Raw genomic sequence first — 230,686 nt, forward strand, 5'->3', positions numbered from 1 at the left:
GCAGCGGGAGGTGAAGCAGAAGATCCTGAACGGTATGCAGGCCGATTTTCGCCAGCTTGCTGCTCTGCGCCGCGCCGACACCGGTCAGCGAACTTAATGGCACCGCATCGAGCAGCTTACCTTTCATCGGTTATCCCGCCGCCTGCATGGTTGCCCACCACGTCTGGTCGGCTTCGATTTGGCCTTCCGTATTTACGTGGGGATATGGCAGGCCCTTGCGTTTCGCGACTCTCGCCAGCACCGGGTAGCCCCCCTCAAACAGCAGGCGTTGCTGAACTTCATCCGGCAACATGCTGTTTTCACGCTCATACATACCGGCGTTTTGCCGCTGGCGCTGTGCTTCGTAAAGGATCAAGGCAGACGCCACGGAAACATTCAGCGACTGCACCATGCCGATCATCGGGATGATAATGTCCCGATCCGCCAGATCCAGCGCTTCCTGAGTGATCCCGGTTTTCTCCTGGCCCATCAGAATGCAGGTCGGGCGGGTGTAATCGATCTCGCGGAAATCAACGGCGTTATCAGATAAGTGGGTCGCGAGGATCTTCATGCCGCGCGCTTTCAGCACGCCGACAGCATCACCAATGGTACGGTGGGTTTTCACTTCAACCCAACTGTTGCTGCCCGCAGCAGAGGAGGCCATGGTGCGCATGCGGTTGCCTGGCCAGACGGCATGAACTTCATGCACGCCGACGGCGTCCGCAGTACGGATAATGGCGGAGACGTTATGAGGTTTGTGAACCTGCTCCATGCAGACCGTCAGGTCCGGCTGACGCCTGGCGAGCATCTCGCGGATACGCGCATAACGCTGAGAATTCATAAAGTTAGTTTCGGTTGCGGGTGACTTTAATCACATCCGGCATCACGCGGATTTTGCGCATGATATTCGCCAGATGGACGCGATCGCGCGCCGTCAGACGGATAAACGCGCTGTAGACGCGGCCATCTTTTTCTTCGGTATTCAGGCTTTGAATGTTCGAAGAGGCCGTATTAATCGCTGCCGTCAGATTCGCCAGCGCGCCCTGATGGTTGAACATATCCACCTTGATCTCGGTGATAAATTCCTGCGCGGTCTCTTTATCCCACTCGACAGCCATGAATTTCTCTGGCTCTTTCTGGTAGCCACGAATGTTGCGGCAGGACTCATGGTGAATAACCAGCCCTTTGCCGGGGCTGACGTGCGCGACAATCGGGTCGCCAGGAATGGGGCGACAGCATTTGGCAAAGGTGATCAGCACGCCGTCTGCGCCTTTAATCGGCAGATGACCGCCGTTTGCGCCAGCCGGTGTTGGCGTGCTCTGTACGGCTTCCCCTTGCTGCAGGTTTTTGGCAACCACAACGCTCATGGCGTTGCCAAGACCAATTTCTGCCAGCAAATCGTCGAGCGACGCGAGCTTCATGCGATCCAGTTCGCGCTGCACATGTTCCTGCGGGATTTCGGCCAGTTTACGGCTTCCGCCCAGCGCGTGATTCAGCAGACGGCGGCCGAGGCTCACCGAGTCGTCACGCTTGAGGTTTTTCAACATCTGGCGGATTTTGGCGCGTGCTTTCGAGCTGACGACAAAGTTCAGCCATGCGGCATTCGGGCGCGCGCCCGGTGCGGTGATAATTTCTACCGTCTGGCCGCTGGAAAGCGACTGCGACAGCGGATACGGCTGGCGGTCGACGCGCGCGCCAACGCAGGCATGGCCGATATCCGTGTGTACCGCGTAGGCGAAATCCACCGGTGTGGCGCCAGCGGGCAGCTCGACAATGCGGCCTTCCGGAGTGAAAACATAAATCTCATCGGGGAAGAGATCAGATTTAACGCTCTCGATAAATTCAAACGAACTACCGGCGCTCTGCTGCAGCTCCAGCAGGCTTTGCATCCAGCGCTGAGCGCGGATTTGCGCGGTGGTACTGCTTTCGCCATGCTCTTTATATGCCCAGTGCGCGGCAACCCCCATCTCTGCCATCTGATCCATATCTTCGGTACGGATTTGCACCTCGACCGGTACGCCGTGCGGGCCAATCATTGAGGTGTGCAGAGATTGATAGCCGTTCGCCTTGGGGATGGCGATATAGTCTTTCACGCGACCAGGGCGTGGCTTGTATAAACTATGCATCTGGCCCAGAACGCGATAGCAAGTATCCAGATCGTGAACAATTACGCGAAAGGCGTAGATATCCATAATCGAGTGGAAACGCTGCTCTTTCAGCACCATTTTGCAGTAAATAGAGTACAGGTGCTTTTCGCGACCGCTAACGCGGCAGGGAATGCCCGCTTCCTGTAAACGCCCTTCGATTTCCGAGAGGATTTTTTGAATCATCTCTTTGCGGTTGCCGCGCGCGGCTTTGACCACTTCTTTGATCACGCGATAGCGGTTCGGGTATAGCGCTTCAAAGCCCAGCTCTTCAAGCTCGGTTTTGATGTGATGAATACCTAAACGGTGCGCCAGCGGGCTATAGATTTCGAGGGTTTCACGGGCGATGCGACGACGTTTGTCCGGGCGAAGAGAGCCCAGCGTGCGCATATTGTGGGTGCGGTCGGCGAGCTTGATAAGAATGACGCGGATATCCTGCACCATCGCCATAATCATTTTGCGAAAGTTTTCGGCCTGCGCTTCTTTCTTATCCTGAAACTTGAGCTTATCAAGCTTCGACACCCCTTCCACCAGCTCGGCAACGCTTTTGCCAAACAGCTGTTCCATATCCTGGTAGGTGGCTGGGGTATCTTCAATCACGTCGTGCAATAGTGCAGCCATTAGCGTTTCGTGGTCGAGTTTCATCTCGGCCAGAATGCAGGCAACCGCTACCGGGTGCGTGATATAAGGTTCACCGCTTGAACGTGTCTGGCCCTCGTGAGCGTCACGTGCAACGAGATACGCCTGCCTGAGACGTTTGATTTGATCTTCAGGCAGATAGTGTTGAATCAGCTGATTCAGGCTTTCAAACAGATACAAGGGTGACCTGCAGGTTAATTAACGACGACCTTCAGCAATGGCGGTTACGGCCTGCAGTTCTGCGGCTTCCTGCTCTTGCTGTTCCTGGCGCTCACGGACGTCGAGGATCTGGTTGTTGATCAGACCTTCTTCGATTTCGCGCAGCGCGATAACGGTGGTTTTATCGTTTTCTTCCGGGACTAACGGATCTTTACCGCCAACCTGCATCTGACGAGCGCGACGCGCGGCGACCAGCACCAGGTCAAAACGGTTACCAACTTTCTCTACAGCGTCCTGAACAGTTACGCGTGCCATACTTAAAATGCTCCACAGGTGAAGAAATGACTGGGCATGATACTGAAACCAGGCTCAGTCTGCCAATAGTTTGCTGATTAAAGCGTCATGTCGCTGCTTTTGGCGGCTCATGCGCAGACGTTCGGCGCGAATAATGGTTTTCAGATCGCCCAACGCGGTATCGAAATCATCATTCACAATCAGATAATCATATTCCGCGTAATGGCTCATTTCCGCAACTGCCTGCGCCATACGTTTCGCAATGACCTCTTCGCTATCCTGGCCGCGCCCGCGCAAGCGGCGATCGAGCTCCAGCTTCGACGGCGGCAGAATAAAGATGCTGCGCGCCTGCGGCATTCGGGCGCGAATTTGCTGCGCACCCTGCCAGTCGATATCAAGAAACACATCTACGCCGGTTGCCAGCACTTGCTCAATGGCTGCGCGCGAGGTGCCGTAATAGTTACCGAAGACTTCGGCATGCTCAAGAAACGCATCCTCGCCAATCATGGATTTAAATTCATCATGATTAACAAAGAAATAGTGTTCACCGTGCACTTCACCCGGACGCGGAGCGCGCGTGGTGTGCGAAACAGAAACCTGCGTATCGTATAACGGTTGGGTTTTTAGCAAAGCCTGAATGAGGCTTGATTTACCCGCGCCGCTAGGGGCGGAAACAATATAGAGCGTGCCTTGAGCCATGAGAGTCTTTTGTATGTGAATTGCGAAAGGAAACTTACATACGTGCCTATTATACACATTGCCGCTATGTGACGTAGCCTTTGTCACACTTTTTCCCGCTGAGTTTGACATTTTGCGGCCTGCTTTCCTGTTTTATTTGCAAATTTTCACAGCAACCGTGAATTGCCGGAACCCTCCTCGCAATCTCTCTCTTTCCATGTCGTCAGTACTGCGTAGGCCACGCTATAACAGCGGCGCTATCACAAGGAGAAGGGACAATGTGGAAAAGAACCGGATTCGCGGTGTGTCTGTTGCTATGGAGCCTGTCCAGCCCGGCGGTTTGCCCTGTCTGGTCACCATCAAGAGCGCAAGACGAGGTTAACCGTCTTCAACAACAGCTTGCCCGGTGGAATGAGCACTACTGGAAGCAGGGAGCAAGCGAGGTAAGTGACACGGTTTACGACCAGCTCAGCGCACGGCTGGCGGCGTGGCAACGCTGTTTTGCGCTTGAACCAGCCAATTCAGCACCTGTCTTACCCGGCGGCAGCGTGAAACATCCTGTCGCACACACAGGGGTACAAAAACTGGCGGGTAAGCAAGCGCTGCAGCGCTGGATGTCAGGAAAAACCGATCTTTGGGCGCAACCAAAAGTGGATGGCGTCGCGGTGACATTAGTCTATCGCAATGGTGAACTGACGCAGGCAATCAGTCGCGGCGATGGTCTGGCTGGTGAGGACTGGACGGCAAAAATACGCGCTATCCCATCGATCCCTGAAAAGGTGAGTGGTGCGCTGGCGAACAGCGTATTGCAGGGTGAACTGTTTTTACGCACGGAAAACCATATTCAGAAACAGGCCGGTGGGCTTAACGCCCGTGCAAAAGTAGCCGGTGCGATGATGCGACGCGATGAGTCCGCCATTCTCAATGATTTGGCGTTTTTCGTCTGGGCATGGCCAGACGGCCCCGCAACACTGGCGCAAAAGCTGGTGGAACTCAGCAAAGCCGGGTTTAGTGACGAAATGCAATACAGCGTGCCAGTGAGCACGGTAGAAGACGTCGAAAACCTGCGCAGCCGTTGGTTTACCTCTGAATTGCCTTTTGTCACCGATGGCGTGGTGGTGCGCTCGGGAACCGAACCCGCGGGAAATACGTGGCTACCGGGGCAGGGTAATTGGGTGGTGGCATGGAAATATGAACCGCCCGAGGAAATTGCCACCGTAAAAGATATTCAGTTTGCCATTGGACGCACCGGTAAAATCTCCGTGGTGGCTCTGCTGGAACCGGTGCAACTTGATGACAAACGCGTCCAGCGGGTCAATTTGGGTTCTGTCCGGCGCTGGCAAGAACTGGATGTTGCGCCTGGCGATCAAATCGCTGTCAGCCTTGCAGGACAAGGGATCCCGCGCATCGACAGTGTGGCGTGGCGTTCACTTGTTCGCGATAAACCTGTCCCACCAGCGCCACGTTTTACCGCGTTGACCTGCTTTTATGCCTCTGCAGAATGTCAGGAGCAATTCATTGCCCGCCTGGTGTGGTTGAGTTCGGCAAAAGCGCTGGGGATTGAAGGGGTTGGCGAAAGTGGCTGGCGGGGGTTGAATCAGGCGCATCACTTTGAACATCTCTTTTCATGGCTGGCGCTGACAAAAGAGCAATTACAGTCGACGCCCGGCATTTCGCCGGAACGCGGTTTACAGCTCTGGCATCGCTTTTCGCTGGTACGAGAAAAACCGTTTATCCGCTGGCTTATTGCACTTGGAACACCGTTACCGCAGCCTGCTCTGAAAGTCACTGGCGACACAACGTGGCAGCAAATGCGCACGCGTAACGAAAAAGAGTGGCAACGTTTTCCGGCAATAGGTGCTGAAAAAGCTCGCCAGATTGTTGCCTTTATGCATGCTCCCGAAATTGAAAAACTTTCGGTTTGGTTGCGAGAACAAGGAATAAAGGCGTTTCAGTGAGTGCTGTGCTTGTAGTGGAACACGGGTAAGCCGAGCTTCCAGCGGATAGCCAGTAATCGCGTAATGAAGCCAAACAACAACGTTGCAATTACCACCATATCGTGGCTGGGAACCATATGACCAAGGACGATATAGAGTACGGCGGAGGCGAAGGCGATCCCGGCGTACAGCTCTTGCTGAAAGACCAGCGGGATACGCTTACAAAACATATCCCGCAACACACCGCCGAACACGCCGGTGACCACAGCGGCAATCACGGCGATAACCGGGCCTTCACCCATGTCGAGAGCAATCTGCGCACCGATAATGGAAAATACCACCAGCCCAAGCGCATCAAGCACCAGAAACAGACGGCGCAGATGCGGCATCACCGGCGCGAAGATCGTCGTTAATACTGCCGCGACGGCAACAATAACGACATATTCCGGGTGCTTTACCCAGCCGAGCGGGTAGTGCCCAAGCAGGATATCGCGTACCGATCCGCCGCCCAGCGCCGTTGCTGTGGCGATAATTATCACGCCAAAGGTATCCATTCTGCGACGGCCTGCCGCCAGTGCGCCGGTCATTGCCTCGGCCGTGATACCAATCAGATAGAGAATATGTAACAGCATGCCCGCTCCCGTAAATCAGAAGCGGCAGGGTAGCGATTTATATACAGGCAGACGATTGAGATTTTCTAAGGTGCGTTGTTTTGGATAAGTTTGACTAATGCGATGTGGATGATTTGAATTTTTTTATGTTATTGATTTTGTTATTTAAATAGAGATTATGATTGTTGATAAACGGCAGTGATTAATAAAAGTAAGCATAAGTTAATTACAGGCGGCGTGATAAATAAAAAGGCCCAGCTGGGCCTTTTCAACATGCTGCAGAGAGATTACTCGATGTTCTGAATCTGCTCGCGCATTTGCTCAATCAGGACCTTAAGCTCGATAGCGGAGTTAGTTACCTCTGCGTTAATCGACTTGGATGCCAGCGTGTTCGACTCACGGTTGAACTCCTGCATCATAAAGTCGAGACGGCGACCCACCGCTTCTTTTTTCTTCAGAATGTTGTAGGTTTCTTTAACATGCGCTTCAAGGCGATCCAGCTCTTCGGCGACATCGATGCGCTGTGCCATCAGCACCAGTTCTTGCTCAAGGCGATTATTCTCAAGCTGCACCTGCGCCTCTTCCAGCTTGGCGACCAGGCGTTCGCGTTGCCATTGCAGGATTTCCGGCATATGGGCGCGGACTTTGCTGACTTCGGTGCTCACGCCTTCCAGACGCTGTTCGATCAGCCCTTTCAGCGCCTGGCCTTCAGTTTCACGGGCGACGATAAAATCATCCAGCGCGCCGTCAAGTGCGGCGAGGATCTGCGCGGCGATGGCGTCCAGATCCTGCTCTTGTGCAGCCATTACGCCTGGCCAGCGCAGAATATCAACCGGGTTGATTTCCCCTTCGTCGCTCTGCATTTTGACCCAGTTCGCCGCATTCACCAGCTGTTTAGCCAGTTTTTCGTTCAGGATCAGTTCGCCCTGCGCACTGGCATCAGGCTCAAAACGGAGATTACACTCCACTTTACCGCGCGTCAGACGGCTACGGAGACGTTCACGGACAACCGGCTCGAGGCTGCGAAATTGCTCCGGCAGGCGGAAGTAAGTTTCCAGATAACGCTGGTTAACCGAGCGCAGTTCCCAGGAGGCAGAGCCCCATTCACCCTTGATTTCACGCCGGGCATAGGCGGTCATACTGCGGATCATAGACGTTCCCGTTTTCAAAGAGAGATGCGGGGATTATAGCTTTCGTGGCCTTATCAGGATAGGAATAACCTTGGTAAGCCAGTATAATGCGCAGCCACATTCGATAAGCCGGAGAAATTATCATGCGTCCAGCAGGCCGTAGCGCCAACCAGGTGCGCCCCGTCACCCTGACCCGTAATTACACAAAACACGCAGAAGGCTCCGTGCTGGTTGAATTTGGTGATACCAAAGTGCTGTGCACCGCGTCCATCGAAGAGGGTGTTCCGCGCTTTCTGAAAGGTCAGGGCCAGGGCTGGATCACCGCCGAATATGGCATGTTGCCGCGCTCGACTCACACCCGTAACGCGCGTGAAGCCGCGAAAGGCAAGCAGGGCGGGCGTACCATGGAAATCCAGCGCCTTATCGCTCGCGCGCTGCGTGCGGCGGTTGATTTGAACGCGCTGGGCGAATTCACCATTACGCTTGACTGCGATGTCATTCAGGCCGATGGCGGCACGCGTACCGCGTCAATTACCGGCGCGTGCGTTGCGCTGGCGGACGCGCTTAACAAACTGGTTGCCGCCGGTAAGCTGAAAACCAATCCGATGAAAGGCATGGTGGCGGCGGTTTCCGTGGGTATTGTTAATGGCGAAGCCGTTTGTGATCTTGAATATGTGGAAGACTCCGCAGCCGAAACCGACATGAACGTGGTGATGACTGAAGACGGTCGCATGATTGAAGTTCAGGGTACGGCGGAAGGCGAGCCTTTCTCCCATGAAGAGTTACTCACCCTGCTGGCGCTGGCCAGAGGGGGGATCGAATCGATTATCGCGACGCAGAAGGCGGCGCTAGAGAATTAATTTTAAGGGCGACTGATGAGTCGCCCTTTTTTTTGCGCTTTATACTTCATGCGGCTTCTTTGTCGGCTGTTGCGAGTCATGCCTGCGCTATTCACCAGGTATGATTTACGTGGTCTGCGCGAGGTCGCGCGACATATGTTGCGTAATCTGTAAATAATGAAAAGTGAGATGAGGAGCGGATCCATGAAAGCGTATCAGCGTCAGTTTATTGAATTTGCGCTTAACAAGCAGGTACTGAAGTTCGGCGAGTTCACGCTGAAATCCGGGCGCAAAAGCCCCTATTTCTTCAACGCCGGGCTGTTTAATACCGGGCGCGATCTGGCTCTGTTAGGACGTTTTTACGCCGAAGCGCTGGTGGATTCCGGTATCGATTTTGATCTGCTGTTTGGCCCGGCTTACAAAGGTATTCCTATCGCGACCACCACGGCCGTAGCGCTGGCGGAGCACCACGAGCGTGATGTGCCTTATTGCTTTAACCGTAAAGAAGCCAAAACCCACGGTGAAGGTGGCAATCTGGTGGGCAGCGCCTTGCAGGGGCGTGTCATGCTGGTGGATGACGTGATCACTGCCGGAACGGCGATTCGCGAATCGATGGAAATTATCCAGGCTAACGGCGCAACGCTTGCCGGCGTGCTGATCTCTCTGGATCGCCAGGAGCGTGGTCGCGGTGATATTTCGGCAATTCAGGAAGTAGAACGTGATTATGGCTGCAACGTGATTTCGATTGTCACACTCAAAGACTTGATCGCCTACCTCGAAGAGAAACCGGAGATGGCCGATCATCTCGCCGCTGTGCGCGCCTATCGCGAGCAGTACGGCGTTTAAATGTATTCCCGGCAGGCGACTGCCGGGTCCGTTTTACACCAGCTTCGCGCCCTGAGTGTTTACATAAAGTGAATAGACCGAGGTGCTGGAAGCCATAAACAGGCGATTGCGCTGTTCGCCGCCAAAGCACAAGTTAGCGCAGCGCTCCGGCAGGTGGATCATTCCAATCGCTTTACCTTGCGCATTGAACACGCGCACGCCGTCCAGCTCCTCGGTACCCATTCCCCACCCGCACCACAGGTTGCCATGCACATCGATGGCGATGCCATCTGCCGTGCCGTTACCGCAGTCGATATGTACCCGCCGGTTTTTAAGCTGATTACCTTCGATATCCCACGCCAGAATTAAGCGATTGGGCGTCGCGCGGCTTTCCACCACAAACAGCGTTTTTTCATCCGGCGAGAAGCAGATGCCGTTTGGCCCTTTAACATCGCCCAGCACCACTTCCAGCTTGCGGGTTTCAGGATCCAGGCGATAAACGTTTTGCGGCAACTGCGGGGTAGCTTTATGCCCTTCATAAAAACCGGCAATGCCAAATGGCGGATCGGTAAACCAGATGGAACCGTCGGATTTCACGGCAATGTCATTCGGTGAATTCAGCGGCTTGCCGTCGTAGCTGTCTGCCAGCACGGTGATGGTGCCGTCGTATTCTGTGCGCGTAATGCGGCGGGTATCGTGCTCACAGCTGATTAGACGCCCTTGTCTGTCGCGAGCGTGGCCGTTGGCGTTATTGGAAGGCTGGCGAAAAACGCTGGTTGTACCGGTGGCTTCATCCCAGCGCATGACCGCGTTGTTGGGAATATCGCTCCACAACAGCATGCGGGTATCGCCAAACCAGACGGGCCCTTCTGCCCAGCGGCATCCGGTCGCGATCTGCTCTACTTTGGCGCTGGAAACCATATAGTCGCGAAAGCTGTCATCCAGCGCCACGATGCTGGGATCGGGGTAGCGGGCTGAGGGTGCCCATGCGGCGATACTCTTCTGGCTTAGAAGCAGTGATGCGGTGGCGATACCGCTGAGTTTAAGCAGTTCCCGACGTGATGTTGCCATCAAGCGTCTCCTTATTTGTAGGGTTTTTATGAGGATATTTCGCTTAAGTGGAAAGATACTGCCAGAGGGAGGGTAGGGGATCCGCGACGCCACAACATCTGGCATCTTAACGAATTACGTTGGGCTTTTTCACAGAGTGCGGGGAAATGAGAATGCAGCCGCAAGGGCTGCATGAGGAATTACTGTAATTGTGCGGCCAACAGCGGCCAGCGGGCGTCGAAATCTTCGGTCGGGCTGTATTTAAACTCGCTGCGCACAAAACGTGACAGCATCCCTTCGCAAAACGCCAGCAGCTGGCTTGCCAGTAACGTTTCATCGGTCGCGTAGGCTTCGCCTTCGCGCATCTTGCGTTCGCGCAGCACCTGGCGCAGCTGCGCTTCAATGCGTTCGAACAGCTGGCTAATGCGCCCTTGCAGGCGGTCTTGTTCGAACATTAGCGCATGGCCGGTCATAATGCGTGTCAAACCCGGATTACGTTCACCAAAACCCAGAATCAGCAGCACAATCAGACGCAGACGCGCGGTTGTGTCTTTCTCGTCTTTTAAAATCAGGTTGATACGGGTAATCAGGCTATCTTCGATAAATTCAATCAGGCTGTCGAACATGCGCGTTTTACTGGGGAAGTGGCGGTACAGCGCCGCTTCAGAAACGCCAACGGACGCCGCCAGTTTTGCCGTCGTAATACGCTGGCTTCCATCGCTGGATTCCAGCATCAGCGCCAGAGATTGAAGTATTTCCTCGCGACGATTCCTTTTCGCAGTTTGTTTTTCTGCCATGTTCCAAAATACCCCTGAAAATAAGCACTTGTCAGGCGAGCAACCACAGGGCGGCCGCAAACGGAGTGCGTTTGCGGTGATGTTATCGCGTTATTTCGCCGTGTGATGCGTTAAATAGGGCTGCTTATTGGCGCCCGGAATGGCCGAAGCCGCCTTCGCCGCGCTCGGTCGCGTCAAAGGATTCCACCAGGTTAAATTCTGCCTGAACGACCGGCACAAAGACCATTTGCGCGATGCGTTCACCCGGCACGATGGTAAAGCTGTCCTGGCCGCGGTTCCAGACGGAAACCATCAATTGCCCCTGGTAATCCGAGTCAATCAGCCCCACCAGGTTGCCCAGCACGACGCCATGTTTATGGCCCAGACCGGAACGCGGCAGAATGACCGCAGCCAGTGTTGGATCGGCAATATGGATTGCCAGACCGGTCGGCAGCAACGTCGTTGCGCCAGGCGCCAGCTCTACGGCGTCATCGAGACAGGCACGCAGGTCAAGTCCGGCAGAACCGGAGGTGGCATATGTCGGCAGCGGGAATTCCTTGCCAACGCGCGGGTCCAGAATCTTAACGTCGATTTTTTTCATCATAACGGGTAACGATCTCGTCCAGTAATAGGTGTCCCAGAAGTTCTTTGCGCTCCAGCGGCAAGCGTTTGTCGCCATCCTGCCAGAAAAGGTGTAATGCATTGTTGTCGCTGTTAAATCCCTGATTCGATTGCGAAACATCGTTGGCGCAAATCAGATCCAGATTTTTGCGGGCGCGTTTTTGCCGGGCATATTCTTCCACATTATTTGTTTCGGCAGCAAACCCAACAACATAAGGTCGGTGAGCAGAAAGTGCGGCAACGCCAGCGACGATATCCGGGTTTTTCACCATTTTTATCGTGATTTCATCGCCTTGCTTTTTGATTTTTTCTTCAGCGACGCTGGCGGCGCGATAATCCGCAACGGCGGCGCAACCGATAAAAATATTCTGCTGCTGAACGCGGCTCTGGACCGCAGCCTCCATCTCCAGTGCCGTAGTCACATCCACACGTTGTACCAGCGGCGGCGTTGCCAGCGAGACAGGGCCGGAGACCAGCGTGACATTCGCACCACGACTTGCAGCAGCGGCGGCAATGGCGAAGCCCATCTTACCGGAACTGAGATTAGTGATGTAACGCACCGGATCTAGCGGTTCACGCGTCGGACCGGCGGTAATCATGATGTTCAGATGTTGCAGATCTTTGACCGGCGAGAAATGCGCGGCGGCCATATCCACAATGGTCAGCGGATCGAGCATTCTTCCAGGACCAACATCGCCACAGGCCTGGCTGCCGCTGTCCGGGCCCCACAGCAACAGCCCGCGCGAGGCCAGCACCTGCAAATTGTGCTGGGTGGCGGCGGCGCGGTACATCTGTTGATTCATCGCGGGAACAACGGCGACAGGCGACGGTGTGGCAAGGCAAATCGTGGAGACCAGGTCGTTTGCCATACCGGCAGCAACGCGGGCGATCAAATCCGCGGTGGCGGGGGCGAGAATCACTAAATCAGCCCATTTGCCCAGCTCAATATGGCCCATTGCCGCTTCAGCGGCGGGATCAAGCAGGCTGTCAGACACCGGATAACCGGAAACGGCCTGCAGGCTCATCGGCGTAATAAAGGCTTTTGCCGCCTCTGTCATTGCGACACGGACTTCTGCTCCGCGATCGCGCAAACGGCGCACCAGTTCGGGCGCTTTATAGGCCGCAATACCGCCGCTCACGCCGAGGACAATCTTTTTACCCGCCAGACTGATCATGATTCTTTCCTGTTGGATTTCACCAGAAGCTGGGCATTTTATCACAATCCTGGTGTTGTCGTGTTGTTGCCCATAAACCACTTTGCGAGGCACTACGCAGAGATATGACTCCCTGGTCGAAGCGAGATGGCAGCTATGGCAGCATTGGCGGGAGCGAAGGAGAAATGAATATGGATATTGTTTTTACGCCCCAAAAACCGCGTGAAAAAATGATGAAGTTCGGTATTGAGTCACTGACTGACGTGGAACTGCTGGCGCTTTTTTTGCGCACCGGAACACAGCGAAAAAGCGTGCTCACCGTCGCGCGTGAAATGCTCAAGCAGTTTGGTTCGTTGTATACGCTGCTCTCCGCCGATCTTGATGATTTTAAAGAGGTGCATGGCATTGGCCTTGCCAAATACGCTCAACTGCGGGGTATCGGCGAACTGGCGCGGCGCTATTATAATGCGCGCCTGCTGGAAGAGAGCTCACTGCTGAGCCCGGAAATGACGCGCGAGTTTTTACAAAGTCAGCTTGCGGGCGAAGAGCGCGAGATCTTTATGGTGATCCTAATGGATAACCAGAACCGGATACTTAAACATTGTCGGCTTTTTACCGGCACGATTAACCAGGTTGAGGTGCATCCGCGAGAAATTTTGCGTGAAGCGTTAAAAGTCAATGCGGCCGCCGTGATCCTCGCGCATAATCATCCCTCTGGTAACGCTGAGCCGAGCAAAGCGGACAGGCAGATCACTGAGCGGGTAATAAAATGCTGCCAGTTCATGGACATCCGAGTGCTCGATCATCTGGTTATTGGTCGCGGTGAGTACGTTTCTTTTGCCGAACGTGGCTGGATTTAGACCACTTTGCGCGATCCATCGGGATCTTTGTCTGTTCGGGACTTGAGCACACCGCCGACTCAGCGTATACTACGCCACCTTTGAGAATCTCGGGTTTGGCATTTGGGCCTGGCAATCGAGAGTTCACATAGAACTGCGATGACCGGGCTGTAAAGCCTGACGAGGCGCCGATACCCCATACGAAGCTCGAGCTAATTTGATTTTTGGAGAATAGACATGTCCCGAGTCTGCCAAGTTACTGGCAAGCGTCCGGTGACCGGTAACAACCGTTCCCACGCACTGAACGCGACTAAACGCCGTTTCCTGCCGAACCTGCACTCTCACCGTTTCTGGGTTGAGAGCGAAAAGCGTTTTGTCACCCTGCGTGTATCTGCTAAAGGTATGCGTGTAATCGATAAGAAAGGCATCGATACAGTTCTGTCTGAACTGCGTGCCCGTGGCGAAAAGTACTAAGTACTTAAAGGATATAAATCATGGCTAAAGGTATTCGTGAGAAAATCAAGCTGGTTTCTTCCGCTGGTACTGGTCACTTCTACACCACCACGAAGAACAAACGTACTAAGCCGGAAAAACTGGAACTGAAAAAATTCGATCCAGTTGTCCGTCAGCACGTGCTGTACAAAGAAGCTAAAATCAAATAATTTTAGTTTTCTTGCACAAAAACCCCGCTCTGTCGGGGTTTTTGCATTTCTGACCACCCATAAACCGGAGACGAGATGCCTGAATTACCCGAAGTCGAAACCAGCCGCAGAGGTATTGAACCGCACCTTGTTGGCGAAACCATTCTTCATGCGGTGGTGCGCAACGGGCGATTGCGCTGGCCGGTTTCCGAAGAGATCCACAGCCTGAGCGACAAACCGGTACTGAGTGTTCAGCGCCGCGCTAAATATTTGCTGCTCGAATTGCCCGACGGCTGGATCATTATTCACCTTGGCATGTCCGGTAGCCTGCGCATTCTTCCCCATGAGTTACCTGCTGAAAAACACGACCACGTCGATTTGGTGATGAGCAATGGCAAAGTGCTGCGCTACACCGATCCACGTCGTTTTGGCGCGTGGCTGTGGACGAAAGAGCTGGAAGGCCACAATGTGCTCGCGCATCTCGGCCCGGAACCGCTCAGCGACGCTTTCAACGCTGAATATTTCCAGCAGAAATGCGCGAAGAAGAAAACCGCCATTAAACCCTGGCTCATGGATAACAAGCTGGTGGTCGGCGTGGGAAATATCTACGCCAGCGAATCGCTGTTTGCCGCCGGGATCCATCCCGATCGGCTGGCTTCGTCACTCTCGGCGCAGGAGTGCGAAATTCTGGTGCGGGTGATCAAAGCGGTGCTGCTGCGCTCTATCGAACAGGGCGGAACCACGCTAAAAGACTTTTTACAAAGCGACGGTAAACCGGGCTATTTCGCCCAGGAGTTGCAGGTATATGGTCGGGAAGGGGAACCGTGTCGCGTCTGCGGCACGCCGATTGTTGCCGCAAAGCATGCACAGCGCTCAACGTTTTACTGCCGACGCTGCCAGAAATAAGAACCAGAAAGCTTACTTAAGCTTCTCTAACAGCGCCTGGTGAACGTCAGGCGGCAGGAAGTGGGTGACATCGCCCTGATGGCGCGCCACTTCTTTGACCAGCGTGGACGAGATAAACGACCACTCTTTCGACGGCATAAGAAAGACGCTTTCCAGCTCCGGCATCAGGTGGCGGTTCATATGGGCCAGTTGCATCTCATATTCGAAATCCGCTACCGCCCGCAAACCGCGAATAAGGATATTTGCCTGCTGGGCGCGGGCAAAATTGGCCATTAAATCGCTAAACCCCACCACGGAAACATTCGGTAGATGTGCCGTCGCTGCTTGCGCCAGTGCCACGCGCTCTGGCAGGTCAAACAGCGGTTTTTTGCTTGGGCTGGCGGCAATCGCTAACACCACCTCATCAAACATCGTGGCGGCGCGGGTCACAATATCAATATGCCCGTTAGTGATGGGGTCAAAGGTGCCGGGATAAATCGCTTTTGTGCTCATCGCTTATTCTTTCTCTGAATAACCGTGGTTCAGCGCCCACAGCTCGGTGTATTTATTGAAAGTATACTGCGCATTAACCACTGCCAGCAGCCAGCCCTGTTTGCCATCCAGCACGCCGCCGCGCAGTAACAATGTTTTGACGAAGGCGCCCAAAGTATGCACGAAAATTCCCGGTAGCGACGTTTTTTTACCGCGCTGATGGCGTTCCTGCGCCCACGCCGTGGCGTAATTGAACTGTTTACGCTGAAAGCTGGCGAAATCCCGGCAGGTCAGATGCAGCAAATCACCACTGAGCGCAATGACCGGCGCTTGCGGCGCATCCAGCGATTCATGCACCAGATTACCGTTGTACTGATAGCGCTCGCGCTCGTACAGGCGGGTAACGCGATCCGGATACCAACCACTGTGGCGCATAAAGCGGCCAAGGAAATAGTTACGGCGGGCAATGCTGTAAACGGCGCCCGGCTGCGGTGCGGCGAGTGTCGCGCGAATGTGCTCTGCGAGTTCCGGAGTGACGCGCTCGTCGGTATCGAGCATCAGGATGTAATCGCCGCTGGCGTAGCGCTGTGCCATCTGGCGCTGTACGCCGTAACCCGACCAGTCAGTATGGGTGAAGACTTTGGCGCCCGCGCGGCTGGCAATGCCCACTGTATCGTCGCTGCTGCCGGAATCCAGCAGCACAATTTCATCCGCCCAGGCAACGGATGCCAGACAATCGGGCAGCAGATCCGCCGCGTTTTTGGCGATCATCACCACCGACAAACGTTTGGACATTAATGGCTCCGCTGAGGCAAATACGGTTGCAGAAGTTGCAGCAGGCGCGCCAGCGCGCCCTGGTTCTGGTGCAGCACTTCCACCGCGTGGCGGCCGTACCATAAACGGTAATCTTCATCCGTCAGCAGGGTCGACACCTCTTTCACCAGCGAATCCGCATCGGTGACGGTGATCAACCCTTCCGCTTCCTGCAGACGTGCGCAGATATCTTTGAAATTAAACGTATGTGGCCCCATCAGCACGGGAATCGCGTGCGCGGCGGGCTCCAGCGGGTTGTGGCCGCCGCGTTCAACCAGGCTGCCGCCGACAAACGCCAGATCGGCGATACCATACAGCAACATCAGTTCACCCATCGTGTCGCCGATCACTACCTGTGTGCTGCTGGAAGGGATTTCGCCCGAGCTGCGCAAGGTGTAGCTGAAACCGGCTTTCTGCGCCAAATTGCGCGCATCCGGGAAGCGTTCCGGGTGGCGGGGGACCAGAATCAACAGTAAATCAGGGAAGGTTTCCAGCAGCTTGCGGTGCGCCTGTAAAATAATCGCTTCTTCGCCGTCGTGCGTGCTGGTAGCAATCCACACCTGGCGGCGTGGTGCCCACTGGCGGCGCAGCGTTATTGCGCGTGCAGCGAGTTCTGGCGTTACGGAGATATCAAATTTCAGGCTGCCGGTCACGGTCAACTGGCTGCGCTTTAAGCCTAATTGCAGAAAACGGTCGGCATCTTCCTGGTTTTGCGCGGCAATTAGGGTGATTTTGCTCAGCAGGCGGCGCATAAATTTGCCCAACTTGCCGTAACCTTTTGCCGAGCGTTCTGACAGCCGTGCATTAGCGATAACCAAGGGGATTTGGCGCGCTTTCAGCGCGGAAATCATGTTCGGCCACAGTTCGGTTTCCATCACGATCACCAGCTTTGGGCGAACATTGTTGAGAAAACGGTTCATGGCGCAGGGCAGATCGTAAGGGAGATAAACATGATGTACGTCTTTGCCGAACGCCGACATCACCCGTTCCGAGCCGGTTGGCGTCATGGTGGTCACAGTGATGGGCAGCGAAGGGTAGCGATGGCGCAGTGCGCGTACCAGCGGGATCGCCGCCAGCGTTTCTCCTACGGAGACGGAATGCAGCAGAATACCGTCCGGCTTCACTTTGTTACGACAAAAACCATAGCGTTCAGCCCAGCGTTTGCGGTAAGCGGGGGCTTTGCGGCTGCGAAGTAATAATCGCAACCACACCAGAGGCTGAATTAAGTAAAGCAGGGTGGTATACAACAATTCCAAGCGACTATCCGTTTTTTTAAGATTCGGCGGGCAAATTCTAAGCATTTAGGGCGGCTAAAGCTATACCTTTCCGGCCTGACAGGGTAACGGCTTACCGCCACCCCTTCAAAGCAGCGCTAAGTTTATCAGCCACTGTCTGCCAGCCATAACCAGCAAGGGTTTCTTTCCGGGCATGCAGGGCTACCGACTGGAGGTCCGCCCGATTGAGCGTTGCCTGAATATCTTCTGCCATCGAGGTTGTTGAGAGTGGTTCCCGCATTACAAATCCGGTTTTCCCGTCGATAACAAATTCTGAAATTCCGCCGCGAGGGCTGACCAGTACCGGGATGCCGGAGGCCATGGATTCAAGCGCCACCATGCAGAATGGCTCTTCAAAGCGAGAAGGCACTACGGTTAAATCGCCGATTGCGTAGACCTTGTGCATATCTGCCGGTGCAACGCTACCCGCGAGAATACACTTACTGCCCATGGTCTGAGCCATCTCACGAATCTCTTTTTGATACTTCGCTCGCGGGCCACTACCGTTCGCTTTTGGATCGCCGACAATCACCAGTTTTAGCTGTTGCCCGGACTGATTCAATTGATGCACGGCCCGCATCAGTTCCAGCGGTCCCTTTTCTGGCGACAACCTCCCGGCATAAAGAATCACAGTATCGGTTTTAGTCAGGGCAAACTTTTCTCGTGACCAGCGATCGCCATCAGCGTAAAGTTCGACATCAATACCATTAGGCACAACTTTTACATCTGCACCGGGAACCTTTTCTTTGTACCAGCGAGCCAGAAACTGGCTGGGAACAATAATCTTTACCGCACTGGTTAGCTTGTCGGTATCCTGCATATTGTGCATATGTAGAATCATGTCCTGTTCAGGATAATAGCGCGCAGCCGTCGTATAAAGATGAATCGAATTATGCACGATCAGTGTTTGCCGTTCAGCTCGCAGGCTACGAGCTCGACGAACCAGTCGCCATGCATAAGAAAGTGGGTCCCAGCGGGTCCATTTTTGAAAAATACGTTTGTAGATGCGGCCAATACCAATGCGGTAGATCGAACAATGCGGGGTGATACTTTCTTGCTGCACTTCGCCTTTACGGATACAAATAATTTCTGTCGAAACGTGCAACCTGGTGGCTACGTTATAGACCCACCACTCCACCGCAGCGGCATGGCGAGGCGGGATTGAATGGATTGGCGGAACGGTAAATATGAGTGATTTTTTCATTATCAATTTTGCCGTAGCAGATGATGAATAATGCGGGAAATCTGTTGTGCGCGGTGATCCCAGGTGAATGTTTTCGCCAGCTCCAGCGCTGCATTCGCGCGTTTTTGCGCTTCATCTCTATCATCGACTACGCGCTGGAGTACGCTCCCCAGCTCTTCACTGTTTTCGCTTTCGACGAAAAAGACGCTTGATTCATCCACGACTTCACGGATTGACGGTAGGTCGGCAATCACAATTGCTTTACCCATCGCCATATATTCAAATAGTTTAAGTGGTGAGGTATATCGGCTGGCAATGCTGGTTTTGGTCAGTGGCAAAATGCAAATATCATGGCGGGCTATCTCGTGGAAGCGCTGGCGTGGATTCACATAACCGAGAAAATCGATTTTAGCTGCCACACCTTCCTGCTGTGCCAACGCGGAAAGCGTTGTGATCTGTTCCGCGTTACCTCCTGCAATTGTTAGCTTTGCGCCGGTTACGTGACGCATTGCGCTGATAGCTGTTGGGATACCTTTCCAGGGATGGAGGCTGCCGAGATAAAAAATTGATACGGGTATAGAAGGTAACTGTGAGACTGTCTTCAGTGCCTCATTTGCTGCCACGCTGTCCACGCCGTCGGGGCTAACGATACAAGGAGTATCGACGTTGTAGTGGCGGCGAATATCCTCTTCAAGGAAAGACGTCAAGACAACAATTGCCGCCGCATTCTGGTAAACAAAATGCTCATTTTCCAGCAGAATCTGGTACTTGCGCTGGTTCTTTGCTTGGCTGAGATCATGAGACTCCTTAAAACTCTGAGCAAATATCTCGTGGCTTTCAAAGATAACCGGAATGCCCAGCGTCTGGCTGAGCAGGAAACGGGCCATTTTTAGATTACGAGTATAAATTGCATCGACGGGGTTGCGCTTCAGCCAGCGGCAGACCATTAGAAAAAATATTTTCTGAGTATTAAAAGGAAAATACCATTTTCCACGTGGGTCATTTAAAGGTGAGAAAACGACGCCTTCCGAAACGGAGCGACCCAGTAGACTTTCAACCGAGGTATGGCTGGGGGGCGTAACAATAAAGACTTGCATATTGTGTCGCGCAAAAGCGTCCACATTCTGCAAAATTTGCAGTGATGCAACGCGGATGTCCGGCACCGCATAGGGATCGATATAGGCAAGTTTGATCATTGGTCGAGCGCCGAAAGTAAACGTTGAGCTGAGTGGTGCCAGGTGTAGAGATTTTCGATACGCTGACGTGCGTTATGCCCCATTGTCCGACGGTGTTCGCCGTCTTCCATCAATTTACGGATGGCATCAGCAATTGCTTCAGGGTGGCCAGGAGAAACCAGCAATCCAGCTGAGCCTTCATTGCCAATCACTTCCGGAATACCACCAATATAGCTACCTATCACGGGTAATCCGCAAGCCATCGCTTCAGCAATAGTAATACCAAAAGCTTCATCGCCAGTGCTGGGGAAAATACCTGCATCACCGCTTCTATAAAACGCTGGCAGAGCTGAATGCGCAACTGGCTCGTGGAAAATAACCTGTTTGTCCACACCAAGAGCCCGAGCTTGTGCCTGTAGTTTTGTCAGTTCTTCACCATTACCAACAATGAGAAAGCGTACCCGCTCGTCCTGCAATAGCGCCAGTGCTTTCAAAACGTAATAAAGGCCTTTCCACCCGACAAGCCGCCCGGCAAAAACCAGTAAAAACTTGTCATCATCAATGTCCAGCGCCCGACGAATACTACCAGTTGCAGGAGTAAACTTATGGATGTCCACACCGTTATAAATCACATGCGGGAAGTGCTTAAAGTGATGCTGAATCTGCCAGGCATTAAATTCACTACATGCCACCCAGGCGTCAATTCGTTTACCCAGGCGGCGATCAAACCTAAAAAAACTGGTGCCTCCACTCATATAGCAGAAACGCGTCTTGCTGGACGCAGGCATCAGATGTGGCCAAAAGAAATCGAAAGGTTTAGTAAGAATGACCCAGTCCAGATCATCTTTCACTACCGCTTTTCGGGCATGCCGTGCCATAGAAAGGCGTTCAACGATTCGCTGGAACCGGCGTCCGAGATTAATCACCTTTTCTCGTGGTGTAAAAGGATAGGTTCGTACGGTAATTGCATAACTCGCAACATCATGGCGAATGTCCCCTTCTCCTCCATAAAGAAATACCTCATGACCAAGGTCAGCCAGGGCTTTTGCAAGTTCCCAGACTGCAGTTTGGATGCCTCCATAAGAAGTTGTTATGGTCACATCCACAAATCCAATTTTCATTAGCTTACCTTTAGATCAATGTGTTTCGCGAGCAGCGTATTGACCGCATTCCAGACAGTATCAACATCAATCTTTGACATTGGCTCTTCACGGCTGGCGTCAGAATAGTCAACAGGATGTTCGATAACAACCAGACCAGGGTGCTGTTGTGGCGAAAGATACCTGCCTGGATGGAAGGCGTGGTACATCGCTACCATTGGGATACCCAAGGCACCAGCAAGATGAGTAGGGCCGGTATCCACACCCAGATAAAGAGAAAGCTGGCTCATCACCGCTGCGTTTTGTCTCATTGTCAGCTTCCCTGCGAGCGACGTGGCGGAGGAACCCAGTTCAGAGGCCAGTGCAGCAGCGGTAGTTTTTCCTTCAGGCCCGCCTAATAAAAGTATATGACTGTCGGGATATGCCTGTAACAGACGGTTCGCTATCTCCTTAAAAGAGGAGATCGGCCAGTCTCGATAGGCCTTTGCAGGAAAGCTTTGCAATTGAAAACCGATCAAACGCTTACCACGCAGATTGTTTTTAGTCAAAAACTGGCGTGCAGAGTCCAGTTCTTGTGGCGTAACACAATAACAGAGGCGCCAATCGGTGATCTCAACGCCGACGGCTTGAGCTAGCAACGCTCGTTCCTGCTGGGCTGGCATTAACTGTTTCGGCGGGGTTACCGTGCACCAGTTGGCGTTACCAGTTTCGTCAGAGAAAGAAACCGTCAGTGTGGAAACGCGCTTGGCGTACTCCACCAGTGCATCATCACTACCGTATACCAGCGCCAGATCATATTGCCGGCGGTGGAAATATTTCATCCATGCCGCTTTTTTCTTGGAGAAGGGGCGAACAGTATTCACCCAAGGTAGATTTTCGATCACCGAGGCTGTTTTTTTATGCGCGAACACATCCAGTATGGCCGTAGGCCACTTCGTTTTTAATGCTTTTAATACCGGTGTTATTAATAAAGTGTCGCCAAAGCGAGCAATGTTTATGACAAGGATTTTTTGGGGCTGCATAAGCGGACCTGCTATCACACTTTTTCACATTGTACACTAGCGGCTACAGATGAGTCACGGTAGGAGTAGCCGACTATCGTGACATAGTCGGCTAATTACGGTTACAGTTATTCAGGTATTCTCAACTTTAATCCTGAACCCCAGTGCCATGAGTAATCCAAAATGAATGCCAAGTACATTCAAATAGACATTTTCAAATGTTCCTCGAACAATAACCCAGCCGATAAACGATACCATCAGTAACAGCACCGCCTGTGCTGTTATAATATTCGATCTGCTCGCCACAAATGCTCTATAGGCGTAGTTAATGGTGCTCAGCGTCAGGGTAATTAGCGCTAGCAAGCCAACAATACCTGCAGCAAACCAGATAGCCAAAAAGACATTATGGGGACCTAAAGACTGTTTATAAATCCATTCAGGATGGTTCTTGACCTGATCGTTATAAATGCGATGGAACAGGCTATTACCAAAGCCATAGCCCTTAATGGGGTTTTGCAGAATAAGTTCCAGTGCCGTTCCCTGTGTACCTCCGCCATAGCGGTTGCTGCTAGACGTTTGCTCCATTTTTTTTGTCAGTAGGTGCTCCTGAGTATGATCATAAGAGACCAGTGTTACTGCACCGCAAATTAATGCTGTCATACCCATAAAGGCCAGCATTTTTTCTTTATTAAAAGTAATGACAATTGCGCTCATTACCACTACTGAAAGCCATAAGCCACGCGTAAAAGTACCTAGCATAAATGTTATGGTGATCATTGTGGCGATAATTAAACAAGCCCAGTGTGTTAGGGTATTCTTCTTATAAATATACCAAAGGCTAAGAATAACCGGGAAGCATAAAACATAGCTATCAGAAAGGTCGCGATGAGTCATTTCAGTAAAGGGTATAATCCCCTGGCGATATTCATCAATATACATTAAAAGGTCTCGTGTACAGGTAATCACGAGGCCAGCAGCAATCGACAGCAGTATCATTTTGGCGATTTGAACCGCAGAATTTTTGTGTAAGACAATAGGTAGTACAAATGAGAAAAGTAAAATACTATTTAGTATGGGTTTATTCATACTGTCAAAACTGATCTGCGAATCTATAGAAATAAATAGCGAATAAAATATTGTGAGAACAAAAAAAATAACACTAACAAAAAGATTGTTCTTTAGTGGAGCCAGAGCAAGGTGATAATTTTTAAATAAAAAATATATCGCCGTTGCAATCATTAAAATAACAGTCAAATTTTTAAATTTTGTCAATTCGGCTGTAAAGTTAAGCGCAATAAATAATCCCACCAAATAGAGTGGCAAGGATTCTTTTCTACTTCCATTAAAGAGCGAATTAAATACCATTCTTTTTATTCTCAATTACAGTAAGATATAAATTATAAAGTTCATTAGAAATATAGCTTGCAGTCAGATTTACCACTTTATTGAAAGAGGTCTTTCTGGCAAAATTATAGTCAAATCCATTTTGTAATTGTCCAATAGCACCGGAAAAAGAGGCCCAGTCCAGCGCATCGAAAACATATCCATTTATTCCAGTATCAATAAATTCTTTTCCTCCACATTTATCTGAAGTCAATACCGGTAATCCACAGGCCATCGCTTCCAGGATCGTATTCGGAAAAGGATCATAACGCGTTGGCTGAATTAAGGCGTCAGCCATTGCATAAAACGGAGCAGTCTCTTTCTGCACGCCCGCAAAAACCAGCCGTGATTCACAGCCCAGGATGCGGGCCTGTTTCTTATAACGCATGGACTTGCGGTCATTTCCTACCACCAATAGCCACGCAAGTGGATGTTCCGCAATCGCTCTGATTGCGACATCCAACCCCTTACGCTCAAAGCCGGAACCTACGAACAGCATCAATGTGGCATCTTGCGGGATGGCGTAGCGCTCACGCATTGGCTGGCGATGTACGGAAATCAACGATGGATTCCATATATTGGTATCGATACAGTTGTAAATCACATGGATCTTATTGGGATCAATAGCAAAGTGATCGACAATCTCCGCTTTCACCATAGCTGAGTTACAAATCACTTTTTCCAACGCTGGATGTTCAAACATCGCTTTTTCCTGGCGAAGCTGATAGCGGTGGAAGCTGGAAAGTGATTGGACTAGCTTTTGTAGCGGATTCATCGTGCGTGAGCGAATGTTCAGCCATTCACGATGTACGCCGTCGCCAGCACGATAAATAGTACAGCCGGGAATGCGTTCATGGCTCTGTACAATATCAAATGCGGCAAAATGGCTCTGTGCTTCACGCGCGAAATTTATTTCGCGTTGTAGGCGATTTTTTGCCGGCGGGTCACAGGTAATGACATGATAATCTGTGCTGGAACCAGTTTCCCATTGACGAGTAATAATGCTGATATCTAAATCGCTTTTATCGCGCAGGGCACTTAATGCTCTGGAGACAAAGCGCTCGGCTCCCCCATCAGGTCGGTATTTTTGTCTGACAATAGCAAGCTTCATTGGCTAACCTGGATGGTATTTATTGCTTCAATCACCTGGCTTCTGGGTAGCTGCACCAGACAGTCGCAGATATGGCTATTGGCGCAGCCTGCTTGTCCGCAGGGACGACAGGGATGATGTTTAGAGGTTACAACTTCACTTTTAACCATCCATGGGCCCCATTCTTTGTCCCCGGTAGGCCCAAATAATGCTACCACTGGCGTTTGCATCGCTGCAGCAATGTGCATTGGCACCGAATCGACGCCGAAGAGCATATCTGCATGTTGAATTAAAGCGGCCAACTCCTTCAGGGACATGGTTCCGGACAGATCAAGAAATGGCGTGGTAACGAGGGCGCGAAGATCTTCCACCATCTTCATCTCTTCTTTTGACGGCGCGGCGCTCAGTACAACAGTTTTACCTTGGTGGCTGAGATATTCCATAATTGCGGCGACATCTTTAGTGTTCCAGCATTTGAACATCCAACGTGAAGTTGGATGGACTACAACGTAAGGTTGGTTCTGCCAGCCTGCGGCATATAGCTTATCTTTTACCCCTCGCTCTGCAGCTTCTCCGGCAACCAATACCAGCTTGCGTTCTTCTATCGTAGGCTGTAAACCCAGCACCCGAAGTGTATCCAGATGGCCTTCAACTGTATGACGAAGATGAATACGTTTGACTTGCTTCTGAAACTTTTTTCTCCAGAAAAACAACCGCTTTCTGTTTTCGTTGTAGAAGGTTACTCCATGGGGGATCCTACCGAGTTGGGCGAACCAGAAGCCGCGCATGCTTTCTGTCAAATGCAAAAGCAGATCATAGTGCTGACTTTTGATATGGCGAATAAGTGCTAGTTCTTTTAGAAAATGTCTCCACACACCAAGCTTTTTCCATTTACGGTCAATTATCAATACGTTATTAATCGCTGGGTGCAGGGTCAGCATATCAGCAGTTTCAGCATAGACGATAACGTCTATTTGGGCGTTAGGATAATGACGACGTAAGGTGGTGAAAATGGGTGATGTCAGTAGAACATCGCCGTGATGCCTCAGTTTGGTCACAAGAATACGTTTAAATTCAGGCATGAAAGTACCTAACTCGACATGATTAAATTATGTGTGCGCCTTTTAGCTGACGGAACACATCGCTGCCGGGCAGGTCATGTAATGACCGGCTGTCAGAAGGGCGACAGATTACCTGATTACGCCCATATCCGCCAATTAAACCAGGATCCGTTGGGCCATAAAGCGTGACGTTCGGTCTGTCCAGCGCGGCGGTAAGATGGCTTAAACCGGTATCAACCGAGACGACAAACCGCGCGCCGGCCAGTTCTCGCGCCACATTCTCAAGGCTCATCCGCGGCAAGACGTCGACAAAATCCAGCCCTTGCGCCAGCCGTTTCGCGCGGGCTTCTTCATGCGGCGCGCCCCACGGTAATTTTATGCGTAAGCCGCTGTCAGCCAGCAAATTAAGTAGCTCGCGCCAGTGCGCTTCCGGCCAGTGTTTATCATCGCGGGTGGTGGCGTGTAAGAACACGGCATAGGGCGAATGCGCCGCGTCGGTGACGGCAAAATGGCGGGCGATGGCGTAATCACCCTGCGTTTGCGGTTTGGTATAACCGAGGCTTTTGGCGAATAATTCGCGGGTGCGCTCAACCGCATGTTGCTGTTTAGCAATGTGATGACGGCGATTGTAAAACAGGCTCGCTAAGGGCTCGCGCGCGGTGCGCCAGTCCATGCCGTGCTTCACACCATGCGCCAGTCGGGTGACCAGCGCGGCGCTTTTCACCAGCCCTTGTGCATCAATAATCGCGTCGTACCGCTCAGCCTGTACCGCCAGGCGAAAGGCTTTACGCTCGGCGGCAATGGGGGCGGAAAACCAGGCTTTGCGCCAGCGGCGGATCGCCACCGGAATAACGCGCTCAACGGCGGCGTGCCAGGCGGGGATCTGGGCGAAACCCTCTTCCACCACCCAGTCAAAACGGATGCCGGGAATCGCCTGCGCGGCGTCGGTGAGCGCGGGCAGCGTATGCAGCACATCGCCCATCGACGAGGTTTTAACGATCAATACCCGCATCGGTTATCCTTCCGCGTCCAGCAACAGGGCGTTCAACTCTTCCAGTACGCGCTGCGGGGTAATGTCGATCAGACTCTGGTGATAGCCTTCAGCGGCGTCGCCTTTGCGCACTTTGTGGTAGCCGGAAATCAGGCGGATCGCGCGGGCTTTGTGCGACAACGGCGGAGTGAAATCCGGGCTGCTTGGGCCGTAAAGCGCCACCAGCGGACGATTAAGCGCGGCGGCGACATGCATCAAACCGGAATCATTGGTAACGATCGCTTTACAGGCGGCAATTAGCACTACGGCTTGTTCCAGCTGCGTTTCACCGGCCAGATTGCGGCACCAGGCTTGCTGCTCGGTACTCAGCGAGGCCAGAATCTCGTTGCCCGCTTCGTGATCTTTCGCCGAACCAAACAGCAACACCTGGTAGCCTTCATCAATCAGTTGCTTGGCCAGTTCTGCGTAATGGTAGTGCGGCCAGCGTTTGGCCGGGCCGAATTCTGCGCCGGGGCAAAAACCAATCACCGGGCGTTCGGCAGAAATATCAAACGTCGCGCAAACTTGTAATTTCTCGCTGTCGTTAACCTGCAACTGCGGCCACAGCAGCGGCTGCGGCAGATCCTGCGCCGAGCGCATCACACCTTTGTCATAGGCCAGCGCCACATAGCGCTCCACCATTAACGGCCAGGCTTGTTTATCCAGTACGCGAGCGTCATTGAGCAGACCGTAACGCATTTCACCGCGCCAGCCGGTACGGTGCGGCACGTTGGCAAAGAACGGTACCAGCGCGGATTTAAACGAATTGGGCAGCACGTAGGCGCGGTCATAACGGCGCTCGCGCAGGCTGTGGCCCAGCTTACGGCGTGCGCCAATTTCCAGCGCACCGTGGCCGAGCGGCATTGGGATCGCTTCGTTAACTTCCGGCATGCGTGATAAAAGTGGACGGCACCACGCGGGTGCCATCACATCGATTATCGCCTGGGGAAAGCGCGCTTTGAGCGTGCGGTAAAGACTATGCGACATCATCATGTCGCCGACCCAGGACGGGCCAATGACCAAAATTTTCATACTTACGCGTCGCGGTTCAGCCAGGCCATATACTCGGTTACGCCTTCGGCGACGGTTTTAAACGGTTTGTCATAACCCGCCGCGCGCAGGTTGGTCAGATCCGCTTGGGTAAACGCCTGGTAGCGGCCTTTCAGTTTGTCCGGGAACGGAATGTATTCGATGCTGCCTTTTTTGTGGAAAGCCAGCGTCGCATCAGCCACAGCCTGGAAAGATTCCGCGCGACCGGTACCCAGATTGTAGATACCGGAAACACCGTTTTCCCAGAACCACAGGTTGACCGCCGCAACATCGCCTACGTAGACGAAATCGCGTTTGAAGTTTTCGCTGCCTTCGAACAGTTTCGGGCTTTCGCCGTTGTTCAACTGGGTATTGAGATGGAAGGCCACGCTCGCCATGCTGCCTTTATGCCCTTCGCGCGGACCATACACGTTGAAGTAGCGGAAGCCGACGATCGGGGAGTTCGCTTCCGGCAGAATGCCACGCACATACTCGTCGAACAGCATTTTTGAGTAGCCGTATACGTTAAGCGGCTTTTCGTATTCACGGGATTCGATAAAGTCCGAAGTACGGCCACCGTAAGTCGCGGCAGAAGACGCATACAGGAACGGGATTTCGCGCTCCAGGCAGTAGTGCAGCAGCTCTTTTGAGTACTGATAGTTGTTATCCATCATGTACTTGCCATCCCACTCGGTGGTGGATGAACACGCACCTTCGTGGAATACGGCTTCAATATCACCGAACTCTTCACCAGACATAATCTGGATCAGAAAGTCTTCTTTATCCATGTAGTCGGCAATGTGCAGGTCGACCAGATTGACGAATTTGGTGCCGTCTTTCAGGTTATCCACCACCAGAATATCGGTGATGCCTTTATCATTCAGGGCCTTAACGATGTTGCTACCGATAAAACCCGCGCCGCCGGTCACGATGATCATAACTGTACCTTTGAAAAGTGGAGCGTTGAGACGATCTCAGACACTAATGTCTCTTATCATATCATCACATTGACGACCCTTCAGCCATTCACCCAGTGAACGATATGCCTATGCGTGATTTATGCTACAAAATGAAGAATGGATGCTGTGTCATCTCGTATCACCGTATACCTTTCGGTAATATGTGCCGAAATTTGCCCAGTCTGGAGAATTGCGATGCGTGGGGATTTTTATAAACAGTTAACGAACGACCTGGAAACCGCGCGTGCGGAAGGGTTGTTTAAAGAAGAACGCATTATTACATCGGCCCAGCAGGCTGATATCACCGTGGCCAATGGCGACCATGTCATTAACTTCTGCGCCAATAACTATCTTGGCCTTGCCAACCACCCTGATTTGATTGCTGCCGCGAAAGCCGGTATGGACAGCCACGGCTTTGGTATGGCCTCCGTGCGCTTTATCTGTGGCACGCAAGATAGCCACAAAGCGCTGGAGAAGAAGCTGGCCGATTTCCTCGGTATGGAAGATTCCATTCTCTACTCCTCCTGCTTTGATGCGAACGGCGGCCTGTTTGAAACGCTGCTTGGTGCGGAAGACGCCATTATTTCCGACGCGCTGAACCATGCTTCTATCATCGACGGTGTGCGTCTGTGTAAAGCGAAGCGCTATCGCTACGCTAATAACGATATGCAGGAGCTGGAAGCCCGCCTGAAAGAGGCGCGTGAAGCGGGCGCGCGTCATGTACTGATTGCGACCGATGGCGTGTTTTCCATGGACGGCGTGATCGCTAACCTGCAAGGCGTGTGCGATCTGGCGGATAAATATGACGCGCTGGTGATGGTCGATGACTCTCACGCGGTCGGTTTTGTTGGGGCGAATGGTCGCGGTACGCATGAATATTGCGACGTGATGGGGCGCGTGGACATCATCACCGGCACGCTCGGCAAAGCGCTTGGCGGCGCGTCCGGCGGTTACACCGCGGCGCGTAAAGAGGTGGTGGAGTGGCTGCGTCAGCGTTCCCGCCCGTATCTTTTCTCCAACTCACTGGCTCCCGCCATTGTTGCCGCGTCCATTAAAGTCCTAGAAATGCTTGAGTCCGGTGCTGAGCTGCGCGATCGCCTGTGGGCAAATGCCCGTCTGTTCCGCGAAAGAATGACCGCCGCAGGCTTTACGCTGGCAGGGGCAGACCACGCCATTATCCCGGTGATGCTGGGCGATGCAGTGGTGGCGCAAAACTTCGCGCGTGAGCTGCAAAAAGAGGGGATTTACGTCACCGGTTTCTTCTTCCCGGTGGTGCCAAAAGGTCAGGCGCGTATCCGCACACAGATGTCTGCGGCGCATACGCCTGAACAAATTGAGCGTGCGGTTGCTGCCTTTACCCGCATTGGTAAACAACTGGGTGTGATTGCCTGAGGGCGTGAAATGAAAGCGTTATCCAAACTGAAAGCAGAAGAAGGCATCTGGATGACCGACGTACCGGAGCCGGATGTTGGTCATAACGATCTGCTGATTAAAATTCGCAAAACCGCGATTTGTGGCACTGACGTGCATATCTACAACTGGGACGACTGGTCGCAAAAAACCATTCCTGTACCGATGGTCGTCGGCCATGAATATGTCGGCGAAGTGGTGGGCATCGGCCAGGAAGTGAAAGGTTTTAAAATTGGCGATCGCGTTTCCGGTGAAGGCCATATTACCTGTGGTCATTGCCGTAACTGCCGCGCCGGGCGTACGCATCTGTGCCGTAACACCACGGGTGTGGGCGTCAACCGTCCGGGCTGTTTTGCCGAATACCTGGTGATCCCGGCGTTCAACGCTTTCAAAATCCCCGACAATATTTCTGACGATTTGGCGTCGATTTTCGATCCGTTTGGTAACGCGGTGCACACGGCGCTCTCCTTTGATTTGGTGGGAGAAGATGTGCTGGTCTCCGGCGCAGGCCCGATTGGTATTATGGCCGCAGCGGTGGCAAAACACGTTGGTGCACGCCATGTGGTTATCACCGATGTGAATGAGTACCGCCTCGATCTGGCGCGCAAAATGGGTGTTACCCGCGCGGTTAACGTCGCCAAAGAGAATCTGGCGGATGTGATGGCAGAACTGGGTATGACCGAAGGGTTCGACGTGGGTCTGGAGATGTCCGGCGCGCCGCCAGCGTTTCGCACGATGCTCGACACCATGAACCACGGTGGCCGTATTGCGATGCTGGGTATTCCGCCGTCCGATATGTCTATCGACTGGACTAAAGTCATCTTCAAGGGGCTGTTTATCAAAGGCATTTACGGCCGTGAGATGTTCGAAACCTGGTATAAGATGGCGGCGTTAATCCAGTCTGGTCTGGATCTTTCACCGATCATTACCCACCGTTTCAGCATCAATGAGTTCCAGCAGGGCTTCGACGCGATGCGCTCGGGGCAGTCCGGCAAAGTGATTCTGAGCTGGGATTAGTTCATTGAGCCGGGCCGTATCCTGAGCGGCCTGGCTTCTTTTGCTCCAGGCTTTATCATATACTCGTAGCGTTAATAATGGTGAGAACTGGAATGCCAAATGAGCACGGCTAAGATAGATGTAAGTATCGTTATTCCTGTTTATAACGGTGGCGATACTTTAGGCCCGATGATAGAAAAAATCCTCCGTGAAAAAAGGATTAATCTGGAAGTCATTATTGTTAATGATGGTTCCACAGACAACACCGCTGAAATACTGCAGACCTTTAACGATCCACGTATTATTGTGGTTCATCAGACGAATCAGGGCGTTTATGCTGCCCGTAATGCTGGCATTGCCGTCCGTCGTGGAGACTGGCTTATTCTGTTAGATGCTGATGACGATTTTACTGACGATATGATTGTGGATCGTTTCCGGCAAGCAAACCTCCACGATGTAGATGTCTATATCGCCAACGGCTGGCGCAATGAGCAGCGAGAGGGGGATTTCAGCAATACAATCCATCATCATCAGCCCTACAATAAAACTATCAAAGGCTTTAGTTGGATTAACCACGTGGTCGGCGTTCGTGAGTGGCCGCATTATCTATGGCTGCAAATTGTCAGGTCTGAATATATCAATCGGCTACAGCTAACTTTTCAGTTGGGAAGCAGCCACAAAGATATTTTGTGGACCACCGAGCTGGCATTAGGTAATGGGCGTTTTTATATTTCCGATAAGCCTGACTATGTTTACTGTGATAATCATAATTCCATTACCCACAGCAAGAAATATTTCGATTCGCGCACTCTTAGCTATATTGGGGTAATAAGCCAACTGATTCGCTGGGCGAACGAGTCACGGTACCATGAGGTGAAACGAGCGCTGCTAATTCATTCATTAGAAGAAGCCCGCCATTTCTTCGGTATGTATCGTAAAAAGACCAAAGATAAACCGTATGCGAGGGCGCAATTTTTTCAGCATATTCGCTTTGTGGATCTGCTTAAAGGCGTTAATAGTGGGCGTAAGATGTGGTTCCTGCTACGGCTTTATATGGCATTTGTGCGATCATAAAGACAGTAGGTCTTTACTGTCAGCCCCAATCCCATCAATGGGTGGATTTTTATTACTTCCACCCTTGCCATTGATTCTGCATATAACGCACCAGCGTACTCTCGCCAACACTTTCACTGATTACGCTAAAGAAGCGGCTGGCGTAAACCGGTTCAGGTTTGTGCTTCGCTTTACACAGTTTTGCGCCGCGAAACGGATTACGCGGTGGCTGAACGGTACCGCCTGGCGGTGTGGCGTTGGGCGTTGAGGTATCTGTCTGCGGTTCATTGAGCAGATCGCTCGGGCGCACCAGCGTAATATCCGTCGGCAAATTGTAGAGAGACTGTTGCAGAACACGAACAGTGGCGGGATGCGGGTGACCAATAGCAATGGCGGAACCATTACGACGCGCTAACTGTACGGCTCGGTCAAACTGACGGCGGATATCGCCTTCGTTTTGCGTATCGTCGAGGAACACCTTGCGCTTAATGACTTTTACCCCGGTGCCGGAAGCGGCGCGCAGCGCTTGGCTATTGCCGATAGTCATGCTATCAAGGAAATAGAGGTTATAGCGCTCCAGCGCCTGCATCACTTTCTGCATGCCAAACAGACTGGACGTCATGGCGCTACCCATATGGTTATTCAGCCCGACGGCATACGGCACTTTGTTGACGGCGTCGCTGATGATGCGCTCAATCTCTGCGCTACTCATCTCCGGGCGCAGCGTATCTTTTTCCAGCGGCTGTTTACTCAGCGGTGCCATTGGAAGATGGATCAACACTTCATGGCCACTGTTGTGCGCTTTGGTCGCCATTTCGCGAGCATGCGTTGCATTGGGCAGCACCGCGACGGAGACCGCCTGCGGCATGGCCAGCACCTGGTTTTCAGTTTGTGGGCGGTAGCCGAAATCGTCGATCACGATGGCCAGTTTCCCGGCGAATACCGGAGCGGAAAACGCCAGCGCACTGGCGAGCGTCAAAACAATACGACGAAATTGAAGCAAACCTTATCTTCCCAACCACGGCTGTGGATTGACCGCCTGACCCTGACGGCGAATTTCGAAATAGAGTGAAGGCCGGCCCTGACCGCCACTGCTCCCTACGAGGGCTATCGGCTGACCGGCGCGAACCTGGGTGCCTACGCTCACCAGCGCGCTCTGGTTGTAACCGTAAAGGCTCATGTCGCCCTTGCCGTGTTCTACCACCACCACCAGGCCATAACCTTGCAGCCAGTCGGCGAGGATCACACGCCCGTCGGCGATAGCTTTCACTTCACTGCCTTCAGACGCGCCGATAACAATCCCTTTCCAACGTAGCTCACCCTGCAGTTGTTCGCCATAACGATGCAGTAACGGGCCGCGAACCGGCCAGACGGCCTGGCCAGACGGCGAACCTAAACCGCCGGTGCGGGACATCAGTGAGCGTTCGCTCTCGGTAGGTTTATACGTGGTGCCTTTGCGGCTGGCTTCATTCTGGCGGTCACGCACGGCTTGCGCTTCGCGGGCTTCACGTTCGGCACGGGCTTTAGCTGCCGCTTCCGCGCGGGCGAGGCGATCGCGCAAGCGAGATTCGTTGGCGCGCATTTCACTGAGCTGTTGCTGGCCTTCCTGAATGGAGGATTCCAGACCAGAAAGAGTTTTCTGCCGCTCACTGCGTGCTTGTTCAAGTTTGGCCTGCTGCGCTTTTTGCTCATACAGCAGCGTTTGTTGCTGGCTCTGCTTCTCTTCCAGCTCGGATTTTTGCGTGGCGACCTCTTCGCGCGTCTGTTTCAACTGAGCGATGGTTTCCTGTCGCGCCTGGTTGAGATAACCAAAATAGGCCTGCAAACGCTGGCCGCGCTGGCTCTCTTCACCGCTCAGAATCAGCTGGATCCCGGTGTGTGGCCCCTGGCGAAACGCCGCATCAAGCTGCGCCGCAAGGTTGTGTTCCTGCGTGGTGCGCTGACGTTCCAGTTTGGCAATCGAGGCGTTCATCTCGGCGATCTGCTTATTGAGCTGGGCGAGGGTGTTTTGTGTTTCCCGCAGCTGGCGAGTGGCGGCAGAGATGGCTTCTTCCTGTGCCTTTAACTGGGCAAGAAGGCCCGCGCGTTGCTGTTGTTGCTGGCGTACCGCGCGCTCTTTTTCAGCGATATCGGCCTGAATAGATTTGAGCTGATCGCGGTCATCCGCGTGGGCGGAAACGGCGCACAGCAATGCGCCAGCGCTGAGTGCGCTGGCGCAAAGAAAGGGTCGGAGCCCGACCCATGTAATTGAAAAAATCGCCTTTCCCCTCATGGGGAGCGATTATTCCACGATGAACAGCGGCTTACCAGTCATCTCTTGCGGGATTTCCATGCCCATCAGCGTCAGCATAGTCGGCGCGATGTCGGAAAGTTTACCGCCGGAAACGGCTTTCAGCGCTTTGTCGCCAACATAGATCAGCGGCACCGGCAGGTTGGTATGCGCAGTGTGTGCCTGACCGGTTGACGGGTCACGCATCTGCTCGGCGTTACCGTGGTCGGCGGTGATCAGCATCTGACCACCTACGGATTCCACCGCTTTGCTCACCTCTGCAACACAGTGATCCAGCGCTTCAACAGCGGCGACAGCAGCTTCAAACACGCCGGTATGGCCGACCATATCGCCGTTCGGGTAGTTACAAATAATGGTGTCGTACTTCCCGCTGGTGATCGCACCCACCAGTTTCTCGGTCAGCTCTGCGGAGCTCATTTCCGGTTGCAGATCGTAAGTCGCCACTTTCGGCGAGTTGATCAGAATGCGGTCTTCGCCCGGGAACGGCTCTTCTACGCCGCCGTTAAAGAAGAAGGTGACGTGGGCATATTTTTCCGTTTCGGAAATACGCAATTGAGTTTTGTTGTGCTTCGCCATCCACTCACCGAGCGTATTCGCCAGAGAAGCCGGTGGATAGGCGACGGCAGTTTTGATGTCGGCGGCATATTCGGTCAGCATAACGAAATCGCCCAGCTTAACCACTTTCTTACGTGCGAAACCGTCGAAGTCTGCGTTAACGAACGCGCGGGTAATTTCGCGTGCGCGGTCGGCGCGGAAGTTCATGAAAATCAGCGCATCGCCATCTTCCATTGCCGCATCGGGCTGGCCTGCGGCGCGAATAACTGTCGCTTTTACAAACTCGTCATTTTCGTCGCGAGCGTAAGCCGCTTGCAGACCCGCAACGGCGCTATCAAAGGTGAACTCGCCTTTGGCCTCGGTCATCAGGTTGTAAGCTTGTTCCACGCGATCCCAGCGGTTGTCACGATCCATCGCATAGTAACGACCAATAATGCTCGCAACACGGCCTTTACCCAGCGCGGCGAACTTGTCTTCGAATTTTTTCAGCGAGGATTCAGCGCTGCGCGGCGGCGTGTCACGCCCATCGAGGAAAGCGTGCAGATAGATTTTTTCCGCACCGCGTTCTGCGGCCAGTTCCACCATCGCCATAATATGATCTTCATGGCTGTGCACGCCGCCTGCGGAGAGCAGACCCATAATGTGCACGGCTTTGCCAGCGGCAACCGCTTTGTCTACCGCACCGGCCAGTACCGGGTTGCTAAAGAACGTACGCTCTTTGATCTCTTTATCCAGGCGAGTCAGATCCTGGTAAACAATACGTCCTGCGCCCAGGTTAACGTGGCCGACTTCGGAGTTGCCCATCTGGCGATCCGGCAGGCCGACTTCGAGGCCTGACGCGTCAATCAGCGTATGCGGGCGGGTTGCCCACAGTTTGTCCATCACCGGGGTTTTAGCGTTAAAAATAGCGTTATCCTGCTGGTCTTCACGGTAGCCGTAGCCATCCAGAATCACCAGTACCATAGGTTTTTTAGAAACCGACATTGCGACAACCTCATGCTCAGAAGACAAAAAAATTTGCGTAATTTTACTACAGCTGAATCGATAAAATAGCCGCAGAAGATCAAAGAAAGCGGCTGACCAGCCCCTTGTTTGCGCAGCGAGTCTTTATTTTTTTTGTAACACTCCGCAGAAAATGCATTCCGTCGCGCTGGCTGGCTGTATTTGCCCCACTGCGCAGGTATACTCCTTGCTGGTTTTTAATCACTAAGTCCGGAGTTGTAACCCCAGATGCAAGAAATTATGCAATTTATTGGCCGCAACCCAATCCTGTGTATCGCCTGGATTGCGTTGTTCGGTGCTGTGCTGTTTACCACTTTCAAGGGCATTGCGTCTAAAGTGAAAGTGATTTCTCGCGGCGAAGCTACGCGCCTCATTAATAAAGAAGATGCCGTGGTAGTGGACTTACGCCAGCGTGATGATTTCCGTAAAGGTCACATCGCAGGCGCGGTGAATTTGCTGCCAAACGAGATCAAAGCCAATAATGTAGGTGAGCTTGAAAAACACAAAAGTGCGCCGATTATCGTTGTTGATGGTACCGGCATGCAGGCCCAGACCCCGGCGAACGAGCTGGTGAAAGCCGGTTTCGAGAAGGTCTTTGTGCTGAAAGACGGTATCTCTGGCTGGATGGGCGAAAACCTGCCGTTAGTTCGCGGTAAATAATTTACCTACGGGTAAACATCGGAGAAGAGATATGGCCAATATTGAGATCTACACGAAAGCGACTTGCCCGTTTTGCCACCGCGCAAAAGCGCTGCTGAACAGCAAAGGTGTTGCTTTTGCTGAGCTGCCGATCGACGGTGATATGGTAAAACGCGAAGAGATGATTCAACGTAGTGGCCGTACGACGGTTCCGCAGATTTTCATTGATGCGCAGCACATTGGCGGCTGTGACGATTTATATGCGCTGGACGCGCGTGGCGGGCTGGATCCGCTGTTGCGTTAATGCTTTTAGAGCACTACAACACTTAAGGGTTATTCACTCATGTCTGAACAAAACAACACCGAAATGACTTTCCAGATTCAGCGTATCTACACGAAAGATATCTCTTTCGAAGCGCCGAATGCGCCACACATCTTCCAGAAAGAGTGGCAGCCGGAAGTGAAACTGGATCTCGACACCGCCTCCACCCAACTGGCGGAAGGTGTTTATGAAGTGGTTCTGCGCGTTACCGTGACCGCTTCTCTGGGCGAAGAAACTGGCTTCCTGTGCGAAGTACAGCAGGGCGGTATCTTCTCTATCGACGGTATCGAAGGAACGCAGATGGCGCACTGCCTGGGTGCATACTGCCCGAACATTCTGTTCCCGTATGCCCGCGAGTGCATCACCAGCCTGGTTTCCCGCGGTACTTTCCCGCAACTGAACCTTGCGCCAGTGAATTTTGATGCGCTGTTCATGAACTACCTGCAACAGCAGACTGGCGAAGGTGCCGAACAACATCAGGATGCCTGATGAACGCACTTAATGCTGCAATGACTGTGATCGGTGCCGGCTCTTACGGCACCGCTCTTGCCATCACGCTGGCAAGAAATGGCCACCCGGTTGTGCTGTGGGGCCATGACCCAAAACATATCGCGACCCTGCAACACGACCGTTGCAACGCCGCGTTCCTCCCCGATGTGCCTTTCCCCGACACGCTGCAATTAGAGAGCGATCTGGCCCGCGCGCTGTCCGCCAGCCGTAATATCCTGGTGGTGGTGCCAAGCCACGTCTTTGGCGATGTGCTGGCGCAAATCAAGCCGCTTATGCGCGATGACGCGCGTATCGTCTGGGCGACAAAAGGGCTGGAAGCCGAAACCGGGCGTCTGCTCGAAGAGGTGGCGCGCGAAGTGTTAGGCCCGGATATTCCGCTGGCGGTGATTTCCGGCCCGACATTTGCCAAAGAGCTGGCGGCGGGTCTGCCAACGGCGATTTCCCTCGCTTCTGCGGATCCCCAGTTCGCTGAGGATTTACAGCAGCTCCTTCACTGCGGCAAAAGTTTCCGCGTCTACAGCAACCCGGATTTCATCGGCGTGCAACTGGGCGGCGCGGTGAAAAACGTCATTGCGATTGGCGCGGGCATGTCCGACGGGATTGGCTTTGGCGCCAATGCGCGTACAGCGCTGATCACCCGTGGTTTGACCGAAATGTCACGTCTCGGTGCCGCGCTGGGTGCCGATCCTGCCACCTTTATGGGCATGGCGGGTTTAGGCGATTTAGTGCTGACTTGTACCGACAACCAGTCGCGCAACCGCCGCTTCGGCATGATGCTTGGCCAGGGCATGGACGTGCAAAGCGCCCAGGACAAGATTGGCCAGGTGGTCGAAGGTTACCGCAATACCAAAGAAGTGCGCGCGCTGGCGCACCGGTTTGGCGTCGAAATGCCAATAACCGAGGAAATTTATCAGGTATTGTATTGCGGAAAAAATGCGCGCGAGGCAGCATTGACCCTATTAGGTCGTGCCCGCAAGGAAGAGCACTAACCCCTTAGTCGCAGGGACTCTTTTTGAACTCACGATAAGGCTGGCGCAGACCAGCCTGTCGTCTTATCACGTCTGGAGTAAGCAATGCCGTGTGAAGAACTGGATCTGGTCTGGAAAAATATCAAAGCCGAAGCCCGGGCACTGGCGGAGTGTGAGCCAATGCTGGCCAGTTTTTACCACGCGACATTACTCAAGCACGAAAACCTCGGCAGCGCGCTGAGCTATATGCTGGCGAACAAACTGGCCTCGCCGATTATGCCCGCGATTGCCATTCGTGAAGTCGTCGAAGAAGCCTATGCTGCCGACCCGGAAATGATCGCCTCCGCCGCCTGTGATATCCAGGCCGTGCGCACGCGCGACCCGGCGGTGGATAAATATTCCACGCCGCTACTCTATCTGAAAGGTTTCCACGCGTTACAGGCATACCGTATTGGGCACTGGCTGTGGACGCAGGGACGCGAGGCGCTGGCGATTTTCCTGCAAAACCAGGTGTCGGTCAGTTTCCAGGTCGATATTCACCCGGCGGCGCGAATTGGCCGTGGGATTATGCTCGACCACGCAACAGGCATCGTGGTGGGCGAAACGGCAGTCATTGAAGATGACGTGTCGATCCTGCAATCGGTCACGCTTGGCGGGACCGGCAAAACCAGCGGCGATCGCCATCCGAAAATCCGCGAAGGGGTGATGATTGGCGCGGGTGCCAAAATTCTCGGCAACATCGAAGTGGGCCGTGGGGCGAAAATTGGCGCGGGTTCGGTGGTATTGCAACCGGTGCCGCCGCATACCACGGCAGCAGGCGTGCCGGCGCGGATTGTCGGCAAGCCGGAAAGCGACAAACCGTCAATGGATATGGATCAGCATTTCAACGGGATCAACCACGGGTTCGAGTACGGCGACGGGATTTAATTGCCTGGCTATTTTACTCGCCAGTCTGAACCAGAGCCGTGCGCGAAACGCGATAGCGCGTTGAACATCCGCAGGAGGCGCGAAGCAAATAATCCCCAGGATTCTGTGTTCGCGCCGGTTTTCTTCGCTGCTCGTTTCGCCAGTAGCGCAGAAAAATAAATGCGTCCGTCATGACAGGCATCGCTATCCACCGGTGGGATTAAAGCCTCGCCGCCATCCGTTAATTTCCCTTCAGCTACGCAGCACCGCGCCCGGGTAACCGAGCTGGCGCCAGGCTTCATATACCACCACTGACACTGCGTTTGACAGGTTCATGCTGCGGCTGTCCGGCATCATCGGAATGCGGATTTTTTGCTCCGGCGGCAGTGCGTCAAGGATAGTCGCTGGCAGGCCGCGCGTTTCCGGGCCAAACATCAAATAATCGCCATCCTGGTAGCTCACCGCACTGTGTGCTGGCGTCCCTTTAGTTGTGAGGGCAAATAAGCGTTGCGGCTGTTCGGCGTCGACAAACGCGGCGTAATCGTGATGGCGTTTTACCGCGGCGAACTCATGGTAGTCCAGCCCTGCGCGGCGCAGACGCTTGTCGTCCCAGGTGAAGCCCATCGGTTCAATGATATGCAGACGAAAACCGGTATTGGCGCACAAACGAATGATATTCCCGGTATTTGGCGGGATTTCAGGTTCGAATAAAACGATGTTTAACATACTGCCCCCTTAATAGCGGGGGCAGGATAGCACTCTCTAGGCGGCGTCGCCATGTGACAACGGTGCCAGCCCGGCAGGTAACTGGTTCAGCCCCTGTACCAGTGAATCTTTGCTGATGTCGCGAATCGATTTCGCGCTGGTCAGCGTCATCGCTACGCGCATCTCTTTCTCAATCAGATCCAACAGATTCGCCACGCCCTGGCGACCATGCGTTGCCAGCGCATACAGATACGCGCGGCCCAGCAGGACGGAATCTGCGCCAAGCGCCAGCATCCGCACTACATCCAGCCCGTTACGGATGCCGCTGTCGGCCAGGATGGTGATATCGCCTTTCACCGCATCGGCAATCGCCGGAAGCGCGCGGGCGGAAGAGAGCACACCGTCGAGCTGGCGGCCGCCGTGGTTAGAAACCACAATGCCGTCTGCGCCAAAACGTACCGCGTCGCGGGCATCTTCCGGATCGAGGATCCCTTTGATCACCATCGGGCCATCCCAGAATTCACGGATCCACTCCAGGTCTTTCCACGAAATCGACGGATCAAAATTCTTCGCCAGCCAGCCAATGTAATCCTCCAGCCCGGTCGGCTTGCCGAGATAGGCGGAGATATTCCCCAGGTCATGCGGCCGCCCGTTAACGCCGACATCCCACGCCCACTGCGGATGCAGCACCGATTGCAGATAACGGCGCAGCGCCGCATTCGGGCCGCTCATACCGGAATGGGCATCGCGGTAGCGCGCGCCTGGGGTAGGCATATCCACGGTGAATACCAGCGTTGAGCAACCGGCGGCTTTCGCCCGCTCCAGCGCATTACGCATAAAGCCGCGATCGCGCAGCACATATAACTGGAACCACATCGGGCGCTTAATCGTCGGCGCGACCTCTTCAATCGGGCAGACGGAAACTGTCGAGAGCGTAAAAGGAATGCCTTTCGCATCCGCCGCGCCCGCTGCCTGCACTTCACCACGCCGGGCGTACATGCCGCATAAGCCAACCGGGGCCAGCGCCACCGGCATCGATAACTTTTCATTAAATAACGTGGTTTCGAGGCTCAGTTCAGACATGTCTTTCAGCACCCGCTGGCGCAGCGCCACCTGGGACAGGTCTTCAACGTTGCGGCGCAGGGTGTATTCGGCATACGCGCCGCCATCAATATAGTGAAACAAGAACGGCGGCAAAATGCGTTTAGCCGCCGCGCGATAGTCGCTGGCTGCGGAAATAATCATGCTTTTTTCTCCCTGGAGTGAATGTGCTGCTCGTCGGGCAGGCGGGTGATGCGTGCCTGGCGGGCCTGATCTTCATCGAATTTGCGAATAGTGGTATGCACGAAGCCGAGATGCGCCATCATCGCCTGGCGCGCGCCATCGGCGTCTCCGGCAAGAATGGCGTTCATCACCGCCTGGTGCTGTTCGGTCAGTTGTGAAAACACTGGCGGAACGAGGTACATACGCTGGCGGCTCTGTTTTACCGAGGATTGCAGCAGGTCGAAGAACCCGCGCATGGTTTGCAATAACACCACGTTATGCGAAGCCTCGGCGATGGCGAGATGGAAACGCACATCGGCCTGCGAGGCGAGATCCGGGTCGTCGGATTGTGTGGCTTCAAAGCACAGCACAATTTTCTCTTTATCGGCCTCGGTGGCGCGCATCGCCGCGTGCCAGGCGGTGCTGGCTTCAATGGCGTGGCGCGCTTCAAGAATATCGAAACTGTAATCCGGGTCATCATGTAGCAGTGTTTTCAGCGGCTGGACGATGTTTTGCTCCGACCAGTCGTCATGCTGCCAGCGCACAAACGTACCGCCGCCGCGACGGCTGAGCAGTAGGCCTTCGCTGACCAGTTTTGATAACGCTTCACGCAACGAGTTGCGCGACACGCCAAGCTGTACGGCGAGCTGGCGCTCTGCGGGCAATTTCATGCCCGCTTCCAGTTGTTGTTCAGCAATCAGCGCCCGCACACGATCGGCAACCTCGTCTGTCAGGCGTCTGGGTAACACTTTCATGGGATCATCCAGGTCAGAACATAGGCCTGTAGTGTAGTAATCACCCCCACCATGCAGGTGAAAATCAGGCTGTGTTTAACAGTAAAACGGAACAGGTCGGACTCTTTGCCCACCAGCCCCACCGCCGCACAGGCAATGGCGATCGACTGCGGCGAAATCATCTTGCCGGTAACGCCACCCGTGGTATTCGCCGCCACCATCAGCACATCCGACACACCAATTTGCTGCGCCGCCGTGGCTTGCAGCGCCGCGAAGAGCGCGTTGGATGAGGTATCTGAACCGGTCAGGAAGACGCCCAGCCAGCCGAGGAATGGCGAGAAGAAGGGGAAGGCACTGCCGGTGTGCGCCAGTGCCAGTGCCAGCGTCGATGACAGCCCGGAGTAGTTAGAGATAAAGGCGAAGGCCAGCACCATACCAATCGAGTAAATCGGCAGCGCCAGATCGCGCAGCGTACTGGTAAAGGTCGTGACGGCATCTTTCGGCTTCATGCGCAGCCAGATAATCGACAAAATGGCGGCAAACAGAATGGCGGTGCCGGTTGCGGAGAACCAGTCAAATTTATATACCGCAGCGTAAGGCGTGGCGGCGCTCACCACCGGCGGCATACGCGCGACCAGCTTGTCGAGGTGCGGTACAGAAAGGGTCAATACCCAGTCATACAGCGCACCACCAGGGGCGAATAGCGCCTTAAACGGCGGCACGCTCCACAGCGTCACGGTGGCGGTCAAAAACAGGAACGGTGACCAGGCGCGCAGGATCTGCCCGCCGCTGTATTGGGTGCGTTTTAAATCGAGATCCACCTGCGATGCGCCCATATCGCCGAAGCGGAAGATGCGCACCGGACGCCAGCGTTTGAGGAACAACGTCAGGCAGACCAGCGAAACCAGCGATGAGATGATGTCCGGCAGTTCCGGGCCGATAAAGTTGGAGCTCAGATACTGGGCGATAGCAAACGAGCCACCCGCGACAATCACCGCCGGCCAGGTCTCTTTAATGCCGCGCCAGCCGTCCATAATCGCCATGATCCAGAACAGCACGATAATGGTCAGGAACGGTAACTGGCGGCCAACCATCTGGCCGATTTCAAAGCTGTCCAGCCCGGTAACCTGTCCGGCAACCAGGATCGGAATACCCATTGCGCCAAAGGCGACCGGCGCGGTGTTGACGATCAGACATAAGCCCGCGGCATACAGCGGGTTAAAACCTAAGCCCACCAGCAACGCGGCGGTAATGGCGACCGGCGCGCCAAAGCCCGCAGCCCCTTCCAGAAACGCGCCGAAAGAGAAGCCGACAATCAGCATTTGCAGGCGCTGGTCGGGGGTAATCGATAAAATCGAAGACCGGATAATATCGAACTGCCCGGTTTTGACCGAGATTTTGTAGACAAAAACGGCGGCGATAATGATCCACGCAATCGGCCACAGTCCGTAAAAGAAGCCATAAACCACCGAGGCCAGCGCGTGATCAAGCGGCATATGGTAAAACATCAGCGCCACGCCAAGGGCGATAACGACAGTCCAACTGGCGGCCACATAGCCTTTCAGTTTGAGCTTTATCAGCGCAAAAAAGAAAAACAGGATCGGTAGCGATGCAATTAAGCTGGAAAGCCAAAGGTTGCCAGCCGGGTCGTAATTCTGTTGCCAGAGATTCATGCAGGTCTCCTGAGAACCACAACAAAACCGGCGAGCGGCAAGTCTGCGCTTAGCTCTGCGTCACATGTTCTGTAAAAGTGGTCCTGCCAGTTGGGTTGTGTAGGGGTTGTGATAACGAATGGTTATCCAGATGTTGCTGGCAAGCAACATATCTGTGACGGGATTTGATGGATTTGTGAACCAGGGAGAGGAACAGCAGGAATTGGTAGGGCCAATTAAACAGCCCTGGCGCTAGCGTGAGGCCAGGGCTGTTAAAGAAAGGATCAGAACTCGCTGTTGGCGAAGCCGGTCATTGCATCGAGACCCATTTCGCGGCCCAGCGCAGTCATCGGGTGTACGACCACCAGACCACGGACGCTTTTTTTCAGCTTGCCGAGGTCAGCCTGCTCTTTTTTGCTGATGGCGCGGCGAAACGGCATTTTCATCAGTTTCTGCGCTTCTTTGCTCAGCTTTTGCGTGTACTGCTCACGCAGACGGGCTATTTCGCTTTCCAGCGTGGTTTTCTCTTTTTCCAGTTCCGCGTATTTTTCTGCTGCGTCAACTAAGGAGAGATCCGCCTGCTGGTGGCGAATCGCGTCGAGGCGGTCGCTCAGACGCTTGATTTCGTTTTTTTCGACTTCTTTCATGGGGCTCAATTCGTTGGGGAGTAAAACGATAAGGATACAGTATTTATGGCGCAGGTTATTTCTGGAATGCTTTTTTTAAGCTGATACGGGAAATAAGCTCGGTCAGAGAGAGCACCATGGTTGAACGCACGACTTGCTGGTAGCGCTGTTTTTGCATGGCTAAAAGCCTGGCGTCACTGGTATCAAACACCGGCGTTGGCGGCAGGGCGGCAACACAGTGCAGCTCACCAAATGGCCCGAGGATCTCATCATCGGTAAACGCGTACTCTGTGCCATCGTGGTTGAGCTCTTCACGCAGCGCCATCAACAGCTCGGCGTCTTCGTATTCCGGGCGGGAAATGACACCCAGACCGTAAATCAGCTTTAAACGCACGGACAAATTGCCCAGCGGTCCATCTCCGTCAAGCAGCGGCTCTACAGCGTATTTCACCGCGTAGTCATCTTTGCGAAATACCTGCAACACCAGAATATTGATAGCTTCGTTGAGTAGCTCAACGGCGGCGATCAAAAAGCTTCGCACGGTTTTGCCAGCATTCAGACGCTCGAGAACACGGTTTTCGAAAGCCTGCGTTTTTTCCATTATTGCCTGCATATCTGACAATTTCGTTAACTGGCGCGGGATCTCCCGCGCCATCGTCGGCATCATGCCATGGCGTTATAGGCGCTGACGGCTTCGTTAACGACCGGACTGTTAGCATCCAGGCCGGAAACCTGCGCCAGCGCGGCTTGCGGGCCTTTCTCTTCGATAAGCTGAGCCAGCTCCTGCGCCTGCGGATCCTGCTCACTGCGGTAATGCATGGCAGCGGCAATGCCTTTCACCAGGTTGGCGTGCGGCAGGTTGTACTCCAGCGTGCCGAGCAGGGGTTTGATCAGGCGATCGCCCGCGCTCAGTTTACGCAGCGGTTGACGACCAACGCGCTCAACATCGTCTTTCAGATAGGGGTTTTCAAAACGGCCCAGGATTTTCTGAATGTACGCAGCATGCTTGTCGGCATCGAAGCCATAACGTTTGATCAGCACCGCGCCGCTCTCTTCCATTGCGCCTTTCACAACCGCACGGATATTGGCATCCAGAATTGCGTCGCGAATGGTTTGATGGCCGGTCTGTTTTCCAAGGTACGCGGTTATAGCATGCCCGGTATTCAGCGTGAAGAGCTTACGTTCAACAAATGCCATCAGGTTATCAGTTAATTCCATACCCGGAATGTTCGGCAGCGCACCTTTGAACTGGGTTTTGTCGACAATCCACTCGCTGAAGGTTTCAACCGTTACTTCCAGCGGATCGTTAGTCGCGGATGCCGACGGCGGAACAATACGGTCAACGGCGGAATCTACGAAGCCAACGTGTTCTTCAACCCAGGCTTTGTCGGCGTCCGCCAGTGCGTTGATGACATGCCCTTTCAACTGCGTGGTGCCGCGCACCATATTTTCACAAGCGATAATGTTCAGCGGTGTGTTAATGCCCTGCGCTTTACGTTTTGCCAGGCCTTTGGCGATAGCCGGGGCGATGCGTTCCAGCACCACCGGGCCGACCGCCGTGGTCACCAGATCAACGTGTGCAATCAGGTCGACAACTTCGTCGCCAATGCTGCTCACGGCGTTAACGCCGGAGACGGTATCGACCTGCTCTTTTTCACCAACCACATGCACCTGATAGCTATGACGGGCATTAAGGGCGTCGAGCACCACCTGGTTCACATCGGCGAACGTCAGTTCAATCCCCGCGTCGGCGAGCAACTTGCCGATAAAGCCACGTCCGATATTACCTGCGCCAAAATGTAATGCTTTCATAGTCTTAACCTTTATCAATGTTTTTACCCGAGAGGGCTGGGGTGAGGAACCGCAAATATTTCCCCTCACCCTAGCCCTCTCCCCGTGGGGAGAGGGAGGAAAACCGATTACTTGCCGAGCAGTGCCAGCACTTCTTCAACGCTGGTGGTGTGCGCCAGACGCTGAATCACGGTCTCGTCATCCAGCGCGTTAGTGAGGCTGGTGATGACCTGGATGTGCTCATTGTTACGTGCCGCGATGCCGATCACCAGACGGGCGATGTCATCTTCGTCTTCACCGAAGCGAACACCTTCCGGGTACTGGCAGAACACCACGCCAGTTTTCAGTACGCGATCTTTCGCTTCCACTGTGCCGTGCGGTACCGCGATGGACTCACCCAGATAGGTCGGGGTCAGTTTTTCGCGTTCCAGCATCGCATCAACATATTCCGGCTGAACGTAGCCGCCTTTCACCAGTTGCTCACCGGCAAAACGGATGGCTTCTTCTTTAGTGCTCGCCGTGCGGCCAAGGAAGATGTTATCCGCGCTCAACTTGAACAGGTTGCTGTCAGGCGCATCAAAGCTGTCCTGCAGGCTGCTGGTCACTTTGGCTTCGTTGTCCGTATGTCGCTGAGCAGCAACCAGACGTTCGGTCAGGCTGGTGTACAGACCACTGTCGAGGAAGTTGGTCAGCGAAATGTGCTGGGCCTGCGGCGCCTGGCGCATTGCGCGTTCGGTCAGATCGCGGTGCGTAATCACCAGGTCAACGTCAGACGGCAGGCTGTTAATCGCGCTGTTGGTGACAGAGATGTTGCTCAGACCCGCATCCTGCACTTTCTTACGCAGCACGCCCGCGCCCATGGCGCTGGAACCCATACCGGCGTCACATGCGACGATGATTTTACGCACGTGGCTCAGGTCGTTGGTCACGTCGCCAGCCGTCAGCGGGGTTGCGCCTTTAGACTGTGCTTTCATGTCCTGCATACGACGGGTTGCCGCTTCGATGTCTTCGTCTTCTTCTTTCACTTTGCTGGTTTTCAGCAGGATAGAAGAGATAACGAAAGAGACAATCAGGGCAGCAAAGATTGCCGCCAGGTTCGCGAAATACGCGCCTTTTGGCGTCATCGCCAGCACCGCCAGGATGGAGCCCGGAGAAGCCGGAGATACCAGGCCGCCGTTCAGTACGCTCAGGGTGAACACGCCAGTCATACCACCGAGGATTACGGCAAGCAGCAGACGCGGGTTCATCAGCACATACGGGAAGTAAATTTCGTGGATACCACCCAGGAAGTGGATGATAGCCGCGCCGCCAGCAGACTGTTTAGCGCTGCCGCGACCAAAGAACATATACGCCAGCAGTACGCCCATACCCGGACCCGGGTTCGCTTCGATCAGGAAGAAGATGGACTTGCCGAGTTCATGCGATTGCTGAATACCCAGCGGCGAGAAGATACCGTGGTTGATGGCGTTGTTGAGGAACAGGATTTTCGCCGGTTCAACAAAGATAGACGCCAGCGGCAGCATTTCGTGCGCCACCATGAAGTTAACGCCGGCCGCCAGAATTTTGGACAGCACTTCAACCGCAGGGCCAATGCCGAGGAACGCCAGAATGGCGAGGATCATACCGATGATGCCAGCGGAGAAGTTATTCACCAGCATTTCGAAACCGGATTTGATCTTACCGTCGACCCAGCTATCAAAGTGTTTAATCGCCCAGCCGCCCAGCGGACCTGCGATCATCGCGCCGAGGAACATCGGCATATCCGCACCAACGATAACGCCCATGGTGGTGATCGCGCCGACAACGCCGCCACGATCGCCGCCCACCAGACGACCACCGGTGTAACCGATGAGCAGCGGCAGCAGATAAGTAATCATTGGGCCAACGAGTTTCGCCAGCGTCTCGTTAGGCAACCACCCTGTAGGAATAAACAATGCGGTGATGATCCCCCACGCGATGAACGCGCCGATGTTCGGCATCACCATATTGCTGAGAAAACGACCAAAGCTTTGCACCTTGATCTTGATATCGGATGACATAAAACACCCCTTCTTATGTTTGCTATCGCACAGGCCGGAAGCCCGAGGTTTGTTGTTAACGTGGCGGCAGAGGTAGCCGGACCTGGGTTATCTGTGAGGCGAAATCTCGCACCGAATCACGTGACTGTCCAGATGGCGGGTTTTTATGTGATTCAGATCACACTAAAGCAGGGGGTATGCCACCATTTAGTGTGATATTCATCACATAAAATCAGTGTAAAAAAAGAACAAAGCGCAAAATCTGGACGTTATGAGCCTGTAAGTGTGATGTTATTCACATTTTATGCGCGACGGTTTGTTATGTATTTGTGATATAGATCACAAGATATTTTCGTCAGGACTTTTCCGAATGTGATCGCCAGCAAACTGTGTTTTTGACGACCAGCAGAACCTGTAACTTCCTTTCACAGCTTGCGGCAATACGTACGTTAGCGGCAGAAGTTTTCATCGTGATGAAACATTCTGCGCCCGCTCGTTCATACTTAGGTTTTTGTTGGCGGAAACGGAGAAGGCAATGAAACTGATCGGCAGCTATACCAGCCCTTTTGTACGCAAAATATCGGTGATCCTGCTGGAAAAGGGCATCACCTTCGAATTTATCAATGAACAGCCTTATAGCGCCGTTAATAGCGTGGCGCAGTACAACCCGCTTGGCAAAGTTCCGGCGCTGGTAACCGATGATGGCGAAGTGTGGTACGACTCGCCGATCATCGCGGAATACATTGATTTACTGAATATCGCTCCGGCCATGCTGCCCACCGATCGCAAAGCGGCATTGAAAATTCGCCAACTCGAAGCGCTGGCCGATGGCATTATGGATGCGGCGCTGGTCTCGGTTCGCGAGCTGGCGCGCCCGGTCGAACAGCAGTCGGAGACTGAACTGTTACGCCAGCGGGAAAAGGTTTCGCGCGGGCTGGATGCGCTGGAAAACTATCTTAAAGATGGCACGCTGGGCGTGGACGACCTGAATCTGGCGACAGTGGCAATTGCCTGCGCCATTAGTTATCTCAATTTCCGCCATGTTTCACCCGGCTGGTGTGTTGATCGTCCACTGCTGGTAAAGCTGGTGGAAAATCTGTTCCAGCGCGAGAGTTTCGCCCGCACCGAACCGCCGAAGGCTTGATAAGCATGATGTTCGCCTGAGCAAGTCACTGTACAATCCCCTCACGTCAAACCCCCTGACGGGAGGGGGCAACTCATAGCCAGGCCTTTTCATGACAACTCTTTACAGCCAGATCCCTTCGACCGATCGCCTGTTACGTGACGAGGCGTTCGCCACTTTATTAGCCACTTTCGGCCACAGTCGCGTGGCGCAAACGCTGCGTCAGCTTCAGGACGAGGCGCGCGCGCAGATCCGTGAAGCACAAACGTTACCCGCCTGGTGCTCCGACTGGGCAGCGGCGGCGCAACAGCGGCTGGAACAGCGCGACAGCAGCGCGCTGCGCCCGGTGTTTAACCTGAGCGGTACGGTGCTGCACACGAATTTAGGCCGCGCGGTACAAGCGCAGGCCGCTATTGATGCCGTCGCGCAGGTAATGGGCTCGCCGGTGACGCTCGAATATGATCTCGACGGCGCGGGGCGCGGTCATCGCGATCGCGCCCTGGCCGATCTTCTCTGTCAGCTTACCGGCGCGGAAGATGCCTGCATCGTTAATAACAATGCCGCAGCGGTGTTACTGATGCTGGCGGCCACTGCGGCTGGCCGCGAAGTGGTGGTGTCACGCGGCGAACTGGTGGAAATTGGTGGCGCGTTTCGCATTCCGGACGTGATGCGCCAGGCGGGCTGTGTACTGCACGAAGTCGGCACCACCAACCGCACGCATGCGAAAGATTATCGCCAGGCGATTAACGACAGCACCGCGCTGCTGATGAAAGTCCACACCAGTAATTATCATATCGAAGGCTTTACCAAAGCGGTGGATGAAGCGGAGCTGGTGGCGCTGGGCGAAGAGCATGCGCTACCGGTGATTGTCGATCTCGGCAGTGGTTCGCTGGTCGATTTAAACCGCTACGGTTTGCCGCAGGAACCGATGCCGCAAACGCTGATTGCCGCTGGTGTCAGCCTGGTGAGTTTCTCCGGCGATAAGCTGCTCGGCGGCCCGCAGGCGGGCATTATCGTGGGTAAAAAAGCGTTGGTTGAGCAGTTGCAGCAACATCCGTTAAAACGCGCGCTGCGGGCGGATAAAATGACGCTGGCGGCGCTGGAGGCGACGTTACGCCTCTATCTGCACCCGGAAAAACTCGCTGAGAGCCTGCCGACGCTGCGTTACTTAACCCGCCCGGAGGCGGAAATTCGCGAGCAGGCGCAGCGCTTATGCACGGCGTTGACGGCGCGTTATCACGAATTTGATCTGCGCGTGGAAGCCTGCCTGTCACAAATTGGCAGCGGTTCGCTGCCGGTGGACAGGTTGCCGGGCGCGGCGCTGACGTTTACTCCGCGCGATGGCAGTGGCCGTCGTGTGGAGGCGCTGGCTGCGCAGTGGCGGGCGCTGCCGCAGCCGGTGATTGGCCGTATTTACGATGGTCGCCTGTGGCTGGACTGTCGCTGTGTTGATGATGAATCCCGCTTGCTGGAGATGTTGCTGAAATGATTATTGCCACTGCCGGGCACGTCGACCACGGCAAAACCACCCTGATTGAAGCGATTACGGGCGTGAATGCCGATCGCCTGCCGGAAGAGAAAAAACGTGGCATGACCATCGATCTCGGTTATGCCTACTGGCCGCAGCCGGATGGCCGCGTGCCGGGTTTTATTGATGTGCCAGGACATGAAAAATTCCTCTCTAATATGCTGGCGGGCGTTGGCGGCATTGACCATGCCCTGCTGGTGGTGGCGTGTGACGATGGCGTGATGGCGCAGACGCGTGAGCATCTGGCGATTTTACAACTGACCGGCAACCCGGCGCTGACGGTGGCGCTAACGAAGGCCGATCGTGTGGATGAGGCACGCATTGCCAACGTGCGCGCGGAAGTACAAAACACGCTCCAGGCCTTTGGTTACTCGCAGGCGACGCTGTTTGTCACCGCCGCCACGGAACAGCGCGGCATTGCTGAGCTGCGTGAGCATCTGTTGCAGTTGCCAGAACGCGCCCATCCTGAGCATCAGCGTTTCCGCCTGGCGCTCGATCGTGCTTTCACGGTGAAAGGTGCGGGGTTGGTGGTAACGGGAACGGCGCTTTCCGGCGATGTCCGCGTAGGCGATACGCTGTGGCTGACCGGGGCGAATACACCGATGCGCGTGCGTGGGTTACATGCGCAGAATCAACCAGTTGAACACGCTCATGCCGGGCAACGCATCGCGCTGAACATTGCCGGTGATGCGGAAAAAGAGGCGCTCAGCCGCGGTGACTGGCTGTTGTCGCAGCAGCCCGACGAACCGACTGAGCGGCTGATTGTCGCCCTGCAAACTCATGTTCCACTGACACAATGGCAGCCATTGCATATTCACCATGCCGCCAGCCATGTTACCGGGCGCGTGTCGCTGCTGGAAAATGGTCTTGCCGAACTGGTGCTCGATACGCCGCTGTGGCTGGCGGACAACGATCTGCTGGTGCTGCGCGATATCTCCGCGCGCACGACGCTTGCGGGGGCGCGCGTGGTGACGCTGAACTCGCCGCGTCGCGGTAAACGCAAGGCGGATTACCTGGCGTGGATTGGTGAACTGGCGCAGACCAAAGACGACGCCCAGGCGCTGGCCGTGCATTTATCGCGCGGGGCGGTGGATCTGCGCGCGTTTGGCTGGGCGCGCCAGTTAAGCAGCAGCGGTCTGGCGGCATTACTCGATAACCCCGGTTTTATCCGGGCGGGTGATAACCTGCTTAATGCGCCGGTGGCGGCGCGCTGGCAGCGTAAGTTGCTGGACACGCTGGCGACTTACCATGAACAGCACCGCGAAGAGCCGGGTCCAGGGCGCGAACGCCTGCGACGTATGGCGCTGCCGATGGAAGATGAAGCACTGGTATTAACCCTGATTGAACTGATGCGGGAGAGCGGCGATATCCACAGCCACCACGGCTGGCTGCACTTGCCGGAGCATAAAGCGGGTTTCAGCGACGAGCAGACCCAGCTTTGGCAAAAAGTCTCACCGCTGTTTGGCGACGAACCCTGGTGGGTGCGGGATTTAGCCCGTGAAATCGGTGTGGATGAACAGGTGATGCGCGGCGTATTACGACAGGCGGCACAGCAGGGGCTGATTACGGCGATCGTCAAAGATCGTTATTACCGCAACGATCGCATTGTGACTTTTGCCAGCATGATCCGCGATCTTGATGAAGCGCGCGGCTCGACCAGCGCGGCGGATTTTCGCGATACGTTGAATGTGGGGCGCAAACTGGCGATTCAGATCCTGGAATATTTCGACCGCATTGGTTTTACCCGCCGCCGTGGCAATGACCACATCCTGCGCGACAAGGCGTTATTCCTCAAAGAGTGATCAACCCTCAGGCTGGCGATTTTTCGCCAGCCGCATCCCTCTCGCAAAAGCGCCTCACCGACAGGACGCGCCGATTATCACCTTCAATCATTCCCCCCGATCCCAACGGAAAATCTGACGTTAAGCGCAAGTAAGCCGGTATCGGGGGCGAATTCTCTGGAACGTGATAAGCAGGTGCCAAGCACCCTGGCGAACGTTTTCTGCGTACATTTAGCAACATTTTGAGCGCGTGATACAGATTGCCGGAAATGTTCAGGCAAATGACAAAACTGGCGGCTTTCCCGCTTGCGATCAAAGCATTGCGGCGGTTTTTTCTGGCACCCTTGTCGTTTTCGTGCCCGGTGGAGTGGGGAATGAACCGTTTTATTATCGCTGATGCGGCCAAATGCATCGGCTGTCGCACCTGCGAAGTGGCGTGTGTGGTGTCGCATGAAGATAATCAGGACTGCTCGGGTGTGAAGCCCGCGACCTTTTCTGCACGCATCCGCGTGGTGAAAACAGGCGATTTCTCCACTGCCGTCACCTGCCATCATTGCGAAGACGCACCCTGCGCCAATGTCTGCCCGGTCGGTGCGATCGGTCGGGCCAATGGGGCGGTGCTGGTTGAGCAATCGCGCTGTATCGGCTGCAAAAGCTGCATGATTGCCTGCCCGTTTGGTGCTATGCAGGTGATGCGCGTTGAGAACCGGGCGCAGGCACTGAAATGCGATCTGTGCCAGCATCGCGAAAACGGCCCGGCCTGTGTCGAAGCCTGCCCGACCAACGCGCTGCGTTGCATAAACCCGGCACAACTTCGCGAGAACCGGCTACAAAGCCAGCGGCGCTAGCCAGCAAATCGGTGTGAATGGCGCAAAGCAGCGGAAAACCCGCCAACCGTAAAGAAAAGCTGCTGCCAGTTCTGCGTGCGTTAAATCCGCAGACGTCAGGCAAAGCAAACCCGGTACTGATGCGCCCGTTTTCGTTAGTGATAAAAAAAGCCCTCGACAGAGGGCTTAATTCAGCATGTTTGCTTTAATTTTCCTGCCAGGCTTTTTCAATCTCTTCGGCAAGGATCTTCACGCCCGCTTCGATAAGCTCCGGCTCCGGCACATAGTTCATGCGCATGCACTGATGCGTGTGCGGCCAGGGTTTATCCAGCCCCGGGAAGAAGTAGTCGCCAGGTACCATCAGCACGCCGCGTTTTTTCAGCCGTTGATACAGCAGCTCGGTGCTGATCGGCAGGTCTTTAAACCACAGCCAGAGGAAAATCGCCCCTTCCGGTTTGTGAATAAGGCAGCGCTCTTCCGGTAAATAGCGACGCAGCGTGGAGATCGTTTCCTGTACCCGCTGGTAGTAAAACGGTTTGATCACCTCTTCAGAAAGGCGCAGCAAATCTTTGCGCTTAATCATTTCGCACATCATCGCCGGGCCAATGCCGCCGGGCGCGAGGCTGATAATGCCGTTCATATTGCGAATGGCGGAGATGATTTTTTCGCTGGCGATGATGATGCCGCAGCGGCTGCCCGGCAGGCCCAGCTTCGACAGGCTCATGCACAGAATAATGTTCGGATTCCACAACGGGCGCGCTTCGCTAAAGATAATGCCCGGGAAAGGGACGCCGTAAGCGTTATCAATCACCAGCGGAATGTTGTGCTGATTCGCCAGCACATCCAGCTTCATCAGCTCTTCGTCAGTGATCACGTTGCCGGTCGGGTTGGTCGGGCGCGAGACACAGATCATGCCGGTCTCTTCGCCAATATGCAGGTGTTCAAAATCGACATGGTACTTAAACTGCCCGTCCGGCAGCAGTTCAATATTGGGGCGTGCGGAGACAAACAGATCTTCTTCCAGCCCGGAATCGGCATAGCCGATGTACTCCGGTGCCAGCGGGAAAAGCACTTTTCTGGTGCTTCCATCGGCGCGACGGCCAGCAAACAGGTTGAACAAGTAGAAAAACGCGCTCTGGCTGCCGTTTGTTAGTGCAATATTCTGTGGCTCAATATCCCAACCTAACTCTTCACGCAGCATACCTGCCAGCGCCGTCAGTAGCTCCGTTTTACCCTGCGGGCCGTCATAATTGCACAGCGCATCAGTCGCTTTGCCGTTTTCCACCATGTCTGTAAGCAGGTTGTGGAAGTAATCGGTCATCGCCGGGATTTGTGCCGGGTTACCGCCGCCGAGCATGATAGCGCCAGGGGTGCGTAAACCGTCGTTGAGATCCTCCATCAGGCGCGTAATGCCTGCATGGCGGGTAAATTTGTCGCCGAAAAGTGAAAATGTCATCGCTACTGCTCTGTCGGGCTGCGGATCAAAGTGGCTAACCATAGCGCTCCGGACGGCGAGGTGCAAATCACCGCCGATGCGCCTTTTCCACTCTTAATTCTTATCGATAGCAGTTTAGCGATATATTATGCTGATATTTGTTTTATGGCTCAGTGGCGAGCCGCGCCCGCCCAGACCACCATCACTTTGTCATCACCCTGTTCACGCACAAAACCGTAGCCCTGCGGCAGCGTAAGCGTGGTCTGTTTGCCCATGCCCAGCGCCGGGTGGCGCGCGCGGAACTGGCCCAATGTTTGCCAGTGCCGCAGGCCGGCGGCACTTTTGCCGTCGAGATCCTGCCAGTTCATATCCGATCGCGTACCTTGTAGCGGATCGGATCCTGTCGGGCCAAACGGCCGCGCGCTTTCATCACCGTAAAAGATCTGCACCGCGCCGGGGGCGAGCAGCAAAAGCTCTGCGGCTTGCTGGCCGCCCTCGCGGAACAAGCGGGTATCGTGCGAGGAGAGATAGCTCAGCACATTAAAGCTTTGCAGTTTGTCGGCCATCTGTTGCCAGACAGTATCCATATTCGCCAGACACGATACCGCGTCGGCGGCCTGTTGCTGATAGTCAAAATTGATCATCGCATCAAAGCCATGGCGGTAGTAATCACTCTGCATCACACCGTGGCCCCAGGATTCGCCGGTCATCCAGAAAGGGGCGTCATCGATTTTTTTCTGCGGATTGGCCTTTTTCCATTCGGCGAGCGCCGCCGTGGCCTGCGTTTTTAATTGTTGCCAGGCTGCCAGCTCGACATGTTTAGCCGTATCAACGCGAAAACCGTCAATGCCGTACTCGCGCACCCACTCGCTGAGCCAATGAGTAAGGTAATCGCGCGGTGTAAACCCTGCGATTTCGCGTGCGCGCGTATCCGGTTTGTGGCGATAAAACACCGGCAGCCCGGAAGGGGTGGCGGATTCGGTTTTCAGATCGGGCAAAAACGCCAGCGACATGGTGAGGTCGTCAAAACCGGGGTTGTCATAATCGCCGATATCGGTGCGGATCCAGTTTTTGCCCCACCAGTTCTGCCAGGCGGTTTTATCGCTAAAGTTGATGTAATCATTGAAGCTGTGCCAGCTTTGCCCGACGGCGGGACGCCAGTCTGTCCAGTGCTCGCCGAGGATTTTCTTGCGCTCCTCGTCTTTCAGATACAGCGCGCCGAACTGGAAGGTTTGCATATCGGCCAGCGTCGCATAGCCGGTGTGATTCATCACCACATCAAACAGCACGCGAATGCCGCGGCGGTGCGCTTCATCAACTAATTTACGCAGATCGTCTTCGCTGCCCATGTTGGCGTCGAGGCGCGTCCAGTCCTGCGTGTAATAACCGTGGTAGGCATAGTGGGGGAAATCCCCTTTTGTACCACCGCCAACCCAGCCGTGGATCTGCTCCAGCGGCGAACTTATCCATAACGCGTTGACTCCCAGTTGCTGCAAGTAATCCAGTTTGCTGGTTAGCCCTTGCAGGTCGCCGCCGTGAAAAGTGCCAATCTCCTGCATCCCATCTTTATGCCGCCCGTAGCTGTTGTCATTGGCGGGATTACCATTCACAAAGCGATCGGTAAGCACGAAATAGACCGTGGCGTTATGCCACTCGAATGGAGCTGCACCCTGCGTTTGCGCTTTTTCCAGCAGCAGAAGACCGTCACTTTCCGGTGCGGGTTGCAGGGTGATTTTCCCGTCGCGTACCGTGGCGGTTTGCTGGCTGTAGAAATCGCGTACCAGGCTGCCTTCCGGGAAGGTGTTGCCAACAGGCACGGTCAGCGGCTTATCGTCACGCACCGGACACTGGCGCGCTAGTTTGGCAGGCGTATCGCTGGCCTCGCTTTTGACACTGAGCAGCAACGTTGGTGTGCCGGAGCGGGTATCGAGCTGTATCTGGTAATCGCCATCACGGAATATCCGCCACTGCGGCGCACTGCCGCTGCAAGGCTTCAACGAAAGCATTTGGTTCAGCTTGATGCCGCTGGCGGGCTGCCAGCACTGCTGACCCTGCTGTAACGCGATTGGATATTCGCCTTTTTTCAGCGCGGCCTGGCAGCGCCAGAGGCCGGTGCCGTCGTCAGTTAAAGGGGGAAAACCAGCGGCGGACCAGTCGGCGAGAGCGATGCCGGGAAGCAACAGCAGTAAAAACGCGGAGTGTTTCATTGGATGTCCCAGTGATGGCGATTTTCCCCAGTTTGCCACTCCGTTTAGCGGGGAAACTCCTCCCTGGTCGTAATCGCCAGGGAGGAGGGCGCAGGGTGAGCGATCGCGCATAGATTGTCGGTTTAGATTTGCGATAACCGCCACATTTATAAGAGATTGTCCGTTTTGTGTGCAGTTTCCTGGTGACATGATTTCAGAATTGGATTATTTCTGTACGTGCTCTTGCAGGCTATTTTTGGTATGATTTGAGATTCAGCTCTCAAAATCATGCAAAAAAGAAGGTGTTGGAATGTTCATATCCGACCAGGAGACCTAATGATATCGATACCCATGCGACGACTTGGGGCCACGATACTCATGTTTTCCACCTTGATATTTTCAGGTGGGGTGCTGGCGAAGACGCACACAGAAACAGCGAGTCACAAAGCCCACGTCACTAAGGCAAGCGTAAAAAAACAGGCAAGCAGTAAACAAGAGTATTCTCGCAATAGTGTAAAAAGTAGTTCACTTCCTGATTTGCGAAAATACCCTTCCGGAACACCAAGGAAAAAAGCGTTTCTCCGGACGGTAATGCCTTATATCACCAGTAAAAACTCTGCGATTACCGCCGAGCGTAACTGGTTGCTGTCAAAACAGTACAATAGCCAATGGTCGCCTGCCGAGCGCGCGCGTCTGAAGGATATTACGCAACGCTACAAAATCAGCTGGAACGGGAATACGCGCCGTATTCCATGGAACGCCCTGCTGGAGCGTGTAGACATTATCCCGGACAGCATGGTTGCGACGATGGCGGCAGCGGAAAGTGGTTGGGGCACGTCAAAACTGGCGCGTACCAACAACAATCTGTTTGGCATGAAATGTGCGAAAGGTGCCTGTAAAAACGGGGCTGGCAAAGTGAAAGGTTACTCTCACTTTAACTCCCTCCAGGAATCGGTGGATGCTTACGTCACCAACCTGAATACGCACACAGCCTATGCGTCATTCCGTAAATCCCGTGCGCAGCTGCGTAAAGCGGATCAGGAAGTGACGGCGACCAACATGATTCACAAGCTGAAGGGTTACTCAACCCGTGGCGAGAGTTACAACAACTACCTGTTTGCCATGTATCAGGACAATCAGCAGTTAATCGCCGCCCATATGTAATATCAGCTCTGTAAACGCCTTCCAGCCGGAAGGCGTTTTTCTTTGTGCTAAATAAGGATTTCGCTATAGCGGTCGCGATAGTCTTTTGGTGTGCTGTCGTACTCTTTACGAAACACCGAATAGAAATATTGCAGCGACGGGTAGCCGCACATCTGTGAGATTTCATTGATCGAGAGCGACGTTGATATCAGCAGGCTACGCGCCTTTTCCAGTTTCTCCGCATGAATTACCGCGTGAATCGTCTCACCGACCTCTTCTTTAAAGCGCTTTTCCAGGTTGGAACGCGAGATGCCAACGGCATCCAGCACCTGATCCACTTTGATGCCTTTACAGGCGTGATTGCGAATGTAATGCATCGCCTGAATCACCGCCGGGTCGTTCAGCGAGCGGTAATCCGTCGAGCGCCGCGCCACCACACGTACCGGTGGCACCAGCAACCGTTGTAATGGCATGGTTTCGTTATCCAGCAGACGATGCAGTAGCTTCGCCGCCTGGTAGCCCATTTGCCGGGTTCCCTGTGCCACGGAAGAGAGCGCAACGCGCGAGAGATAGCGGGTGAGTTCTTCGTTATCGATGCCAATCACGCACAGTTTTTCCGGCACCGGAATATGTAAATGGTCACACACTTGCAGAACATGACGTGCGCGGGCGTCGGTCACGGCGATAATGCCGGTCTGCGGCGGCAGCGTTTGCAGCCAGTCCGCCAGCCGGTTTTGCGCATGTTGCCAGTTCTCAGGCGCGGTGGTCAGCCCCTGGTAAACCACGCCGCGGTACTTCTCTTGCGCCACTAACTGGCAGAAGGCGTGCTCACGTTCTGCCGCCCAGCGTTTGCCGCTGGAGGACGGCAGGCCGTAGAACGCAAAACGGTGCACGCCTTTCTCTTTCAGATGCAAAAACGCGCTCTCCACCAGCGCGTAGTTGTCGGTCGCGATGTAATGCACCGGCGGGTAGTGCTCCGGGGTGTGATAAGAGCCGCCCACGCCGACAATTGGCACGTCGACATCCGCCAGCAGACGCTCAATGTCCCGATCGTCATAATCGGCGATCACGCCATCGCCCAGCCACTCTTTGATATTTTCAATGCGGGCGCGAAAATCCTCTTCAATGAAAATATCCCACTCGGATTGCGAGGCTTGCAAATACTCGCCGACCCCTTCGACAACCTGGCGGTCGTAGGCTTTATTGGCATTAAATAACAATGTGATGCGATGGCGCTTCTCAAACATGTTGGTTTGCTTCCTGACTTTCCATCCGATCTCATTATCATATTCATCAAACTGATGAATAAAAAAGATCCGGCCGTGTGATCGCGCCTTAATTCACAGTTTTCAGGCCCGCCGTTTGGTGGCGGAATCCATCCACACAGCCAGCAGCAAAATGGCCCCTTTGACGATGTATTGCCAGAACGTCGGCACATCCATCATGCTCATGCCGTTATCCAGCGACGCCATAATAAACGCGCCCATTACCGCACCCGCGACGCTACCAATACCGCCTGCAAGGCTGGTGCCGCCAATCACACAAGCGGCAATGGCGTCCAGTTCGGCGATATTCCCGGCGGAAGGTGAGCCTGCCCCGAGGCGCGAACTGAGGATCAAGCCGGCAATCGCCACCATCAGCCCGTTAATGGAAAATACCGCAAGTTTGGTGCGCTCGACGTTAATGCCGGAAAGCCGTGCTGCTTCCAGGTTGCCGCCAATAGCGTAAATACGGCGGCCAAACGCGGTGCGCGTCGCCATAAACATGCCCGCCAGCAGTAAAAAGGCCAGCAGCAGTACCGGAGTGGGGACACCCCGGTAATCATTCAGCAGCCAAATGGCTCCCAGCACGATCACTGCGATAATTGCCTGACGTCCAACCGCTGTTGATGAGGGTGACGTTGCCAGCCCCAGCGTCTGCCGACGCATACGCCCGCGCCACTGCCAGAGTACAAAAGCCACCAGGCCCAGCAAGCCTACGCCGAAACCTACGCCGTCTGGTAGATAGCTTTGGCCAATCTGCGACATTGCCGCGCTGGTGGGGGAAACTGTGGTGCCGTTAGTAATGCCGATCAGCACGCCGCGAAAAGCCAGCATCCCGGCCAGCGTGACGATAAATGAAGGGACTTTGCGATACGCCACCCACCAGCCGTTCCAGGCGCCAAGCAGCAGGCCGAGCACCAGTGTTACCGCCACGGTTAGCGGCAGCGGCCAGCCCAGCCAGACATCGAAAATCGCCGCCGCACCGCCGAGCAACCCCATCATGGAGCCAACGGAGAGGTCAATTTCGGCAGAGATAATGACAAACACCATTCCCACCGCCAGGATGCCGGTGATCGCGGTTTGGCGCAGCAGGTTAGAGATATTACGCGCGCTCAGGTAGGCGCCATCGGTCATGCCGGTGAAAAACAGCATGATCACCACAATGGCGGCAATCATCACAAATACTTGTAAGTTAAGGGACTTCAGCGCGGAAAAAGCCCCTGGTGAGGCGGTAGTTAATTTAATTTCAGACGGGTTGCTTTTCGACATGATGTTCGCTCCTCAGCGCCGCTTCCATGACCTGCTCCTGGGTCAGATTACGATTGATGAGATCGGCTTTTAGCTTGCCTTCATGCATCACCAGCACCCGATCGCTTAATCCCAGCACTTCGGGAAGCTCGGATGAGATAACGATGACGGCGATCCCCTGCTGCACTAATTGGTTAATCAGTTTGTAGATTTCGTATTTCGCGCCGATATCGATACCGCGCGTGGGTTCATCGAGGATCAGGATGCGCGGGTTGAGTAACAGGCAGCGGGCGAGAATCGCCTTTTGCTGGTTGCCCCCGCTCAGGCGGCCGATTGCCAGCTCCGGGGAAGACGTTTTCACTTTTAGCCGCTGGAGCGACTGTAAAATGCACGCCTGTTCGGCGGCGTCGTCCAGGCTGCTTAACACGCCGGTAAACTGGTTAAGCGCCGCCAGCGTGATGTTCTTACCCACCGCCATCACCGGCACGATGCCGTCTTTTTTGCGGTCTTCCGGCACCATGGCAATGCCAAAGTCGATAGCCTGCTGGCAGTTGTGAATCTGTACCGCTTTGCCATCAAGGAAAATTTGCCCTTCCCAGCGCCCCGGCCAGACGCCAAACAGGCACTGCACCGCTTCGGTCCGCCCTGCGCCGACCAGCCCGGCGATGCCAAGGATCTCGCCGCGCTTCAGGCTGAATGAAATATCGTTCACCCGTTTGATATGGCGGTTTACCGGATGCCAGGCGGTAAGATGTTCAACGCGCAGGATCTCCTCGCCTGTCGCATGCGGTTCATTGGGGTAGAGCGCGGTCAGTTCGCGACCTACCATCATCGTGATGATGTCGTCTTCGCTCATGCCAGCGGCATCACGCGTACCGATATGCTTGCCATCACGGATAACGCAGATGGTGTCCGATATCGCTTTGACTTCATTCAGCTTGTGGGAAATGTAAACGCAGGCGATATCGTGGTTGCGCAGGTCGCGGATGATATCCAGCAACACGGCGGTTTCCTGCTCGGTCAGCGAAGCGGTGGGTTCATCAAGGATAAGCAGCCGCACCTGTTTGTTCAGCGCTTTGGCGATTTCGACCAGTTGCTGTTGCCCGAGCCCTAAATCGCCCACCCGGGTATCCGGTGAAATCGACAGGCTCACCTGTTTGAGCAATTTTTCGCAGCGCAGTGTCATTTGGTCGTAATCCATCACGCCGTGACGCGTGATTTCCGTACCGAGGAAAATGTTTTCCAGCACGGTTAAATGTTTCACCAGCGCCAGCTCCTGGTGAATGATGGCGATACCTTTCCGCTCGGTGTCGCGGATATGGCTGGCTTGCAGGGTTTCGCCCGCAAAAATAATTTCTCCCTCGTAACTGCCAGCCGGGTAAATCCCACACAGCACTTTCATCAGCGTGGATTTACCCGAACCGTTCTCACCGCACAGCGAGAGCACCTCACCCGCGTTAAGGTGCAGGCTGACGTTATCTATCGCCTTTACGACACCAAAAGTTTTGGTGATATTTTTCATTTCAAGTAAATAAGGCATGGCTGCTCCACGTCATTCGCTGATATACAGCGCCTGAAAGAGATGGCAGCCGACGCGCCCGCAGGCGCGCCGACGGTTTTAGAGCTGATTTTTCTGATGGAAGCCGTCTTTGATGACAGTAGCGTCGATGTTGTCTTTGGTGACTTCAATTGGCGTCAACAGGCGGGCAGGGACATCTTTCAGGCCGTTATTCAGTGAAGCGTCCGCTTTTGGCGTTTTGCCGTTACCCAGTTCGACAGCGATTTCCGCCGCCGTATTCGCCAGTTGGGTGATTGGCTTATAGACCGTCATGGTCTGGCTGCCGTTAATCAACCGTTTCACCCCTGCGAGGTCGGCATCCTGGCCCGAAATCGCCACTTTTCCGGCCAGACCCTGGGCGCTCAGCGCCTGAATCGCGCCGCCAGCGGTGGCATCGTTGGAAGCAACCACCGCATCAATTTTGTTATTGTTGGCGGTGAGGGCGTTTTCCATAATCTTCAGCGCGTTTTCCGGTAACCAGCCATCGACCCATTGATCGCCGACAATTTTAATTTTCCCGCTATCAATATAGGGTTTTAATACCTTCATTTGCCCAGCGCGGAATAACTTGGCGTTATTATCTACCGGCGATCCGCCCATTAAAAAGTAATTTCCCTGCGGGACTTTGCTTACCAGGCTTTGCGCCTGTAATTCCCCGACTTTTTCATTATCGAAAGAGATATAGAAATCGATATCGGCATTATTAATCATGCGATCGTAAGCCAGGACTTTAATTCCTTCCTGTTTGGCTTCTTTTATTACGTTACTTAACACCTGGCCGTTGTAGGGAATAATAACCAGTACGTCGACGCCACGGTTGATCATATTTTCAATTTGCGACATCTGCGTTTCTTCATTTCCGTTTGCGGATTGAACAAACACGTTAGCGCCGAGCGACTCGGCTTTTTTCACAAAGATATCGCGGTCTTTTTGCCAGCGTTCAAGGCGTAAATCGTCAATCGCCATGCCGATTTTCACCTCTTTGGCATGGCCGAAAGCGCTTGCCAGCAGCAGGGAGGCGCAGAGTGTAAGGCAAAGGTTCTTTATCTTCATAATAGTAATACCTTTTGTAGGGTGAAGGGCGAGATAAAAGAAACATGCACTGCTATAGACGAGCAAATTCTTAACGCAGAATTCTTCTCTGGCAATTACAGATTTTTATCCGGGCATTACGTTTTTTGGTTTATTTGCTGATTTATGACCGCGATCTTATTTTAAAAAAAGCAAAACCGATTTTGCATAAAAAACAGGAAGGCGCCTCGCAGCCGCAGATATCATTATTTTGCGAGCCAGCGCACGTTTGTGCATTCTCTTAATAGCAGTGTGAAATAACGTAATTGAGCGAGTCAGAGAGAGAATCCAGTATTAACGTCAGATTTGTACACTCGCCAATGGAGCTCATTATGCAAGCTTATTTCGACCAGCTGGATCGGGTTCGTTTTGAAGGTCCAAAAACCACGAATCCTTTAGCGTTTCGTCATTACAATCCGGATGAGCTAGTGCTCGGTAAGCGCATGGAAGATCACCTGCGTTTTGCTGCCTGCTACTGGCATACCTTCTGCTGGAACGGCGCAGATATGTTTGGTGTGGGCTCCTTCGATCGCCCATGGCAACAGCCTGGCGAAGCCATTGCGATGGCGAAGCGTAAAGCCGATGTCGCGTTTGAGTTTTTTCATAAACTCAATGTGCCCTATTACTGCTTCCACGATGTGGACGTTTCGCCGGAAGGCGCGTCGCTGAAAGAGTATCTGAACAATTTTGCGCAGATGGTGGACGTGCTGGCGGAAAAACAGCAGCAGAGCGGCGTGAAGCTGTTATGGGGCACGGCGAACTGCTTTACCAACCCGCGCTATGGTGCGGGCGCGGCGACCAACCCGGACCCGGAAGTATTCAGCTGGGCGGCGACGCAGGTGGTGACCGCCATGAACGCCACTCACAAACTTGGTGGCGAAAACTACGTGCTGTGGGGCGGTCGCGAGGGTTATGAAACCTTGTTGAATACCGATCTGCGCCAGGAGCGCGAACAGATTGGCCGCTTCATGCATATGGTGGTGGAACACAAACACAAAATCGGTTTTCGCGGCACGTTGCTTATCGAACCAAAACCGCAGGAACCGACCAAGCACCAGTACGATTATGACGCCGCTACCGTTTATGGGTTCCTGAAACAGTTTGGTCTGGAGAAAGAGATTAAACTGAATATCGAAGCCAACCACGCCACACTTGCCGGTCACTCCTTCCATCATGAAATCGCCACGGCCATCGCGCTGGGGCTGTTTGGTTCAGTGGATGCAAACCGCGGCGACCCGCAGCTCGGCTGGGATACCGACCAGTTCCCGAACAGCGTCGAAGAGAACGCGCTGGTGATGTATGAAATCCTCAAAGCGGGTGGTTTCACTACCGGCGGCCTGAATTTTGACGCCAAAGTACGCCGTCAGAGCACCGATAAATACGACCTTTTCTATGGTCATATTGGCGCGATGGACACCATGGCGCTGGCGCTGAAAGTGGCGGCTCGCATGGTGGAAGAGGGCGAGCTGGATAAACGCGTAGCGAAACGCTATGCGGGCTGGAATGGTGAGCTGGGCCAGCAAATTTTGCAGGGGCAGCTTAGCCTCGCGGAGCTGGCGAAGTACGCTGAACAGCAGAACCTGGCACCGCGCCACCAGAGCGGTCATCAGGAGCAACTGGAAAACCTGGTTAACTACTACCTGTTTGATAAGTAAACCGTTCTGCGCCGCCGATAACGCGGCGCACTAAAAAGGAGTGGTCACTATGTATATCGGGATCGATCTCGGCACCTCTGGCGTGAAGGCGATTCTGCTCGGTGAGCAGGGCGAGGTGCTGGCCTCGCATACGGAAAAACTCAGCGTGTCGCGACCGCACCCGTTGTGGTCGGAGCAAGATCCCGAAGCGTGGTGGCAAGCGACGGACCGCGCCATTCTGGCATTGGGCGAGGCGCACTCGTTACAGCAGGTAAAAGCGATGGGCCTCGCCGGGCAGATGCACGGCGCGACGCTGCTTGATAAAGATAACCAGGTGTTGCGCCCGGCCATTCTGTGGAATGACGGTCGCTGCGGCGAAGAGTGCGCGCTGCTGGAAGAAAAGGTCAAAAATTCCCGTGCGATTACCGGCAACCTGATGATGCCCGGTTTTACCGCGCCGAAACTTTTGTGGGTGCAGCGTCACGAGCCAGAAATATTTGCTCGTGTGGCGAAGGTCTTGCTGCCTAAAGATTTTCTGCGTTTGAAAATGTCTGGCGTATTCGCCAGCGACATGTCCGACGCGGCGGGAACCATGTGGCTGGATGTGGCGAAACGCGACTGGAGCGATGACATGCTGGCTGCCTGCTCGCTTTCACGTGCGCATATGCCTGCGCTGTTTGAAGGCAGCGAAATTACCGGCGAACTGTTACCCGAGATCGCCCGGCGCTGGGCGATGCCCGTCGTTCCGGTTGTCGCGGGCGGCGGAGATAACGCCGCCGGTGCTGTCGGCGTCGGTATGGCAGACGCAGGCCAGGCGATGTTGTCACTGGGCACATCCGGGGTCTATTTTGCCGTCAGCGAAGGGTTCCTCAGTAAACCCGAAAGCGCGGTACACAGTTTTTGTCACGCGCTGCCTGGCCGCTGGCATTTGATGTCGGTAATGCTTAGCGCGGCGTCGTGCCTGGACTGGGCGGCGAAGCTTACGGGGCTGGAGTCAGTTCCGGCATTGATTAACGCCGCGCAACAGGCGGACGATAACGCCGGGGATCTGTGGTTTTTACCCTACCTTTCCGGCGAGCGTACGCCGCATAACAACCCACAGGCGAAAGGCGTGTTCTTTGGTCTGACGCATCAGCATGGCCGCGAAGAACTTGCCCGCGCCGTGCTGGAAGGTGTCGGTTTCGCGCTGGCGGATGGTATGGATGTCGTCCACGCCTGTGGCGTCACGCCGCAGAGCATTACGCTTATCGGAGGTGGTGCGCGCAGCGCATGGTGGCGGCAAATGCTGGCGGATATCAGCGGATTGCAGCTCGATTACCGCACCGGCGGTGATGTTGGGCCAGCGCTTGGCGCGGCGCGGCTGGCGCAAATTGCCGTCAATCCGCAAACGCCTCTGGCGACGCTACTGCCGCAACTGCCGGTTGAGCAACAGCACGCACCGGATGCTGTCCGACATGCTCATTACGCGCCACGCCGCGAAACGTTCCGCCGTATCTATCAGCAGCTACTGCCGCTGATGTCCTGATTTTTCCTGCTTATCCAGCCCGCTGTTCAGGTGGGCTGGAATCACCATGATGTTGTCCTTTTTTGGTCTTAGCAGGCGCAAAACTCCTTGCCACAATAGCGTTAACCCTACTGAGCAAGGAGTCCTGAAATGTCCCGCACCGCGCTGATTAACATCGACACACAGCAATCTTTTTTCCATCGTGACTACTGGCAAGATACGGATTTCGCCGCGTTTCAGCAGGCCATCTCCACGCTTATCGCTGGCTGTGAAGCACGTGGCGTACCGGTAGTCGATATCTTTCATGTCGCCGACAGCGGGCCGTTTTCGCTGGAGAGCGGTTTTGTCACGCCGATGCCCTTCCTGCAACACCGCGCCGCCGTAACGTTTTATAAGCATGTGCACAATGCGTTTACCGATACCGGGCTCGATCACTGGCTGCGCAGCCGCGACATCAACCACCTGATTATTTGCGGTATTCGCACCGAGCAGTGCTGTGAAACCACCGCGCGCGTCGCATCGGATCTGGGGTATCGTGTGACCTTTGTCAGCGAAGCGACACTGACCTTCCCGATGACGCATAAAGGGGTTACGCTGGATTGCAACGCGCTGCGCCACCACACTGAAACCGTGCTGGAAGGCCGCTTCGCTGCCATTAAAACCGTCCACGAAATTCTGGAACTGTAATGACCACAGATGTCTGGTTTGTGATGTTGCCCGGCGTTCTGGCGCTGGATATGACCGGCCCGGCGGAAACCTTCGCGCTGGCAGGTAACGCTTTTCGCCTGCACTACGTTGGGCCGGAAGCGAGTGTGTCGACCTCGATTGGCCTGACGATGGGCAATATTGCACCGCTACCGGATACCTTGCCGGAAGGCAGCCTGCTGGTGCTGCCAGGTGTGTCAGATTCCTCACGGTTATTTGATACGCCGCAGGCGAACGCGGTGCGGCACTGGCTGATGCGCCTGCAACCGCTGATCCACAGCCAGAGCATTACGTTGATGTGCGTCTGTTCCGGCGCGGTGCTGGCGGCGAAGGCCGGTCTGATGAACGGCATTCAGTGCACCACTCACCATGATGTCATTGCCCGTTTACGCGCGGTGGCGCCTGCGGCGCTGGTCAAAGAGAACCGTATTTTCATTGAGGATCGCAGCATCTGGACCAGTGCGGGCATCACCTCCGGTATTGATCTGGCGCTGCATCTGATTAACCGGTTTTGCGGGCCGGAGACGGCGCTGGCGGTAGCGCGGGAAATGGTGGTCTGGTTCCGCCGTTCCGGGGAAGATCCGCAAATTTCACCGTGGCTGCGCTACCGTAACCACCTGCATCCGGCGGTGCATCGCGCACAAGATGCGTTGACGGCGGAGCCGCAAAAAGCCTGGCAACTGAGCGACATTGCCGAGCGGGCGCACGTCAGCCCTCGACATTTAACGCGCCTGTTCCAGCAACATCTCGGGATCAGCGTGCGTGATTATCTGGAGCAGCTGCGGCTGGTGATTGCCGAACAGTATCTGTTGCAAGGGCGCGGCACCGAGCAGGCCGCGCTCGCCGCCGGTTTCTCCTCGCCGCGCCAGCTACAGCGTGCGCGCCAGCGTGCCATTAACTGACGAAACGGCGTTTGTCGAGGCGTTGCACCAGCATCGACAGCGCCAGGCTCGCCAGCAGCGTGGCAGTGAAAATCCATACTATATCGAGCAGCGGTGAAGCGTGGATTTCAACGCCGCGCGTGCGCAGGGCGTGAATAATCAGCGCGTGAAAACCGTAAATACCCAGCGAATGGTGAGAAATGAGCGTCAACCCCGGCAGCGTGCGGCTATTCAGCGTGTTTTTGATGAGCGTAAACAGCGCGATGGCGCAAAGAAAGACCATCGGCCCGCAGTAGAGATACCAGGTATCGGCGAAATTACCGCGCCATTTCAGCTCATTGAGCGTACCACGTGAAATCACAAACACCGCGGCTAAAAACAGGGCGGCGCAGACCCAGCTTAATGCCCGTTTTTGCGTCTCCATCATGCCGATAGCGCGCCCCAGCATGCCGTACAGAATGTAGTAAAACGTATCCCCGCCAATATAAAGATTGACCGGCAGCCACTCAAAACCGCCGATTTTCTGCGGCACCGTATTCGGGTTGGCCACAATGCCAATCACCACCACTAATGCCAGCAACATTTTGCCGCTGAGCGCTTTCACCTGAATCAATGGCGACACCAGGTAAATGACGATAATGGCGAAGAAAAACCACAGGTGATAAAACACCGGTTTTTGCAGCAGGTTTTTCAACGACAGCTCGCTGTTAATCGAGGTGAACAGCACGATATAGAGCAGGGCGATAAGGCTGTAGAACACCAGACAAAGCGCGATGCGCAAGAAGTGGCGCGGCTGTGCGCTGCGTTCGCCAAAAAAGAGGTAGCCGGAAATCATAAAAAACAGCGGCACACTGACGCGGGAAGCGGAGTTGAGGATATTGGCGATATTCCAGTCGAAAGTGGTAATACTGGCAGGATTGGTGATGTACCAGGTAGTGGTATGGATCATCACTACCATTAAACAGGCTATCCCTCGCAGATTATCTATCCAGTAAATTTTCGACTGCATCAGTTCCTCTGTGTTCACGTTAAAGACAACTCCCTCAGACTGTAAGATTATCCGCCCATCTCATTAGATAATTCTGAGTTTTACCGCTCTTGCTTGTGCGTTTTGCGCAGATTTGCAAAATTTGCGTTCCCCCGCCTTTAAAAATAACAGCCCGCGAGCAGGCAGTGATAAAAATGATGAAGTGTATTGTCCCCGCGCTGGTGCTGCTATTAGCTGGCTGCAGCGCCTCTGCAGATATTCCCGCGCAGCAAGCGCAAAAAGCCAGACCCGGCCCCGAACATTCGCTGGATATGGAAAATTTGTGCAGACAAAACGCCGCTCGCCGTTACAACACCGGCGTACAGCAAATTGATGTCACTGGCTTTGAACAATTTCAGGGCAGCTATGAAATGCGGGGCATGACGCCGCGCCGGGAAGCCTTTGTCTGCACTTTTGACGCGGAAGGCCAATTTTTACACCTTTCGATGCGCTAAACCGCCAGATTCCCGCCCGACGGCGCGTGCTTTCCCCAATTTTCCTTAAACAAACCCGTTTCGTACTGTATATCTTGCAGCCAGCGGGTATACTGGGCGCTTCCTTTAAATCCACACGTATCCAGCACGAAAGAATATGCAAAAGTTTGATACCAGGACCTTTCAGGGTCTGATCCTGACCTTACAGGATTATTGGGCTCGTCAGGGCTGTACCATTGTTCAACCTCTGGACATGGAAGTGGGCGCCGGTACATCGCACCCAATGACCAGCCTGCGCGCGCTGGGGCCAGAACCGATGGCAACCGCGTATGTGCAACCTTCCCGCCGTCCGACCGATGGACGCTATGGCGAAAACCCGAACCGTTTACAGCACTATTACCAGTTCCAGGTGGTGATTAAACCGTCTCCGGATAACATTCAGGAGCTGTACCTCGGGTCACTGAAAGAGCTGGGTATGGATCCGACCATTCACGATATTCGTTTCGTGGAAGACAACTGGGAAAACCCGACGCTGGGTGCCTGGGGTCTGGGCTGGGAAGTGTGGCTGAACGGCATGGAAGTGACGCAGTTTACCTACTTCCAGCAAGTTGGCGGTCTGGAGTGTAAACCGGTTACCGGTGAAATCACCTACGGTCTGGAACGTCTGGCGATGTACATTCAGGGCGTGGACAGCGTTTACGACCTGGTCTGGAGCGACGGCCCGCTGGGTAAAACCACTTACGGCGACGTGTTCCATCAAAACGAAGTGGAGCAATCCACTTACAACTTCGAATACGCGGATGTCGACTTCCTGTTCACCTGCTTCGAGCAGTATGAAAAAGAAGCGCAGCAGCTGCTGGCGCTGGAAAACCCGCTGCCGCTGCCTGCCTACGAGCGCATTCTTAAGGCCGCCCATAGCTTCAACCTGCTGGATGCGCGTAAAGCCATCTCCGTGACGGAACGTCAGCGCTATATTCTGCGCATCCGCACGCTGACCAAAGCAGTGGCTGAAGCGTATTACGCTTCCCGTGAAGCCCTTGGTTTCCCGATGTGTAACAGAAATAAATAAGAGGCGGCCATGTCTGAGAAAACTTTCCTGGTGGAAATCGGCACCGAAGAGCTGCCACCAAAAGCCCTGCGCAGCCTGGCCGAGTCCTTCGCTGCCAACGTTACCGCTGAGCTGGATGCGGCGGGTGTCACCCACGGCGACGTGCAGTGGTTTGCCGCGCCGCGCCGTCTGGCGGTAAAAGTCGCGAAACTGGCGGCTTCCCAGCCGGATCGCGAAGTTGAAAAACGCGGCCCGGCAATTGCCCAGGCGTTTGACGCGGAAGGTAAGCCGAGCAAAGCGGCTGAAGGCTGGGCGCGTGGTTGCGGTATCACTGTCGATCAGGCCGAGCGTCTGACCACCGACAAAGGTGAATGGCTGCTCTATCGTGCGCATGTCAAAGGCGAAAGCGTGGAAACGCTGCTGCCGAACATGATTGCTAACTCGCTTGGTAAGCTGCCGATCCCGAAACTGATGCGCTGGGGCGCGTCGGATGTGACGTTTGTTCGTCCGGTTCACACCGTTACGCTGCTGCTGGGCGACACCGTTATTCCGGCAACCATTCTGGGTATTCAGTCCGATCGCGTGATTCGCGGCCACCGCTTTATGGGCGAGCCGGAGTTCACCATCGATAACGCCGATCAGTACCCGCAAATTCTGCTGGAGCGCGGCAAAGTGATCGCCGATTACGACGCGCGTAAAGCGAAAATCAAAGCGGATGCTGAAGAAGCGGCGCGTAAGATTGGCGGTAATGCCGATCTGAGCGACAGCCTGCTGGAAGAAGTGACCTCGCTGGTGGAATGGCCGGTGGTGCTGACCGCGAAGTTCGAAGAGAAATTCCTCGCCGTTCCGGCGGAAGCGCTGGTTTACACCATGAAAGGTGACCAGAAGTACTTCCCGGTGTATGGCAATGACGGCAAACTGCTGCCGAACTTTATCTTCGTCGCTAACATCGAATCGAAAGATCCGCAGCAGATTATCTCCGGTAACGAAAAAGTGGTGCGCCCGCGTCTGGCGGATGCCGAGTTCTTCTTCAATACCGACCGTAAAAAACGCCTCGAAGATCATCTGCCGCGTCTGCAAACTGTGCTGTTCCAGCAACAACTGGGTACGCTGCGCGACAAGACCGATCGTATTCAGGCGCTGGCGGGCTGGATTGCCGGGCAGATTGGCGCGGATGTGAATCACGCCACGCGCGCGGGCCTGCTTTCCAAATGCGATCTGATGACCAACATGGTGTTCGAATTCACCGACACCCAGGGCGTGATGGGCATGCACTATGCGCGTCACGACGGCGAAGCAGAAGATGTTGCTGTGGCGCTGAACGAGCAGTATCAGCCGCGTTTTGCCGGTGATGAACTGCCGTCGAACCCGATCGCCTGCGCGCTGGCGATTGCCGATAAGATGGACACCCTCGCGGGGATCTTCGGTATCGGCCAGCATCCGAAAGGCGATAAAGACCCGTTCGCACTGCGCCGCGCGGCGCTGGGCGTGCTGCGTATTATCGTTGAGAAGAACCTGGCGCTGGATCTGCAAACCCTGACCGAAGAAGCGGTGCGTCTGTACGGCGACAAGCTGACCAACGCGAAAGTGGTTGATGATGTGATCGACTTCATGCTGGGCCGTTTCCGTGCCTGGTATCAGGACGAAGGCTACAGCGTGGATACCATTCAGGCGGTGCTGGCGCGTCGTCCGACCAAACCGGCAGATTTCGATGCGCGTATGAAGGCGGTTTCCCACTTCCGTACGCTCGACGAAGCGGCGGCGCTGGCTGCAGCGAACAAGCGCGTTTCCAATATCCTGGCGAAATCCGATGAGACGCTGAACGATATCGTTCACGCCTCGGTGCTGAAAGAAGCGGCGGAAATTAAGCTGGCGGGTAACCTGGTAGTGCTGCGCGATAAGCTGCAGCCGTACTTTGCCGAAGGCCGTTATCAGGACGCATTAATCGAACTGGCGCAGCTGCGCGAGCCGGTGGATGAGTTCTTTGAGAACGTGATGGTGAATGCCGACGACAAAGACGTGCGTATCAACCGTCTGACATTGCTGTCTAAACTGCGTGAACTGTTCCTGCAGGTGGCGGATATCTCTCTGCTGCAGTAATCGTCATGGCAATAAAAAACCCGCTGCGGCGGGTTTTTTTATGTCTGGCGTCAGGGCTGTGGCGTGTTTTGTTCGCCGGGGTAAGGGTCGAACGTCGTAAACGTCGAATTGACGCGAACGTTGTTACGGCCTGCTCGCTTGGCTTCATACAGCGCATTGTCGGCGCTCTGGATAAGCTGCCCGTACTCGGTGTGGCTTTTCTGGCAAAGACTGGCGACGCCAATACTGACGCTGATGATACCGCCAGGGGAACTGGCGTGGGGCAAATCCAGCAACTGGACGCTGGTGCGGAGTGTCTCGGCGAGCTCAACGGCATCAGCACAGCGGGTTTCAGGCAACAGGGCGCAGAACTCCTCGCCGCCGTAACGGAACAGGACATCGGCAGGGTTTTTCAGCGCGCCGCGCATCGCGGTGGCGATTTGCTGTAAGCACTCGTCACCGCGCTGGTGACCATTGCAGTCGTTATAAAGTTTGAAATAATCCACATCAATCAGCAGCAGCGACAGCGGCTTGTTATTGCGCTTGCTGGCGCGCCATTCACGCTCAATGCAAAGATCGAAATAACGGCGGTTACCCACGCCGGTAAGCCCATCGGACAGCGATTGCGATAAAAGCTCATGCGCCTGTTCACGCAGTAAGGATTCGCGGCGCACGGCGGCGGTAACATCGACTATCTGAATCAGGCAATAACGTTCCGTCTCGCCTAACGGCACAATGGTGACCGCCTGGCTCAGGCGCGCGCCGGGGCGTGACGGTTCGGCGTAGAGCGGGAAGGGTGAACGGTGCAAAGATTGCGAAAGCAGGGCAGATAAATTGTGGCCAATAGCCTGACGAATCGCATCGCCGACACGGTGATACACCAGGTCGGGAAATACGCTAAAAAAATCCTCACCAACCGTGTCGCAGGCCGCACGCCCGGTGTGCGTTTCTAACCACGCGTTCCACAGGGCGATACGGTAGTGTGCATCAACAATGATCACACCGAGGCTTAAAGATGAAAAGGCATCAAACAGCAACGTATCTTTCATTTTCAATGCATTCCGTCTGGAACACTGCCGGTTTCTACGCGGCTGATATAAAGCCGGATCTGTTCACGTAAGTCACGCAGCGCGGACATATCAAGGATAAAGGCGAGATATCCCTGAATCTGCTGGCGCTCAAGCGCAAAATCGATGCGCAGCATCATCACCAGCGGGTCGTTGTCATCTTTATTCGGATTGAGGATCTGCTTGCTACTGCCCACACGAACGACGGGCAGCGAACCTTGCAGCTCTTTCTGGAACATATTGGCCAGCGTCCCGACGCAGGCGTTGAGCACAATATTGCCGATTTCGCTTATCGCTTCGCGTTCCATCTCGCCCAACTCATGCGCGGGGATCAGGTCGCCGACCATCATGCGCACAATTTCAAAACTGGCGGCTTCAGGAAACATCAAAATCGCTTCGGTGGCATACGCGCCCTGATAGTGCTGGCTAATACCGAATAACGAGATGCCCGCACCTAACTCTTCAGCGGCTTCAGAGCGCGGCGTAAAGCGGATCGTCGGCACCGACATACGCACTTCTTCATTGACGATATTGCTCATCGCGGCGGCGGCCTGGCCGACACCGATGTTGAAAATCTCCATCAGGCTGTCGGTTTCAATTTCGCTGATATCCGGCAATTCGCTCATGGATGTGCCTCCAGATCGTTCAACAACGCGTGGAGTTGCGGCTCTTTCAGCGGTTTTGGCAGGAAGCCAAGACCGAGCGTTTGCGCAGCGGTTTGTATGGAGTGCTGAACGTTGGCGGTGAGCAGAATGATATGCGTGCCTGGGTGCGTCTGGCGGATGCGCGAAGCGGTTTCCATGCCGCCAATACCCGGCATGTTTACATCCAGCAGGATCGCAAAAGGTGTGTGCGCCGATGCCAGTTCGATCGCCTCTTCGCCCGTTCCGGCTTCGTCGATTTTCCAGTCCTTGTGCAGGCTGAGCACATACTGGCGTGAAATCATGCGTGACAGGCGGCTGTCATCGACAATCAGGATATATTTCGACATCATTCATTCTCGTCTGGTGATTCATTGCCTGAAAAGGACAATGCACAGCGCCCGGGGTGGCTCTCTTCCCTGATGAATGCGGCTTAACGTCTCAACATCGTTATGTTTCACATAACGCGCTGTTTCGTATTTTCCTTTGTAAAATTCTCTTCCCGGTTTACACGCACGGCCTGCTGCTTTTGGTTAAGTCACCATATTCATCGGCAATAACATGCAAATGATTAGCCTCTTTATGACGAGATGGTGAAAATTTAGCCTTGAAGAGGGCAGATGATGCGGCTATTCTTTGCCGCGACGAACTTCTCGTCTCACCGGAGCGCTTTCTGAAAATGAACAAACACGACTGATGAACTCGGATCCTTGCTAAACGCGCAGGCGTCGGCAGGGGATGTATTGATTTCATTCAGGAGTGCTTATGGCTCATTGCGCCCAGATCCCCGCTTTTATTTTGCATCAGCTCACCTGTCAGTTCGCGACGGGCGAGACGCTTTTTGGCCCACTTACCCTCTCCCTTGAACCGTCACTGTGCGGCCTGGTGGGGCGCAATGGCGTGGGCAAAACACAATTACTCCGTCTGCTGGCCGGGCTAGCCACGCCTGCCGGCGGGCATATCGAACGCTTCGGCACGCATACGTATGTTGCACAGCAGCACGCGGTTTCCGCGCATACCACGCTTGCGGAACTGCTTGGTTACACAGACGTTTTCGCGGCCCGCGAGCGCGTCGAACAGGGCGCTTACCAGCCCGACGATCTCGACAAACTTGAAGGCTACTGGGATCTGCCGGAACGCCTGGCAGCGGCTTTTTCTGACGCCAGACTTCCCGCTTTTGACCCGAATAGACCTGCCATTACGCTGAGCGGTGGCGAGCGCGTGCGGGCACTGTTATGCAGTGCGTTTATCGCCAGGACAGATTATCTGCTGCTGGATGAACCGACCAACCACCTCGACAGGCAGGGGCGCGAGTGGTTTTACGCACAGCTGGCGCAGCGAAACGGTGGGGCGCTGGTGGCGACTCACGATCGCGAATTGCTGGCGCTGATGCCGCGCATTCTTGAGCTGACGCCCGCCGGGTTGCGCAGTTATGGCGGTAATTATGACGACTATCAGCGCCAGCGCGATGCGGAGCAGCAAGCCGCGCGGGCAATGCTTGAACACGCCGTCAACGAGCGTCGCCGTACCCGCAGCAGGATGCAAAAAGAGCATGATGCCAGTCAGCGGCGCTCGGCGCAGACGCTGCGAACGGTGGATTCGTTAAATATCGCCTCGTTTGAACGCGTAAAATACAAGAACGCGGCGAAAGAGCGCCCCGATAGCTGGCGCAAGCAGCACCGCGATCAGAATGACACGCTTAACACCGCCGTTAACCAGGCGCGCGAACGGGTGGAAGAGGAGATGCCGGTACTGTTTACGCTGCCTGGCAGCCATCTTCCTGAAGGTAAGCAGGTGCTGGTGATGGAGGATGTGCTGCTGCCGCACGTAGCGCTTCCTCCGCTTAACTGGCGAATGGATGGCCCGATGCGCGTAGCGGTGCGCGGGCCGAATGGTTGCGGTAAATCGACGCTGCTGAAAGTGATCCTCGGTGAGCTGGCTCCCCGCGCCGGACTGTGCCAGCGCGCGGTTACCTGCGCGTACCTCGATCAGCACTTATTGCAGCTCGATCTCTCGTTGTCGGTGCTGGCACATCTCGATGCTGGCGATACGCCGATGGAGGAGGGCCTGCTGCGCACCCGTCTGGCGCAACTGCAACTGGGGGCAGATAAAGTGGTGTTACCGATGGCGGCGCTGAGCGGCGGGGAGCGTTTAAAAGCGGCGCTGGCGTGCGTACTGTGGCGGCGTGATGCCACGCAGTTGCTGCTGCTGGATGAGCCGACGAACCACCTCGATCTGGCGTCAACGCAGGCGATTGAAGCGGCGCTGGCGACATTTCCTGGCGCGATGCTGGTGGTGTCTCATGATGCGTCATTTCTTCAGGGATTAAAGCTTACGCACAGTCTGGTATGGCGGGAAGAGGGCTGGTACTGCGAAGCGGAGTAAGGTGGACATTAACCCCCGGATTATCGGGGGTTCTACCATCACTATTTATTCAATTAACTGCTTACTGAGCGTTGGGTTCGCATGAATCAGACGCATCAGTTTCATCTCGGTGGCAGTGGGTTTTATACGTTGTGATTCCCATTCATGCACCATCGATACTGAGACTCCCATGGCACGAGCGAAGTCATCAATTTTAAGCCCGGTTCCACGTCGCAATTGTTCAAAGTCACTAAAGTAATTCTGCTTCTTGCTCAGGGTTACCGGCTGCGTTACGTCATTTTTAAAAACAATTTGTTCCAGGCTGCTCAACAGCTCAAATTCTGGATCTTTATATTCCATCGAGAACTCCTCGTAAAATCACACAGCGGGATCGTGATACAGCTCATTAAGAATAGTCGTGAAAATTCCTGGTGTGGTGGTTGCGCCAGTGATTATTTATGCGTCGAAACGTTTTGATGCTGTTGAAATGCACGTTTTGACTTTCCGTTACCGCTTAATTGCTTGATTACGCTCAGGCTGCTCTTATTCAGTATATTTTTGTAAACCTTCAGCAGAATTTTCGATTAAGAATAATCTGTACCGATTCGCGGAAAATTTCATGCCAGGTCGGTTTCGCGCGTTTAAGAATGCATTGAAGGGGTATCTTGCGAAGCAGACCTGGACTATTCTTGTAAGCCTTCAGGCACGCGTGTGCCGGTATGCGCTTTTATGGGTGAAAGGAGTAACAAAATGGCGACAGGAAAGTCCTGCTCTCGCTGGTTCGCGCCTCTTGCGGCGTTATTAATGGTAGTAAGCCTGAGTGGGTGTTTCGACAAAGAAGGCGATCAGCGCAAGGCGTTTATCGATTTCCTGCAAAATACGGCCATGCGCAGCAGCGAACGACTGCCCGCGCTGACGGCGGATCAGAAGAAACAGTTTGGCCCGTTTGTCTCTGATTATGCTGTGATTTATGGCTATTCCCAGCAGGTTAACCAGGCGATGGACTCCGGTCTGCGTCCGGTGGTGGACAGCGTTAATGCTATCCGCGTACCGCAGGATTATATGACGCAGCGTGAACCGCTTCGCCAGGCCAACGGTTCGCTGGGCGTGCTGAGCCAGCAACTGCAAAACGCAAAAATGCAGGCCGATGCGTCGCATGCCGCATTAAAGCAGGCTGATGATCTGAAACCGGTTTACGATCAGGTGTTTACCAAAGTGGTCACTAATCCGGCAAATGCTTTGCAACCGCTGATCCCGGCGGCGCAAGTATTTACCCAGCAACTGGTTCAGGTGGGTGATTTTATTGCTCAACAGGACACACAGGTGAGCTTTGTTGCCAACGGCATTCAGTTCCCGACGTCGCAGCAGGCCAGCCAGTATAACGCGCTGATTGCGCCGCTGGCCGCGCAGCATCAGGCGTTCAACCAGGCCTGGACAGCAGCCGTTACCGCCACGCAGCAGTAATCCGGCGCAGGCAAAAAAAAGAGGCGACAGGTTCGCCTCTTTTTTATTGCGCTTTGCGTTAGCGCGCCACTTGCGGGTTAACGCAGTTTTTCTCAACCTTACCGTTCAGCGCGTCGATCAGGTTATCTACCGCACACTCCGCCATGTTGTAGCGCGTTTCATGAGTTGCAGAACCGATGTGCGGCAGCGCCACGACATTGGGCAGCGACAGCAATGGCGAATCAACCGGCAGTGGCTCTTGCTCAAAGACATCCAGCCCGGCGGCGTGGATCTCGCCGTTTTTCAGCGCGTCGATCAGCACCGCTTCATCAACTACCGGGCCGCGCCCGGCATTAATAAAGATGGCCGATTTTTTCATCATCTCGAACTGCTTCTTGCCAATCAGATGATGCGTCTCGTCCGTCAGCGGCAGCACCAGGCAGACGAAATCGGACTCTTTCAGCAGCGTGTCTAAATCGCAATAGCGGGCCTGGAAACGCTCTTCCGCCTCGGTGTGGTGGCGACGCGCGTTGTAGAGGATCGGCATGCCGAAACCGAAGTGCGCGCGCTGTGCCAGCGCAAGCCCGATGCGCCCCATGCCAATAATACCCAGCGTTTTATGGTGCACATCAACACCAAACCAGTCTGGGCCAATGCCGGATGTCCATTCGCCCACTTTCACCCGCTCAGCCACTTCCACCACGCGGCGCGCGCTGCTCAGCACCAGCGCCATGATGGTATCGGCGACCGTTTCCGTCAGCACGGTCGGGGTGTGCATCAGCAGAATTTTGCGTGCGTTTAGCGCATCCACATCAAAGTTGTCATAGCCTACCGAGACCGTCGACGTGGCGCGTAGCTGCGGCATTTTCTCCAGCAGTTCGCTGTCCACTTTTTCGCTGGAACCCAGCAACCCTTGCGCGCTGGCGAAGGCTTCAGCGTGTTGCGCCACCGTTTCCGGTTTCAGGTTCGCCACGCGGGTCACGGTGAAATGCGTTTCCAGACGTTGCAGCAAATCATCGGGCAAGGCTTTGTACAGGATGATGGATGGCTTCATGCGGTTCTCCCTTGTGATGGTGCGCCTGCCGGAATCTGCTTATTGTTAGCAGGCTTAACAATTAAAGTAAGCCATACGGAGGCGAAAAGCGCCACCCCCATAAAAATGTACGATGCGGACGGGCTGCCGGTGGCGCCGTTGAGATAACCCACCACCCAGGAGCCGCAGAAGGAGCCCAGCGCGCCCATACTGTTGATGAGCGCCATCGCCCCACCGGCGACATTGCGCGGCAGCATTTCAGGAATAATGGCGAAGAAAGGCCCATAAGGGGCGTACATCGCCGCGCCAGCAACCACCAGCAGTGAATAAGAGACCCAGAAGTGGTTCGCGCCAACCGCCCACGAGCCGATAAAGGCAAACGCGCCAATCAGCAGCAGCGGCCAGACGAACAGTTTGCGGTTTTGCAGCTTGTCGGATGCCCACGAGGCGAGGATCATCGCCAGCGTCGCCGCCAGGTAAGGCACGGCGGAGAGCCAGCCGACTTCCACCATGCCCAGGTTTTCACCACCGCTGCGAATAATCGATGGCAGCCACAGGACAAAACCATAGACGCCAATACTCCAGGCGAAATATTGCAGGCACAGCAGTACCACATTGCGTGAGCGGAAGGCTTCGCTGTAGTTGCGCACCGCTTTAATGCCCTGTTGTTCTTTATCAAGCTGGGTTTGCAGTGCGGTTTTCTCACTGTTCGACAGCCAGTTCACCTGCGCGGGTTTATCTTTTACCAGCACCCACCAGCAGAACGCCCAAATCACCGCCGGAATACCTTCGATAATGAACATTTCGCGCCAGCCGAAGGACTGGATTAAATAACCGGACACCACCGACATCCACAACACGGTCACCGGATTACCGAGGATCAGGAACGTGTTCGCGCGTGAACGTTCGGACTTGGTGAACCAGTTGCTGATATAGATAAGCATCGCGGGCATCACGGCGGCTTCCACCACGCCGAGGATAAAGCGGATGGCGGCCAGCATCGGGATATTACTCACCATGCCGGTTAACGATGCACACCCGCCCCACAGGATCAGGCAGATAAAGATCAGCTTGCGCACGCTGCGGCGTTCGGCGTACACCGCACCCGGGATCTGGAAAAAGAAGTAGCCAAGAAAGAACAGCGCGCCTAACAGCGAGGAGACGCCTTTGGTGATGCCTAAATCGTCGTTAATCCCGGCAGCGGAAGCAAAGCTAAAGTTGGCGCGATCGAGATAGGCCAGGCTGTAGGTAATGAACACGATCGGCATGATATACAGCCAGCGTTTTGTTGAATTTGTAGCGTTCATAAGGTTGCCTCTGTGGTTGAGGTGGTAACCGCCTGTTTGTAGGGTACAGAGCGGTGAATCATGTTTTGGCGGCAGGGTGCGTTACAGCGCGCCCAGTTCCGCACGGGTTGGCAATCCTTCGCTGTCGCCCGGCACCTGGATAGCCAGCGCGCCAATGGCGTTACCGCGGCGTACCGCTTCGGGCAAGGTTTTGCCTTCCAGCAGGGCGCTTATTACACCCACGGCGAAGCCGTCCCCGGCACCGACCGTATCGACGACGTTCTCCACTTTTACTGGCGCAACGGCGCCCTGTTCTCCGCTGGCGGTTTTAAACCACGCGCCATCGGCACCGGTTTTGATCACCACCGCTTTGACGCCGCGTTGCAGATAGAAATCGGCGATCCCTTGCGGCGTGTTTTCGCCCGTCAGAATCATCCCCTCCTTCAACCCTGGCAGAACCCAGTCGGCCTGGAAGGCGAGGCGGTTGAGCTTTTCCACCATCTCAGCTTCGCTTTTCCACAGCACCGGTCGCAGATTAGGGTCAAATGAAATGGTTTTGCCCTGCGCTTTCATGCTTTGTGCAGCATGTTCCAGCAGTGCGTAAGAGGAGGCGGACAGCGCCGCCGCCACACCGCTGAGGTGTAAATGGCGGGCTTCGTTAAACAGCGCCGCGTGAAAATCGTCTGTCGAGAGGTGGCTGGCCGCCGAGCCTTTACGGAAATATTCCACGATGGGATCGGTTCCATTTTCGGCTTTAGATTTCAGTTGAAAGCCGGTGGCATAACGCCCGTCGAGCGTCACGCCAGCGGTACTGATATTTTCTTTACGCAGCGTATTGAGGATAAAGCGCCCGAAGCTGTCATCGCCGACGCGGCTTACCCAACAGACCTGCAAACCCAGGCGCGCCAGCCCGGTGGCGACATTCAGCTCCGCGCCTGCCGCCCGCTTGATAAACTGCCCGGCATCGGCCAGATCGCCGGTTTCGCTGGCGACAAACATCGCCATCGCTTCGCCAATCGTGATGACATCCAGCGGTTTATGCATGATGGGACTCCTCGCGTAACAAATTAACGTAATGACGGGTAACGGCGGTCAGATCCTCGCCCTCAAGCGGGAATTCGATACCGCGCGGCGCATCGGCCGGTAAGTTATTCAGCAGCGCCAGCCAGCGGGCATCGGCAGTGTCCGGCGGTACGGCGCGGAAACTGTCGCCATGGGTCACAGCGGCTTTGACATGGATATAACTGACCGCAGGCGCAAGCTGGCGTGCGGCGTTTTCAGGTGTTTCACCAACCCACAGCCAGTTACCGGTATCGAAGGTTAAACTCACCGGCAGCGCCAACGTATGACAGGCGGCTTTAAAGCGCAGCATCGGCGCGAGCTTGCCGCAGGCGGTCTGGTCGTTTTCCACCACCAGCGGCACCGGGCTGGTCGCCAGCCAGTCGCGCAGCGTTTCCAGCGTAGCGTGATGGCGAAAGTGGCCGAGCGAGACTTTTAACCACTGGGCTTTCAGCGTCTGCGCTTCTGCCAGCAGGGCCGGTAAGCGCGGGTTCAGTGCGCCATCCGCTTCGAACAGCGCTTCCGGCGCGGAATAACAGACTTGCAGGTTGTGCAGGTCGATGGCGAAGGCCAGCGAGGCCAGATGGGTTAACGCCTCTTCGCTTAACAGCTCGCGGCGAATCTCAACGCCGTCGGCTCCGGCTTCGGCAATAATCGGCAGCAGGGCAATTTGCCCGCCCAGCGCCTCGATGTGCGTGTGGCCGTAAGCGGCGGTGACGACGATAATTTTTCTCTGCATTGTCCGACTCCCGGGCGACTTTCTCGCTTTCGTATGTCTTTAACGCTAGATGGAACCGGTTCCAAAGAAAAGTGCACTGTGCCGGAATTATGATCGTCATCACGAAGGTTATTTAACGCGCTGTAGAACCGCGCACGATCAGTTCGCCGGAAAAAACGTGCTCGCGAACCGTGTCGCTGTGGCCTTCAATGCGCCGCACGACTTGCTCGACGGCGGCAAAGCCAATTTGCCAGGTTGGTTGTTTGAGGGTGGTAATGCCAACGCCTGCCAGCTCCGCCCACTCCAGCTCATCGAAACCGAGCAGACCAATGTCGCTGCCCCAGTTCAGACCGATACGTTTTAGTGAACGCGCCACTTGCAGGGTGAGCGCGCCGTTGGCGGAGATAACAGCTTTGCGCATTCCCCGGTGGCTGGCATGGAACTGGCGCAGGGTATTATCGAGCTGCGCGGCTTCATGCAGCACAATTTCGGCGTTTTCCGCCACCATGCCGGGGTAACGGGCAAGCGTTGCGCGAAACGCGGCCAGCCGTTCGCGGCGGGTATTCACCGAGCCCAGCGGTTCACTCAGGAACAACAGCGCTTCGAAGCCCTGTTCAATCAGGTGCTCGGTGGCGGTGGTGGCAGCCTGGGTGTTGTCCAGCCCAACCACATCGCAGGCGAAATCGGGGATTTTGCGGTCAATCAGCACCATCGGCAGCGAGGATTGTTGCAGCCGGTTTAGCCCCTCTTCACGCATCCCTACAGCGTTAACCACAATGCCCTCCACCTGGTAACTGCGCAGCAGGTCGAGGTAATGCAGCTCCTGATCGACTTCATTGTTGGTGTTACACATCAACGGTGTGAACCCTTTTTCGCGACAGGCAGCTTCAATGCCGCTCAGCACATGCACCGAATAGGGGTTGGTGATGTCAGCAATGATCAGGCCAATCAGGCGGGTACGACCGCGCTTTAACCCGCGCGCCATCAGGCTTGGGCGGTAGTCGAGATCGGCAACCGCCTGCTCAATACGTGCCAGCAGCGCGGCGGAAAGCAGATGTTTTTCACCATTCAGGTAGCGTGAAATACTGGTTTTTCCCGTTTTTGCCGCTTTCGCGACATCGCTGATTGTTGGCCGCGCCGTTTTCGCCATGGTTGCTTCCCTCACCGTGAATGGTTGCCCACACCTTAGCGCGAAATAGCGCGCAATCAAGCACTAAGCGAGGCTTATCACCCGCAGTGTGAGCGTAATGACGTTTAATTCTTTGCTATCGCGCTGCTGCTGTGGATGATAGAGCGCAAAACAAAATCGACACCACCTGCAACCTATCCAGGAGCACGCGTTGGCAAACTCTGCAATCAAAACTGTTCTCACGGCTGCCCACTGGGGGCCGATGCTGGTCGACACCGATGGCGAAAAGGTGCTCGCTTCGCGCGGCGCGCTGCCGACGCGTCACCCCAACTCACTGCAAACTGTTGTGCGGGATCAGGTCCACAGCCCAACGCGCGTGCGCTACCCGATGGTGCGTAAAGGGTTTCTCGCTTCACCTTCCAGCCCGCAGGGTGTGCGCGGCCAGGATGAGTTTGTGCGCGTTAGCTGGGATGAAGCGCTGACGCTGATTCATCAGCAGCACCAGCGCATCCGTAAAACTTACGGTCCCTCGTCGATTTTCGCCGGTTCTTATGGCTGGCGCTCCAACGGCGTGCTGCACAAAGCGGCGACCTTGTTACAACGCTATATGAGTCTTGCCGGAGGGTATACCGGGCATCTGGGCGATTACTCTACTGGTGCGGCGCAGGCGATCATGCCGCATGTCGTCGGCGGCAACGAAGTGTATCAGCAGCAAACCAGTTGGCCGCTTATCCTCGAACACAGCGAAGTGGTGGTGCTGTGGAGCGCGAACCCGCTTAACACGCTGAAAATAGCCTGGAACGCTACCGACGAGCAGGGCATTCCCTATTTCGATGCGCTGCGCAAAAGCGGTAAGCGGGTGATCTGCATCGATCCGATGCGTTCGGAAACCGTTGATTTCTTTGGCGACAGCATGGAGTGGATTGCGCCACACATGGGAACCGATGTCGCGCTGATGCTCGGTATTGCGCATACGCTGGTGGAAAATGGCTGGCAGGATGCGGATTTCCTCTCCCGCTACACTGTCGGTTATGACACGTTCGCTACCTACCTGACCGGCGAGCGTGACGGCGTGGCAAAAACCGCCGAGTGGGCCGCAGAGATTTGTGGCGTTACTGCCGACAAAATTCGCGAACTGGCGGCACTTTTCCACGAAAACACCACCATGCTGATGTCCGGCTGGGGAATGCAGCGCCAGCAGTTCGGCGAGCAAAAACACTGGATGCTGGTGACGCTGGCGGCGATGCTGGGGCAAATCGGTACGCCCGGTGGCGGTTTTGGTCTCTCTTACCATTTCGCCAATGGCGGCAACCCAACGCGCCGCGCGGCGGTGCTGGCCTCAATGCAGGGCACGGTGAAAGATGGCATTGACGCGGTGGATAAAATCCCCGTTGCGCGCATTGTCGAAGCGCTGGAAACCCCCGGCGCGCCGTATCAGCACAACGGTATGGATCGCCACTTCCCGGATATTCGCTTTGTCTGGTGGGCGGGCGGTGCGAACTTTACCCATCACCAGGATACCAACCGGCTGATTCGCGCCTGGCAAAAACCGGAGCTGGTGGTAATTTCTGAATGCTTCTGGACGGCGGCGGCGAAACACGCGGATATCGTGTTGCCGGCGACCACCTCGTTTGAACGTAACGATCTGACGATGACCGGTGATTACAGCAACCAGCATCTGGTGCCGATGAAGCAGGTCGTCGCGCCGCAATATGAAGCACGCGATGACTGGGAGGTGTTTGCCGAGCTGAGCGAACGCTGGGAAGCGGGCGGCCGCGAGCGTTTTACCGAAGGCAAAAACGACCTGCAATGGCTGGAGACGTTCTACAACATTGCTGCCGAGCGCGGTGCCAGCCAGCAGGTGACGCTGCCGCCGTTCGCCGAGTTCTGGCAGGCGAACCAGCTTATTGAAATGCCGGAGAGCGAGCAGAATGCGCGCTTCGTTCGCTTTGCGGATTTTCGCCGCGATCCGCAAGCCAACCCGTTGAAAACGCCGAGCGGAAAAATCGAAATTTTCTCCGAGCGGATTAACAGCTTCGGTTATGCCGATTGCCCGCCGCATCCAATGTGGCTGGAGCCGGATGAATGGCACGGTAACGCACAACCGCAGCAATTACAGGTGCTTTCCGCGCATCCGGCGCATCGCCTGCACAGCCAGCTTAACTATTCCCGCCTGCGGGAAATGTATGCTGTTGCTGGTCGCGAGCCTGTTACGCTGCATCCTGCGGATGCGAAAGCGCGCGGGATTGTTGCGGGGGATGTGGTACGCGTGTGGAACCAACGTGGGCAGGTACTGGCGGGCGCGGTGGTAACCGATGGGATTAAACCTGGCGTGATTTGCATTCACGAAGGTGCGTGGCCGGATCTTGACCCTGCGGCGGGCGGCATCTGTAAAAACGGCGCGGTGAATGTGCTCACCAAAGATCTGCCCAGCTCACGGCTGGGCAATGGCTGCGCCGGGAATACGGCGCTGGCGTGGGTAGAGAAATATCAGGGGCCGGCGCTTACGCTGACGGCGTTTAATCCGCCTGCCAGTTCATGATCCACGTCGGGTGGCGGGTTTCCTCCTGCCAGGCGCTATCTTCGATACGAAAGCCCTGGGCATGATAGAAATTCACTGCCCGCTCGTTTTTCTGATACACCTCGAGGCTTAGCCAGTTAAAGCGCTGTTTGGCGTGATCCATCAGCGCTTTGCCAATGCCACGGCCAATCGCGGCGGGGCGCACAAACAGCGCCCCGATAAACTGCGCGTCCATCACACTGATAAAGCCTTGTAACTCGCCGTTCTCTTCCCAGACCCAGGTTTTTGCCACCGGCAAATAGGCATCGCGCACCAGCGCTTCGCTGTCCTGCCAGTAGCGCACATCAATAAACGGATGGGCAAAGCTTGTGCTCTCCATCCACAGCGCGAGCAACGGCGACAGATCCTTGCTACGCCACGCGCGGATCATGCTTTCCTCCGGGATGACAGAAACAGCCGGTAATATGGTCGTTGACCAGCCCACACGCCTGCATAAATGAGTAACAAATGGTGGTGCCGACAAATTTGAAGCCGCGTTTTTTCAGCGCTTTTGATAACGCATCTGACGCCGGAGTGGAGGTGGGGATTTCCGCCAGCGTGGCGGCCTGGGTGAGTTGCGGGGTGTTATCAACAAAACCCCAGACAAATTCCGAAAATGGCTCGCCGTTTTGCGCCATCGCCAGATAGGCGCGGGCGTTGCCGATGATTGCTTCAATCTTGCCGCGATGACGAATAATGCCGGCGTCTTGCAGCAACATTTCTACCTCTTCGGCGGTCATTGCGGCGACGCTTTCAGGCTCAAATTGATGGAAAGCTTTGCGGTAGTTTTCCCTTTTTTTCAAAACGGTAATCCACGATAACCCCGCTTGTTGCCCCTCGAGGCAGATCATCTCGAACAGCTTTTTACCGTCCTTTTGCGCCACACCCCACTCGGTATCATGGTAGGCGAGATAAAGCGGATCCTGAGTAACCCAACCACAACGCTGCATATCCTTACTCCGTCTGTGATATGTAAAATAAACCTCTGCCTGTCTTGACGCACACCCCAGAAAGACAATATTTATTAAAGGGTCTTGACCCTAACAAACAACGATAACAATTACGCCGAATTCGGCTCTTCTCTGGAGTCGCAACTTGATGAAAATAAACCGCAGTGGCCTTTCGCTGGTGCTGCTGCCTGCTTGTCTGCTTTTTTGCCAGACGGCAGCGGCCTGGCAACAAGAATACAGTGGCAGCGACAAACTGAATGTGACCGCCGAACGCTACACCTGGGATAGCGATCGGCAGCCGCGTTATAACGACATTCTTGAAGAGCGCATCCGCTCGACGCAAAACTTGCCCGGCGTGGCGTTTAATCTGCCCGATGAAACCCCGCTGGATTCCATCAGCACCATGAGCATTGGCCTGAATATTCCGCTGGCGAGCAGCGTGACCACCGGCCCGGTTGCGGTGTGGCATTACGATGGCTCAATGACCTCAATGTATAACGAATTTGGCGACAGCGCGACCACCATGCAGTACAGCGATCCGCTGTGGCACGCCAGCGTAAGCTCGCTTGGCTGGCGCGTGGATAGCCGCTTTGGCGATCTTCGCCCGTGGGCGCAAATCAGTTTCAACCAGCAATTTGGCGAAAATGTCTGGAAGAGCCAGTCTGGTCTTTACCGCTTAACCGCCGCCAACCAATACGGCAACTGGATGGATGTCACACTCGGCGCGGACATGCTGCTGAATCCACATCTGGCGGCTTACGCGGCAATGTCGCAGTCGGAAAATGCCACCTTTGGGCAAAATTATCTCTACAGTATGGGCGTAAGCGCGCGGTTCTGATTGCTATTTAAAACAAACTTTTTACACTTAAGAAACAATCACCGCGCGTTTTATCACGATAGTATGTACTAACTCACATTCAGGTTTCGGCGCGTGAAGTGATGCCCGTGCCATTCATTCCCGCTTACGTGCATTTCATTCCTTCTGACGCGCATTTCATGCCTTTTTTAGCCAGGCGTGAAATGCGCTTCGTTATTGTTGTCGGCAGTGAATTCCTTCTCTTTTTTTGCAGGACAACTGCCATGAATACACCATCTGCTCATCACACTCGCTGGCTGACACTGGTCGGCACCATTATTACGCAGTTTGCCTTAGGGTCCGTTTATACCTGGAGTCTGTTTAATAGCTCGCTTTCGGAAAAACTGGGCGAGCCGGTAAGCCAAGTGGCTTTCTCGTTTGGTCTGCTGAGCCTTGGCCTGGCGCTCTCTTCTTCTGTCGCCGGGAAATTACAGGAACGTTTTGGCGTAAAACGCGTCACTATCGCTTCCGGCCTGCTGCTGGGGTTGGGTTTCTTCCTTACCGCGCACTCCAGCAACCTGCTGATGCTGTGGCTGAGCGCCGGTGTGTTGGTCGGTGTGGCGGATGGCGCAGGTTACTTGCTGACGCTTTCCAACTGCGTGAAGTGGTTCCCGGAGCGCAAAGGGCTGATCTCCGCCTTCTCCATCGGTTCTTACGGCCTTGGCAGCCTGGGTTTTAAATTTATCGACAGCCAGCTGTTAGCCAGCGTCGGCCTGGAAAGCACATTTATGATCTGGGGCGCGATTGTACTGGTGATGATCGTTTTTGGCGCGATGCTGATGACCGATGCGCCGCTGCAAAAAGTCTCCACTGCAAACGGCGTAGTAGAAAACGACTTCACGCTGGCGCAATCCATGCGTAAACCGCAGTACTGGATGCTGGCGGTGATGTTCCTGACCTCCTGCATGAGCGGCCTGTATGTGATTGGTGTGGCGAAAGATATCGCGCAGGGCATGGTGCATTTAGACTCGCTGACAGCAGCAAGTGCGGTGACCGTTATTGCCATCGCTAACCTCAGTGGACGTCTGGTGCTGGGCGTGCTGTCTGACAAAATTTCCCGCATCCGTGTGATTACGCTGGGCCAGGTGATTTCTCTGGTCGGTATGGCGGCGCTGCTGTTCGCACCGCTGAACGCCATGACCTTTTTCGCCGCTATCGCCTGCGTAGCGTTTAACTTTGGCGGTAATCTCACCGTGTTCCCGTCGCTGGTGAGCGAGTTCTTCGGCCTGAACAATCTGGCGAAAAACTACGGTGTGATTTATCTGGGCTTCGGTATCGGCAGTATCTGCGGGTCGATTATTGCTTCGCTGTTTGGCGGCTTCTATGTCACCTTCTGCGTCATCTTCGCCCTGCTGATTGTTTCTCTGGCACTCTCTACCACTATTCGCCAGCCGCAACGCCGCGTTTACAAAGAAGCGCACGCCTGAAGGTAAAACAGTGCAGAAACCGCCGCAATGTCGGCGGTTTTTCTGTATCTGCCGCACACTCCCGCCAGAGCGACTATCCTTATTGGTCAGGTTCTACCTACTAAAGGAGTCTCAAATGTCTTTAGAAAAAGTGGTTTATCGTGCGAAAGCGAAAGCAACCGGGGGCCGCGATGGTCGTGCAACCTCCTCTGATGGCGTGCTGGATGTGAAGCTGGGCGTGCCGAAAGAGATGGGCGGCGCGGGCGGTGAAGTGACCAACCCGGAGCAGCTTTTTGCCGCAGGTTACTCCGCCTGTTTCCTGGGGGCGCTGAAACATGTTGCGTCGGTAGAGAAGAAGAAAGTGCCGCAGGAAGCTTATATTGAAGGACAGGTAGGCATTGGCCCATTGCCGACCGGTTTTGGTATTGAAGCGCAGCTGGATATTCACCTGCCGGGCATGGATCACCAGGAAGCGGAAGCGCTGGTACAGAAAGCACACATCGTTTGTCCGTATTCGAATGCGACCCGGGGCAATATTGATGTGAAGCTGAACGTGATCACCTCCTGATAGCCCATTTCTGTTACGGTTTTCTGACCCCGGCCATATTTTTTTGTAAAGATATGGCCGGTTAGCACGTCCTCATGACACTTTTCCGCGCCGCTATGGTCTACTTAGCGCGCTTTTGAAGTTTCCAGGAAAACTTCCTTCGCGTTTTATCACCCTGCGGACGTTAGCGAATAACGCTCGCCAGGTGCTTTTTTCTTTCTTCAGAGTTGCTTGCATGACTTATATCAAAGCGATGACGCAGCAGAAGCTCAGCTTCCTGCTGGCGATATATATCGGTCTGTTTATGAATTGCGCTGTGTTCTACCGTCGCTTTGATGGTTATGCACAAGCGTTCACCGTTTTGAAAGGGATCTCGGCGGTTGTTGAACTCATTGGTACGGTGCTGGTCACCTTCTTTCTGCTACGCCTTTTGTCGCTGCTGGGTCGCCGGGTCTGGCGTGTGCTGGCCTCGCTGGTGGTTATTTTCTCCGCTGCCGCCAGCTATTACATGACGTTTCTTAACGTGGTGATCGGTTACGGCATTATCGCCTCGGTGATGACCACGGATATTGATCTCTCCAAAGAGGTGGTGGGCTGGCAGCTCATCGCATGGGTGGTGCTGGTCAGCGCACTGCCGTTGCTTTCCATCTGGAGTAACCGCTGTCGCGACACGTTGCTGCGCCAGTTGAGCACACCGGGCGCGCGCATTCGCAGCGTGAGCATCGTGCTGCTGGCTGGTTTAATGGTCTGGGGACCGATTCGTCTGCTCGACTTGCAGCAGAAAAACGCGGAGCGGACGTCCGGTGTCGATATGCCAAGCTATGGCGGCGTGGTGGCAAACTCTTATCTGCCATCGAACTGGCTTTCAGCGCTGGGCTTGTATGCCTGGGCCCAGGTAGATGAATCTTCCGACTACAAATCGCTGATCAACCCGGCGAAAAAATTTACTTATGTCGCGCCGAAAGATATCGACGACACCATGGTGGTGTTTATCATCGGCGAGACCACGCGCTGGGATCATATGGGGATGCTGGGCTACTCCCGCGATACCACGCCGAAACTGGCGCAGGAGAAAAACCTGGTGGCGTTCCGTGGTTACTCCTGTGATACCGCGACCAAACTCTCCCTGCGCTGTATGTTTGTGCGTGAGGGCGGGGCGGATGATAACCCGCAGCGCACGCTGAAAGAGCAAAACGTCTTCGCGGTACTGAAACAGCTCGGTTTTTCCAGCGATTTATACGCTATGCAGAGCGAGATGTGGTTCTACAGCAACACCATGGCCGACAACATTGCGTACCGCGAGCAGATTGGCGCCGAGCCGCGCAACCGTGGCAAAAACGTCGATGATATGCTGCTGATTAATGAACTGCAGGCCTCGCTGGATAAAGGTACTCGCGGTAAACGATTGATTATTATGCATACCAAAGGCTCGCACTTTAACTATACGCAGCGCTATCCGCGCAATTTTGCGAAATGGACGCCAGAGTGTGTGAGCGTGGATGATAAGTGCAGTAAGGAAGAGCTGATTAACTCCTTCGATAATTCGGTGACATATGTTGATCACTTTATCGATACGGTGATTGATAAGGTGCGCGATCGCAAAGCGATTGTGTTCTATGCCGCCGATCATGGTGAGTCAATCAATGAGAAAGAGCATCTGCACGGCACACCGCGCAAAATGGCACCGCCGGAGCAATTCCGCGTGCCGATGATGGTCTGGATGTCGGACAAATATTTGCAGGACCCGCAGAAGGCGCAGATGTTCGCGCAGCTCAAGCAGCAGGCGGCATTTAAAACGCCGCGCCGCCATGTTGAGCTGTACGACACCATCATGGGATGCCTGGGTTATACCTCGCCGAACGGCGGGATTAATGAGAACAACAACTGGTGCCATTTGCCGTCGCAGACGGCGAAATAAGCCGCTTGCTGGCTTTATCACCAGTCAGTTAGCTTTTTTACACGAAGGGATTGACGGGGCATGTCGGCGGCAGTAAGATGCGCCCCGCATTCGGTGATTGGCGCAGCCTGGTAGCGCACTTCGTTCGGGACGAAGGGGTCGGAGGTTCGAATCCTCTATCACCGACCAAATTCAGAAAAACCCAACCGTAAGGTTGGGTTTTTTGCTTTCTGCACCCGAAAGAGGATGAGAACCTGCGGGGGCAGAGGTTCGACCCGGGCGTAGCGAGAGAACGTTGCTTCAGCAACGGCCCGCAGGGTGAGCCACGCAGTGGCGAGTCATCCTCTATCACCGACCAAATTCAGAAAAACCCAACCACAAGGTTGGGTTTTTTGCTTTCTGCACCTGAAAGAGGATGAGAGCCTGCGGGGGCAGAGGTTCGACCCGGGCGTAGCGAGAGAACGTTGCTTCAGCAATGGCCCGCAGGATGAGCCACGCAGTGGCGAGTCATCAGAGATGATGTGTCTGCCTAACGCCTGATGAACGAAACTCCTCCTCCTGTGCCAACGTGTGGTTTCGCCACGGCGATGTATAAGCCTGCTTAACGCAGTAATACCTGGCAGAATGCAAAGCGGCAAATTTGCCGAAATCTCCCTTATCCCCATTTCCCGCTGCCAGTTCACTATTTTGTGCGATATTCCATTGTATTTTTTTATATATGTTTGAATCTTTTTTCGCGTTGCTTATGGATAGAGGCAGCATTTTCACCTGTGCGTTTTAACGTTCGCGGCATTAATCGCTCAGATATTCAGCATTTCGCAAGAATTTTTTCATTATCTGCATGAATGTTAATCACTGATTACGGAGAATTAATAAGCGCATTATTCTGGCATCTTGCCGCTAGCACAAATTTCCCTGCTGAAAACAGGCGTCTGAAGTTTTTTTTAACTTTGTTTACCGATTCTCACCGTCGTTGTAAATCCCGGTTACCTGTATTGACGTTTTGACATTCTGTTGACAGATTGTAGGGCGTGAGGGGCATTTCAAGGAGAATCTGCACTGCAACTCAGTCAACCTTGTGAAAGGAATCCCCATCTCTCATAACGCCTTCGGGCACAACCGACCAGACCGGGTAAAAATCTAATAAAGGGCTGTCGGATATACCCACTGCATGGGTAACAACACATATCACATTGGAGCAGAATCAATGAGTATTTCCTTGAAGAAGTCAGGGATGCTGAAGCTCGGTCTTAGCCTGGTGGCAATGACCGTCGCGGCTAGCGTGCAGGCTAAAACCCTGGTTTATTGTTCTGAAGGCTCGCCTGAAGGCTTTAACCCACAGCTTTTCACCTCTGGTACCACTTACGATGCCAGCTCCGTGCCAATCTATAACCGCCTGGTAGAATTCAAAACTGGCACCACGGAAGTGATTCCGGGTCTGGCTGAGAAGTGGGATATCAGCGCCGATGGCAAAACCTACACTTTCCACCTGCGTAAAGGCGTGAAGTGGCAGGACAACAAAGATTTCAAACCGACGCGTGAATTCAACGCCGATGATGTCGTCTTCTCCTTCGATCGTCAGAAAAACGATCAGAACCCGTACCACAAAGTTTCTGGCGGCAGCTACGAATACTTTGAAGGCATGGGTCTGCCGGACCTGATTAGCGAAGTGAAGAAAGTTGACGACAACACCGTTCAGTTCGTGCTGACTCGCCCGGAATCACCGTTCCTGGCTGACCTGGCGATGGACTTCGCGTCCATTCTGTCCAAAGAGTATGCAGACAACATGCTGAAAGCGGGCACCCCGGAGAAAGTTGACCTGGATCCGATCGGTACTGGTCCGTTCCAGCTGCTGCAATACCAAAAAGACTCCCGCATTCTGTACAAAGCGTTTGAAGGTTTCTGGGGCACCAAGCCGAAAATCGATCGCCTGGTCTTCTCCATTACGCCTGACGCGTCAGTACGTTATGCCAAACTGCAGAAAAACGAGTGCCAGGTTATGCCGTACCCGAACCCGGCTGACATCGCACGTATGAAGCAGGACAAAAACATTAACCTGATGGAACAGGCTGGCCTGAACGTCGGTTATATGTCCTTCAACACCGAGAAGAAACCGTTTGATGACGTGAAAGTGCGTCAGGCGCTGACTTACGCGGTGAACAAAGAAGCGATCATCAAAGCGGTTTACCAGGGCGCGGGTGTTGCGGCGAAAAACCTGATCCCGCCGACCATGTGGGGCTATAACGACGACGTTAAAGACTACACCTACGATCCTGAGAAGGCGAAACAGCTGCTGAAAGAAGCCGGCCAGGATAAAGGCTTTACCGTTGAGCTGTGGGCAATGCCGGTACAGCGTCCGTACAACCCGAACGCTCGCCGTATGGCCGAGATGATTCAGGCTGACTGGGCGAAAGTGGGCGTACAAGCCAAAATCGTTACCTATGAGTGGGGTGAATACCTGAAGCGCGCGAAAGCGGGCGAACACCAGGCGGTAATGATGGGCTGGACCGGCGATAACGGGGATCCGGATAACTTCTTCGCGACCCTGTTCAGCTGCGCAGCGGCTAAAGACGGTTCCAACTACTCTCGCTGGTGCTACAAGCCGTTTGAAGATCTGATTCAACCGGCGCGCGCCACCGACGACCACAACAAGCGTGTTGAACTGTACAAACAGGCTCAGGTTGTGATGCATGACCAGGCTCCGGCGCTGATCGTCGCTCACTCCACCGTTTACGAGCCAGTGCGTAAAGAAGTCAAAGGCTATGTGGTTGATCCGTTAGGTAAACACCACTTCGAAAACGTGTCTGTTGAATAATAAGCACGGTGCCTTTTCCCTCTCCCCTCTGGGGAGGGGGAATTTACATTTGTGAGCAATACAGACGCGCCGTCGCCAGGCGTAGCGTCACTACTGAGAATCCGGGTTATGTTGCAGTTCATTCTCCGACGTTTGGGGCTGGTTATCCCAACGTTTATCGGTATCACCCTTCTCACCTTTGCCTTTGTCCATATGATCCCCGGCGACCCGGTAATGATCATGGCGGGTGAGCGTGGTATCTCTCCTGAGCGTCACGCCCAGCTGCTGGCCGAGCTTGGTCTCGATAAGCCGCTGTGGGAGCAATACGTCAACTATGTGTGGGGCGTGCTGCATGGTGACTTAGGTATTTCGCTGAAAAGCCGTCTTCCGGTGTGGGACGAGTTCGTACCGCGTTTTAAAGCGACGCTGGAACTCGGCATCTGCGCCATGATTTTCGCGGTGGCCGTAGGCATTCCGGTGGGCGTAATGGCCGCTGTGAAGCGCGGCTCCATCTTCGATCACACCGCCGTGAGCCTCGCGCTGACCGGTTACTCCATGCCTATCTTCTGGTGGGGCATGATGCTGATTATGCTGGTTTCGGTACAACTGAACCTGACCCCGGTTTCCGGACGCGTCAGCGATATGGTGTTCCTCGACGACAGCAATCCATTGACCGGCTTTATGCTGATTGATACCGCCATCTGGGGCGAGGACGGAAACTTCATCGATGCCGTTGCGCACATGATTCTGCCCGCCATCGTGCTCGGTACTATTCCGCTGGCGGTGATAGTGCGTATGACGCGCTCGTCGATGCTGGAAGTGCTCGGTGAAGACTATATCCGCACCGCGCGCGCGAAGGGGCTGACCCGTATGCGCGTGATCATCGTTCATGCCCTGCGCAACGCCATGCTGCCGGTGGTGACGGTGATCGGCTTGCAGGTCGGCACACTGCTGGCGGGCGCGATCCTGACGGAAACCATCTTCTCCTGGCCGGGTCTGGGGCGCTGGTTGATAGATGCACTGCAACGCCGTGACTATCCGGTGGTGCAGGGCGGGGTACTGCTGGTCGCGACGATGATTATCCTCGTCAACCTGCTGGTCGACCTGCTTTACGGCGTGGTGAACCCGCGTATTCGGCATAAGAAGTAAGGGGCCATCATGTCACAAGTCACTGAAAATAAAGTTGTCTCCGCACCGGTGCCGATGACCCCGCTGCAGGAGTTCTGGCACTATTTCAAACGCAACAAAGGCGCGGTCGTCGGGCTGGTTTATGTGGTGATCATGCTGATCATCGCCGTGTTCGCTAACGTCCTGGCCCCGCACAACCCGGCGGATCAGTTCCGCGATGCGCTGCTTGCGCCGCCGGTCTGGCAGGATGGCGGCACCTGGTCGCACATCCTCGGTACCGATGACGTTGGCCGCGATACGCTGTCTCGCCTGATGTTCGGCGCACGTTTGTCGCTGCTGGTCGGCTGTTTAGTGGTGGTGTTGTCGCTGATCGCCGGGATTATCCTCGGTCTGGTCGCCGGTTATTTCGGCGGCGTTATCGACAATATCATTATGCGTATCGTCGATATCATGCTGGCGCTGCCGAGCCTGCTGCTGGCGCTGGTGCTGGTGGCTATTTTTGGCCCGTCGATAGTTAACGCCTCGCTGGCGCTCACCTTCGTGGCCCTGCCGCACTATGTGCGTCTGACGCGCGCAGCGGTGCTGGTGGAAGTGAATCGCGATTACGTCACTGCTTCCCGCGTGGCCGGTGCAGGCGCGATGCGCCAGATGTTCGTCAATATTTTCCCTAACTGCCTTGCGCCGCTGATTGTTCAGGCGTCGCTTGGTTTTTCCAACGCCATTCTCGATATGGCCGCCCTTGGCTTCCTTGGCATGGGTGCGCAGCCGCCAACGCCGGAGTGGGGCACCATGCTCTCCGACGTGTTGCAGTTCGCACAAAGTGCCTGGTGGGTCGTGACCTTCCCGGGTCTTGCGATCCTGCTGACGGTGCTGGCATTTAACCTGATGGGTGACGGCCTGCGTGATGCGCTCGACCCCAAACTGAAGCAGTAAGAGGCTCGAGATGGCGTTATTAAATGTAGATAAGTTATCGGTGCATTTCGGCGACGTTGGCTCCGAATTCCGCGCCGTAGACCGCGTAAGCTATAGCGTAAGCCAGGGCGAAGTGGTCGGCATCGTGGGCGAGTCCGGCTCCGGTAAATCGGTCAGTTCGCTGGCGATTATGGGGCTGATTGATTTCCCGGGCCGCGTGATGGCGGAAAAACTGGAGTTTAACGGCCAGGATCTGAAACGCATTTCGGAAAAAGAGCGCCGCAGCCTGGTGGGCTCCGAAGTGGCGATGATTTTCCAGGATCCGATGACCAGTCTGAACCCGTGCTACACGGTCGGTTTCCAGATTATGGAAGCCATTAAGGTACATCAGGGCGGGAATAAGAAAACCCGCCGGCAGCGGGCGATTGACCTGCTCAACCAGGTGGGCATCCCCGATCCGGCTTCGCGTCTGGACGTTTACCCGCACCAGCTTTCCGGCGGTATGAGCCAGCGCGTGATGATTGCGATGGCGATTGCCTGCCAGCCGAAGCTGCTGATTGCCGACGAACCGACAACCGCGCTGGACGTGACCATCCAGGCGCAGATCATCGAGCTTTTGCTGGAATTGCAGCAAAAAGAAAACATGGCGCTGATCCTGATCACGCACGATCTGGCGCTGGTGGCGGAAGCGGCGCACAAAATCATTGTGATGTATGCAGGCCAGGTGGTGGAAACCGGCGAAGCGAAGGATATCTTCCGCGCGCCGCGTCATCCCTACACGCAGGCGCTTTTACGTGCGTTGCCGGAGTTTGCGCAGGATAAAGCGCGTCTGGCCTCGTTGCCGGGCGTGGTGCCGGGCAAATATGACCGCCCGACTGGCTGCCTGCTGAACCCGCGCTGCCCGTATGCCACGGACAAATGCCGCGAGCAGGAGCCGGAACTGAACACCGTCGATGGCGGCCGTCAGTCCAAATGTCACTACCCACTCGATGACGCCGGGAGGCCGACACTATGAGTACGCACGAGGCCACCTCGCAACAGCCGCTGTTGCAGGCTATCGACCTGAAAAAACACTACCCGGTGAAGAAGGGGCTGTTTGCCCCGGAACGCCTGGTAAAAGCGCTGGACGGCGTGTCGTTCACCCTTGAGCGCGGCAAAACGCTGGCGGTGGTGGGCGAATCCGGTTGTGGTAAATCCACGCTGGGCCGCCTGCTGACGATGATTGAAACCCCGACCGGCGGTGAACTTTACTACCAGGGGCAGGATTTGCTCAAGCACGATCCGCATGCGCAGAAGCTGCGTCGGCAGAAAATCCAGATCGTCTTTCAGAACCCGTACGGTTCGCTGAACCCGCGTAAAAAAGTCGGACAGATCCTCGAAGAGCCGCTGCTTATCAACACGTCGCTCAGTAAAGAGGCGCGTCGGGAAAAAGCGCTGGCGATGATGGCGAAAGTCGGCCTGAAAACCGAACATTACGACCGTTACCCGCATATGTTCTCCGGTGGTCAGCGCCAGCGTATCGCTATCGCCCGTGGTCTGATGTTGGATCCGGATGTGGTGATCGCCGATGAACCGGTTTCCGCGCTGGATGTTTCCGTGCGTGCGCAGGTGCTGAACCTGATGATGGATCTGCAGCAGGATTTGGGGCTCTCTTACGTCTTTATTTCGCACGACTTATCGGTGGTTGAGCACATTGCCGATGAAGTGATGGTGATGTATCTCGGCCGCTGCGTGGAGAAAGGCACCAAAGAGCAGATTTTCTCGAACCCGCGACATCCGTACACCCAGGCGCTGCTTTCCGCGACGCCGCGCCTGAACCCGGACGAGCGCCGCGAACGTATCAAACTGACCGGCGAGCTGCCAAGCCCGCTTAATCCGCCGCCGGGCTGCGCGTTTAACGCCCGTTGCAGCCGTCGTTTCGGCCCTTGCACGCAGTTGCAACCGCAGTTGAAAGACTACCGCGGGCAACTGGTGGCTTGCTTCGCCGTCGACCAGGATGAAAACGGCGAAAAACCGCACGTTTAATCCCCACGTTATGCCTGGTGGCCCGGCGTTTACCGGATCTACGCAGTGTTGTAGGTCCGGTGATGGTGGTGCCATCAGGCATTATCGTTGCTGGCCTTTCCTTATAAACATTCCTGTTGTATTTAGAAATTTCCAAAAATAACCGGCAATGTCGTGGTGAAATAATTTCAAGGGGAATAATGAGTTGGGGAAATACTCCGTTTTAATACCACTCTAAATATTTCCAGATATTTCATATAGTAATATAAAATTAACAATAATTTAAAGGTTGATAGCGTATTTGTCTTTTTAACCATTTAAAAAAGATATTATAACTAAGTGATTTATCTTAAGTATGAATGTTGCTGGGTGATTTTTGTTTAATCGCGTCATTTACACTTTAATAGATTTCGCGTGAAAAAAAGATGGCGCATCTATAGCCAATGTTTATATATTTGCTGAAATTAAACAGCGTTTTAGCCCTACTAAACTTTGGCACGTAAAAACCAGGCTGAAAACCATCGCTGAAGTAAGACTTCGTACCCGCGTAAAACCGCACCGCCACAATTAAAACCCATCACTTGATGCTATCAGGACACCAATCCTGACGGTGATGGACGCAATTTTATTTTGTAAATCATGAGAATAACTATGGGTCATTACGATGATTTGCAGAGGTTTAAGGATAAGACTCGCAATCAGCAGCACGATTTTAAAGATCTCTCTGCACAGAACCTCGCACAAGACCAGAGCAGTTGGGCAATCATTAATCAACTTTCTCCCGCCACGGATGAATCCATGCTGGCGATGGGCGGTCATGTGTCACTGCCTGTCCCGCAATCCGTCGATCCTGAGGTGTTTGCCGCGCAACAACTTGCTGCGACAGTGGATGAGGTTGTGCCTGCACCTGCGCCAACAACCTCTCTGCTAAAAGACGTCGCCAGCCAGCTCGATGCAGTGGCTCCGGCGTTCAACGCCGCCGCCTACGCGCCTGCGCCTGCAAGCGTAGCACCGGTTATGCAGCTGCCATCGCCTGCGAATCCTTCTTCGGCCCCTGTCAGCTATGCCCGGCTTTTCGCGGCGAAAGCGGCGGAGGAGAAGCCCCGCGCGGAAAAAAATCAGCCCTTACACTCGTTGTTAGAAAGGATCGCTTCATGCCGTTGATTTGTGTGTGTTCGCCGAAAGGCGGTGTCGGAAAAACGACCCTGACGGCAAACCTGGCCTACGCCCTTGCCCGCGCAGGCAGCAAAGTGCTGGCGCTTGATTTTGACGTACAAAACGCGCTGCGTTTGCATTTTGGCGTACCGCTGTCGGACGGGCGTGGGTATGTGGCGCGCGCGGCGGATTACTCCGACTGGAGCCAGTTTGTGCTCACCGCGGGCGGCAATATTTTCGTGCTGCCGTATGGTGATGTCACGGAAGCGCAGCGCGTTGCCTTTGATGAGCGTTTAACCAATGACGAGCATTTTCTGACGCGCGGCCTGAATACGCTGCTCAACTATCCGGGCTTGATTATCGTTGCCGACTTTCCTCCGGGGCCGTCTGCGGCGCTGAAAGCGATGTCGCGACTTGCGGATGTGCATTTAGTCACGCTGCTGGCCGATACCGCCTCGCTCTCACTGCTGCCGTATATCGAAAATAACCGTCTTACCGGCGATGTGCTGAACCGCAAAGCGGGTCACTACTTTGTGGTGAACCAGAGCGACAACCGTCGGCTAATCAGCCGCGATGTTACTGCGTTCATGGAACAACGTCTGGGCAATCAACTGCTGGGCGTGTTGCATCGCGATGAAAGCGTCGCTGAAGCCAATGCTTCTCAGCAGTCGGTATTTGATTTCAGCCCGGCGTCCGCCGCGGCGTTCGATATCGAACTGATTGCTAAACGGGTCGCCGGAATTTTGGGCGTCAAAATCGGTGACGGCACGGTACACAACTCACCACGCATGTCAGGCTTCTAACGCTTCGGGCAACGTATGAAAAAGTTTCTCTCTATTTTGCTGGTTCTGGCAGTGCTGCCTGTTGCCCTGTTGGTGGTGATCACGCCCATGGACAGCCAAAAGCAGTACATTTTTGGCCTGATCAGCATCGGTATTCTCTGTTTAATGGGCTTGAGCAAAAAGCGCAGCATTTCGGTGATCATGGTGGTGATGTCGGTGCTGCTCTCAACGCGCTATATCTATTTTCGCCTGACACAAACCCTGCACTTTAATTCCGAAATTGAAACCATCCTCGGTATGGGGCTGTTTCTCGCGGAACTCTATGTCTGGGTAATGCTGCTGCTCAGCTACCTGCAAACGGTCTGGCCGCTGAAACGCGAACTCGTACAGTTGCCGGATGATATGGAGCTGTGGCCGACGGTCGACGTCTATATCCCGACCTATAACGAACCGCTGGATGTGGTACGCGATACGGTGCTGGCTGCGCAGTGTATGGATTACCCGCGCGATAAGATGAAAATCTATCTGCTCGACGACGGCAAACGCAGTGAATTCGCCGTGTTTGCCGCCGACGCTGGCGTCGGCTACATCACCCGCAACGATAATGCGCACGCCAAAGCCGGTAACCTCAACCATGCGATGAAGCTCACCAACGGCGAGCTGATCTGCGTTTTTGACTGCGACCACGTAGCGACACGCATCTTCCTGCAGGCCACGGTCGGCGGTTTCCTGAAAGACCCGAAACTGGCGCTGGTGCAGACGCCACACTACTTCTATTCGCCCGATCCGTTCGAGCGTAACCTCTCCGTCGGGCGCAATATTCCTAACGAAGGGGCGCTATTTTACGGCCCGATTCAGCGCGGCAACGACAACTGGAACGCCACCTTCTTCTGCGGTTCGTGCGCGGTGATCCGCCGTAGCGCGCTGGAAGAGATTGGCGGTTTTGCCGTGGAAACGGTCACCGAAGATGCGCATACCGCCCTGAAAATGCAGCGTCTCGGCTGGGGTTCGGCATTTATTGATATTCCGCTGGCCGCAGGCCTGGCGACCGAGCGTCTGGTGCTGCATGTGATTCAGCGAACCCGCTGGGCGCGCGGTATGACGCAGATTTTCCGTCTCGATAACCCGCTGTTTGGCCGTGGGCTGACCATCCAGCAGCGCCTGTGCTATCTGAGCGCGATGCTCTATTACCAGTTTGCGTTGCCGCGCATTGCCTTTGTCACCGCGCCGCTGGCATACCTGCTGTTTAACCTGAATATTATTCACTCTTCGGCCAGTCTGGTATTTGCCTACGCGCTGCCACACCTGTTCTTGGCGGTGTACGTTAACTCACGGCTGAATGGCCGCTTCCGTTACAGCTTCTGGGGCGAGATTTATGACCTGGTAATGGCGTTTCACATTGCGCTGCCGACCGTGGTAACCATGCTGTTTCCCAAACGCGGCAAGTTTAACGTCACCGACAAAGGTGGGCTGCTGGATGTCGGCTATTTCGACTTCAGCGTGGTGCGCCCGCATTTGATCATTGCCTTGCTGCTGGCTGCGGGCGTGGTCGCCGGGATTGTCCGCGCCTGCGCGCATGACTACTTTGGTGTGGATCCGCGCGTTATTGTGCTGAACGTTGGCTGGGGCTTGTATTGCCTGATCTTCCTGCTGGCGGCGATTGCTGTTGCGCGCGAAACCCGCCAGACCCGCAAAACCATCCGCATTGATGTCGATATCCCGGTGCTTATCCACTACGCCAGCGGGATCACGTCGCGCAGCCAGACGGCGGATTTGTCGATGGGCGGCTGCCGTATCGTGGCCCCGGACGATCGCCATTTGAATGATGAAATCGAAGCGATTGAACTGCTGCTGCAATCCGGCGCGATCACGATTCCGGTGCAGACCGTCGCCAGCGACGAGCAGCATATCCGTCTGATGTTCGACGATATTCCGCTGTCGCGCCGCCGTGAACTGGTGCGCGTGGTGCTCTCCCGCGCTGATGCGTGGATCAACCCGCCAAAGCCGCAGGACAACCCGTTCCGCTCCCTGTTGACCATTGTGCGTTGCGTCTTTGACCTTTTCTGGCTGACGTGGAAATCACGCCGCGAAAACCGCCGTTTACGCGCGCAGCATGCGGCAAAAGTTGCGCAGGAGGAGAGCGTATGAAACGGCTAACCGCACTTGCGGCGCTGCTTGGCGCGCTGTTTATCGCGCCGTTACACAGTGAAGAAACGACGGTTGAATCGCTGCTGCCGCTGGATCTGCCGCCGCCAACGATAGCGCAATCCACGCCGACATTTGTGCCTTCGGTGATGAGTAGTGTCAGCATCGCGCAGATGGGTCAGCCGCAAGGGATCACCCTCAGCGGCGGGCAATTCCAGGGCGGCGTTGATTTTACCCTGCCGGTCGACCAGGTAATGACCAGCGCCCGGCTGGCGCTCAACCTGCGCATCTCCCCGGCGCTGGCGGCACGTAACGCCACCATGCAGTTGATGCTCAACGGCCAACCGCTCGGCACTGTGCCGCTGACGGCGACCGACAGCGATCTGGCCCGTTACCAGCTTGATATTCCCGCTGCGCTGATGGTCTCCAGTAACAGCCTCAGCTTTAAGATTAACGATGGCGACGCCATGCAGTGTCAGCGCGACCTGAGTGACAAATATCGTGTCACTATCCTGCCGGATTCGCGTTTTGAACTGGAAGGGCAGCAACTGGATATTGGCGCGGATCTGAGCCATTTTCCGCGCCCCTTCTTTGACAGCATGCAGATGTCACCGGCGGCGATTGCGGTAGCATTCGCGTCAAAGCTGAGCCCGGATACCATTAGCGCCGGGGCGCTGATCGCCTCGTGGCTGGGGATTCAGGCCGATTATCGCGGCGTTTCGTTCGCGGCCTACCATGACCGTCTGCCGGAAAAAAACGGCATTCTGATTGGCCACCCCGGTGAGCAAATTGGTGGTTTAACACTGCCGCAAACCAGCCAGCCGCTGTTGAAAATTATCGATAACCCGGCGAACCCGGTTTACAAACTGCTACTGGTGGTGGGGAAAGATGAAAGCGAATTACGCGCGGCGGCATGGCGCTTAACACGCGGCAACTTTGCGCAGCAAACCCCGGCAGTGGATGTCGATGCCCAGACGATCCCGTTGAGCAAACCGTACGATGCGCCGCGCTGGATCCCAACCGATCGTCCGGTGAAGTTATCGGAGCTGATCCGTAAAGATCAAAGCCTGACTGCCACCGGGATCTGGCACCCGCCGTTGCAGGTGGCGTTCCGCGCCGCACCCGATCTGTTCTTGTGGGACGGTGAAACCATCCCGCTGCATATCGGTTACCGATTCCCGACGGAAAACTGGATTGACGAACAACGTTCGTGGCTGAGCATGACTCTGAACGACACGTTCCTGCACAACCTGCCGGTCAATAAGCAGGGGGCGCTGGAGACGCTGTGGCACAAACTCGGTGGCGATGCGCGTCAGGAGCAGTTTGATATGCCGCTGGAGCCGTACATGATTTACGGCGACAACCAGCTTTCGCTCTATTTCAACATCGTGCCGAAAAAGGACGCGCCGTGCAGCACCTTGCTGAATAACAACATTAAAAGTCGCATTGATGACGATTCGTGGATCGATCTCAGCCACACCCGCCACTTTGCGCTGTTGCCGAATCTTTCCTATTTCGTCGGGGCTTCTTTCCCGTTTACCCGCCTGGCGGATTACTCAGAAACGGTACTGATGCTGCCGGTTAACCCCAGCGAAACGCAGATCGCCACGCTGTTTGATATGGCGGCACGCTCAGGCAACGCCACCGGAACCGCGCTCGGTCACAACCGCGTGGTGTTCGGTGTGCCAACCGGCGGCAGTTTTCTGGAACTGCTGCGGGATCGCGATGTGCTGGCGGTAAGCGGTATGGATCAGCATGACTTTAACCGTGCGCTGCTGGCGAATTCGCCGTTTGTCACCCACGACAGCACGCTGGGCGTGCGTGAGCCTTCCAGCTGGCAGAAAGTGCAGCGCTGGATAGCGGGCGACTGGGCGGCTGAAGGGCTGGAAGCCGATCGCTACTTCTCTTCCAATGAAGCGTGGCGCGGCTTTATCAGTTTCCGCTCGCCATGGAACGATGCCCGACTGGTGGTGCTGGCGCTTGGCAGCAACGACGAGCAGTTATCGCATCTGCATGACGATCTGGCGTCGGCAAAAATTAACGCCGGTATTCGCGGTGACGCCGCCATCATCACCAATGAAAATGGCGTGCGCAGCTTCCGCGTCGGCGAGCAGTTCCCCAGCGGCGAAATGCCGCCCCATCTGAAAATTGTCTGGTACGCCAACCAGCACTCGGCGCTGCTGGCGATCCTGAGCCTGCTGGTCGGGTCGCTGGTGGGGGGAATGGTGTATCGCATGCTTAAAAAACGCGAGCGTAAACGTCTGGATGCGGGGAACAGCAAGTGAAAAGGGTGACAATAATGCCTAAAAAAACCGCCCGTCGGCTGACAACAATTTGCCTCTCCGGCGCGCTGACGCTGGCGACCTCTGGTATGGCGCAGGCCGCGCCAAATGACGCGGCGCTCAAGGCACTGTTTGATCAGGCGAACTACTGGCACGAAAAGTCCCACGACGACCTGGCGATGGAGTCGCTCAAAAAGGTGTTGATGGTCGATGCCAACAACACCCAGGCGATGTACCTGATGGCGCTGTGGGCGCAGCAAAATGGTGATTTACAAACCGCCGCGCAGTGGCGCGCCAGGCTGGCGAAAACCGCGCCGGACGATAGCGGTTTGCAGGCGCTGGATAATGCAAAACAGCTGGCGCAGGTGCCGCAAGGGCAGTTAACGCTTGCCCGTCAGCAGGCGCGCAGCGGCAATGTTCCGGCGGCGCTGGAAACCTGGCGCAGCCTGTTCAATGGCGACACGCCGCCGCCGAGCCTCGCGCCGGAATACTATTTAACGATGGCGGGCGATAAAGCGCTCTACCCGCAGGCGCTGGCAGAAATTCAGCGCTTCGTCGCCCAGCATCCGCAGGACAATGCCGCCCGCGTGGCGCTGGGCAAGATGTTGACCTGGCGCGAAGCAACGCGCCGCGACGGGATTTTGCTGCTGGAGCCGATGGCCAGCGGCAATAAAGAGGCGGATGAAGGGCTGCGTCAGGCGCTGCTGTGGCTTGCGCCGCAGGCTGGCGATGAACGCTTTTATGATACCTGGTTGCAGCGCCATCCGCAGGATAGCGAGATCCAGGCGTACTACCGTAAAAATGTCGGTGGCAGCGCGAAAGGCGCGGGCTTTAGCGCGCTGAATAGCGGCGACAGCAATGCCGCAAAACGCCAGTTTGAGCAGGTACTGCAAACCAACCCGGAAGACGCCGATGCGCTGGCGGGCATGGGTTATATTGCCCAGCGCAACGGTGATTACCAGGCGGCGGCACAGTATCTGAACCGGGCGGCGAGCCAGGGCGGCGAGGCTTCAGCAGAACGTAAAGCGCAGGCGGAAGACGCCGCGTTTTATGGTCAACTGGCGCAGGCGCAGCAAGCGTTAAAAACGGGCAATGTCAGCCAGGCGCTGGCACTTTCCGCGCCGCTGGCGCAGCAGAGCGGTGAGCGCGGCACCGCCGCCAAACTGTTCCGCGCCGATGTGCTGCGCCAGAACAAAGATTACCCGCAGGCGGAACAAGCGCTGCGCGAGATCCTCAACGAGCAGCCGCAGAATGCCCCGGCGCGGGAAAATCTCTACTACGTGCTGCGCGATCAAAACAAAGCGGCAGAAGCGCAAAGCCTGCTGCGCACGTTACCGGCGAGTTTGCAGGAAAAACTGCAACCGCGCATGGTGACGGGGACGCCTGGCGACCCGCTGCGTCGGCAGGCGCAACAACTGGCAGCCAGCGGAAATACGTCGCAGGCCATTGCCGTGCTGCGCCAGGGCGTGGCGCGTCTGCCGGATGATCCGTGGTTGCGCCTTGATTTGGCGCGTTTGCTGCAACAAGCGGGTCAGGAAAATGAAGCCGCGAACGTGATGCTGCCCGCGCAAAATCCACGAGCCGGAGCCAGCTCACTGTATGCAGCCGCGCTGTTCGCCAGTGAAAATGGCGGCTGGCAACAGGCCAGTTCGCTGCTGTCACGTATTTCGCCGGCCAGCCAGAACGGCCAGATGCGCGACCTGGCGCAGCGGGTTAATTACAACCTGCAAATGGCGACCGCCGAGCGCTACCTCGCTCAGGGCAATATGACGGCGGCATCCAATACCCTGAAAGCGCTGGCGGCCACACCGCCGAAAAGCCCGGTCGATGCCGGGAAACTGGCGCGAATGCTGGCGCAGACGGGCGATACCACCACCGCCGTCGCGCTGGTGCGTGAAAGTATGAAACAGGGCGTGCAGGGCAACATCGGCGATTATGCCGATCAGGTTGCGGTGCTGAACCAGGCGGGGCTTAACCAGGAGGCGCAGGCCTTTGTTTCCCGCCCGGACGTGCAGGCGCGCAGCACGCCAGCCCAGCTTGCCGGGGTGCGGAATGGTTATGTAATCAACGAAGCGGATCAACTGCGTGAGAAGGGCAATTATGCCGCCGCGTATGACAAGCTGATCCGCGCGTTGCAAAACGACCCGCAGAACACGGATTTGATGTTCGCGATGGGGCGTTTGTATCAGTCCGGCAAGATGAACAAAGAAGCGGGCGTGCTGTATGACTACCTGATGACGCGCGACAGCGAGGATCAGGCGGCGCGCGTCGGGGCGATTGATGTCGCGCTGGCGGAAAATAACGTCGACAAGGCGCAAACCTTAGCCAGCGGCCTGCGCAGTAATAATTCACCGGATCGCTTGTTGCTGCTGGCGCGGCTGGAAGAGGCGAAAGGCAATCATCAGCAGGCGATGACCTATCTGCGCAGCGCGCGGGGTAAGCTGGTGGGGCTGGAGTCGAACAACAGCGCGGCAACACCGACAATCGGCGGTGTGTTGCTGGCGGATAACCCGTTTACCACCACCAGTAAAAGCGCGGCGCCGCAGTCGCTGTATGGCCAAACGCTGCCGTGGCAAGTTGCGCAGGTGGCACACGAACCGGGCAGTAATTTGCCGGGCACCACGCGTACCGATCTGCCAGTCGAAACGGCGCAAACGCGAACACTGCGCCAGGTCGACGACATGATGCAGCAGATGAACGAGAAAACTGGCATGTGGTTGCAGGGTGGCGTGGAAATTCGTGGCCGCGACGGGGAAAACGGCACCAGCAAGCTGACGGAAGCCAAAGCGCCGCTCACCTGGTCCAGTTCGCCGTTTGGCGATGCACGCTTTGAATTTACCGCGACACCGGTTTCGCTCAGTTCCGGCAGCGCTTCTGGCGATTCATGGCGGCGTTATGGCGCGAACCCGCTGGCGAATGGCGTGAGTAACATTGCGGCCTCGATTAAAAACGCCAACCAATCCACGGCAACCGACGGCAGCGATAAATTTACCGATCTCGCCGGTTATGCCGATGCCAGCAAATTGTCGCCGTTTACCGAAACGGGTTACGACAATCTCACTTCGCTGCTGTCATCGAGCCGTTTGCAGAGTTTGAGCGCATCAAACTATAAGGCCAACTATAGCGATCCGATTAAGTCTTCCACCGATTCGCAAAACGCCAGCGGCGTGGAGCTGAATATGGCGCTGAGCGGCGACAGCTATAAGCTGGATATCGGCAGCACGCCGCTGGGGCAGGATTTAACCTCGCTGGTCGGCGGCGTGAAATGGTCGCCGAAACTGACCAATTACCTGACGCTTATCCTTACCGGCGAGCGTCGCGCGGTGACCGACAGTTTGCTGTCTTACGTTGGGCTGCGGGACGCTTACTCCGGCGAGCGCTGGGGGCAGGTCACCAAGAACGGCGGCAGCGTGCAACTGAGCTACGACGACGGCGACGCGGGGTTCTACATTGGCGGCGGCGGATACAGCTATCTCGGCAAAGATGTGGCGAGCAACACCAGCGTGAACGCCAATGCCGGGGTTTATCTGCGTCCGTGGCACGACGATTTCCGCCAGTTACAGACGGGGCTGAACGTTGGCTGGATGAACTACTCGAAAAACCTCAGTTACTTCACTTACGGCCAGGGCGGTTACTTCAGCCCGCAGAACTACGTGAGCGTGTCGCTGCCGGTTGATCTGTCGCAGAAAATTGATAACTGGAAACTCAGTATTGGCGGCGCGGTAGGCTACCAGTCCTATACGCAGGACAAGAGCAATTACTTCCCGACAGAACCGGAAGCGCAGAAGATGCTGCAACAGCTCGCCGATATGGGCTTTGTGAAAGAGGCACAGTACCAGGGCGGTTCACAGAATGGCATTGGCTATAACTTCCATGCCGGGCTCGATTACAACCTGAATAAAAATATGTCGGTAGGTGGAAAAGTCGGTTATGACACCTTCGGCAGTTACAACGAAAGCACTGCCGGGATTTGGCTCCGGTACATGCTGGGGGATAAATAATGACAACCAACACTGCTAACACGCTGCTGCTTGGCTATTTCCAGCAACAGCAAACGCCGCCGGGCTGGTTTGATTTGCTGAGCGTGATGATTGACGGCATGGTGCGAAACGTCGGCGAAGCGGAAAGCCTGCCGTTCCTGCGCCAGATGGGCGAAGCATTAGCGGACCGTGTACCGCTTCCGGCCTCATCGACGGTCGGCGAGCTGGAAGCGAACATTAATGCGCAACTGGCGGTGTTCAACTGGGGGTTTATTGATATCGAAACCACTGAGCACGGCATGGCGTTTCGCCACCAGGCGCTGCCGGTGGCGCGTGAAGAGGCCTACCAGACCCGCTGGTGCTATGCGTTTTGCGCCATTCTTGAAGGGCTTTATTCGCGCTGGCTGCGAAACCAGGGCGGTGAGGCGAGCCTCGTGTTTACCCGCGAAAGGCTCTATTCTGTGGCGGATGTTCTTTTCCGTTACGCTAACCCACAGTGAGTTTGCCCATGTTAAAGCGCGTTTTCACCGCAATGGTGGTGATGGTGAGTCTGCTATTTGCATCCGTTTCCCAGGCCGCTGGCGCCTGGGAGAGTTATAAAGCGCGGTTTTTGATGCCGGATGGTCGCATTGTCGATACCGGCAACAAAAACGTCTCCCACACCGAAGGCCAGGGGTTCGCCATGCTGATGGCGGTCGCCAACAATGATAAAGCGGCCTTTGACAGCATGTGGAACTGGACCAATAAAACGCTGAAAAACAAAGCCAATGGCCTGTTTTACTGGCGTTATAACCCGGTGGAAGCCGATCCCATCGCCGATAAAAACGACGCTACCGATGGCGATGTGCTGATCGCCTGGGCGCTGCTGAAAGCCGGGGAGCGCTGGAATAACGCCGCGTACCTTGCCGCGTCCGATGCGATAACCCAGGCGGTGCTCAAACATACGGTGGTGAGTTTTGCGGGTTACCGCGTGATGTTGCCGGGTGCTAACGGTTTTAACCTCAACACCTATGTGAACCTGAATCCGTCCTACTTTATTTTCCCGGCGTGGCAGGCTTTCGCTGAGCGCAGCCATCAGGTGGTGTGGCGCGATTTGATCAAAGACGGGCAAACGCTGCTTGGCAATATGACGTTTGGCAAAGCGCGCTTACCGACGGACTGGGTTTCACTTTCGGCGGACGGCAAACTGAATCCGGCGAAAGAGTGGCCGCCGCGCATGAGCTACGACGCGATCCGTATTCCGCTGTATGTGAGCTGGCAGGATCCGCACAGCGCGCTGTTAACACCGTGGCGCAACTGGTGGCAGGGTTTTAGCCGCAGCCAGACTCCCGCATGGGTGGATGTGGCGACCAACGATAACGCGCCGTACAACATGAATGACGGTTTACTGGCGGTGCGGGATTTAACGTTGGGTGTAACGCCCGCACAACCGCAGATCACCGCGCAGGATGATTACTACTCCGCCAGCCTGAAAATGCTGGTCTGGCTGGCGCAGCAGCGCTAAATCAATAACCTCTCCCCGCCAGGGGAGAGGTGTGCAGGATCACTGCGGGTAGGGCACCCAGTCACCGCCGTTCAGGCGAACATATGGCTTATTCTGGTACTGCAACACAATGGCGTTGGCGTTTTCGGACACCGGCGCGGTTTGCGGCAGATTACTGGTCAGTTGCTGCCAGTTGACGTTGTCCTCGGTAAAGATTTTGCCATCCAGCACGCGGGTAACAATCTCGGAGATAGCGAGGAAACTGCTCGGCTGCGTAATGGTTATCGGCGCGCCCTGATGCGGTGATTTCATACCAAAGAATTTAATCGCCGTCGGCACGTTGGTAATCGACGGGCTTGGGATATCGCGCAGGCCGGAAACCTGCATTTTATCGCCCTGTAGCGCCGCGCCGTGTTCTGGCACCAGCACCACCATCACTTTGCGCCCGGATTTATCCAGTTGCGTGAAGAACGCATCCAGCTCATCAAACAATTTTTGCGCGCGCAGTTTGTAATCGGCGGTTTTGCGATCGCCCGGATAGTGGTTGCCATCGTGCAGCGGCAGCAGGTTGTAGAAAGTCGCGGTGCGCTGGCCCTGTTTAAAGCTGTCGGACTCCATCCAGCGGTTCAGCACCGCTGTGTCGTCATAAATCGGCGAGCCGTCAAAAGAGAGCAGCACCGGCGGCAGATCCGCCTGGTTCATCAGCGGTGCCTGCATGCCGCCGTTGTCGCGCACTTCTTTGAGAAAACCGCCGAACTCACCGTTGTGATCCATCATCAACTGCTGGCTGAAGCCAAGTTTCGACAGGTTATCAAACAGATAGCACTGCGTGTTGGCCTGCTGGTAGAGGTTTTTATGCGACGGCTGGCCGCAGCTGGCGCGCAGCAGGCGAATCGCCGCCGGGCCGCTGTAGGCGGTCGCCGAGTTGAAGTTTTTGAACTCAATATCAAAGTGCGACCACAGCGGGTGCGAGGCCAGACCGGCCGCTTCAATATCAGCCCATGAGAGGGAACAGATGTTAATGAACAGCAGATCGAACGGTTGTGCGTCGGCCGGAAGCTGCGCCGGGAAGGTGCTCTGGCGCTTCTCCTCGGCGGCGTAGAAACTTGCCAGCCACGCATTCAGATTCTCTGAGGTCGGCGGCGCGGTTTGCGCGGGAATATCGCCAACCACCGGCGTATCGCCCGTTGCTGCGACCGTTGCCGCCGCCGAACCGCCAGTGGTGGTGACGGTCGTGGTCGGTTGGCCGGCGGGCCACAGAGTAAACGCCGGCCCGGTCAACGTCAGCACGTTTAACCAGATCATAATCGCGACGACAAACACGGTGACGCGGATCCATTGCGACAAGAACAGCCAGGCAATCAGCATCACGAAAATCGCGCCAATCATCTGCCAGTTGATAAAACGCGTCACCAGATCCCACAGGTAATCGGCGCTGAAGCCCGCGACCTGCGAGCCCTGGCTCATCATACTTTCAAGACCCGGCAGCCAGGTGTCGTGCCAGAACAGACCGAACCCGATGGGAATGGCAATCCAGTGACGTAAACGATGCAGGCGGACGCGCGGCAGCGGCATCAGCAGAAAAGCCATAAACACCAGATTCAACAGCGGGTGAAAGTTAAGGTAGCCCGCCCACAACAGACCGAATTTCACCAGAAAATAGAAATTCCAGCCGGAAAGGCCGCGCCAGTATTGCCACAAAGGCGAAGGCGTTGAAGTGGTCATAGTATGATTAGTCATGTTTTCGGTCTGCCTTGACGAACGATTCCCGGCGCAGCACGCCTGCCGGTTTTACATAGCGTGGTTTGGTAAACAGTATGCGCAACGCGCTGCGGATAGGGCGTATCCAGTGGCGTGTAAGGTAACCCAGCGGGAAAAAGATCAGGGCGCAAAGCACCACCAGCTGAATAATATCGCTGACTGACATCATGATGTGTGCTCCGTGGCTTTACTGAATAACCGCAACGGTTCCGGGATCCGACGCCAGCTTGTGCCGTCGTGCTCAGCGTTAATGATTTTCTTCTCTGTGGCGGTGACAGGCAGCGGTTTCGCCCATTTATCCGGTGACAGCGTGCGCATTTGCACCAGCTCTGCGGCAATCTGGTTATCTTCAAACCACACCACGCGATTAGAAAAAATATCTGCCGTTGGCAGCGGGAAAATGTGGTTCAGCGCCGTGTCGAGATCGTTAACCCGGCAGAACGACAAAAACAGCACCAGACGATTATCGCTAAGGCTGACAATATCGCCCACGCGGTTTGGGCGGCACAGCGTTAGCGCTTGTTCAACGCGGATGCCTGGCACCGGGCGCAGCGCGACCAGCACCCCTTTGCCATCGGCGGGCAACAGCGGGTTATTAACCATATTCCCGACGGCGTCGCAGAACACGTTCCACGGCTGAAAACTACGCAGTTTTAATGGCTGAGTCATGGACAGTAATGTGGTGATATCTTCCGGCACCAGACGGTTAAATTGCTGGCCCTGCACGCTTTCAATCAGCGTAAGACAACGGGAAAGAGGGGCGTTCCACGGGATCACCATATTGGCGCCACAGCCGAGCAATAAGCGTTCGTCGGTAGCACGCAGGCTGGCCTGGGTTTCACGGACAATAATTTTCAGCCCGCTGCCGCGCTGGCGGCGCAGCGTGTGCACCTGGCGTGCGATGTTGTCGATTTGATTGTTTCGCGCAAGGGTGAAAATCAACGTCGCCGCCTGGCTGGAGCGCGCTTCTTCAAATAACGCTTCGTTGGTATCAAATAAGGTCCAGTGTTCCGACAGCGGCGGTGCGCCTTCCAGCACGGCGACATTACTTAATATGCGTTTCTCATCGCTGCGGGGTTGCACCGACGTTTCTTCTTGCTGCGCGAGCTGCCAGCGACCTTGATGATGATTAAGCACTAATTGCTGGCGCGCGCTAATGCCCTTTTCATTGCACCACCAGGCAACATCATAAAGATACATATCGTTTCGGTAGCGTAAACTCGCCAGTCCAAACAACGAACGGTATTCACTCATTAAAATGGATGATTGTTTGTCGTTATTACTGCCAGGATTAATAACCAATAAGGAGCATTTATGATATTTCGCCCAGGCATGAGTTCTTTCTAACCATTGTTGTAAATCAGGCGCCGATATATTCTGCCAGGCATTATTTTCCCCCAGCAGAATCAGTAAATAGTTTTCAGGTTCAAATGAACAAAGTAAATCGCGGGTGAAAAAGTATAGACTATTATTCTGATTCGGCATTGTGAAAATTCTGATTTTGTCAGGACCATACTCTTTATCTAATTTAATGATTTTCCGCAGGTCCTGACCCATACCGATTGCCGCCACCTGTGCGTCTTTGTTCTGGGCTGCAAGGGTTTGATTTATGAGACTTATTGCATCTTGTTGACGATCGGTGTTTACCCACCAAACGCCGCCCGCGGGCATATGACGCAATTCGTCCCATAATGACTCAATGCCAATAGAAAATATGGGCTCCACGATGTCCCTCTTGATGCAAAATTGTCTGTATCTCAGTTTACTAGCGAAAGCCGAGAAATAAACCTAACATTGAAATTAAAGAACATCAGATTTAGCATGTAAACGAATTTTCTCGGGTGCGATGCCCTGCTACTTCTGTACTCTGTACATGTATTTCTTTTCAAAGGGATCGGGCCAGAATGCATAACAATGAACCTAAAACGCAGTCAGACCCTACTCTGGGCTATACATTCCAAAATGATTTTCTGGCGTTAAGTAAGGCATTTTCATTGCCTGAAATTGATTACGCCGATATTTCCCAGCGAGAACAGTTGGCAGCAGCATTTAAGCGCTGGCCGCTGCTGGCAGAATTAGCCCGTCAACAATAAGGGATAACCAGGATGGCCATCTTGGGATTACAGGGGATTCGCGGTGGTGTGGGTACAACATCGATCACCGCGGCTCTGGCCTGGTCATTACAAATTTTAGGCGAATCGGTGCTGGTGATTGATGCCTGCCCTGATAACCTTTTACGCCTGTCATTTAATGTCGACTTTGAACATCACCACGGCTGGGCGCGCGCGGTACTGGATGGGCAAGACTGGCGCGATGCCGGTATGCGCTATACTTCGCAGCTCGATCTCCTGCCTTTCGGCCATCTGGCGGCAAATGAGTGGGAAAACCTCCATTTATTACACGAACCCCTTAGCCAACTCACCACCATTTTGCAGGCGCTGAAAACGCAGCAAAGTTACCAGTGGGTATTAATCGATATCCCGCACGGCGTTTCACCGCTGACGCGGCAGTTCGTGGCGCAGTGCGACCATCTGTTTACGGTGGTAAAACCCGACACCAACTGCCATATCCGCTTGCACCAGCAGTTTTTACCTGCTGGCGCGCATATTTTGCTTAACGACCTGCGCATCGGCAGCCAGTTGCAGGACGATCTCTGGCAGGTATGGCTGCAAAGCCAGCGGCAGATCCTCCCGACCCTTATCCACCGCGATGAAGCGATGGCGGAATCTCAGGCGTCGAAACAGCCGTTGGGCGAATACCGGGCGGATTCGCTGGCGGCGGAAGAGATATTAACGCTGGCGAACTGGTGCCTGTTGCATTGTGCGCAACCGCAAGAAGTAAGCGGTGAGCAGGAAGGGAGCCCGCAATGAGCCGCCTTTCCGCCTGGTTGCTGATCCCGCCGGTGAGCGCGCGTTTAAGCGAGCGCTACCAGCGTTACCGTGAACACGGCGCTTCCGGGTTTAGCGCAGCGTCTGGCTGCTTCTGGGCGATCCTCGCATGGGTGTTTATTCCGCTGGAGCACCCGCGCTGGCAGCAACTCCGTGCGCAGCAGCATTTGTGGTTTCCGCATATTGATCCGGATAAACCGCGACCGCTCGATCCGGCGCGTTACCTGCTGCAAACCTTGTGGTTGCTGGTCATGCTGCCCTGGGGTGACAGAAAATCGCCTCGTCGCCAGCGTTTCGCCCGGGCGCGCGTGCTGCGCGGGCGCTGGTATCACTGGCTGGATACGCTGCCGGAGCGCGTAACGCATCGCACCGGTCATCTGGATGATAAAAAAGAGCTGGCGCATATTAGCCCGCGTACGCGCCGCTTTATTCTCGGCATCATTGTGGTGTTCTCGCTGATCCTCGCCATTCTGTGTATTACGCAGCCGTTTAATCCGCTTTCGCAGTTTGTTTTCCTGATGCTGCTATGGGGCGTGGCGCTGCTGGTACGCCGAATTCCGGGGCGTTTCTCCGCCCTGATGCTGATCGTGCTCTCGCTAACCGTTTCCTGCCGCTATATCTGGTGGCGCTACACTTCGACGCTGAACTGGGACGATCCGGTGAGCCTGGTATGCGGCCTGGTGCTGCTGTTCGCGGAAACCTACGCGTGGATTGTGCTGGTGCTTGGCTATTTCCAGGTGGTGTGGCCGCTTAATCGCCAGCCGGTGCCGCTGCCGAAAGATATGTCGCTATGGCCTTCTGTCGATATCTTCGTACCGACCTATAACGAAGATTTGAATGTGGTGAAAAACACCATCTACGCCTCGTTGGGCATCGACTGGCCGAAAGACAAACTGAAGATTTGGATCCTCGATGATGGCGGACGCGAAGAGTTCCGCCAGTTCGCCAAAAGCGTCGGCGTCGAGTACATCGCGCGAACCACTCATGAGCACGCAAAAGCGGGCAACATCAATAACGCGCTGAAACACGCGAAAGGCGAGTTCGTGTCGATTTTCGACTGCGACCATGTGCCGACACGCTCGTTCCTGCAAATGACCATGGGGTGGTTCTTAAAAGAGAAAAAGCTGGCGATGATGCAGACGCCGCACCACTTTTTCTCGCCGGATCCGTTTGAACGTAACCTTGGCCGTTTTCGTAAAACCCCGAACGAAGGCACGCTGTTCTACGGGCTGGTACAGGATGGCAACGATATGTGGGACGCCACCTTTTTCTGCGGTTCTTGTGCGGTGATCCGCCGTGGACCGCTGGATCAGATTGGCGGTATCGCCGTTGAAACCGTCACCGAAGATGCGCACACCTCGCTGCGGTTACACCGCCTTGGGCATACGTCGGCGTATATGCGCATCCCGCAGGCGGCGGGGCTGGCGACAGAGAGCCTGTCTGCGCATATTGGCCAGCGTATTCGCTGGGCGCGCGGCATGGTGCAGATTTTCCGTCTTGATAACCCACTGACGGGCAAAGGGCTCAAGCTGGCGCAGCGTTTGTGCTACGTCAACGCCATGTTCCATTTCTTATCGGGAGTACCACGGCTTATCTTCCTTACCGCGCCACTGGCGTTCTTGCTGCTACATGCCTACATCATTTACGCGCCAGCGCTGATGATTGCGCTGTTCGTACTGCCGCACATGATTCACGCCAGCCTGACCAACTCGAAGATTCAGGGCAAATATCGTCACTCTTTCTGGAGCGAGATCTACGAAACCGTGCTGGCATGGTATATCGCGCCGCCCACGCTGGTGGCGCTGTTCAACCCGCACAAAGGGAAGTTTAACGTCACTGCCAAAGGCGGCCTGGTGGAAGAAGAGTATGTGGACTGGGTGATTTCACGTCCTTACATCTACCTTGTGCTGCTCAACCTGTTAGGCGTACTGGTGGGGATTTGGCGTTATTTCTACGGCCCGGAAAACGAAATACTCACCGTCTTCGTCAGTATCGCGTGGGTGTTCTACAACATGGTTATCCTTGGCGGCGCGGTCGCGGTTTCTGTAGAGAGTAAACAGGTTCGTCGCTCGCACCGCGTTGAAATGTCGATGCCTGCGGTAATTGCCCGCGAAGACGGGCATCTTTTCTCCTGTACCGTGCATGATTTCTCCGACGGCGGGCTTGGCGTCAAGATTAACGGCCAGGCGCAGGTGCTTGAAGGGCAAAAAGTGAATTTGCTGCTCAAACGCGGCCAGCAGGAGTATGCGTTCCCCACGACCGTGGCGCGTGTTCACGGCAATCAAGTGGGCCTGCAACTGATGCCGTTGACGACCAAACAGCATATCGATTTTGTGCAGTGTACTTTTGCCCGCGCCGACACATGGGCGCTGTGGCAGGACAGCTTCCCGGAAGACAAGCCTCTGGAAAGTCTGATGGATATTTTGAAACTGGGTTTCCGCGGCTATCGCCACCTCGCGGAATTTGCTCCACCGTCTGTCAAAGTGATTTTCCGCTCATTCACCATGCTGGTGTCCTGGGTGGTGTCATTTATTCCGCGCCGTCCGGAGCGGAATGTGGCAGTGCAGCAACCGATGACGTGATTGGCTTAACAATGATGAAAACGCGATGAAAAGAAAACTTTCCTGGATTTGTGCAGTGGCTATGGGGACGAGTGTTTTATCTCCGGTGATGACGTATGCAGCGCCAGCCCCGACGGTTCCGGCTGTTGCGCCCGCCACTGAGCCGGTGGCAACGCCTGCGCCGGGACAAACGGAATCATTGACGCCAACCACGCCAACCGATGGTCAGAATGTTGTCGGACAGGTAATGCCGGGCGTACCGGGGGCGAATGCGCCGGTGGTCGCCGCCAACGCGCCGTCGCGCGATGTGAAACTGACGTTCGCCCAAATTGCACCGCCGCCTGGCAGTATGGTGCTGCGCGGTATCAACCCGGACGGTGGCGTTGAGTTTGGTATGCGCAGCGATGAGCTGGTTTCGAAAGCGGTGCTCAATCTTGAGTACACGCCATCGCCCTCTCTGCTGCCGGTGCAATCGCAGTTGAAGGTTTATCTGAATGATGAACTGATGGGCGTCTTGCCGGTCACCAAAGAGCAACTCGGCAAGAAAACGCTGGCGCAGGTGCCGATCAACCCGCTGTTTATCACCGACTTCAACCGCGTGCGGCTGGAATTTGTCGGCCATTATCGTGATGTGTGCGAAAACCCGGCCAGCAGCACGTTATGGCTGGATATTGGCCGCAGCAGTTCGCTGGATTTGACTTACCAGAAGCTGGCGGTGCAAAACGATCTTTCCCATTTCCCTATCCCCTTCTTCGACCCGCGTGACAACAGGGCGCTGACGCTGCCGATGGTTTTCGCTGGCGCACCGGATATTGAACAGCAGCAAGCCGCTGCGGTTATCGCCTCCTGGTTTGGCTCCCGCACCGGCTGGCGCGGGCAGAGTTTCCCGGTCACTTACAACGCGTTGCCGGACCGCAACGCGATCGTCTTCGCCACCAACGACAAACGTCCTGATTTCCTGCGTGATGCGCCGGCGGTGAAAGGGCCGACCATCAGCATGATCAACCACCCGAATAACCCGTACGTGAAGCTGCTGGTAGTGTCTGGTCGGGATGACAAAGATCTGATGCAGGCGGCGAAAGGTATCGCTCAGGGTAACGTGCTGTTCCGTGGCGATAGTGTCACGGTGGATGAGGTGAAACCGCTGCTGGCGCGCCAGCCTTACGATGCGCCGAACTGGATACGTACCGACCGCCCGGTTACCTTTGGCGAACTGAAAACCTATGAGGAGCAGTTACAGTCGACCGGGCTGGAACCCTCGGCGATTAACGTGTCGCTGAACCTGCCGCCGGATCTCTATCTGCTGCGCAGTACCGGTATCGATATGAACCTGAATTATCGCTATACCGCGCCGCCGACCAAAGACAGCTCGCGCATGGATATCAGCCTCAACAACCAGTTCCTGCAATATTTCAACCTGACCAGCAACCAGGACACGAACCGTCTGCTGCTGCATCTCCCGGTGTTGCAAGGGCTGCTGGACAGCAAAACGGATGTTTCTATTCCAGCGCTGAAACTGGGCGCGGTGAATCAGTTGCGCTTTGATTTCCAGTATATGAATCCGATGCCGGGCGGCACTATTGAGAACTGCGTGACCTTCCAGCAGGTGCCAAACCGCGTGGTGATTGGCGACGACTCCACCATCGATTTCTCGAAGTATTACCACTTTATTGCGATGCCGGACTTGCGCGCTTTCGCCAATGCGGGCTTCCCGTTTAGCCGCATGGCCGATTTATCGCAAACCATTGTCGTCACGCCGCCGCAGCCGACACCTGCGCAGATGGGTACGCTGCTGGATTCGCTGGGTGCGGTGGGCGCACAAACTGGTTTCCCGGCAATCAATGTGCAACTCACTAACGATGGTAACCAAATCAAGGATAAAGATGCCGACATCATGATCATCGGCACCATTCCTCCGGCGTTAAAAGACGATAAGAAAATCGATCTGCTGGTGAATGCGGCGCAAAGCTGGGTGAAAACGCCGCTGCGCCAGACGCCATTCCCGTCGATTGTGCCGGATGCCGCCGACCGTCAGGCCGATGCGCAAACCGGGATCACGTCCGATGGCCCGATGGCGGCGATTGTCGGCTTCCAGTCGCCGTATCACGATCAGCGCAGTGTGGTCGCGCTGCTGGCAGACAGCCCGCGCGGGTATGAATTGCTTAACGGCGCGATGAATGACAGCGGCAAGCGCGCGGCGATTTATGGCTCGGTGACCGTGATTCGTGAATCTGGCGTAAGTGGCCTGCGCGTCGGCGATATTTACTATGTCGGCCACTTGCCGTGGTTTGAGCGCATCTGGTACGCGCTGGCTAACCATCCGGTGCTGCTGGCGGTGCTGGCGGCAATCAGCGTGGTGTTGCTGGCGTGGGTGCTGTGGCGTCTGCTGCGGATCATTAGCCGTCGCCGTCTCGACCCGGATCACGAGTAACGAAAATGAGAACGCTACGTTGGTGGGTAATAGTGGCGTTGATGCTGGCGGCGGTAAATGTGCGCGCCGCCTGCACCTGGCCTGCCTGGGAACACTTCAAACAAGCCTATATCAGCGATGGCGGCCGGGTGGTTGATCCCAGCGAACAACGCAAGATAACCACCTCGGAAGGGCAGAGTTACGCGCTGTTCTTCGCGCTGGCGGCTAACGATCGTGACACCTTCGCCAGGGTACTGCAATGGACGCAAAACAACCTGGCGCAGGGCTCGCTCAGTACCCATCTTCCCGCCTGGCTGTGGGGCAAAAAAGAGGACAATAGCTGGACGGTGCTCGACACCAATTCGGCGTCCGACTCCGATCTGTGGATTGCCTGGTCGCTACTGGAAGCGGGGCGTTTATGGAAAAACGACGAGTATAGCCAGACGGGTAAGGCGTTGTTAGCCCTCATCGCCAAAGAAGAAGTGGTGACGGTCCCAGGGCTGGGATCGATGCTGCTGCCCGGTAAAATCGGCTTTGCCGAACCGACCACCTGGCGTTTTAACCCAAGCTATTTGCCGCCGCAACTGGCGAGTTATTTCAGCCGCTTTGGCGCACCGTGGTCGACGCTGCACGAAACCAATCTTCGCCTGTTGCTGGAAACCGCGCCGAAAGGCTTTGCGCCCGATTGGGTACGTTTTCAGAAAGAGGGCGGCTGGCAGCTTAAACCCGAAAAGACGCTGGTGAGTGGTTACGATGCCATCCGCGTTTATTTGTGGGTCGGCATGATGCATGACCGGGACACGCAGAAAGCGCGCCTGGTGGAAAAATTCAAACCGATGGCCAGCGTGACTACGAAAAACGGCCGCGTGCCGGAAAAAGTGGATGTGGCGAGCGGAAAAATTCTTGGGGATGGCCCGGTGGGGTTTGCCGCCGCGCTGTTGCCCTTTTTACAGGATCGTGATGCGCAAGCCGTACAACGGCAACGGGTCGCCGATCATTTCCCCGGCGACGATGCCTACTATAGCTATGTTCTGACCCTGTTTGGCCAGGGGTGGGACCAGCACCGTTTTCGCTTCACCCCTCGCGGTGAGTTACAACCTGACTGGGGCCAGGAATGCGCAACTTCACAGTAAGTTTACTCTGTTTCTCACTCGCGCTTGCGCTGGCTCCCGCCGCGCTTGCGGCCGATACTGGCGCGCAGCAACAACTGCTGGCGCAGGTGCGACTTGGTGAAAGCACCAAACGCGAGGATCTGGTGCGCCAGTCGCTCTACCGCCTTGAGCTTATCGCGCCGGATGACCCGGAAGTCATCGCCGCGCGCTTACGCTATTTGCTGCGCCAGGGCGATAACGCGGGTGCGCAAAAGCAGCTTGATCGCATGAAACAACTGGCACCCGACTCCAGCACTTATAAATCGGCGGTGACCACCATGGCGCTCTCCACGCCGGAAGGTCGCCAGGCGCTGCAACAAGCGCGTTTGCAGGCCACCACCGGCCATACGCAGGAAGCGCTTGCGGCCTACGACGCCTTATTCAAAGGTAACCCGCCGCAGGGCGATCTGGCGGTGGAGTACTGGATGCTGGTGGCAAAAGTGCCCGCGCGTCATGCGGAAGCGGTTAAACGTTTGCAGGCGTTAAATGCCGCTAACCCTGGCAACGATCAGCTGCAGGGCGGGCTGGCGCAAATGTTATTTGCCGACGGGCGCAGCGCGGAAGGGTATGCGGTGCTGGAACAGATGGCGAAAACCAGCAACGGCCGCGCAGCAGCAGCGAGCATCTGGTATCAACAAATTCAGGCGATGCCGACCAGCGACGCCAGCGTAAAAGCCCTTCAGCGTTTTCTGACGCTGTTTAGTTCAGGCGACACGGTAGACAGCGCCCGTACGCTGCTTGCCGCGCAGCAAAAACAGCTGGCCGACCCGGCGTTTCGCGCGAAAGCGACAGGGCTTGCAGCGGTGGATGCCGGGCAGGGCGCGAAAGCGGTGAGCGAGTTGCAGCAAGCGGTTAATGCTAACCGCGCGGACAGCGAAGCGGTCGGGGCACTGGGGCAAGCCTATTCACAAAGCGGCGATCGCGCCCGCGCGGTGGCGCAACTGGAAAAAGCCATCGCCATGGATCCGACCAGCGGCAATCGCAGTAAGTGGGACAGCTTGTTGAAAACTAACCGCTACTGGCTATTGATTCAGCAGGGTGATGCGGCGCTGAAAGCCAACAACGTGCAGCAGGCAGAGCGTTATTACCAGCAGGCGCGCAACACGGATAACACTGACAGCTATGCGGTGCTCGGGCTTGGTGATGCTGCCGCGGCGCGCAAAGATAATGCAGCGGCTGAAGGGTTCTATCGCCAGGCGCTGCGCATGGATAGCGGCAACAGCAACGCGGTGCGCGGTCTGGCGAATATTTACCGCGCGCAGTCGCCGGAAAAAGCGGAACAGTTTATTCAGTCGCTCTCTGCCAGCCAGCGGCGCAGCATTGATGATATTGAACGCGGGTTGACTAACGACCGGCTCGCGCAACAGGCAGAAGTGCTGGAAAACAGAGGTGAATGGGCGCAAGCGGCAGAGTTGCAACGTAAGCGGCTGGCGCTCGATCCTGGTAGCGTTTGGATAACCTACCGGCTGGCCAGCGATCTGCGCCAGGCGGGGCAGCGGGGCGAAGCCGATTCGCAGATGAACCGTCTGGTCACGCTCAAACCGCACGACCCGGAACAGGTCTACGCGTATGGCCTCTACCTTTCCGGCAATAACCAGCCACTGGCGGCGCTGAATCACCTAAATGCGCTGCCGAAAAGCCAGTGGAACAGCAATATTCAGGAGCTGGCCGACCGGCTGCAGGCCAACCAGTTGCTGGACAATGCCAACCGTCTGCGCGATGGCGGTCATGAAGATCAGGCGGTAGCGCTGCTGGCGCAGCAACCGGCGTCTTCACGCATTGATTTAACCCTCGCCGACTGGGCGCAGCAGCGCGGCGATAACGGCGAAGCACAACGTTATTACCAGCGTGTTCTGCAAAGAGAACCCGCCAATGAAGAGGCGTTGCTTGGCCTTGCGGAGCTGTATGCCGCAGACGGCAATCGCATGGCCGCGCGTGCGGCGCTGGCGAAACTGCCGGCAGCGACGCCCGCCCAGCCGCCGTCAATCAACACCCAGCGTCGGCTGGCGCTGGTGCAAACCCAGTTGGGCGATACCGCCAGCGCAAAACGGATCTTCGCAACCATCCTCTCGCAGGCAAAATCTCAGCCGCCGTCAATGGAGAGCGCGCTGGTCTTGCGCGATGCGGCACGTTTTGAGGTACAAAACGGCGAGCCACAGCAGGCACTGGACAGTTATAAAGATGCGATGGTGGCGTCTGGCGTCACGACGACGCGCCCGGTGGATAACGACACCTTTACCCGCCTGACACGCAATGATGAAAAAGATGACTGGCTGAAACGCGGCGTGCGCAGCGATGCCGCCGATCTCTACCGTCAGCAGGATCTGAATGTCACATTGCAGCATGAGTTTTCGGATTCCAGCGGCACGGGCGGGTATTCGGATTTGAAAGCGCATAACACCATGTTGCAGGTGGATGCGCCGCTGTCTGACGGGCGGATGTTCTTCCGGACTGACGTGATAAATATGGATGTCGGAACTTTCAGTAAACGCGATGACGGTACTTATAACCCCCGCTTTGGTACCTGTGTCGATGTGCCTTGCGTTGGCGGGAATCGCCACCAGTCTGATAGCGGTGCCAGCGTTGCGGTGGGGTGGCGAAACAATACCTGGTCGATGGATATTGGCACCACGCCGATGGGCTTTAACGTTGTGGATATGGTGGGCGGAGTCAGTTACAGCAGCGATCTCGGGCCGTTTGGCTATACCGTGGATTTACATCGCCGCCCCATTTCGAGTTCCTTGCTGGCCTTTGGCGGGCAACAAGATCCGAGCAGCAACACCGGTAAAACCTGGGGTGGCGTGCGGGCGAACGGCGGCACGTTGAGTCTCAGTTATGACAAGGGCGAAGCGAACGGCGTGTGGGCGAGCCTCGGGGCGGATACGCTGGAAGGCAAAAACGTTGACGACAACTGGCGCGTGCGTTGGATGACCGGCTACTACTACAAACTTATCAACGAAAATAACCGGCGCGTTACCGTGGGCCTGAACAATATGATCTGGCACTACGACAAAGATTTGAGTTATTACACCCTGGGCCATGGTGGTTACTACAGCCCGCAGGAATATCTCTCTTTTTCGGTTCCGGTGTTGTGGCGTGAGCGTACCGAGAACTGGTCCTGGGAACTTGGCGGTACGGTATCGTGGTCGCACTCCCGCACTAAAACGATGCCGCGTTACCCCCTGCTTAGCTTGATTCCTGCGAATTTCCGCACCCTGGCAAGCGAGCAGACCGAATCCGGCGGCAGCAGTAATGGCTATGGTTATACCGCGCGTGCGCTGATTGAGCGCCGGGTGACTTCCCACTGGTTTGTCGGTGCGGGTGTCGATATTCAGCAGGCCAAAGACTACACCCCAAGCCACGCGCTGATTTATGTGCGTTATTCCGGTGCGGGCTGGCAGGGCGATATGGATATGCCGCTCCAGCCTCTGGTGCCGCACGCCGACTGGTAAAAAAGGAGTATTCCTGGCGGGAAATAACGGTATAAAGCGACAAGTCTATCGTTGTTAACCGCCAGCGATTCAATAAGTTATCACCTGCTTTCCTGCAGTTTTCCGCTAAGTGAGATTCTGCTTAGCGGTTTATCTCAAGCGACGCGCGATAGAGTATACTCTGGCGGCTAAGTGCCCTTTTTTTCTGTTCTGCGCTCATTGTGTCTCTGGAGAGTGATTTTGCGTGTCAGCCGTTCTTTAACCATTAAACAAATGGCCATGGTTGCTGTTGTCTCTATGGTGTTTGTTTTTGTTTTCTGCGTCATTTTGCTGTTCCATTTCTTACAGCAGAATCGCTATAACACGGCCACACAACTGGAAAGCATTGCCCGCTCCGTACGCGAACCGCTTTCAGCGGCGATTTTAAAAGCCGACATCCCCGAAGCAGAAGCGATTATCAAACAGATTAAACCGGCGGGCGTTGTCAGCCGCGCGGATGTGGTGCTGCCGAATCAATTTCAGGCCTTGCGCATGAGTTTTATCCCGGAACGTCCGGTTCCGGTGATGATCACACGGATGTTTGAACTGCCTGTGCAGATCTCCTTACCCATCTATTCGCTGGAGCGCCCGGCAAACCCGCAACCGCTGGCCTACCTGGTGCTGCAGGCGGATTCATATCGGGTTTACAAGTTCGTCATCAGCACCTTATCAACGTTAGTGACGGCTTACTTACTGTTGACGTTAATGCTCACGGTGGCGCTCACCTGGTGTATCAACCGGCTGGTGGTTCACCCGCTGCGAAAAATTTCCCGGGAGCTTAACGATCTTCCGGCGTCGGAACTGGCCGGGCATCAATTGCCTGTGCCTCGTCTTCATCATGATGATGAAATCGGCATCATGGTGCGCAGTTACAACCGCAACCAGCAGTTGTTGCTGCGTCAGCAAGAAGAGCTGAACACCCAGGCGACGCATTTCCCGGTTTCTGAATTGCCGAATAAAGCCTTCCTGATGGCGCTGCTGGAGCAAACGGTGACCCGGCAAAATCCCACCGCGCTACTGGTAATCGCCTGCGAAACACTGCGTGATACCGCCGGTGTGCTGCAGGAGTCTCAGCGCGAGATGTTGCTGCTGACGCTGGTGGAGAAACTGAAATCAATACTGACGCCGAACAGGGTGCTGGCGCAGGTGAGCGCTTATGACTTTGCGATTATCGCCCACGGTGTGAGTGAGCCGTGGCACGCCATGACGCTCGGTAAGCAAGTGCTCACTGTAATTAACGAGCGTGTGCCGCTGCACGGCATCCAACTGCGTCCCAATGCCAGTATTGGTGTGGCGATGTTTTACAGCAACCTTTCTGCCGGGCAGCTTTACCACCGGGCCGCTTCCGCTGTCGTCAGCGCGCAGCGCAAAGGGAAAAACCAGATCCAGTTCTTCGATCCAGAGCAGATGGAGCGGGCACAGCAATGGCTGGCGCAGGAGAGCGACATTCTTACCGCGCTCGATGAGGGTCGTTTCGCGATCTGGTTGCAGCCGCAGGTGGATGCGGCGAGCGGCGAACTGGTGAGCGCGGAAGCGTTGCTCCGTTTGCGCCAACCAGATGGCAGCTGGGCATTACCGGAAGGGCTTATCGAACGTATTGAGTCCTGCGGATTGATGGTCAACGTCGGCTATTGGGTACTGGAAGAGTCCTGCCGCCTGCTGGCGGGCTGGCAAGCGCGCGGCATTATGCTGCCGCTCTCGGTGAATCTCTCGGCCTGCCAGCTGACGCATCCCACCATGCTGGCCGATATGCTGGATTTGTTGCAGCGTTACCGTATTGCGCCGCAGACGGTGATCCTCGAAGTGACCGAAAGCCGCCACATTGATGATCCCCAGGCCGCAGTGGCGATTTTGCGCCCGCTGCGTGATGCCGGGGTACGCATTGCGCTGGATGATTTCGGCATGGGTTATGCCGGGCTGCGCCAGCTGCATCATATGAAGTCGCTGCCGGTGGATGTGCTGAAAATCGACAAAATGTTTGTTGAAGGTTTGCCGGATGAAAACAGCATGGTGGCCGCCATTATCCATCTGGCGCGTAGTCTGGATCTGCGCATCGTCGCTGAGGGCGTGGAGAATGAAGCGCAACGGGCATGGCTGGCTGACGCGGGTGTGGATGTGGCGCAGGGCTTTTTATTTGGCCGCGCGGCGTCTGCCGAGGCGTTTGAACAGCAGTTCTTTGCCGGATCGGATAAGCCTGAAAACACGTAATTTGTTACGGGCTTGTGCGAGTCAGTTCAAAGTTTTTAACATTGTTGTTTCAGATTTGATGTAAGTTTATTTCTGTCATGTTTGACGGGTGTTATTTTTAAACCGCAGGCTAACTGAAAACCCTACAAAGCCTGAGGTTTAATCTCAAGGACACCTTATGAAAACCTCCCTGTTTAAAAGTCTCTACTTTCAGGTTCTGACCGCGATTGCCATCGGTATTCTGCTTGGTCATTACTACCCTGAACTCGGGGCACAGATGAAACCGCTTGGTGATGGCTTCGTGAAGCTCATCAAGATGATCATCGCCCCGGTGATTTTCTGTACTGTTGTCACCGGTATCGCCGGCATGGAAAGCATGAAGGCGGTAGGTCGTACCGGTGCGGTTGCACTGCTTTACTTCGAAATTGTCAGTACGCTGGCGCTTATTATCGGGCTGGTGATCGTTAACGTGGTGCAACCGGGCGCCGGAATGAACGTCGACCCTGCAACACTCGATGCCAAAGCCGTGGAGGTGTATGCCGAGCAGGCGCAACAGCAGGGGATTGTCGCCTTCCTGCTTGATGTCATACCGGCGAGCGTGATTGGCGCTTTCGCCAGCGGCAATATTCTGCAAGTGCTGCTGTTCGCGGTACTGTTTGGCTTCGCGCTGCATCGCTTAGGCCATAAAGGCCAGCTGATTTTTAACGTTATCGAAAGTTTCTCGCAGGTGATCTTCGGCATCATCAATATGATCATGCGCCTTGCGCCGATTGGCGCATTCGGGGCAATGGCGTTTACCATCGGCAAATATGGTGTCGGTACGCTGGTGCAACTCGGTCAGTTGATTATCTGCTTCTATGTCACCTGTATTCTGTTTGTGGTGGTGGTGCTGGGTACGATTGCCCGTGCAACAGGCTTCAGCATCTTCAAATTTATCCGCTATATCCGCGAAGAGCTGCTGATCGTTCTGGGCACCTCTTCATCTGAATCCGCGCTGCCGCGCATGCTGGAGAAGATGGAGCGCCTGGGCTGCCGTAAATCGGTGGTCGGGCTGGTTATCCCAACCGGCTACTCCTTCAACCTGGATGGCACCTCCATTTACCTGACGATGGCGGCGGTGTTTATCGCCCAGGCAACCAACAGCCATATGGATATTTTCCATCAGATCACGCTACTGGTCGTGCTGCTACTGTCCTCAAAAGGTGCCGCCGGGGTGACGGGCAGCGGGTTTATTGTGCTGGCCGCCACGCTTTCCGCCGTCGGGCATTTGCCGGTGGCAGGGCTGGCGCTGATTCTGGGCATTGACCGCTTTATGTCCGAAGCGCGCGCGCTGACCAACCTGGTGGGCAACGGCGTCGCGACTATCGTGGTGGCGAAGTGGGTAAAAGAGCTGGATCAAAAACAGCTGGTCGACACGCTGGATAACCGTTCCAGCGCGGCGAAAACCCCCGGAATTTCTTCATAATTTCGTGACTTATGACCGCAGTCCCTTGTCGGGCTGCGGGTACCTGCGCATAATTACCTCCTGGATCCGTCACAATTTACGATGAAATTTCGTGATAATTCACATCGCGATGTGACGTTTTGCATTTCCCGCGGTCTAAAAGCGAAGTGTTTTAACACGCTTTTAGCCCCTTTGCGCGGGCATACTTTTTAACCAGGAATGTTGATTAGGGGTTCACATGCAGGGCACAAAAATTCGACTGTTAACGGGCGGTTTGCTGATGCTGGCAGCTGTCGGTTATGTGCAGGCAGATGCGCTCCAGCCTGACCCGGCCTGGCAACAAGGGACGCTGGCAAATGGTTTTCAGTGGCAGGTTCTGGCCACACCCCAGCGCCCCAGCGATCGCATTGAGATTCGCCTGTCTATTGATACCGGTTCGCTCACCGAAGGCAGCCAACAGAGCGGTTTCAGCCACTTTATTCCCCGCGTTGCGTTGACCCACAGTGGTCGGCTCGAACCTTCCCAGGTACGCTCGCTGTGGCAACAAGGTATTGACCCGAAGCGCCCGCTGCCGCCGGCGCTGGTCTCCTACGAATACACGCAATATAACCTCAGCATACCGAACAACCGCAGCGACCTGCTGAAAGAGGCGATGGTTTACCTGGCGGATGCCGCCGGCAATCTCACCATCACGCCGGAAACGGTGAATCACGCTCTTGCCAGCAACGATATGGTTGCTACCTGGCCGCCCGACACCAAAGACAGCTGGTGGCGCTACCGCCTGAAAGGTTCGCCGCTGCTGGGGCACGATCCCGCCGGAACACTGAAAGAACCGGTCGATGCGGCGCAACTGAAAGGTTTCTACGAAAAATGGTACACGCCGGACGCGATGACGTTGATTGTGGTCGGGAATGTGGATAGCCGCGCTATCGCCGAGCAGATTGGTAAAACCTTCGGCGAGCTGAAAGGGAAACGCCAGACGCCTGCGCCGGTTGCGACGCTGTCGCCGCTGCCGCGCCAGTCGGTTAGCCTGATGAGCGAGGGTGTCACCCAGGATCGTTTGTCGATCATGTGGGACTCCGCCTGGCAACCGATTCGCGAGTCCGCCGCGCTTGAGCGTTACTGGCGTGCGGATTTGGCGCGTGAAGCCCTGTTCTGGCATATCCAGCAGAACCTGAGCAAAAACAACGCCAAAGAGATTGGTCTCGGTTTTGACTGCCGGGTGCTGTTCCAGCGGGCGCAATGCGCCATTAACGTTGATTCACCCAATGACAAGCTCAATACCAATGTCGGCGTGATTGCGCGTGAGCTGGCGAAAGTGCGCGAGAAAGGGCTGCCGGAAGAGGAATTTAAAGCGCTTATCGCGCAGAAAAACCTTGAGCTGCAAAAACTGTTCGCCACCTATGCGCGCGCCAGTACCGATATTCTGATCAGCCAGCGGATGCGTTCTTTGCAAAACCAGGTGGTGGATATTGCGCCGGAGCAGTATCAAAAGCTGCGCCAGAACTTCCTGAACAACCTGACGCCGCAGATGCTGAACCAGGATCTGCATCAGCAGCTTTCACAGGATATGGCGCTGGTGTTGCTGCAGCCGAAAGGCGAGCCGGAGTTCAACATGAAGGATTTGCAGGCAACGTGGGATGAAGTGATGGCACCGCCAGCGGATAACGCCGCAGCGCCTGCTGCCAGTAGTGACGAAAGCCATTCTGACGTCTCGGACATTCCCCCGCAGCAGTAGTTTAGCCACCCCTCTCCGGTAAAGGAGAGGGGTGCACACCGTTATTGCGGCATGGCATCGCGCGGAATAATCGCGCCGCGATACTGAATGACCGTGCTGGCGGTTAAATGCCCGCGTTTGGCCGCTTCTGTCGCATCGCCACCGGTCAGACGTACCGACAGGTAACCCGCGCTGAAGGAATCCCCGGCCGCTGTGGTATCAATCACTTTCTCTTTTGGCAGTTTCACCGCCGGAACTTCCACCAACGCTTCACCCGCAATCGCTACCAGGCAGGACTCTGCGCCGCGCTTGATAACCACTTCTTTTACGCCCGCGAGCTGCGTGCGTTCGATAACTTCTTCTACCGGTTTCTCGCCCCACAGCAGATCTTCGTCATCCAGCGTCAGGAACGCGATATCCGTGCAAGCCAGCATTTGCTGATAAACCTGACGCGTCTCTTCTTTGCTGGCCCACAGGCGCGGACGGTAGTTGTTATCAAAAATCACTTTGCCGCCATTTGCACGGCATGCCTGCAATAACGACAACAGTTTGTTGCGGCTTGCCGGGCTAAGAATGGCAAGGCTGATGCCGCTCAGGTAGAGGTAATCGAAGGTCGCAAGTTGTTCGCAGATAGCCGCAGACTGCTCGCTCTCCAGCCAGAATTTGGCGGCTGCTTCGTTACGCCAGTAGTAGAAAGTACGCTCGCCGGTGCTGTCGGTTTCGATGTAATAGAGGCCAGGCAGGCGGTTTTCCATACGTTGCGTCAGGCTGGTATCGACGTCCTCGCTTTGCCAGGCATCCAGCATCTGCTGGCTGAAATTGTCGGTGCCAAGCGCGGTAACATAGTGCACGGAAAGCGCCGCAGGATTGACCTGGCGGGCGATATAAACGGACGTGTTAAGCGTATCGCCACCAAAGCCACGGTTCACTTCCGTGCCTTTTTGTGACAGTTCAATCATGCATTCGCCAATGACGGCAATTTTCCTGGACATAGTCATCAACCTGGATCAGATAAATTAACGGTAGTGTGCGTTGTGGGTGATTCGTGGTCAACTATATTAAAACAACGTTCCAGTATTTTTTTGAGCTAAAGCCTGTTCCTGGCAGATTTCCCGTCGGCGGTTTTTAAATTTGCCCGCAGACGGAGCGTAAAGTTATCGACACGCCCGCCGATAACTCATTGACGAATTCCTCCCGGTCATCGCCTTCGACAGGACAGCAGAAATGAAGTTAAAGCAGGTCATCCAGCAGCTAAACATTCCGGAAGCAAGCATTGAAAGCTTGCAGGAGCGTCGTTATTGGCTGCAATGTGAACGTGCTTATACTTATCAGCCCATCTATAAAACCGATGGTCGTCTGATGGCGGTTGAAGTATTAACCATTGTCACCCATCCGTCGCAGCCGGAAACGCGCATTGCGCCGGATCGCTACTTTTCCGAAGTGGCGGTGCGCCAGCGCGTTGATGTGGTGCATGAGCAAGTGGCGCTGCTGGCGGAACAAAAAGCCTTCTTCCTCAGCAATGATGTGCTGGCCTCGGTGAATGTTGACGGCCCAACCCTGCTGGCGATGCGCCAGGATACCGATCTGATGGCGTTGATTAATTCACTGCCGTGGATCCGCTTTGAACTGGTCGAACATATCCGGCTACCGCAGGATTCGACGTTCGCCTCGATCAGCGAAATTGGCCCGCTGTGGCTGGACGACTTCGGCACCGGCATGGCGAATTTCTCTGCGTTAAGCGAAGTGCGTTACGACTACATCAAAGTGGCACGCGATCTGTTCATCATGTTGCGTAAAACGCCGGAAGGGCAAAACCTGTTCACCATGCTGTTGCAGTTGATGAACCGCTATTGCCAGGGCGTGATTGTCGAAGGTGTGGAAACGCTGGAGGAGTGGCGCGATGTGCAGGATTCACCGGCTTATGCGGCGCAGGGCTATTTTCTCTCCCGTCCGGTTCCTTTAGCCAAACTTGAACACGTAATACTCGAGCTGTAACCGCAGCCCTTTCTGCGAGCCTCTACTATCTTTATGACAGGTAAGGCTTTAAAGGAAAGGCAGAACGATGACAAAAACGAGTAAAGCGATTATCGCCGTCTTCGCGACGTTGCTGTTGCTGATTGTGGTCGCCATTATCATCATCGCCACATTCGACTGGAACCGCCTCAAACCCACCATTAACGAAAAAGTCTCCACGGAGCTTAACCGTCCGTTCGCTATTCGCGGCGATTTGGGCGTGGTGTGGGAACGACAAAAAGAGGAAACCGGCTGGCGCAGCTGGGTTCCATGGCCGCATGTTCACGCCGACGATATTATGCTGGGCAACCCGCCGGGTATCGACGAAGTGACAATGGTGCATTTACCCCGCGTTGAAGCCACCCTCGCGCCGCTGGCGCTGTTTACCAAAACCGTTTACCTGCCGTGGATCAAACTGCAACAGCCCGATGCCAGGCTGATTCGTCGCTCGGAAAAGCTCAACAACTGGACCTTCACGCTCGCCAGTGACGCCAACAAAGATGCCAATGCGCAGCCTTCCAGTTGGTCATTCCGGCTGGATAACATTCTTTTTGATCGCGGGCGTATCGCCATTGATGATGCGCTCAACCGCGCTGATATCGAGATTCTGGTAAATCCCTTAGGCAAGCCGCTGCCGTTTAGCGAAGTGACCGGCAAAAGCGACAGCAAAGTCAACGCCGGGGATTACATCTTTGGTCTGACGGCGAAAGGGCGTTACAACGGCCAGCCGGTGTCCGGCAGCGGCAAAATTGGCGGCATGCTGGCGCTGCGCAGGGAAGGCACACCTTTCCCGGTGCAGGCGGATTTCCGCTCCGGTAACACGCGCGTGGCGTTTGTCGGCACCATCAACGACCCGATGAACATGGGCGGTGCCGACTTGCAACTCAAGTTCGGCGGCAACTCCCTTGGCGAACTGTATGACTTAACCGGCGTGCTGCTGCCGGACACGCCGCCATTTGAAACCGATGGCCATCTCATCGCGAAGCTCAACAACGAAAAAGGGTCGGTGTATGACTATCGCGACTTTAATGGTCATATCGGCGAAAGCGATATTCATGGCACGCTGCGCTACACCACCGCTAAACCGCGTCCAAAACTGGAAGGCGACGTTGAATCGCGCCAGTTACGGCTGGCAGATTTAGGGCCGCTGATTGGTGTCGATTCCGGCAAAGGCGCTGAGCAGTCGAAACGCACCGAGCAGCAAAAGGGCGAGAAAGCAGGGCAACCGGCAGACAAAGTGCTGCCGTATGACCGCTTTGAAACCGACAAATGGGACGTAATGGATGCCGATGTGCGCTTTAAAGGCCGGCGGATTGAGCATGGCGCAACGTTACCCATCAGCGACTTGTCGACCCACATTCTGCTGAAAGATGCCGACCTGCGCCTGCAACCGCTGAAATTTGGTCTTGCGGGCGGCACCATCTCATCGAATATCCATCTCGAAGGGGATAAAAAACCGATGCAAGGTCGGGCGGAGATTCAGGCGCGGCGGCTGAAGCTCAAAGAGTTGATGCCTGATGTCGAGCTGATGCAGAAAACCCTTGGTGAGATGAACGGTGACGCGGAGCTTCGCGGCGTGGGCAACTCCGTTGCGGCGCTGCTGGGCACCAGCAACGGCAACCTGAAATTGTTGATGAACGACGGGGTAGTCAGCCGTAACCTGATGGAAATTCTTGGTCTTAACGTCGGCAACTATATTGTCGGTCAGTTGTTTGGCGATGACGAAGTGCGGGTAAATTGTGCCGCCGCGAATCTTGATTTAGTCAACGGCGTCGCGCGTCCGCAAATCTTCGCTTTTGATACGGAAAACGCGCTGATTAACATTACCGGCACCGCCAGCATGGCGTCGGAACAACTCGACTTAACCATTGATCCTGAAAGCAAAGGCGTGCGTATTGTCACGCTGCGTTCACCGCTCTACGTACGTGGCAGCTTTAAAAACCCGCAGGCAGGGGTGAAACCCGGGCCGTTGATTGCGCGCGGTGCGGTGGCGGCAGCGCTGGCAACCCTGGTCACCCCAGCGGCGGCATTGCTGGCGTTGATCTCGCCATCGGAAGGCGAGCAGAATCAGTGTCGGGCGATTTTGTCACAGATGAAACACTAGGAAGCACAACGGGAAGTGGCCCTCTCTTCAGCGAAGAGAGGGCAAAAAGGTTACAGCGACTGGTGTTTAGTTTCGTGGGTCAGCAGCAGCGCGATAAGCGTTAACGTGGCCATCGCGGCTAGGTAGAACCCGACATACATCAGACCATAATTGGCCTGCAGCCAGGTGGCGATATAAGGTGCCACCGATGCGCCGAGGATCGACGACACGTTGTAAGAGAACGACGCGCCGGTATAACGCACTTCCGTCGGAAACAACTCCGGCAGCAGCGCGCCCATCGGACCGAAGGTCAGCCCCATCAGGCTCAGGCCGATCAGCAGGTAGGCCATCACCAGCACCGGGCTACCGGAACCGAGCAGCGGCGGGAAGACAAACAGCGCGAACAGGATGATAAGCGTGGTGATGATCACCATGCTTTTGCGGCGTCCAAAGGCGTCCGCCAGCAGACCCGCCACCGGCACCATCACACCGAAGCCAATCACCGCCATCATCAGCATCCACAGCACTTCGTTACGCGGCAGGCCCAGGCCCTGCGGCGAGGTGCTGAAGGTCATGGAATAGACCGTCATGATGTAGAACAGCGTATAGGTCGCCAGCATGATAAAGGTGCCCAGCACGGTAACGCGCACATGTTTGGTCAGCAGCGTGCCCAGCGGCACTTTCACCTGCTTCTTCGCGGCAGCGACTTTGGCAAACACCGGTGTTTCATGCAGCGAAACGCGAACGTACAGGCCAATCAGCACCAGCACGGCGGAGAAGATGAACGGCACGCGCCAGCCCCACGCCATAAACTGCTCATCGGTCAGTAACCAGGAGAGCAGCAGGAAGGTGCCGTTCGCAAAGAAGAAGCCAATCGGCGCGCCCAGTTGCGGGAAAGAGCCGTACAGCGCGCGTTTGCGCGGCGGGGCGTTTTCCGTGGCCAGCAGCGCCGCGCCGCCCCATTCACCGCCCAGCCCCAAACCCTGGCCGAAACGCGCCAGTGCCAGCAGCAACGGTGCCATCACGCCAATGGTTTCGTACCCCGGCAGCAGACCGATCAGCACGGTTGAGATCCCCATCGTCAGCAGCGAGGCCACCAGCGTCACTTTACGGCCAACGCGGTCGCCGAAGTGACCAAACACGGCGGAACCAATCGGGCGCGCAATAAAAGCAATGGCGAAGGTCGCCAGCGACTGTAGCGTGGCGGCCGTCGGGTCGCCCTGCGGGAAGAAGATATGCGGGAATACAATCACCGCAGCGGTGGCGTAAATATAGAAATCGAAGAACTCGATGGCGGTGCCAATCAGAGACGCAACGACGACTTTATTACGTGAATTTACCGGGGGATTTTCCTGCTCGTTGTCGAAAGTTGTGGCTGTAGCTTGCATAGAATTTTCTTATTTTTGCGCGAACGAACGACCATATTAGCCACAGCAAAAGCGACATTTCAATCTGTAACAAACCGGGTTTTCGCGCAAAAAACCGGCAAAAAGCGAATAATTTTCAGACTCACGATTTACCTTCTATGAAATGCTTCACAGATTTTAATAATCAGAGAATAAAACTGGTTTTTGGTTAAATAAAAGTTACGGACTGGATTTTCATGCTGAAATCGCCAGGCGGGCTGAAATATTCCATTTCCTTCAGCCCGATAGCAGTGTTAGTGGTGGGTTTTATCCGGCATGCGCGGGTCACCTTTGTACTGCGCGGTGGCGATCCACGCGGCGCAAAACAGCGTCAGGCGAGCAAAGAAGTAGAAGAACGCCATCAGCCCGAGCACCGAGCCAAACGCCGCGCCGGAAGGCGATTTGACCAGCGATGGCAGGGTCCAGGTCATGATAATTTTGATCACTTCAAACCCAATCGCGGCGAGAAATGTGCCGCGTATCAGCGCCTTTTTACGCGGGCGGTGACGCGGCAAACGCCAGAAGATCCAGAAGAAGAGCAAATAGTTCGCGAAAATCGAAATAGCCAGGCCAATCAGTCGCCAGGCCGGTTTCAGCCATTCAATGTAATCCAGGTGCAGCGCGTTGATGATCAACTGCTGCGCGGAGCCCGCCACCGACGTTATGGAAAGCGTCACGATCAGCGCGACTAACAGACCAATCAGCGAAATGAAGTCGCGGAAATACTTTACCCAGATTTTTTCTTCATCCTGCGCGTTACGCTCCCAGACATCGCGCGACTGAGCGCGGATTGCCTCGCGCAGGTTGCCGGTCCAGTTGACGCCGGAATAGAGGGCGATAGCCAGCCCGACAATCCCTACCGTCGTGCGCTGCTGCACGGCAATATTGAGGGTGTTTTGCAGTGTCGAAGCCATCGTCGGATCGCTCACGCTCATCAGGATCTTATTGAAGATGTCCTGCAACAGCGTTGGGTGCGAGGCGAGCACAAAACCGGCGGCGGCAAACGACACCATCATGATGGGGATCATCGACAGAAACGAGAAGTAGGTAATGGCCGCGCCAAACTGGTTGCCCATGCGGTCGTTAAAACGTTCCGTCGCGCGGATCAGGTGCGCCACCACAGGCCAGCGCTGGATCTTTTGCACCATGTCGGTGAGGGATGCCAGCGTGGTACTGGCGGCTGAAGGGGCAGAGTGTTTCTTTTCGGTGGGCTGCTCAGCCATCTTCCTGACGGGTTCGTAGTCGAGGTCTTGCGTCGGGCGTTTTTCATGATTTTCCGGCGTCATCAGGTCTGTTTTCCTTCTCCTGAATGTGTGGTAACTGAAATTATAGCTGCTAGTGGTCGACGTAATCCTTCAGTACGGTCGCCAGCCACTCCATAAACAGATGCACGCGGCGCGATAAATTACGGCGGTGCGGGTAAATCAGCGAAACCGGCATCGGCTCCGCACGATATTGCGGCAGGATCTCCACCAGTTTCCCCGCCCGCAGCGCTTCGCGTACGCCAACGCGCGGCACCTGAATAATCCCTAATCCGGCCAGACAGGCAGCCTGGTATGTTTCGGTGCTGTTCACCGTCAGTATGCCGCCGGTTTTCACCCAGTGTGTCTGTTTATCCTGCCAGACCTCAAAGCCTGGCGGACGCGTACCAAGGTTAACGGCGTAATGCACCAGCGCGTGGGAGGATAAATCGTCGAGCGTTTCCGGGTAGCCAAAACGCGCCAGATAATCGGGGCTGGCGCAGTTAATGACCGACAGCCGCCCGAGCTGACGGGCGATCAGACCGGAATCTTTGAGCGTGCCAACGCGCACGACGCAGTCGAACCCTTCGCGAATAATATCCACCAGCCTGTCGCTGCTGCTGAGCTCCAGTTCAATGCCGGGGTATTGTTGCAGGAAAGCGGGCAGGCGCGGGATCAGCAGATTTTTCGCCACCCCGACGGGCATATCGACGCGCAAACGGCCGCTGATGCTTGATGGATCATGCAGGAACATGCCGTCGAGCTCATCCATATTCGCCAGCAGATCTTTCGCCCGCTCGTAGTAAACCATGCCGTCCTGCGTGAGCTGGACGCGGCGTGTGGTGCGGTGCAACAACTGGGTGCCGAGGTGCGTCTCCAGCGCCTGGATCTGGCGCGATACGCTACCCTTAGGAAGCCCCATCGAGTCCGCCGCGCGGGAAAAACTCTCCAGTTCCGCCACGCGGATAAACAGTTGCATTGCGTAAATTTTATCCATCATCACGCTCGATTGTTGCCTGTAATGAAACAGTGAAGCGTAATTTAGCACCTTTATTGTTTATTCGTCAGCTAATAAGCTCTTTTCACGGTCTCACATCAGCGAAAACGAGGTTTCTTATGACACAACATATTGCTTTAGTGACAGGTGGCAGCCGCGGTTTGGGTAAAAACGCGGCGCTGAAGCTGGCAGCGAAAGGAACGGGCATTATCCTGACCTACAACAATAACGCCGAAGAAGCGCAGAATGTGGTGCGTGAAATTGAGCAAAAAGGCGTGAAAGCGGTGGCATTGCAGCTTAACGTCGGTGATATCACCGGATTTGATGCTTTTGCGCGCAACGTGCAGGAACAATTGAAATCGGTATGGCAGCGCGAAACGTTTGATTATTTATTGAACAATGCTGGCATCGGTATCAGCGCAACTTTCGCCGAAACCAGCGTTGAGCAATTTGATCAGCTGGTGAATATCCATTTCAAAGGCCCGTTCTTCCTGACGCAAAGCCTGCTGCCGCTGCTGAAGAATGGCGGGCGCATCCTTAATGTTTCCAGTGGCCTGGCGCGTTTTTGCCAGCCGGGCTATGCGGCGTATGCGTCAATGAAAGGGGCAATGGAAGTGCTGACCCGTTACCAGGCGAAGGAGCTTGGCGCGCGGGGCATTTCGGTGAATATCATTGCACCGGGGGCGATTGAAACCGATTTTGGCGGCGGGGTAGTGCGTGATAATGAGCAGGTTAATCAACACATTGCTGCGCAAACCGCGTTGGGTCGTGTCGGCCTGCCGGATGATATTGGCGATGCGATTGCCGCACTGCTGAGCGACGAGCTGGCATGGATGAATGCGCAACGCGTGGAAGTGTCGGGTGGGATGTTCCTGTAAGACCGTCACGCCCGGCAGGGTTCACTGCCGGGCGTGCAGCTTTACTGTTTCTGAAAATGCGTTACCCGGATACGCACCGGTTGCTGTTTTTTATCCAGCGAGCCGCTGATGCCGACCAGTTCATCCGGCGACACGGATTTACCATCAAATATCGCCGCTGGAATATAGACCTGAACCTGATCGGTTTTGTCGCGGAACAGGTAAAGATCACCGCTCTCCTTCTCAACCAGGTTACCGCGCAGCGAGACGGACGCGCCATCATGCAGGGCTTTTGCCTGTTTGACGGTCATGGTGCGCGCATCTTCCATGCCGCGATAGCCGTCATCCATTTTATGCGGCGGTGGCGGCGCTTTGTCCGCTTTCAGACCGGGTGCATCTTCTGCGAATGCCGTCATGGAGAACAGCGCCACCAGACTGGCGGCAAGCACAATTTTCTTCATAACCTCTCCTGAATATTGCCGGAACACGTCCTTAAGCCTGGCAGAGCATAGCGAACTATGCTGACGAATTATCGTTTTTCGTCATATTCGTGGCGCAGTAAGCCAAACAGCCAGTCGTTATGCCAGCGTCCTGCCAGCCAGTAGGACTCGCGCAATTCGCCTTCGAGAATAAAGCCGGTTTTTTCCAGCAAGTGTCGGGACGCGTGGTTTCCCGCCGTTACGGTAGCGGTGAGTTTACGAATGTCGCCTTCGCTGAAGGCGTAATCACACAGCGCTTTTAGCGACTCCTGGCCATAGCCTTTGCCCTGTGCGGCAGACGCGAACAGAAAGCCGACTTCGGCGCAGTCATCCTCGCGGTGAATATAACCGGTGACGCCCAGCGGTTCGTTTGTCGCCGTGTCGCGTACCAGCAGGCAGAGCCAGTGTCGGCTGCCGGGGGACCAGGGGGCCAGCCGGGCGTCGAATGCTTCACGGATCTCATGTTCACTGCGGGCATCGGCAACGTAGCGCATTACCTGCGGATCTTGTTGCAGTGAAAGAAAGAATGGCCATGCTGCTTCTGTTATTGGCGAACAGGTCAGTCTTGGGGTAAAAAGCATTAACACAGTGAATATCTCCTGCTGTTTTTTTTTCGGCTTGAAACCACTATCACTGATAATAATCGTCAACTGAGCTATCTTTTACTTATTCATAAATAAAGAAAAAATTAAGCGCTCAGGTTGGCCAGTTAATTGTTTCTTCAGTTGTACTTAAAGGAAAATAATGACTCTTTCTGCCCCATTGAATACGGGTGAACAGTTTGAAAAATGCATTGCTATTATTCGCGAGGCGTCTGTTGAAATCTTATTGCTGCTGAATGTGCATTTTGATGAAGGTAAAGACCCTCGCTGGTTTTTGGAACAACTGGATGTTGCGCGCCTGAGTTTGGGTGGCTGGGGTGCGGTGGCTAAACGACTAAAACTCAACGATGCGGAATTAACACAGTTCACTTTACAGCTTCGTCACTTGCAGCAGCTCGTTCCGCGTTATGAGAACGGGCAGAATGTGACGGAAAATCAGCTTATTGCGGCGCTGCGATTTATCAGCGCGCTGGAAAACCTGCGTAATAAGCAGAAGTTGCTGAGCTACAACACCGCCTTGCCGTCGGATGATGCGCAGCAGCGGCAAGGGCTACAGCAGCTACGCGCCATGGAAACGATGATTAAATCGCTGGTGATGCAGGTGTGGCCGGATAGCGAAAAGCTGCGTAATCACCTGAAAACACAGTTTGGTGCCGATCGTGTGCGGCGCTGGCTACGGCTTGGCGATCACAACGATGTACTGAGCGGCATGCGGTTTAGCGAGCTGGCGCTGTTGCTGATAGATAAAAAAGAGTTTAGCCAGCGTTATGCCCGGCTGTTTAATGACGCCTCGGAACTGAACCTGCTACTGGAACCGCGCAAAACGTTGCAAACCTTTCTGGATGACATTCGCCAGATGCGTGCAAGCGTGGTGTCAGGACAGCCGCTCACCTCTAATCAGCTGCTCTTATTGAACAGCTATTATCCGCAAATTACCGGACCGGTTCAGCGCGCGTTCGACGAGGGGCGCACGCAAACCAATCCCGCTGAAATACTGCGTGAGGCCGGCGGGGATTTAGACGCTTACTGGGAGCAGACGCGGAAAAAAGACCGCGCTGCCGGAGGTGATGCGATGCCGATGCGTGACAGTATTGATAAACCTGCAAAACGGTCGGTGCGCAGCCGCGAAGAGCGCGACCAGATGCTCTCCGGCGTGCTGTGGAGCGCGGTCGGTGTGATGGTGTTGCTGATGGCGATTGGCGCCTTCTGGATGTTTACCAGCGGGATGTCTGGACCGGTGGCGCGTCAGGCCCGGGTTACCGTGCCGATTGCCGAGGATCGCGAACGCCCCTCGCCGAAAGAGGAACTCAGCCGCCTGGGGCTGCCGCGCGACGAAAATAACTTCCGCGCGGCGATTGATCGCAACGATACGCGCGTGGTGTCGCTGTTTTTACGCACCGGGATGAACTGGAAACTCTCCTGGACGGAAAACGCGGTGATAGCGGATTACAACGATGTGCTGGATCTGCTGCTGCGATATCGCCTGCAAATGGATGAAAACCGCCCTTGTCGCCGTTTTATCGCGACGCTGACCCATGAAATGGCGGTGAATAACAAAAAGCTGACCTCGATTACGCGCGACTATCTACGCGCGTTTTGTACCGTCAAGCCGGTGGTAGATCGCCAGCGGTATGAGATGGAGCAAGCGCAGTTACGTTTCGAAGCCGATCCGTCGGATGAAAACCGCAAGTGGTCGGATATTCAGACCTCGATTTATGAGGTAATTGATTAATTTTCGCAGGCGCATACTTTCGCGTTACGCACAACAAACTGGCACATCCTGGCGCTTACAAGCGTAAGCGACCAGGATGCACCAGCATAGCCAATGACGTGATAGCGCGCCGCTGAAGCGGCAGCTTACGGTTCGCCGTACAAACCGATAAGGCGGCGCACCACACCGTTCGTCCAGCCGAAACCATCCTGCAACGGGTATTCACCCCCGCCACCTTCTCGCGGCGTACTGCTGGCGATATGGTACTTCTCAATCAGCTTGTGGTGCTGCTGATAGTAGTGATTCACCGTCTGCAACCAGCTATGGGCGATCTCATTGCCCAGCGAGTCGTTACCGTACATTTTGAAGCCCTGAATCGCCATCCATTGCAGCGGTGCCCAGCCGTTGGGTTTATCCCACTGTTCGCTGGTTTCGTACTCTGTTGCCAGAATACCGCCAGGCGTCAGCAGGCGCGCTTTTACGGCGTCCGCCAGCCGCTCTGCCTGCTCATGGGTCGCCATGCCAACATACAGCGGGACAATACTGGCCGCAGAAAACAGCGCCATCTGCTCACGACGCCAGTCGTAGTCGCGATAACAGCCATTCTCGTCATCCCACAGATAGCGGTTCACCGCCGCGCGGCGATCGCTCGCTTTCTGGCGGAACAGCGCTTCGCGTTCTCTGTCGCCTTTCAGCCCGGAAATATTGGCGATAGCGCTTTCCAGTTTGAACAGAAACGCGTTCAAATCAATCGGGATGAACTGCGTGGTGCGAATGCTCGCCAGCCGTTGCGCATCGCGCAGCCAGCGCGAGGAGTAGTCCCAGCCGGACGCCGCACCCGCGCGCAAATCGCGATAGACTTCACTTGCCGGTCGCCCGGAATGACGCGCCGTTTCAACGTCCTCAAGCCAGGATTCATCACGCGGCGTGTCGCGGTCGTCCCAGTAACGGTTGAGCAACGAACCGTCCGGCATACGCACCGCGTGGCGGTACGCCTGGTTCAGCGCCAGCGATTCGGCGCCATCCATCCAGAACGCGTACTCCATTAACAGGTGATCAAGATAGCGCCGCGCACCGCGTACGCCGTCCTCTTCAAATAGCTCAACCATCAGCGCGAAAACTGGCGGCTGCGAGCGGCTCAGGTAATAGGTGCGGTTGCCGTTCGGAATATGACCGTAACGCTCAATCATCCACGCGAAGTTATCCGCCATACAGCGCAGCAAATCATCGCGCCCGCTCTCTGCAAGGCCAAGCATGGTGAAGTAGGAATCCCAGTAGTAGGTCTCGCGGAATCGCCCGCCGGGCACAATGTACGCCTGCGGCAGCGGCAGCAGGGAAGACCACGGAATGTGATCCTGTGGCTCGCGGGTGAGGATCGGCCACAACTGGTCGATATGCTCTTTTAATGAGTTCTCCGGGTTGGAGACGTACGCTTTGGAGTAGTCCTCCGGCATCCAGAAATGCGCTTTCACGAATTGGCGCAGATCGAACTCCGGTTTGCGTTTGATTTTGCGATAGCGAATCAGAATATCGAGCGGATCCATTTTCGGCGCGCAGTCGGGAAAGGTTTTGCTGTCGGCAAAAATACGCGACGACTGCACGTGTTCAAACAGTTCAAGATAACGATCGGCAGGGGTTAGCGCGTCGGACGCCGGTAACCCTTCGATCATTTCCGGCTCCGGCTCCGCCTCGATCATTTCATCCAGTTTTAACTCGCACGGATCGGTTTCGTAGACGATCTCTTCCTCAATCACGAACTCGACGGATTCTACGCTTTGTAGTTTCTGGTTGAACATAAGGATTATGGCCTCCGGATGTCGTCGTAAAAAATTACGGGTGTTGCCCGGCTATCTATTAAGCGTAGACATTCGCTTCGATCCGTGAAGGACGAAGTGTGCGGTTGATCACATTTTGGCGTGGTAAGAAATAAACGCAAAAACCCACAACCTACTGATTAATAGTGTATAAAACGTAATGAAGCTCATTTAACGCCGCCGCGAAATTAGGAGCATTCGTTTTGCAACGATTTGTGAACAATCGCCCGCAGAACCTAATCATGGGGTGTAGCCGGTTAGTACCCCCGCAATGACTGAGGAAAAGCCTTTGCAGCTCGTCTCTATTACGTTAGAGCAATGTCTCGATATCCGCCATACGGTACTGTGGCCGCATCTTGCCCGCAATGCTTCACGCGTAGAAGGCGATGAAGACGCCTTGCATTTTGGTGTGGCTGAAGACGGGAAAATTGTCAGTTGCTTATCGGTTTTTATGCTTGATGAACGGCGGTGTCAAATCCGTAAATTCGCCACCTTACAAGCGCATCAGCAGCAAGGTTATGGCCGTTTTCTGTTGCAGAGCGTGCTGGAAAAGTTAGTCCGGGCCGGCGCTGATTTTGTGCAACTGGATGCCAGAACGTCGGCGGCGGCATTTTACGCGCGCTTTGGCTTTATGCCGCAAGGCGAGCCGTTTTATAAACAAGAAGTGCAGTACATTCGTATGTCACGCACATTGTAAAACCCGGCGACGAACGCCGCCGGGGTAATGACTAACGCGGGATTTGCTGCGTAATGCAGTGGATGTTGCCACCGCCGAGCAAAATCTCACGCGCCGGAACGCCAGTGATGACGAAATCCGGGAACATCTCTTCGAACAGCGCCTGCGCTGCGCCATCGGTGGCCGGATCCAGCAGCGGGTAAATAATCTGTTGGTTACTGACCAGATAGTTAACGTAAGAACCCGCCAGGCGGTTGCCTTCGTGGCGCTCAATCGCCGTGCCTTTTTCGACATCACAGGTCTCTTCAGCACTGGCGAACAGCGGCAGCGGCGACGGCACTTTCCACACTTTCAGCGTGCGCCCTTGCGCATCTTTGGTGTTTTCCAGCACCTCAAGTGCGGCAACGGAGCGCGCGTACTGCGGGTCGTTCTGGTCATCTGTCCAGTGCAGGGCCACTTCGCCAGGACGGACGAAACAGCACATGTTGTCGATATGACCGTCGGTTTCGTCATTGAACACGCCTTCCGGCAACCAGATAATCTGCGTCACGCCCAAATAATCGCGCAGTTGCTGTTCGATCTGCGCTTTGCTCAGATGCGGGTTGCGGTTCGGGTTCAGCAAACACTCTGCGGTGGTCAACAATGTGCCTTCGCCATCGACATGAATGGAGCCGCCCTCCAGCACCAAATCGGTCTGATAGCACGGCATCTGGTGATAAGCCGCAACCTGCCCGGCCACCAACTGATCGCGATCCCAGCTTGCATACAAACCGCCATTCAGCCCGCCCCAGGCGTTAAATGTCCAGCTAATACCACGTTTTTCACCCGCGTTATTCATTACCACGGTTGGGCCGGTATCGCGCATCCAGGCGTCATCGCTTTCCATCTCCACCAGCGTCACGTCCGCTGGCATGGTCGCGCGTGCTTTGGCCATTTCGGCGGCAGGCACGCCCATGATCACCGGCGTGTTGCGTGAAATCGCTTTGGCGACAGCGGCAAACGCCCGCTGCGCCGGCGCGGCGTCAGCACGCCAGTTATCGGTGCGGTAAGGCCAAATCATCCATACCGCCTGATGCGGCGCCCACTCCGCCGGCATGGCGAATCCATCTTTTGTCGGCGTGGTTAGCTGTGACATCACTTAGCTCCTTACGCTGCCATCGGAGGTGGCAATCGCGCTGTACATATTCGGGCGGCGATCGCGGAACAGCCCCCATGCGGCGCGCTGCGCTGCAATGGCGTCGAGATCGAAGGTGTGCACCAGCACCGCTTCGTCGGTTTTGTTTGCCTGTTCAACCAGCGCACCGGTTTGATCGGCGATAAAGGAAGAGCCGTAGAAGGTCATTTCCAGGCCTTCGATGTATTTGCTGGTTTCGGTGCCAATACGGTTAGACGCAATCACCGGAATGACGTTCGCGGCGGCGTGGCCCTGCTGCACGCGCGTCCAGTGCGGCTGGCTGTCGATATCCGGGTAAGCGGGTTCAGAGCCGATCGCGGTCGGGTAGAAAATAATTTCCGCTCCCTGCAAGGCGAGAACGCGCGCGGTTTCCGGGAACCACTGATCCCAGCAGATGCCGACGCCGATTTTCGCATAGCGGGTGTTCCACACTTTGAAACCGGTGTCGCCAGGGATAAAGAACTGTTTTTCCTGGTACGCCGGGCCATTCGGAATATGGGTTTTACGGTAGGTGTCGAGCACGCTGCCGTCGGCGTCAATCATCACCAGCGAGTTGTAATAGGCGTTGTTGCACTTTTCAAACAGGCTCAGCGGCAGCACCACTTCCAGCTCTTTAGCCAATGCGGAGAAGTGCTTGATCAGGGGGCTATTCGCTACTTCCTGCGCCAGCGCGTAGTGTTCCGGGCTTTGATCGATACAGAAGTAAGGCGCGGCGAACAGCTCCTGAATCAGGATCACCTGCGCGCCTTTGCTGTGCGCTTCACGCACCAGACGTTCAGCGTTTTGAATGTTCTTATCCAGATCCCAGCTACACGCCATTTGCGTTGCGGCGACGGTTACATTTCTCATAAAAAACTCTCCCGTTGTTCTCGGTTCAGGCAGTGCAAATCGTCAGCACTTATTTTGCTGCAAACTATAGCAACGAAATACGTTATGCATAAAATGTATTGTTATCATGAAAACATGAACAGGATGCATAGTGGTGATCGACCTGAATTTGCTGCGGCTGGTGCCGATTCTGGCGAAAGAGAAGAGCGTGACTCGCGCGGCGCTGAAAGCGAATCTGTCACAATCTGCCTTTAGCCATGCCCTGAATCGCCTGCGTGAACAGCTCAACGATGAGATGTTTATCCGCACGCGCAACGGCATGGAGCCAACGCCCTACGCCGCGATGATGATCCCGGTGATTGAGAGCGCGCTCAGCAAGCTGGATACCGCCACGCGCGGGCCAAGCCATTTCGACCCGTTGCGCGACGCACACACGTTTTATATTGGCGCGGTGGACTATTTCGAGTTCATGTTTATGCCGGTGCTGACCGCGCGCTTTAAAACCATTGCGCCGAATGTGCGGCTTTCGGTGGATATTCTTTCAGAAACCATCAAGGTTGAGCGGGTGGAGCAGGGGCAACTGGATGCGTTTATCGGCGTCGATAACGTACAACACATTCCCCATTATTTTAATAAACATAAGCTTATCTCCGACCACTTTGTCGCTATCGCCTCGGTCGAACGTATCGATTTGCCGGAACAGCTCACCATGAAACATCTGGTGAGTGAAGCGCAAATCCATTTACCGGCGGTCAGCTCCGGCGCGGATCATATTGACAGTTGGCTGCTCGAACAGCACCTCTACCGGCCGCTGGCGACGGTGGTGCAAAGTTACGCCGTTGGCGGGCGCGTGGCGGTGGCGACCGGCTATTTAATGTGTGTGCCGTTTCGCATTGCCAGGGAGCTGGCAACCATGTTGCCGCTGCGCATTATGCAGTTGCCGGAAGGCGCGCCATCGTATGATTTGCTGCTGCTGACACACCGGTTGTTCGACTACCAGCCCGCAGTGCAGTGGCTGATTAACGAACTGAAGGCGGCGAGAATTTAGATGAAAGTGATTTTAATACGCCATCCGCAAACCGAGTGGAACCGGGCGGGTATCATTCAAGGCCGGCTCGATAGCCCGCTAACACCGCGCGGTCGCGAAGAGAGCCACGCTTTGCTTCGCGGGCTGCGGGAGGCGGGGATTCACCCTGGCGCTGTTTTCTCATCGACGCTCGGCAGGGCGCAGCAGATGGCTTTGTTAATCGCGGAGCAATATCACTGTGATATCTGCCTCGACGAGGCGTTACAGGAGCGGGATTTCGGTGAGTTTGATGGTCGACTGCTGAGCGATATTCGCCGGGAATATCCCCGTTTCGGTGATGATGAGGCTTTTCAACCGCCACAGGGTGAATCGCTGGGGCAGGCCGCGCAGCGGTTGCTCGACTTTTTACACCGCTTGCCGGATCTCTGCCCGCATGACACGGTAGCGCTGGTGTCGCACGGGCAAATTATGCAGGCGGCGATAGCGCAATTGCTGGAAAATTCCCTCGAAAATGTGGCGCGTTACCACCATCCCAATGCCAGTTATTCGTTGCTGGAGATCGACCACGACACCTGCCAGGTGGTGCGCTGGGGAGTGGCCAGCCATTTGCTGCGGCGAAAAAGTTTTTAACTTCAGCGCGCCATACTCACTTCTTAAAAAAACGGATGATCTTTTGCCACAATGACGTTTTGGTTGCAGAGCGTGCCCACGAAGGGTTGAGCAAATCCCCCGGCAGCAGATAGGGGCGATCATCATCATCGCGCAGGTGCGCATTTAAGGCTGTGGCAATCTCCAGCATTTTCTCGTAGAGCTGCTGCGTGGGCGATTTGCTGTAGATTTCGCCATCACGCCACTCCAGCCAGCAGGTTTCTTGCCCTTTCCAGATGGCGTAAAATTCGCCATTTCGCCGATCAAAGGCGAGTTCGTCATCGCTGTTAATCAGCGCTACCCACTCTTCGCTGCCGATCGGCTGCGTTTCGCTTTCCGCCCAACATTCCGCCCGGGTGATATGCATTTCCCAGCCCATTGAAGGTTCCTTTTTTGCTGCTGAATAATGTTGCTATTTTTTCAGAAAATCGCGCCGGTAAGACGGTAAAAAAGAGAAGCCCGCCGGGGGCTTCTCTTCGTGTTTAACACACCGTAAAAACGTGCAGCCGCTGCTTAACGCATGGTGACGAATTCTTCTGCGGCTGTCGGGTGGATTGCCACCGTATTGTCGAAGTCTTTTTTGGTTGCGCCCATTTTCAGCGCCACCGCGAAGCCTTGCAGCATTTCGTCCATGCCGGATCCGATACCGTGAATGCCGACAATTTTCTCCTCCGGACCAACGCACACCAGCTTCATACGGCACGGCTGGCGGTGAGTGGTGACGGCGGTATACATCGCGGTGAAGGATGATTTGTAGATTTTCACCTGGTCATCGCCGTACTGCTCGCGCGCCTGCGGTTCGGTCAGGCCAACGGTGCCAATCGGCGGATGGCTGAACACCACGGTCGGAATGTTGCTGTAGTCCAGATGCTCATCCGGCTTGTTGTTAAACAGGCGTTCAGAGAGACGACGACCGGCAGCCACGGCAACCGGTGTTAGTTCCACCGCGCCGGTGTTATCGCCGACCGCGTAAATGCCCGGTACGCTGGTGTTCTGGAATTTATCGACTTCGATATACCCTTTGTCGTTGGTTTTCACGCCAGTGACCGCCAGGTTGAAATTATCGGTTGCCGGTTCGCGGCCAATCGCCCAAATCAGGCTGTCCACGGTTTGTGAACGACCATCTTCCAGCGTCAGCGTCAGGCTGCCGTCAGCGTTTTTCACCACCTCTTTCGGCACCGCGTGGGTGTGCAGCGTCGGGCCTTCTGCCGCCATCACTTCCACCAGCGTTTCGGTGATGAGCGGATCAAAGCTGCGCAGCGGCGCATGTTTACGCACAAACAGGTGCGTTTCGGCACCCAGGCCGTTGATCACACCCGCCAGTTCCACGGCGATATAACCTGCGCCAACCACCGCGACGCGTTTTGGCAGCGCGGGCAGGGCGAAGAAACCGTCAGAATCAATGCCGTATTCCACGCCCGGAATGTTCGGGTGGCTTGGACGACCGCCGGTGGCGATCAGGATATGATCGGCAGTGATCGTTTCGCCGTTCACTTCCACGGTTTTGGCATCGACAAAGCGCGCGAAACCGCGGATCACATCGACATTGTTTTTACCGAGCACGTTATCGTACGAAGTATGAATGCGGTCGATGTAGGCGCTACGGCTGGCGACCAGTTTGCTCCAGTCGAAATGATTCACTGTGGTGTCGAAACCGTAATCCGGGCCGTACAGATGAATCGCTTCAGAAATCTGCGCCGCATGCCACATCACTTTTTTCGGCACACAACCGACGTTCACGCAGGTGCCGCCAAGTTCCTTTGCTTCGATCAGCGCGCATTTTTGACCGTACATAGCTGCACGGTTAATCGATGCGATACCGCCGCTGCCGCCGCCAATAGCGATGTAGTCGTAATGTTTGCTCATGGTTGTTTCCTTAATCCTGAACGAAGTCGAAAATATTCGCGATTGTAGCGCGCAGCCGAAAAGGTTCCACCAATGGCTGCGATTACTCCGGCACCACCTGGTGAATCAGCGTATGCCCGGTGCCGGCTGGCACCAGTTTGCTGTGCAGCCACGGCAGCACATTGTTCATCTGCGCTTCGAGTTTCCACGGCGGGTTAATCACAATCATGCCGGAAGCGGTCATGCCACGCTGGTCGCTGTCCGGGCGCACGGCCAGTTCGATTTGCAGAATGTTACGAATGCCGGTGGCTTCCAGATCGCGCAGCATGCGTTTGATTTGCTGGCGCATCACCACCGGATACCACAGCGCATAAACACCGGTCGCAAAGCGTTTGTGACCTTCGCTGATGCCGCTGACTACCGCCTGGTAGTCGGTTTTCATTTCGTAGGGCGGGTCGATAAGGATCAGACCACGACGCGAAACCGGCGGCAGTTTGGCTTTTAACTGCAGAAAACCGTCGGCGCGATCAACGCGGGTACGGCTATCTTTCTGGAACTCCTGGCGCAGCAGCGGGTAGTCGCTCGGGTGCAGTTCAGTCAGTTGCAGGCTGTCCTGCTCACGCAGCAGTTCACGGGCGATCAGCGGTGAACCGGGGTAATAACGTAACTGCCCGCTCCGGTTGAAATGGCGCACCACGTTCATATACGGCTCCAGCTCAGCCGGTAAATCATCCTGCTGCCAGATACGGGCAATGCCTTCCAGATATTCGCCAGTGCGTTCTGCATGTTCACCGGAAAGCTGATAGCGCCCCGCACCCGCGTGGGTGTCGAGATAGAGAAACGGTTTCTCTTTTTCTTTCAGCGCTTCGATGATCAGGCTCTGAACGGTGTGTTTAAGGACGTCGGCATGGTTGCCTGCGTGAAAGCTGTGGCGATAACTGAGCATGGATACTGAGATTCCGGAAAATAAACGAGATTTCGCACAGTTTACCGCAGATTAGCGCAGATTACTGTATGTACCCCTTACAACGAGGGATTAATGCGGCATGACGTTGATTCAATCTGACGAACCCAATTCACTATACTGAGTGAGGTTATATCGCCTAACGAAACGTAAAGAGAGGATAGTATGACGCTATTTACCGCTACGCCCTCAGTCGCGGTGTTTGGTAATCGCGGCCAGACGGTACGAAATATTACTTATTATCGTCACCCGGATGCACCGGATGCCACCGACGAACGCATCACCTTTCATCAGTATGATATGCACGGTTTTCTCGCCCAAAGCAGCGATCCGCGTCTGCATACGGCTGGTTTATCCAACATTAACTCTATTCATGATCTCAATGGCACCGCGTTGCGAACGCAAAGCGCAGATGCGGGCATAACTATCGCCCTGAACGATTCAGGCGATCGGCCTTTTTTAAATATTCTCAATGTAAATTCTAAAAATGATCGCAGTCAGGCCATCAAACGTACTTATCAGTACGAGGAGAATTCTCTGCCGGGGCGGCTGCTGTGCATCACTGAGCAGGGGAAAATCAGCGAACGGTTTGTCTGGGGCGGCGCTTCAGTGGATGAACAGAGCCACAATCTTGCCGGTCAGCTGGTCAGCCACTACGACCCGGCAGGTCTGCTCTCAACGACCAGTGTTTCGCTAAGCGGCGTGCCGCTTGCCGTCACCCGCCAGTTGTTGCCGGACGATGCCGACGCAGACTGGCAGGGCGCGGATGCTTCCGCGTGGAACGACCTGCTGGCGGGCGAAACTTACACCACGACCAGCACGGTGGACGCCGCCGGAAATGTCCTGACCACCACCGATGCGAAACGCAATATTCAGCGCGTGGCCTATGACGTGGCAGGGCTGCTGAAAGGCAGCTGGCTGACGGTGAATGGCGGTTCCGAGCAGATTATCGTGAAATCCCTGACCTGGTCCGCCGCCGGGCAGAAGCTGCGCGAGGAGCACGGCAACGGCGTGGTGACCACATATTCGTACGAAGCGGAAACCCAGCGGCTGGTTGGCATTAAAACGGAACGAGTCTCCGCCACAAAAGTGCTGCAGGACCTGCGCTACGAATACGACCCGGTGGGCAATGTGCTGGTGATTACTAATGATGCCGAGGAGACGCGTTTCTGGCGCAATCAGGAAGTCGTTCCCGAAAATCACTACGCCTACGACAGCCTGTACCAGCTGGTCAGTGCCAGCGGGCGTGAAATGGCCAGTGCGGTACAGCAGAACAGCACACTGCCTGATTACACCTCCTTCGATAACGCCACATACACAAACTACACCCGCACTTACACCTACGATAACGCCGGTAATCTGACGAAAATTCAGCACAGCGCGCCCGCATCCGGCAATAACTACACGACATCAGTTACAGTCAGCGACCGCAGTAACCGCGCAGTACTCAGCACGTTTACGGAAAACCCGGCGGATGTGGAGGCGCTGTTCACTGCCGGTGGTCAGCAGAAAGAGCTTTTACCGGGGCAGAGCCTGCTGTGGACGGCGCGCCAGGAGCTGCAGCAGGTCACACCCGTCACCCGCGACGGCGCAGCCGACGACAGCGAACGTTACCGCTACGACGCCAGCAGCCAGCGCATCGTCAAAATCACCTCGCAGCTGACCGGCAACAGCACGCAGACCAGACGGGTGGTTTACCTGCCGGGTCTGGAACTGCGCAGCAGCGCCACAGAGGAATTACAGGTGATAACCGTCGGCGTGGCCGGACGTGCCCAGGTGCGGGTGCTGCACTGGGAAAGCGGGCAGCCCGCCGGTATCAGCAATGACGCGGTGCGCTACAGCTACGACAACCTGACCGGCAGCAGCAGTCTGGAAGTGGACGCCAGCGGCGAGCTTATCAGCCAGGAGGAGTATTACCCGTTCGGTGGCACAGCGCTGTTTGCCGCGCGCAGTCAGCTGGAGGCGGATTACAAGACCATCCGCTATTCAGGTAAAGAGCAGGACGCCACCGGTCTTTATTACTACGGCTACCGCTATTATCAGCCGTGGGCGGGACGGTGGCTCTCGGCAGATCCGGCAGGGACGGTGGACGGGCTGAATCTGTTCAGGATGGTTCGCAACAACCCGATATCGCTCATCGATTCAGACGGCAGAATTAGCTTACCCGCAGAAATACTTATTGTTGATGTACTTAACCCGCTTTCAAAAGATCCGACCAATGCCTGGTTTGAAGAGCTGAAATGGAACCCAGAAACAAGCCGCTTAGAAACGACACCGGCAGTTTATACACGAGGAGGGAAAGTCCTGGAAGGTGAAACATCTCAATGGGAAAGCGCCACTGATTCACCCACGGCGTTCACGGTGTTTCAGGATCCATCAGGAGCTAATCGTCTTTTTGTGAGTACTTTCCAGCAACATATTGGCGTTAAACCCGGTATGGGTAACCCTTTGTATGCGGGGATATTGATGCCCAAAAGGGATCAACAAGGCAATTTGTTTTATCGAATAGATAATGAATCCGGACATTATCAACCTTCGGGAGATATCAACGCAGCCGAGCTATTCAGAACCATAGTGGGCGACGAAGGGTTAAGTCATTTCACCTTTTCCACATCAACGAAATCGTCAGCGCCCGCGAATACGCGGCTCGTACACTTAACCTCACCAGAGGAATATGGCGAGGCGGCCAGTCGGTTACGCCGGGAAGAGAACAAGCAGCAGAGCGTCATTGACTATCTTAATGAACATGGACTGTGGGAGCCGACAAAAAGCCAGCGTAGCCATATGCCGTGGGTCAATGAGTTAATGAGATGGGAAGCACAACAAAACCCAACTCCAGCCGTAGCACGGGCACCCGCGCCGGTGACAAACCGGAGGGCGACTGCACCTGAAACACCGCGTGTTTTTGCTGGGACGTCTCCCGGTAGATGGGCGCGCTTTAGAGGATGGATTTCAGGAATATTCAACCGTGCAAGGAACGTCTTCCGCTCCCGGGCGACTTCACTGGCTCATTAGTTTTGCTATCGGAATGGCTGCAAAAAAAGCAGCCATTCCGTTTTGATAAATGCGACAAATTTCCGCAGACACTTCTCCGATAAAAGTGTGCGTCTCTGGCATGAGCAACGCGTGTGCAAGCAGCAACCTCCGGGATTGAAATCTCCTACACTTAACCCCATGCTAGAAAACATTGCCAAGCGCCTAAGCGCTTTATTCACCTCATTCCAAGGACTGCGCATATGACCAACCCTTTATTGACGCCTTTCGTGCTACCGCCGTTTTCTCAAATCCTTCCTGAGCATGTTGTTCCCGCCGTGACCAAAGCGCTGGAAGATTGCCGGAACGCGGTGGAAAGCGTTGTCGCGCAGGGCGGCCCGTATACCTGGGCGAATCTTTGCCAGCCGCTGGCGGAAGTGGATGACCGTCTTGGTCGCCTGTTTTCGCCGGTCAGCCATCTCAATTCGGTGAAAAACAGCCCGGAACTTCGCGAGGCTTACGAACAAACGCTGCCGCTGCTCTCTGAATACAGCACCTGGGTAGGGCAGAACGAAGGGTTATACAACGCCTACCGCGATCTGCGCGATGGGGAGCATTACGCTTCGCTGAGTGTGGCTGAGAAGAAATCGGTAGATAACGCCCTGCGTGATTTCAAATTGTCGGGCATCGGCTTGCCGAAAGAGAAACAGAAACGTTACGGCGAAATCGCCGCGCGTCTCTCTGAGCTCGGCAATATCTACAGCAACAACGTGCTGGACGCCACCATGGGCTGGAGCAAGCTCATCACCGATGAAGCAGAGCTGGCCGGTATGCCGGAAAGCGCGCTGGCGGCGGCGAAAGCACAGGCGGAAGCCAAAGAGCAAGAAGGCTGGCTGCTGACGCTGGATATCCCGAGCTATCTGCCGGTGATGACCTACTGCGATAACCAGGCGTTGCGTGAAGAGATGTATCGCGCTTACAGCACCCGCGCCTCCGATCAGGGGCCGAACGCCGGGAAATGGGACAACAGCCCCGTGATGGCGGAAATCCTCGCGCTGCGTCACGAGCTGGCGCAACTGCTGGGCTTTGAAAGCTACGCCTTTAAATCACTGGCTACCAAAATGGCGGAAAACCCGTCACAGGTGCTGGAGTTTTTAACCGATCTCGCCAAACGTGCGCGTCCGCAGGGCGAAAAAGAGCTGGCGCAGCTGCGCGCTTTCGCCAAAGCCGAGTTCGGCGTGGATGAGCTGCAACCGTGGGATATTGGCTACTACAGCGAAAAACAGAAACAGCATCTTTACAGCATCAGTGATGAACAGCTGCGCCCGTACTTCCCGGAAGAGCGCGCGGTAAACGGCCTGTTTGAGGTGGTAAAACGCATTTATGGCATCACCGCGAAAGAGCGTAAAGATATCGACGTCTGGCATCCGGATGTGCGCTTCTTCGAGCTGTATGACGAGAGCAACGAGCTGCGCGGCAGCTTCTACCTTGATCTCTATGCGCGTGAGAACAAACGCGGCGGCGCCTGGATGGACGACTGCGTGGGGCAGTTGCGCAGAGCCGATGGTTCGCTGCAAAAACCGGTGGCTTATCTCACCTGTAACTTTAACCGCCCGGTCAACGGCAAACCGGCGCTGTTTACCCATGATGAAGTAATTACCCTGTTCCATGAATTTGGGCATGGCTTGCACCATATGCTGACGCGTATTGAAACCGCCGGCGTGGCGGGTATCAGCGGGGTGCCGTGGGATGCGGTCGAGCTGCCGAGCCAGTTTATGGAAAACTGGTGCTGGGAGCCGGAAGCGCTGGCGTTTATCTCCGGTCATTATGAAACCGGCGAACCGCTGCCGCAGGAGCTGCTGGATAAAATGCTGGCAGCGAAGAACTACCAGGCGGCGATGTTTATTCTGCGCCAGCTGGAGTTCGGCCTGTTCGACTTCCGTCTGCATGCTGAGTTCAGCCCGGAACAAGGAGCGAAAATCCTCGAAACACTGGCAGAAATCAAACGCCAGGTTGCGGTAGTGCCGGGACCGTCGTGGGGGCGCTTCCCGCATGCGTTCAGCCATATTTTCGCTGGCGGTTACGCGGCAGGTTACTACAGCTACCTGTGGGCCGATGTGCTGGCGGCGGATGCGTTCTCCCGCTTCGAAGAAGAGGGCATTTTCAACCGCCAGACCGGGCAGTCGTTCCTCGATAATATCCTCACCCGTGGCGGTTCGGAAGAACCCATGGAGCTGTTCAAACGCTTCCGTGGCCGCGAGCCGCAGATTGACGCGATGCTTGAGCATTACGGTATCGAAGGCTAACGCATTGAAAATTTGTTTGCTGGATGAAACAGGCGCCGGAGACGGCGCCTTATCTGTTCTTGCGGCCCGCTTTGGGCTGGAGCAGGACAATGACAACCTGATGGCGCTGGTGCTCACGCCGACGCATCTGGAGCTACGTAAGCGCGACGAACCGAAGCTCGGCGGGATTTTTGTCGACTTCGTGGCAGGCGGCATGGCGCACCGACGCAAGTTTGGCGGCGGGCGCGGTGAAGCGGTGGCGAAAGCTGTTGGTATCAAAGGCAGTTATCTGCCGGAAGTAGTGGATGCGACCGCCGGGCTGGGGCGCGATGCGTTTGTGCTGGCGTCGGTGGGCTGCCGGGTGCGGATGCTGGAGCGCAATCCGGTTGTCGCCGCGTTGCTGGAGGATGGTCTCAATCGCGGCTATGCCGATGCGGAGATTGGCCCGTGGTTGCGTGAACGGTTGCAGTTGATTCACGCCTCCAGTCTGACGGGGTTGGCGGATATTACGCCGCGCCCGCAAGTGGTTTACCTCGACCCGATGTTCCCGCATAAGCAAAAAAGCGCGCTGGTGAAAAAGGAGATGCGGGTGTTTCAGTCGTTGGTTGGCCCGGATCTGGATGCCGATGGTTTACTGGAGCCCGCGCGCCAGCTCGCCATCAAACGCGTGGTGGTTAAACGTCCGGATTACGCGCCGCCGCTGGCGGGGATCGCGACCCAATCGGCGGTCGTCACGAAGAGCCATCGCTTCGATATCTACCCCGGTTCGGGAGAGTAAACAGACGGCGGCATGGATTGCGCTCTGTAAGGGTGTACCAAAAACCTGCCACATCTGTGGGCTTAACCCGACAACGCGGCGCCAACGCTTGTTGATAGGCACGTGGAGTTTGCCGTGAGCAATAAAAAGCCCGGCCGCATTGCGCGGGCCGGGCGGTATTTAGCCTAACGTTAAGCCGTTAGCGAAATATCAGTCTTCTTCTTCATCCCGCAGCGGGACAATCAGCATATCAACGTGCACGGTGTTAATAAGCTGGCGTGCGGAAGACATCAGTTTGCTCCAGAAGTCCTGATGGTGGCCGCATACCACCAGATCCATATCGTATTTTTTAATCGCATCCACCAGCACTTGCCCCAGATCGCCGCTGCCGCTCAGGGTTTCAGTGATCGGGTAACCCGCGTTGGTGGAAAGCTCTGTCAGCGCCTGATGCGTTTCGTCGGAGATACGTTTTTGCATATCGCCGAGGTTAACGTCGATAAGGCCTGTATAAAGATCGGAGTAGTTTACATCGACATGAATCAGGGAAATTTTCGCGTTGTACGGTCGCGCCATGGATACCGCTTTCTCAACCAGCAATTTGCTTTCGGGGGAGAGATCGACTGCGATAAGGATATGTTTGTAAGCCATAGTGTTACTCCTTCCATAAGTTGTCGATGACCATCGGGGTTATACCCCCTGATGCTGTTGCACTGCGCCCGCATCCTGCGTTTCACGTGAGCGTAGCGCCCGGCCTTAAAGATCTCATTGTGAAGATATTTCTACCTTATAACGCTCTTTTAGCACCGTCAATCAACCTGGATCACGATTCACTTAAGCCAGATTTACAGCCAGATGCATTGATGATGGTGATGCTGGTGGCAAAAAAATAAACTGATCTCCTACACTATAAATAAACCGTACGGAAAACAGACGGTGTCCCTCAGTTGTCTGGCGCATGGAAGCGAAGTCAATTGTGGGACACCGCCTGTGTTGTCATCCCGTACGGCGATTAATACTCTTCGTTGTTTGGCTTGGTTGGGTATCCGGGAGCGAGGGTCCAGGAGCGAATCTCTGTGGGCGGTCGCCGGGGAGGGGATATGGTAATCAGCACTGTTGCGCTGTTTTGGGCTTTGTGTGTCGTATGTGTGATTAACATGGCGCGTTATTACTCATCGCTGCGCGCGCTGTTAGTAGTACTTCGCGGATGCGACCCTCTACTTTATCAATACGTGGACGGTGGCGGCTTTTTCACTTCCCACGGTCAACCGAGCAAACAGATGCGGCTGGTGTGGTACATCTACGCCCAGCGTTATCGCGATCATCATGACGATGAATTTATTCGCCGCTGCGAACGTGTGCGCCGTCTGTTCATTTTAACCAGTTCACTCTGCGGTCTGGTGGTGGTGAGCCTGATTGCGTTGCTGATTTGGCACTAAATTGAAACCATAAAAAAACGGGCCAGCAAGCGGGCCCGTTTTTTGTCGTGCGTGAAGCGCGTTAAATCAGATGCAGCGCCAGCCAGTACAGTACGCCGGACAGAATAATCGAGGCTGGCAGAGTGAAGACCCACGCCATCAGAATATTGGTCACGGTTTTACGCTGCAGGCCACCGCCGTCAACGATCATCGTCCCGGCAACGGAAGATGACAGCACGTGCGTAGTGGAAACCGGCATCCCGGTGTAACTCGCCAGACCGATAGAAACAGCGGCTGTCATCTGCGCGGACATGCCCTGCGCATACGTCATGCCTTTCTTACCGATCTTCTCACCGATGGTTGTCGCTACGCGACGCCAGCCGATCATCGTACCCAGGCCTAACGCCAGCGCGACGGCCATGATTATCCAAATTGGCGCGTACTCGATGGTGCTCAGCATATCGCCTTTCAGCTTTTTCAGCAGACGCTGGTCGTCAGCGCTGACTTCCGGCTGCTTCGCCACCTGGTCGGTGATATCAGACAGGCAGAGCATAATGCGACGCAACTGGCTGCGTTGTTCCACCGGCAGTTTGTCGTAGCTTTCAACGTTGGTCAGCATCGTTTTCGCGCGATCCAGCGCCATAATGGCGCGGCCCGGATGGCAATGGAACTCACCCGGTTGGGTAGCCACTTCTTCCGGCGTTGGGATGAGCGGATCGACACCGGTCACTTTTTGCAGCAGCGCCGGATGTTGCTGGAAGTACGTTTCCACGTTGTTGACGGCATCACGCGTACGGGTGATGTCGTAACCAGAGGCATTCATATTGACCACGAAGCCCGCAGGTGCAACGCCAATCAGCACCAGCATAATCAAGCCGATACCTTTCTGACCGTCGTTCGCACCGTGCGAGAAACTCACGCCAATCGCGGAGAGGATCAGCGCGATACGCGTCCAGAACGGCGGCTTTTTCTTGCCGTCGATTTTCTCGCGTTCAGCGGGGGTCATATGGATGCGCGCACGTTTTTTCGTGTTGCTCCAGTAACGACGCAGGATAAACACCAAACCGCCAGCGAAGACCAGGCCCACGATCGGTGAAACGATCAGCGAAGCGAAGATATTCAGCACTTTCGGGATGTTTAACGCGTCCACCACCGAGGTGCCGGTCATCAATGCATTGGTTAAACCAATACCGATAATCGCGCCAATCAGGGTGTGGGAGCTGGAAGCAGGCAGGCCCAGATACCAGGTGCCAAGGTTCCAGATAATAGCGGCCAGCAGCATGGAAAAGACCATCGCCAGACCATGCGCAGAGCTGACATTCAGCAGCAGATCGGTGGGCAACATATGCACGATCGCATACGCGACGCTCAACCCACCCAGCAAGACGCCGAAGAAGTTAAACACCGCTGCCATCACGACCGCCAGCTGAGAACGCATAGCGCGTGTATAAATGACGGTTGCTACGGCGTTGGCTGTGTCATGGAAGCCGTTGATGGCTTCATAGAACAGAACAAAAACCAGAGCAAGCAAGAGTAACAGCCCGGTATGAAGATCCAGGCCGGCAAACAAATGTACCATAGGTCGTTAAGCCATTTTGAGGACATGAACGCGGCGCATTATCAGGGACATTGGCAGCCTCGGCAAAGTGAATTATGTATTTTTTTTGACATTATTTCTTAAATTAAACTGACATTTTAAAATTAATTTATATTTTTCAATGCCCTGTTACCATTCGCGCGTATTCACGCTGGTGCGACCAGCGTGAACTCTTTACAATCCGCCACGATTTATCAATGAGGGTGAAGTTGTGGAAAAGTTTGATGCCATTATTATCGGCGCCGGTGCGGCGGGCATGTTCTGCGCGGCGCTGGCCGGGCAGGCGGGTCGTCGGGTGTTATTGCTGGATAATGGCAAAAAACCCGGCCGCAAAATTTTGATGTCCGGCGGCGGACGCTGCAACTTTACTAACCTTTATGTCGAGCCTGCGGCATATTTGAGCCAAAACCCGCATTTTTGCAAATCTGCACTGGCGCGCTACACCCAGTGGGACTTTATCGATCTGGTTGGTAAATACGGTATCGCCTGGCATGAAAAGACGCTGGGGCAGCTTTTTTGCGATGATTCAGCGCAACAAATTGTCGATCTGCTGGTGGCCGAGTGCGAAAAAGGGAACGTCATCCTGCGTCTGCGCACGGAAGTGCTGAGCGTTGAGCGCAACGACGATGGCTACACCTTGCAACTCAACGGCGAAAGCGTGCAGGCGAAAAATCTGGTCATTGCTTCCGGCGGTTTGTCGATGCCGGGGCTGGGCGCTTCGCCGTTTGGTTATAAAATCGCCGAGCAGTTCGGTTTAAAGGTGCTGCCAACGCGTGCCGGATTAGTGCCGTTTACCCTGCATAAACCGCTACTGGAGCAGATGCAGACGCTTTCCGGCGTCTCGGTGCCATCGGTAGTTACCGCCGAGGATGGCACGGTTTTTCGCGAAAACTTGCTGTTTACCCATCGGGGATTATCCGGCCCGGCCATTTTGCAAATTTCCAGCTACTGGCAGCCGGGTGAATTTGTCAGCATCAACTTGCTGCCCGATGTCGATCTGGACGGCTTCCTCACTCAGCAGCGCGATGCGCACCCGAATCAGAGCCTGAAAAATACGCTGGCGATGCAGTTGCCAAAACGGCTGGTGGAGTGTCTGCAACAGCTTGAGCAGATCCCGGATGTCACATTGAAGCAGCTCAATAGCCGCGAGCAGGAGAATCTGGTTGCGCTGCTGACGAACTGGCGTGTGCAGCCGAATGGCACCGAAGGTTATCGCACCGCAGAAGTGACGCTCGGCGGCGTCGATACCCATGAATTGTCGTCGCGCACCATGGAAGCCCGCAATGTGCCGGGCCTGTATTTCATTGGTGAAGTGATGGATGTCACCGGCTGGCTTGGCGGATACAACTTCCAGTGGGCGTGGTCGAGCGCCTGGGCCTGCGCACAGGCCTTAGCGGCGGAACCCTCGGCCTGAGCCCGCGTAACGCAGAAGAAAAAAGCCCAGCCCGGGCTTTTTTATCGCCGGTGAATCGCTAACGTTTCTTTTGTTACAGCGGCACGCCTGAGCCGGTGGAGACAAGTGTGCTGTCGGGGAGCGTGTGGCGCTGACTGAGATTGTATTGGTCCACTATCCCGAACATCTCGGCGAAAAGCGCATCGTCTTTTTTCGCCCAGAATGTATCTAAATCATCCCCGCCCCATATCTCATGGGTATGGCATACAAATTCAAGCAAACCGTTTTCATGCGGCGTGAAGTCGATACGTTTGGCGCTATTTGCCGCAATAATGTGTTGATAGAAAAGCACGATCTTACAGTCGCAACCTTGCGCGTTATACAACGACAGGAATTCATTGAGATGTTCCCGTAAAAGGCAGAGATCGGAATGCTCGGTGATACGGTGATGATAAAGAAACACAAAATCTTTTTTGCCCCGGTATTGTAGCTGGCGGGAAATACGGCGTTGAAAGGCGCGGCTGTCTTCTTTAATTCTTAGCGGGTCATGATGGGTGAATTCAAAACCCAGCATATGCCTTTCGCTGTATTGCCCTGTACATTTTTCGTAAAACGTTGAACGCACAACGGCATGCTCGCCATCCGGGAAATGTTGTAAATGCTCTTTTTCCAGCAAATGGCGATAGTCGTCTTTTTCCATTTGCAGAATATATTCAATATTCGAGCGCCCCGATGAAAAAACGGAACTGAAGGATTTTCGGTTATGTCGGCGAAGAATATCATCGGGAAGACAATTCTCACCCAATGAAATCCAAAGTACTTGCGAAGTGAAATTATTGCGATATTTCCATTTCTTATGCAGGTTACGCATCGTTCTTTTCAGCGATTTGAGGTTATCTCTTACGCGTTGTTTAATGGCTTCGCCTTTCATCAGGGGCACCTCATGTTGTTATTACACCATTCCGGATAAAGCGATGAGTGACCTTATCGCTGCTGATTTTATCTATTCCGCTGCCTCTGAATGTTTGTGCAGCGTTAAGGTAAGTTATTGTTATATTTATTTTTGTCTGACGCAGGGTTGCTATTCTGCGTAGGCGTTGTGAAATAAAGAAATTCGCTTTACTGACCGTGGTCAGTAAATAGCGGGCGAATGCGTGACATCCGCTATTACTTCTCTTTGCGGATTTTAAAATAGGAAATTTTTGTTGATGGCCTGGTGGTGATTATTTCTTTGGCAGAAGAAATAAATTATGCCAGCCATAATAATAAAGTTAGGTCATATACATGATATATCCTGAGTTATGCGCTTCATTAAGAAATTCCTCACGGCACGTTTCATTAGCACCATGAACAGGAGATAAATTTGATATAAAGACTCACACGCCGTTACATATTTTACACTTTGTCTTGTCTTTACCCCTCATCAGGAAAATCTCAAAATAGTCCGCCGGGCTTGATGCAGGTCGCGGAATGAAAATAACGCCGCGTCAATTTTTTGTGGAGCCGATTGTTTTTACGCCTTTAATGTTTGCCGCCATCTGCCGATAACGTCAGTACGCCCTCCGTTGCGCAATTAGTGAAAATACCTCTGACAAGGAATGAAAATGAAAACCGGCACGTTACTCCTGCCTGCACTGCTGGCTGTCGCTATTAGCGCACAAGCCACTGATTACCCTGAAATCCAGGGCAAAAAAATCGTCAGCAACACCGTAAACCCCTTACTGATGATGCGCGTGAATGACCGCATTTCCGCCCTGAACCAGCTGGTTTTCAGCGACGGGCAACACATTAACCGCTGGGATGGTTTTGATTGCACCACCAACAAAGCGGTGAAGCTGTACTGGGAAATGCTTGACGATCAAGAGGCGGTGATTCGTCGCTTCTACGGCGACAGCTACGAGCGTTACGCGGAACCCAAACCCCAAAGCGCGCTGGATGATATTGCTAAAAATCTTTGCCAGGCTTCCCGACTGAAAAACCCAAGCTGGGTTTATATCGAGAAAATGTCGAAATATGAGACGCCAATTCTGCTGGATACGGCTTCAGTGTTGCGGGTTAATGAGTTGGTGATCGCTAAAATTGGCTTTGAATACAGCGAGATCACTTTCGATCCGCCGTATGACGCGCCCTACGATTTGAAACTTGAAATCCATGGCTATAACTGTGAAACCCAGCATGACAATGTGATTGCCGGGCTGGATATCACGCCCGAAGGTTATGTCTCGGACAGCCTGACCGGTAAAGCGGCACAGCGTCGCGCGGACACGTTTGTCAACACACCGGCCACCGTCGCTGCGTTCAAACAGCTTTGCGCCATGAGCACGCCTGCTGCGTTTAAAGGGGAAGGGGTGTATGTTCCGTCAACGAAGAAAAAAAGCGTCTCCACCCTCCTTGGCCCAAGTCTGCCAGACTTCACCAACAATTCACCGCAATGGATGACCCAGTTCCCGCTGCGCGCAGATATCGAAAAGCAGGCTCTGCAAATCGTTAATCCATGGGCCACACCGCGCTTTAAAAAGCTGACATGGAACATGCAGTGGAGCGATAACGATGTCGTACCGATGCAACTCGATGTGCAACCCAACGGGCTCATGCTGCTGCTGGAAAACTACAAAATGTTCAAGGCGCAGCGCCTGACGATGGGCAACCTTGGACAGTTAAAAGGCGCCATCAGTCTGAGTTATTCACCAACGGTAACCAGTGAACTTCACACCAATCTGCGTTTTCCGCTGTACCAGGGGCAGAAATTTACCTTTGATACGGTTGCACCGAAAATGGGTAAAGGTGAGAAGAACACGGTGATTAATCGCCGGTGCGAAGTGAACGGCAGTGATGACGCGCGTCAGATCAATAGTGCGTTCAGCGGGCGTTACTGGAAAGTGGTCTGCGAGATTGAAAGTGATGGCGAAACGCATCAAGAGACGCTGGCCTGGCTGTCTGATTTGAATGTCTTTATGCCGTTAACCCAGTGGGAAAAAGGCAAAGAGACACCGGTGAAAGTGACCGATGTTGAGGTAACACGCTAGTTAAACGTAGACCTGAGCCGACCGGCTCAGGTACCACTGTTAACCAGGCCACCTGGGCGGGTTTCACCTGCCGGTGCAGGCAATGCAGAGCGTGTAAACGCGTTATTCGCAAGTGCCATGCGTTGAGGTATGAATCAACGCATGGCGCTATCAGTAGCGGCGGAATGAAGAGAGTTTATGCAACTGGCGACCACGACCGTCAAAGTTATTCTCGTTCAGCCAGCCATTCATCATTGAGGAGAGACCCGACCATTCGCGCACGGTAATTGAAAACACCGTAATATCGCTCAGTCGTCCTTTACGGATTTTCTTTTCGCGCAAAATCCCTTCTTTCACAAAACCAATGCGTTCCGCCGAATGAATCGCATCCGCGTTATAACTGCCGGTGCGCCATTCACATCTGCGATACTTCAATTGATCGAAAAAGTAAGACAAAACAAGATAAAGACTTTCAGTACTCATACGGGTTCTTTTCATTAACGGCGTCCAGTTAACGTCGCCAATATCGAAAGAACCATTTTCCTGATCGAATTTCCCGGTATAGAAAATGCCTTTTATTTGCTTATCGGCTTTATCTTGTACCGCGAAATAGATTCTGTCAGGACGTGACGCGAGATTTCTGAGATAGGCATAACATGCGGTCATATCTTTCGGCCGGGGATCTTCAAGATAAGTCCAGTCCCGGTCATCATCGATGCTTTGCCATTCCGGGAAGAGATCTTCCGCGTGATCCACGACAAGCGGTACAACGTCGCAGTAACGGCCTTTAAGCGAAATTTTTTCTGGCAGCGGGCGTTTTGTCCAGTCCTGGATTTCCTGACCAATGCGCTGTCCATACTGATTAAAAAATTCCATTATCCCCTCCTGATTATTACGAATTTAATCCTGCTTAACTTTTATTTAATGGGTGTTAAATGGTAATGATGTATAGAGCTATATTTTATCGGCATATAATTATGAGACTTTATATAATCACGGAAATAATATAACGGCGGGTGTTTTAAAAACTTATACTGCTTTTCATCTGGCGTGTCTGCGCTTTCGCGTGAAAGTGGGATAATAATCGCGAAACAGATATTGCATAATTTAACTTAGCCTTTTTGAATAACACGGCTGCAACAGCGCAATAGCAATTTAGCGGCATGAGATTTGGCCTAAGCGTCATTTTTTAGCGATTATTCAGTGTCTGCTTGTAAAAAAATGACTCTTTTTTTAGTAGGTTAATCGCGGATTAGGATAATTCCTGGCATTTCTTGCCGCGAAAAACCAGACAATATTGATCTTTTTGTTTACAGCAATCGTGCGGTAGCTTTTTCTCAAACCCGTAACGTTAAACTTCTGGACAGCACCCGGAATCGTGCATGTCCCTACGTCAGGATCCGATTTATGAGCAATCGAATTACTGTTCAGTTACCCGTCGATGGACTGCTTTTCTGGAAAATCTCCGGACGGGAAGCGCTGTCCGAAGCCTTCACCTTTAACCTGCAGTTGCTGGGCACCGACGCGCGAATGGACCGCAGCACGCTGCTGGGTAAATCGGTGACTGTCGCAATACCAACACAAACGCTGACCGGCGCGCCGCGCTACCTTAACGGCAAAATCACCCGCGTGGCGGTGAGCGCCGTTGAGCTTTCCGGCACCCGTTATGCGGTGTATCAACTCACCGTCGAGCCGGATCTCTGGCCGATGAAGCGCGACCGCAATCTGCGTATCTTCCAGGGCCAGACAGTACCGCAAATCGTCAAAACCCTGCTCGGCGAATACCAGGTCAACATTGAAGACAAACTGACCGGCAGCTATCGCACCTGGGACTACTGCGTGCAGTACCAGGAGAGCAGCTTTGATTTCATCAGCCGCCTGATGGAGCTGGAAGGCATCGCTTACCACTTCCGCCACGAAGCGGACAAACACACGCTGGTGCTGACAGATGCGGCGACTCAGCATGATCCCTTCAGCGGTTACGAAACCATCCCTTATCACCAGACCCCTTCCGGTGGCAGCACCGATGAAGAAGGCATCAGCCAGTGGGCGCTGGAAGATAGCGTAACGCCGGGGCTTTACAGCCTTGATGACTACGATTTCCGCAAACCCAACGCGTGGCTGTTTCAGGCGCGGCAAAACCCGAGTTCACCCACGCCGGGCACCATCGATGTTTATGACTGGCCTGGGCGCTTTGTCGAACACGGTCACGGCGAGTTTTATGCCCGCATCCGCCAGGAACGCTGGCAGGTGGAGCATCAGCAAATTGAAGGCACGGCGACAGCGATTGGTATTGTGCCGGGCAGTACGTTCCAGTTGACCAATGCGGCGTTCTTTAACGATAACGGCGAGTATCTGGTGACGGCGGCGAACTACTTTTTTGAAGAGAACCGCTACGCCAGCGGCGCTGACAGCGAAACCATTCACCGCATTGATTTCAGCGTTATCCCCTCATCGGTGGTGTTCCGCCCGGCGCAGCAAACCGCGTGGCCGCGCACGTACGGCCCGCAAACTGCGCGTGTTGTTGGCCCGCAGGGGGAAAGCATCTGGACGGATAAATATGGCCGCGTGAAGGTGAAATTCCACTGGGATCGGCTGGCGAAAGGCGATGACACCAGTTCCTGCTGGGTGCGTGTCTCCAGCGCATGGGCCGGGCAGGGCTTCGGCGGCGTACAGATCCCGCGCGTGGGCGACGAAGTAGTGATCGACTTTATCAACGGCGACCCGGACCGGCCAATTATCACCGGACGTGTCTATAACGAAGCGAGTATGCCGCCGTGGGCGCTGCCCGCTGCCGCCACGCAAATGGGCTTCCTCAGCCGCTCAAAAGACGGTTCGGTAGACAACGCCAACGCCCTGCGCTTTGAAGATAAAGCAGGCGAAGAACAGGTGTGGATCCAGGCGGAACGTAACATGGATACGCACGTCAAAAATGACGAGACGCATACCGTCGGCGGTTCACAAAGCGTGAGCGTCACGCGGGATTACACCGGTTCAGTAGCGGGCAAACACACCCAGGCAACGCAGCTTTCGCACGAACAACTGGTTGGCGGCGGCTTTACACAGATGGTGCAAGGGCCGCTGGTGCAGGCTTCTGACAACAGCATTCAGCTGGTGGCGGGGCAATCGGTGCTGACGTTGGGCGCGAACGGCACCGTCACGCTGAAATGCGTGGATTTTCAGATCGATGCTATCGGTTCGGGGGCTATCAACACCGCAGGCCTGCTGGATTTAAACCTGACAAAACCAACAAAAGGTGAAGATGCGCAGCCCACCATTGCGCAGATCCAGGCGGCGGTAAAAGCGGCATTTAATCAAGGGACAGATAAATAATGGCGACGGCGCAATTTGTACTTTCCGAAGGCGAACTCACGCTGCCGGATGCTTACCAGGATCGCAGCATTAACGTGCTGAAGTTTAAAGAAAATAATGCCACGCTGGTGATCACCCGCGCGTGGGATATCAAACCCGGCGACGAAGAGAGTTTCCTGAACCAGCAGCTGGCGAAAGTGAAACGCAGCATGCGCAAAGTGGTGACGGGTGAAACGCAGGACAGCACGGTTGCCGGGCAGCCGGCCCGCGAAGTGTCGCTGCGTTTCGAAAACCAGGGCGCGGTGATATATGAAAAACTCGCCGTGACCCGCATTGACGATCACCTGCTGGTGCTGACGCTCAGCCGTACCATGCCCTTTGATACGGACGCAGATGCGTTCTGGACATCAATCCGTACAGGTTTACAGCTGAGGGCGTAAGGATGACGGATTACATCGCGGCCCGCATTGAAGATCCGCTGGTTCATAGCTCTGCGCTGGCGGATATGGTCAGTGGGCTGGTAGAAGGGGCGATTGTCCTGGGGATCATGTTCGTCGCCGGAACGGGCATTGGCGCCGTGGTGGGCGCGGTGGCGATTGGCGCACTGATGGTCAGCGGCACGCTGGGCAAAATTGGCGATGCGGCCGGGAAAATGGTGGATGCGCTCATCGACCCCGGACCGCCGGATGCGCATATCGTATCCGGCTCGGACGATGTCTTTATCATGAAGAAAAATGCCGCGCGCGCCGCCGCGACGGTAGACAGGGACTATTTACAAAACCTTGCCGCCGCGCCTGCCGATGAGAGCATCGACTGGGCTGCCATCGGCATGTTAGCCCTCGCTGGCGCCGCGGCGGTGATGAAAACCGCCCTGAACCCGAGTGCGGCGCTGCTGGCGGTTGCCGAACGCGCCAGCCATCTTACGCTCGACGACATGAAAAAGTGGGGCTCCAACCTGTGGGAAGATTTGACGCAGCCGATGGTGGAGAGCGCCGATCCGCATGCCACCCCGATGCCGAAAGATAATGTCGACTGCAAAAAAGGGCACATGGTTACCAGCAGTAATTTTGTCGCCCAGGGCTCCAGAACCGTTTTAATCAATAACCAGCCTGCCGCGCGCAACGGCGAGAAAAGTACCTGCGAAGCCGAAATCAAAGTCAAAGAAGATCCGCGCGTGCGCATCGGCGGTGAAACCATTACCGTGCGCGATATCCGCAGCGGCAAAAACCAGCTGGCTTACCTGATTGGTAACCTGCTGGGGAGCCTGGGTATTGGCGCGCTGTCGCGCCTGATCAAAATGGCCTGTGAGCGCCAGCTTATTCGCGGCCTGCTCAAAGAGATCATCTGCCCGCTCGGCGGAATGGCCATTTCACAGGTTCTTACCGCCGCAGCCATCAGCGCGGTGAATACCGCCTTCCCGGTGAACATTCCTACCGGCGCAAAAGTCCTCGCCAAAGAAGAGGATCTCGATTTTGTGCTGCCAGACCGTATGCCGCTTTACTGGCAGCGTATCTATCACAGCCGCAACCGCGCCACCGGCATGCTCGGCACCGGCTGGATGCTGCCGTTTGAAACACGATTGCTGCGCCTGGCCGATAACCAGTTGATCTTCCGTGATATGAGCGGGCGCGAGCTGGGGCTGGGCGAAGTGCTCAGCGGCGATATGATCTCCTACCCGGAAGACGGCCTGAAGCTGTTTTGCAGCCCGAACGGCGCAATGGTTATTCAAACCGGCGACGGCGAGCAGCAGATTTATGAGCCGGATACAACACGGCCCGGCGAGTGGCGTATGCACCGTCTGTATGACCGCCATGAAAACGCTCACTATTTTAGCTGGAACGAACAAGGCCAACTGGCGCGTATCTCCAGCGATAACGAAGCGCTGGACGTGGAGCTGGAGTACGAAGCAACGTTCGGACGACTGCGTGCGGTTTACCAGGTTTACGGCGGCGCGCGCCATCTGCTGGTGTCCTATCGCTATAACGAACAAGGACAACTGATTGCCGTTACCGACGCTGATGATATCGTTACCCGCCAGTTTGGCTGGGATCGCGCCAGCGATATGCTGGCCTGGCACGGCTTTTCGACCGGCTTAACCGTCCATTACCAGTGGCGACCCGCAGCCGATTCCAGCCACTGGCGCGTGAGCGCCTATCAGGTGCATGACGAGCAAGGCGCGGTGCTGGAAAACTGGCGTATCGACGCCGATGAAACCAAACGCTATGCCCGCGTCAGCAACGATGAAGGCGTGGTGAGTGAGCACCACTGGGATGCGCTGTACCGCATCACGGACTACACCGATGTGCACGGCGGCAACTGGCAATTTAGCTGGTCGGGGAAATCCGAGCAGCCGCTTGCGGTGATTCAGCCGGACGGCGGTCGCTGGGAATATGCGTGGGACGATCGCGGCAACATGACGCTGGAGCGCGATCCGCTCGATCGCGCGACGCTGAAAACCTGGCACCCGCTGTACGACTTCCCGCTGACCGAGGTGTTACCGGACGGCGCAAGCTGGCGCTATGAGTACAACCTGGCGGGCGATGTGGTGTCGTTGACCGACCCGGAAGGCGGCGTGACCCGCTTTGAGTGGAACGACCAGGGCGATTTGCTCCGCCGTATCGATGCGCTGGAAAACAGCCACCGCTTCTGGTGGGATGCGCTGGGGCAGTTGATCCGCGAAGAGGATTGCTCCGGCAACCTGAGCCGCCGCCAGTATGACGATGCCGGTCGGCTTGTGCTGACCACCGATCCGATGGGCAACACCGAACGCTATATCTGGAGCCCGGCAGGTCGCCTCAAAACGTTCATCCGCGCCGATGGCCGCGAAACCCTGTTCAGGTACAACAAAGCCGGTCTGTTATGCGGCCAGAGCGTAGATGGCGTCAGCGAGCGGAAAGTGACGCTTAACGCGCGCGGGCAAGTGACAGAAGCTGTCGATCCCGCCGGGCATGTTACCCGTTTCCGCTTTAACCGCGCGGGTCGCCTGGTGACGCTAACCAACGCCAACAACCAGCAATGGCGCTTTGATTACACCGCCACCGGTTTGCTGACGCGCCAGTATGATTACGCCGGGCGGCAAACCGAGTATCAGTACAACGCTCTGCAACAAGTGGCCACGCTGGTGCGCCACCCGGTTAGCGGCAGCAACCTGCCGCCGCAGGTGATGAACTACGAATATGACGCGCTTGGGCGCATGATTGCGCGGGAAACCGAGCAGCACCGCACCGAGTACCGCTATAGCGAACTGGCAACGGAAGTGCGCCGCTATGTCTACAGCGAGTGGCGTCAGGCGGCGATTGATATGCGCGAACCGGAAAACGCAGAAGTGATTGTTTTCCGGCGCAATAAACTTGGCGACCTGGTGAGCGAGGAGAACCACGCTGGCAAATTCGAACACCAGTACGACGCATTAAGTAACCTCAGCGCCACCACGTTCCCGGACGGGCGGCAGATGCAGTACCTGCGCTACGGCACCGGGCATCTGCTGGAGATGCAGCTCGTCTTCGGCGGCAAAACGCTGCCTATTACCGGCTACCAGCGCGACAAACTGCACCGCGAAACCCATCGCACGCTGGGCGCGCTGGAGCTGGAGACGCAGTACGATATCGCCGGGCGCATCACGCAGCGCCGCTGCATGGACAATGTGCGCGACCGGCTGGTCTTCGAACGCCGCTACCAGTGGGATCGCGCCGACCAGATTATCCGCCAGATGTATACCGACGGCGCGCCGCCAACCCCTGCGGAGAAATACCGTCAGTCGCTGTGGGGCTACGACGCGGCTGGTCGCATGACGCAGAGTATTCAGCCAACCGGCGAGGAGCGTTTCTGGTATGACGCGGCGGACAACCGCACCACGCCGGATTTATCGCCGGTGTGGGACAACCTGCTGAAACGGCTGGAGGGCGTGCGCTGGGAGTATGACGGTTTCGGGCGCATGACCGAACGCCACGACAACCATCGCGGCACGGTGCAGCGCTTCAGCTATGACGATGAACATCGCATCAGCCAGGTAATTATTGAGGGCGACGCAGAGTTCACCCGGGCCGAATACCGCTATGACGCGCTCGGTCGCCGCACGGAAAAACAGGTGTGGCGACGCCATACCCGCAACGCGGAACGCACGCAGTACGCATGGTCGGGGCTGCAGATGGTCGGCGAGTGCAGCGACAGCAACCCGGACGCGGCCGTGCAATATATCTACATGGAAAACAGCTACGAACCGCTGGCCCGCGTCGACAGCCGCGGCGAGCGCGCGGAGGTTTACTGGTATCACACGGAGCTGAACGGTCTGCCGGAAAAAGTGACCGACAGCAGCGGCGACGTTGTCTGGCTGGGCGTTTCCACTACCTGGGGACGCAGCGAGCGGGAAAGCAGCAACGTGGACTGGGATGTGCCGCAGAACCTGCGCTTCCAGGGGCAGTACCTCGATCGCGAAACCGGACTGCACTACAACACCTTCCGCTACTACGACCCCTGCGGCGGACGTTACACCCAGATGGACCCGATAGGGCTACTGGGTGGGCTGAATACCTATACGTATGTGGTGGATCCGCTGGTGTGGGTGGATCCGTTGGGGCTTTCGGCCTGTGCGTTTGGTGGTTATTTTAATCGCAAGGGACTAAGACGTGACGTGTACCGAGCCCAGAGACCTGGTAGTTATCACTCAATAAAACATATACAAGCTAAAACGGCGGAAGAAGCAAGATTGTTGAGTTTAGGTAAAGGGGCTCGTAAAGGTGACCCGGAAGCATCATATTTTCCAGAGTTCGCAAAGCAAGTCACGGGTTTTGAAAAGCAGGCTGCATACGATGCGATCAGGAATGGAAATGTCTTTGAACATGGAGGAACGCGTTTCATGTTTTACAAAAACCCGACAGGACCGGTTGGTTACAATGCTGGAAAAATGACCGAGTGGGTCCGTATTGAAATGACGAATACAGGTGTACCTGTAATACATAGTTTCCCTGCTTCGATTGAGCAGGTTGGAAAATACATACCAGGAGCAAAGTGATGACAGATAAAAAAACCAAACTCCAAAAACTAAGAATTCCAACAGGGTGGAGTATTGGAATTAATAACCTATACGAAGTGGACCCTGTTAGTGAGTATATTGATTATTATTATGGATCAGTTCTAATTAGTGGCGATAATAGGTTAATGCGACTCAGTTTTGATTCCCGATATGAGCCTGAAGGTCAGCCTGGAGGAGATTTTATTCTGGTCTTACAACGAAGCGATTATGATAAGAAAGGGAAGCTAACTGGCGTTGAGGTAATAGATATAAAAAAAACTAAAGATAAAAAATTGTTTGTTGAGATGCTAGAACGATTTATGGAGCAAGGGGTCGTTTAAGCCCCTTAAAGGCTCGATATCAAGCTGGCTATTTAAAAAGCTGGCTTGATAAAATATTGAGAGTCTGAATAGTCTGCTGGAAATGTACAGACCATTTTTACGTTGGATGCGGCAGTTGCAGACTAGAGGGAACTTATTCTTGGCGAAATATCTCCCGAAATTATTAAATTGCCATTGAGAGTATTATGTAGGAACAAATAAAGAAGCAAGCATTATTCAAATGCTTGTAAGCGTAATAAAACTAAGTGAACTAGCTTCACAGTTAAGCACTTCAGCGTTGTTCGTATTTATCACTGATGATGATGAAGCAGAAAATATTGAGAACATATCTGCTGATTTAATTAATGATGAGTCAATTAAATCCTATTTTCTTTCGAGATATGACTGATGTTATTTATATTATTCAGTAAATTAATTACTCTAAATGATATGAGTGAAATAAATGCTGGTACGCATGGGATGGTGCCAGCAAGATAATAAATTGAAGATGTATTTTCTTAAAATAATTGATTAATTCAGTTGTGCCGAGGGATTGCTTAATTTTAAAATTAATCTCTTAAAATTTCGGATGGCTTTAATTTCAATATCAAATATATAAAATAGCGTATGTTAAAAACGGCTCATCTGCAGTTTTCATTATATTACATACCATCCTTCTACTTTATATCTAACTTCTCAATCCAATATCATAAACCCGCTCTTCTGGTAACAACGCAAGTGCTTCATTAATGCGCTCACTCTCTACCAATTCATGAATTTTCGCGGCAAGTTCTGTAACATCGGTAATGTTTACAATCCATTTCTGACAGTAATCGGCGACCGCCTGATTGCGTAATCCTATCTGTATCGTGCGGTGCTCCAGTTTGTTCAAACGGATATCACGCTCCGGATCCCACTGGATCACCACATCTGACGCTTTTATTTGGCTTTGCCACTCAGCTTCTTCTGCGCCTGAGTGTCGGTGATGGCTCAAAATTCCCTGATTAAGGATTTGCTTAAACCCGTCATGGGTAAGATCAATTGCCAGAATCCGGTGCTGATTTGGATCTTTCTTTCCCCTGCCGGAACGGTACATCATCCACAGAAAAGAGGGCTTAATCCACGTCATGCGGGTCATACTGAAAGGCGGCGAGACGAAGGTGCCATGCGCAAGCGCGCTGTCTGCGATGGTGTCGGAATAAGCCTGGTAAACGCGGATAAAATCGTTGTTGTAAAATGCTCTTAATTGCTTTTCAGCAGTTAATTCATCTGCCTGGTTTTTTTTCATTATTCGTGTACTCATACTAGGTGAACATATTGCTTGGTCATTCTAGCACAGCGCTTAACGCCGAGGATAAGCACCATACCGAAGCATAAGAATCATTAGTGTTCGAATAATCTCAGTCATAAGCCAACCGCATTTCCAATCTGCTGATGTAACAAATTACATTCACCATAAAAAATATTAATCGACAATCTCTGGCAACGGAAAATGTTGTCGCTCTTAATTATGCCGCTAACTGTTTTGCATTCGATGTGATTGATAGCATAAGCAATGCATACGCCTTTCGGAAATTCCTTATCAGACTTGAAACGCATACCAGTGATAAAATGTGTTCGAAACGTGACGGGTAGACCTACCAATAACCGTAGTTTTTATAATGAAAATATAACGTATACGATTTGTCGTACATTATTTTATGGACATAACAGCCGTTATTCGATGAAAAAATATTTATAAAAGAAAAGCTAATGCATGCGCTACACTGCATAGAAAAGCGCATCCTTTCAAGGAAATGATAAAAGAAATTACTCGCATCTAGTATTGGTTTATCCTGGATTTACTTAATTTTATATATCGTGCATCAGAGATGGTTTAATGGTTACGGAAGGATGTTTATGGTTGACTTTAACGCGGATATTGTGAGCTTTATATCATTAGGTAATGTTCTTCTTGGCGATTCCATTGACCTTTACCTGGAAGATATTTTTAATAATTATACTGTGGAAATTAAGGAGTATTCTCTGCCTGCACCGTCCAGTGAAATCCGGTATGCTTATTCGATACAAAATGGCACGCTAATAATAGTAACCACCACGGATGATATTATTGTTTCAGTCGGCTGCAATGAAAAATATGCCGGAAAATATAAAAATAGATTGTATGCCGGTATAACCATGCAAGAACTTTCTCAGCGTAGTAAAGACCTGCGAATCCTGAATGGTGCGCTGATTGTTGACCAGGACTACGGTCTCTCATTTACGTTGCCGCCACCATATGATGAGATTGCCGATTCCCTTGGGCAAATCCCACAGGATTTATCACTTAATGAAATTTATGTGTGCGATCATTCCGGCTGGATAAACAGATAATAAGCCTCTTTTCGAAAACTCTGTTGATAATGATGTCTGAGACAATATTTTCGCGCTAAAGGCAAACTCAACAGAGTTTTTATATCGATATTAACAACGCCATCGTACCCAGCTAATACACAATACTATTGACCATTAATCGCAGCTGCTTGACCAGGCGACAATCCCTGCAGGCGCATGAATGCAGCAGGCGTTAACGCCAGTGCTGTGAGCCGACATGCTTTTTTCAGCTAAAACCTCAAAGCGGACGTCAGGCACGCTGACGGCGGTGATACCTTCCCCTATACTGCGGAAAACAAAAGAAAATAACCGCTCGCTACATTTACAGGGTAAAGAATGCATACGGCTGAATTCTTCGCGCAGCTCGCGCAACAACTGCTGCTCTCTGCACCGCTTTTTTTATTGATTGCACTGGGATATTGCCTCGGGCGCTTCGCCGGTTGGCCTGAATCGGTTAACGAAGGGCTCAACCGCTTCTGTTTTAACGTAGCCATTCCATGCATGCTGTTCAAAGTGATGAGTAAGTTCTTCGAAAGCCCGCCGGTGGATATGCGGCTGCTGATTGCCTACTTCGGCACCTGTTTTGTTATCTATGTGATTGGGCGCATCGCAGCGAAAAGCCTGTTCCGTATGGACGCGGTATCGGCCTCGGTGTTCGGCCTGGCGGGCATTTTTTCCAATAACGTGATGCTGGGCATTCCTGTGGCCATTATTTTACTTGGCGCATCGAGCCTCTCGTCGGTGGCGCTGGTGCTGGTGTTTAACAGCCTGATTTTATGGACCTTGGTGACCGTGTCGGTGGAGTGGGCGCAAAACGGCAGCTTCTCGGTGCGGGGGATTGGCAAAACGCTGGTGAGCGTGCTGCGCAACCCGATTATCATCGGTATCTTCAGTGGGTTCGCCTGGAGTTTTTTGATTCATCGCCCGCTGCCGCCGTTCCTCGATAGCCCGGTGAGCATGGTGGCGCAGGTCGCCGCGCCATTAACGCTCATCACCCTCGGCATGAGCTTGTCGCGCTACCAGATCCGCAAAGGATTAGCGGAAAGTTTGACCATCTGCTTGCTGAAACTGATGTTGATGCCTGCTTTGATTTGGTTGATTGCCTGGTTGCTGCATTTGCCGCGCGAAGAGAGCCAGGTGGTGGTGTTGCTGGGGTCGATGGCGGTGGGGATTAACGTCTATCTGATGGCGCAAAAATTCCAGGTACTACAGGGCGCGACGGCGACCAGCATGCTGCTTTCCACTCTGCTGTCGACCGTGACCACGCCGCTGTTTATGATCCTGATGACGCATTTCTATCCGAACTGGCCCTGAGGCCAGCCGGAAAGCCGTCAAACGATATCATCTACCACGCCGCCGTCCACGCGCAGCGCTGCGCCGGAGGTGGCGGAAGCCTGTTTCGAACAGACATAGACCACCATATTCGCCACCTCTTCCACGGTGGCGGCGCGCTGGATAACTGAACTCGGGCGATTGGCCATCACAAACTCTTTCGCCAGCGTTTCCAGCGATTTCCCGGTTTTCTCCATCTCCTCTTTCATCATGCCGGCAAAACCGTCTGACATGGTTGGTCCGGGCAGTACGCTGTTAACAGTGACGCCGCTGCCGGCGACAAATTTCGCCAGCCCGCGTGCCAGCGAAAGCTGCGCGGTTTTCGTCACGCCGTAATGGATCATATCCGCCGGGATATTCAGCGCCGATTCAGAAGAGATAAACACCACGCGCCCCCAGCCTTTTTTCACCATTGCGGGCAGCAGCGCACGCGAGAGGCGCACACCCGACATCACATTGGTTTGCCAGTAATTTTCCCAGGTCGCGTCGTCGGTGGCGTAAAAATCCTGCGGGCCGTAAATCCCGGCGTTATTCACCAGAATATCGACCTCGCCGCTCGCTTTCTGCAGCGTTTCCACGCCCTGCGCTGTGCCGAGATCGGCAACGGCGGTACGCAGCTTCACACCCGGTACCTGTTTTTCCAGCGCCGCTTTTGCCTCATTCACCGAACCTTCGCTGCGCCCGTTAAGGATCACTTCCGCGCCGCTTTCTGCCAGCCCTTTAGCAATGGCAAAACCAATACCGCCCGTTGAAGCGCTGACCAGCGCGACTTTACCGTCGAGTGAGATTTTCATTGTCTGCCCCTTATCCAATGGATTTCACAAATGTATTAAGGCTAGCAGTTGGGGCACAGCGCGCGTTGCCAATTGTTGCTCATAAAATGTGTGTGTCGGGTTAATACCCGCCACGGTATGACGGCGGCAACGTTACTCTTCGGCGGCGAGACACTGTAAATGACCATGACGCACGCCGCGCTGGGCGATAACGTCATCGGCGAAGTGCTGCACATCGCCCATTTTGCCTTTCAGCACGGCGATTTCGAGGCAGTCGTCGTGGCTGATATGCACGTGCAGCGTGGCGACAGATAAGTCGTGATGATGGTGTTGCGTGGCGACAATGCGGCTCGCCAGGTCGCGCTTCTCATGCTCATACACATACGACAGCACCGCGTAACCCTGCTGTTCATTGTTTTGCTCGGACTCCTGTGCCAGCGCGCCGCGCAAAATATCCCGCAGCGCTTCCGAACGGTTGTTGTAACCGCGCCGTGCGCTAAGGTTGTCCAGCGTATCGAGCAGGTCATCATCCAGTGTTATGGTCACGCGTTGCATGGTTGTGTCCTTTGTAATGAGAGGGGGAAGGCGGGCAGCACCGCCTGTTGCAGCGCCTGGCCTGCCGGTGAACGCAAGCGCAGCGGTGAAGTGACGTCGAGCGTTTCCACCAGCACGCCGGTCTCCATCACCAACACGCGCTGGCAAAAACGCTCCACCAGCCGCAAATCATGGGTGATAAACAGACAAGCCACGCCGGAACGCTGTTGTAGCCGCTGTAAGAGCCGGATAACGCCCGCTTGCAGCACTAAATCCAGGCTGGAAACCGCTTCATCGAGAATCAATAGCGTGGGTTCCACTGCCAGCGCGCGCGCCAGGCAAACGCGCTGCAACTGCCCACCGCTCAACTGCGGAGGGCGTTTATCGAGCAGGGAGGTATCCAGCTCGACATCTTCCAGCAATTGTTGGATACGTGCCTGCTGCTCGCTGTTGGGCAGTGATAACAGATGGCGCAGCGGTTCACGCAGAATATCGCGCACGGTTTTACGCGGGTTCACCGCGCTGACCGGATCCTGAAACACCATCTGGATATCGCGGCGAAACGCCTGGCGGGCGCGGGCGTTAAGCTGCTTCAACGGCGTACCCTGCCAGCGCACTTCGCCTTCGTCTGGCGATTCCAGCCCTACCAGCAGCCGCGCCAGCGTGCTTTTCCCGCAGCCGCTGCGCCCGAGCAGCGCCACGGTTTCCCCGCTTTTTAACTGAAAAGAGATATTGTCCAGCACCGGTTGCTGGTGGTAGGTGTGCGACACACCGCTCACATCAAGAAGGTTCATTGCGCCAGCTCCAGTCCATACAGCGCCAGGTGGGCCGCGACTAATTCGCGGGTCACTGCCTGTTGTGGCGCACTGAACAGGGTTTCCACCGCGCCCTGTTCGATAATGCGCCCGTTGTCCATTACCGCGACATCATCCGCCAGCCGCGCTACCACGCCCATATCGTGCGTAACCAGCAGCATGCCGGGCTGACGTTCGCGCATAATCTGCGCCAGCAAATCGAGAATGCGCGCCTGCGCCACCACGTCGAGATCGGTCGTCGGTTCATCGGCGACGATAAACGGCGCATTGCTCAGCAGCGCCATGGCGATCATCATGCGTTGCAACATGCCGCCGCTCATCTCGAACGGGTAAAGCGTGAGCACACGTTCGGCGTCCTCCAGCCCGACATCCTGCAATGCCGCGATCAGTGTGGCGTTATCGGCGGGTTTAGCGAGTGCCAGGCAGGTTTCCCGTGCATGAGCGGCCATGGTGCGCAGCGGGTTAAACGCGCTGCGCGGGTTTTGCATAATGGTGGCAACCGTCGAACCACGCAGTGCTTGCGGTGTGACGGGCTGATTATCGGCCAGCAGCCGACCGGCCGTTTGCCGTACGCCAGCAGGCAGCACGCCGAGCGCCGCCGCACAGGTTAATGATTTGCCGCTGCCGCTACCGCCTACCAGCGCCAGCACGCGCCCGCGTTGCAGGGTTAACGACACTTCCTGCACCAGCGGGCGTTCCGCGTGCAGGGTGATATTTTGCAGGCTCAGTTGTGCAGGCATCAGTGGGCGTGCTCCGTTTCCAGGTGGGGATCGAGATGGTCGCGCAGCGCGTCGCCCACCAGATTAAACGCCATCACGCTGATAAACAGCGCCAGCCCCGGCCAGACCATCTGCAGTGGCTGCGTCCAGATATATTGCCGGGCGTCGTTAATCATCACGCCCCATTCCGGTGTTGGCGCGGTGACGCCAAGCCCGAGGAACGACATCCCGGCGACGTGCAGCATCATATGGCCGATATCCAGCGTCGCCAGTACCAGCAGCGAAGGCACTACCGCTCCCGCCAGATGATCGCGAAACACATGCAGATAACTCGCGCCACTTAAACGCGCCGCCAGCACGTACTCGCGGCTACGCAAGGAGATCACCAGGCTGCGCACCATGCGCGCATACCAGGCCCAGTGTGAAAGCGCGATGGCGATAATCACGTTGGTCAGCCCTGTCCCAAGCACGCCGACCATAAAAAACGACAGGATCGAGGTGGGAAAGGTCATAAAGATATCCGCCACGCGCATGATGGCCTGATCGACGCGCCCGCCGAGCAGCCCGGCGCAGCCGCCTGCGCTTAAACCAAGCGCCAGCACCAACAGCAGACACATCATCACCGACCCCAGCGATACCCGTGTGGCAGCCATTAAACGTGAAAAAATATCCCGTCCCAGGTGATCGGTGCCGAGCCAGTGCTGACTGCCTGGCGGCAACAGGCGCGCGGGTAAATCGATGGCTTGCGGATCGTACGGCGTCCACCACTGGCAGGTCAGGGCAATCACCAGCAGTAACAGCAGGATCAGCAGCGCGAAACGCACCGGCCAGCGGGCCGTTTTTATAAAGTGCATCAGTGCGCTCCTTCATGGTGGCGAATGCGCGGATCGAGCGCTGCGCTCAGCAGATCGACTGCCAGATTGCACAGCACAAAAACCAGCACCATCACCAGCGTAAAGCACTGGATCACCGGGTAGTCGCGATTGAAGATTGCTGATACGGCATAGCGGCCAATTCCGGGCCAGGCGAAGATGCTTTCGATGATCATCGTACCGCCAATCAGCTCGCCGATATGCATCCCCAGCGCGGTGATCACCGGTAGGGACGCGTTACGCAGAATATGCCGCCGCTCGGTCTGTTTGTCGCTTAACCCGCGCAGCCGCGCCCACGTCACGTGGCGTTGCCCGGCGGCTTCCAGCATGCTGGCGCGCAGCAGACGGGCGTTGATGGCCAGCGACATAAAGGCAATCGACACCGCAGGCAGGATCAGGTGCTGCCAGCCGCCGTAGCCCATTGCGGGCAGCCACTGCAAATGCACAGAAAAAAACATCACCAGCAGGAAAGCCAGCCAGAAGTTCGGCATTGACACGCCAAGAAACGCTACCGCGCGTACCAGAAAATCCGGCAGACCATCGCGGTGACGCGCCGCCCAGATACCAAGCGGTACGGAAGTGAGCAGGATCAGCGCCAGCGCCGCGCCTGCGAGTTGCAATGTCGCGGGCAGAAAATGCAGCACATCGTCGAGCACCGGGCGCTGCGTGGCATACGAAATGCCGAAATCAAGATGCAGTGCGCGCCACAGCCAGTGCAGATATTGGCTGGCGAGCGGCTGATCCAGCCCCAGTTGAATGCGGGTGGCGGTAATCATTTCCGGTGTTGGCGGCAGGTTTGACAGGCGCAGATAATCCATCGCCGGATCCCCGGCGCCAAGGCGCAGCAGCAGGAAAATCACCACCGAGGCGGCTACGATCATCGGGATCAACAGCAGCAGACGGTGCAGTAAAAAGCGGCTCATGGCGCGGCGTCCGGGGTTATCTGATCAAACGGGATCTCCGAGGCGATCGGGGCAAACGGAATCGTGCCGAGCTGCGGTTTTGCCACCACCATCATCGAGATGTAACTGATGGGCAGATAAACCGCGTCGTTGTGCAAACGGGTGAGAATATCCCGGTACAGCGCCTGACGCGCGCTGTCATCGCTGGTGGTGAGCACCTCGCCAATCTCTTTGTCGATAATCGCTTTGTCCGGCAGGCCTAACTGCGCCTGATAATCGGCATGCGACGGCACGCGCATTGAACTCATAAACGCATGCGGATCGTACGGTGCGCCCCAGGTGCGGTTGAAAATCATGCCGAAACGGCCATCGCGCTGACGGGCATAAATACTGCTCTCTTCCTCACCGATCAGGGCGACATCTACGCCAATCTGGCGCAAGTTGGCCTGAATGATTTCGGCCATCGACTTACTCAGCGCATCGGTGCCGATATAGGCCAGCTCAATATGCAGTGGCTGGCCTGCTTTTTCGCGGATGGTTTTTCCGGCGGGCAGCAGCCAGCCCGCTTTATCGAGCAGCGCGCGCGCCTGCGCCGGATCGTACTGGCGCGGTTTCAGGCCGATATTGGCATACGGCACGGAAGAGGCGAACAGCGTGTCGGCAACCTGCTGCGTGCCATACAGCGCGCCATCGACCAGCGTTTTCTTATCCACCGCGTAGTTCAGCGCTTCGCGCACGGCTAACTCATTGGTTGGCGCATGCGTGGAGTTCAGCGCCAGCATTACTGTCTCCATTGGTGCAGAGAGCTGGGTACGCCAGGCGGGGTTCTGGCTGAAACGGGCAAACGTATCCAGCGGCAGTAAACCTTCGTTGCCGTAAAGCAGATCGATATCGCCGGTTTCAAATGCCACCGCGCGGCTGGTCGGGTCTGGGATCACTTTGACGATAATTTTGCCAGCTGCCGGTTTCGCGCCCCAGTAGTGTTCATTCCGTACCAGCACGTCGTACTGGTTCAGCTTTGATTCCTGCAACACCCACGGGCCGGTGCCGATGGGCGCTTTAATCCCGTTCAGTGTTTCATGGTCTTTAAACTGCGACGGGGCGATAAAGCGGAACGGGCGGGGCAGGGCGAGTTCTTGCAGGAAGGGGTAGTAGGCACTTTTCAGAGTGATTTGTAACTGCTTGGGGCTTAGGGCTTTGACGTCGGTGATTTGGTTGGCAAGCTCAAGCCAGGCGTGGCGCTGGCGGTTATCCAGCACGGCGCGGAAGTTCTCCGCGGCGGCGGCGGCGTCAAACGGTTCTCCGTTGGAGAATGTCACCCCGTCGCGCAGGGTGAAGACCCAGGTTTTTCCATCCTCCGAGTGCGTCCAGCTTGTAGCCAGCCAGGGTTTCACGCTGCCGTCGGCCTGGTATTTCACCAGCGGTTCATACACCATGCTTTGCGCGAACATCTGGTTTGGCGTGTAAAGATGCGGGTTGAGTGGGCCAACATTCACCGGCCAGGCGGTGGTTAGGGTGTTTTGTGCCGCGAAAACGGCAAAGGATGCGCAGAGCAGAAGCAGAGCGCCAGCCTGACGATAGAAAGACACGTTCGGTTTCCTGATGAAAAGTCGGTGGCGAGAAAAGTATGACGATTTTAGTAATTCATCATACGAATAGTATGTCTTGGATCAAAAGCCCTGTTTTTAACAGGGCTTTATCGCATTTAGCGTGAGGTGTATTGCTTACTGGCGAGACGAACAGCCGGAATGCGTAAGGTGATTTATTCGTCAGGGTTATCGCTTTGCTGGCGTAAGCATTGAGCGAGACGCATAAAGTGACGTTGATAAGCCGCTTGCAGACATTCAGGATGAGAGCGCTATCCCTTAAACAGTTGCAGCAGCATTTCTACCTGCTCATCAAGCGGCGCGAGGTCTTTTTTCACAATCAGGTGCAGCGGTGTGGCGCGGCGCGTACCGTGGCTGAGCGGCAGCGTTTTGAGTACGCCGCTATCGAGCAGTGGCTGGATGCGCTCCTCCGGCAGCCAGCCGTAACCCACCTGATACAGCACAGCTTCCACCGCCGCATCGATGGTGGAAAATGTCCACGACTCCTGCGCCACCGGGCTTTGGCGATGGTCGCTTTCGGCAATGCGGATCAGCGGCCAGCTGGCGAGCATCTCTTCGCTTACCTGTTCCGCCGCGCACAGCGGGTGATCGCGGTGTGCCACGGCGACAAAATCAATGTTCATCAGCCATTCGCCGCGCCCGGTCATATCCTGGCGGCGAGTCAGTATCATCACATCCGCTTGCGCATGCACCGGCAACTCGCTGGAGGCGGTCTCCAGCACTTCGGTCAGCCGCACCTGCGTTTGCGGATAACGCTGCTGAAACTGGCGCAAAATGGCAAACAGCCGCGCGCGGGGGAAAATGCTGTCGACCACTAAATCAAGCCGCGTGCGCATGCCATTGCGCAGCGTGGCGGCGCGGGTTTCTACCCAATCGAATGCCTTGAGCAACGGTTTTACCTGGTTGAGCAGCAACTCACCCGCCGGGGTAAGCACCGCGCGCCGCCCTTCCTGTACCAGCAGGGCAACGCCGAGCCGCTCCTGCAACAGCGCCAGGTTGTAACTGACCGATGACTGGCTGCGATGCGTCTCTTCCGCCGCTTTCGCAAAGCTCCCCAGCTCCACCACCTTTTGCAGCAGCGTCCATTGTTCCAGCGTCGTCTTGTGCATAACTCATCTAAAAAATGAATGAATTTGATGCAAATATAGCGTTATTCATTCGTTTTTTGCAGGCGTAGGATCATTTCAAACACCAGAGGAGAGTAAAAATGAGCACCTTTGATAAACATGATTTGAGCGGTTTCGTCGGCAAACATCTGGTTTATACCTACGATAATGGCTGGAACTACGAGATTTATGTGAAAAACGCCACGACGCTCGATTACCGGATCCACAGCGGTATCGTGGCGAACCGTTGGGTGAAAAATCAGCAGGCCTACATTGTTCGCGTTGGCGAAAGTATCTATAAAATTTCCTGGACCGAACCGACCGGCACCGATGTCAGCCTGATTGTGAACCTTGGGGATCGCTTGTTCCACGGCACCATTTTCTTCCCGCGCTGGGTTATCAATAATCCGGAAAAAACCGTCTGCTTCCAGAACGATCACATTCCGTTGATGGAGTCTTATCGTGCGGCTGGTCCGGCTTACCCTACTGAAGTGATCGATGAGTTCGCGACCATTACGTTTGTGCGCGATTGCGGCGAAAATAATGACAGCGTGATTAACTGCGCTGCCAGTGAATTACCGGCCAACTTCCCGCAGAATTTGTCATAAAAATTTCACGCTATTTAATATATTTTGCTGATAACGAATGAAATAATTCATTGCATAATGATATTAATTTTCGTGCATTCGTTGATGCGCCGTTTAAATAACTACGCTAACGCCTTTGTATGCATTACAGGGGCGTTAAATATTTCAGTTTTTTGACATTCATCACGTTAGGATTTTGCTGTTTTCATTTGTAACCTGTTGTTTGAGAAAAATTATTTTATATTTGTTAAGTTTATCATTTCCCCCTTTTCTTAATCTTGTCCTAATATTCAATTGGTAGCATTCTCCGACTAACCGTAACGAATAATAAATGCAGGAAACGCGCATTCATTATATTTTGGTTTAACTTTCATCCGCCATTTTACTCACTAGCCGCAACGTGTCTTTGTGGCGGTTCGTTAACGCGTCAGTGACGCCAAGGAAAAACGATGAGTGATTTTTTACCGTTCTCACGCCCGTCAATGGGGGATGAAGAGTTCGCAGCCATTCAGCAAGTGCTGGCATCCGGCTGGATCACGACCGGCCCCAAAAATCAGGCGCTTGAAGAGGCTTTTTGTACACTGACGGGCAACCGCCACGCCATTGCCGTTAGCTCGGCGACGGGTGGCATGCACGTCACCCTGATGGCACTTGGTATTGGCGCCGGGGATGAAGTGATTACCCCGTCGCTGACCTGGGTTTCCACCCTCAATATGATTGTGCTGCTCGGCGCGACGCCGGTGATGATCGATGTCGATAAAGAGACATTGATGGTCACGCCGGAAGCTATCGAAGCGGCTATCACGCCGCGTACCAAAGCAATTATCCCGGTGCATTACGCCGGTGCACCGGTGGATATCGACGCCATTCGCGCGCTTGGCGAGAAGCACGGCATTCCGGTGATTGAAGATGCTGCTCACGCCGCCGGAACGTACTACAAAGGCCAGCATGTTGGCTCACGCGGCACCGCTATTTTCTCCTTCCACGCCATTAAAAATATGACCTGCGCGGAAGGTGGGCTGGTGGTGACGGATGACGAACAACTGGCGAACCGCATTCGCAGCCTGAAGTTCCACGGCCTGGGCGTCGATGCTTACGACCGTCAGACTCACGGCCGCGCCCCGCAGGCCGAAGTGATCTCCCCAGGGTTTAAATACAATCTTGCAGATATCAACGCGGCGATTGCGCTGGTGCAACTGGGCAAACTGCCCGCCGCTAATGCCCGCCGCCAGGAGATCGCCCAGCGTTATTTGCAGGAACTGGCGGATACGCCGTTTCAGCCGCTGGCCTTGCCGTCATGGCCGCACCAGCACGCCTGGCACCTGTTTATTATTCGCGTCGATGAGCAACGTTGCGGTATCTCCCGCGACGCATTGATGGAAACCCTGAAAGCGCAAGGCATTGGCACCGGCTTGCATTTTCGCGCGGCCCATACGCAGAAGTATTACCGCGAACGCTTCCCCCTCTCTTTACCCAATACGGAGTGGAACAGTGCGCGTATCTGTTCGCTACCGCTTTTCCCGGATATGACCCATGACGACACAACCCGCGTCATTCACGCGCTCCGCAACATTGCAGGGCGCTGATATGTTTAATTTACCGCCTGTAGAAAAAGTTTCTGTGGTGATCCCGGTCTACAACGAGCAAGAGAGCTTGCCGGAGTTGATTCGCCGCACCACGGAAAGCTGCGATGTACTGGGCATCGATTACGAAATTTTGCTGGTGGATGACGGCAGTAGCGATAACTCTGCGCTGATGTTAAGTGAAGCGGCAGAACAACCCGGCAGCCACGTTGTCGCGGTGCTGCTGAACCGCAACTACGGCCAGCACTCGGCGATTATGGCCGGATTCAGCCATGTCACCGGTGATTTGATCATCACGCTGGATGCCGATTTGCAAAACCCGCCGGAGGAGATCCCGCGTCTGGTGGCGAAAGCCAATGAGGGGTATGACGTGGTGGGCACGGTGCGGCAAAACCGCCAGGACAGCCTGTTTCGTAAAATGGCCTCGCGCACCATCAACCGTCTGATCCAGCGCACCACTGGTAAAGCGATGGGCGATTATGGCTGCATGTTGCGTGCGTACCGCCGCCATATTGTTGATGCCATGCTGCACTGCCATGAGCGCAGCACTTTTATCCCGATCCTCGCCAATACCTTCGCCCGTCGCGCGGTGGAGATCCCCGTGCAACACGCGGAACGCGAGTTTGGCGATTCCAAATACAGCTTTATGCGCCTGATTAACCTGATGTACGACCTGGTGACCTGCCTGACCACCACGCCGCTGCGCTTGCTGAGCGTGTTTGGCAGCGTGATCGCCGTGTTGGGCTTTTCGCTCGCCGTGCTGCTGGTGGTGCTGCGTCTGGCGTTTGGCCCGCAGTGGGCGGGAGAAGGGGTGTTTATGCTCTTCGCCATTCTCTTCACCTTTATCGGCGCGCAGTTTATCGGCATGGGGCTACTTGGGGAGTATATCGGGCGCATCTATAACGATGTTCGCGCGCGTCCCCGCTACTTTATTCAACGTGTTGTTCGTCAGGAAAATGACGTTTCGCAAGAGGAAAAAAATCAATGAAAGCCGTTGTCTTTGCTTACCACGATATGGGATGTATCGGTACACAAGCGTTACTGGATGCAGGTTTCGAGATTGCGGCGATTTTTACCCATCCCGACAGTGCCAATGAAAACCACTTTTTCGGTTCGGTGGCGCGTATTGCCGCTGAACGCGGCATTCCGGTTTATGCCCCTGACGATGTTAACCACCCGCTGTGGGTCGATCGTATTCGCGATCTGAACCCGGATGTGATTTTCTCTTTCTATTACCGCAATTTACTGTGCGACAACATTCTCAATACCGCGCGGATCGGCGCATTTAACCTCCACGGCTCACTGCTGCCTGCTTATCGTGGTCGCGCACCGCTGAACTGGGTGCTGGTCAATGGCGAAAGCGAAACCGGCGTCACGCTGCACCGCATGGTTTCCCGCGCGGATGCGGGCGCGATTATCGCGCAACAGCGCGTAGCCATTGCCGAGAACGATGAAGCGCTGTCGCTGCACCGCAAATTAGCGGAAGCCGCAAAAGGTATGCTGGCCAGCGTGCTGCCGACGATTAAAACGCAAACCTTCAGCGAAACGGCGCAGGACGACAGCAAAGCCAGCTACTATGGCCGCCGTACGCCGGAAGATGGCCGTCTGGACTGGGAAAAACCCGCCCAAACGCTGCAAAACCTGGTACGCGCGGTTTCTGACCCGTGGCCGGGCGCGTACAGCTTTGCCGGTACGCATAAATTTATCGTCTGGAAATCCCGCGTACGCACCGACGTGGCTCCGGCTCGCGCGGGCACTGTGCTCTCTGTTTCGCCGCTGCTGGTCGCCTGTGGCGATGGCGCGCTGGAGATCCTCACCGGCCAGATGGACAACGGCGTGTATATGCAGGGCGCCCAGCTGGCGCAGTCGCTCGGCCTGGTGGCTGGCGCGCTGCTGACCAGCAAACCGGTTGTGGCGGTAAAACGCCGCACCCGCGTGTTGATCCTGGGCGTGAACGGTTTTATCGGTAACCATTTGACCGAACGTCTGCTGCGTGACGATAACTACGAGATTTTCGGTCTTGATATTGGATCGGATGCGATCAGCCGTTTCCTCGACAATCCGCGTTTCCACTTTGTGGAAGGCGATATCAGCATTCACTCCGAATGGATCGAATACCACATTAAAAAATGCGACGTGGTGCTGCCGCTGGTGGCTATCGCGACGCCTATCGAATACACCCGTAACCCGCTGCGCGTGTTCGAGCTGGATTTCGAAGAGAACCTGAAAATCATCCGTGACTGCGTGAAGTACAACAAACGCATCATTTTCCCGTCGACGTCGGAAGTGTACGGCATGTGCACCGACAACAACTTCGATGAAGACAACTCGAATCTGGTTGTTGGGCCTATCAACAAACAGCGCTGGATTTACTCGGTATCGAAACAGTTGCTCGACCGCGTGATCTGGGCATATGGCGACAAGCACGGTCTGAAATTCACCCTGTTCCGTCCGTTTAACTGGATGGGGCCGCGCCTGGATAACCTGAACGCTGCACGTATCGGTAGCTCGCGTGCCATCACCCAGTTGATCCTCAACCTGGTAGAGGGTTCGCCGATCAAGCTGATCGAAGGTGGTAAACAGAAACGCTGCTTTACCGATATCAGCGATGGTATCGAAGCCCTGTTCCGCATTATCGAAAACAAAGATGGGCGCTGCGACGGGCAGATCATCAACATTGGTAACCCGGACAACGAAGCGAGCATTAAAGAGCTGGCCGAGATGCTGCTGGCAAGTTTTGAAAAACACCCGCTGCGCGACCGCTTTCCGCCGTTCGCTGGTTTCCGCGAAGTGGAGAGCAGCAGCTACTACGGCAAAGGCTACCAGGATGTGGAACACCGCAAACCGAGTATCCGTAACGCCAAACGTTGCCTGCACTGGGAACCGACTGTGGATATGCGCCAGACCATTGACGAAACGCTGGATTTCTTCCTGCGTACCGTTGAACTGACGGATGAGAAATAAGCATGAAATACGTCGGCTTACGTATTGATGTCGATACCTTTCGCGGCACGCGTGACGGCGTTCCGCGCCTGCTGGAGCTACTGAAAAAGCACAACATCCAGGCGAGCTTTTTCTTTAGCGTCGGGCCGGACAACATGGGGCGCCACATCTGGCGCCTGCTTAAGCCGAAATTTCTGTGGAAGATGCTGCGCTCGCGCGCGGCATCGCTCTACGGCTGGGATATTTTACTGGCGGGCACCGCGTGGCCCGGCAGACTTATCGGTGAAGGCAACGCGGACGTTATCCGCAAAACCGCGCAGGCGCACGAAGTGGGGCTGCATGCGTGGGATCACCATGGCTGGCAGCGCTGGAGTGGTGTGTGGGATCAGGCCCATCTCGAAGCGGAAATTGAGCGCGGATTACTGGCGCTGGAGCTGATTATTGGCCGGTCTGTGAGCTGTTCCGCCGTGGCGGGTTGGCGCGCCGATCAGCGAGTGGTGAAAGCCAAATCGAATTTTAATTTCCGCTATAACAGCGACTGTCGTGGCACGCAGCCGTTTCGCCCGCTCATCGCCGAGAATACCTATGCAGCTCCGCAAATCCCGGTCACGCTACCCACCTGGGATGAGGCCGTTGGCATTTCGGTGGCGGCGGAGCACTACAACCGCTTCATTCTCGACGCGATGAAGCAGGATAGCGGCACGCCGGTTTATACCATCCACGCCGAGGTGGAAGGCATTATCGGCGCGGAAGGTTTCGATGAACTGCTGAGCATGGCGGCGCGCGAAGGCATCGCTTTTTGCCCGTTAAGCCAGTTGTTGCCGGAATCGTTAGAGACGCTACCAGCAGGCAAAGTGGTACGCGGAGAAGTGGCTGGCCGGGAAGGCTGGCTGGGTTGCCAACAACTGTTGAGTCCTGGGTTATGAAATCCATTCACTATGGTCTGGCGCTGGTTGCGCTGATCGCCCTCTACTATGTTGTTCCCCTGGAATATCGTCTGCTCTGGCAGCCGGATGAGACCCGCTATGCGGAGATCAGCCGTGAAATGCTCACCAGCGGCGACTGGATTGTGCCACATTTCCTTGGCCTGCGTTATTTTGAAAAACCCATCGCCGGTTACTGGATCAATAGCATTGCGCAGTGGCTGTTTGGCCATAATAACGTCTCCGTGCGCCTTGGCTCCGTTTTCTCCATCATCGTATCGGCGCTGCTCGTGGGCGCGCTGGCGTGGAAAATGTGGCGCGACAAACGCACTGCCGTGCTCTCGGCGGTAATCTTCCTGACCGCGTTTCTGGTGTATGGCATTGGCACTTATGCGGTGCTCGACCCGATGATCACGCTGTGGATGACGCTGGCGATGCTCAGCTTCTGGCTGGCTGCGCAGGCCAACACGTTACGCGGTAAGTTTGGCGGCTATGTCCTGCTTGGCGTGGCGTGCGGCATGGGCGTGATGACCAAAGGTTTTCTTGCGCTGGCAGTGCCGGTGATTGGCGTGCTGCCGTGGGTGATTGTGCACAAACGCTGGAAAGAGGTGCTGCTCTGGGGCTGGCTGGCCGTGATCTGCTGCGTGCTGACGGTGCTGCCATGGGGGCTGGCAATTGCCTCGCGCGAGCCTGATTTCTGGCGCTACTTCTTCTGGGTGGAACATATCCAGCGTTTTGCGCAGCAGGACGCACAACACAAAGCGCCGTTCTGGTATTACATACCGTTCCTGATTTTAGGTTCGTTGCCGTGGCTGGCGCTGCTGCCCGGTGCGCTGAAAACGGGCTGGCTGGCGCGTAAAGAGGGCGTGCGGGAAGCGTTTTATCTGCTGGGCTGGGTGGTGATGCCGCTGCTGTTTTTCAGCATCGCTAAAGGGAAGCTGCCGACTTATATTCTGCCCTGTTTCGCGCCGCTGGCGATACTGATGGCGCGTTATGCCATGCAGATGGCGCAAACCAACGGGCGCGCGCTGCGCGTCAATGCGTGGATTAATATCGGTTTTGGCCTGGTTGGCGTGATTGCCGCGCTGGTGGTGTCGCCTTTGGGCTTCATGAAACATCCGGTATGGACGCAAATTGAGGTCTACAAAGCGGCGCTGGCGGCGTTTGCTTTCCTGGCGTGGGCGCTGGTTGGGCTGTTTACCTTGCGAGCCAGCGCAGAGCGTTGGCCATACGCGGCGCTGTGCCCGCTGGCGATTGCGCTGCTGGTGGGGATCGTTATCCCGGATAAGGTGATGGATTCCAAGCAGCCGCAATTTTTGATCAACTTTGTTAACGAGCCGCTGACGCCGAGCCGCTATGTGCTGGCCGATAACGTCGGGGTTGCTGCAGGTCTGGCCTGGGAGCTGAAACGCTCAGATATCATACTGTTTGGCACGCGCGGTGAGTTAACGTACGGTATGTCGTACCCTGACGGCGAAGGGCGGTTTGTTCGCGAAGACGATTTCACCGACTGGCTGTCACAACATCGGCAGGAAGGGGTTATTTCACTGGTGCTGCACCAGTCGAAAAAGGATGACTTTACCCGCATGCCGATACCGAAACCGGACAACGTTTATGTACAGGGGCGTATGGTCTTTATTCAGTACTTTCCGCAATGATGAGTAAGCCGCAATGACCAGCTGGCTCTGGCTCGCGCTGGCAAGCCTGCTCAGTTGCGCAGGCCAACTGTGCCAGAAACAGGCGACACGCCCGGTGCCGATGGATAAGCGTAACAAGCATCTTGGCCTGTGGCTGGGGCTCGCACTGATGGCACTCGGCGCGGGCATGGCGCTGTGGCTGCTGGTTTTGCAGCGCATTCCTGTTGGCGTGGCATACCCGATGTTGAGCCTTAATTTTGTCTGGGTGACGCTGGCGGCGCGTTTTCTCTGGCGTGAGCCGGTAAGCGTTCGCCATGCGTTCGGCGTGGCGCTGATTATCACTGGCATTGTGTTGCTGGGGAGCTCGCTATGAAGGGGCTGCATTGGGCGTTACTCAGTGTGTTGCTGGTAAGCGGCGCACAACTGATGTTGCGCTATGCCATGGTGTCGCTGCCACCGGTGACATTTTCCTGGTCTTTTGTCTCGGCGCTGCTGCAACCGCAAAAAGGGACGCTGGCGCTGATGTTTGGGCTGTTTGGGTATCTGGCATCAATGGGCTGCTGGTACTTTGCTCTGCACCGTTTGCCGCTCAGTAAGGCTTATGCTTTGCTGAGCCTGAGCTACATCCTGGTGTGGGCGGCGGCCATCTGGCTTCCCGGATGGCACGAACCGTTTTCCCTGCGCGGCGCGTTGGGTGTGCTGGTGATTGTGGCGGGCGTGCTGGTTATTTTTCTTCCCCGACGCTCTCGATCTGGTCGGCAGCGAGAGTAAAAGGCGTGGGAGTGCAGACCGCGAGACTTAGCCCCGCACGGTGAGAATGGCTAAGGTGCAGGTTGAGAGGGTGGCAACTGTCTACGCTGACGATCTCCCAGACGCTGACGCCACGCTGTTTGATAATGGCCTCTTTACGTGTCCAGATGCGCCAGAACGCGTCCAGTTGCTGCGCAGGGTGTTCCTGCTCGATTTCATGATGTTCCGCCTGGCTAAACACCGCATTCGCCAGGCTACGCCAGTTGTTACGCGGGCGTATCACTTCGATATCGCAGCCGACTTCTCCTTCATCGCTCACCAGCAGAGCAATATGATCGCCGCTGTGGCTCAGGCTAAACCATAACGGCAGATCGCCAGCAAACGCGGGCTTACCCTGCTCCCCATAAACTATCTCCGGCAATGGGGAGATCACGCGGTTAAGCAAAAGCCGCCCGGCAAGCCACCTATTATGACGAACGCCGGATGGCGCCGCTGATTTTAGCTCGGGTGGGATCTCCTGCGCGCGCAATTCAGAAAGAGTAGCCAGTAAAACGCGATACATTGTTACGCCCAGCGTTTGATGATAATTGAGGTATTTATTCCGCCAAACGCAAAGTTATTGCTTTGCAGGAATTCACAATCAATATGCCTTGCTTCACCGCGGATATAATCCAGTTCGCCGCAATTTTCATCCGGTGTCGTCAGGTTTAGCGTTGGCGCAAACCAGCCTTCGCGCATCATTTGCAGGCTCATCCACGCTTCAAGCGCGCCACAGGCGCCAAGCGTATGACCGAAGTAGCTTTTTAATGAGGAGATGGGCACCGTATTGCCGAAGATAGCGGCGGTTGCCTGGCTTTCTGCAATATCACCCCGATCGGTAGCTGTGCCGTGTGCGGAAATGTAGCCGATATCCTGCGGGCTGAGCCCAGCGATATTAAGCGCCTGCTCCATACAAATTTGCATCGTCTCACGCTGGGGTTGAGTGATATGCGCGGCATCGCAGTTGGTGGCAAACCCGACAATCTCGCCATAAATGGTGGCACCGCGCGCTTTCGCATGTTCCAGTTCTTCCAGAATCAGCGTTCCTGCGCCTTCACCAATCACTAGACCATCACGACGGGCATCAAATGGAGACGGAGTGGTTTTCGGCTCATCATTACGTTGACTGGTGGCGAAAAGCGTATCAAAAACGGCGGCTTCCGATGGACATAACTCTTCCGCACCGCCCGCGACCATCACATCCTGATAACCGTGGCGAATGGCTTCCCAGGCGTAGCCTATCGCCTGGCTACCGGAAGTGCAGGCGCTGGATGTAGGGATCACCCGACCACGCAACCCGAAAAACAGGCCGGTATTAACCGCAGTGGTGTGCGGCATCATCTGTACATAGGTGGTGCCAGTGATGTTATTGGTGTGCTTTTCGGTCAGCATGGTCGCAAATTCACTTACCGGACCAGTGCTGCCAGTCGACGAACCATACGCAATACCGGTTCGGCCTTGGGTGAGAACCGGATCATCGATTAACCCTGCCTGCTCCAGCGCCAGTTCGCTGGCTCTGGTGGAGAGCAACGAGACGCGTCCCATCGCGCGGATGCGTTTGCGGGTGTAGTTTTCCGGTAGCACAAAATCATCAATGGGCGCACCCAGCAGAGTATGCAGGCCATCATAAATTTGCCATTCCGGCATTTTCCGTACGGCATTCTCGTAAGCCAGTAACCGCTTCGCAACTTCCTGCCAGTTTTGGCCAAAGGCGGTAACGCCGCCCATACCGGTAATAACCACGCGACGCGTCATAGCATGCCTCCGTTAATCGAAATGACCTGGCGGGTAACATAACCCGCAATATTGGACATCAAATAGCTGGCGAGTCCGGCCACTTCTTGCGTTTGGCCCATACGTTTCATCGGGATCAGGGACATCGCTTCTTTCAGTGCCGCCTCTTCCATCTCAATCATGCCGGTGTCAATCAGGCCAGGAGCAATACAATTCACGGTGATTTTGCGTTTTGCCAGTTCGATAGCCAGCGCTTTTGTCGCGCCAATGATCCCCGCTTTAGCTGCGCTGTAGTTGACCTGGCCACGGTTGCCCATTACGCCGGAAACCGACGAAAGCGTAATGATGCGCCCGCCGTTGCGAGCGGAGATCATGGGCATAATGCAGGGTTGGATCACATTGTAAAAGCTGTCGAGGTTGGTATGGATGACCATGTCCCAGTCTTCTTCGCTCAGCGCCGGGAAGGCTGCGTCGCGTGCAATCCCGGCATTACTGACCACTCCGTACCAGGCGCCGTGGCGGCCAATTTCGCTCTCCAGCACCTCACGACATTGCTCGCGGTTGCCAACATCGAAATTGAGCAGACGTCCGCTTCCCCCTGCCTGTTCAATCGCGTGCAGCGTTTGCTGCGCGCCTTGCTCATCACGATGGTAATGCACGCCGATCGTAAAACCGTCTGCGGCAAGTTGTTGGGCGATGGCACGGCCGATGCCTTTGCTGGCACCAGTGACCAATACGGAACGATTCATGCCGTTTTTCCTTGAATAAAAAGTGACGTTAACTCTTCCTTTGTCGGCTGGAAGGTATTGACTCGGCCCGAAGCTAGCGTGTCGGTTTGAGCCTTAATGGTGCAGTCGAAGCTGCCGAAACGTTCATCCTGCATCAGGAGCCTGACGTGGATATCCAGCACGGCATTTGCTGGCAGCGAATTCGCCGCACAGGTTAATTCTCTGGCACCCAACACCATACCGAGGGCGATATTTTCCTCACTGCGTTGCTGGCGATGCCAGCCCGACCAGACGCCAATGCTTTGCGCCATCAGTTCGAGAGCATACCAGCCAGGCAAGTGGCCTTCGGCATCAATAAACGGTGCAAGGACACCTTGCTTGTTAACGGTCACGCGGCAGTGGGCGCAATCGGCGCCGACAGCAATGACCTCTTCCAGCAGGATCATGGGTGCCTCATGAGGTAAATAGGCACCGGGTGCAAGGTAATGGCTCATGACACTCTCCCCAGCAAAATGCTGGCGTTGTTTCCGCCGAAGGCGAAGGAGTTCGACAAAATCACCGGGCGTGAAAGCGGCTGGGGGGCGCTTAGCAGGCCGCACTCTGGCAAGGTTGTGTCCCGCGGATAATGGCTGAAATCCTGCGGTGGCAATGGCAAATCGCGCAGCAGAATCAGTGCGCTCAGTGCTGCTTCAGTGATACCCGCCGCGCCAAGAGTGTGACCGGTCAAATGTTTAGTTGAACTACAGGGGATACGATCGCCAAACAGCGTATGCACGACCTGCGATTCAATTTGATCGTTAAGGATCGTGGCGGTGCCGTGCAGATTGATATAACCAACGTCGTCTGGCGTCAGGCCCGCCTGGGCGAGCGCCATGTTTATTGCGCGGATCGCGCCTTCGCCTTGAGGATGCGGTGCAGAAATATGCCAGGCATCGCTGGATTCTCCACAGCCTAACAGCGCCAGCGGCTGCGGTTCCCGTGTCAGAACCATCAACGCGGCAGCTTCACCAATAGTGATGCCGCAACGGTCACGGCCAAATGGCTGGCATAATGTCGGCGAGAAGGATTCAAGACTATTAAATCCGTTGATCGGCATCTGACTAAGTGTGTCTGCGCCACCAACGATGGCAACATCCGCGAGCCCCGCATTAATCAGGCGCTGACCATTAATGATCGCTCTGGCACTGGAGGAACAAGCGGTAGAAACCGTAAATGCCGGGCCGTCGAGAGCCAGCCAGCGGCTTAAAAAGCGCGACGGATCGCCTAGCTCCTGTTGCGAATAGCGCCATTCCAGGCTCTCTTCGCCGTTATGCAGGTAATTTACGTGTCTACCCCCTTCCTCCAGACCCGATGTGCTGGTGCCCAAAACGACGGCAACGCGATCGCGGCCATAGCGGGAAATCACCTCATCCACCGTCGGCTGGATTTGTTCCAGCGCGACCAACAAAAGCTGGTTGTTGCGGCTACGATGCGCCTGCCACTCCTCGGGCATCAGCGGAAGTTCTGTATCCACGCCGCCGAGCATGACTTCAGCATCGCCCTGTAACCAGCCTTTTCGGTTGATCATGCCCGGCGCGACGCCACGGCTCAAATTGGCAGCGATTTCATCGCAGGTGTTTCCCAGCGCGTTAATCATGCCAATCGCGGAAATGTAGATCATCTCAGTCACCCAGATATTGAATGGTGATGTGGTATTTAAAGACGTGCTGCTCAATGCTAATTGGCTCGCGTTTGCCTTTGCGCTGTAGGTAGGTGATTTCCGTCACCAGCTTTCCGTGTGCATTGTGCAGCTCGCGCTTGTCGCCTGTGTCGGTGAGCGTCCAGCCTTTCGGTAATTGCGGCTGCCAGACGGCGACAGGCCAGTGGCTGATCATTACATCGGCCAATACCTGGTTTGCCGGTGGTAACTGCGGTACGACAATAGATTGCTCAGTATGAATACCGTTTTCGTCGTAGGTGACGAGGAACAGGCGAATCCCTACGGAGGAGAGCCCGGCGAGCGTGATTTTTTTCTCGTCGGCGGTCATCATCACCAGCAGTGACTGCGTTTTCCCGTTAAAGCTCCCGGTGAGTAGCTGCTGGGAATTGACCGCCGGGTTAATTCCCGGTGCCGGTAACGTCACGCGCGTGCCGGGCTCCAGCCATGCTTGCGGGCGGGCGCTGTCTGAGGAGTGGGTGGTGGAACTGCATCCGGTAAGCAGTAGGGCAGTGGCCAGCGCCATGCCTGTCCAGAGGGTGCGGATCATCGTTTTCTCTCTTTTTTACCCGGCATTGCGAGTGGTGAAAGTAAAAAGGCGGTAAAAATGCCACTTACCAGCACGATGCCAAAACAGCTAATCGCCTGGGTATCGCTGAATACCAGCATGCCCAGCGTGAGGAGCGTTGTTACCATCGCCAGCGAGATCGCCAGTAGCGAGGTGAGCGGTGTGCCGCGTGGGTTACTGAAAAATAGCGTGTAATTAATGCCAATCCCTAACACCAGTACCAGCGCCAGCAGGGAGAAGAGATTGACAGAATGGCCGCTTAGCGACAATGCTGCCAGCCCGCAACCGAGTGACAACACAGAAGGGACAAGGCTGATAAGCCCCTTTTTCCAGCCAAGACGAAGTATGGCGCCCGCCGCGATCACTGCCAGCGCAACACACAACAGGCCGGTTAACACCAGACGATAGAGCGCGAAAAGCTCGTCGAAAGCGCTTTTTCGATCCACCCAGGCAATACCTGATTGCGCCTGTGCCAGCTTACTTAACGCTGCGCTATCTTTTACGCCATCAACGGGCACCAGAACGCCACTCTGCCCGTCTGGTATGGTCAGCCACAGCAAACGCCAGCCTTCACTGGCCGGACTGGCAAGCCACTCATCAACCGTGACCGTCATTGGGCTGAGATCGGGGGTAACCGCCTGCAAACCAGCGTTCTGCAAGGTATAAGCAACGGTGGGCGCGGCATTTTTGAGTAACGTCAGATCCTGCTGCTGGCGTGAGATCGAGTTGATCGGCACATAACGAAAACCCGAAATTGCGCCGTTCTCACGCACTTGTTCCAGACGTGGAATAAACGCTTCCAGACGTTCCAGTGTCTGCTGGGGATTTTCGCCATAAACCACAAACCATTTCTGATCGACGCTCTGTCCGGTGAGAGCAGTGATGGCTTTTTCCTGCGCAAGGATGTTCTGCGGTAATGCCTGTAACTGGCTGATATCGTCATTGATGCGCAGTGTCGACAACCCGGCAAGAGAAACCGCCGCCATTATCAGCGGCAATCCCACCGACAGTTTTTTATTGCGCCTCCAGGCTGCCAGCCAGCGCAGTAACAGCACCATCGCAGGCACGGGACGTACCGGTAAACCACGGCACAGCCAGGGGTGCCAGAAGACAACCGTCAGGCAAGAGGCGCTGAGTCCGGTAGCGGCGAAAATCGCCATCTGGCGAATACCAGGGAAGGGCGCCAGCATCATGATCAGATACGCCAAGACGGTCGTCGCCAGTGCCAGCAACAGCGCATTTCGTACTTTTTCCAGGCTTTGCCATGGCGATGACTCTGCGCCATGCACCATACGTTCGGTGAGATAGTAAAGTGTATAGTCCGCAGAGATCCCGATGATGCTCATGCTCATCACCAGCGTCATCAGGTGCAACTCGCCGAAGATCAGCAGCGTCACTACCGTGCCGGCCAGCGCACCAACGGCGATTGAAAGTAGGCATAACAGAAGTGGGCGCAAGGAGCGGAACACGGCAACAATCAACAACATGACGCCGACGATAGTTGCGATCCCCAACGTTGAAATGTCGCGCTTTGCCTGCTGGCTGGCGTAGTCGCTATAGAATACCGTGCCGCGTGATAGCAATTGCGCCTGTGGAAACTGCTTCTTGAGTTGTGTTTCCAGCGAGCCGAGCGTGGCGACAAACTGGTGTGTTTGCTGCATATCGAAGGAGGAGCCTGCCAGCTCGCCGTGGAGCAGATACCAGTAGTTGCCGTCGTTGTCCTGGGTGACTAACCACCCATCCATCAACCGCAGTCGCTGCGTATTTTGCGCCATCGCCAATTGTGCGCCGCGCATCAACATTAGCGGATCGTTTTGCAGCTCTTTACCCGATACGCCGGAAAAGGCCGAGTAGAGCTGAGTCAGCACCCATTGTGCCTGCGCTTCGCCGCCGTTTTGCAGACGCGCGCGGGTTGCGCTATCAAGCAGAGCGTTACGGTGCTGCCAGAAAAATGCGCCCCACGCTTGCTGACTCTTTGCATCCATCGCGCCTTTCAGGTGATTAACAACCTGCGATTGACCTAACAGCGTCAGCCAGTATTGCGCTACCTCGGGATTGGCCTGTTTACCAGGGCTGATCAACCAGACGAGTTGCTTATCGAGGCGTTGCATAAAGCCGTCATTCAATGCCGCAGGCAGCGCGCCCATGGTTTGTGCCGGAAGCATCGCCAGTACGCTACTGTTCATTCGCGCTTTGGGAAGCAGCACGAGCAGCATACCCAGCATCACCAGGCATACTGCGCCCCACAGTAGTGCCGGGCGTGGGGAATTAGTGCGTTGCAAAACGTTGGCGTTCGTCATCAGTCAGCGTCGTGGGCGTGAGTCGGTGTTGGGAGAAAGCGATATCGGTGAGATCGCCCTGTTTATCATTCAGGCGGATGCTGTCGAGATAGTGATCCCCGGCCAGGTCGATGGAGGTGAATATTTTATCCAGCGGCGTGGTGATTGGGGTCAACTTCAGGGTCCAGCGACCTTTCCCGGCATCGTTAAAGTCAATGCGAAAGTTCTGTTCCAGCACGGCGCGATCGGCCTGAAACAGGGCGCGCAGAAGATGGTTAAACTGGAACATTTGCGGGTTGTTTTGCGCAGTGATCACCTGCGGTGGCTGACCGTTAATGATTTGCACCATCCGCGAATCATCAAGCATTAGCATCATCGGGAACGGTGCGGTCTGATCCCACAATAATCCCTGCTCACGGGCGATAAGCATTTCGCCCTGCGAGCGCAGCGGCTGCGGCAAGTCTTTAATGGTGCGGGTTTGGGTGAAATGCGCACGTACCACCGGTTGTTGGGTAAAGCGCTGCTGTAATTCCTCCAGCGTTACTGCATTGACAAAGGGGGCGAACAATAGGATCAGCGGAGGCCAATATCTCATGGTGTGACCCCCATACGTTCAAACAGAATGGTCGGGCTGACGAAGCACATCTCCCGGCTTTTCTCCTCCACCGCCACCTGAATGGTGTAACCGGTGGTGGTCCGTTTGCCGCTGGCGGCGTCAATGATTTCATACGCGATTTTCAGCCGGTTTTCGAACTCTTCGATTCGGGCGCGTACGCGAAAATGCTGTTCAAATGTCAGTACGTCACGGTATTTCACACGCGTATCCACGACCGGCCACAAATACCCCGACGTTTTCATCTGGCGGTAGCCGTAATCAAACTGATTCAGTAGCGCCTCACGCGCTATCTCAAAGTAGCGAAAATAGTTGCCGTGCCAGACAACGCCCATCATATCAACGTCGTGAAAGGGAACGCTTAGCGCAACCTCGGCTGTGAAACGGGGATCGTTTAACACCTGTTACTCCTTATCCGTGGCTTGCGGTGCGTGGTCAGGCAACCGCCAGAAATCAAAAAAATTAAACCAGTCGAGTGGTGATTGCAGTGCGTAGTGTTCAAGGCGTGCAGCATAGTTGTCGACAGCCGCTTGCAGTGCCGCTTGACGGTTTGCGCGTGGCATAGGCAGCGGATCGGCAAAAGGTTCGCAATGCAGGCGCAATTTGCCGTTTTGGCGCAAAGCAAACATTAACAGCACCGGGCAGCGTAGCGCCGCCGCCAGAATAAATGGCCCTTGCGGGAAGGGGGCTGCGTGGCCCATAAACGTGCTCCAGCACACCCGCCAGTCGCCACCGCGCTGTGGGTTAACCGCAATACGATCGCCGACAATGGCCACCCATTCGCCCCGATCGAGCTTATCTTTCAGCAACATGGCGGTATCCGGGCCAATATGCGTTACCGGGATAAGGTGTACTCCTGCTTCGGGAGCCATCTCTTGCATGATCTGTTTAAAACGCTGTGCGTTCTCATGAAACACCAGCGCATTGATCACTTTGCTGTTATGTAATTGCGCCAGCGCACGGCAGGCTTCAACATCGCCCAGATGGGATGCCAGCAAGAGCTTGCCGTTGTTATCGTCCAGCCCCATGGCGGCTTCAGCACCGGGCGCGAATTCAACGTCACGGTCTAACTGGAGTTCGCCGCGCCAGCCTGCCACTTTATCCAGCATGGCTTCGGCAAAACGCAGAAAGTGGCGATAGCTACTGAGTTTTGCCGGTGACGGCAGCCCGCGCAGCGCCAGGCTGGTGCGCACACGCGCCAGCCAGAGCTGCGATGCCCGCCGCGCGTTACCGGCGCTAAGCCAATAGACGGCGACAACAGGATAGAGCAGCAGCGAGAATGCTCGGCGGCCAAACACTCTCCAGACCAGCAACATAAAGCGCATACCCCATAATCCCTTCCTCTCGTGCTGCTGCGCCCAGTGGGTATCAGCGCGGCGAAACAGCAGGGAAGGAATGCGCGGCAGCATGCCGAAGAATAAGCGGGTATGCATCAGCGAGATGCGAACATTGTCTTTCAGCGCATCAAAGTGAGAAAGACCGTCCTGCGGATATGTTACGCGTGTCGGGACAAAGTAGCTGGGAGTTCCCTGCCAGAAGAGGCGAACCATCACTTCTGTGTCGAAATCCATACGCCTGCCCAGCGTGACACGTTCAGCAAGCCGCAGCGTGGAAGCGATGGGATAGACGCGAAAACCGCACATGCTGTCTTTCAGTTGAAAAGACAATGTTTCTATCCACACCCAGACGTGTGTGACCCAGCGGCCATATCGCCGCGAACGGGGAATGGAGTCATCATAAACCGGCTGGCCTGAAATCAGCGCCTGCGGATGTTGCCTCGCCAGATCCAGTAATTTGGGAATATCTTCGATGGCATGCTGCCCGTCAGCATCGACCTGCACGGCGTGAGTAAAACCCGCGCGTGAGGCATTTTGCAAACCCTCGATCACTGCCTCGCCTTTACCGGCGTTTTGCGCAAGCCGCGTCAGGGTAAGCATTTCATTTCCTGCGGCCAGTGTTTCCAGCACCCGCTGCGTTGCCTCATCACTGCCATCATCAACGATAAAACAGTGCAGGCCTGTCGGTTGTAGGCGTTCAACCACGCGCGCCATCATTGCACCGTGGTTATAGCAAGGGATGACCACACAAGGATTAAAAGTTACTGACATAGGCGAATTTTCCCGCTGCTACAGGTATGGCGTTCTTCGCCCGCATGGCGCAGGTAGCTGAAACTCAGTTGCTGCTTCTGTTCCTGCCAGTCGAGTCGCAGCGTGACTCTGTTTCCCGGCAGGAGTGGGGCCTGGAATTTAACGTTTTGAATGCTGTGGAAGCGATAGCCCGGGGTGAGCATTAACGTGGCGTAATGCATCACCCAGTCGAGTTGCGCTACGCCTGGCAGCAACGGCTGAACCGCAAAATGACCGCGGAACCAGAACAGGTCCGTCTCCAGTAGGATATCGATTTCAGCGTGCGTCGGTGACACCTGACGGTGTGCAATTTCATGAGGTTTCATGAAATAACTCCTGTAGTTGAGCATAAACACGCTTGTTCATACTATTAACGGGGATCTCTTCCAGGATGCGCCAGTAACGTGGCACCGCCACCGGCTCCAGCCACGGAATCAGCGCTCTTCGCCAGGCAAGCTCCATTGCTTTGTTGTCACAATTAAGCCACTGGCGATGTGCCTCTTCTTCCAGCACCAGCAGCACGCCAACGCCCTGGCGCCCGCCACGAGACACAGGGAGAGCTGCGGCATCCCGAATACCCTCAAGCGCTAACACGCGTCTCTCTATTTCACTCAGCGAGATGCGCTTCTCTTCGATTTTAACAACGCGGCCACGACGCCCGGCGATGTGGAAAGTCCCGCCGTCATCAAAGATCAGGATATCATCGAGCAACAGGCCGTCTGGTTCGGGAATAATCGGCGAATGCGCGCGAAATGCCTCACCTTCCGGCACGATCGAAACCCCCGGAAAAGGTTTCCACGGGATGCTATCGTGCTGGCGATGCCGCCAGGCAAGAATGCCTGTTTCGGTGCTGCCATATATTTCATCTGGTTGAACACCGCACCAGTCAGCGGTTCCCTGAACATCTGTCCACGGCAGCATTCCACCAGCCGAGAGAATGATCGCCATCGGCGGTGGTGCGAGCCGGGGATCAAGGCGTTTTAAGAACGCGGGACTACTGATAAACGCATAGCGATGGTGGCTTTCCAGCGCGGCCAACTGCTCGGCGTAATAGAGCATTGCGGCGTGAAGTGGCAGTCCGAGCGACATTGGCAGAAAGATGCGGAAGGTTAGTCCGTATAAATGTTGCGGCACGACCGAAGCCACGACGCGACAGCCCGCCAGTTGGTCACTAAAACGCGCGGCGAGCAGCGTCGCTTCATGATCAAGACAGGCTATCGGTTTGATAACCCGGCGCGGCTGCCCGGTTGAACCGGAGGTAAAAAGCTCGATAAACGCCCCTTCGCGAAGGGGCGGAAAAACGTCGCCTTTCGCGGCTTGTGGTGCGTTTGCCTTTACCACACAATGCGGGCCTTCCCAGCGTAAAGGCTGATCGCTGAGTACTCCCTGAAAGAGCGTTTTTTGCTCGGCCAGCAATGATTCCCGGCAGTGCCCTGGAATTACAGGTGTTTTCCCGGCATGCAGCGTAGCCAGCAGCGCGACAATAAAAAGGTAGCTATTTTCAAAGCACAGCGCCCAGCGTTCATCGTCCTGCGTCTGTAGCCAGGTCATAAGCTGGGCGACATCGCTGCGCAGGTCTTCCAGCGTCCACGTCCGAACACCAAGCCAGGCGATGGGAGTATCATTGGCCCGCGAATGGCTGAGCCAGTCGGCGAAAGGAAGGGTTTTCATTGCATCTCTCGTTTTATCATCTGGCGGCGTATCAGCCATTCACCTGCCATCAGCAAACCCATCAGCAGGTAGGAGATCATGCCGTTCCAGAGCGTCCATAGACGCATATCGCCATACAGCGCTGTAAATAGCGCAATCCCGCCATTCAACACGAAAAAAACACACCAGACATGCGTCACGCGGCGGGTATAGCGTACGGCTTCCTCAGGAAGGTCGGGGCTGCGCAGGCGAGCCAGACGCTCGACCAGCGGCATTGCGCTCCACAGTGAACTGCCAAATACCAGTAACATGATGAAGCTGACGGCGACCGGGTAATAGAGCAGGAGCTGATGCGTTTTTAATAGCCAGCTCGCCGCGCACAGCCCGATACCGGTCAGGGCAATGCTGCGCGTGACAAAGCGCATCGGCGCAAGCCCCTGTCGGGCTTGCCGCAAACGGAAAAGCAGCATGACGGCCATCAAAGGGAGCAGCCAGTGCAGACTGTTATGCGCAAGGCCGAACCAGATCACAAAAGGCCAACAGAGCATCAATAACGCGGCGAGCAGTTTCAGGCCCGTTTCCAGGCGAGGTCCGTACACGGTGGCTTATTCTTCCCGCAGCAGATGTGCTACCGCATCGACGACATCCTGTACGGTGCGCACCGCTTTAAACTCTTCCGGTTTGATTTTCTTACCGGTCTTTTTCTGAAGATGCACAATCATGTCGACAGCATCAATGCTGTCGAGCTCCAGATCTTCGTACAGACGAGATTCGGGAGTAATATCCTGCGGATCGATTTCAAAGAGTTTGATAAGAAGAGCGGAAACTTCCTGATAAATTTCGTTTTTCTCGGTCATAGCGTATCCGTTTTTATGCGCGTTGGGCCTGAATAAAAGATGCCAGCGTGGCGACAGAGTAGAAATGCTGGCGCATCTCTTCGCTTTCCGCTGAAAGCACCACCGCGTATTGATTTTTGATCGCCAGACCAAGTTCGAGCGCATCGATAGAATCCAGCCCCAACCCATCCCCGAAGAGCGCGCTCTCGGTTTCGATGTCATCGGCGCTGAGTTCATCCAGATTTAAGGTGCTGATAATAAGATTTTTAATTTCAAGATAGAGCTGTTGCATCATCCGTTCCTAAAAAGGTGCAAAACCTGATGTTAATTGATGCAGAAGATGCCGGTTGAGCTGTCTTGCTGCCAGTGCCGGTTCTTGCGATTCCGCATCATAAAATTGTTTTATCGCCACGCGCTCCCGCACCTTAACGGTAAAAAGAGGTTTGCATGGCGGGACGTCATACCATCGGCTGTGTTTGTCCAGCAGATGTTCACTACAGTGGATAACCACGATGCGCAAATCACAACCGCAGCGCACGGCAATATTCGCCGCGCCGCGTTGCAGTGTCATTTTTTCGCCGGGACGCGTACGCGTTCCTTCCGGGAAAATTAAAATAGTTTCGCCGTGCCGAAGGCGCTCTTCGCAGGCGGAGAGCAGCGTATCCGCCTGGCTGTTGATCAAATAGTCTGCCGCTCTAATCACCCCGCTAACGAAGGGATTATTGAGCAGGGCGCCTTTGACCAGACAGTCTGTTTCGGGCATCACAGAGGCCAGCAGAACGTAATCGATCAAAGTGGGATGATTGGCAATGACCAGGCAACCGCGCTCGCCGCGCAGCGCGTCAATCCCTTCAATTCGGTAATCCAGCGCGCCAGTCAACTTTGCGGTGTTTAAAAACAGGCGAAAGCTGGCAGCAATGCTGCGGCGCGCCAACATGCGTCGCTTTGCTTTGTTACGTACCACGAGAATCAGCAGGTTAAACCACACCAGTGACAGCAACAAACCACCGATGCCGAACAGTGCAAAACACAACCCGGTCATGAGTAAACGCCATAGCCAGTTAATGCGGCTCATGCACGGCTCCAGCGCCAGTTGAGACGCTCGCCGGCAATGCTGAATTCAGACTCATTAAGCAGATAATGTTGCAAAAACTGCATACTTTGCGGCAAATGGGGTTCACCGTTCCATATCGCGGATTCGCTGACGCACTGCAGGGTATCGCCCGCTTCGATAACGAGCGCAACCGCATAGGCCCAGGTGGGCATATCCGGATGCAACCCCGGGTGATAAAACGCCGGAAGTGTGCCGTCGAAATCCACCATCAATACGCGTTTATAGCCCGCCTGTAAGAAACAGATCGCTTCACACAGCCCCTGCTGGAATGTGTCAAGCCCGGCTGAAACAGAAGAGGATGCAATCGACTGTTGCATGGCGATAGTGAGGTTCCCCACCGCGGAGTTATGCACTGACATCGCAAAATCGGTAGGGGAGATATCCTGGTCTGCCGCCAGCGCCTGAAGAATGCGATAGTTGCGTTCCAGTTCACCATGACGGCTGCTAAACACAACGGCATCCACCGTATGCTGGCGCATCAGCGTCATACCACATTCAACAGCCAGTCGGCTGCCTGAACTGAGGCGACGCGCGGTCATCATCGGCAACGCGGCGAGTTTCGCCTGCGCAAGCGCAGGATCAATAGCGCCACTATCCAGCGACCATTGCTGCCACTGTGTCGTTTCGCTCAGACCTGGCGCTCTGGCCAACCAATCCGTAATGTTTAGTGCAAATTTCATCAACGCGTATCCGCGAAAAACGGTTTTTCCAATGATGCCGGTAAGGCATCATGGCGGCACAGTCGCCGCCCTGTCTTATTTTTTATGACATATCAATAAGGTATGTCCCACCCCGAGATTATCGAGGCGTTTTTCAATGCTGAAACCGGCCATTTCCAGGTAGCGTAGAAAGTTCTCCGCGCTATAGAAACGGCTGTTACCGTTCGCCATACAGGTAAAATAGAGTGACGTTGCATTCAAGCTAAAGGCGGCAGCATCAAATTTTTGTGCGTCCCAGAAAAGCTCCATAACACAGAGTCTGGCACCCGGTTTCATGACCCCGGCTATTTTACTTAAGATGCCAACAATTTGTTCTGGTGAAAAGCAATCCAGGAATTGACTCATCCACCAAATATCCGCTTCACCAGGCAGCGATGCTTCGCTAAGCATATCGACCGGATGGAAGTGAATCCGTGATGAGAAGCCTGCGGCCTCGACATTTTTCTGCGCCAGTGCAATTTGTTCAGGCAAATCTAATAGGGTTACCGCGACATTTGCATCATATTTGCAACAAGTCATCGCCCATTTTCCGGTATTGCCGCCGACATCGTACAGGCTTACAGGCTGGCTTGCGAATATATGTGGCAGAGCCGCCGTAAATGCCGCATCGGAATAATAGTGATCAAAAGCGAACCAACTATCCCGTGCCGGGTTAGGCAATTGCGATAAAGCTGGATAAATCGTTGGCCAGTCACCAAATACGCGCAACCCTGCGGGTTTCCCTTCTTTTAAGGCATCCTCAAGGAAATACAGTCCCTGGTAACAAACATCCTGCGAGAAATCCATATTGACTCGCGTCATCGGATCGTGCAGCAGGAAATGCCCTATCTTCGCGATATAAAAACGCTCTTCACTGTGGGTGACAATCCGTCCACTCAGCGCCATATCAAGCAATACACTGGCGGCGTAAGCATCAACTTCGCAACCTTCGACAATCTCATCGAGCGTTGCGCCCTGCTTGCCTTGCTTATCCAGAAATTCCAGCAACCCAAATTTACGCAGACAAACCGCGGTCTGAAATAACATGGGGGCAAAAGCAATACGCTGCGCTTCAGCTATCGCTTCCAGCGCGCTGAAGGGATCTTGTTCATACATGGTGTGCACAACCTTAATTAAGAGCACATTGATTATCGGACCGTTCCCGGTCCGACTTTAGGCTGGATGACAATTAAAGCGCAGCACCTGATGATAAATTCAGCTGAATATCTTTGTCGAGGTTGTTAACCCAGCGGTTGTAATTCTTATGAATCTTCCCGTCTGAGGCTTTCAGATTCATGCTGTTTTCATAGTTAATTGAATAGCTGTTTGCAGAGTAGTTAATACGAATTTCTGCAGTATGGTCGCGGCTTTGCATGCGACCTTTGATAACGCCCGGACCTGCATCTGTCATGATCCACTGGCGTTGTTGGCCGGCTTTCAGAATGGCAGCACGTACCTGCGCCTGAGAATGGCCCGCACTGACCGGGGTGTTAATATTATGAATACTTGCAGTACGCGCGCAACCCGTTAGCGCACCTACGACAGCAATTGCAGTCAGTAACTGAACAATCTTTTTCATGAGAACTCCGTATCAAATAAATATAAGATTGGTGACACATTTAATAACGCAAACTTAGGCGAAATAATGATGCTGTTCTGAAAATAAATGGTACCACCTTGATTTTTATGCTGGAATCATAAGTATTTACAGAACGAGGATGAATGCGCGGACGATAAAATACCATTATGCTTTGCGCAACGGTAGCTTTTATTAGGAAACTGATAACCAAATTGATGCGTGGATCAGATAACCGCAAAGCTCCTTGATTAATAATCGGCTATTTAACCGCGTTATATATTTGTTATGTTTATTATCTCATCTTAAGGTAAATTTTCGCGATTTATCTCATTCGGGATTTCAAAATAAAAACGCCCATAATCTGATGGGCGTTTTTATTTTCTTAATATTAGCAGTTGTGATTACGGATATAAAACTACCCTGGTTGGTAGGTACTTTACCCAGGCAGGCGGCTTTTCGGCCTGCCTGGGCCCAGTAAAATCGCCAGCTTGCTGCCGCCGGTGGTGGTTTCCATCCAGATTTTACACACGCTGGTTAGCGGTACTGACAACAGCATTCCCACCGGGCCAAGCAGCCATCCCCAAATCAATAACGATAAAAACACCACCAGCGTCGACATCCCGAGGCGGTGGCCCATCATGCGGGGTTCCAGGATGTTGCCAAGCAACATATGCACCACAAGGAACAAGCCGCCCACCAGCAAACATTCGTACGTGCCGTTAAACAGCAGCGCCTGGATCATTGGCGGGATAGCGGAGATCACCGAGCCGATATTGGGTACGTAATTGAGCAGGAACGCCAGCACCCCCCACATCAGCGCAAATTGCACATCCAGAAACACCAGCCCGACCCAGACAATCAGGCCTGTCCACACGCTCAGCAGCGTTTTCAGTGCCAGGTAGTGGGAAACGCCTTTCAGCGCGCGGTGCAGTCCGGCGATATGAATTTGCGGGTTATGCAGCGCAAAGCGCAGCTTATAAGGTACGTGGCGCACTTCAAACAGCATAAACACCACGGTCATCACCAGCAGGACAATGCTGGCCATCGCGTTCGAGAGCTGAGTCGCCATGGTGGTGGCAAAGCCCATCACTCGCTCCGAGTCCATCCGTTGCAGCATACGTTCTGGTGACATGTGCAAACGAAGAAACGGCATCGCATCCTGTAACTGCATAAATTTCTTAGTGAATTCGCGGTTGTACTTTGGCAGCAGCGTCATGAAGTCGTTGACCGACGCGGCAAGCACGCCGAACAGCGCGGTGAGAAAAACCAGCATCACCAGCACCACAATACCGATCGCCACCGGGCGCGAAATGCCGCGCCGGAGAAACCAGGTAACTAGCGGATTGAGAACAATCGCGAAAAACAGCGCCAGAAGAAGCTGCACAATAATGTCGGCCGCAGCATGAATGCCGGCCAAAATGATCACCAGCGAAGCCAGCTTTAACAGAATATGTAAACCCGCCCGATCGGGTTGAGGATGTGTCATGGTTAATTCCTTTTGTCATCGGCCCGTTAAGTGTAGTGCCCCGCCACACCTTCGCCCGCCAGAGATATTCTTAAAGTGAATGCTGCTTTCTGTTTCATCACGTGGTAATAGTGAAACACTGTTGTGAAAAACTGAGTAAAACTCCATGCCTGAAAACGCCGCCGAACCGGCGCTAAGCGGATTGCGCCTCAATCTGCGGATTTTGTCCGTCGTTATGTTTAACTTCGCCAGTTACCTCACTATTGGCCTGCCGCTGGCGGTGCTCCCTGGCTATGTCCATGATGTGATGGGCTATAGCGCGTTTTGGGCCGGTCTGGTGATCAGCCTGCAATACTTCGCAACGCTACTGAGCCGACCGCATGCCGGACGCTATGCCGACCTGCTGGGGCCAAAAAAAGTGGTGATCTTTGGTTTATGCGGTGCGTTTCTCAGCGGCCTGAGCTATTTGCTGGCGGGCGTTGGCGGCAGTGTTGGCGTGTTAGGCCTGATATTGCTTTGTCTGGGGCGCGTCATTTTAGGCATTGGCCAGAGTTTCGCCGGAACCGGCGCGACGCTCTGGGGCGTGGGTGTGGTCGGGTCGATACATATCGGGCGGGTGATTTCGTGGAACGGTATTGCCACCTATGGCGCGATGGCCATCGGCGCACCGCTCGGAGTGGTCTGTTATCAGTACGGCGGGCTGCATGGACTCTCGCTGACCATTATGGGCGTGGCGCTGCTGGCAATATTACTGGCGCTGCCGCGTGCGGCGGTGAAAGCCAGCAAAGGCAAGCCGCTGCCGTTTCGCGCCGTGCTGGGACGCGTCTGGCTGTACGGGATGGCGCTGGCGCTGGGTACAACCGGTTTTGGCGTCATCGCCACCTTTATTACCCTCTATTACGATGCGAAAGGCTGGGAGGATGCGGCGTTTGCCCTCACTCTTTTTAGCTGTGCCTTTGTTGGCGCGCGTCTGCTGTTTCCGAATGGGATTAATCGCTTCGGCGGTTTAAATGTGGCGATGCTCTGTTTTGTGGTCGAAACTCTTGGGCTGGTGCTGGTTGGCCTGGCGGTGGAGCCGTGGATGGCGAAACTCGGCGTGTTCCTTGCCGGGGCCGGTTTCTCGCTGGTTTTCCCGGCGCTGGGCGTCGTGGCAGTCAACGCGGTGCCGCAGCATAACCAGGGCTCAGCACTGGCGACATACACCGTATTTATGGATTTATCGCTGGGGATAACCGGGCCGCTGGCGGGGTTGCTGATGGCGCAGGCGGGTGTCTCGGCTATCTATTTCGCCGCCGCAGGACTGGTGGCAATAGCCTTACTGCTGGCCTGGCGGCTGCGGCATAAGCCGGTGGCGGTTGCCGGGTAGAAAAAAGGGAACCGTCAGGTTCCCTTTTTCATGTTCAGAGCGGCTTATTTCACTACGATGGTGTTAATAATGTTTTCCGCCGTGGTTTGCGCCTGCTGCTGGTTATCCGCCGGCAGCGTCACCTGGATGGTCAGCAGTTTGTCATCAACTTTACCCAGCACCACTGAAGACCATGCCGTCTGGCCTTTCGCGGAGATAATGCTGTCGAGCTGTTGCAGTTTCTGGCCTTTCAGTTCGATGGATTTGTTGGTGACCACCTGCAACTGCGGGTCGCGGCTACGCTGCTGCTCTTCCAGACGTTTTGTCAGCGCGCTTAACTCTTCTGTCGTGTTGTCGCCGACAATCACAATTACCGCTTTCTGACCGGTGGCATCGGAATACACATGCATATTATTGGACTGCGTGCCCAGTTTACCGCTCTGATCGGTCATATCCGCAGGCAGCGAGAAGCTGAGTTTGCCGTCGAGCAGGGTTACCGGTTGACCGTTGGCGTTGCTTTCGGCGGCAGCACCCTGAACAGGTTTTTTGCTGTCGCTGTTATCACAGGCAGCCAGCCCAACAACCAGCAGGCCGATACCGACATATTTCACCAGATTGCGCATTGACTTCTTCCTTTCAATAAACAGCCATAACGGCTCATCGGCGCATCTTATCACATCTGATAAGCCGTACCTTTAACTCGCCTGCAACGCGCTAATTTCAGATTTGTCTGCCAGTCTTTTCAGCAACATATTCAACAACACACCATACATTGGCAGGAAGAACGCGATGCTGATAAGCACTTTGAAGCTGTAATCCACCAGCGCGATTTCCGTCCAGTGCTGCGCCATAAACGCATCCGGGCTGTGCCAGAAAGCGATAAAGAAAAAGGCGATGGTGTCGCTGGCGTTACCAAAAACCGTCGACGCGGTTGGCGCGAGCCACCAATGGCGGCTCTGGCGCAGGCGGTTAAAGACATGCACATCGAGAATTTGCCCCAGCGCGTAAGCCATAAAGCTGGCGGTGGCGATACGGGCGACAAACAAATTGAAATGCGCCAGCGCGCCGAAACCCTGCCAGCTGCCCATGTAGAACAGCGAGGAGATAACGTAAGAGGCAAGCAGCGCGGGCACCATCACCGCGAAGATAATTCGCCGGGCTAACGGCGCGCCGAAAATGCGCACGGTTAAATCTGTCGCCAGGAAGATAAACGGGAAGCTAAATGCGCCCCAGGTGGTATGGAAACCAAAGATAGAAACCGGCAACTGCACCAGATAGTTACTGGAGATGATCACCCACAGGTGAAAAAGCGAAAGCCAGACCAGCGCCTTCATGCGCTGTGCGTTTGAAAAGTGCGTCATATTGTGACCTTTTTGGTAAATGGGGTGAGGGAACCCAGTACTTTTTATGCTCTGTCGAGCAGAGCCGCCGCATGATACTGCAAACGCAGTGGGATGCAATGGTTAATTTTAGCGCAATCGTTAACCTCGCTTGCGTCACAAAAAAGGCGGCGTAAACTAATGCGGTTTTTTCCCTTGCGAGATGAAGATGACCGATCCGTTTTCCACCGCCGACCATACGCTGGATGCTCAGGGCTTACGCTGCCCGGAGCCGGTGATGATGGTGCGCAAAACCGTGCGCAATATGCAAATCGGCGAAACATTGCTGATTATCGCCGACGATCCGGCAACCACCCGCGATATTCCCGGCTTTTGCCGTTTTATGGAACACGAGCTGGTCGCCGGGCAAACCGAGTCTTTGCCGTACCGCTATGTAGTGCGTAAAAACCACTAATCTTTTGTGCGCAACAGGCGCAGCGCGTTGGCGGTTACCAGCACCGTGGCGCCTGTATCGGCCAGCACCGCCAGCCACAGACCGGTCACGCCGAGCAGCGTTGTCACCAGAAAAATCGCTTTTAAGCCGAGCGCCATGGCGATGTTCTGACGAATATTGCTGTGCGTGGCGCGCGCCAGGCGGATCATCTGCCCCAGGCCAGTCAGCCGGTTATGCGTGAGCGCGGCGTCGGCGGTTTCCAGCGCGACATCCGTTCCGCTTCCCATCGCGATACCGATGGTTGCAGCTTTCATCGCGGGCGCATCGTTAATGCCATCGCCAACCATCGCCAGGGGCGCTTGCTGGTTGAGCTTGTGTACCGCATCGACTTTATCTTCCGGCAGCAAGCCAGCGCGGAAATCCAGCCCCAACTGACCAGCAATGGCCGCAGCGGCGCGCGGGTTGTCGCCGGTGAGGATCACGCCCTGTACGCCTAGCGCATGCAGGGCGGCAACGGCTTCTCTGGCGTCATCGCGCAGCGTATCTTGCAAGCCGATCGTACCGATAACCTCGCCGCCGCGCTGTACCACCACCACGGTTTGCCCATGGCTTTCCTGCTGCGCAATCTGCGCCAGTACGGTGTCGTGAAGCGCGCCTTGCGGCAGTTTGTCCGGCGCGCTGATCAGCACCTGCTGCCCGTTAATCGTCGCCTCGATGCCTTTGCCCGCCAGCGCGCGCTGCGCCATAGCCTCCGGAATCGCCAGCGCACGTCGCTGCGCTTCCTGCACAATGGCCAGCGCCAGCGGGTGGGTGGAACCCTGTTCAACCGCGGCGCTCAGCGCCAGTAATTCGGCCTCTTCAGTACCGGAAAACGGCGTGATACTGGCGACTTGTGGTTTGCCGATGGTCAGCGTGCCGGTTTTATCAAACGCCACCTGACGAATGCTGCCGAGCTGCTCCAGTGCCGCACCGCCTTTAATCAGCGCACCGCGACGTGCCGCCGCCGCAAGGCCCGAGGTGATCGCCGCTGGTGTGGAGATCACCAGCGCGCACGGACAGCCAATCAGCAGCAGCGCCAGCCCTTTGTAGATCCACGCAAGCCAGGGCTGCGCAAACAAAAGCGGTGGAACGATGGCGACCAGCAGCGCCACGGCCATGATAGCCGGGGTGTAAATGCGGCTGAAACGGTCGATAAAACGCTCAATCGGCGCGCGGCGCTCTTCTGCTTCTTCAATCAGTTTCAGAATGCGGTCAATCGCGCTTTCACCCGGTTTAGAAACCACTTCAAGCTGCACCAGACGGTCAACGCTGGTGGCACCTGCCGGAACGCTTTCACCTTCTGCGCGCTCGACCGGCACCGATTCGCCCGTTAACGCACTTTCGTCAAAGCTGGCAAACGGCGAGACCAGCCGACCATCCGCAGGCAAACGCCCGCCCGCCGGGACTTCAATCACATCGCCCGGTTGCAGATCGCTTGCCGCGACACGCTGGCGCTCACCGTTGCGCAGACGTGTTGCGGTATCCGGTTTTAACGCCATTAACGCGCTGACACCGCGCCGCGCACGGCTGGCGGCCCAGCCTTCAAGCCGCTCGCCAATCAAAAACAGCAGCAACACCATCGCCGCTTCCGCCGTCGCGCCAATAAACAGCGCGCCGATGGCCGCCACGCTCATTAACGTTTCGATGGCGAACCAACTGCCGCTTTTCATTAAGCGCAGCGCCTGGCGGGCAATCGGCCACAGCCCGACCAGCGTGGTGGCGATAAACGCCATCTGGCCGAAAGGATGGTTGACCTGTTCCAGCCCCCAACTGAGCGCCATCATCACAATTAAAAGGAGAAGCGGCAGGTTTTCGCGCAGCCGTGAAGTTTCTGGCGCCGGTGCGTTTTCGCTGCGCAGTTGATATCCGGCCTGTTGTACGGCGCGTTCTACGCGCTCACGCACATCATCTTGCGCCACGACGATAAGTTTTTCGGTGGCAAAGGCAACCTGAACCTGGCCGACGCCTTCGATCTGGCGCACCGCATTTTCCACCTTGCGGGCGCAGGCGGCACAATCCATACCGTCAACCTGCCAGCTATAACGTTCGCCTTCGGCGGTCATTTCTGGCGTTTCGCGTTCTTCGCAGTGACCGTTGGTGCAGCAGGATGTCGTTTTTTCTTCTATCGGCCGCAGCTTAACCGCCGCGAATTGCGGCGCTTTTTTCAATTCAGGCGATGAGGTGGGGGCAGGCATGGCATCCTCCGGTGAATGATAATTTTCTCATTAACCGGAGTATGCACTCTGGAGTCGACTCCAGAGTCAAGCCTTTTAAATATACAGCGAGCGAACAATCAAAAAGTGCCCGGCAAAATAGCAGGCGGAAGCGATGGCGTTATCGGCGCTAAAGCGTTTGCGATAGTGGCTGCCAAGCCAGACCACGTTGCTGATCAGCAGTAGCGATGCGCCAACGAAAGCCGACAGTGCCGGGCTGGTCGGGCGGAAAAACCACAGCTCGCCTGCCAGCCACACCATCACCAGCGTCATGGCGATAAAGGTACAGACCGCCATGCGCAGTTCTTCGAGGCGCGACCAGATCACCGCTACCAGCAGCGCGCCGATAATCAGCAGCACCATCGGCAGCGGCCAGAAGAACGAAAGCGTCATCTGGCTGGCGAAATAGATGGTATAGAGCAAATGCGCGAGGAAAAACGCGCCGATGGCATAGAGCAGTTTTTGCCGCGGCAACAGCGTGAGCGCATCACCGACCAGCGAGGCACACAGACCCGCCAGCACCAGGTAGCTAATGGCATCGAACATGGGCGCTTGCCAGGCCAGTAACAGCAGGAGTAAGAGCGTAACGGGTTTGAAAACCCAGCGCTGCCAGACCGGGCCACGATACGAAGCGTCGACATATAGCCAGGCGGAAAGGCAGACAGCAATAAATGACCACAGCATAATTAAGTCCCTGTATCTGTTATTGTTGCGTAAATCTCTCTTACTCAGTGTAGTGGCGGGAAAAGGAGGATGACAACGCTATTTCCGCCGCGATAAGCTCAATTCCGCTTTTTCCGACAGGTATTCGCCATGAGTAAACCACCGCTTTTTTTCATTATCGCCATTGGATTGATTGTGGTTTTTGCCTCTTTCCGCTTTGTACAGCAACGGCGCGAAAAAGCCGAAAACGATAGTGCGCCGCAGCAGCAAAAAAGTGTGGTGGTGAGCAACAAACGGGAAAAACCGCTTAACCCGCGCCGTTCTCGCCAGCAACAGGTTACGCCCGCAGGAACCGCCATACGTTATGAAGTGAGTTTTAAACCGCAAGCCGGCGGGGCGGAGATGCGTTTTCGTCTGGATGAGCAGCAATATAATGCGCTGACGGTGGGCGACAGAGGCGTGCTGCGTTACCAGGGCTCGCGCTTTGTGAACTTTACGCCGGAAGCAGCCCGGTAAGCAGAACGCCACCGGGCGATGGGACTACTTCTTCTCTTTTAATTTCTTCTGCCAGATAAGCAGCTCAAACACGCCGAAGAGAAAAACACGAATTTGCTCCGCTTTGCTCATTTGTGGGCCGTCTTTCGGCAGCGCCGTTTTCAGCATGGTGGCTTGCAGCGCATGCATAAAGACGGTGAAGACAAGCGCGACGTTGACGAAAATGTTCAGCGGACGCGGAAAGGGCTTAATCAGGTTCAGAATCAGAAATGCCCAGATGCAGAGCATCAACAGACGCCCGAGGTTAATCAACAGCGGCATGCTTCTCTCCTTGTGCTTCGCGGTGGTACAAACGATACGCTACCTGCCCGGCGACTTTTTCCCGATGCAGTTGCCAGTGAGCGGGTACGGGCGGTAATCCATTTTCGACTTCGCTTTCGATATAAATCAACGCGTCGTCGGCGAGCCAGCCGTTGTTTTCCAGCAGGCGCACGGTCTCTTCCAGCATCCCTTTACGAAACGGTGGATCGATAAACGCAATATTGTGCGGTGTGCCTGGATTGGCTAAAAACGTCAGCGTGTTGGTGTTGACCACTTTCGCGTTGGCGGCTTTTAACGTGGCCAGGTTTTGCTGCAACTGCTGGGCGACACTGCGCTCCATTTCCAGCAAGGTTGCGCTGGCGGCGTAGCGAGAGAGCGCTTCAAGCCCCAGCGCGCCGCTGCCAGCGAAGCAATCGAGACAGTGGGCGTCTACCATTGACGGCGCCAGCCAGTTGAATAAAGTTTCACGCACGCGATCGGTGGTCGGGCGCAAGCCGGGGCTATCCGGAACCGGTAATTTACGGCCCCGCCACTGGCCGCCAATAATGCGGATCTGGCCGGTGGCGGCGCGGGTAGGTTTCTTCATGGTTATCGCTTTGCTCATCATTTCGACCTGCTATTCTAGCGGTCTGTCGAATGACGTTAAACCCTAATCCTCAGGCCGTGATGCAAGTTGAGGAAAGTGGTAGACTATCCGACTAATTAACAAATGTTTTCAGTCCCGGCCGTGCAGACGGGCTGCGCCATGAAACAATAGCGAGGAGTGTGGTCGCCAATGGCAAATGAGAAGAAACGTGGCTTTTTTTCCTGGCTTGGCCTTGGGCAGAAAGAGAAGGCTGAAGAGGCGCAAACCGAACAGCAACCTGTAGCTGAGCAGCCGGTTGAAGAAACCTCGGTTGCCGGGCCTGCTGCCGACAGCGAAAAATTCGCCGAAGAGGTTGTTGAGGTTAGCGAGCAACTGGTGCACGAAGAGGCGCCGGCGGAAGCTGAGAGCGAAGAAAGCCCGGCGGTTATCGAACATGAAGAACTGCCGCTGCCGGAAGAGGTGGCTGAGCAGGAGATCGGTGCTGAAGAGTGGCAGGCGGAAGCTGAACCGCTGGAAGAAGACGATGTTCCGCTAAGCGATGAAGAGCTGGACGCGCAAGCGCTGGCCGCTGAAGCGGCGGAAGAAGCGGTGGTTGTCGTGCCGGTTGAAGAATCCGTGCAGGAGCAGGAAAAACCGACCAAAGAAGGGTTCTTCGCGCGCCTGAAACGCAGCCTGCTTAAAACCAAAGAAAACCTCGGTTCCGGATTTATCAGTCTGTTCCGCGGGAAAAAGATCGATGATGATCTGTTCGAAGAGCTGGAAGAGCAGTTGCTGATTGCCGATGTCGGGGTGGAAACCACGCGCAAAATCATCACCAATTTGACGGAAGGCGCGAGCCGCAAGCAGTTGCGCGATGCGGAAGCACTTTATGGGTTGCTGAAAGATGAGATGAGCGAGATCCTCGCCAAAGTGGATGAGCCGCTTAACATCGAAGGTAAAACTCCGTTTGTGATTTTGATGGTTGGTGTCAACGGTGTAGGTAAAACGACCACCATCGGTAAGCTGGCGCGCCAGTTTGAGCAGCAGGGTAAATCGGTGATGCTGGCGGCGGGGGATACTTTCCGTGCCGCCGCAGTTGAGCAGCTTCAGGTGTGGGGCCAGCGCAACGATATCCCGGTGATTGCCCAGCATACCGGTGCGGATTCCGCTTCGGTGATTTTCGATGCTATCCAGGCGGCGAAAGCGCGCCATATCGATGTGCTGATTGCCGATACTGCAGGCCGCTTGCAGAACAAAGCGCACCTGATGGAAGAGTTGAAGAAAATTGTCCGCGTGATGAAGAAGCTGGACGAAGACGCGCCGCATGAAGTGATGCTGACGATTGATGCCAGCACCGGGCAAAATGCTATTAGCCAGGCCAAACTGTTCCACGAGGCTGTCGGTTTAACCGGTATTACGCTGACCAAACTTGATGGCACCGCCAAGGGCGGGGTTATTTTCTCGGTGGCGGATCAGTTTGGCATTCCTATCCGCTACATCGGCGTCGGCGAACGTATTGAAGATTTACGTCCGTTTAATGCGGGCGATTTTATAGAGGCACTTTTTGCCCGAGAGGATTAACAATGATTCGCTTTGAACACGTCAGCAAAGCCTATCTCGGTGGGAGACAAGCGCTGCAGGGGGTAACATTTCACCTGCAGCAGGGCGAGATGGCTTTTCTGACCGGGCATTCCGGTGCGGGGAAAAGTACCCTGCTGAAGCTGATTTGTGGGATTGAGCGGCCAAGCGCCGGGAAAATCCTCTTTGGCGGCCACGATATTACCCGTTTGAAAAACCGGGAAGTGCCGTTTTTGCGTCGTCAAATCGGGATGATTTTCCAGGATCACCACCTGCTGATGGACAGAACCGTGTTCGATAACGTAGCGATCCCGCTGATTATCGCGGGTGCCAGCGGCGATGATATTCGCCGTCGCGTCTCGGCGGCGCTGGATAAAGTCGGGCTGCTCGACAAAGCGAAAAGCTTCCCGATCCAGCTCTCCGGCGGTGAACAACAGCGCGTGGGTATTGCCCGCGCGGTGGTAAACAAACCCGCCGTGCTGCTGGCGGATGAGCCGACCGGTAACCTGGATGAAGCGCTGTCTGAAGGGATTTTACGTCTGTTTGAAGAATTTAACCGCGTAGGGGTAACAGTGCTGATGGCAACGCACGATATCGGGCTGATTTCCCGTCGTTCGTACCGCATGCTGAGCCTGAGCGACGGTCATTTGCATGGAGGCCTGGCGGGTGAATAAGCGCGATGCACTAAACCACATTCGGCAGTTTGGCAGCAAATTAGACCGTTTTCGTAAATCGTCCGCGTCCTCCAGCGAGGGCAACCGTAATGCGCCGCGTCGCGGCAAAGCGCCAGTTAAAGCGCCTTCGCGTAAGAGTAACGTCTTTAACGAGCAGGTACGCTACGCCTGGCACGGTGCGTTGCAGGATCTGAAAAGCAAACCGCTGGCGACGTTCCTGACGGTGATGGTCATTGCTATCTCTCTGACACTGCCCAGCGTCTGTTACATGGTCTACAAAAACGTTAATCAGGCTGCGTCGCAGTACTATCCGTCGCCGCAGATCACCGTCTATTTCGATAAAGCGCTGGACGACAACGCGGCGCAGCAGGTGGTGGGGCAACTCCAGTCCGAACAGGGCGTGGAAAAGGTCAATTACCTGTCACGCGAAGATGCGCTGGGCGAGTTCCGTAACTGGTCCGGGTTTGGCGGCGCGCTGGATATGCTCGAGGAGAACCCGTTGCCCGCCGTGGCGGTAGTGGTACCGAAACTGGATTTTCAGAGTACGGATTCGCTGAACACGTTGCGTGACCGCATTTCCCGCATTCAGGGTATTGATGAAGTGCGCATGGATGACAGCTGGTTTGCGCGGCTGGCGTCGCTGACTGGCCTGGTCGGGCGCGTGGCAGCCATGATTGGCGTACTGATGGTTGCGGCCGTGTTCCTGGTGATCGGCAATAGCGTGCGGCTGAGCATTTTCGCCCGCCGCGATACCATCAACGTGCAGAAACTGATTGGTGCGACGGACGGTTTTATCCTGCGCCCGTTCTTGTATGGCGGCGCGTTGCTCGGTTTCTCCGGCGCGTTTTTATCGCTGATCCTGTCGGAAATCCTGGTGATGCGCTTGTCGTCAGCGGTCACGGAAGTGGCGAAAGTGTTCGGCACGCAGTTTGAGCTGAGTGGGCTGTCGTTTGACGAGTGCTTGCTGCTGTTGCTGGTGTGTTCGATGATTGGCTGGATTGCCGCCTGGCTGGCAACGGTTCAACATTTACGTCACTTTACTCCGGACTAAAGAATCTCTGGTATACTCCTTCCCTGCACGTGAAGTATTCCCGTAGCAGGGAAGCGTAATATCCCTTCTGAGGTTCCTTGCTCCGGTTTATCATCCTGATGTCACATTTTGTGCGTAATTTATTCACAGACCTACAAGGAACTTGTGGATAAAATCACTGTCTGATAAAAATGTGAATGCTATTCTCGTTGCTCAAAAGCGCTGGCATGTTTGTTGCCTGATGGGGACAGACCGCCGCCAGCTGATAAGTGAATTGAGAGGATTTGAATGACCAAAGAAATGCAAACTTTAGCTTTAGCCCCTGTTGGTAACCTGGAGTCTTATGTCCGGGCTGCGAACGCATGGCCGATGTTGACGGCTGATGAAGAGCGGGCACTGGCTGAAAAGCTGCATTACCAGGGCGATCTGGAAGCAGCGAAAAAGCTGATTCTGTCTCACCTGCGCTTTGTTGTTCATATTGCTCGTAACTATTCGGGCTATGGTCTGCCGCAGGCGGATCTCATCCAGGAAGGTAACATTGGCCTGATGAAAGCCGTGCGTCGCTTTAACCCGGAAGTGGGTGTGCGCCTGGTCTCTTTCGCCGTGCACTGGATCAAAGCTGAGATCCACGAGTATGTGCTGCGCAACTGGCGTATCGTGAAAGTCGCGACCACCAAAGCTCAGCGTAAGCTGTTCTTTAATCTGCGCAAAGCCAAACAGCGTCTTGGCTGGTTTAACCAGGATGAAGTGGACATGGTAGCCCGTGAACTGGGCGTGACCAGCAAAGACGTGCGTGAAATGGAGTCGCGTATGGCGGCGCAGGACATGACGTTTGATATGTCCTCCGATGACGATGCGCACGATAGCCAGCCGATGGCACCGGTGCTCTATCTGCAGGATAAATCATCTAACTTTGCCGACGGCATTGAAGATGACAACTGGGAAGAGCAGGCGGCCAACAAGCTGACCGATGCGATGCAGGGGCTCGATGAACGTAGCCAGCAGATCATCCGCGCCCGTTGGCTGGACGAAGATAACAAGACCACTTTGCAGGAACTGGCCGATCGCTACGGCGTATCCGCCGAGCGTGTGCGTCAGCTTGAAAAGAACGCAATGAAAAAACTGCGCGCCGCGATCGAAGCGTAAGCGTATTGCAGTGAATAAGCCGGGTCGGCGCAAGCCTCACCCGGCTTTTTATTATCTGAATTATCCCGCCGCCACTATCTTCACATCATCATGCGTTCATTCGTCTTCTGTCACAACGCGGCAGGAAAGCTGTCTTGTCGGTGTCCCTGCGCTTGCGCGAGACTGAGTAAAACATCGCTTTATCAAAGGCGCTATATACTTGGTAAGCGGGCATACACAGACAGGGGGCAATCAAGGTGAATAACAATGAATTGAATCAGCGCCGTTTACAGGCGACGCCGCGTGGCATCGGGGTCATGTGCGGTTTTTACGCCGCAAAAGCGGAAAACGCGACGTTGTGGGATGTGGAAGGGAACGAAGTGATCGACTTTGCCGCCGGGATTGCGGTGCTTAACACCGGGCATCGCCATCCAAAAGTGATGGCGGCGGTGGAAAAACAGTTACAGGCATTTACGCATACCGCTTACCAGATTGTTCCTTACGAAAGCTATGTCTCGCTGGCAGAACGTATTAACGAACGCGTGCCGGTTGCTGGCCCGGCGAAAACGGCGTTTTTCTCGACTGGCGCCGAAGCGGTGGAAAACGCGGTTAAAATTGCCCGCGCCTATACCAAACGCCCCGGCATTATTACCTTTGGCGGTGGTTTCCACGGTCGCACTTTCATGACCATGGCGCTCACCGGCAAAGTCGCGCCGTATAAAATTGGCTTCGGCCCATTCCCCGGTTCGATTTACCACGCCCAGTATCCCAACGCGCTGCACGGTGTGAGCACTGACGAGGCGCTGAAAAGCCTGGAACGTATTTTTAAAGCGGATATCGCGCCGGATCAGGTGGCCGCCATTCTGCTGGAACCCGTACAAGGCGAGGGCGGTTTTAACGTCGCACCGAACGATTTTATGCAGGCGCTGCGCAAGTTGTGCGATAGCCACGGTATTCTGCTGATCGTTGACGAAGTGCAGAGCGGTTTTGCCCGCACTGGCAAGCTCTTTGCCAGCGAGTATTACGATGTGAAACCCGATTTAATCACCATGGCGAAAAGTCTGGCCGGTGGCTTGCCGCTTTCGGCGGTGGCCGGGCGTGCTGAGGTGATGGATGCACCTGCGCCGGGTGGTTTGGGCGGCACTTATGCGGGCAATCCGCTCGCTATCGCGGCGGCACATGCGGTGCTGGACGTGATTGAAGAAGAAAATCTTTGCGAACGGGCGAACCATCTGGGCCAGCATCTGGTGGAAGTACTGAACCGCGCAAAAGCGCAATGCCCCTATATCGCTGATATCCGTGCACAGGGCTCCATGGTCGCGGTGGAATTTAACGATCCGCAAACTGGCGCGGCATCGGCTGAATTTACTAAACAGGTGCAGGAAAAAGCGCTGGCGGACGGGCTGTTGCTACTGAGCTGCGGGGTTTACGGTAACGTTATTCGCTTCCTCTACCCGTTAACCATTCCGGAAGTTCAGTTCCGCAAGGCGCTGGATATTCTCTCCCAGTCGCTGACGGATTAATTATTCAGCCGCCTGATGGGCGGCTTTCTCATTTTCTGTCATCAGTCTGTCGTACAACCTTCAAAATTGTTATTCCATATTCCGAAAAATGGGGTATGTTTTAGCAGAGTATGCTGCTCAGGTACGGGCGGAACGGCTAAAAACTACTATCATATTCTTTGCTTATGATAATAAGCGAAATAATGTGCCACACAACAACATCACAACAAATGCAATAACCATAACAATGGGGAAACTCAGGATGAAAATGAAGGGCAAAGCGTTACTGGCAGGATGTATTGCGTTAGCAATGAGCAACGTGGCATTCGCCAAAGATATCAAAGTTGCCGTTGTCGGGGCGATGTCCGGTCCGGTTGCGCAGTACGGTGACCAGGAGTTTACCGGCGCTGAACAAGCGATCGCCGACATTAATGCCAAAGGTGGGATCAAAGGCGACAAACTGGTTGCAGTAAAATATGACGATGCCTGTGACCCGAAACAAGCGGTGGCGGTCGCCAACAAAGTGGTCAATGACGGTATTAAATACGTTATCGGCCACCTCTGCTCCTCTTCTACCCAGCCGGCGTCTGATATCTACGAAGACGAAGGCATTCTGATGATCACGCCTGCGGCGACAGCGCCTGAGCTGACCGCGCGTGGTTACAAACTGACGCTGCGCACCACCGGCCTGGATTCTGACCAGGGCCCGACCGCGGCGAAATACATTCTGGAGAAAGTGAAGCCGCAGCGCATCGCCGTTATCCATGACAAACAGCAGTACGGTGAAGGTCTGGCGCGTGCAGTTCAGGACGGGCTGAAAAAAGGCGGCGCTAACGTGGTGTTCTTCGACGGTATCACTGCCGGTGAGAAAGACTTCTCTACGCTGGTTGCGCGCCTGAAAAAAGAGAACATCGACTTTGTTTACTACGGCGGTTACCACCCGGAAATGGGGCAGATCCTGCGTCAGTCTCGTGCCGCTGGCCTGAAAACCCAGTTTATGGGACCGGAAGGCGTGGCGAACGTTTCCCTGTCTAACATCGCCGGTGAATCCGCAGAAGGTATGCTGGTCACCAAACCGAAAAACTATGACCAGGTTCCGGCGAACAAACCGATTGTGGATGCGATCAAAGCGAAGAAACAGGATCCAAGTGGTGCGTTTGTATGGACCACTTACGCTGCGCTGCAATCACTGGCTGCAGGCTTGGAGCAGTCTGCCGATCCGGCGGCTATCGCAACCTGGCTGAAAGGCCATTCAGTGGATACCGTAATGGGGCCGCTCTCCTGGGATGAGAAGGGCGATCTGAAAGGTTTTGAATTCGGTGTCTTCACCTGGCATGCGAACGGTACAGCAACTGACGCTAAGTGATTTGCTGGGCTGAGCGTCGTCTTTCGCGCCTCAGTGGCGTTGGCTGCACGCACTCACCCCGGTCACTGACTTCAGTAAACTTCCGGGGATGAGCGAACTTGCTGCCTTCCTGCGATGCGAAAGTCCAGGTCAGAACTAATTGAAAAAGCCGGGAAAATCCCGGCTTTTTTTCTTTTTTTGAAGGCAGGTCTGTTAAGCATCGCGCCACCAGGCACATCCACAGCGCGGGCTTTATCGTTTTTCCCAGCCATTTTCCTGTGCGGTAAATCCCAGTCTCTGGGTGAAAGCAGCCATTACGGCCCGGTCTTCGACGCCGATATCGGCTATCCACCAACTGGTGATCGACGGGTTATCACGCATCACTTCTTCCACCAGATATTGCCCCACGCCGCGACGACGAGTGATATCGCGCACGCGCAGGGAATCCAGCGCCCCTTCGACGCCGAGTAGCGTCACGCGAACGGCAGCCAGCAGACGGTCATTAAAACGCGCCGCGTAGATACGGTGAGTGTCATCTACTTCAAGAGATGCAGAGGAGTATTCCGGCCAGACTTTCGCTAAATCAATATGATCCTGTTCGGTGAAGGTCACCAGTCGGACGATAGTCAATTTCATGTACAGCTTGTCCAAAACGCAAAACATTGTGTGAGTGTAATCAATTTCGCATGGCAGGGTTTGATCGTTTTTTATTTTTCATTCGACAGGCGAATAATTTTGCTGCAGCGGTTGGCGTAGTGTTAAACATTGGAGATCGAAAAACAGGCAGGATTTTAACCTAATTGGTAGCGTTTTATTCCGCTTTATGTGCCGTTATTTTATGCTGATGTCGGGGCTTTTTTTGTTTATCTCGGAAGAAATACAGAATATTATCTCTGCTTAATAGCCTGAAAAATAGAGGATTTAGTCTGGTTTTTGCTAAAAAACTGCGCTAAACCATTAAAGGCACTGGTAAAAATAGCGTTGTGCATTAAAAGTACAGAATGCTTTTTAACCATAATAAAACAAAATTATTACACGAATAATTCAGGCAACAGCAAGCCAACGTTCCGGCTGCCTGAGGCAGGAAGTGTAAACACGACATCACGAATGGGGATTTACAACAATGAAAAGGAACGCGAAGACATTAATCGCGGGGATAGTAGCACTTGCGATGTCTCACGCGGCCTTGGCGAAGGATATTAAGGTAGCGGTTGTCGGTGCGATGTCCGGTCCGGTTGCCCAGTGGGGCGATATGGAATTCAACGGTGCGCGCCAGGCTATCCACGATATCAACGCTAAGGGCGGGATCAAGGGCGATAAACTGGTCGCCGAGGAATATGACGACGCCTGTGACCCAAAACAAGCCGTTGCCGTGGCGAACAAAATCGTCAATGACGGTGTGAAATATGTAATTGGCCATCTTTGCTCATCATCAACACAGCCCGCATCGGACATCTACGAAGACGAAGGTATCCTGATGATCACGCCCGGTGCGACCAACCCGGAGCTGACGCAGCGCGGCTATCAACACATTATGCGTACCGCCGGGCTGGACTCCTCGCAGGGGCCGACCGCCGCGAAGTACATCCTGAACACCCTGAAACCGCAGCGTATTGCCATCATTCACGATAAGCAGCAGTACGGCGAAGGCCTTGCTCGCTCCGTGCAGGAAGGGCTGAAGGCGGGCGGTGCGAATGTGGTGTTCTTCGATGGCATCACCGCCGGTGAGAAGGATTTTTCTGCGCTGGTGTCGCGTTTGCAAAAAGAAAATATCGACTTTGTCTACTACGGTGGTTACTACCCGGAGATGGGACAAATCCTGCGTCAGGCGCGCGCCAGCGGTCTGAAAACCCAGTTTATGGGACCGGAAGGCGTGGGCAACGCCTCACTGTCGAATATCGCGGGGGCTGCGGCAGAAGGCATGCTGGTGACAATGCCGAAGCGTTATGACCAGGATCCGGCGAACCAGAGCATTGTCGATGCGCTGAAAGCCGAGAAGAAAGATCCGAGCGGCCCGTATGTGTGGATCACCTACGCCGCCGTGCAATCGCTGGCCACCGCGCTGGAGCGTGCCGGCAGCAGTGAGCCGCTGGCGCTGATTAAAGATTTAAAAGCCAACGGGGCTAAAACCGTGATTGGGCCGCTGAACTGGGATGAAAAAGGCGATCTGAAAGGATTTGAATTCGGTGTCTTCCAATGGCACGCCGATGGTTCGTCGTCCGTGGCGAAATAACTGTCATCCCTCTCCCGGGGCGCAATGTTCCGGGAGATTTTAGAAGGTTACGTTATGTCCGAGCAGTTTCTCTATTTCTTGCAGCAGATGTTTAACGGCGTCACGCTGGGAAGCACCTACGCATTGATCGCCATTGGTTACACCATGGTTTACGGCATTATCGGCATGATCAACTTCGCCCACGGCGAGGTTTATATGATCGGCAGTTATGTCTCCTTTATGATCATCGCCGCGCTGATGATGATGGGCATCGACTCCAGCTGGCTGCTGGTCGCGGCCGGTTTCGTCGGTGCCATTATCATTGCCAGCGCTTACGGCTGGAGTATCGAGCGAGTGGCCTATCGGCCGGTGCGCAACTCCAAACGCCTGATTGCGCTGATTTCCGCCATCGGCATGTCTATTTTCCTGCAAAACTATGTCAGCCTGACCGAAGGCTCCCGCGATGTGGCGCTACCAAGCCTGTTTAATGGGCAGTGGGTTGTCGGCAGCAGCGAAAACTTCTCTGCGGCGATCACCACTATGCAACTGGTTATCTGGATTGTGACCTTCGTTGCCATGCTGGCGCTGACGCTGTTCATCCGCTATTCCCGTATGGGGCGCGCCTGTCGCGCCTGTGCGGAAGACCTGAAAATGGCAAGTCTGTTGGGTATCAACACTGACCGTGTTATCGCGCTGACTTTTGTGATCGGCGCAGCGATGGCGGCGGTTGCGGGCGTGCTGCTTGGCCAGTTCTATGGCGTTATCAACCCGTATATCGGTTTTATGGCCGGGATGAAAGCATTTACCGCCGCGGTGCTGGGCGGTATCGGTAGCATTCCGGGCGCGATGATCGGCGGCCTGATCCTGGGTGTCGCAGAATCCCTCTCTTCGGCGTATCTGAGCACCGAATACAAAGATGTGGTGTCGTTCGCGCTGTTGATTGTGGTGCTGCTGGTGATGCCGACCGGCATCCTCGGTCGCCCGGAGGTTGAAAAAGTATGAAACCGATGCATTTTGCGATGGCGCTGCTCTCAGCGGCGATGTTTTTCATCCTGGCGAGCGTCTTTATGGGCGTGCAACTGGAGCTGAACGGCACCAAACTGGTGGTCGATACCGCGGCGGATATCCGCTGGCAGTGGATCTTTATCGGCACCGCGGTAGTGTTTTTCTTCCAGTTGCTGCGGCCTGTATTCCAGAAAAGCCTGAAGGGTGTTTCCGGTCCGAAATTCGTGTTGCCGGCAATTGATGGCTCTACGCTCAAACAGAAGTTGTTCCTGTTGGCGCTGCTGGTGATTGCGGTGGCGTGGCCGTTTGTTGTTTCGCGCGGCACGGTAGATATCGCCACCATGACGATGATCTATATCATCCTTGGCCTCGGCCTGAACGTGGTGGTCGGGCTTTCCGGTTTGCTGGTGCTGGGTTACGGCGGTTTCTACGCCATCGGCGCATATACCTTCGCGCTGCTCAACCATTATTACGGTCTGGGGTTCTGGACTTGCCTGCCGCTGGCGGGGCTGGTTTCTGCCGCCGCCGGTTTCCTGCTCGGTTTCCCGGTGCTGCGTCTGCGCGGCGATTACCTGGCGATTGTGACGCTGGGCTTCGGCGAAATCGTCCGTATCCTGTTGTTGAATAACACCGAAATCACCGGCGGCCCGAACGGCATTAGCCAGATCCCCAAACCGACCCTGTTCGGTCTGGAGTTCAGCCGTACTGCCCGTGAAGGTGGCTGGGACACGTTCAGCAACTTCTTCCATGTGGAATACGATCCCAGTGACCGCGTGGTGTTCCTCTACCTGGTTGCGTTGCTGCTGGTGGTGCTGACGCTGTTTGTGATTAACCGTCTGTTACGCATGCCGCTGGGGCGCGCGTGGGAAGCGCTGCGTGAAGACGAAATCGCCTGTCGCTCGCTCGGCCTGAACCCGACACGCATTAAGCTGACGGCTTTTACCATCAGCGCCGCGTTCGCTGGTTTTGCCGGTACGCTTTTTGCCGCGCGCCAGGGCTTTGTCAGCCCGGAATCGTTCACTTTCGCCGAATCGGCGTTTGTGCTGGCGATTGTGGTATTGGGCGGTATGGGCTCGCAGTTTGCGGTGATCCTCGCGGCTATCCTGCTGGTGGTATCCCGTGAGTTAATGCGTGATTTCAATGAATACAGCATGTTGATGCTGGGTGGTTTGATGGTACTGATGATGATCTGGCGTCCGCAAGGCTTGCTGCCGATGACCCGTCCGCAGTTGAAATTGAAAAACGGGCAAGCGAAAGGAGAGCAGGCATGAGTCAGCCACTGTTATCCGTAAACGGTTTGATGATGCGCTTTGGCGGTCTGCTGGCTGTCAACAATGTGTCGTTAGAGCTGCGCCCGCAGGAGATCGTTTCGCTGATTGGCCCGAACGGCGCGGGCAAAACCACCGTGTTTAACTGCCTGACCGGTTTCTATAAACCGACGGGCGGCACCATTATGCTGCGTGACCAGCACCTGGAAGGGTTGCCGGGGCAGCAAATCGCCCGTATGGGCGTGGTGCGGACTTTCCAGCATGTGCGTCTGTTTCGCGAAATGACGGTGATTGAGAATCTGCTGGTGGGGCAACATCAGCAGCTCAAAACCGGGGTTTTCTCTGGCCTGCTGAAAACGCCGGCGTTTCGTCGCGCGCAGAGTGAAGCGCTGGACCGCGCCGCAACCTGGCTGGAACGTATTGGTTTGTTAGCGCACGCTAACCGCCAGGCCAGCAACCTGGCTTACGGCGATCAGCGCCGTCTGGAGATTGTGCGCTGCATGGTGACGCAGCCGGAAATCCTGATGCTTGATGAACCGGCAGCCGGTCTGAACCCGAAAGAGACCAAAGAGCTGGACGAGCTGATTGTCGAGCTGCGTAACCATCACAACACCACCATCCTGCTGATCGAGCATGATATGAAGCTGGTGATGGGGATTTCCGACCGGATTTATGTAGTGAACCAGGGCACGCCGCTGGCGAACGGGACGCCGGAAGAGATTCGTAATAACCCGGACGTGATCCGCGCATACCTTGGTGAGGCATAAGATGGAAAAGGCGATGTTATCTTTTGACAAAGTTAGCGCTCACTACGGCAAAATCCAGGCGCTGCATGATGTCAGCCTGCATATTAACCAGGGCGAAATCGTGACGCTGATTGGTGCCAACGGCGCGGGGAAAACCACGTTGCTTGGCACGCTGTGCGGCGATCCGCGCGCCAGCAGCGGGCGCATTGTATTTGATGGCAAAGATATTACCGACTGGCAGACCGCGAAGATCATGCGCGAAGCCGTGGCAATTGTGCCGGAAGGTCGCCGTGTCTTTTCGCGGATGACCGTGGAAGAGAACCTGGCGATGGGCGGTTTTTTCGCCGATCGTGAGCAGTATCAGTCGCGTATTCAAAGGGTTTATGAACTGTTTCCGCGCCTGCATGAGCGCCGCATCCAGCGGGCTGGCACTATGTCCGGCGGTGAGCAGCAGATGCTGGCGATTGGGCGCGCGCTGATGAGTCAGCCGCGTTTGTTACTGCTGGATGAACCCTCGCTGGGTCTTGCGCCGATCATTATTCAGCAAATTTTCGACACCATTGAGCAACTGCGAAAAGAGGGCATGACCATCTTCCTCGTGGAGCAGAACGCTAACCAGGCGCTGAAGCTCGCCGATCGCGGATATGTGCTGGAAAACGGCCATGTTGTGCTGGAAGACACCGGCGACGCGTTACTGGCGAACGAAGCGGTGCGCAGCGCTTACCTGGGCGGGTAACTTGTTGATGTAATAGCATTTAAACCGGTCTCGCAAGGGCCGGTTTTTTGTCTTAAAAACGTTTTCCTGCGATGCGACCAGACGGCTTGATGGGATATGATGCGGGTGGCGCTTGAGGCTTTTTGCCTCATGACGGTAAAAAGTTGTGCGGCAGAAAGAAGAAAGCCCCGAAGGTCATTTTTCAATTAACCAACGAGGCCTGTCTATATGCTCGACACATGTAGAGTAGCCTCTTACCCGCCGAAAGGCAAGGAGCCGCAGGTTATGAAGCTACCGCAAGGAACCCTTATCTGGTGCGTGTTTATCGTGTGTTTCACACTGCTGATATTCACTTATCTGACACGGAAATCGCTGTGCGAAATTCGTTACAAAGATGGGTTCCGCGAGGTCGCGGCTTTCATGGCTTACGAATCCGGTAAGTAGCAACCTGGAGGCAGGGAGAAATCCCTGCCTTTTCAGGGGAAACGGTAATGTGCATACCTCTAAGCGCCTTTACAAAGGGCTTCTCTGTTTAACAGGGAAGCCCTTTTTCCTTTCTAAAGCGCGACGGCCGCCCCATTAACCGCCATTTTTCCTTCACCGTACCATCATCCTGGCGACATTTTGCTGACGCCTGGCTGTCATCTATTTGTAATTAAATGGTTATTTTTCTGTAATTCGAGCATGTCATGTTACCTCGCGAGCATAAAAACGCGTGAAATCGCGCATCCGCATAACAAGAGAGAGCACAATGACAACGTTACGACATACAGCTTTGGGTCTGGCGATGGGGTTAGTCTTTGCAGGTAACGCCATGGCGGTAACCACCATTCCGTTCTGGCATTCGATGGAAGGGGAGTTAGGTAAAGAAGTTGACTCCCTGGCGCAACGTTTCAATGACACCCACCCGGATTACAAAATCGTACCGATCTATAAAGGCAACTACGAGCAGAGCTTGAGCGCGGGTATCGCTGCCTTCCGTACCGGTAACGCACCGGCGATTTTGCAGGTTTACGAAGTTGGTACCGCCACCATGATGGCGTCTAAAGCGATCAAACCGGTCTACCAGGTGTTTAAAGACGCGGGCATCAACTTTGATGAAAGCCAGTTTGTGCCGACCGTTGCGGGTTACTACACCGATTC

General features: G+C 55.0%; 207 protein-coding genes, 1 tRNA gene, 2 other RNA genes and 2 pseudogenes (2 of these 212 only partly in view). 103 read left to right on the forward strand and 109 right to left on the reverse strand.

The features are described from left to right. The 5 genes in view from recG to gmk are tightly spaced (at most 54 nt apart) and all read right to left on the reverse strand, a layout consistent with a single transcriptional unit that may run on beyond the window. Positions 1 to 127, reverse strand: the beginning of a protein-coding gene (gene recG / locus O3S68_RS17160) for an ATP-dependent DNA helicase RecG (protein ID WP_160268375.1). It extends 1,955 nt beyond the left edge of the window; 127 of the gene's 2,082 nt are visible here — the first part of the coding sequence; the start codon lies at positions 125 to 127; its stop codon lies off the left edge, out of view. A gap of 3 nt (positions 128 to 130) precedes the next feature. Then, positions 131 to 820 (reverse strand): tRNA (guanosine(18)-2'-O)-methyltransferase TrmH, encoded by a 690-nt coding sequence (gene trmH, locus O3S68_RS17165; RefSeq protein WP_269232062.1) that lies wholly within the window; start codon positions 818 to 820, stop codon positions 131 to 133. A gap of 4 nt (positions 821 to 824) precedes the next feature. Next, positions 825 to 2,942 carry a bifunctional GTP diphosphokinase/guanosine-3',5'-bis pyrophosphate 3'-pyrophosphohydrolase gene (gene spoT, locus O3S68_RS17170; protein WP_097408061.1) on the reverse strand — a complete coding sequence of 706 codons (2,118 nt, stop codon included), beginning with the start codon at positions 2,940 to 2,942 and terminating at the stop codon, positions 825 to 827. 18 nt (positions 2,943 to 2,960) lie between these two features. Then, positions 2,961 to 3,236: a DNA-directed RNA polymerase subunit omega gene (rpoZ, locus tag O3S68_RS17175; protein WP_007369481.1), complete on the reverse strand. Its 276-nt coding sequence runs from the start codon at positions 3,234 to 3,236 to the stop codon at positions 2,961 to 2,963. Between the two features lie 54 nt (positions 3,237 to 3,290). After that, the gene (gene gmk, locus O3S68_RS17180) at positions 3,291 to 3,914 is read right to left on the reverse strand and encodes a guanylate kinase (protein ID WP_020455761.1); all 624 of its coding nucleotides are present in this window, start codon (positions 3,912 to 3,914) and stop codon (positions 3,291 to 3,293) included. Between the two features lie 257 nt (positions 3,915 to 4,171). On the opposite strand from gmk, the gene ligB reads away from it, so the two are divergent. After that, complete coding sequence (gene ligB, locus O3S68_RS17185) at positions 4,172 to 5,851, forward strand: NAD-dependent DNA ligase LigB (protein WP_269232063.1); 1,680 nt, start codon at positions 4,172 to 4,174, stop codon at positions 5,849 to 5,851. Here ligB and O3S68_RS17190 read toward each other — a convergent pair. Together O3S68_RS17190 and O3S68_RS17195 are read right to left on the reverse strand one after the other, a co-directional pair. Beyond that, on the reverse strand, positions 5,845 to 6,462 hold the full coding sequence (locus tag O3S68_RS17190; RefSeq protein WP_269232064.1) for a trimeric intracellular cation channel family protein: 618 nt from the start codon (positions 6,460 to 6,462) through the stop codon (positions 5,845 to 5,847). The genes ligB and O3S68_RS17190 overlap by 7 nt on opposite strands. Positions 6,463 to 6,728: 266 nt before the next feature. Beyond that, positions 6,729 to 7,592 (reverse strand): YicC/YloC family endoribonuclease, encoded by an 864-nt coding sequence (locus tag O3S68_RS17195; RefSeq protein WP_020455758.1) that lies wholly within the window; start codon positions 7,590 to 7,592, stop codon positions 6,729 to 6,731. 122 nt (positions 7,593 to 7,714) lie between these two features. On the opposite strand from O3S68_RS17195, the gene rph reads away from it, so the two are divergent. Together rph and pyrE are read left to right on the forward strand one after the other, a co-directional pair. Continuing rightward, positions 7,715 to 8,431: a ribonuclease PH gene (rph, locus tag O3S68_RS17200; RefSeq protein ID WP_017458165.1), complete on the forward strand. Its 717-nt coding sequence runs from the start codon at positions 7,715 to 7,717 to the stop codon at positions 8,429 to 8,431. A 183-nt stretch (positions 8,432 to 8,614) separates the two neighbouring features. After that, positions 8,615 to 9,256 carry an orotate phosphoribosyltransferase gene (gene pyrE, locus O3S68_RS17205; protein ID WP_097406395.1) on the forward strand — a complete coding sequence of 214 codons (642 nt, stop codon included), beginning with the start codon at positions 8,615 to 8,617 and terminating at the stop codon, positions 9,254 to 9,256. Positions 9,257 to 9,289: 33 nt separating this feature from the next. Here the strand turns inward: pyrE and O3S68_RS17210 are convergent, their stop codons facing one another. From O3S68_RS17210 to coaBC, 4 genes are all read right to left on the reverse strand, one after another. After that, positions 9,290 to 10,306 carry an SMP-30/gluconolactonase/LRE family protein gene (locus O3S68_RS17210; RefSeq protein WP_269232065.1) on the reverse strand — a complete coding sequence of 339 codons (1,017 nt, stop codon included), beginning with the start codon at positions 10,304 to 10,306 and terminating at the stop codon, positions 9,290 to 9,292. A gap of 179 nt (positions 10,307 to 10,485) precedes the next feature. Further along, positions 10,486 to 11,082 carry a nucleoid occlusion factor SlmA gene (slmA, locus tag O3S68_RS17215; RefSeq protein WP_017458168.1) on the reverse strand — a complete coding sequence of 199 codons (597 nt, stop codon included), beginning with the start codon at positions 11,080 to 11,082 and terminating at the stop codon, positions 10,486 to 10,488. A gap of 124 nt (positions 11,083 to 11,206) precedes the next feature. Beyond that, a complete protein-coding gene (gene dut / locus O3S68_RS17220; protein ID WP_045507484.1) occupies positions 11,207 to 11,665 on the reverse strand; it encodes a dUTP diphosphatase in 459 nt (152 codons plus the stop codon). After that, entirely contained in the window at positions 11,643 to 12,854 is a 1,212-nt protein-coding gene (gene coaBC, locus O3S68_RS17225) for a bifunctional phosphopantothenoylcysteine decarboxylase/phosphopantothenate--cysteine ligase CoaBC (RefSeq protein ID WP_025263794.1), read from the reverse strand. Before coaBC ends, dut begins: the two co-directional genes overlap by 23 nt. A 173-nt stretch (positions 12,855 to 13,027) precedes the next feature. On the opposite strand from coaBC, the gene radC reads away from it, so the two are divergent. The 4 genes from radC to mutM all read left to right on the forward strand — a co-directional run bounded on the left by radC (position 13,028) and on the right by mutM (position 15,222). Continuing rightward, the gene (gene radC, locus O3S68_RS17230; protein WP_269232066.1) at positions 13,028 to 13,696 is read left to right on the forward strand and encodes a RadC family protein; all 669 of its coding nucleotides are present in this window, start codon (positions 13,028 to 13,030) and stop codon (positions 13,694 to 13,696) included. A gap of 216 nt (positions 13,697 to 13,912) precedes the next feature. Further along, on the forward strand, positions 13,913 to 14,149 hold the full coding sequence (gene rpmB, locus O3S68_RS17235; RefSeq protein ID WP_002436699.1) for a 50S ribosomal protein L28: 237 nt from the start codon (positions 13,913 to 13,915) through the stop codon (positions 14,147 to 14,149). 20 nt (positions 14,150 to 14,169) lie between these two features. Beyond that, on the forward strand, positions 14,170 to 14,337 hold the full coding sequence (rpmG, locus tag O3S68_RS17240) for a 50S ribosomal protein L33 (RefSeq protein WP_003024094.1): 168 nt from the start codon (positions 14,170 to 14,172) through the stop codon (positions 14,335 to 14,337). 75 nt (positions 14,338 to 14,412) lie between these two features. After that, a complete protein-coding gene (mutM, locus tag O3S68_RS17245; protein WP_045507493.1) occupies positions 14,413 to 15,222 on the forward strand; it encodes a bifunctional DNA-formamidopyrimidine glycosylase/DNA-(apurinic or apyrimidinic site) lyase in 810 nt (269 codons plus the stop codon). 12 nt (positions 15,223 to 15,234) lie between these two features. Here mutM and coaD read toward each other — a convergent pair whose 3' ends face one another. The 13 genes from coaD to rfaD form a co-directional block, all read right to left on the reverse strand. Further along, positions 15,235 to 15,714, reverse strand: coding sequence for a pantetheine-phosphate adenylyltransferase (gene coaD, locus O3S68_RS17250; protein WP_020455751.1), 480 nt, complete (start codon positions 15,712 to 15,714; stop codon positions 15,235 to 15,237). 3 nt (positions 15,715 to 15,717) lie between these two features. Continuing rightward, the gene (locus O3S68_RS17255; protein ID WP_269232067.1) at positions 15,718 to 16,488 is read right to left on the reverse strand and encodes a glycosyltransferase family 2 protein; all 771 of its coding nucleotides are present in this window, start codon (positions 16,486 to 16,488) and stop codon (positions 15,718 to 15,720) included. Next, positions 16,488 to 17,762, reverse strand: coding sequence for a lipid IV(A) 3-deoxy-D-manno-octulosonic acid transferase (gene waaA / locus O3S68_RS17260; RefSeq protein WP_020455749.1), 1,275 nt, complete (start codon positions 17,760 to 17,762; stop codon positions 16,488 to 16,490). The genes O3S68_RS17255 and waaA overlap by 1 nt, the downstream gene beginning before the upstream one ends. A gap of 91 nt (positions 17,763 to 17,853) precedes the next feature. After that, positions 17,854 to 18,984 (reverse strand): glycosyltransferase, encoded by a 1,131-nt coding sequence (locus O3S68_RS17265; RefSeq protein ID WP_269232068.1) that lies wholly within the window; start codon positions 18,982 to 18,984, stop codon positions 17,854 to 17,856. Positions 18,985 to 18,986: 2 nt separating this feature from the next. Then, entirely contained in the window at positions 18,987 to 20,159 is a 1,173-nt protein-coding gene (locus O3S68_RS17270; protein WP_269232069.1) for a glycosyltransferase, read from the reverse strand. Continuing rightward, positions 20,156 to 21,259: a glycosyltransferase family 4 protein gene (locus O3S68_RS17275; protein WP_269232070.1), complete on the reverse strand. Its 1,104-nt coding sequence runs from the start codon at positions 21,257 to 21,259 to the stop codon at positions 20,156 to 20,158. Before O3S68_RS17275 ends, O3S68_RS17270 begins: the two co-directional genes overlap by 4 nt. Next, positions 21,259 to 22,260: a glycosyltransferase family 9 protein gene (locus O3S68_RS17280; RefSeq protein WP_269232071.1), complete on the reverse strand. Its 1,002-nt coding sequence runs from the start codon at positions 22,258 to 22,260 to the stop codon at positions 21,259 to 21,261. The genes O3S68_RS17275 and O3S68_RS17280 overlap by 1 nt, the downstream gene beginning before the upstream one ends. A 111-nt stretch (positions 22,261 to 22,371) precedes the next feature. Then, positions 22,372 to 23,604, reverse strand: coding sequence for an O-antigen ligase RfaL (gene rfaL / locus O3S68_RS17285; RefSeq protein WP_269232072.1), 1,233 nt, complete (start codon positions 23,602 to 23,604; stop codon positions 22,372 to 22,374). Further along, complete coding sequence (locus tag O3S68_RS17290) at positions 23,594 to 24,733, reverse strand: glycosyltransferase family 4 protein (protein WP_269232073.1); 1,140 nt, start codon at positions 24,731 to 24,733, stop codon at positions 23,594 to 23,596. Before O3S68_RS17290 ends, rfaL begins: the two co-directional genes overlap by 11 nt. Continuing rightward, entirely contained in the window at positions 24,730 to 25,794 is a 1,065-nt protein-coding gene (gene rfaQ, locus O3S68_RS17295) for a putative lipopolysaccharide heptosyltransferase III (RefSeq protein WP_020455742.1), read from the reverse strand. The genes O3S68_RS17290 and rfaQ overlap by 4 nt, the downstream gene beginning before the upstream one ends. A gap of 22 nt (positions 25,795 to 25,816) precedes the next feature. Further along, a complete protein-coding gene (rfaC, locus tag O3S68_RS17300) occupies positions 25,817 to 26,785 on the reverse strand; it encodes a lipopolysaccharide heptosyltransferase RfaC (protein WP_269232074.1) in 969 nt (322 codons plus the stop codon). 3 nt (positions 26,786 to 26,788) lie between these two features. Further along, on the reverse strand, positions 26,789 to 27,835 hold the full coding sequence (gene rfaF, locus O3S68_RS17305) for an ADP-heptose--LPS heptosyltransferase RfaF (protein ID WP_269232075.1): 1,047 nt from the start codon (positions 27,833 to 27,835) through the stop codon (positions 26,789 to 26,791). A gap of 2 nt (positions 27,836 to 27,837) precedes the next feature. Beyond that, positions 27,838 to 28,770 (reverse strand): ADP-glyceromanno-heptose 6-epimerase, encoded by a 933-nt coding sequence (gene rfaD / locus O3S68_RS17310; protein WP_017458185.1) that lies wholly within the window; start codon positions 28,768 to 28,770, stop codon positions 27,838 to 27,840. A 216-nt stretch (positions 28,771 to 28,986) separates the two neighbouring features. Here rfaD and kbl point away from each other — a divergent pair, with 216 nt between their 5' ends. From kbl to O3S68_RS17325, 3 genes are all read left to right on the forward strand, one after another. After that, the gene (gene kbl / locus O3S68_RS17315; protein ID WP_045507523.1) at positions 28,987 to 30,183 is read left to right on the forward strand and encodes a glycine C-acetyltransferase; all 1,197 of its coding nucleotides are present in this window, start codon (positions 28,987 to 28,989) and stop codon (positions 30,181 to 30,183) included. A gap of 9 nt (positions 30,184 to 30,192) precedes the next feature. After that, entirely contained in the window at positions 30,193 to 31,218 is a 1,026-nt protein-coding gene (gene tdh / locus O3S68_RS17320) for an L-threonine 3-dehydrogenase (protein ID WP_020455738.1), read from the forward strand. 99 nt (positions 31,219 to 31,317) lie between these two features. Then, positions 31,318 to 32,271: a glycosyltransferase gene (locus tag O3S68_RS17325; RefSeq protein WP_269232076.1), complete on the forward strand. Its 954-nt coding sequence runs from the start codon at positions 31,318 to 31,320 to the stop codon at positions 32,269 to 32,271. A gap of 52 nt (positions 32,272 to 32,323) precedes the next feature. On the opposite strand, the gene O3S68_RS17330 is transcribed toward O3S68_RS17325, so the two are convergent. Genes O3S68_RS17330 through gpmM form a run of 3 tightly spaced genes read right to left on the reverse strand, consistent with a single transcriptional unit; the run spans position 32,324 to position 36,079 of the window. Further along, positions 32,324 to 33,253, reverse strand: a complete 930-nt coding sequence (locus O3S68_RS17330) for a divergent polysaccharide deacetylase family protein (RefSeq protein WP_269232077.1) — start codon at positions 33,251 to 33,253, stop codon at positions 32,324 to 32,326. A 3-nt stretch (positions 33,254 to 33,256) separates the two neighbouring features. Continuing rightward, a complete protein-coding gene (gene envC, locus O3S68_RS17335; RefSeq protein WP_044489525.1) occupies positions 33,257 to 34,522 on the reverse strand; it encodes a murein hydrolase activator EnvC in 1,266 nt (421 codons plus the stop codon). A gap of 9 nt (positions 34,523 to 34,531) precedes the next feature. Beyond that, entirely contained in the window at positions 34,532 to 36,079 is a 1,548-nt protein-coding gene (gene gpmM, locus O3S68_RS17340; protein ID WP_020455734.1) for a 2,3-bisphosphoglycerate-independent phosphoglycerate mutase, read from the reverse strand. A gap of 246 nt (positions 36,080 to 36,325) precedes the next feature. Between gpmM and O3S68_RS17345 the strand changes: the two genes are divergently transcribed. The 5 genes from O3S68_RS17345 (at position 36,326) to cysE (ending at position 39,463) form a co-directional block, all read left to right on the forward strand. After that, complete coding sequence (locus O3S68_RS17345) at positions 36,326 to 36,757, forward strand: rhodanese-like domain-containing protein (RefSeq protein ID WP_017458191.1); 432 nt, start codon at positions 36,326 to 36,328, stop codon at positions 36,755 to 36,757. Between the two features lie 31 nt (positions 36,758 to 36,788). Next, positions 36,789 to 37,040: a glutaredoxin 3 gene (gene grxC, locus O3S68_RS17350; RefSeq protein ID WP_020455733.1), complete on the forward strand. Its 252-nt coding sequence runs from the start codon at positions 36,789 to 36,791 to the stop codon at positions 37,038 to 37,040. Positions 37,041 to 37,079: 39 nt separating this feature from the next. Next, on the forward strand, positions 37,080 to 37,547 hold the full coding sequence (gene secB, locus O3S68_RS17355; protein ID WP_017458193.1) for a protein-export chaperone SecB: 468 nt from the start codon (positions 37,080 to 37,082) through the stop codon (positions 37,545 to 37,547). Continuing rightward, positions 37,547 to 38,557 carry an NAD(P)H-dependent glycerol-3-phosphate dehydrogenase gene (gene gpsA / locus O3S68_RS17360; protein WP_017458194.1) on the forward strand — a complete coding sequence of 337 codons (1,011 nt, stop codon included), beginning with the start codon at positions 37,547 to 37,549 and terminating at the stop codon, positions 38,555 to 38,557. Before secB ends, gpsA begins: the two co-directional genes overlap by 1 nt. Positions 38,558 to 38,641: 84 nt before the next feature. Next, entirely contained in the window at positions 38,642 to 39,463 is an 822-nt protein-coding gene (gene cysE / locus O3S68_RS17365; RefSeq protein WP_017458195.1) for a serine O-acetyltransferase, read from the forward strand. A gap of 231 nt (positions 39,464 to 39,694) precedes the next feature. Here cysE and trmL read toward each other — a convergent pair whose 3' ends face one another. From trmL to O3S68_RS17405, 8 genes are all read right to left on the reverse strand, one after another. Then, a complete protein-coding gene (gene trmL, locus O3S68_RS17370) occupies positions 39,695 to 40,168 on the reverse strand; it encodes a tRNA (uridine(34)/cytosine(34)/5-carboxymethylaminomethyluridine(34)-2'-O)-methyltransferase TrmL (RefSeq protein ID WP_020455732.1) in 474 nt (157 codons plus the stop codon). Between the two features lie 36 nt (positions 40,169 to 40,204). Then, complete coding sequence (gene lldD, locus O3S68_RS17375) at positions 40,205 to 41,392, reverse strand: FMN-dependent L-lactate dehydrogenase LldD (RefSeq protein WP_020455731.1); 1,188 nt, start codon at positions 41,390 to 41,392, stop codon at positions 40,205 to 40,207. Next, on the reverse strand, positions 41,389 to 42,165 hold the full coding sequence (gene lldR, locus O3S68_RS17380; RefSeq protein WP_045507534.1) for a transcriptional regulator LldR: 777 nt from the start codon (positions 42,163 to 42,165) through the stop codon (positions 41,389 to 41,391). Before lldR ends, lldD begins: the two co-directional genes overlap by 4 nt. Then, complete coding sequence (lldP, locus tag O3S68_RS17385; RefSeq protein ID WP_020455729.1) at positions 42,162 to 43,817, reverse strand: L-lactate permease; 1,656 nt, start codon at positions 43,815 to 43,817, stop codon at positions 42,162 to 42,164. Before lldP ends, lldR begins: the two co-directional genes overlap by 4 nt. Positions 43,818 to 44,080: 263 nt before the next feature. Next, complete coding sequence (locus O3S68_RS17390; protein WP_020455728.1) at positions 44,081 to 44,443, reverse strand: YibL family ribosome-associated protein; 363 nt, start codon at positions 44,441 to 44,443, stop codon at positions 44,081 to 44,083. 55 nt (positions 44,444 to 44,498) lie between these two features. Beyond that, positions 44,499 to 45,086: a mannitol operon repressor MtlR gene (mtlR, locus tag O3S68_RS17395; protein ID WP_044489524.1), complete on the reverse strand. Its 588-nt coding sequence runs from the start codon at positions 45,084 to 45,086 to the stop codon at positions 44,499 to 44,501. Continuing rightward, the gene (mtlD, locus tag O3S68_RS17400; protein ID WP_020455726.1) at positions 45,086 to 46,234 is read right to left on the reverse strand and encodes a mannitol-1-phosphate 5-dehydrogenase; all 1,149 of its coding nucleotides are present in this window, start codon (positions 46,232 to 46,234) and stop codon (positions 45,086 to 45,088) included. The genes mtlR and mtlD overlap by 1 nt, the downstream gene beginning before the upstream one ends. A gap of 107 nt (positions 46,235 to 46,341) precedes the next feature. Then, positions 46,342 to 48,252, reverse strand: a complete 1,911-nt coding sequence (locus O3S68_RS17405) for a PTS mannitol transporter subunit IICBA (protein ID WP_269232078.1) — start codon at positions 48,250 to 48,252, stop codon at positions 46,342 to 46,344. Between the two features lie 514 nt (positions 48,253 to 48,766). On the opposite strand from O3S68_RS17405, the gene O3S68_RS17410 reads away from it, so the two are divergent. The 4 genes from O3S68_RS17410 (at position 48,767) to O3S68_RS17425 (ending at position 53,511) form a co-directional block, all read left to right on the forward strand. Further along, positions 48,767 to 49,375, forward strand: a complete 609-nt coding sequence (locus O3S68_RS17410) for a glutathione S-transferase (protein WP_269232079.1) — start codon at positions 48,767 to 48,769, stop codon at positions 49,373 to 49,375. Positions 49,376 to 49,466: 91 nt separating this feature from the next. Continuing rightward, positions 49,467 to 50,843 carry an L-seryl-tRNA(Sec) selenium transferase gene (selA, locus tag O3S68_RS17415; protein ID WP_269232080.1) on the forward strand — a complete coding sequence of 459 codons (1,377 nt, stop codon included), beginning with the start codon at positions 49,467 to 49,469 and terminating at the stop codon, positions 50,841 to 50,843. Continuing rightward, positions 50,840 to 52,684, forward strand: a complete 1,845-nt coding sequence (gene selB / locus O3S68_RS17420) for a selenocysteine-specific translation elongation factor (protein WP_269232081.1) — start codon at positions 50,840 to 50,842, stop codon at positions 52,682 to 52,684. Before selA ends, selB begins: the two co-directional genes overlap by 4 nt. A gap of 353 nt (positions 52,685 to 53,037) precedes the next feature. Continuing rightward, positions 53,038 to 53,511, forward strand: coding sequence for a 4Fe-4S dicluster domain-containing protein (locus tag O3S68_RS17425; protein WP_097406533.1), 474 nt, complete (start codon positions 53,038 to 53,040; stop codon positions 53,509 to 53,511). Positions 53,512 to 53,695: 184 nt separating this feature from the next. Here O3S68_RS17425 and avtA read toward each other — a convergent pair whose 3' ends face one another. Beyond that, entirely contained in the window at positions 53,696 to 54,946 is a 1,251-nt protein-coding gene (gene avtA / locus O3S68_RS17430; RefSeq protein ID WP_442913173.1) for a valine--pyruvate transaminase, read from the reverse strand. A 149-nt stretch (positions 54,947 to 55,095) separates the two neighbouring features. Further along, the gene (locus O3S68_RS17435) at positions 55,096 to 57,132 is read right to left on the reverse strand and encodes an alpha-amylase (protein ID WP_269232083.1); all 2,037 of its coding nucleotides are present in this window, start codon (positions 57,130 to 57,132) and stop codon (positions 55,096 to 55,098) included. Between the two features lie 315 nt (positions 57,133 to 57,447). Here O3S68_RS17435 and O3S68_RS17440 point away from each other — a divergent pair, with 315 nt between their 5' ends. Next, entirely contained in the window at positions 57,448 to 58,275 is an 828-nt protein-coding gene (locus O3S68_RS17440) for a protein bax (protein ID WP_044489523.1), read from the forward strand. 47 nt (positions 58,276 to 58,322) lie between these two features. Here O3S68_RS17440 and xylR read toward each other — a convergent pair whose 3' ends face one another. The 4 genes from xylR to xylF form a co-directional block, all read right to left on the reverse strand. Beyond that, a complete protein-coding gene (xylR, locus tag O3S68_RS17445; protein WP_045507552.1) occupies positions 58,323 to 59,501 on the reverse strand; it encodes a D-xylose utilization transcriptional activator XylR in 1,179 nt (392 codons plus the stop codon). A 102-nt stretch (positions 59,502 to 59,603) separates the two neighbouring features. Beyond that, positions 59,604 to 60,785, reverse strand: a complete 1,182-nt coding sequence (gene xylH / locus O3S68_RS17450; RefSeq protein ID WP_269232084.1) for a xylose ABC transporter permease XylH — start codon at positions 60,783 to 60,785, stop codon at positions 59,604 to 59,606. Further along, positions 60,763 to 62,304 (reverse strand): xylose ABC transporter ATP-binding protein, encoded by a 1,542-nt coding sequence (locus O3S68_RS17455; RefSeq protein WP_045507558.1) that lies wholly within the window; start codon positions 62,302 to 62,304, stop codon positions 60,763 to 60,765. The genes xylH and O3S68_RS17455 overlap by 23 nt, the downstream gene beginning before the upstream one ends. Positions 62,305 to 62,382: 78 nt before the next feature. After that, on the reverse strand, positions 62,383 to 63,375 hold the full coding sequence (gene xylF, locus O3S68_RS17460; protein WP_020455712.1) for a D-xylose ABC transporter substrate-binding protein: 993 nt from the start codon (positions 63,373 to 63,375) through the stop codon (positions 62,383 to 62,385). A gap of 350 nt (positions 63,376 to 63,725) precedes the next feature. Between xylF and xylA the strand changes: the two genes are divergently transcribed. From xylA to O3S68_RS17480, 4 genes are all read left to right on the forward strand, one after another. After that, positions 63,726 to 65,048 carry a xylose isomerase gene (gene xylA, locus O3S68_RS17465; RefSeq protein ID WP_020455710.1) on the forward strand — a complete coding sequence of 441 codons (1,323 nt, stop codon included), beginning with the start codon at positions 63,726 to 63,728 and terminating at the stop codon, positions 65,046 to 65,048. 49 nt (positions 65,049 to 65,097) lie between these two features. Then, positions 65,098 to 66,552 carry a xylulokinase gene (gene xylB, locus O3S68_RS17470; RefSeq protein WP_269232085.1) on the forward strand — a complete coding sequence of 485 codons (1,455 nt, stop codon included), beginning with the start codon at positions 65,098 to 65,100 and terminating at the stop codon, positions 66,550 to 66,552. A gap of 129 nt (positions 66,553 to 66,681) precedes the next feature. Further along, complete coding sequence (locus O3S68_RS17475; RefSeq protein WP_269232086.1) at positions 66,682 to 67,218, forward strand: isochorismatase family protein; 537 nt, start codon at positions 66,682 to 66,684, stop codon at positions 67,216 to 67,218. Continuing rightward, positions 67,218 to 68,138 (forward strand): GlxA family transcriptional regulator, encoded by a 921-nt coding sequence (locus O3S68_RS17480; RefSeq protein ID WP_020455707.1) that lies wholly within the window; start codon positions 67,218 to 67,220, stop codon positions 68,136 to 68,138. Before O3S68_RS17475 ends, O3S68_RS17480 begins: the two co-directional genes overlap by 1 nt. On the opposite strand, the gene O3S68_RS17485 is transcribed toward O3S68_RS17480, so the two are convergent. Beyond that, on the reverse strand, positions 68,131 to 69,126 hold the full coding sequence (locus tag O3S68_RS17485) for an acyltransferase (RefSeq protein ID WP_044489522.1): 996 nt from the start codon (positions 69,124 to 69,126) through the stop codon (positions 68,131 to 68,133). The two genes, O3S68_RS17480 and O3S68_RS17485, sit on opposite strands and share 8 nt — an antisense overlap. A gap of 173 nt (positions 69,127 to 69,299) precedes the next feature. Here O3S68_RS17485 and O3S68_RS17490 point away from each other — a divergent pair, with 173 nt between their 5' ends. The 3 genes from O3S68_RS17490 to glyS all read left to right on the forward strand — a co-directional run bounded on the left by O3S68_RS17490 (position 69,300) and on the right by glyS (position 72,726). Further along, positions 69,300 to 69,599, forward strand: coding sequence for a YsaB family lipoprotein (locus tag O3S68_RS17490; protein WP_020455705.1), 300 nt, complete (start codon positions 69,300 to 69,302; stop codon positions 69,597 to 69,599). A 136-nt stretch (positions 69,600 to 69,735) separates the two neighbouring features. Continuing rightward, positions 69,736 to 70,647, forward strand: coding sequence for a glycine--tRNA ligase subunit alpha (gene glyQ / locus O3S68_RS17495; protein ID WP_020455704.1), 912 nt, complete (start codon positions 69,736 to 69,738; stop codon positions 70,645 to 70,647). Between the two features lie 9 nt (positions 70,648 to 70,656). Then, positions 70,657 to 72,726 (forward strand): glycine--tRNA ligase subunit beta, encoded by a 2,070-nt coding sequence (gene glyS, locus O3S68_RS17500; RefSeq protein WP_020455703.1) that lies wholly within the window; start codon positions 70,657 to 70,659, stop codon positions 72,724 to 72,726. Positions 72,727 to 72,776: 50 nt separating this feature from the next. Here the strand turns inward: glyS and O3S68_RS17505 are convergent, their stop codons facing one another. From O3S68_RS17505 to O3S68_RS17515, 3 genes are read right to left on the reverse strand one after another with little or no spacing between them, the layout of a single operon-like run. Continuing rightward, positions 72,777 to 73,754 (reverse strand): GGDEF domain-containing protein, encoded by a 978-nt coding sequence (locus O3S68_RS17505; protein ID WP_045507571.1) that lies wholly within the window; start codon positions 73,752 to 73,754, stop codon positions 72,777 to 72,779. Between the two features lie 2 nt (positions 73,755 to 73,756). Continuing rightward, the gene (locus tag O3S68_RS17510; protein ID WP_045507574.1) at positions 73,757 to 74,398 is read right to left on the reverse strand and encodes a chemotaxis protein CheC; all 642 of its coding nucleotides are present in this window, start codon (positions 74,396 to 74,398) and stop codon (positions 73,757 to 73,759) included. Further along, positions 74,395 to 74,766 (reverse strand): response regulator, encoded by a 372-nt coding sequence (locus O3S68_RS17515; RefSeq protein ID WP_020455700.1) that lies wholly within the window; start codon positions 74,764 to 74,766, stop codon positions 74,395 to 74,397. Before O3S68_RS17515 ends, O3S68_RS17510 begins: the two co-directional genes overlap by 4 nt. 412 nt (positions 74,767 to 75,178) lie before the next feature. On the opposite strand from O3S68_RS17515, the gene O3S68_RS17520 reads away from it, so the two are divergent. Beyond that, positions 75,179 to 76,798, forward strand: coding sequence for an ATP-binding cassette domain-containing protein (locus O3S68_RS17520; protein WP_269232087.1), 1,620 nt, complete (start codon positions 75,179 to 75,181; stop codon positions 76,796 to 76,798). Between the two features lie 45 nt (positions 76,799 to 76,843). On the opposite strand, the gene O3S68_RS17525 is transcribed toward O3S68_RS17520, so the two are convergent. Continuing rightward, positions 76,844 to 77,137 (reverse strand): HTH-type transcriptional regulator, encoded by a 294-nt coding sequence (locus O3S68_RS17525; RefSeq protein WP_020455698.1) that lies wholly within the window; start codon positions 77,135 to 77,137, stop codon positions 76,844 to 76,846. Positions 77,138 to 77,527: 390 nt separating this feature from the next. Here O3S68_RS17525 and O3S68_RS17530 point away from each other — a divergent pair, with 390 nt between their 5' ends. After that, a complete protein-coding gene (locus tag O3S68_RS17530; RefSeq protein ID WP_020455697.1) occupies positions 77,528 to 78,241 on the forward strand; it encodes a DUF3053 domain-containing protein in 714 nt (237 codons plus the stop codon). Between the two features lie 58 nt (positions 78,242 to 78,299). Here O3S68_RS17530 and ghrB read toward each other — a convergent pair whose 3' ends face one another. The 5 genes from ghrB to O3S68_RS17555 form a co-directional block, all read right to left on the reverse strand. After that, positions 78,300 to 79,274: a glyoxylate/hydroxypyruvate reductase GhrB gene (gene ghrB, locus O3S68_RS17535; protein ID WP_269232088.1), complete on the reverse strand. Its 975-nt coding sequence runs from the start codon at positions 79,272 to 79,274 to the stop codon at positions 78,300 to 78,302. Then, positions 79,271 to 80,560, reverse strand: coding sequence for an MFS transporter (locus O3S68_RS17540; RefSeq protein WP_020455695.1), 1,290 nt, complete (start codon positions 80,558 to 80,560; stop codon positions 79,271 to 79,273). The genes ghrB and O3S68_RS17540 overlap by 4 nt, the downstream gene beginning before the upstream one ends. A gap of 81 nt (positions 80,561 to 80,641) precedes the next feature. Continuing rightward, positions 80,642 to 81,583 (reverse strand): sugar kinase, encoded by a 942-nt coding sequence (locus O3S68_RS17545; RefSeq protein ID WP_020455694.1) that lies wholly within the window; start codon positions 81,581 to 81,583, stop codon positions 80,642 to 80,644. Next, entirely contained in the window at positions 81,576 to 82,337 is a 762-nt protein-coding gene (locus O3S68_RS17550; protein ID WP_045507583.1) for a sugar phosphate isomerase/epimerase family protein, read from the reverse strand. Before O3S68_RS17550 ends, O3S68_RS17545 begins: the two co-directional genes overlap by 8 nt. Positions 82,338 to 82,449: 112 nt before the next feature. Beyond that, positions 82,450 to 83,466, reverse strand: coding sequence for a LacI family DNA-binding transcriptional regulator (locus O3S68_RS17555; RefSeq protein ID WP_045507585.1), 1,017 nt, complete (start codon positions 83,464 to 83,466; stop codon positions 82,450 to 82,452). Between the two features lie 190 nt (positions 83,467 to 83,656). Here O3S68_RS17555 and O3S68_RS17560 point away from each other — a divergent pair, with 190 nt between their 5' ends. After that, entirely contained in the window at positions 83,657 to 85,987 is a 2,331-nt protein-coding gene (locus O3S68_RS17560; RefSeq protein WP_269232089.1) for a molybdopterin guanine dinucleotide-containing S/N-oxide reductase, read from the forward strand. On the opposite strand, the gene O3S68_RS17565 is transcribed toward O3S68_RS17560, so the two are convergent. Together O3S68_RS17565 and tag are read right to left on the reverse strand one after the other, a co-directional pair. Further along, positions 85,965 to 86,396: an N-acetyltransferase gene (locus tag O3S68_RS17565; protein WP_269232090.1), complete on the reverse strand. Its 432-nt coding sequence runs from the start codon at positions 86,394 to 86,396 to the stop codon at positions 85,965 to 85,967. The genes O3S68_RS17560 and O3S68_RS17565 overlap by 23 nt on opposite strands. Beyond that, positions 86,377 to 86,955: a DNA-3-methyladenine glycosylase I gene (gene tag, locus O3S68_RS17570; RefSeq protein WP_269232091.1), complete on the reverse strand. Its 579-nt coding sequence runs from the start codon at positions 86,953 to 86,955 to the stop codon at positions 86,377 to 86,379. Before tag ends, O3S68_RS17565 begins: the two co-directional genes overlap by 20 nt. A 148-nt stretch (positions 86,956 to 87,103) precedes the next feature. Between tag and O3S68_RS17575 the strand changes: the two genes are divergently transcribed. The 19 genes from O3S68_RS17575 (at position 87,104) to O3S68_RS17665 (ending at position 110,347) form a co-directional block, all read left to right on the forward strand. Further along, on the forward strand, positions 87,104 to 87,793 hold the full coding sequence (locus O3S68_RS17575) for an autotransporter domain-containing protein (RefSeq protein ID WP_020455688.1): 690 nt from the start codon (positions 87,104 to 87,106) through the stop codon (positions 87,791 to 87,793). Between the two features lie 242 nt (positions 87,794 to 88,035). Beyond that, entirely contained in the window at positions 88,036 to 89,238 is a 1,203-nt protein-coding gene (locus O3S68_RS17580; protein WP_269232092.1) for an L-lactate MFS transporter, read from the forward strand. Positions 89,239 to 89,353: 115 nt separating this feature from the next. Next, complete coding sequence (locus O3S68_RS17585) at positions 89,354 to 89,785, forward strand: organic hydroperoxide resistance protein (protein ID WP_017458241.1); 432 nt, start codon at positions 89,354 to 89,356, stop codon at positions 89,783 to 89,785. A gap of 214 nt (positions 89,786 to 89,999) precedes the next feature. Continuing rightward, complete coding sequence (gene eptB, locus O3S68_RS17590) at positions 90,000 to 91,682, forward strand: kdo(2)-lipid A phosphoethanolamine 7''-transferase (protein ID WP_160268404.1); 1,683 nt, start codon at positions 90,000 to 90,002, stop codon at positions 91,680 to 91,682. A 91-nt stretch (positions 91,683 to 91,773) separates the two neighbouring features. Further along, positions 91,774 to 91,850 (forward strand) — tRNA-Pro (locus tag O3S68_RS17595). 36 nt (positions 91,851 to 91,886) lie between these two features. Beyond that, a non-coding RNA gene (locus tag O3S68_RS17600) (RtT sRNA) lies at positions 91,887 to 92,019 on the forward strand. A 56-nt stretch (positions 92,020 to 92,075) separates the two neighbouring features. Further along, positions 92,076 to 92,173: non-coding RNA, RtT sRNA (locus O3S68_RS17605), on the forward strand. A 695-nt stretch (positions 92,174 to 92,868) separates the two neighbouring features. Further along, on the forward strand, positions 92,869 to 94,476 hold the full coding sequence (dppA, locus tag O3S68_RS17610; RefSeq protein WP_044489521.1) for a dipeptide ABC transporter periplasmic-binding protein DppA: 1,608 nt from the start codon (positions 92,869 to 92,871) through the stop codon (positions 94,474 to 94,476). 108 nt (positions 94,477 to 94,584) lie between these two features. Further along, positions 94,585 to 95,604 (forward strand): dipeptide ABC transporter permease DppB, encoded by a 1,020-nt coding sequence (dppB, locus tag O3S68_RS17615; RefSeq protein ID WP_045507596.1) that lies wholly within the window; start codon positions 94,585 to 94,587, stop codon positions 95,602 to 95,604. Positions 95,605 to 95,613: 9 nt separating this feature from the next. Continuing rightward, positions 95,614 to 96,516 (forward strand): dipeptide ABC transporter permease DppC, encoded by a 903-nt coding sequence (gene dppC / locus O3S68_RS17620; RefSeq protein WP_020455682.1) that lies wholly within the window; start codon positions 95,614 to 95,616, stop codon positions 96,514 to 96,516. Positions 96,517 to 96,526: 10 nt separating this feature from the next. Then, positions 96,527 to 97,510 carry a dipeptide ABC transporter ATP-binding protein gene (gene dppD / locus O3S68_RS17625; RefSeq protein ID WP_020455681.1) on the forward strand — a complete coding sequence of 328 codons (984 nt, stop codon included), beginning with the start codon at positions 96,527 to 96,529 and terminating at the stop codon, positions 97,508 to 97,510. Next, positions 97,507 to 98,520 (forward strand): dipeptide ABC transporter ATP-binding subunit DppF, encoded by a 1,014-nt coding sequence (gene dppF / locus O3S68_RS17630; RefSeq protein WP_020455680.1) that lies wholly within the window; start codon positions 97,507 to 97,509, stop codon positions 98,518 to 98,520. Before dppD ends, dppF begins: the two co-directional genes overlap by 4 nt. Positions 98,521 to 99,150: 630 nt before the next feature. Further along, the gene (bcsO, locus tag O3S68_RS17635) at positions 99,151 to 99,663 is read left to right on the forward strand and encodes a cellulose biosynthesis protein BcsO (RefSeq protein WP_097406427.1); all 513 of its coding nucleotides are present in this window, start codon (positions 99,151 to 99,153) and stop codon (positions 99,661 to 99,663) included. Beyond that, positions 99,654 to 100,457, forward strand: coding sequence for a cellulose biosynthesis protein BcsQ (bcsQ, locus tag O3S68_RS17640; protein WP_269232093.1), 804 nt, complete (start codon positions 99,654 to 99,656; stop codon positions 100,455 to 100,457). Before bcsO ends, bcsQ (O3S68_RS17640) begins: the two co-directional genes overlap by 10 nt. 15 nt (positions 100,458 to 100,472) lie before the next feature. Continuing rightward, the gene (gene bcsA, locus O3S68_RS17645; RefSeq protein ID WP_097406428.1) at positions 100,473 to 102,584 is read left to right on the forward strand and encodes a UDP-forming cellulose synthase catalytic subunit; all 2,112 of its coding nucleotides are present in this window, start codon (positions 100,473 to 100,475) and stop codon (positions 102,582 to 102,584) included. Beyond that, positions 102,581 to 104,866 (forward strand): cellulose biosynthesis cyclic di-GMP-binding regulatory protein BcsB, encoded by a 2,286-nt coding sequence (bcsB, locus tag O3S68_RS17650; protein ID WP_045507602.1) that lies wholly within the window; start codon positions 102,581 to 102,583, stop codon positions 104,864 to 104,866. Before bcsA (O3S68_RS17645) ends, bcsB (O3S68_RS17650) begins: the two co-directional genes overlap by 4 nt. Before the next feature lie 14 nt (positions 104,867 to 104,880). Then, a complete protein-coding gene (locus tag O3S68_RS17655; RefSeq protein WP_269232094.1) occupies positions 104,881 to 108,864 on the forward strand; it encodes a cellulose biosynthesis protein BcsC in 3,984 nt (1,327 codons plus the stop codon). Next, the gene (gene bcsD, locus O3S68_RS17660) at positions 108,864 to 109,343 is read left to right on the forward strand and encodes a cellulose biosynthesis protein BcsD (protein WP_020455674.1); all 480 of its coding nucleotides are present in this window, start codon (positions 108,864 to 108,866) and stop codon (positions 109,341 to 109,343) included. Before O3S68_RS17655 ends, bcsD begins: the two co-directional genes overlap by 1 nt. A gap of 8 nt (positions 109,344 to 109,351) precedes the next feature. Next, the gene (locus O3S68_RS17665) at positions 109,352 to 110,347 is read left to right on the forward strand and encodes a glycosyl hydrolase family 8 (RefSeq protein WP_269232095.1); all 996 of its coding nucleotides are present in this window, start codon (positions 109,352 to 109,354) and stop codon (positions 110,345 to 110,347) included. Positions 110,348 to 110,386: 39 nt separating this feature from the next. Here O3S68_RS17665 and bcsG read toward each other — a convergent pair whose 3' ends face one another. From bcsG to bcsE, 3 genes are read right to left on the reverse strand one after another with little or no spacing between them, the layout of a single operon-like run. Next, complete coding sequence (gene bcsG, locus O3S68_RS17670) at positions 110,387 to 112,066, reverse strand: cellulose biosynthesis protein BcsG (RefSeq protein ID WP_269232096.1); 1,680 nt, start codon at positions 112,064 to 112,066, stop codon at positions 110,387 to 110,389. Continuing rightward, positions 112,059 to 112,256 (reverse strand): cellulose biosynthesis protein BcsF, encoded by a 198-nt coding sequence (bcsF, locus tag O3S68_RS17675; RefSeq protein ID WP_017458256.1) that lies wholly within the window; start codon positions 112,254 to 112,256, stop codon positions 112,059 to 112,061. The genes bcsG and bcsF overlap by 8 nt, the downstream gene beginning before the upstream one ends. Continuing rightward, positions 112,253 to 113,812, reverse strand: coding sequence for a cellulose biosynthesis c-di-GMP-binding protein BcsE (gene bcsE, locus O3S68_RS17680; protein ID WP_269232097.1), 1,560 nt, complete (start codon positions 113,810 to 113,812; stop codon positions 112,253 to 112,255). Before bcsE ends, bcsF begins: the two co-directional genes overlap by 4 nt. Positions 113,813 to 113,991: 179 nt before the next feature. On the opposite strand from bcsE, the gene bcsR reads away from it, so the two are divergent. From bcsR to O3S68_RS17725, 9 genes are all read left to right on the forward strand, one after another. Further along, positions 113,992 to 114,180, forward strand: a complete 189-nt coding sequence (gene bcsR / locus O3S68_RS17685; RefSeq protein ID WP_017458258.1) for a cellulose biosynthesis protein BcsR — start codon at positions 113,992 to 113,994, stop codon at positions 114,178 to 114,180. A gap of 12 nt (positions 114,181 to 114,192) precedes the next feature. Then, positions 114,193 to 114,957 carry a cellulose biosynthesis protein BcsQ gene (bcsQ, locus tag O3S68_RS17690; protein ID WP_269232098.1) on the forward strand — a complete coding sequence of 255 codons (765 nt, stop codon included), beginning with the start codon at positions 114,193 to 114,195 and terminating at the stop codon, positions 114,955 to 114,957. After that, positions 114,954 to 117,557, forward strand: coding sequence for a UDP-forming cellulose synthase catalytic subunit (gene bcsA / locus O3S68_RS17695; RefSeq protein ID WP_269232099.1), 2,604 nt, complete (start codon positions 114,954 to 114,956; stop codon positions 117,555 to 117,557). Before bcsQ (O3S68_RS17690) ends, bcsA (O3S68_RS17695) begins: the two co-directional genes overlap by 4 nt. 25 nt (positions 117,558 to 117,582) lie before the next feature. Continuing rightward, on the forward strand, positions 117,583 to 119,967 hold the full coding sequence (bcsB, locus tag O3S68_RS17700; protein ID WP_269232100.1) for a cellulose biosynthesis cyclic di-GMP-binding regulatory protein BcsB: 2,385 nt from the start codon (positions 117,583 to 117,585) through the stop codon (positions 119,965 to 119,967). 5 nt (positions 119,968 to 119,972) lie between these two features. Beyond that, positions 119,973 to 121,079: a cellulose synthase complex periplasmic endoglucanase BcsZ gene (gene bcsZ, locus O3S68_RS17705; RefSeq protein WP_269232101.1), complete on the forward strand. Its 1,107-nt coding sequence runs from the start codon at positions 119,973 to 119,975 to the stop codon at positions 121,077 to 121,079. Continuing rightward, the gene (bcsC, locus tag O3S68_RS17710) at positions 121,061 to 124,549 is read left to right on the forward strand and encodes a cellulose synthase complex outer membrane protein BcsC (protein WP_269232102.1); all 3,489 of its coding nucleotides are present in this window, start codon (positions 121,061 to 121,063) and stop codon (positions 124,547 to 124,549) included. Before bcsZ ends, bcsC begins: the two co-directional genes overlap by 19 nt. A gap of 219 nt (positions 124,550 to 124,768) precedes the next feature. Continuing rightward, positions 124,769 to 126,775, forward strand: a complete 2,007-nt coding sequence (gene hmsP / locus O3S68_RS17715) for a biofilm formation regulator HmsP (protein WP_269232103.1) — start codon at positions 124,769 to 124,771, stop codon at positions 126,773 to 126,775. Between the two features lie 157 nt (positions 126,776 to 126,932). Next, a complete protein-coding gene (locus O3S68_RS17720; protein ID WP_020455664.1) occupies positions 126,933 to 128,219 on the forward strand; it encodes a dicarboxylate/amino acid:cation symporter in 1,287 nt (428 codons plus the stop codon). 217 nt (positions 128,220 to 128,436) lie between these two features. Beyond that, entirely contained in the window at positions 128,437 to 129,936 is a 1,500-nt protein-coding gene (locus O3S68_RS17725; protein WP_160268412.1) for a M16 family metallopeptidase, read from the forward strand. A gap of 41 nt (positions 129,937 to 129,977) precedes the next feature. On the opposite strand, the gene O3S68_RS17730 is transcribed toward O3S68_RS17725, so the two are convergent. After that, the gene (locus tag O3S68_RS17730) at positions 129,978 to 130,907 is read right to left on the reverse strand and encodes a sugar kinase (RefSeq protein WP_269232104.1); all 930 of its coding nucleotides are present in this window, start codon (positions 130,905 to 130,907) and stop codon (positions 129,978 to 129,980) included. Positions 130,908 to 131,139: 232 nt separating this feature from the next. Here O3S68_RS17730 and pdeH point away from each other — a divergent pair, with 232 nt between their 5' ends. Next, positions 131,140 to 131,910, forward strand: coding sequence for a cyclic-guanylate-specific phosphodiesterase (gene pdeH, locus O3S68_RS17735; protein ID WP_020455661.1), 771 nt, complete (start codon positions 131,140 to 131,142; stop codon positions 131,908 to 131,910). Between the two features lie 67 nt (positions 131,911 to 131,977). Next, positions 131,978 to 134,032, forward strand: coding sequence for an AsmA family protein (locus tag O3S68_RS17740; protein WP_269232105.1), 2,055 nt, complete (start codon positions 131,978 to 131,980; stop codon positions 134,030 to 134,032). Between the two features lie 50 nt (positions 134,033 to 134,082). On the opposite strand, the gene O3S68_RS17745 is transcribed toward O3S68_RS17740, so the two are convergent. The 3 genes from O3S68_RS17745 to O3S68_RS17755 all read right to left on the reverse strand — a co-directional run bounded on the left by O3S68_RS17745 (position 134,083) and on the right by O3S68_RS17755 (position 137,655). Beyond that, the gene (locus O3S68_RS17745; protein WP_020455659.1) at positions 134,083 to 135,399 is read right to left on the reverse strand and encodes an MFS transporter; all 1,317 of its coding nucleotides are present in this window, start codon (positions 135,397 to 135,399) and stop codon (positions 134,083 to 134,085) included. A gap of 272 nt (positions 135,400 to 135,671) precedes the next feature. Then, the gene (gene yhjD, locus O3S68_RS17750; RefSeq protein ID WP_020455658.1) at positions 135,672 to 136,703 is read right to left on the reverse strand and encodes an inner membrane protein YhjD; all 1,032 of its coding nucleotides are present in this window, start codon (positions 136,701 to 136,703) and stop codon (positions 135,672 to 135,674) included. Between the two features lie 49 nt (positions 136,704 to 136,752). Next, on the reverse strand, positions 136,753 to 137,655 hold the full coding sequence (locus O3S68_RS17755) for a LysR family transcriptional regulator (RefSeq protein ID WP_044489752.1): 903 nt from the start codon (positions 137,653 to 137,655) through the stop codon (positions 136,753 to 136,755). Positions 137,656 to 137,774: 119 nt separating this feature from the next. Here O3S68_RS17755 and O3S68_RS17760 point away from each other — a divergent pair, with 119 nt between their 5' ends. Next, positions 137,775 to 138,533: an SDR family NAD(P)-dependent oxidoreductase gene (locus O3S68_RS17760; RefSeq protein WP_045507652.1), complete on the forward strand. Its 759-nt coding sequence runs from the start codon at positions 137,775 to 137,777 to the stop codon at positions 138,531 to 138,533. 41 nt (positions 138,534 to 138,574) lie between these two features. On the opposite strand, the gene O3S68_RS17765 is transcribed toward O3S68_RS17760, so the two are convergent. Continuing rightward, positions 138,575 to 138,973, reverse strand: a complete 399-nt coding sequence (locus tag O3S68_RS17765) for a YdeI family stress tolerance OB fold protein (protein WP_020455655.1) — start codon at positions 138,971 to 138,973, stop codon at positions 138,575 to 138,577. Between the two features lie 68 nt (positions 138,974 to 139,041). Next, a complete protein-coding gene (locus tag O3S68_RS17770; protein ID WP_442913174.1) occupies positions 139,042 to 139,572 on the reverse strand; it encodes a GNAT family N-acetyltransferase in 531 nt (176 codons plus the stop codon). A gap of 163 nt (positions 139,573 to 139,735) precedes the next feature. Here O3S68_RS17770 and O3S68_RS17775 point away from each other — a divergent pair, with 163 nt between their 5' ends. After that, positions 139,736 to 141,325: an STY4199 family HEPN domain-containing protein gene (locus O3S68_RS17775; protein ID WP_020455653.1), complete on the forward strand. Its 1,590-nt coding sequence runs from the start codon at positions 139,736 to 139,738 to the stop codon at positions 141,323 to 141,325. Positions 141,326 to 141,450: 125 nt separating this feature from the next. On the opposite strand, the gene O3S68_RS17780 is transcribed toward O3S68_RS17775, so the two are convergent. Continuing rightward, positions 141,451 to 143,100, reverse strand: coding sequence for an alpha,alpha-trehalase (locus tag O3S68_RS17780; RefSeq protein WP_269232107.1), 1,650 nt, complete (start codon positions 143,098 to 143,100; stop codon positions 141,451 to 141,453). Positions 143,101 to 143,407: 307 nt separating this feature from the next. Between O3S68_RS17780 and O3S68_RS17785 the strand changes: the two genes are divergently transcribed. Beyond that, positions 143,408 to 143,815 carry a GNAT family N-acetyltransferase gene (locus O3S68_RS17785; protein WP_269232108.1) on the forward strand — a complete coding sequence of 136 codons (408 nt, stop codon included), beginning with the start codon at positions 143,408 to 143,410 and terminating at the stop codon, positions 143,813 to 143,815. Between the two features lie 31 nt (positions 143,816 to 143,846). On the opposite strand, the gene aguA is transcribed toward O3S68_RS17785, so the two are convergent. Continuing rightward, positions 143,847 to 144,929 (reverse strand): agmatine deiminase, encoded by a 1,083-nt coding sequence (gene aguA / locus O3S68_RS17790; RefSeq protein ID WP_269232109.1) that lies wholly within the window; start codon positions 144,927 to 144,929, stop codon positions 143,847 to 143,849. Between the two features lie 3 nt (positions 144,930 to 144,932). Continuing rightward, the gene (aguB, locus tag O3S68_RS17795; protein WP_020455649.1) at positions 144,933 to 145,817 is read right to left on the reverse strand and encodes an N-carbamoylputrescine amidase; all 885 of its coding nucleotides are present in this window, start codon (positions 145,815 to 145,817) and stop codon (positions 144,933 to 144,935) included. 133 nt (positions 145,818 to 145,950) lie between these two features. Between aguB and O3S68_RS17800 the strand changes: the two genes are divergently transcribed. Both O3S68_RS17800 and O3S68_RS17805 read left to right on the forward strand, forming a co-directional pair. Further along, the gene (locus tag O3S68_RS17800) at positions 145,951 to 146,844 is read left to right on the forward strand and encodes a LysR family transcriptional regulator (protein ID WP_269232110.1); all 894 of its coding nucleotides are present in this window, start codon (positions 145,951 to 145,953) and stop codon (positions 146,842 to 146,844) included. After that, on the forward strand, positions 146,845 to 147,453 hold the full coding sequence (locus O3S68_RS17805) for a histidine phosphatase family protein (RefSeq protein ID WP_269232111.1): 609 nt from the start codon (positions 146,845 to 146,847) through the stop codon (positions 147,451 to 147,453). 16 nt (positions 147,454 to 147,469) lie between these two features. Here the strand turns inward: O3S68_RS17805 and O3S68_RS17810 are convergent, their stop codons facing one another. The 3 genes from O3S68_RS17810 to O3S68_RS17820 all read right to left on the reverse strand — a co-directional run bounded on the left by O3S68_RS17810 (position 147,470) and on the right by O3S68_RS17820 (position 150,262). Further along, positions 147,470 to 147,850, reverse strand: coding sequence for a hypothetical protein (locus tag O3S68_RS17810; RefSeq protein ID WP_269232112.1), 381 nt, complete (start codon positions 147,848 to 147,850; stop codon positions 147,470 to 147,472). A 134-nt stretch (positions 147,851 to 147,984) separates the two neighbouring features. Beyond that, a complete protein-coding gene (gene gorA / locus O3S68_RS17815) occupies positions 147,985 to 149,337 on the reverse strand; it encodes a glutathione-disulfide reductase (protein WP_020455643.1) in 1,353 nt (450 codons plus the stop codon). Between the two features lie 82 nt (positions 149,338 to 149,419). Beyond that, complete coding sequence (locus O3S68_RS17820; RefSeq protein WP_020455642.1) at positions 149,420 to 150,262, reverse strand: 23S rRNA (adenine(2030)-N(6))-methyltransferase RlmJ; 843 nt, start codon at positions 150,260 to 150,262, stop codon at positions 149,420 to 149,422. A gap of 183 nt (positions 150,263 to 150,445) precedes the next feature. Between O3S68_RS17820 and O3S68_RS17825 the strand changes: the two genes are divergently transcribed. The 3 genes from O3S68_RS17825 to rsmJ all read left to right on the forward strand — a co-directional run bounded on the left by O3S68_RS17825 (position 150,446) and on the right by rsmJ (position 156,316). Next, a complete protein-coding gene (locus tag O3S68_RS17825; RefSeq protein ID WP_269232113.1) occupies positions 150,446 to 153,295 on the forward strand; it encodes an RHS repeat domain-containing protein in 2,850 nt (949 codons plus the stop codon). A gap of 221 nt (positions 153,296 to 153,516) precedes the next feature. After that, complete coding sequence (gene prlC, locus O3S68_RS17830; RefSeq protein ID WP_269232114.1) at positions 153,517 to 155,559, forward strand: oligopeptidase A; 2,043 nt, start codon at positions 153,517 to 153,519, stop codon at positions 155,557 to 155,559. Positions 155,560 to 155,563: 4 nt separating this feature from the next. After that, positions 155,564 to 156,316 (forward strand): 16S rRNA (guanine(1516)-N(2))-methyltransferase RsmJ, encoded by a 753-nt coding sequence (gene rsmJ, locus O3S68_RS17835; RefSeq protein WP_020455639.1) that lies wholly within the window; start codon positions 155,564 to 155,566, stop codon positions 156,314 to 156,316. 189 nt (positions 156,317 to 156,505) lie between these two features. Here the strand turns inward: rsmJ and uspA are convergent, their stop codons facing one another. Further along, the gene (gene uspA / locus O3S68_RS17840; protein ID WP_007369617.1) at positions 156,506 to 156,943 is read right to left on the reverse strand and encodes a universal stress protein UspA; all 438 of its coding nucleotides are present in this window, start codon (positions 156,941 to 156,943) and stop codon (positions 156,506 to 156,508) included. Between the two features lie 26 nt (positions 156,944 to 156,969). On the opposite strand from uspA, the gene O3S68_RS17845 reads away from it, so the two are divergent. Together O3S68_RS17845 and uspB are read left to right on the forward strand one after the other, a co-directional pair. Further along, the gene (locus O3S68_RS17845) at positions 156,970 to 157,185 is read left to right on the forward strand and encodes a hypothetical protein (protein ID WP_020455638.1); all 216 of its coding nucleotides are present in this window, start codon (positions 156,970 to 156,972) and stop codon (positions 157,183 to 157,185) included. A 207-nt stretch (positions 157,186 to 157,392) separates the two neighbouring features. After that, positions 157,393 to 157,731, forward strand: a complete 339-nt coding sequence (gene uspB, locus O3S68_RS17850; protein ID WP_020455637.1) for a universal stress protein UspB — start codon at positions 157,393 to 157,395, stop codon at positions 157,729 to 157,731. A 61-nt stretch (positions 157,732 to 157,792) separates the two neighbouring features. Here the strand turns inward: uspB and pitA are convergent, their stop codons facing one another. Next, positions 157,793 to 159,289, reverse strand: coding sequence for an inorganic phosphate transporter PitA (gene pitA, locus O3S68_RS17855; protein ID WP_045507687.1), 1,497 nt, complete (start codon positions 159,287 to 159,289; stop codon positions 157,793 to 157,795). Positions 159,290 to 159,518: 229 nt separating this feature from the next. Here pitA and O3S68_RS17860 point away from each other — a divergent pair, with 229 nt between their 5' ends. After that, entirely contained in the window at positions 159,519 to 160,721 is a 1,203-nt protein-coding gene (locus tag O3S68_RS17860) for an NAD(P)/FAD-dependent oxidoreductase (RefSeq protein ID WP_269232115.1), read from the forward strand. A gap of 73 nt (positions 160,722 to 160,794) precedes the next feature. Here O3S68_RS17860 and O3S68_RS17865 read toward each other — a convergent pair whose 3' ends face one another. Then, positions 160,795 to 161,631 carry a DUF1796 family putative cysteine peptidase gene (locus tag O3S68_RS17865; protein WP_269232116.1) on the reverse strand — a complete coding sequence of 279 codons (837 nt, stop codon included), beginning with the start codon at positions 161,629 to 161,631 and terminating at the stop codon, positions 160,795 to 160,797. 673 nt (positions 161,632 to 162,304) lie between these two features. Between O3S68_RS17865 and O3S68_RS17870 the strand changes: the two genes are divergently transcribed. After that, complete coding sequence (locus O3S68_RS17870) at positions 162,305 to 163,726, forward strand: hypothetical protein (protein ID WP_269232117.1); 1,422 nt, start codon at positions 162,305 to 162,307, stop codon at positions 163,724 to 163,726. Positions 163,727 to 163,876: 150 nt separating this feature from the next. Here O3S68_RS17870 and O3S68_RS17875 read toward each other — a convergent pair whose 3' ends face one another. Continuing rightward, complete coding sequence (locus tag O3S68_RS17875; protein WP_269232118.1) at positions 163,877 to 164,581, reverse strand: GNAT family N-acetyltransferase; 705 nt, start codon at positions 164,579 to 164,581, stop codon at positions 163,877 to 163,879. Between the two features lie 531 nt (positions 164,582 to 165,112). Here O3S68_RS17875 and O3S68_RS17880 point away from each other — a divergent pair. The 4 genes from O3S68_RS17880 to O3S68_RS17895 are packed head-to-tail and all read left to right on the forward strand — an operon-like array spanning position 165,113 to position 172,369. After that, complete coding sequence (locus O3S68_RS17880) at positions 165,113 to 167,038, forward strand: type VI secretion system Vgr family protein (protein ID WP_020455631.1); 1,926 nt, start codon at positions 165,113 to 165,115, stop codon at positions 167,036 to 167,038. Then, complete coding sequence (locus O3S68_RS17885; RefSeq protein WP_017458296.1) at positions 167,038 to 167,457, forward strand: DcrB-related protein; 420 nt, start codon at positions 167,038 to 167,040, stop codon at positions 167,455 to 167,457. Before O3S68_RS17880 ends, O3S68_RS17885 begins: the two co-directional genes overlap by 1 nt. A 2-nt stretch (positions 167,458 to 167,459) precedes the next feature. Then, positions 167,460 to 172,028 carry an RHS repeat-associated core domain-containing protein gene (locus O3S68_RS17890; RefSeq protein WP_269232119.1) on the forward strand — a complete coding sequence of 1,523 codons (4,569 nt, stop codon included), beginning with the start codon at positions 167,460 to 167,462 and terminating at the stop codon, positions 172,026 to 172,028. Further along, positions 172,028 to 172,369 carry a hypothetical protein gene (locus O3S68_RS17895; RefSeq protein WP_269232120.1) on the forward strand — a complete coding sequence of 114 codons (342 nt, stop codon included), beginning with the start codon at positions 172,028 to 172,030 and terminating at the stop codon, positions 172,367 to 172,369. The genes O3S68_RS17890 and O3S68_RS17895 overlap by 1 nt, the downstream gene beginning before the upstream one ends. Positions 172,370 to 173,036: 667 nt before the next feature. On the opposite strand, the gene O3S68_RS17900 is transcribed toward O3S68_RS17895, so the two are convergent. Then, positions 173,037 to 173,636: a DUF4291 domain-containing protein gene (locus O3S68_RS17900; RefSeq protein ID WP_269232121.1), complete on the reverse strand. Its 600-nt coding sequence runs from the start codon at positions 173,634 to 173,636 to the stop codon at positions 173,037 to 173,039. A gap of 611 nt (positions 173,637 to 174,247) precedes the next feature. Here O3S68_RS17900 and O3S68_RS17905 point away from each other — a divergent pair. Further along, positions 174,248 to 174,721, forward strand: coding sequence for a hypothetical protein (locus O3S68_RS17905; protein ID WP_269232122.1), 474 nt, complete (start codon positions 174,248 to 174,250; stop codon positions 174,719 to 174,721). A gap of 336 nt (positions 174,722 to 175,057) precedes the next feature. Beyond that, entirely contained in the window at positions 175,058 to 176,035 is a 978-nt protein-coding gene (locus O3S68_RS17910) for an AEC family transporter (RefSeq protein ID WP_269232123.1), read from the forward strand. Between the two features lie 17 nt (positions 176,036 to 176,052). Here the strand turns inward: O3S68_RS17910 and O3S68_RS17915 are convergent, their stop codons facing one another. The 8 genes from O3S68_RS17915 to O3S68_RS17950 form a co-directional block, all read right to left on the reverse strand. After that, a complete protein-coding gene (locus O3S68_RS17915; protein WP_269232124.1) occupies positions 176,053 to 176,847 on the reverse strand; it encodes an SDR family NAD(P)-dependent oxidoreductase in 795 nt (264 codons plus the stop codon). A gap of 132 nt (positions 176,848 to 176,979) precedes the next feature. After that, positions 176,980 to 177,381, reverse strand: coding sequence for a nickel-responsive transcriptional regulator NikR (gene nikR / locus O3S68_RS17920; protein ID WP_020455620.1), 402 nt, complete (start codon positions 177,379 to 177,381; stop codon positions 176,980 to 176,982). Beyond that, entirely contained in the window at positions 177,369 to 178,154 is a 786-nt protein-coding gene (gene nikE / locus O3S68_RS17925; protein WP_269232125.1) for a nickel import ATP-binding protein NikE, read from the reverse strand. The genes nikR and nikE overlap by 13 nt, the downstream gene beginning before the upstream one ends. Continuing rightward, positions 178,151 to 178,915, reverse strand: a complete 765-nt coding sequence (gene nikD, locus O3S68_RS17930; protein ID WP_269232126.1) for a nickel import ATP-binding protein NikD — start codon at positions 178,913 to 178,915, stop codon at positions 178,151 to 178,153. Before nikD ends, nikE begins: the two co-directional genes overlap by 4 nt. Next, positions 178,915 to 179,748 (reverse strand): nickel ABC transporter permease subunit NikC, encoded by an 834-nt coding sequence (gene nikC, locus O3S68_RS17935; RefSeq protein ID WP_020455617.1) that lies wholly within the window; start codon positions 179,746 to 179,748, stop codon positions 178,915 to 178,917. Before nikC ends, nikD begins: the two co-directional genes overlap by 1 nt. Further along, positions 179,748 to 180,689: a nickel ABC transporter permease subunit NikB gene (gene nikB / locus O3S68_RS17940; protein ID WP_249880142.1), complete on the reverse strand. Its 942-nt coding sequence runs from the start codon at positions 180,687 to 180,689 to the stop codon at positions 179,748 to 179,750. The genes nikC and nikB overlap by 1 nt, the downstream gene beginning before the upstream one ends. Beyond that, the gene (gene nikA, locus O3S68_RS17945; protein WP_269232127.1) at positions 180,686 to 182,257 is read right to left on the reverse strand and encodes a nickel ABC transporter substrate-binding protein; all 1,572 of its coding nucleotides are present in this window, start codon (positions 182,255 to 182,257) and stop codon (positions 180,686 to 180,688) included. The genes nikB and nikA overlap by 4 nt, the downstream gene beginning before the upstream one ends. A 269-nt stretch (positions 182,258 to 182,526) precedes the next feature. Continuing rightward, positions 182,527 to 183,384 (reverse strand): LysR family transcriptional regulator, encoded by an 858-nt coding sequence (locus tag O3S68_RS17950; RefSeq protein WP_020455614.1) that lies wholly within the window; start codon positions 183,382 to 183,384, stop codon positions 182,527 to 182,529. A 98-nt stretch (positions 183,385 to 183,482) separates the two neighbouring features. On the opposite strand from O3S68_RS17950, the gene O3S68_RS17955 reads away from it, so the two are divergent. The 8 genes from O3S68_RS17955 to arnF all read left to right on the forward strand — a co-directional run bounded on the left by O3S68_RS17955 (position 183,483) and on the right by arnF (position 191,825). Next, complete coding sequence (locus O3S68_RS17955; protein ID WP_045507718.1) at positions 183,483 to 183,989, forward strand: phenolic acid decarboxylase; 507 nt, start codon at positions 183,483 to 183,485, stop codon at positions 183,987 to 183,989. Between the two features lie 428 nt (positions 183,990 to 184,417). After that, positions 184,418 to 185,554 (forward strand): UDP-4-amino-4-deoxy-L-arabinose aminotransferase, encoded by a 1,137-nt coding sequence (gene arnB / locus O3S68_RS17960; protein ID WP_269232128.1) that lies wholly within the window; start codon positions 184,418 to 184,420, stop codon positions 185,552 to 185,554. 1 nt (position 185,555) lies between these two features. Then, positions 185,556 to 186,539 (forward strand): undecaprenyl-phosphate 4-deoxy-4-formamido-L-arabinose transferase, encoded by a 984-nt coding sequence (gene arnC / locus O3S68_RS17965; RefSeq protein ID WP_020455611.1) that lies wholly within the window; start codon positions 185,556 to 185,558, stop codon positions 186,537 to 186,539. Further along, positions 186,536 to 188,515 (forward strand): bifunctional UDP-4-amino-4-deoxy-L-arabinose formyltransferase/UDP-glucuronic acid oxidase ArnA, encoded by a 1,980-nt coding sequence (arnA, locus tag O3S68_RS17970; protein WP_269232129.1) that lies wholly within the window; start codon positions 186,536 to 186,538, stop codon positions 188,513 to 188,515. The genes arnC and arnA overlap by 4 nt, the downstream gene beginning before the upstream one ends. 2 nt (positions 188,516 to 188,517) lie before the next feature. Continuing rightward, on the forward strand, positions 188,518 to 189,420 hold the full coding sequence (gene arnD, locus O3S68_RS17975) for a 4-deoxy-4-formamido-L-arabinose-phosphoundecaprenol deformylase (protein WP_020455609.1): 903 nt from the start codon (positions 188,518 to 188,520) through the stop codon (positions 189,418 to 189,420). Further along, a complete protein-coding gene (gene arnT, locus O3S68_RS17980) occupies positions 189,417 to 191,075 on the forward strand; it encodes a lipid IV(A) 4-amino-4-deoxy-L-arabinosyltransferase (RefSeq protein ID WP_269232130.1) in 1,659 nt (552 codons plus the stop codon). The genes arnD and arnT overlap by 4 nt, the downstream gene beginning before the upstream one ends. A 13-nt stretch (positions 191,076 to 191,088) precedes the next feature. Next, entirely contained in the window at positions 191,089 to 191,427 is a 339-nt protein-coding gene (gene arnE / locus O3S68_RS17985) for a 4-amino-4-deoxy-L-arabinose-phosphoundecaprenol flippase subunit ArnE (RefSeq protein WP_020455607.1), read from the forward strand. Continuing rightward, complete coding sequence (gene arnF, locus O3S68_RS17990) at positions 191,424 to 191,825, forward strand: 4-amino-4-deoxy-L-arabinose-phosphoundecaprenol flippase subunit ArnF (protein WP_269232131.1); 402 nt, start codon at positions 191,424 to 191,426, stop codon at positions 191,823 to 191,825. Before arnE ends, arnF begins: the two co-directional genes overlap by 4 nt. Here the strand turns inward: arnF and acpT are convergent. The 20 genes and pseudogenes from acpT to O3S68_RS18090 all read right to left on the reverse strand — a co-directional run bounded on the left by acpT (position 191,779) and on the right by O3S68_RS18090 (position 208,950). Beyond that, on the reverse strand, positions 191,779 to 192,366 hold the full coding sequence (gene acpT / locus O3S68_RS17995) for a 4'-phosphopantetheinyl transferase AcpT (protein ID WP_269232132.1): 588 nt from the start codon (positions 192,364 to 192,366) through the stop codon (positions 191,779 to 191,781). The genes arnF and acpT overlap by 47 nt on opposite strands. Positions 192,367 to 192,368: 2 nt before the next feature. Continuing rightward, positions 192,369 to 193,598 carry a beta-ketoacyl-ACP synthase gene (locus tag O3S68_RS18000; RefSeq protein ID WP_131413136.1) on the reverse strand — a complete coding sequence of 410 codons (1,230 nt, stop codon included), beginning with the start codon at positions 193,596 to 193,598 and terminating at the stop codon, positions 192,369 to 192,371. Next, the gene (locus O3S68_RS18005) at positions 193,595 to 194,326 is read right to left on the reverse strand and encodes a 3-ketoacyl-ACP reductase FabG2 (protein ID WP_269232133.1); all 732 of its coding nucleotides are present in this window, start codon (positions 194,324 to 194,326) and stop codon (positions 193,595 to 193,597) included. Before O3S68_RS18005 ends, O3S68_RS18000 begins: the two co-directional genes overlap by 4 nt. Next, positions 194,323 to 194,799 (reverse strand): ApeP family dehydratase, encoded by a 477-nt coding sequence (locus O3S68_RS18010; protein WP_269232134.1) that lies wholly within the window; start codon positions 194,797 to 194,799, stop codon positions 194,323 to 194,325. The genes O3S68_RS18005 and O3S68_RS18010 overlap by 4 nt, the downstream gene beginning before the upstream one ends. After that, positions 194,796 to 195,965 carry a beta-ketoacyl-[acyl-carrier-protein] synthase family protein gene (locus O3S68_RS18015; protein WP_269232135.1) on the reverse strand — a complete coding sequence of 390 codons (1,170 nt, stop codon included), beginning with the start codon at positions 195,963 to 195,965 and terminating at the stop codon, positions 194,796 to 194,798. Before O3S68_RS18015 ends, O3S68_RS18010 begins: the two co-directional genes overlap by 4 nt. 1 nt (position 195,966) lies before the next feature. Next, positions 195,967 to 196,551 carry a DUF3261 domain-containing protein gene (locus O3S68_RS18020; RefSeq protein WP_269232136.1) on the reverse strand — a complete coding sequence of 195 codons (585 nt, stop codon included), beginning with the start codon at positions 196,549 to 196,551 and terminating at the stop codon, positions 195,967 to 195,969. Beyond that, on the reverse strand, positions 196,548 to 198,869 hold the full coding sequence (locus tag O3S68_RS18025; protein WP_269232137.1) for an MMPL family transporter: 2,322 nt from the start codon (positions 198,867 to 198,869) through the stop codon (positions 196,548 to 196,550). The genes O3S68_RS18020 and O3S68_RS18025 overlap by 4 nt, the downstream gene beginning before the upstream one ends. Then, entirely contained in the window at positions 198,838 to 199,443 is a 606-nt protein-coding gene (locus O3S68_RS18030; protein ID WP_269232138.1) for an outer membrane lipoprotein carrier protein LolA, read from the reverse strand. The genes O3S68_RS18025 and O3S68_RS18030 overlap by 32 nt, the downstream gene beginning before the upstream one ends. Next, positions 199,440 to 199,862 (reverse strand): acyl-CoA thioesterase, encoded by a 423-nt coding sequence (locus O3S68_RS18035; protein WP_269232139.1) that lies wholly within the window; start codon positions 199,860 to 199,862, stop codon positions 199,440 to 199,442. Before O3S68_RS18035 ends, O3S68_RS18030 begins: the two co-directional genes overlap by 4 nt. A 3-nt stretch (positions 199,863 to 199,865) precedes the next feature. Then, a complete protein-coding gene (locus O3S68_RS18040; protein ID WP_269232140.1) occupies positions 199,866 to 201,569 on the reverse strand; it encodes a glycosyltransferase family 2 protein in 1,704 nt (567 codons plus the stop codon). Next, positions 201,560 to 201,913, reverse strand: coding sequence for an ApeI family dehydratase (locus tag O3S68_RS18045; RefSeq protein WP_269232141.1), 354 nt, complete (start codon positions 201,911 to 201,913; stop codon positions 201,560 to 201,562). Before O3S68_RS18045 ends, O3S68_RS18040 begins: the two co-directional genes overlap by 10 nt. Next, complete coding sequence (locus O3S68_RS18050; protein ID WP_269232142.1) at positions 201,900 to 203,258, reverse strand: AMP-dependent synthetase; 1,359 nt, start codon at positions 203,256 to 203,258, stop codon at positions 201,900 to 201,902. The genes O3S68_RS18045 and O3S68_RS18050 overlap by 14 nt, the downstream gene beginning before the upstream one ends. Beyond that, positions 203,255 to 203,785 (reverse strand): hypothetical protein, encoded by a 531-nt coding sequence (locus O3S68_RS18055; RefSeq protein WP_269232196.1) that lies wholly within the window; start codon positions 203,783 to 203,785, stop codon positions 203,255 to 203,257. Before O3S68_RS18055 ends, O3S68_RS18050 begins: the two co-directional genes overlap by 4 nt. Positions 203,786 to 203,842: 57 nt before the next feature. Then, positions 203,843 to 204,094, reverse strand: coding sequence for an acyl carrier protein (locus O3S68_RS18060; RefSeq protein ID WP_200551324.1), 252 nt, complete (start codon positions 204,092 to 204,094; stop codon positions 203,843 to 203,845). Between the two features lie 13 nt (positions 204,095 to 204,107). Next, entirely contained in the window at positions 204,108 to 204,365 is a 258-nt protein-coding gene (locus O3S68_RS18065) for a phosphopantetheine-binding protein (protein WP_131413160.1), read from the reverse strand. Beyond that, positions 204,346 to 205,166 (reverse strand): annotated as a pseudogene (locus O3S68_RS18070) (lysophospholipid acyltransferase family protein). Before O3S68_RS18070 ends, O3S68_RS18065 begins: the two are co-directional and overlap by 20 nt. Next, positions 205,145 to 205,867 carry a beta-ketoacyl synthase chain length factor gene (locus O3S68_RS18075; protein ID WP_269232143.1) on the reverse strand — a complete coding sequence of 241 codons (723 nt, stop codon included), beginning with the start codon at positions 205,865 to 205,867 and terminating at the stop codon, positions 205,145 to 205,147. The pseudogene O3S68_RS18070 and the gene O3S68_RS18075 overlap by 22 nt, the downstream one beginning before the upstream one ends. A 75-nt stretch (positions 205,868 to 205,942) precedes the next feature. Beyond that, entirely contained in the window at positions 205,943 to 207,001 is a 1,059-nt protein-coding gene (locus O3S68_RS18080; protein WP_269232144.1) for a methyltransferase, read from the reverse strand. Positions 207,002 to 207,074: 73 nt separating this feature from the next. Next, positions 207,075 to 207,464, reverse strand: a complete 390-nt coding sequence (locus tag O3S68_RS18085; protein WP_200551327.1) for a hypothetical protein — start codon at positions 207,462 to 207,464, stop codon at positions 207,075 to 207,077. A 436-nt stretch (positions 207,465 to 207,900) separates the two neighbouring features. Next, positions 207,901 to 208,950 (reverse strand): AI-2E family transporter, encoded by a 1,050-nt coding sequence (locus tag O3S68_RS18090; protein ID WP_020455605.1) that lies wholly within the window; start codon positions 208,948 to 208,950, stop codon positions 207,901 to 207,903. Positions 208,951 to 209,095: 145 nt separating this feature from the next. Between O3S68_RS18090 and O3S68_RS18095 the strand changes: the two genes are divergently transcribed. Then, on the forward strand, positions 209,096 to 210,295 hold the full coding sequence (locus O3S68_RS18095) for an MFS transporter (RefSeq protein WP_160268441.1): 1,200 nt from the start codon (positions 209,096 to 209,098) through the stop codon (positions 210,293 to 210,295). Between the two features lie 44 nt (positions 210,296 to 210,339). Here the strand turns inward: O3S68_RS18095 and O3S68_RS18100 are convergent, their stop codons facing one another. After that, positions 210,340 to 210,897 carry a DcrB family lipoprotein gene (locus O3S68_RS18100; protein WP_045507737.1) on the reverse strand — a complete coding sequence of 186 codons (558 nt, stop codon included), beginning with the start codon at positions 210,895 to 210,897 and terminating at the stop codon, positions 210,340 to 210,342. A gap of 72 nt (positions 210,898 to 210,969) precedes the next feature. After that, on the reverse strand, positions 210,970 to 211,635 hold the full coding sequence (locus O3S68_RS18105) for a 7-cyano-7-deazaguanine/7-aminomethyl-7-deazaguanine transporter (RefSeq protein WP_269232145.1): 666 nt from the start codon (positions 211,633 to 211,635) through the stop codon (positions 210,970 to 210,972). Between the two features lie 187 nt (positions 211,636 to 211,822). Between O3S68_RS18105 and tusA the strand changes: the two genes are divergently transcribed. Then, on the forward strand, positions 211,823 to 212,068 hold the full coding sequence (gene tusA, locus O3S68_RS18110) for a sulfurtransferase TusA (RefSeq protein WP_025263810.1): 246 nt from the start codon (positions 211,823 to 211,825) through the stop codon (positions 212,066 to 212,068). On the opposite strand, the gene zntA is transcribed toward tusA, so the two are convergent. Continuing rightward, positions 212,065 to 214,281 (reverse strand): Zn(II)/Cd(II)/Pb(II) translocating P-type ATPase ZntA, encoded by a 2,217-nt coding sequence (gene zntA, locus O3S68_RS18115; RefSeq protein ID WP_269232146.1) that lies wholly within the window; start codon positions 214,279 to 214,281, stop codon positions 212,065 to 212,067. The genes tusA and zntA overlap by 4 nt on opposite strands. A 75-nt stretch (positions 214,282 to 214,356) precedes the next feature. Then, complete coding sequence (locus tag O3S68_RS18120) at positions 214,357 to 214,983, reverse strand: lysoplasmalogenase (RefSeq protein ID WP_269232147.1); 627 nt, start codon at positions 214,981 to 214,983, stop codon at positions 214,357 to 214,359. Positions 214,984 to 215,112: 129 nt separating this feature from the next. On the opposite strand from O3S68_RS18120, the gene O3S68_RS18125 reads away from it, so the two are divergent. Next, the gene (locus O3S68_RS18125) at positions 215,113 to 215,478 is read left to right on the forward strand and encodes a DUF2500 domain-containing protein (protein ID WP_269232148.1); all 366 of its coding nucleotides are present in this window, start codon (positions 215,113 to 215,115) and stop codon (positions 215,476 to 215,478) included. A 24-nt stretch (positions 215,479 to 215,502) separates the two neighbouring features. On the opposite strand, the gene O3S68_RS18130 is transcribed toward O3S68_RS18125, so the two are convergent. Both O3S68_RS18130 and rsmD read right to left on the reverse strand, forming a co-directional pair. After that, positions 215,503 to 215,772 carry a DUF1145 family protein gene (locus tag O3S68_RS18130; RefSeq protein WP_025263811.1) on the reverse strand — a complete coding sequence of 90 codons (270 nt, stop codon included), beginning with the start codon at positions 215,770 to 215,772 and terminating at the stop codon, positions 215,503 to 215,505. Further along, positions 215,762 to 216,364 carry a 16S rRNA (guanine(966)-N(2))-methyltransferase gene (gene rsmD, locus O3S68_RS18135; RefSeq protein WP_269232149.1) on the reverse strand — a complete coding sequence of 201 codons (603 nt, stop codon included), beginning with the start codon at positions 216,362 to 216,364 and terminating at the stop codon, positions 215,762 to 215,764. The genes O3S68_RS18130 and rsmD overlap by 11 nt, the downstream gene beginning before the upstream one ends. A gap of 189 nt (positions 216,365 to 216,553) precedes the next feature. Between rsmD and ftsY the strand changes: the two genes are divergently transcribed. From ftsY to O3S68_RS18165, 6 genes are all read left to right on the forward strand, one after another. After that, positions 216,554 to 217,924 (forward strand): signal recognition particle-docking protein FtsY, encoded by a 1,371-nt coding sequence (gene ftsY, locus O3S68_RS18140; protein WP_269232150.1) that lies wholly within the window; start codon positions 216,554 to 216,556, stop codon positions 217,922 to 217,924. Positions 217,925 to 217,926: 2 nt separating this feature from the next. Next, entirely contained in the window at positions 217,927 to 218,595 is a 669-nt protein-coding gene (gene ftsE / locus O3S68_RS18145; protein WP_017459577.1) for a cell division ATP-binding protein FtsE, read from the forward strand. Then, positions 218,588 to 219,646 carry a permease-like cell division protein FtsX gene (gene ftsX / locus O3S68_RS18150; RefSeq protein ID WP_017459576.1) on the forward strand — a complete coding sequence of 353 codons (1,059 nt, stop codon included), beginning with the start codon at positions 218,588 to 218,590 and terminating at the stop codon, positions 219,644 to 219,646. Before ftsE ends, ftsX begins: the two co-directional genes overlap by 8 nt. Positions 219,647 to 219,913: 267 nt before the next feature. Beyond that, positions 219,914 to 220,771: an RNA polymerase sigma factor RpoH gene (gene rpoH, locus O3S68_RS18155; RefSeq protein ID WP_045507756.1), complete on the forward strand. Its 858-nt coding sequence runs from the start codon at positions 219,914 to 219,916 to the stop codon at positions 220,769 to 220,771. 236 nt (positions 220,772 to 221,007) lie between these two features. Next, complete coding sequence (locus O3S68_RS18160; RefSeq protein WP_269232151.1) at positions 221,008 to 222,273, forward strand: 4-aminobutyrate--2-oxoglutarate transaminase; 1,266 nt, start codon at positions 221,008 to 221,010, stop codon at positions 222,271 to 222,273. Between the two features lie 241 nt (positions 222,274 to 222,514). Continuing rightward, positions 222,515 to 223,618: a branched-chain amino acid ABC transporter substrate-binding protein gene (locus O3S68_RS18165; RefSeq protein ID WP_269232152.1), complete on the forward strand. Its 1,104-nt coding sequence runs from the start codon at positions 222,515 to 222,517 to the stop codon at positions 223,616 to 223,618. Positions 223,619 to 223,689: 71 nt separating this feature from the next. Here O3S68_RS18165 and O3S68_RS18170 read toward each other — a convergent pair whose 3' ends face one another. Continuing rightward, positions 223,690 to 223,869 (reverse strand): hypothetical protein, encoded by a 180-nt coding sequence (locus O3S68_RS18170; RefSeq protein ID WP_269232197.1) that lies wholly within the window; start codon positions 223,867 to 223,869, stop codon positions 223,690 to 223,692. Continuing rightward, on the reverse strand, positions 223,850 to 224,233 hold the full coding sequence (gene panM / locus O3S68_RS18175; protein ID WP_044489748.1) for an aspartate 1-decarboxylase autocleavage activator PanM: 384 nt from the start codon (positions 224,231 to 224,233) through the stop codon (positions 223,850 to 223,852). The genes O3S68_RS18170 and panM overlap by 20 nt, the downstream gene beginning before the upstream one ends. 487 nt (positions 224,234 to 224,720) lie before the next feature. Here panM and livK point away from each other — a divergent pair, with 487 nt between their 5' ends. From livK to ugpB, 8 genes and pseudogenes are all read left to right on the forward strand, one after another. Continuing rightward, positions 224,721 to 225,830: a high-affinity branched-chain amino acid ABC transporter substrate-binding protein LivK gene (gene livK, locus O3S68_RS18180; RefSeq protein ID WP_269232153.1), complete on the forward strand. Its 1,110-nt coding sequence runs from the start codon at positions 224,721 to 224,723 to the stop codon at positions 225,828 to 225,830. A gap of 54 nt (positions 225,831 to 225,884) precedes the next feature. Further along, positions 225,885 to 226,811 carry a high-affinity branched-chain amino acid ABC transporter permease LivH gene (gene livH, locus O3S68_RS18185; protein ID WP_020455590.1) on the forward strand — a complete coding sequence of 309 codons (927 nt, stop codon included), beginning with the start codon at positions 225,885 to 225,887 and terminating at the stop codon, positions 226,809 to 226,811. Next, positions 226,808 to 228,085 (forward strand): high-affinity branched-chain amino acid ABC transporter permease LivM, encoded by a 1,278-nt coding sequence (locus O3S68_RS18190; RefSeq protein WP_020455589.1) that lies wholly within the window; start codon positions 226,808 to 226,810, stop codon positions 228,083 to 228,085. The genes livH and O3S68_RS18190 overlap by 4 nt, the downstream gene beginning before the upstream one ends. Continuing rightward, positions 228,082 to 228,849: a high-affinity branched-chain amino acid ABC transporter ATP-binding protein LivG gene (gene livG, locus O3S68_RS18195; protein ID WP_020455588.1), complete on the forward strand. Its 768-nt coding sequence runs from the start codon at positions 228,082 to 228,084 to the stop codon at positions 228,847 to 228,849. Before O3S68_RS18190 ends, livG begins: the two co-directional genes overlap by 4 nt. A 1-nt stretch (position 228,850) precedes the next feature. Further along, positions 228,851 to 229,564: a high-affinity branched-chain amino acid ABC transporter ATP-binding protein LivF gene (gene livF / locus O3S68_RS18200; RefSeq protein WP_044489515.1), complete on the forward strand. Its 714-nt coding sequence runs from the start codon at positions 228,851 to 228,853 to the stop codon at positions 229,562 to 229,564. Between the two features lie 287 nt (positions 229,565 to 229,851). Continuing rightward, positions 229,852 to 229,920, forward strand: a pseudogene (locus O3S68_RS18205) (DUF5431 family protein); the annotation flags it as partial. Beyond that, positions 229,889 to 229,987 (forward strand): Hok/Gef family protein, encoded by a 99-nt coding sequence (locus O3S68_RS18210; RefSeq protein WP_231943034.1) that lies wholly within the window; start codon positions 229,889 to 229,891, stop codon positions 229,985 to 229,987. The pseudogene O3S68_RS18205 and the gene O3S68_RS18210, both read left to right, overlap by 32 nt. 307 nt (positions 229,988 to 230,294) lie before the next feature. Further along, positions 230,295 to 230,686 carry the beginning of a sn-glycerol-3-phosphate ABC transporter substrate-binding protein UgpB gene (ugpB, locus tag O3S68_RS18215; protein WP_269232154.1) on the forward strand. Its footprint extends 925 nt past the window's final position, so only the first 392 of its 1,317 coding nucleotides appear in the window; the start codon lies at positions 230,295 to 230,297; its stop codon lies off the right edge, out of view.

The sequence above is a fragment of the Kosakonia sp. SOY2 genome (assembly GCF_027109175.1).
Lineage (GTDB): Bacteria > Pseudomonadota > Gammaproteobacteria > Enterobacterales > Enterobacteriaceae > Kosakonia.

Excerpts from the sequence above, each read along its gene's own strand:
- O3S68_RS18170 (WP_269232197.1), bottom strand. The coding sequence starts at position 223,869 with ATGGCTGGGAAAAACGATAAAGCCCGCGCTGTGGATGTGCCTGGTGGC.
- O3S68_RS17885 (WP_017458296.1), top strand. The coding sequence starts at position 167,038 with ATGGCGACGGCGCAATTTGTACTTTCCGAAGGCGAACTCACGCTGCCG.
- O3S68_RS17890 (WP_269232119.1), top strand. The coding sequence starts at position 167,460 with ATGACGGATTACATCGCGGCCCGCATTGAAGATCCGCTGGTTCATAGC.
- O3S68_RS17875 (WP_269232118.1), bottom strand. The coding sequence starts at position 164,581 with ATGGAATTTTTTAATCAGTATGGACAGCGCATTGGTCAGGAAATCCAG.
- O3S68_RS17455 (WP_045507558.1), bottom strand. The coding sequence starts at position 62,304 with ATGCCTTATTTACTTGAAATGAAAAATATCACCAAAACTTTTGGTGTC.
- rfaF (WP_269232075.1), bottom strand. The coding sequence starts at position 27,835 with ATGAAAATTTTGGTCATTGGCCCGTCCTGGGTCGGCGACATGATGATG.
- O3S68_RS17520 (WP_269232087.1), top strand. The coding sequence starts at position 75,179 with ATGGCTCATTGCGCCCAGATCCCCGCTTTTATTTTGCATCAGCTCACC.
- O3S68_RS17905 (WP_269232122.1), top strand. The coding sequence starts at position 174,248 with ATGGTTGACTTTAACGCGGATATTGTGAGCTTTATATCATTAGGTAAT.
- O3S68_RS18125 (WP_269232148.1), top strand. The coding sequence starts at position 215,113 with ATGAGTAAACCACCGCTTTTTTTCATTATCGCCATTGGATTGATTGTG.
- O3S68_RS17275 (WP_269232070.1), bottom strand. The coding sequence starts at position 21,259 with ATGAAAATTGGATTTGTGGATGTGACCATAACAACTTCTTATGGAGGC.
- slmA (WP_017458168.1), bottom strand. The coding sequence starts at position 11,082 with ATGGCAGAAAAACAAACTGCGAAAAGGAATCGTCGCGAGGAAATACTT.
- O3S68_RS17505 (WP_045507571.1), bottom strand. The coding sequence starts at position 73,754 with ATGAAAGATACGTTGCTGTTTGATGCCTTTTCATCTTTAAGCCTCGGT.
- panM (WP_044489748.1), bottom strand. The coding sequence starts at position 224,233 with ATGAAATTGACTATCGTCCGACTGGTGACCTTCACCGAACAGGATCAT.
- O3S68_RS17540 (WP_020455695.1), bottom strand. The coding sequence starts at position 80,560 with ATGAACGCTACAAATTCAACAAAACGCTGGCTGTATATCATGCCGATC.
- O3S68_RS17265 (WP_269232068.1), bottom strand. The coding sequence starts at position 18,984 with ATGAAAAAATCACTCATATTTACCGTTCCGCCAATCCATTCAATCCCG.
- O3S68_RS17425 (WP_097406533.1), top strand. The coding sequence starts at position 53,038 with ATGAACCGTTTTATTATCGCTGATGCGGCCAAATGCATCGGCTGTCGC.
- avtA (WP_442913173.1), bottom strand. The coding sequence starts at position 54,946 with ATGACATTTTCACTTTTCGGCGACAAATTTACCCGCCATGCAGGCATT.
- rfaL (WP_269232072.1), bottom strand. The coding sequence starts at position 23,604 with ATGGTATTTAATTCGCTCTTTAATGGAAGTAGAAAAGAATCCTTGCCA.
- O3S68_RS17290 (WP_269232073.1), bottom strand. The coding sequence starts at position 24,733 with ATGAAGCTTGCTATTGTCAGACAAAAATACCGACCTGATGGGGGAGCC.
- O3S68_RS18065 (WP_131413160.1), bottom strand. The coding sequence starts at position 204,365 with ATGCAACAGCTCTATCTTGAAATTAAAAATCTTATTATCAGCACCTTA.
- O3S68_RS17845 (WP_020455638.1), top strand. The coding sequence starts at position 156,970 with ATGACCATCGGGGTTATACCCCCTGATGCTGTTGCACTGCGCCCGCAT.
- O3S68_RS17655 (WP_269232094.1), top strand. The coding sequence starts at position 104,881 with ATGCCTAAAAAAACCGCCCGTCGGCTGACAACAATTTGCCTCTCCGGC.
- O3S68_RS17475 (WP_269232086.1), top strand. The coding sequence starts at position 66,682 with ATGTCCCGCACCGCGCTGATTAACATCGACACACAGCAATCTTTTTTC.
- O3S68_RS17195 (WP_020455758.1), bottom strand. The coding sequence starts at position 7,592 with ATGATCCGCAGTATGACCGCCTATGCCCGGCGTGAAATCAAGGGTGAA.
- xylA (WP_020455710.1), top strand. The coding sequence starts at position 63,726 with ATGCAAGCTTATTTCGACCAGCTGGATCGGGTTCGTTTTGAAGGTCCA.
- O3S68_RS17190 (WP_269232064.1), bottom strand. The coding sequence starts at position 6,462 with ATGCTGTTACATATTCTCTATCTGATTGGTATCACGGCCGAGGCAATG.
- gpsA (WP_017458194.1), top strand. The coding sequence starts at position 37,547 with ATGAACGCACTTAATGCTGCAATGACTGTGATCGGTGCCGGCTCTTAC.
- O3S68_RS18080 (WP_269232144.1), bottom strand. The coding sequence starts at position 207,001 with ATGTATGAACAAGATCCCTTCAGCGCGCTGGAAGCGATAGCTGAAGCG.
- pyrE (WP_097406395.1), top strand. The coding sequence starts at position 8,615 with ATGAAAGCGTATCAGCGTCAGTTTATTGAATTTGCGCTTAACAAGCAG.
- arnC (WP_020455611.1), top strand. The coding sequence starts at position 185,556 with ATGTTTAATTTACCGCCTGTAGAAAAAGTTTCTGTGGTGATCCCGGTC.
- ftsY (WP_269232150.1), top strand. The coding sequence starts at position 216,554 with ATGGCAAATGAGAAGAAACGTGGCTTTTTTTCCTGGCTTGGCCTTGGG.
- rfaD (WP_017458185.1), bottom strand. The coding sequence starts at position 28,770 with ATGATCATCGTGACCGGCGGCGCGGGTTTTATCGGTAGCAACATCGTT.
- O3S68_RS17720 (WP_020455664.1), top strand. The coding sequence starts at position 126,933 with ATGAAAACCTCCCTGTTTAAAAGTCTCTACTTTCAGGTTCTGACCGCG.
- dppF (WP_020455680.1), top strand. The coding sequence starts at position 97,507 with ATGAGTACGCACGAGGCCACCTCGCAACAGCCGCTGTTGCAGGCTATC.
- bcsQ (WP_269232098.1), top strand. The coding sequence starts at position 114,193 with ATGGCCATCTTGGGATTACAGGGGATTCGCGGTGGTGTGGGTACAACA.
- rpmG (WP_003024094.1), top strand. The coding sequence starts at position 14,170 with ATGGCTAAAGGTATTCGTGAGAAAATCAAGCTGGTTTCTTCCGCTGGT.
- tag (WP_269232091.1), bottom strand. The coding sequence starts at position 86,955 with ATGCAGCGTTGTGGTTGGGTTACTCAGGATCCGCTTTATCTCGCCTAC.
- mutM (WP_045507493.1), top strand. The coding sequence starts at position 14,413 with ATGCCTGAATTACCCGAAGTCGAAACCAGCCGCAGAGGTATTGAACCG.
- O3S68_RS18010 (WP_269232134.1), bottom strand. The coding sequence starts at position 194,799 with ATGAGCCATTACCTTGCACCCGGTGCCTATTTACCTCATGAGGCACCC.
- ligB (WP_269232063.1), top strand. The coding sequence starts at position 4,172 with ATGTGGAAAAGAACCGGATTCGCGGTGTGTCTGTTGCTATGGAGCCTG.
- rpmB (WP_002436699.1), top strand. The coding sequence starts at position 13,913 with ATGTCCCGAGTCTGCCAAGTTACTGGCAAGCGTCCGGTGACCGGTAAC.
- nikD (WP_269232126.1), bottom strand. The coding sequence starts at position 178,915 with ATGCCTGCACAACTGAGCCTGCAAAATATCACCCTGCACGCGGAACGC.
- arnA (WP_269232129.1), top strand. The coding sequence starts at position 186,536 with ATGAAAGCCGTTGTCTTTGCTTACCACGATATGGGATGTATCGGTACA.
- O3S68_RS17760 (WP_045507652.1), top strand. The coding sequence starts at position 137,775 with ATGACACAACATATTGCTTTAGTGACAGGTGGCAGCCGCGGTTTGGGT.
- O3S68_RS17740 (WP_269232105.1), top strand. The coding sequence starts at position 131,978 with ATGACAAAAACGAGTAAAGCGATTATCGCCGTCTTCGCGACGTTGCTG.
- O3S68_RS17765 (WP_020455655.1), bottom strand. The coding sequence starts at position 138,973 with ATGAAGAAAATTGTGCTTGCCGCCAGTCTGGTGGCGCTGTTCTCCATG.
- O3S68_RS17775 (WP_020455653.1), top strand. The coding sequence starts at position 139,736 with ATGACTCTTTCTGCCCCATTGAATACGGGTGAACAGTTTGAAAAATGC.
- nikE (WP_269232125.1), bottom strand. The coding sequence starts at position 178,154 with ATGAACCTTCTTGATGTGAGCGGTGTGTCGCACACCTACCACCAGCAA.
- uspB (WP_020455637.1), top strand. The coding sequence starts at position 157,393 with ATGGTAATCAGCACTGTTGCGCTGTTTTGGGCTTTGTGTGTCGTATGT.
- bcsG (WP_269232096.1), bottom strand. The coding sequence starts at position 112,066 with ATGACTAATCATACTATGACCACTTCAACGCCTTCGCCTTTGTGGCAA.
- lldR (WP_045507534.1), bottom strand. The coding sequence starts at position 42,165 with ATGAAAGTGTTACCCAGACGCCTGACAGACGAGGTTGCCGATCGTGTG.
- O3S68_RS17490 (WP_020455705.1), top strand. The coding sequence starts at position 69,300 with ATGATGAAGTGTATTGTCCCCGCGCTGGTGCTGCTATTAGCTGGCTGC.
- O3S68_RS18040 (WP_269232140.1), bottom strand. The coding sequence starts at position 201,569 with ATGTCAGTAACTTTTAATCCTTGTGTGGTCATCCCTTGCTATAACCAC.
- mtlD (WP_020455726.1), bottom strand. The coding sequence starts at position 46,234 with ATGAAAGCATTACATTTTGGCGCAGGTAATATCGGACGTGGCTTTATC.
- rfaC (WP_269232074.1), bottom strand. The coding sequence starts at position 26,785 with ATGCGGGTATTGATCGTTAAAACCTCGTCGATGGGCGATGTGCTGCAT.
- O3S68_RS17325 (WP_269232076.1), top strand. The coding sequence starts at position 31,318 with ATGAGCACGGCTAAGATAGATGTAAGTATCGTTATTCCTGTTTATAAC.
- dppB (WP_045507596.1), top strand. The coding sequence starts at position 94,585 with ATGTTGCAGTTCATTCTCCGACGTTTGGGGCTGGTTATCCCAACGTTT.
- livK (WP_269232153.1), top strand. The coding sequence starts at position 224,721 with ATGAAAAGGAACGCGAAGACATTAATCGCGGGGATAGTAGCACTTGCG.
- O3S68_RS18100 (WP_045507737.1), bottom strand. The coding sequence starts at position 210,897 with ATGCGCAATCTGGTGAAATATGTCGGTATCGGCCTGCTGGTTGTTGGG.
- xylF (WP_020455712.1), bottom strand. The coding sequence starts at position 63,375 with ATGAAGATAAAGAACCTTTGCCTTACACTCTGCGCCTCCCTGCTGCTG.
- xylH (WP_269232084.1), bottom strand. The coding sequence starts at position 60,785 with ATGTCGAAAAGCAACCCGTCTGAAATTAAATTAACTACCGCCTCACCA.
- arnB (WP_269232128.1), top strand. The coding sequence starts at position 184,418 with ATGAGTGATTTTTTACCGTTCTCACGCCCGTCAATGGGGGATGAAGAG.
- O3S68_RS17435 (WP_269232083.1), bottom strand. The coding sequence starts at position 57,132 with ATGAAACACTCCGCGTTTTTACTGCTGTTGCTTCCCGGCATCGCTCTC.
- bcsA (WP_269232099.1), top strand. The coding sequence starts at position 114,954 with ATGAGCCGCCTTTCCGCCTGGTTGCTGATCCCGCCGGTGAGCGCGCGT.
- dppD (WP_020455681.1), top strand. The coding sequence starts at position 96,527 with ATGGCGTTATTAAATGTAGATAAGTTATCGGTGCATTTCGGCGACGTT.
- mtlR (WP_044489524.1), bottom strand. The coding sequence starts at position 45,086 with ATGCCGACGATGGCGCGGGAGATCCCGCGCCAGTTAACGAAATTGTCA.
- O3S68_RS18090 (WP_020455605.1), bottom strand. The coding sequence starts at position 208,950 with ATGACACATCCTCAACCCGATCGGGCGGGTTTACATATTCTGTTAAAG.
- O3S68_RS17345 (WP_017458191.1), top strand. The coding sequence starts at position 36,326 with ATGCAAGAAATTATGCAATTTATTGGCCGCAACCCAATCCTGTGTATC.
- glyQ (WP_020455704.1), top strand. The coding sequence starts at position 69,736 with ATGCAAAAGTTTGATACCAGGACCTTTCAGGGTCTGATCCTGACCTTA.
- O3S68_RS17880 (WP_020455631.1), top strand. The coding sequence starts at position 165,113 with ATGAGCAATCGAATTACTGTTCAGTTACCCGTCGATGGACTGCTTTTC.
- lldP (WP_020455729.1), bottom strand. The coding sequence starts at position 43,817 with ATGAATCTCTGGCAACAGAATTACGACCCGGCTGGCAACCTTTGGCTT.
- O3S68_RS17280 (WP_269232071.1), bottom strand. The coding sequence starts at position 22,260 with ATGCAGCCCCAAAAAATCCTTGTCATAAACATTGCTCGCTTTGGCGAC.
- nikC (WP_020455617.1), bottom strand. The coding sequence starts at position 179,748 with ATGCACTTTATAAAAACGGCCCGCTGGCCGGTGCGTTTCGCGCTGCTG.
- O3S68_RS17270 (WP_269232069.1), bottom strand. The coding sequence starts at position 20,159 with ATGATCAAACTTGCCTATATCGATCCCTATGCGGTGCCGGACATCCGC.
- dppC (WP_020455682.1), top strand. The coding sequence starts at position 95,614 with ATGTCACAAGTCACTGAAAATAAAGTTGTCTCCGCACCGGTGCCGATG.
- O3S68_RS17725 (WP_160268412.1), top strand. The coding sequence starts at position 128,437 with ATGCAGGGCACAAAAATTCGACTGTTAACGGGCGGTTTGCTGATGCTG.
- yhjD (WP_020455658.1), bottom strand. The coding sequence starts at position 136,703 with ATGACGCCGGAAAATCATGAAAAACGCCCGACGCAAGACCTCGACTAC.
- O3S68_RS17955 (WP_045507718.1), top strand. The coding sequence starts at position 183,483 with ATGAGCACCTTTGATAAACATGATTTGAGCGGTTTCGTCGGCAAACAT.
- rph (WP_017458165.1), top strand. The coding sequence starts at position 7,715 with ATGCGTCCAGCAGGCCGTAGCGCCAACCAGGTGCGCCCCGTCACCCTG.
- radC (WP_269232066.1), top strand. The coding sequence starts at position 13,028 with ATGGATATTGTTTTTACGCCCCAAAAACCGCGTGAAAAAATGATGAAG.
- arnT (WP_269232130.1), top strand. The coding sequence starts at position 189,417 with ATGAAATCCATTCACTATGGTCTGGCGCTGGTTGCGCTGATCGCCCTC.
- bcsB (WP_269232100.1), top strand. The coding sequence starts at position 117,583 with ATGAAAAGAAAACTTTCCTGGATTTGTGCAGTGGCTATGGGGACGAGT.
- tdh (WP_020455738.1), top strand. The coding sequence starts at position 30,193 with ATGAAAGCGTTATCCAAACTGAAAGCAGAAGAAGGCATCTGGATGACC.
- secB (WP_017458193.1), top strand. The coding sequence starts at position 37,080 with ATGTCTGAACAAAACAACACCGAAATGACTTTCCAGATTCAGCGTATC.
- bcsB (WP_045507602.1), top strand. The coding sequence starts at position 102,581 with ATGAAACGGCTAACCGCACTTGCGGCGCTGCTTGGCGCGCTGTTTATC.
- rsmD (WP_269232149.1), bottom strand. The coding sequence starts at position 216,364 with ATGAAGAAACCTACCCGCGCCGCCACCGGCCAGATCCGCATTATTGGC.
- O3S68_RS17730 (WP_269232104.1), bottom strand. The coding sequence starts at position 130,907 with ATGTCCAGGAAAATTGCCGTCATTGGCGAATGCATGATTGAACTGTCA.
- O3S68_RS18005 (WP_269232133.1), bottom strand. The coding sequence starts at position 194,326 with ATGAATCGTTCCGTATTGGTCACTGGTGCCAGCAAAGGCATCGGCCGT.
- O3S68_RS17745 (WP_020455659.1), bottom strand. The coding sequence starts at position 135,399 with ATGCAAGCTACAGCCACAACTTTCGACAACGAGCAGGAAAATCCCCCG.
- O3S68_RS18050 (WP_269232142.1), bottom strand. The coding sequence starts at position 203,258 with ATGAAAACCCTTCCTTTCGCCGACTGGCTCAGCCATTCGCGGGCCAAT.
- O3S68_RS17895 (WP_269232120.1), top strand. The coding sequence starts at position 172,028 with ATGACAGATAAAAAAACCAAACTCCAAAAACTAAGAATTCCAACAGGG.
- O3S68_RS18020 (WP_269232136.1), bottom strand. The coding sequence starts at position 196,551 with ATGATCCGCACCCTCTGGACAGGCATGGCGCTGGCCACTGCCCTACTG.
- prlC (WP_269232114.1), top strand. The coding sequence starts at position 153,517 with ATGACCAACCCTTTATTGACGCCTTTCGTGCTACCGCCGTTTTCTCAA.
- bcsF (WP_017458256.1), bottom strand. The coding sequence starts at position 112,256 with ATGATGTCAGTCAGCGATATTATTCAGCTGGTGGTGCTTTGCGCCCTG.
- rpoH (WP_045507756.1), top strand. The coding sequence starts at position 219,914 with ATGACCAAAGAAATGCAAACTTTAGCTTTAGCCCCTGTTGGTAACCTG.
- gorA (WP_020455643.1), bottom strand. The coding sequence starts at position 149,337 with ATGAGCAAACATTACGACTACATCGCTATTGGCGGCGGCAGCGGCGGT.
- O3S68_RS17550 (WP_045507583.1), bottom strand. The coding sequence starts at position 82,337 with ATGCAGAGAAAAATTATCGTCGTCACCGCCGCTTACGGCCACACGCAC.
- O3S68_RS18085 (WP_200551327.1), bottom strand. The coding sequence starts at position 207,464 with ATGAAAAAGATTGTTCAGTTACTGACTGCAATTGCTGTCGTAGGTGCG.
- O3S68_RS17585 (WP_017458241.1), top strand. The coding sequence starts at position 89,354 with ATGTCTTTAGAAAAAGTGGTTTATCGTGCGAAAGCGAAAGCAACCGGG.
- xylB (WP_269232085.1), top strand. The coding sequence starts at position 65,098 with ATGTATATCGGGATCGATCTCGGCACCTCTGGCGTGAAGGCGATTCTG.
- aguA (WP_269232109.1), bottom strand. The coding sequence starts at position 144,929 with ATGTCACAGCTAACCACGCCGACAAAAGATGGATTCGCCATGCCGGCG.
- livH (WP_020455590.1), top strand. The coding sequence starts at position 225,885 with ATGTCCGAGCAGTTTCTCTATTTCTTGCAGCAGATGTTTAACGGCGTC.
- selA (WP_269232080.1), top strand. The coding sequence starts at position 49,467 with ATGACAACTCTTTACAGCCAGATCCCTTCGACCGATCGCCTGTTACGT.
- O3S68_RS17525 (WP_020455698.1), bottom strand. The coding sequence starts at position 77,137 with ATGGAATATAAAGATCCAGAATTTGAGCTGTTGAGCAGCCTGGAACAA.
- O3S68_RS17405 (WP_269232078.1), bottom strand. The coding sequence starts at position 48,252 with ATGTCATCCGATATCAAGATCAAGGTGCAAAGCTTTGGTCGTTTTCTC.
- gpmM (WP_020455734.1), bottom strand. The coding sequence starts at position 36,079 with ATGTCGGTTTCTAAAAAACCTATGGTACTGGTGATTCTGGATGGCTAC.
- O3S68_RS17870 (WP_269232117.1), top strand. The coding sequence starts at position 162,305 with ATGAAAACCGGCACGTTACTCCTGCCTGCACTGCTGGCTGTCGCTATT.
- O3S68_RS17910 (WP_269232123.1), top strand. The coding sequence starts at position 175,058 with ATGCATACGGCTGAATTCTTCGCGCAGCTCGCGCAACAACTGCTGCTC.
- O3S68_RS17865 (WP_269232116.1), bottom strand. The coding sequence starts at position 161,631 with ATGAAAGGCGAAGCCATTAAACAACGCGTAAGAGATAACCTCAAATCG.
- cysE (WP_017458195.1), top strand. The coding sequence starts at position 38,642 with ATGCCGTGTGAAGAACTGGATCTGGTCTGGAAAAATATCAAAGCCGAA.
- pitA (WP_045507687.1), bottom strand. The coding sequence starts at position 159,289 with ATGGTACATTTGTTTGCCGGCCTGGATCTTCATACCGGGCTGTTACTC.
- O3S68_RS17515 (WP_020455700.1), bottom strand. The coding sequence starts at position 74,766 with ATGATGTCGAAATATATCCTGATTGTCGATGACAGCCGCCTGTCACGC.
- trmH (WP_269232062.1), bottom strand. The coding sequence starts at position 820 with ATGAATTCTCAGCGTTATGCGCGTATCCGCGAGATGCTCGCCAGGCGT.
- O3S68_RS17575 (WP_020455688.1), top strand. The coding sequence starts at position 87,104 with ATGAAAATAAACCGCAGTGGCCTTTCGCTGGTGCTGCTGCCTGCTTGT.
- O3S68_RS17900 (WP_269232121.1), bottom strand. The coding sequence starts at position 173,636 with ATGAAAAAAAACCAGGCAGATGAATTAACTGCTGAAAAGCAATTAAGA.
- O3S68_RS17665 (WP_269232095.1), top strand. The coding sequence starts at position 109,352 with ATGTTAAAGCGCGTTTTCACCGCAATGGTGGTGATGGTGAGTCTGCTA.
- ftsE (WP_017459577.1), top strand. The coding sequence starts at position 217,927 with ATGATTCGCTTTGAACACGTCAGCAAAGCCTATCTCGGTGGGAGACAA.
- uspA (WP_007369617.1), bottom strand. The coding sequence starts at position 156,943 with ATGGCTTACAAACATATCCTTATCGCAGTCGATCTCTCCCCCGAAAGC.
- trmL (WP_020455732.1), bottom strand. The coding sequence starts at position 40,168 with ATGTTAAACATCGTTTTATTCGAACCTGAAATCCCGCCAAATACCGGG.
- bcsR (WP_017458258.1), top strand. The coding sequence starts at position 113,992 with ATGCATAACAATGAACCTAAAACGCAGTCAGACCCTACTCTGGGCTAT.
- nikR (WP_020455620.1), bottom strand. The coding sequence starts at position 177,381 with ATGCAACGCGTGACCATAACACTGGATGATGACCTGCTCGATACGCTG.
- O3S68_RS18105 (WP_269232145.1), bottom strand. The coding sequence starts at position 211,635 with ATGACGCACTTTTCAAACGCACAGCGCATGAAGGCGCTGGTCTGGCTT.
- O3S68_RS17565 (WP_269232090.1), bottom strand. The coding sequence starts at position 86,396 with ATGATCCGCGCGTGGCGTAGCAAGGATCTGTCGCCGTTGCTCGCGCTG.
- O3S68_RS17210 (WP_269232065.1), bottom strand. The coding sequence starts at position 10,306 with ATGGCAACATCACGTCGGGAACTGCTTAAACTCAGCGGTATCGCCACC.
- O3S68_RS18095 (WP_160268441.1), top strand. The coding sequence starts at position 209,096 with ATGCCTGAAAACGCCGCCGAACCGGCGCTAAGCGGATTGCGCCTCAAT.
- O3S68_RS18000 (WP_131413136.1), bottom strand. The coding sequence starts at position 193,598 with ATGACGCGTCGCGTGGTTATTACCGGTATGGGCGGCGTTACCGCCTTT.
- arnF (WP_269232131.1), top strand. The coding sequence starts at position 191,424 with ATGAAGGGGCTGCATTGGGCGTTACTCAGTGTGTTGCTGGTAAGCGGC.
- rfaQ (WP_020455742.1), bottom strand. The coding sequence starts at position 25,794 with ATGCCTGAATTTAAACGTATTCTTGTGACCAAACTGAGGCATCACGGC.
- O3S68_RS17580 (WP_269232092.1), top strand. The coding sequence starts at position 88,036 with ATGAATACACCATCTGCTCATCACACTCGCTGGCTGACACTGGTCGGC.
- O3S68_RS17915 (WP_269232124.1), bottom strand. The coding sequence starts at position 176,847 with ATGAAAATCTCACTCGACGGTAAAGTCGCGCTGGTCAGCGCTTCAACG.
- bcsQ (WP_269232093.1), top strand. The coding sequence starts at position 99,654 with ATGCCGTTGATTTGTGTGTGTTCGCCGAAAGGCGGTGTCGGAAAAACG.
- O3S68_RS18025 (WP_269232137.1), bottom strand. The coding sequence starts at position 198,869 with ATGACGAACGCCAACGTTTTGCAACGCACTAATTCCCCACGCCCGGCA.
- O3S68_RS17810 (WP_269232112.1), bottom strand. The coding sequence starts at position 147,850 with ATGGGCTGGGAAATGCATATCACCCGGGCGGAATGTTGGGCGGAAAGC.
- dut (WP_045507484.1), bottom strand. The coding sequence starts at position 11,665 with ATGATGAAAAAAATCGACGTTAAGATTCTGGACCCGCGCGTTGGCAAG.
- livF (WP_044489515.1), top strand. The coding sequence starts at position 228,851 with ATGGAAAAGGCGATGTTATCTTTTGACAAAGTTAGCGCTCACTACGGC.
- aguB (WP_020455649.1), bottom strand. The coding sequence starts at position 145,817 with ATGAGAAATGTAACCGTCGCCGCAACGCAAATGGCGTGTAGCTGGGAT.
- O3S68_RS17440 (WP_044489523.1), top strand. The coding sequence starts at position 57,448 with ATGATATCGATACCCATGCGACGACTTGGGGCCACGATACTCATGTTT.
- O3S68_RS18045 (WP_269232141.1), bottom strand. The coding sequence starts at position 201,913 with ATGAAACCTCATGAAATTGCACACCGTCAGGTGTCACCGACGCACGCT.
- O3S68_RS17545 (WP_020455694.1), bottom strand. The coding sequence starts at position 81,583 with ATGCATAAACCGCTGGATGTCATCACGATTGGCGAAGCGATGGCGATG.
- eptB (WP_160268404.1), top strand. The coding sequence starts at position 90,000 with ATGACTTATATCAAAGCGATGACGCAGCAGAAGCTCAGCTTCCTGCTG.
- tusA (WP_025263810.1), top strand. The coding sequence starts at position 211,823 with ATGACCGATCCGTTTTCCACCGCCGACCATACGCTGGATGCTCAGGGC.
- O3S68_RS17755 (WP_044489752.1), bottom strand. The coding sequence starts at position 137,655 with ATGGATAAAATTTACGCAATGCAACTGTTTATCCGCGTGGCGGAACTG.
- O3S68_RS17950 (WP_020455614.1), bottom strand. The coding sequence starts at position 183,384 with ATGCACAAGACGACGCTGGAACAATGGACGCTGCTGCAAAAGGTGGTG.
- O3S68_RS17530 (WP_020455697.1), top strand. The coding sequence starts at position 77,528 with ATGGCGACAGGAAAGTCCTGCTCTCGCTGGTTCGCGCCTCTTGCGGCG.
- selB (WP_269232081.1), top strand. The coding sequence starts at position 50,840 with ATGATTATTGCCACTGCCGGGCACGTCGACCACGGCAAAACCACCCTG.
- bcsA (WP_097406428.1), top strand. The coding sequence starts at position 100,473 with ATGAAAAAGTTTCTCTCTATTTTGCTGGTTCTGGCAGTGCTGCCTGTT.
- O3S68_RS18165 (WP_269232152.1), top strand. The coding sequence starts at position 222,515 with ATGAAAATGAAGGGCAAAGCGTTACTGGCAGGATGTATTGCGTTAGCA.
- coaD (WP_020455751.1), bottom strand. The coding sequence starts at position 15,714 with ATGAGCACAAAAGCGATTTATCCCGGCACCTTTGACCCCATCACTAAC.
- O3S68_RS17805 (WP_269232111.1), top strand. The coding sequence starts at position 146,845 with ATGAAAGTGATTTTAATACGCCATCCGCAAACCGAGTGGAACCGGGCG.
- nikB (WP_249880142.1), bottom strand. The coding sequence starts at position 180,689 with ATGAGCCGCTTTTTACTGCACCGTCTGCTGCTGTTGATCCCGATGATC.
- glyS (WP_020455703.1), top strand. The coding sequence starts at position 70,657 with ATGTCTGAGAAAACTTTCCTGGTGGAAATCGGCACCGAAGAGCTGCCA.
- O3S68_RS17555 (WP_045507585.1), bottom strand. The coding sequence starts at position 83,466 with ATGGCGAAAACGGCGCGGCCAACAATCAGCGATGTCGCGAAAGCGGCA.
- grxC (WP_020455733.1), top strand. The coding sequence starts at position 36,789 with ATGGCCAATATTGAGATCTACACGAAAGCGACTTGCCCGTTTTGCCAC.
- bcsZ (WP_269232101.1), top strand. The coding sequence starts at position 119,973 with ATGAGAACGCTACGTTGGTGGGTAATAGTGGCGTTGATGCTGGCGGCG.
- O3S68_RS17390 (WP_020455728.1), bottom strand. The coding sequence starts at position 44,443 with ATGAAAGAAGTCGAAAAAAACGAAATCAAGCGTCTGAGCGACCGCCTC.
- envC (WP_044489525.1), bottom strand. The coding sequence starts at position 34,522 with ATGAGGGGAAAGGCGATTTTTTCAATTACATGGGTCGGGCTCCGACCC.
- bcsD (WP_020455674.1), top strand. The coding sequence starts at position 108,864 with ATGACAACCAACACTGCTAACACGCTGCTGCTTGGCTATTTCCAGCAA.
- O3S68_RS18120 (WP_269232147.1), bottom strand. The coding sequence starts at position 214,983 with ATGCTGTGGTCATTTATTGCTGTCTGCCTTTCCGCCTGGCTATATGTC.
- O3S68_RS17480 (WP_020455707.1), top strand. The coding sequence starts at position 67,218 with ATGACCACAGATGTCTGGTTTGTGATGTTGCCCGGCGTTCTGGCGCTG.
- pdeH (WP_020455661.1), top strand. The coding sequence starts at position 131,140 with ATGAAGTTAAAGCAGGTCATCCAGCAGCTAAACATTCCGGAAGCAAGC.
- acpT (WP_269232132.1), bottom strand. The coding sequence starts at position 192,366 with ATGTATCGCGTTTTACTGGCTACTCTTTCTGAATTGCGCGCGCAGGAG.
- O3S68_RS17255 (WP_269232067.1), bottom strand. The coding sequence starts at position 16,488 with ATGTCCAAACGTTTGTCGGTGGTGATGATCGCCAAAAACGCGGCGGAT.
- kbl (WP_045507523.1), top strand. The coding sequence starts at position 28,987 with ATGCGTGGGGATTTTTATAAACAGTTAACGAACGACCTGGAAACCGCG.
- dppA (WP_044489521.1), top strand. The coding sequence starts at position 92,869 with ATGAGTATTTCCTTGAAGAAGTCAGGGATGCTGAAGCTCGGTCTTAGC.
- O3S68_RS17485 (WP_044489522.1), bottom strand. The coding sequence starts at position 69,126 with ATGCAGTCGAAAATTTACTGGATAGATAATCTGCGAGGGATAGCCTGT.
- arnE (WP_020455607.1), top strand. The coding sequence starts at position 191,089 with ATGACCAGCTGGCTCTGGCTCGCGCTGGCAAGCCTGCTCAGTTGCGCA.
- zntA (WP_269232146.1), bottom strand. The coding sequence starts at position 214,281 with ATGCCTGCCCCCACCTCATCGCCTGAATTGAAAAAAGCGCCGCAATTC.
- O3S68_RS18015 (WP_269232135.1), bottom strand. The coding sequence starts at position 195,965 with ATGATCTACATTTCCGCGATTGGCATGATTAACGCGCTGGGAAACACC.
- O3S68_RS17770 (WP_442913174.1), bottom strand. The coding sequence starts at position 139,572 with ATGCTTTTTACCCCAAGACTGACCTGTTCGCCAATAACAGAAGCAGCA.
- O3S68_RS17410 (WP_269232079.1), top strand. The coding sequence starts at position 48,767 with ATGAAACTGATCGGCAGCTATACCAGCCCTTTTGTACGCAAAATATCG.
- lldD (WP_020455731.1), bottom strand. The coding sequence starts at position 41,392 with ATGATTATTTCCGCAGCCAGCGACTATCGCGCGGCGGCTAAACGCATT.
- ghrB (WP_269232088.1), bottom strand. The coding sequence starts at position 79,274 with ATGAAGCCATCCATCATCCTGTACAAAGCCTTGCCCGATGATTTGCTG.
- O3S68_RS18055 (WP_269232196.1), bottom strand. The coding sequence starts at position 203,785 with ATGCTCTGTTGGCCTTTTGTGATCTGGTTCGGCCTTGCGCATAACAGT.
- O3S68_RS17510 (WP_045507574.1), bottom strand. The coding sequence starts at position 74,398 with ATGAGCGAATTGCCGGATATCAGCGAAATTGAAACCGACAGCCTGATG.
- bcsC (WP_269232102.1), top strand. The coding sequence starts at position 121,061 with ATGCGCAACTTCACAGTAAGTTTACTCTGTTTCTCACTCGCGCTTGCG.
- arnD (WP_020455609.1), top strand. The coding sequence starts at position 188,518 with ATGAAATACGTCGGCTTACGTATTGATGTCGATACCTTTCGCGGCACG.
- O3S68_RS17820 (WP_020455642.1), bottom strand. The coding sequence starts at position 150,262 with ATGCTCAGTTATCGCCACAGCTTTCACGCAGGCAACCATGCCGACGTC.
- livG (WP_020455588.1), top strand. The coding sequence starts at position 228,082 with ATGAGTCAGCCACTGTTATCCGTAAACGGTTTGATGATGCGCTTTGGC.
- O3S68_RS18060 (WP_200551324.1), bottom strand. The coding sequence starts at position 204,094 with ATGACCGAGAAAAACGAAATTTATCAGGAAGTTTCCGCTCTTCTTATC.
- O3S68_RS18030 (WP_269232138.1), bottom strand. The coding sequence starts at position 199,443 with ATGAGATATTGGCCTCCGCTGATCCTATTGTTCGCCCCCTTTGTCAAT.
- O3S68_RS18075 (WP_269232143.1), bottom strand. The coding sequence starts at position 205,867 with ATGAAATTTGCACTAAACATTACGGATTGGTTGGCCAGAGCGCCAGGT.
- O3S68_RS17825 (WP_269232113.1), top strand. The coding sequence starts at position 150,446 with ATGACGCTATTTACCGCTACGCCCTCAGTCGCGGTGTTTGGTAATCGC.
- rpoZ (WP_007369481.1), bottom strand. The coding sequence starts at position 3,236 with ATGGCACGCGTAACTGTTCAGGACGCTGTAGAGAAAGTTGGTAACCGT.
- xylR (WP_045507552.1), bottom strand. The coding sequence starts at position 59,501 with ATGTTTGAGAAGCGCCATCGCATCACATTGTTATTTAATGCCAATAAA.
- O3S68_RS18190 (WP_020455589.1), top strand. The coding sequence starts at position 226,808 with ATGAAACCGATGCATTTTGCGATGGCGCTGCTCTCAGCGGCGATGTTT.
- gmk (WP_020455761.1), bottom strand. The coding sequence starts at position 3,914 with ATGGCTCAAGGCACGCTCTATATTGTTTCCGCCCCTAGCGGCGCGGGT.
- O3S68_RS17780 (WP_269232107.1), bottom strand. The coding sequence starts at position 143,100 with ATGTTCAACCAGAAACTACAAAGCGTAGAATCCGTCGAGTTCGTGATT.
- bcsO (WP_097406427.1), top strand. The coding sequence starts at position 99,151 with ATGGGTCATTACGATGATTTGCAGAGGTTTAAGGATAAGACTCGCAAT.